The sequence below is a fragment of the uncultured Maribacter sp. genome (assembly GCF_963974015.1).
In the GTDB taxonomy this organism is placed as follows: domain Bacteria; phylum Bacteroidota; class Bacteroidia; order Flavobacteriales; family Flavobacteriaceae; genus Maribacter.
The window spans coordinates 461,372-624,275 of the sequence record NZ_CAXBBZ010000002.1 but is presented as its reverse complement, the minus strand read 5'-3'; the positions used below and the strand labels follow the sequence as shown (position 1 = coordinate 624,275).

Annotated in this window: 128 protein-coding genes and 1 pseudogene; 43 read left to right on the top strand and 86 right to left on the bottom strand. The window is 35.8% G+C overall.

Features of this window, described 5'->3' with window-relative positions; all coding sequences use genetic code 11:
* The first annotated feature begins 8 nt into the window (after nucleotides 1–8).
* On the top strand, nucleotides 9–992 hold the full coding sequence (trxB, locus tag AACZ41_RS07250) for a thioredoxin-disulfide reductase (RefSeq protein ID WP_339627708.1): 984 nt from the start codon (nucleotides 9–11) through the stop codon (nucleotides 990–992).
* A 70-nt stretch (nucleotides 993–1,062) separates the two neighbouring features.
* Here the strand turns inward: trxB and AACZ41_RS07245 are convergent, their stop codons facing one another.
* From AACZ41_RS07245 to AACZ41_RS07210, 8 genes are all read right to left on the bottom strand, one after another.
* Complete coding sequence (locus tag AACZ41_RS07245; protein ID WP_339627698.1) at nucleotides 1,063–1,509, bottom strand: hypothetical protein; 447 nt, start codon at nucleotides 1,507–1,509, stop codon at nucleotides 1,063–1,065.
* Nucleotides 1,510–1,627: 118 nt separating this feature from the next.
* Nucleotides 1,628–2,674 carry an aminotransferase class I/II-fold pyridoxal phosphate-dependent enzyme gene (locus tag AACZ41_RS07240; RefSeq protein WP_339627697.1) on the bottom strand — a complete coding sequence of 349 codons (1,047 nt, stop codon included), beginning with the start codon at nucleotides 2,672–2,674 and terminating at the stop codon, nucleotides 1,628–1,630.
* Nucleotides 2,674–3,684 carry a dipeptide epimerase gene (locus AACZ41_RS07235; RefSeq protein WP_339627696.1) on the bottom strand — a complete coding sequence of 337 codons (1,011 nt, stop codon included), beginning with the start codon at nucleotides 3,682–3,684 and terminating at the stop codon, nucleotides 2,674–2,676. Before AACZ41_RS07235 ends, AACZ41_RS07240 begins: the two co-directional genes overlap by 1 nt.
* Nucleotides 3,685–3,772: 88 nt before the next feature.
* The gene (locus AACZ41_RS07230) at nucleotides 3,773–4,504 is read right to left on the bottom strand and encodes a head GIN domain-containing protein (protein WP_339627695.1); all 732 of its coding nucleotides are present in this window, start codon (nucleotides 4,502–4,504) and stop codon (nucleotides 3,773–3,775) included.
* A 96-nt stretch (nucleotides 4,505–4,600) separates the two neighbouring features.
* Nucleotides 4,601–6,388 carry a PspC domain-containing protein gene (locus AACZ41_RS07225; RefSeq protein WP_339627694.1) on the bottom strand — a complete coding sequence of 596 codons (1,788 nt, stop codon included), beginning with the start codon at nucleotides 6,386–6,388 and terminating at the stop codon, nucleotides 4,601–4,603.
* A 2-nt stretch (nucleotides 6,389–6,390) separates the two neighbouring features.
* Nucleotides 6,391–6,726, bottom strand: a complete 336-nt coding sequence (locus AACZ41_RS07220) for a PadR family transcriptional regulator (RefSeq protein WP_068484071.1) — start codon at nucleotides 6,724–6,726, stop codon at nucleotides 6,391–6,393.
* Between the two features lie 163 nt (nucleotides 6,727–6,889).
* Entirely contained in the window at nucleotides 6,890–7,342 is a 453-nt protein-coding gene (locus tag AACZ41_RS07215; protein WP_339627693.1) for a nuclear transport factor 2 family protein, read from the bottom strand.
* Nucleotides 7,342–7,824: a DUF4870 domain-containing protein gene (locus AACZ41_RS07210; RefSeq protein WP_339627692.1), complete on the bottom strand. Its 483-nt coding sequence runs from the start codon at nucleotides 7,822–7,824 to the stop codon at nucleotides 7,342–7,344. Before AACZ41_RS07210 ends, AACZ41_RS07215 begins: the two co-directional genes overlap by 1 nt.
* 194 nt (nucleotides 7,825–8,018) lie before the next feature.
* Between AACZ41_RS07210 and AACZ41_RS07205 the strand changes: the two genes are divergently transcribed.
* From AACZ41_RS07205 to AACZ41_RS07195, 3 genes are all read left to right on the top strand, one after another.
* The gene (locus AACZ41_RS07205) at nucleotides 8,019–8,474 is read left to right on the top strand and encodes a DUF4442 domain-containing protein (RefSeq protein ID WP_339627691.1); all 456 of its coding nucleotides are present in this window, start codon (nucleotides 8,019–8,021) and stop codon (nucleotides 8,472–8,474) included.
* A gap of 160 nt (nucleotides 8,475–8,634) precedes the next feature.
* The gene (locus AACZ41_RS07200; protein WP_339627690.1) at nucleotides 8,635–9,432 is read left to right on the top strand and encodes a TIGR00266 family protein; all 798 of its coding nucleotides are present in this window, start codon (nucleotides 8,635–8,637) and stop codon (nucleotides 9,430–9,432) included.
* Nucleotides 9,433–9,530: 98 nt separating this feature from the next.
* Complete coding sequence (locus AACZ41_RS07195) at nucleotides 9,531–10,184, top strand: DUF2461 domain-containing protein (protein WP_339627689.1); 654 nt, start codon at nucleotides 9,531–9,533, stop codon at nucleotides 10,182–10,184.
* Here AACZ41_RS07195 and AACZ41_RS07190 read toward each other — a convergent pair whose 3' ends face one another.
* Complete coding sequence (locus AACZ41_RS07190; RefSeq protein ID WP_339627688.1) at nucleotides 10,185–11,753, bottom strand: M81 family metallopeptidase; 1,569 nt, start codon at nucleotides 11,751–11,753, stop codon at nucleotides 10,185–10,187.
* A 319-nt stretch (nucleotides 11,754–12,072) separates the two neighbouring features.
* Between AACZ41_RS07190 and AACZ41_RS07185 the strand changes: the two genes are divergently transcribed.
* Nucleotides 12,073–13,773, top strand: coding sequence for a GMC family oxidoreductase (locus AACZ41_RS07185; RefSeq protein WP_339627707.1), 1,701 nt, complete (start codon nucleotides 12,073–12,075; stop codon nucleotides 13,771–13,773).
* Nucleotides 13,774–13,776: 3 nt separating this feature from the next.
* Nucleotides 13,777–14,373: a gluconate 2-dehydrogenase subunit 3 family protein gene (locus AACZ41_RS07180; RefSeq protein WP_339627687.1), complete on the top strand. Its 597-nt coding sequence runs from the start codon at nucleotides 13,777–13,779 to the stop codon at nucleotides 14,371–14,373.
* 7 nt (nucleotides 14,374–14,380) lie between these two features.
* On the opposite strand, the gene AACZ41_RS07175 is transcribed toward AACZ41_RS07180, so the two are convergent.
* A complete protein-coding gene (locus AACZ41_RS07175) occupies nucleotides 14,381–16,108 on the bottom strand; it encodes an amidohydrolase (RefSeq protein ID WP_339627686.1) in 1,728 nt (575 codons plus the stop codon).
* 278 nt (nucleotides 16,109–16,386) lie between these two features.
* On the opposite strand from AACZ41_RS07175, the gene nudK reads away from it, so the two are divergent.
* Together nudK and AACZ41_RS07165 are read left to right on the top strand one after the other, a co-directional pair.
* Nucleotides 16,387–16,968 carry a GDP-mannose pyrophosphatase NudK gene (gene nudK / locus AACZ41_RS07170; protein WP_339627685.1) on the top strand — a complete coding sequence of 194 codons (582 nt, stop codon included), beginning with the start codon at nucleotides 16,387–16,389 and terminating at the stop codon, nucleotides 16,966–16,968.
* 23 nt (nucleotides 16,969–16,991) lie between these two features.
* On the top strand, nucleotides 16,992–17,492 hold the full coding sequence (locus tag AACZ41_RS07165; RefSeq protein WP_339627684.1) for a peptide-methionine (S)-S-oxide reductase: 501 nt from the start codon (nucleotides 16,992–16,994) through the stop codon (nucleotides 17,490–17,492).
* Here the strand turns inward: AACZ41_RS07165 and AACZ41_RS07160 are convergent, their stop codons facing one another.
* The gene (locus AACZ41_RS07160) at nucleotides 17,493–18,761 is read right to left on the bottom strand and encodes a D-alanyl-D-alanine carboxypeptidase (RefSeq protein ID WP_339627682.1); all 1,269 of its coding nucleotides are present in this window, start codon (nucleotides 18,759–18,761) and stop codon (nucleotides 17,493–17,495) included.
* A gap of 139 nt (nucleotides 18,762–18,900) precedes the next feature.
* On the opposite strand from AACZ41_RS07160, the gene AACZ41_RS07155 reads away from it, so the two are divergent.
* Nucleotides 18,901–19,098, top strand: a complete 198-nt coding sequence (locus AACZ41_RS07155; RefSeq protein ID WP_091619038.1) for a hypothetical protein — start codon at nucleotides 18,901–18,903, stop codon at nucleotides 19,096–19,098.
* 497 nt (nucleotides 19,099–19,595) lie between these two features.
* On the opposite strand, the gene AACZ41_RS07150 is transcribed toward AACZ41_RS07155, so the two are convergent.
* The 7 genes from AACZ41_RS07150 to AACZ41_RS07120 form a co-directional block, all read right to left on the bottom strand.
* A complete protein-coding gene (locus AACZ41_RS07150; protein ID WP_339627681.1) occupies nucleotides 19,596–20,531 on the bottom strand; it encodes a LysR substrate-binding domain-containing protein in 936 nt (311 codons plus the stop codon).
* A gap of 154 nt (nucleotides 20,532–20,685) precedes the next feature.
* Entirely contained in the window at nucleotides 20,686–21,372 is a 687-nt protein-coding gene (locus AACZ41_RS07145) for a Pycsar system effector family protein (protein ID WP_339627680.1), read from the bottom strand.
* A 98-nt stretch (nucleotides 21,373–21,470) separates the two neighbouring features.
* On the bottom strand, nucleotides 21,471–26,654 hold the full coding sequence (locus AACZ41_RS07140) for an MBG domain-containing protein (RefSeq protein WP_339627679.1): 5,184 nt from the start codon (nucleotides 26,652–26,654) through the stop codon (nucleotides 21,471–21,473).
* A gap of 255 nt (nucleotides 26,655–26,909) precedes the next feature.
* Complete coding sequence (locus AACZ41_RS07135; protein ID WP_339627678.1) at nucleotides 26,910–27,518, bottom strand: HD domain-containing protein; 609 nt, start codon at nucleotides 27,516–27,518, stop codon at nucleotides 26,910–26,912.
* A gap of 222 nt (nucleotides 27,519–27,740) precedes the next feature.
* On the bottom strand, nucleotides 27,741–29,711 hold the full coding sequence (locus tag AACZ41_RS07130) for an adenylate/guanylate cyclase domain-containing protein (RefSeq protein WP_339627677.1): 1,971 nt from the start codon (nucleotides 29,709–29,711) through the stop codon (nucleotides 27,741–27,743).
* Between the two features lie 114 nt (nucleotides 29,712–29,825).
* A complete protein-coding gene (locus tag AACZ41_RS07125) occupies nucleotides 29,826–30,182 on the bottom strand; it encodes a DUF2141 domain-containing protein (RefSeq protein WP_339627676.1) in 357 nt (118 codons plus the stop codon).
* Between the two features lie 241 nt (nucleotides 30,183–30,423).
* On the bottom strand, nucleotides 30,424–30,930 hold the full coding sequence (locus AACZ41_RS07120) for a DoxX family membrane protein (RefSeq protein ID WP_339627675.1): 507 nt from the start codon (nucleotides 30,928–30,930) through the stop codon (nucleotides 30,424–30,426).
* Nucleotides 30,931–31,177: 247 nt separating this feature from the next.
* On the opposite strand from AACZ41_RS07120, the gene AACZ41_RS07115 reads away from it, so the two are divergent.
* Nucleotides 31,178–32,230: an NAD(P)-dependent alcohol dehydrogenase gene (locus AACZ41_RS07115; protein ID WP_339627673.1), complete on the top strand. Its 1,053-nt coding sequence runs from the start codon at nucleotides 31,178–31,180 to the stop codon at nucleotides 32,228–32,230.
* A gap of 47 nt (nucleotides 32,231–32,277) precedes the next feature.
* Here AACZ41_RS07115 and AACZ41_RS07110 read toward each other — a convergent pair whose 3' ends face one another.
* Both AACZ41_RS07110 and AACZ41_RS07105 read right to left on the bottom strand, forming a co-directional pair.
* On the bottom strand, nucleotides 32,278–32,802 hold the full coding sequence (locus tag AACZ41_RS07110) for a CIA30 family protein (RefSeq protein ID WP_339627672.1): 525 nt from the start codon (nucleotides 32,800–32,802) through the stop codon (nucleotides 32,278–32,280).
* A gap of 349 nt (nucleotides 32,803–33,151) precedes the next feature.
* A complete protein-coding gene (locus AACZ41_RS07105) occupies nucleotides 33,152–33,760 on the bottom strand; it encodes an FMN-binding negative transcriptional regulator (RefSeq protein ID WP_339627671.1) in 609 nt (202 codons plus the stop codon).
* Nucleotides 33,761–33,887: 127 nt separating this feature from the next.
* Between AACZ41_RS07105 and AACZ41_RS07100 the strand changes: the two genes are divergently transcribed.
* Nucleotides 33,888–34,721, top strand: a complete 834-nt coding sequence (locus AACZ41_RS07100; RefSeq protein WP_339627670.1) for an alpha/beta hydrolase — start codon at nucleotides 33,888–33,890, stop codon at nucleotides 34,719–34,721.
* Between the two features lie 89 nt (nucleotides 34,722–34,810).
* Here the strand turns inward: AACZ41_RS07100 and AACZ41_RS07095 are convergent, their stop codons facing one another.
* Both AACZ41_RS07095 and AACZ41_RS07090 read right to left on the bottom strand, forming a co-directional pair.
* Nucleotides 34,811–35,647 (bottom strand): endonuclease/exonuclease/phosphatase family protein, encoded by an 837-nt coding sequence (locus AACZ41_RS07095; RefSeq protein WP_339627669.1) that lies wholly within the window; start codon nucleotides 35,645–35,647, stop codon nucleotides 34,811–34,813.
* Nucleotides 35,648–35,655: 8 nt separating this feature from the next.
* Entirely contained in the window at nucleotides 35,656–37,683 is a 2,028-nt protein-coding gene (locus AACZ41_RS07090; RefSeq protein ID WP_339627668.1) for a S9 family peptidase, read from the bottom strand.
* A 167-nt stretch (nucleotides 37,684–37,850) separates the two neighbouring features.
* On the opposite strand from AACZ41_RS07090, the gene AACZ41_RS07085 reads away from it, so the two are divergent.
* From AACZ41_RS07085 to AACZ41_RS07075, 3 genes are all read left to right on the top strand, one after another.
* Nucleotides 37,851–38,051, top strand: coding sequence for a hypothetical protein (locus AACZ41_RS07085; protein ID WP_339627667.1), 201 nt, complete (start codon nucleotides 37,851–37,853; stop codon nucleotides 38,049–38,051).
* Nucleotides 38,052–38,150: 99 nt separating this feature from the next.
* Nucleotides 38,151–38,531, top strand: coding sequence for a glyoxalase superfamily protein (locus AACZ41_RS07080; RefSeq protein WP_339627666.1), 381 nt, complete (start codon nucleotides 38,151–38,153; stop codon nucleotides 38,529–38,531).
* Between the two features lie 46 nt (nucleotides 38,532–38,577).
* Nucleotides 38,578–39,564: an SDR family oxidoreductase gene (locus tag AACZ41_RS07075; RefSeq protein WP_339627665.1), complete on the top strand. Its 987-nt coding sequence runs from the start codon at nucleotides 38,578–38,580 to the stop codon at nucleotides 39,562–39,564.
* A gap of 202 nt (nucleotides 39,565–39,766) precedes the next feature.
* Here AACZ41_RS07075 and AACZ41_RS07070 read toward each other — a convergent pair whose 3' ends face one another.
* The 25 genes from AACZ41_RS07070 to AACZ41_RS06950 form a co-directional block, all read right to left on the bottom strand.
* Nucleotides 39,767–40,987 carry a PQQ-dependent sugar dehydrogenase gene (locus AACZ41_RS07070; protein ID WP_339627664.1) on the bottom strand — a complete coding sequence of 407 codons (1,221 nt, stop codon included), beginning with the start codon at nucleotides 40,985–40,987 and terminating at the stop codon, nucleotides 39,767–39,769.
* Between the two features lie 234 nt (nucleotides 40,988–41,221).
* Nucleotides 41,222–41,983 (bottom strand): hypothetical protein, encoded by a 762-nt coding sequence (locus AACZ41_RS07065; protein ID WP_339627663.1) that lies wholly within the window; start codon nucleotides 41,981–41,983, stop codon nucleotides 41,222–41,224.
* 28 nt (nucleotides 41,984–42,011) lie between these two features.
* Nucleotides 42,012–43,055 carry a methyltransferase gene (locus AACZ41_RS07060; protein WP_339627662.1) on the bottom strand — a complete coding sequence of 348 codons (1,044 nt, stop codon included), beginning with the start codon at nucleotides 43,053–43,055 and terminating at the stop codon, nucleotides 42,012–42,014.
* Nucleotides 43,056–43,437: 382 nt separating this feature from the next.
* Nucleotides 43,438–45,378 (bottom strand): adenylate/guanylate cyclase domain-containing protein, encoded by a 1,941-nt coding sequence (locus AACZ41_RS07055; RefSeq protein ID WP_339627661.1) that lies wholly within the window; start codon nucleotides 45,376–45,378, stop codon nucleotides 43,438–43,440.
* A gap of 211 nt (nucleotides 45,379–45,589) precedes the next feature.
* The gene (locus tag AACZ41_RS07050) at nucleotides 45,590–46,099 is read right to left on the bottom strand and encodes a hypothetical protein (protein WP_339627660.1); all 510 of its coding nucleotides are present in this window, start codon (nucleotides 46,097–46,099) and stop codon (nucleotides 45,590–45,592) included.
* 4 nt (nucleotides 46,100–46,103) lie between these two features.
* Entirely contained in the window at nucleotides 46,104–46,682 is a 579-nt protein-coding gene (locus AACZ41_RS07045; protein ID WP_339627659.1) for a hypothetical protein, read from the bottom strand.
* A gap of 198 nt (nucleotides 46,683–46,880) precedes the next feature.
* Nucleotides 46,881–47,651 (bottom strand): DUF6090 family protein, encoded by a 771-nt coding sequence (locus AACZ41_RS07040; RefSeq protein WP_339627658.1) that lies wholly within the window; start codon nucleotides 47,649–47,651, stop codon nucleotides 46,881–46,883.
* Nucleotides 47,648–48,418 (bottom strand): DUF6090 family protein, encoded by a 771-nt coding sequence (locus AACZ41_RS07035; RefSeq protein WP_339627656.1) that lies wholly within the window; start codon nucleotides 48,416–48,418, stop codon nucleotides 47,648–47,650. The genes AACZ41_RS07040 and AACZ41_RS07035 overlap by 4 nt, the downstream gene beginning before the upstream one ends.
* Entirely contained in the window at nucleotides 48,418–49,158 is a 741-nt protein-coding gene (locus AACZ41_RS07030; RefSeq protein WP_339627655.1) for a DUF6090 family protein, read from the bottom strand. The genes AACZ41_RS07035 and AACZ41_RS07030 overlap by 1 nt, the downstream gene beginning before the upstream one ends.
* Nucleotides 49,159–49,190: 32 nt before the next feature.
* A complete protein-coding gene (locus AACZ41_RS07025) occupies nucleotides 49,191–49,928 on the bottom strand; it encodes a DUF6090 family protein (protein WP_339627654.1) in 738 nt (245 codons plus the stop codon).
* Nucleotides 49,929–50,017: 89 nt separating this feature from the next.
* The gene (locus AACZ41_RS07020; RefSeq protein ID WP_094998388.1) at nucleotides 50,018–50,773 is read right to left on the bottom strand and encodes a DUF6090 family protein; all 756 of its coding nucleotides are present in this window, start codon (nucleotides 50,771–50,773) and stop codon (nucleotides 50,018–50,020) included.
* The gene (locus AACZ41_RS07015) at nucleotides 50,766–51,533 is read right to left on the bottom strand and encodes a DUF6090 family protein (protein WP_339627653.1); all 768 of its coding nucleotides are present in this window, start codon (nucleotides 51,531–51,533) and stop codon (nucleotides 50,766–50,768) included. The genes AACZ41_RS07020 and AACZ41_RS07015 overlap by 8 nt, the downstream gene beginning before the upstream one ends.
* A 14-nt stretch (nucleotides 51,534–51,547) precedes the next feature.
* Nucleotides 51,548–52,270 (bottom strand): DUF6090 family protein, encoded by a 723-nt coding sequence (locus tag AACZ41_RS07010; protein WP_339627652.1) that lies wholly within the window; start codon nucleotides 52,268–52,270, stop codon nucleotides 51,548–51,550.
* Nucleotides 52,271–52,282: 12 nt separating this feature from the next.
* Nucleotides 52,283–55,573: a PDZ domain-containing protein gene (locus AACZ41_RS07005; protein WP_339627651.1), complete on the bottom strand. Its 3,291-nt coding sequence runs from the start codon at nucleotides 55,571–55,573 to the stop codon at nucleotides 52,283–52,285.
* A 246-nt stretch (nucleotides 55,574–55,819) separates the two neighbouring features.
* Entirely contained in the window at nucleotides 55,820–56,860 is a 1,041-nt protein-coding gene (locus tag AACZ41_RS07000; protein ID WP_339627650.1) for an adenylate/guanylate cyclase domain-containing protein, read from the bottom strand.
* A gap of 4 nt (nucleotides 56,861–56,864) precedes the next feature.
* On the bottom strand, nucleotides 56,865–57,239 hold the full coding sequence (locus AACZ41_RS06995; RefSeq protein ID WP_339627648.1) for a response regulator: 375 nt from the start codon (nucleotides 57,237–57,239) through the stop codon (nucleotides 56,865–56,867).
* A gap of 50 nt (nucleotides 57,240–57,289) precedes the next feature.
* Nucleotides 57,290–60,898 carry an ATP-binding protein gene (locus AACZ41_RS06990; protein ID WP_339627647.1) on the bottom strand — a complete coding sequence of 1,203 codons (3,609 nt, stop codon included), beginning with the start codon at nucleotides 60,896–60,898 and terminating at the stop codon, nucleotides 57,290–57,292.
* A 6-nt stretch (nucleotides 60,899–60,904) separates the two neighbouring features.
* Nucleotides 60,905–64,555, bottom strand: coding sequence for a two-component regulator propeller domain-containing protein (locus AACZ41_RS06985; protein ID WP_339627646.1), 3,651 nt, complete (start codon nucleotides 64,553–64,555; stop codon nucleotides 60,905–60,907).
* Nucleotides 64,552–71,544 (bottom strand): ATP-binding protein, encoded by a 6,993-nt coding sequence (locus AACZ41_RS06980; protein ID WP_339627645.1) that lies wholly within the window; start codon nucleotides 71,542–71,544, stop codon nucleotides 64,552–64,554. The genes AACZ41_RS06985 and AACZ41_RS06980 overlap by 4 nt, the downstream gene beginning before the upstream one ends.
* Nucleotides 71,545–71,905: 361 nt before the next feature.
* Nucleotides 71,906–72,241 (bottom strand): hypothetical protein, encoded by a 336-nt coding sequence (locus AACZ41_RS06975; RefSeq protein WP_339627644.1) that lies wholly within the window; start codon nucleotides 72,239–72,241, stop codon nucleotides 71,906–71,908.
* 313 nt (nucleotides 72,242–72,554) lie between these two features.
* On the bottom strand, nucleotides 72,555–74,513 hold the full coding sequence (locus AACZ41_RS06970) for a pyrroloquinoline quinone-dependent dehydrogenase (protein WP_339627643.1): 1,959 nt from the start codon (nucleotides 74,511–74,513) through the stop codon (nucleotides 72,555–72,557).
* A gap of 432 nt (nucleotides 74,514–74,945) precedes the next feature.
* Nucleotides 74,946–75,464 (bottom strand): RidA family protein, encoded by a 519-nt coding sequence (locus AACZ41_RS06965; protein WP_339627642.1) that lies wholly within the window; start codon nucleotides 75,462–75,464, stop codon nucleotides 74,946–74,948.
* A 626-nt stretch (nucleotides 75,465–76,090) separates the two neighbouring features.
* Entirely contained in the window at nucleotides 76,091–76,612 is a 522-nt protein-coding gene (locus AACZ41_RS06960) for a nuclear transport factor 2 family protein (protein WP_339627641.1), read from the bottom strand.
* A 324-nt stretch (nucleotides 76,613–76,936) separates the two neighbouring features.
* The gene (locus AACZ41_RS06955) at nucleotides 76,937–77,632 is read right to left on the bottom strand and encodes a peptidase E (protein ID WP_339627640.1); all 696 of its coding nucleotides are present in this window, start codon (nucleotides 77,630–77,632) and stop codon (nucleotides 76,937–76,939) included.
* Nucleotides 77,633–77,712: 80 nt separating this feature from the next.
* Nucleotides 77,713–78,249, bottom strand: coding sequence for an ester cyclase (locus tag AACZ41_RS06950; protein WP_339627639.1), 537 nt, complete (start codon nucleotides 78,247–78,249; stop codon nucleotides 77,713–77,715).
* Between the two features lie 188 nt (nucleotides 78,250–78,437).
* Between AACZ41_RS06950 and AACZ41_RS06945 the strand changes: the two genes are divergently transcribed.
* From AACZ41_RS06945 to AACZ41_RS06935, 3 genes are all read left to right on the top strand, one after another.
* Nucleotides 78,438–80,399 (top strand): histidine kinase dimerization/phosphoacceptor domain -containing protein, encoded by a 1,962-nt coding sequence (locus tag AACZ41_RS06945; RefSeq protein ID WP_339627638.1) that lies wholly within the window; start codon nucleotides 78,438–78,440, stop codon nucleotides 80,397–80,399.
* Nucleotides 80,399–81,133, top strand: a complete 735-nt coding sequence (locus AACZ41_RS06940) for a response regulator (RefSeq protein WP_339627637.1) — start codon at nucleotides 80,399–80,401, stop codon at nucleotides 81,131–81,133. Before AACZ41_RS06945 ends, AACZ41_RS06940 begins: the two co-directional genes overlap by 1 nt.
* Nucleotides 81,134–81,512: 379 nt before the next feature.
* Entirely contained in the window at nucleotides 81,513–82,052 is a 540-nt protein-coding gene (locus AACZ41_RS06935) for a hypothetical protein (RefSeq protein WP_339627636.1), read from the top strand.
* Nucleotides 82,053–82,191: 139 nt separating this feature from the next.
* Here the strand turns inward: AACZ41_RS06935 and AACZ41_RS06930 are convergent, their stop codons facing one another.
* Nucleotides 82,192–83,487 (bottom strand): DEAD/DEAH box helicase, encoded by a 1,296-nt coding sequence (locus tag AACZ41_RS06930; protein ID WP_339627635.1) that lies wholly within the window; start codon nucleotides 83,485–83,487, stop codon nucleotides 82,192–82,194.
* Between the two features lie 384 nt (nucleotides 83,488–83,871).
* Here AACZ41_RS06930 and AACZ41_RS06925 point away from each other — a divergent pair, with 384 nt between their 5' ends.
* Nucleotides 83,872–84,108: a hypothetical protein gene (locus AACZ41_RS06925; RefSeq protein WP_339627634.1), complete on the top strand. Its 237-nt coding sequence runs from the start codon at nucleotides 83,872–83,874 to the stop codon at nucleotides 84,106–84,108.
* Nucleotides 84,109–84,231: 123 nt separating this feature from the next.
* Here the strand turns inward: AACZ41_RS06925 and AACZ41_RS06920 are convergent, their stop codons facing one another.
* The 3 genes from AACZ41_RS06920 to AACZ41_RS06910 form a co-directional block, all read right to left on the bottom strand.
* Nucleotides 84,232–85,782, bottom strand: a complete 1,551-nt coding sequence (locus AACZ41_RS06920; protein ID WP_339627633.1) for an FAD-dependent protein — start codon at nucleotides 85,780–85,782, stop codon at nucleotides 84,232–84,234.
* Nucleotides 85,783–85,884: 102 nt separating this feature from the next.
* On the bottom strand, nucleotides 85,885–86,496 hold the full coding sequence (locus tag AACZ41_RS06915; protein WP_339627632.1) for an alpha-ketoglutarate-dependent dioxygenase AlkB: 612 nt from the start codon (nucleotides 86,494–86,496) through the stop codon (nucleotides 85,885–85,887).
* A 364-nt stretch (nucleotides 86,497–86,860) separates the two neighbouring features.
* A complete protein-coding gene (locus AACZ41_RS06910) occupies nucleotides 86,861–88,393 on the bottom strand; it encodes a M28 family peptidase (protein WP_339627631.1) in 1,533 nt (510 codons plus the stop codon).
* Between the two features lie 736 nt (nucleotides 88,394–89,129).
* On the opposite strand from AACZ41_RS06910, the gene AACZ41_RS06905 reads away from it, so the two are divergent.
* Nucleotides 89,130–89,399, top strand: a complete 270-nt coding sequence (locus AACZ41_RS06905; protein WP_339627630.1) for a metalloregulator ArsR/SmtB family transcription factor — start codon at nucleotides 89,130–89,132, stop codon at nucleotides 89,397–89,399.
* A 48-nt stretch (nucleotides 89,400–89,447) separates the two neighbouring features.
* Nucleotides 89,448–90,461 carry an LLM class flavin-dependent oxidoreductase gene (locus AACZ41_RS06900; protein ID WP_339627628.1) on the top strand — a complete coding sequence of 338 codons (1,014 nt, stop codon included), beginning with the start codon at nucleotides 89,448–89,450 and terminating at the stop codon, nucleotides 90,459–90,461.
* Nucleotides 90,462–90,587: 126 nt separating this feature from the next.
* Here AACZ41_RS06900 and AACZ41_RS06895 read toward each other — a convergent pair whose 3' ends face one another.
* The 6 genes from AACZ41_RS06895 to AACZ41_RS06870 all read right to left on the bottom strand — a co-directional run bounded on the left by AACZ41_RS06895 (nucleotide 90,588) and on the right by AACZ41_RS06870 (nucleotide 96,834).
* Nucleotides 90,588–91,538, bottom strand: a complete 951-nt coding sequence (locus tag AACZ41_RS06895) for a carbon-nitrogen hydrolase family protein (protein ID WP_339627706.1) — start codon at nucleotides 91,536–91,538, stop codon at nucleotides 90,588–90,590.
* A 65-nt stretch (nucleotides 91,539–91,603) separates the two neighbouring features.
* A complete protein-coding gene (locus AACZ41_RS06890; RefSeq protein ID WP_339627627.1) occupies nucleotides 91,604–92,455 on the bottom strand; it encodes a hypothetical protein in 852 nt (283 codons plus the stop codon).
* A gap of 262 nt (nucleotides 92,456–92,717) precedes the next feature.
* Nucleotides 92,718–92,846, bottom strand: a complete 129-nt coding sequence (locus AACZ41_RS06885) for a hypothetical protein (RefSeq protein WP_339627626.1) — start codon at nucleotides 92,844–92,846, stop codon at nucleotides 92,718–92,720.
* A gap of 363 nt (nucleotides 92,847–93,209) precedes the next feature.
* On the bottom strand, nucleotides 93,210–94,226 hold the full coding sequence (locus AACZ41_RS06880) for a DUF6090 family protein (RefSeq protein ID WP_339627625.1): 1,017 nt from the start codon (nucleotides 94,224–94,226) through the stop codon (nucleotides 93,210–93,212).
* Between the two features lie 91 nt (nucleotides 94,227–94,317).
* Nucleotides 94,318–95,649, bottom strand: a complete 1,332-nt coding sequence (locus AACZ41_RS06875) for a hypothetical protein (protein ID WP_339627624.1) — start codon at nucleotides 95,647–95,649, stop codon at nucleotides 94,318–94,320.
* A gap of 315 nt (nucleotides 95,650–95,964) precedes the next feature.
* Nucleotides 95,965–96,834, bottom strand: a complete 870-nt coding sequence (locus tag AACZ41_RS06870) for an AraC family transcriptional regulator (RefSeq protein ID WP_339627623.1) — start codon at nucleotides 96,832–96,834, stop codon at nucleotides 95,965–95,967.
* Between the two features lie 170 nt (nucleotides 96,835–97,004).
* Here AACZ41_RS06870 and AACZ41_RS06865 point away from each other — a divergent pair, with 170 nt between their 5' ends.
* The 10 genes from AACZ41_RS06865 (at nucleotide 97,005) to AACZ41_RS06820 (ending at nucleotide 106,886) form a co-directional block, all read left to right on the top strand.
* A complete protein-coding gene (locus AACZ41_RS06865) occupies nucleotides 97,005–100,499 on the top strand; it encodes a PVC-type heme-binding CxxCH protein (RefSeq protein WP_339627622.1) in 3,495 nt (1,164 codons plus the stop codon).
* Between the two features lie 27 nt (nucleotides 100,500–100,526).
* Nucleotides 100,527–101,387 (top strand): sugar phosphate isomerase/epimerase family protein, encoded by an 861-nt coding sequence (locus tag AACZ41_RS06860; RefSeq protein ID WP_339627621.1) that lies wholly within the window; start codon nucleotides 100,527–100,529, stop codon nucleotides 101,385–101,387.
* A gap of 9 nt (nucleotides 101,388–101,396) precedes the next feature.
* The gene (locus AACZ41_RS06855) at nucleotides 101,397–102,527 is read left to right on the top strand and encodes a Gfo/Idh/MocA family oxidoreductase (protein ID WP_339627620.1); all 1,131 of its coding nucleotides are present in this window, start codon (nucleotides 101,397–101,399) and stop codon (nucleotides 102,525–102,527) included.
* A 204-nt stretch (nucleotides 102,528–102,731) separates the two neighbouring features.
* Nucleotides 102,732–104,054, top strand: coding sequence for a 2TM domain-containing protein (locus AACZ41_RS06850; protein ID WP_339627619.1), 1,323 nt, complete (start codon nucleotides 102,732–102,734; stop codon nucleotides 104,052–104,054).
* A 23-nt stretch (nucleotides 104,055–104,077) separates the two neighbouring features.
* Nucleotides 104,078–104,530: a pyridoxamine 5'-phosphate oxidase family protein gene (locus AACZ41_RS06845; protein WP_339627618.1), complete on the top strand. Its 453-nt coding sequence runs from the start codon at nucleotides 104,078–104,080 to the stop codon at nucleotides 104,528–104,530.
* 267 nt (nucleotides 104,531–104,797) lie between these two features.
* On the top strand, nucleotides 104,798–105,082 hold the full coding sequence (locus AACZ41_RS06840) for a 2TM domain-containing protein (RefSeq protein WP_339627617.1): 285 nt from the start codon (nucleotides 104,798–104,800) through the stop codon (nucleotides 105,080–105,082).
* Between the two features lie 18 nt (nucleotides 105,083–105,100).
* A complete protein-coding gene (locus tag AACZ41_RS06835; RefSeq protein WP_339627616.1) occupies nucleotides 105,101–105,391 on the top strand; it encodes a 2TM domain-containing protein in 291 nt (96 codons plus the stop codon).
* Entirely contained in the window at nucleotides 105,382–105,720 is a 339-nt protein-coding gene (locus AACZ41_RS06830) for a 2TM domain-containing protein (RefSeq protein WP_339627615.1), read from the top strand. The genes AACZ41_RS06835 and AACZ41_RS06830 overlap by 10 nt, the downstream gene beginning before the upstream one ends.
* A 1-nt stretch (nucleotide 105,721) precedes the next feature.
* The gene (locus tag AACZ41_RS06825) at nucleotides 105,722–106,087 is read left to right on the top strand and encodes a 2TM domain-containing protein (RefSeq protein ID WP_339627614.1); all 366 of its coding nucleotides are present in this window, start codon (nucleotides 105,722–105,724) and stop codon (nucleotides 106,085–106,087) included.
* Nucleotides 106,088–106,121: 34 nt separating this feature from the next.
* Nucleotides 106,122–106,886 carry a LytTR family DNA-binding domain-containing protein gene (locus tag AACZ41_RS06820; protein WP_339627613.1) on the top strand — a complete coding sequence of 255 codons (765 nt, stop codon included), beginning with the start codon at nucleotides 106,122–106,124 and terminating at the stop codon, nucleotides 106,884–106,886.
* Nucleotides 106,887–106,919: 33 nt separating this feature from the next.
* On the opposite strand, the gene AACZ41_RS06815 is transcribed toward AACZ41_RS06820, so the two are convergent.
* Nucleotides 106,920–108,125, bottom strand: a complete 1,206-nt coding sequence (locus tag AACZ41_RS06815; protein ID WP_339627612.1) for an LETM1-related biofilm-associated protein — start codon at nucleotides 108,123–108,125, stop codon at nucleotides 106,920–106,922.
* 215 nt (nucleotides 108,126–108,340) lie between these two features.
* Here AACZ41_RS06815 and AACZ41_RS06810 point away from each other — a divergent pair, with 215 nt between their 5' ends.
* From AACZ41_RS06810 to AACZ41_RS06800, 3 genes are all read left to right on the top strand, one after another.
* Nucleotides 108,341–109,051 carry a DUF4331 family protein gene (locus AACZ41_RS06810; protein WP_339627611.1) on the top strand — a complete coding sequence of 237 codons (711 nt, stop codon included), beginning with the start codon at nucleotides 108,341–108,343 and terminating at the stop codon, nucleotides 109,049–109,051.
* Nucleotides 109,052–109,073: 22 nt separating this feature from the next.
* Entirely contained in the window at nucleotides 109,074–109,868 is a 795-nt protein-coding gene (locus AACZ41_RS06805; protein ID WP_339627610.1) for a DUF4331 family protein, read from the top strand.
* 130 nt (nucleotides 109,869–109,998) lie between these two features.
* Nucleotides 109,999–111,276, top strand: a complete 1,278-nt coding sequence (locus AACZ41_RS06800) for a hypothetical protein (RefSeq protein ID WP_339627609.1) — start codon at nucleotides 109,999–110,001, stop codon at nucleotides 111,274–111,276.
* A gap of 340 nt (nucleotides 111,277–111,616) precedes the next feature.
* Here AACZ41_RS06800 and AACZ41_RS06795 read toward each other — a convergent pair whose 3' ends face one another.
* Nucleotides 111,617–113,860, bottom strand: a complete 2,244-nt coding sequence (locus tag AACZ41_RS06795; protein WP_339627608.1) for an MMPL family transporter — start codon at nucleotides 113,858–113,860, stop codon at nucleotides 111,617–111,619.
* Between the two features lie 147 nt (nucleotides 113,861–114,007).
* Nucleotides 114,008–114,796 carry a DUF547 domain-containing protein gene (locus AACZ41_RS06790; protein ID WP_339627607.1) on the bottom strand — a complete coding sequence of 263 codons (789 nt, stop codon included), beginning with the start codon at nucleotides 114,794–114,796 and terminating at the stop codon, nucleotides 114,008–114,010.
* 212 nt (nucleotides 114,797–115,008) lie between these two features.
* Here AACZ41_RS06790 and AACZ41_RS06785 point away from each other — a divergent pair, with 212 nt between their 5' ends.
* Together AACZ41_RS06785 and AACZ41_RS06780 are read left to right on the top strand one after the other, a co-directional pair.
* Complete coding sequence (locus AACZ41_RS06785; protein WP_339627606.1) at nucleotides 115,009–115,713, top strand: glycosyltransferase; 705 nt, start codon at nucleotides 115,009–115,011, stop codon at nucleotides 115,711–115,713.
* Complete coding sequence (locus tag AACZ41_RS06780; RefSeq protein ID WP_339627605.1) at nucleotides 115,706–116,755, top strand: VOC family protein; 1,050 nt, start codon at nucleotides 115,706–115,708, stop codon at nucleotides 116,753–116,755. The genes AACZ41_RS06785 and AACZ41_RS06780 overlap by 8 nt, the downstream gene beginning before the upstream one ends.
* A gap of 14 nt (nucleotides 116,756–116,769) precedes the next feature.
* Here AACZ41_RS06780 and AACZ41_RS06775 read toward each other — a convergent pair whose 3' ends face one another.
* The 7 genes from AACZ41_RS06775 to AACZ41_RS06745 all read right to left on the bottom strand — a co-directional run bounded on the left by AACZ41_RS06775 (nucleotide 116,770) and on the right by AACZ41_RS06745 (nucleotide 123,819).
* A complete protein-coding gene (locus tag AACZ41_RS06775) occupies nucleotides 116,770–116,955 on the bottom strand; it encodes a hypothetical protein (RefSeq protein ID WP_339627604.1) in 186 nt (61 codons plus the stop codon).
* Between the two features lie 68 nt (nucleotides 116,956–117,023).
* The gene (locus AACZ41_RS06770) at nucleotides 117,024–117,818 is read right to left on the bottom strand and encodes an anti-sigma factor (protein ID WP_339627603.1); all 795 of its coding nucleotides are present in this window, start codon (nucleotides 117,816–117,818) and stop codon (nucleotides 117,024–117,026) included.
* Nucleotide 117,819: 1 nt separating this feature from the next.
* The gene (locus tag AACZ41_RS06765; protein WP_339627602.1) at nucleotides 117,820–118,356 is read right to left on the bottom strand and encodes an RNA polymerase sigma factor; all 537 of its coding nucleotides are present in this window, start codon (nucleotides 118,354–118,356) and stop codon (nucleotides 117,820–117,822) included.
* Nucleotides 118,357–118,430: 74 nt separating this feature from the next.
* Nucleotides 118,431–119,018: a superoxide dismutase family protein gene (locus tag AACZ41_RS06760; RefSeq protein ID WP_339627601.1), complete on the bottom strand. Its 588-nt coding sequence runs from the start codon at nucleotides 119,016–119,018 to the stop codon at nucleotides 118,431–118,433.
* A 150-nt stretch (nucleotides 119,019–119,168) separates the two neighbouring features.
* Nucleotides 119,169–119,810 (bottom strand): YceI family protein, encoded by a 642-nt coding sequence (locus tag AACZ41_RS06755; RefSeq protein ID WP_339627600.1) that lies wholly within the window; start codon nucleotides 119,808–119,810, stop codon nucleotides 119,169–119,171.
* A 28-nt stretch (nucleotides 119,811–119,838) separates the two neighbouring features.
* The gene (locus AACZ41_RS06750; RefSeq protein WP_339627599.1) at nucleotides 119,839–120,564 is read right to left on the bottom strand and encodes a DUF2490 domain-containing protein; all 726 of its coding nucleotides are present in this window, start codon (nucleotides 120,562–120,564) and stop codon (nucleotides 119,839–119,841) included.
* Between the two features lie 18 nt (nucleotides 120,565–120,582).
* Nucleotides 120,583–123,819, bottom strand: a complete 3,237-nt coding sequence (locus tag AACZ41_RS06745) for a hypothetical protein (protein ID WP_339627598.1) — start codon at nucleotides 123,817–123,819, stop codon at nucleotides 120,583–120,585.
* A gap of 212 nt (nucleotides 123,820–124,031) precedes the next feature.
* Here AACZ41_RS06745 and AACZ41_RS06740 point away from each other — a divergent pair, with 212 nt between their 5' ends.
* Nucleotides 124,032–125,075 carry a glycoside hydrolase family 43 protein gene (locus AACZ41_RS06740; RefSeq protein WP_339627597.1) on the top strand — a complete coding sequence of 348 codons (1,044 nt, stop codon included), beginning with the start codon at nucleotides 124,032–124,034 and terminating at the stop codon, nucleotides 125,073–125,075.
* A gap of 21 nt (nucleotides 125,076–125,096) precedes the next feature.
* Here the strand turns inward: AACZ41_RS06740 and AACZ41_RS06735 are convergent, their stop codons facing one another.
* Nucleotides 125,097–125,690 carry a methyltransferase domain-containing protein gene (locus AACZ41_RS06735; RefSeq protein WP_339627596.1) on the bottom strand — a complete coding sequence of 198 codons (594 nt, stop codon included), beginning with the start codon at nucleotides 125,688–125,690 and terminating at the stop codon, nucleotides 125,097–125,099.
* Between the two features lie 155 nt (nucleotides 125,691–125,845).
* On the opposite strand from AACZ41_RS06735, the gene AACZ41_RS06730 reads away from it, so the two are divergent.
* From AACZ41_RS06730 to AACZ41_RS06710, 5 genes and pseudogenes are all read left to right on the top strand, one after another.
* Complete coding sequence (locus AACZ41_RS06730; protein WP_339627595.1) at nucleotides 125,846–129,076, top strand: S41 family peptidase; 3,231 nt, start codon at nucleotides 125,846–125,848, stop codon at nucleotides 129,074–129,076.
* Between the two features lie 93 nt (nucleotides 129,077–129,169).
* Complete coding sequence (locus tag AACZ41_RS06725) at nucleotides 129,170–129,712, top strand: thioesterase family protein (RefSeq protein WP_339627594.1); 543 nt, start codon at nucleotides 129,170–129,172, stop codon at nucleotides 129,710–129,712.
* 620 nt (nucleotides 129,713–130,332) lie between these two features.
* Nucleotides 130,333–130,878, top strand: coding sequence for a pyridoxamine 5'-phosphate oxidase family protein (locus AACZ41_RS06720; RefSeq protein WP_339627593.1), 546 nt, complete (start codon nucleotides 130,333–130,335; stop codon nucleotides 130,876–130,878).
* A 52-nt stretch (nucleotides 130,879–130,930) separates the two neighbouring features.
* Nucleotides 130,931–131,338 (top strand): annotated as a pseudogene (locus AACZ41_RS06715) (VOC family protein).
* Between the two features lie 39 nt (nucleotides 131,339–131,377).
* Entirely contained in the window at nucleotides 131,378–132,277 is a 900-nt protein-coding gene (locus tag AACZ41_RS06710) for a sterol desaturase family protein (RefSeq protein ID WP_339627592.1), read from the top strand.
* Between the two features lie 480 nt (nucleotides 132,278–132,757).
* Here AACZ41_RS06710 and AACZ41_RS06705 read toward each other — a convergent pair whose 3' ends face one another.
* From AACZ41_RS06705 to AACZ41_RS06690, 4 genes are all read right to left on the bottom strand, one after another.
* Nucleotides 132,758–134,002 carry an amidohydrolase family protein gene (locus AACZ41_RS06705; RefSeq protein ID WP_339627591.1) on the bottom strand — a complete coding sequence of 415 codons (1,245 nt, stop codon included), beginning with the start codon at nucleotides 134,000–134,002 and terminating at the stop codon, nucleotides 132,758–132,760.
* Nucleotides 134,003–134,015: 13 nt separating this feature from the next.
* Nucleotides 134,016–135,389, bottom strand: coding sequence for an amidohydrolase family protein (locus AACZ41_RS06700; RefSeq protein ID WP_339627590.1), 1,374 nt, complete (start codon nucleotides 135,387–135,389; stop codon nucleotides 134,016–134,018).
* 91 nt (nucleotides 135,390–135,480) lie between these two features.
* Nucleotides 135,481–136,248 (bottom strand): CDP-alcohol phosphatidyltransferase family protein, encoded by a 768-nt coding sequence (locus tag AACZ41_RS06695; RefSeq protein WP_339627589.1) that lies wholly within the window; start codon nucleotides 136,246–136,248, stop codon nucleotides 135,481–135,483.
* A gap of 137 nt (nucleotides 136,249–136,385) precedes the next feature.
* A complete protein-coding gene (locus tag AACZ41_RS06690; protein WP_339627588.1) occupies nucleotides 136,386–136,967 on the bottom strand; it encodes a YdeI/OmpD-associated family protein in 582 nt (193 codons plus the stop codon).
* 126 nt (nucleotides 136,968–137,093) lie between these two features.
* On the opposite strand from AACZ41_RS06690, the gene AACZ41_RS06685 reads away from it, so the two are divergent.
* Nucleotides 137,094–140,489 (top strand): ThuA domain-containing protein, encoded by a 3,396-nt coding sequence (locus tag AACZ41_RS06685; protein ID WP_339627587.1) that lies wholly within the window; start codon nucleotides 137,094–137,096, stop codon nucleotides 140,487–140,489.
* Nucleotides 140,490–140,568: 79 nt separating this feature from the next.
* Here the strand turns inward: AACZ41_RS06685 and AACZ41_RS06680 are convergent, their stop codons facing one another.
* From AACZ41_RS06680 to AACZ41_RS06645, 8 genes are all read right to left on the bottom strand, one after another.
* Nucleotides 140,569–141,039, bottom strand: a complete 471-nt coding sequence (locus tag AACZ41_RS06680; protein WP_339627586.1) for a GAF domain-containing protein — start codon at nucleotides 141,037–141,039, stop codon at nucleotides 140,569–140,571.
* A 95-nt stretch (nucleotides 141,040–141,134) separates the two neighbouring features.
* A complete protein-coding gene (locus AACZ41_RS06675) occupies nucleotides 141,135–141,740 on the bottom strand; it encodes a YkgJ family cysteine cluster protein (protein ID WP_339627585.1) in 606 nt (201 codons plus the stop codon).
* Nucleotides 141,741–141,923: 183 nt separating this feature from the next.
* Nucleotides 141,924–143,039 (bottom strand): DUF2914 domain-containing protein, encoded by a 1,116-nt coding sequence (locus tag AACZ41_RS06670; RefSeq protein ID WP_339627584.1) that lies wholly within the window; start codon nucleotides 143,037–143,039, stop codon nucleotides 141,924–141,926.
* A 90-nt stretch (nucleotides 143,040–143,129) separates the two neighbouring features.
* Complete coding sequence (locus AACZ41_RS06665) at nucleotides 143,130–144,740, bottom strand: M1 family metallopeptidase (protein ID WP_339627583.1); 1,611 nt, start codon at nucleotides 144,738–144,740, stop codon at nucleotides 143,130–143,132.
* 60 nt (nucleotides 144,741–144,800) lie between these two features.
* Nucleotides 144,801–146,132 (bottom strand): M28 family metallopeptidase, encoded by a 1,332-nt coding sequence (locus AACZ41_RS06660; protein ID WP_339627582.1) that lies wholly within the window; start codon nucleotides 146,130–146,132, stop codon nucleotides 144,801–144,803.
* Between the two features lie 221 nt (nucleotides 146,133–146,353).
* The gene (locus AACZ41_RS06655) at nucleotides 146,354–147,523 is read right to left on the bottom strand and encodes an MFS transporter (RefSeq protein WP_339627581.1); all 1,170 of its coding nucleotides are present in this window, start codon (nucleotides 147,521–147,523) and stop codon (nucleotides 146,354–146,356) included.
* A gap of 1 nt (nucleotide 147,524) precedes the next feature.
* Entirely contained in the window at nucleotides 147,525–149,048 is a 1,524-nt protein-coding gene (locus AACZ41_RS06650) for a nuclear transport factor 2 family protein (RefSeq protein ID WP_339627580.1), read from the bottom strand.
* A gap of 25 nt (nucleotides 149,049–149,073) precedes the next feature.
* Entirely contained in the window at nucleotides 149,074–151,287 is a 2,214-nt protein-coding gene (locus AACZ41_RS06645; RefSeq protein WP_339627579.1) for a bifunctional alpha,alpha-trehalose-phosphate synthase (UDP-forming)/trehalose-phosphatase, read from the bottom strand.
* A gap of 103 nt (nucleotides 151,288–151,390) precedes the next feature.
* Here AACZ41_RS06645 and AACZ41_RS06640 point away from each other — a divergent pair, with 103 nt between their 5' ends.
* Entirely contained in the window at nucleotides 151,391–153,193 is a 1,803-nt protein-coding gene (locus tag AACZ41_RS06640; protein ID WP_339627578.1) for a glycoside hydrolase family 15 protein, read from the top strand.
* Here the strand turns inward: AACZ41_RS06640 and AACZ41_RS06635 are convergent.
* The 6 genes from AACZ41_RS06635 to AACZ41_RS06610 all read right to left on the bottom strand — a co-directional run bounded on the left by AACZ41_RS06635 (nucleotide 153,190) and on the right by AACZ41_RS06610 (nucleotide 162,817).
* Nucleotides 153,190–154,617 carry an aminotransferase class V-fold PLP-dependent enzyme gene (locus tag AACZ41_RS06635; RefSeq protein WP_339627577.1) on the bottom strand — a complete coding sequence of 476 codons (1,428 nt, stop codon included), beginning with the start codon at nucleotides 154,615–154,617 and terminating at the stop codon, nucleotides 153,190–153,192. The genes AACZ41_RS06640 and AACZ41_RS06635 overlap by 4 nt on opposite strands.
* A 101-nt stretch (nucleotides 154,618–154,718) precedes the next feature.
* Nucleotides 154,719–156,530, bottom strand: coding sequence for an acyl-CoA dehydrogenase family protein (locus AACZ41_RS06630; RefSeq protein ID WP_339627576.1), 1,812 nt, complete (start codon nucleotides 156,528–156,530; stop codon nucleotides 154,719–154,721).
* Between the two features lie 80 nt (nucleotides 156,531–156,610).
* Entirely contained in the window at nucleotides 156,611–157,801 is a 1,191-nt protein-coding gene (locus AACZ41_RS06625) for an acetyl-CoA C-acyltransferase (protein WP_339627575.1), read from the bottom strand.
* 4 nt (nucleotides 157,802–157,805) lie between these two features.
* Complete coding sequence (locus tag AACZ41_RS06620; RefSeq protein ID WP_339627574.1) at nucleotides 157,806–160,211, bottom strand: 3-hydroxyacyl-CoA dehydrogenase NAD-binding domain-containing protein; 2,406 nt, start codon at nucleotides 160,209–160,211, stop codon at nucleotides 157,806–157,808.
* A gap of 15 nt (nucleotides 160,212–160,226) precedes the next feature.
* Nucleotides 160,227–160,679 carry a MarR family transcriptional regulator gene (locus AACZ41_RS06615; protein WP_339627573.1) on the bottom strand — a complete coding sequence of 151 codons (453 nt, stop codon included), beginning with the start codon at nucleotides 160,677–160,679 and terminating at the stop codon, nucleotides 160,227–160,229.
* A 368-nt stretch (nucleotides 160,680–161,047) separates the two neighbouring features.
* Nucleotides 161,048–162,817, bottom strand: coding sequence for a long-chain fatty acid--CoA ligase (locus AACZ41_RS06610; protein WP_339627572.1), 1,770 nt, complete (start codon nucleotides 162,815–162,817; stop codon nucleotides 161,048–161,050).
* Between the last annotated feature and the right edge of the window lie 87 nt (nucleotides 162,818–162,904).

Sequence of the window (162,904 nt, the reverse complement as noted above, 5' to 3'; positions counted from 1 at the left end):
TTGATATTATGTCTGATAAAATAGAACGCGTAAAAACATTAATTATAGGATCTGGCCCAGCAGGCTATACAGCAGCTATTTATGCTGCACGTGCAGATTTGAAACCTGTCATGTACACTGGTATGGAACCGGGAGGACAATTGACAACTACTACAGAAGTAGATAATTTTCCAGGCTATCCAGAAGGTATCGATGGGCCTACCATGATGGTACAACTGCAACAACAAGCTGAGCGTTTTGGTACTGAAGTTAGAATTGGTATGATTACCTCGGTTGAATTTTCAAAGGAAAAAGGGGGAATTCACAAAGTAGTTGCAGATGGAGAAAAGCAAATAGAGGCTGAAACCGTTATTATTTCTACAGGTGCTACAGCTAAATATTTAAATATACCTAGTGAGCAACGTTTACGTGGAGGTGGAGTTTCTGCTTGTGCTGTTTGTGATGGTTTTTTCTATAAAGGCCAAGATGTTGCCATAGTTGGGGCAGGAGATACAGCTGCTGAAGAAGCATCTTATCTAGCGAATATTTGTAATAAAGTGACCATGTTGGTGCGAAAAGACGAAATGAGAGCGTCAAAAGCAATGCAACATAGAGTTAACAGCCTAAAGAATGTTGAGGTTCGTTACAATACAGAAGTTGACGAAGTTCTTGGTGAGCAGGTTGTAGAGGGTTTACGAGTAGTAAACAATCAAACAGGTGAAAAAGAGGATATCGCTATTACTGGTTTATTCATTGCCATTGGGCATAAACCGAATACTGATATTTTTAAAGGCCAATTAGATATGGATGAAACAGGATATCTAATTACTAAAGGTAAGTCTACCAAGACCAATATGCCGGGGGTATTTGCTAGCGGTGATGCTCAAGATAAAGAGTATAGGCAAGCGATAACTGCAGCTGGTACAGGCTGTATGGCTGCTTTAGATGCCGAACGTTATTTAGCTACAATAGGTTCTGTAGAAGAGCCGATAGCAGATCAGTATAATTTATAGGTTTAAAAATAGTTGTATAAAAAGTGCCGTTTCGTAGAAACGGCGCTTTTTAATTATAATTGAATTTAAGCTAATCAATTCTCTTGTAGTTTTCTGAGAAAGTCCTATTTCCATCTTCATCCAAACTTATTTGACTGAACTTATCATCACCAAGCTGAAGTTCGAAAGTAAAAATCCGCATGGTGTCCATGGCCATTATCATTTCATTATCGCCGTATTCAATAGTTTCGATAAGCCTATCATCGGAAATACTATAGGTTCCGTATCCGAAACGTCCTATTTTGTCAACAGGTACATAACGGCTCCACATAATTTTTCCATTATAATACATTTTAACTTGTCTATAACCATCAGTAGTCGGCACGGTATCGATAATTTGTTGTCCATCGTAATTGTAGAAACTTTCTAATTCCCATGTGCCTTGAATAGTATGCATATAATTCTCGTTGATTGAATTTGTCGAGGCAGCTGAAACCAAGACAAGCATCAATAAAACCAATCCTATAATTTTTTTCATGGTGGTGTTTTTTTAGTTAATAATACAAATGATTATCTACTAAAAAGATACGAAATAAATTTAGAATATGTTAAAATTTTAATTAAAAAATTAAGAATTTAATAATAATAAAAAATGATTATTGAATATTATAGATTGACAGTGTGTTAAGTGTTTTGCAAAGTTTGAGAATATCTGCTTTTTGATGGGAAGAATTCAGAACAATGCGACTCATTAGATCATCATCTTCGGTAGGGTAGCGAAAATTGGTGACCAAAATACCGTTTTCGGCTAGTAGTTTTGCTATTTGTTCATTTTTAAAGCTAAATGTAGGGTGGCCTTTAGAAGCTGAAAAGAATAAAGGGTTAGCTAAATTTTTCAAGAATAAGGCTGTATTGCGATGTAATTGGTCTCTTTTAACTGAAAAAGTAGATTGGGCATCTATTAACGTAGCTAAAGCAGCTGGAGTAGATGGACTTGAGCCACCAAAAAACTGGGTATCTTTTAGATTTTCAATTCTTTGATGATTGCCGAAAATTGCACCTGCCTGTATGCCAAAACCTTTTCCTAAAGAGCAAGTGACCAAGAGTTCTTTTGGTTTTAATGATTGTAAGTAAGAGAAACTACCTCCACCATTTTTACCGGTTATTCCAATGCCATGAGAATCGTCTATAACGAGAATTATATTTTCTAGCGGTAATTTCTGCAGTGGTATGTAATCGGGGTAATTATTGCCATTAAAATCAATACTATCTAAAAATAGGACTTGCTTTTCCCCCAGATTATTTAAAATATCAGTTTCAAGTTGCTGCCAGCTTTGATAAACTTCTTGTCGTCCTCTAAATAACGCAGAGTGGGTATTAGGCGCATAATATAATTTATAGTCTTCATTATTGAAATAATCACAGACCAACTGACCGGCCAAATAGCCTGAAGACATGGTAATACAGCTTTCACTGCCTACTGTATTTGATAAGTAAGATTCAGCCTTATCAAAAATTGAAATGCGAATATTGGATTTTCGTGATGCACTATATGAAGTGCCATACTTTTTTATGTTTTTAACGAAAAGTTCTTGGAATTCATGGTCTGTTTGCAGACCTAAGTATGATGTACCACCAAAATATAGAAAGTCTTTACCATCTTTAGTAATCACTCTACCAGGAAATTCATCAATAGTAATCATTATAATAATTGTACACCAGTACCGGCTAGTTTAGGGAAAATAACTTTTCCGTTTGGTTCAATACGAACTCCTGTTGCAATATCACTTTTTAAAAGCAGTGCACCGTCCATATCCACATAATCTAATTGTGGAAGTAGTTGTGCAATTGCGGAAATGCCAACTGTAGACTCTGTCATACAACCAACCATAACTTTAAGGCCTAAATCCTTTCCTTTTTTAATCATGCGTAAGGCAGGGGTGAGCCCTCCGCATTTAGTCAGTTTAATATTAATACCACTAAAATGCAGTGCGCATTTTTCAACATCACTTTCTACAATGCAACTTTCATCGGCCATTACCGGTAGAACACTATGGTGCATAACTTCTTCCATACCCGACCAATCATCAGCTTTTAGCGGTTGCTCTAAAAACTCGACACCAAGTTCTTTTAAAAGAGGCGCATTAAAAATAGTTTCTTGAGCGGTCCATGCACAATTGGCATCTATTCTAAAAATGGCATCGGTATGATTTCTGAGTTCTCGTACAATAGCCACATCATCGGCCGTACCTAGCTTAATTTTGTAAATGGGCCATGGCATTTCTTGCATTTTGGCCAACATTACGTCAACAGAGGCTATACCTATGGTGTAGTTGGTGATAGGATAATTTTCAATGCTTGTACCCCAAATTTCATATAATGGCTTGCCTAATAGCTTTCCGTAAAGGTCGTGGGCAGCCAAATCTAAAGCACAAATGGCAAAGTTCGATAAGCCTTTATTCACCAAAAAGGCATGAAAAATTTCTGGCGTAGTAAATTCAAACTTTTCAATTTCTTGTGAGATGGCTCCAATTTCACCCATCATACTCTCTATGGTGATTTTATAATATGGATTCGAGGTTGCTTCACCGAACCCAGTTTGGCCATTTAGTGTTAAAGAAGCTATCATAGTATCTTGAAAATCATGTGATTCTCTTGAGATGCTAAAAGTGTGCTTCAATGGTAATATGAATTTCTTTAAATTTACTTGCATGGTACTAATATACATATTAGGGTTTGACTAAAAAATGAAAACCCACTGATAATTCAGTGGGTTTTAAAGTTATGTTGATTGATGAATATTAATACTTATGTACGCTACCAGAAACCGATTTGTTCTTCTGAACAGATGGGTTGCCTTTGTATGATATATTGCCACCACTAGATGCTTCAGCGGTAAGATTATCGGTAACATCAATGCTAATATTTGCGCCACTACTGGCATCTGCATTACAAGCTAAGGTCTGCAGTTCGTTGGCTTTAATATTAGCACCGCTACTGCCATCAACATATACTTCTTTGGCTGTACCTGCAAGTGAAATGTTTGCGCCGCTACTTGCATCAATTTCCATATTGGTAACAGTAACGTTGGCATCTATAATAGCACCGCTACTTGCATCAACTTGTAGTTTTTCGGCCTGTATCATATTTTCTGTGGTTAGATGAGAGCCACTAGAAGCGATTAGACTAGAAACTTTAGGCATGGTTACAAACACTTTTTTTGTAGCCCTACCGATGTTCTCGATAGCATGAATTTTTAGTTTACCATTTCTTATGTCGGTACCTATCAAATCCATGATATTTTCGTCTGCTTCAACTGATATGTCAAAATCAGAACCTTGGGTTACAAAAACATCGATACCTTCAGATGCTGACACTTCTGTAAACTCTTCAGTAATTTCTCGAGTTTCTTCAACGACAACGCCGTTTCCTTTTTCACCGGAGCCAAAATCTCCGAAGTTAATGTCAAAGCCACAAGAGTTAAGCAAAAGGGCCAGGACAAGTGCGATTGTAATTCTTACTAGTGTTGTCATGATTGTTTGTTTTTAGATTGATGTAAAAATGATTGTTTTATAATTTTTCTACGATTAATAATTACTCAATTGTAGATTTTGGTATATGAACTGTAATTAGTTGATACTATCATTAGCGTCGATTTTTACGCCGTTCTCGTCTAATTTCATTTTAAAGGATTCACCATTGTCATTGACATCGATATCAATACCGTTTTCATTGATTTTAATTTTACCCTTTTCCCCATTACCGTTGATGTTAATATCAATACCTTTTCCATTGATGTTAATGCGATTTTCTTCATCATCGTCATTAGCCTCATTCATAGATTCAGGACAGTCTAAGCATTGTAATTCACCGTTATCCGCCATTTTCCAAGTATACCCTTCAAGATTATCAACTTCCTTATCAGTTGTCATGGTAGTAATCCAATCTCTACTACTTGCCTGTTCATAGGTAAGAATGGTACCCACAGGAAGAAATATATTGACACGAACTTCTTGATCCTTAAACTTTGGACCTTGAGTAGTTAAGTAATCGTTCAAAGAAATAGTGTTGCCTTTGACTTCGTACTCATATATAATTTGTTCGGCTATTATTTTTGCTTCTTTGTTCGATGGTCCATCAGCTTCTCTACGTACTTGAATACGTACTAAAGAATCTTGTGATTTACGAATACGGAATCTAACATCATCAGAAACTAAAACCTTATTGCCATCTTCATCATATGATATAAATGTATCACCCATATGCATATCTTTTTCATAATCGTATTCTTCGGTAGCTACTAGTCTAATCTGTAAGGTATCTGAAGCTATGATACCCGTAATTTCATTTTCTACCAAAGTACTGCCTGTGTAGGCGTGAGAGGCAGCCTCTCTAATGCCAAAGACGATTAAAAGAATTATAGAAATCAACCAAAGACCTAATAGTGAGAATTTAGCAATATTGCCAATAGACTTCAAGTTGTTGACTAATATTTTTAATCCTAAGTACATTAAGAAGAAAAACGGAATACCAACAGCAAAAAATGCTAATAACGACACTACCCAAATTGGCAGGTCTGTAGAGTTAACTACATTATAGAAATCGATACCAGGTACATGTATCACGTCTAGTATACCTACTGTGAAAAGACCAACGAACAATCCTATTAAAGTTGAAGCTCCTATAATTACCAATAGAATACCTATGAATTTGCCAAATATTTTGAAAAAAAACATGACAATATCACCAAAGGTGTCAAAGATAGTTTTACCTCCTTTTTTGACGGTGTTACCTACTTTTTCATAGTCAACACTTTTTACACGATCCGCAACGTCATCAAAACCCTCTTTAACTTTTCGCTCGATGTTGCTAATATTTACGGTTTCACCGCTCATATCTAATTTTTGGGCCGTTGTCTTCGCTTCGGGAATTAAAATCCATAATAATCCGTAGATGAATATGAAACCACCCCAAGTGAAAATGGTCAAGAAAATCCAAAGTAAACGAATCCATAAAGGATCAATACCGAAGTAATGTGCTAAACCGGAAGAAACTCCAGCAACGTATTTTTTCTCTGTATCTCTATATAGTTTTTTGACGCTATCCTTCCTGGAAGAAGTTTTTGCTTTTGGCTCATCTTCAAAGATATCCTCATCAACCATATAATCTTCTGGTTGCCCCATAATGGTAATGACTTCATCCACTTCTTTTTGTGTGATTACTTGCCTTTCATTTTCTAATTTTTCATAGAAAAGTTCGGCAATTCGTGCTTCTATATCGGCAATAATTTCATCACTACCTGGTGTATTGGCAAATGATCGTTTAACCGATTCTAAATACTTGCCCATTTTATTATATGCCTCTTCATCAATATGGAAGAGCATGTTCGCTAGATTTATATTTACTGTCTTGTTCATGATTAGCTGTTTTTTGTGTTGGTTACCAGGTTAGTGGCTTTTCTCAATTCATCCCAAGTGGTATCTAATTCTTTAAGGAAAAGTTTACCTGTCTCGGTTAAGGTATAGTATTTTCTTGGTGGTCCAGAAGTAGATTCTTCCCAACGGTAGTTTAGAAGACCTGCATTCTTTAACCTTGTAAGTAGTGGGTATATAGTACCTTCAACTACTAGCATTTTTGCATCTTTTAGCGTCTCCAAGATTTCTGATGCATATTTATCGTGTCCGTTTAAGATGGACAGGATGCAATACTCCAAAACCCCTTTTCGCATTTGCGCTTTTGTGTTTTCTACATTCATAATGTCTTTTTGCTTTTTATGCAGTCCCCTTTGTGGAGGGGTTTGCTCCATGGTGTCTGTTGTCTGCATAGGTTAACTGTTCGTTTTTTGTTCGATGAATAAACATCCTGATTGATTTTTGATTGATTAATAAACTCTTACGGGTGTGATGAATACCCTATTTTTAATGTAAACTGATTACCCTGCTCATAAGCCACTTACTGTCGGTCTTTTTCCAGATAACAATAAATTTTGTTGGCTTTGATATGGCATTAGGTTCTAGATTATTATAAAATTTGTGCATTCCAATTTGTACGGCACCAAAACCTTTAATGGGATGAACTTCTACGCTCTCTTCTATTAAGGTTCGCGTTACTTTACCACAGATATTTTTCTCTATACTTTTTAAAAGTTCAGCTTTGTCAGTTGCTAAACCGCCCATATCATGGTAAAACTCAATATCCTCATCGTAGAATTCGCTTTGTGTTTTCATATCACAATCATTATACGCTGTGAAATAAGTTTTATCTAATTCCATAATGGTATTGTATAGTGCTTTGTTTTCAGCATCTTGACTCTCAATGGTATTTGATACCAAAACAAGAGTTAGAACTAATATGATTTTAAAGACGCCCATTATTTAATGAATTTAATAGTTAATGGATATTCGAAATGTTCACCTTCATTTGTTTTAATAGTAGCTAAAATGGTGTAGACAATGTTAACAATGAATAATGCTGATTGGGCAAGGCCAAGTAATGCAACGGGTATCAACCAAGGGCCAAAGAAATCATCACTATTAAAATGAAATTCAACAAAATTGAAACTCTGAAGGTTTGAAAATCCAAAGTGATCAAAGTCGAAAATATTCGGAATTAACCCACCTAAGAAAAAAGGTATGCTAATCATACCTATTAGGATGGAGTAGAGTAGAAGACTAATCTGAAAATTTAAGGCCTGTTTGCCATTGTGATCAACAAATTCATATTCTTTCTTGTTCGCTGTCCATAAGACAAGAGGTATGATGAAATTCCCGAATGGAATAAGGAATTTTGAAAACGTACTCGCATGAATAAGTGCTGAGAGGTTTCGTTCGTGTTTTGTTACTGATTCTGTCATGATTGGTTCGATGTTGTTGATGATTGATTTTATTACTATGTAAAAGCTAATTACGTTGATAACCTATTAACTTCCTATGCAAATATATGTCTAAAAAAAGGTACTATGTAACACATAGTACTGATATTTAACAATATTTTAACATTTTAGTATGCTGTAAATAATGGCTATTTTTAGCAAAAATTAAAGTTAATATGGCCGTAACCGCTAGTAAATTCAATATGTTCTCATTTTTTAAACTACCAGCAGCATGGTGGTGCGGAGTACGTTTGAAAACCATAAATAAAAACATGGCCATTGTTACCGTAAGATATAGATGGATCAATCAGAACCCGTTTAATTCGATGTTTTGGGCGGTACAAGGTATGGCGGCAGAATTGTCAACAGGTGCTATGATGATTGACCAAATAGAAGCAACAGGGAAGAAAATATCGATGTTGGTGGCCAATAACAAAGCTAATTTTTCAAAGAAAGCTACCGGTAAAATAACGTTTACATGTAAAGATGGGCATTTGATTAACGAAGCTTTAGATAAAACAATCGCAACAGGTGAAGGACAAACCATCTGGATGAAATCTGTCGGAGTTAATGAAGATGGAGTAGTGGTAAGTACTTTTAATTTTGAGTGGACGGTTCGGTTGAAGAAGTAGTTTAGGTATGTTATTCAGTATGAAAATTATTGCGATTGAATTATTCATAAAATGCTTCTGATGTACTATATAATTAAATATTGTTCCAGAAAATTACTGATTAGTTGTAACAAAAGCACTTCTCTTTGCAACTAATTAGTATCAATCAAAAAAAATAAATATGAACGCACACGAAATTGACTACGAGATTTTTGGAGAAGAAATGCAATATGTAGAAATAGAGTTAGATCCGCAAGAGGCTGTTGTTGCCGAAGCTGGTAGCTTTATGATGATGGATGCCGATATTAAAATGAACACCATTTTTGGTGATGGTAGTAATCAAGACAATAGCGTTTTAGGTAAAATATTCTCTGCAGGTAAACGTATGCTTACAGGTGAAAGTCTTTTCATGACCGCTTTTTTAAATATTGGTAGAGGTAAAAAGAAGGTAAGTTTTGCATCGCCATATCCTGGTAAGATTTTACCAATCGACCTATCAGAAATGGGTGGTCGATTTATTTGTCAGAAGGATGCCTTCTTATGTGCTGCAAAAGGGGTATCGGTAGGGATTGAATTTTCAAAAAAATTGGGTCGTGGACTTTTTGGTGGAGAAGGTTTTATTATGCAAAAACTAGAAGGCGACGGAATGACTTTTATACATGCTGGCGGAACTTTAGCTAAAAAAACATTAGGCCCAGGAGAAGTACTTAAAGTGGATACGGGCTGTATTGTTGGGTTTACCAAAGACGTAGACTACGATATTGAATTTGTAGGCGGAATAAGAAATACAGTTTTTGGAGGTGAAGGATTGTTCTTTGCAACATTACGTGGTCCTGGTACCGTTTATATTCAGTCATTACCTTTCAGTCGTTTGGCTGGACGGATATTAGCATCAATACCAAGAGGAGGAAAGGATAAAGGTGAAGGTAGTATTCTTGGTACTTTAGGAGATATCGTTGGTGGTGATAATCGGTTTTAATAAATAAAAATTTAAAATCAAGTTCAAGGCACAAGCTCAAATTAAAAAAATAAAAATTTTGTATTTGAGTTTGATACTTGAGTTTGAAACTGAAAAGCATGAGTTTCAAAAAACAAATTGAATTCCTTAAAGAACTTCAGAAAAATAACAATAAGGAATGGATGGATGTAAACCGGAAATGGTATAAAGAAGTCCGTGATGAATATATTGGCTGGTTAAATAGTATGAATACTAGACTATCAAATATCGATGATGGATACTATGATACCCCTGGTAAAAAGGCAATTAACCGTATTAATAATAATCTCATGTTTCACCCTAACAGACCCGTGTATAAAGACCATTTTGGAGCCGGATTTGACAAAAAACCAAAGACAGCAGACTTCTATTTTGAGTTAGGTATTGATAGATGCATTTTCGCAGGTGGACTTTGGCGACCAGAACCCAAAGTGTTGCGAAGCGTTCGTGACGCCATAGATTATGATGGTGAAAATTTAGAAAAAATCTTAAATAAAAAGTCCTTCAAAACTCGTTTTGACGGACTTTATGAAGATGTGAAACTGACCAACGCACCTAAGGGCTATAACAAGGATAATCAATTTATTGAATTGCTCAAGAATAGAACTTTTGCCGTATTTCAAGAGTTTTCTACAAAAGAAACCAACAAGAACAATTTTGACGACCAGTTAATTGATGCCTATAAAGAAATGCTTCCCTTTAGACGTTATTTGAACAAGGCCATTACCGTATAATTATTCAGCGTTTGATGCCGGAATCCATCTTGCTTTCAAATCTGGGTTTGTCATAGCGCTGTCTAAAGGAAACATAGGTCTTTTAATTCTTTTATATCCTAAACGATTTAGGTCTTGATCAACCCCGCCAGGCGTCAATGCCATTATCCAATCACCACGCATATCATATAATTCAGGTACCAAATAGCCTATTTTCACTACGACGATATCCGTTTCTTTAGGGTTCAATCCTAAGTTGGTGAAATCGCTCAAATGGTGATAAGGCTTCCGTTTTTTAGTAACAATAATATCGATATTTCCCACCTTAACAACTACTTCAACTTCGGCATTGGTATCACCTTCTTTAATGGTGGTGATTGTTCCATCTAGCATCAAAGGTCCTGCAAATCTATAATCTACGGCAGCGCCTGCTTCGGCTTTAATTTTTCCGCCAATTCCAATTTGTAATGCTTTTTCCACAAATTCTGGGCCAGGTATAGAGGCATAAATAAGGGATTTTCCTTTTTTAAATTTAAATTCTGGTCTAGCTAGCAATTCTTGCAAGGTCCAAGTTACATCACCAGCACCTCCAGCAGTTGGGTTATCACCCATATCACTGATCATATAAGGTTTTTTATCACTGGCCAAGGCCAATTTCAAACTTTCATCTAACGTAGTTGTGGGGGCAACGAATTTAAATTGATTTCGAACATTCCAAAAGCTTTGTGCTAAATTCTCGGCGCCTTGTTCAACTTGTTCCTTATCATCACCCGTAACCATAACCACCGCATGGTTTCGTGGTTCATCTGCCCATGCATAGCCAATCCAAATTGCAGCATCAATTACACCCTCTTGTTTTGTAATGTCCGGTATTTTAGCATACAAGCTTTTGCCTGGTTCTATTCGTGTACTGGTTTTTTCACCAGGTAGAAGAATAGGCACAGGTACCCAAGCTTTATAGGCAGGTTTACCTTTACCATTTTCAAGTCTATCTATAAGATTTGTAACCGCTCTTTTTTTAGATTCGATAGCATCTTCATGCGGTGCCATTCGGTAACACGTAATTAAATCGGTATGTTTTGCTAATCGTTCAGAGACATTTCCATGTAAATCCATTGAAGTGGAGATCAGTACATTATTACCAATAACTGCACGTATGCGTTCTATTAAATCACCTTCCGGGTCATCAAGTCCGACCACACTCATAGCTCCATGTATATCAAAGAAAAGCCCATCATAGGGCCCATTTTCTTTCAAAAGCTTTAAGGTTTTGGCGACCAATGATTCATAAGCTTTTCTCGTTACTGTTCCTCCAGGCAGTGATTTTCCAACCAAAATTGGTATCCATTCGGCTCTTTGTCTTTGCAAAGAATCTACTTGAAGAAATGGATATCGGGTAAATACCGAATCTCCAATTTTTGCATGAAAGGCTTCTTCCGTAGAAAGTGCAGGAGAGAAGGTACTACTTTCAATACCTAAGCCCGCAATTGCAATTCTAGGTAATTGTATTTTCTCCTTTGAAGCTTTGTCTTCTTTACAAGACGAAGCAAAAACTAAAAGAATAACGGCATAAATATATAGGTTTTTCAAATTGGTGGGTTATTAATTGTTCGTGTTGAAAAGATAGAGAAAAAGCATTTTATAAGTCAATATTTTTGCTCTATAACTTGTTTAAAGCTATCAATGTTGCCAAATAATAAGTTTTAATTTGGGCTTTTAACGAAAAGGTTTTCGAAATAGAGAGATACTGCATCAGTTCGTGTAAAGTATGTAAAGTTAGACTTTAGTGTAAATTCAATATTTAGGATAAAATGATATTATTTTGAGTTTGGTACTTGAATTAAATGAAAATGCCTAAAAATCTATTTAATTGGTTAAATTAGGAATTGAAATCAACGCAACATTTATAATGGCAAATTTTAATATTGATGCTAAGAAGGAAATGACCTATGATGCCATAGTGATTGGTTCCGGAATTAGTGGCGGATGGGCAGCAAAAGAATTATGTGAAAAGGGATTAAAAACCTTAGTGCTGGAACGCGGACCAATTGTGGAGCATGTTGTAGATTATCCTACCATGAATTTAGACCCATGGGATATGGAACTCAGAGGGGGTTTGACTCCAGATCAAAAGGAAAAGCATTACAAAGGAATCCGTTCTGGGTGGATAGGTACAGATACCGAACATTTTTGGGCAGATGATGCCGCAAATCCGTATACAGAAGAGAAGCCATTTTTATGGTTACGTGGCCACCAAATGGGTGGTAAGTCTTTATTGTGGGGTAAGCAAACCTACCGATGGAGCGATTTGGATTTTGAAGCAAACGCAAAAGATGGTCATGGGGTAGATTGGCCTATAAGATATAAAGATATTGAGCCATGGTATACGTATGTAGAGAAATTTGCAGGTATAAGTGGTGAAGCATTAGGCTTACCACAATTACCGGATAGTCATTTTTTACCACCAATGGAATTGAACTGTGTTGAGAAACATGTTAAAGGTAGAATTGAAGAACAGTTTGCAGGTAGAAATATGATTATTGGCAGGGTTGCACACTTAACCCAACCACATAATGGTAGAGGCCAATGCCAAAATAGAAATAGATGTAGTAGAGGTTGCCCTTATGGAGCTTATTTTAGTAGTAATGCAGTAACCTTGCCGCCAGCGAATGCTACTGGTAATTTGACGATACGACCTTATTCAATTGTTCAATCGTTAATTTATGACGAAGCAAAAGGTAAAGCTACAGGAGTTCGAATTATAGACTCAGAAACAAACGAGGCAATAGAATATTCGGCCAAAATTATTTTTGTAAACGCATCTACATTAAGTACAACTCAAATATTAATGAATTCTAAATCTAAACGGTTTGAAAATGGATTAGGTAATGATAGTGGTGAGTTAGGACATAACCTTATGGATCACACGTATAGAGTGGGAGCGATAGGAAAAGTTGAAGGCTTTGAGGATAAGTATTATAAAGGAAGAAGGCCTAACGGCATTTACATTCCTAGATATGTAAATATTGATAAAAAAAGTAAATCAGATAAATTTTTACGTGGTTTTGGGTATCAAGGTGGTGCTTACAGAGGTGGTAATCCTGCCAATATAGAAGCCTTTGGAGCTGAATATAAGGATAGTATTTTAAAGCCTGGTGGGTGGGAAATGTTCATCACAGGATTTGCAGAATGTTTACCTTATCACGATAATAAAATTTCGTTGAACTCGGATGTGTTGGATAAATGGGGACAGCCAACATTAACCATTGATGCAGAGTTTAAAGCCAATGAGAAAGCATTGAACAAACAAATACAGGAAGATGCTGTAGAAATGCTAACGAAGGCCGGTGTAAAAGATGTTTTAGGCTTTGATAACGAGCATCCACCAGGATATGGTGTACATGAAATGGGTACGGCACGAATGGGCCGTGACCCTAAAACATCGGTGTTGAATGAATTTAACCAGGTTCATGCCGCTAAGAATGTATTTGTAACCGATGGAGCCTGTATGACATCTTCATCTTGTGTGAATCCTTCATTGACATATATGGCATTAACAGCGAGAGCAGCAAATTATGCCGTATCTGAATTAAAAAAATTAAATATCTAAGCTATGGACAGAAGAAAAGCGTTACGAAAAACAGGACTTTTTGCAGGTGCAACGATTTTGATGCCTTCCATGCTTTCATTATTTGAATCTTGTAAAACGGAAAATAGATTAGATTGGGAACCTTTATTTTTTACTGAGGTAGAAGCCAAAACAATTACATCTTTAATAGATATGATTTTACCAAGAACAGATACACCCGGCGGGTTGGATGTAAAATCTGATATCTTTATAGATAGGGTTATCGCTAAAACTTACGATAAATTAGGGCAAGAAAACATAAGAGCTGAAATAGCAGCTTTTAATGAAAATTGTAAATCAAAATATGGAGATGTTTTCTATGATTTGAGCGTAGCTGATAAAACTTCGGTATTGAATGAGGCCGAAAAGAATTCGGGTAAGTTCGGTTCGGGAGTTTGGGGTACGGGGGTAGGTCCTCAAGAAACCATCGGCTTTTATAGATCAATGAAGTCCATGGCTATTTGGGCCTATTTCACTTCAGAGGAAATAGGTGAAAATGTACTTAGCTACGACCCCATACCAGGCAAGTACGAGCCTTGTAAACCTTTGTCAGAAGTTGGAAATAAGTGGAGTTTGGGATAAACTTGAATTATTCACTTTTCTTATAAACAATATCGCCATTAAAAATGGTCATGGCTATTTCTGTTTTTAAGAATTGATTTTCGGGTATGGTCATTATATCTTGATTGTAAACAGTAAAGTCGGCTAATTTTCCAGCGGTAATCGAACCTTTAATATTTTCTTCGAAAGCCCCATAAGCTGCATCAAGGGTATAAGATTTTAAGGCCTGTTCTCTTGTCATTTTCTGTTCTGGTTCATAACCACCTTCAGGAGTACCCTTTAATGTTTTTCTACTTATACTGGCATACAAACTCGCAATCGGATTTAGCGGCTCTACGGGAACGTCGGTACCGTTTACAATAGGTATGCCGCTTTTTAAAAGGTCTTGCCACATATATGCACCTCCTTTAATTCGTTTTTCACCTAAACGGTCAATAGCCCATGGTCTATCGGAAGATAAGTGTACAGCTTGCATTGCCGGTATTACACCAAGTTTTGCAAAACGAGGAATATCATCAGGATGTAAATGTTGGGCATGCTCAATTCGAAATCGGTGATTCGTTTTTAAAACCGGCAACTCTTTGAAAGCAGCTTCATAACGGTCTAAAATTTCTTTGTTGGCACGATCTCCAATGGCATGGGAACAAACTTGAAATCCTTTTTTTAAACCATTTAAGGCAGTTTCTTGGACCATTTCCATGGGTAAGGTTTCATGTCCGAAGTGTCCTGGTCGGTCGGTATAAGGCTCTAACAGCCAAGCTCCACGAGATCCCAAGGCACCATCACAAAATAATTTTATGGACCGTATGGTCAAGCGATTACTAGGGTCTATAAAAGGACCTTTTTCATACCATTCATTCAATAGGTCTTTATCATCACCAGAAAGCATTGCATATATTCTTACGTTCATTTTATTAGCAGCCCTTGCGTTTTCAAAATCAGCTACAGTTTCTTTTCCAATACCGGCATCGTGAAAGCTTGTTATTCCATTTCTATGGCAGGCCTTTACAGCCAAATCAAAAGCTTTAGCTTTTTTTTCTGGAGAGTCTTGGGGAATAAATTGGTAGATTAAGCGTTGTGCGCGCTCATTGAAAATACCGGTAGGTCGTCCTGTCTTATCACGCATAACTTCACCGCCTTCAATCTCAAATTTATCAATACCTTCTTTTGATAATACTTGTAAACCGGCAATTTCCATTGCCTTGGCATTTGCAAAGCCTGCATGACCACTAGCATGAGATAGATATACTGGGTTATTTGGAGTTACGGCACTTAACATGTCATGTGTTTGAAATCCATTTACAGCATCTGCTGGTAATGAATCCCATTTGCTTTGGTGCCAGCCTCCTCCAATAATCCATTCACCCGGCTCTGCCTTTTTTACGGCTTCTGCAACGATATCTACAATTTCCTCATAGCTGGTTGTATTGAGTAAATCAATTTCTAGTTCAGAATTACCTAATCCCATAAAATGGCCATGTCCTTCTATTAAACCAGGGGTCATAGTTTTTCCTTTTAGATCAATGACTTGGGTTTTTTTGTTTTTGTATTTTTCGGCTTCTTCAAGATTACCTGCAAAAAGAATAATACTATCTTTCGTAACTACAGCTTCAACTAATGTTTGAACCGAATCAACAGTGTAAATTGGGCCTCCATATATGAGTAATGTTGCGGCTTCCTTTTTTGGACCAGAACATGCAGTACATAATAGGATACTTATTACTGAGCTCCAAAAAATTGAATTTGATAATTTCATTGGTTTGATTTTGAAAATTTAAGGTACGATTTTAAAGTCAAAATACTAATTAGGTTTTTTATTGGCCATTGATTTAATTACAAACGAAGGTGATTTTGTATCACGGATCATTCGGGTTGCTTGTATCTTGGTTTTTTGAAAAGTACGGGATAGGAAAGTACGCATTAAAATGCAATGTAATATGTAATTTTGAGAAAGGTTAGTAAGTGATGTTTAAGATTTAGAAATCATTTTAAGTAAAAATTAAAAAGAGTATTTTAAAATAAATGAAATTACAGATGCCAAACAAAAAAGTAAAAAATATTAAAAGAGAAATTCTATCGGATAACTGGTACACGCTTAATAAATACACTTTTGAATACCAAAAACCAGATGGCACCTGGGAAACCCAACAACGAGAGGCGTATGACCGTGGTAATGGTGCAGCTATTCTTTTATATAATGCTAATAAAGGCACTGTTGTGCTAACAAAGCAATTCAGAATGCCTACATATGTGAATGGTAACGTTGATGGAATGATGATAGAGGTGTGTGCCGGACTTTTAGATGGTGACAATCCTGCAGATTGTGTACGAAAAGAAACCGAAGAAGAAACTGGGTATAAAATCAGCAACGTTAAAAAAGTGATGCAAACCTATATGTCACCTGGTTCTGTAACAGAAATTCTCTATTTATTCGTTGGTGAATATGATGAAAGCATGAAAGTAAGCGAAGGTGGTGGTGCCGAAGATGAAACGGAGAATATTGAAGTCTTAGAATTAAATTTCGAAAAGGCAATGGATATGATTTCTACGGGTGAGATTAATGATTCAAAAACCATTATGTTACTACAATATGCAAAATTGAATGCGTTAGTTTAAGTTGATTCATCCGACAGAATAGTATGCAAAATTTTCGAAAAATAGGTTTTGGTGGTGGATGCCACTGGTGTACCGAAGCTGTTTTTATGGCTCTTAAAGGTGTTGCGAAAGTAGAGCAGGGCTTCATAGCACCAGAAGGTGGTATCGCTAACTTGTCAGAAGCCGTTATTGTTCATTACAACGCTGAGTTGATAGAATTAAAAGTTTTACTAGCCATTCATTTAGACACGCATCAAAGTAGTCAAAACCACTCAATGCGGCACAAATATCGTTTTGCAGTATATTATTTTAAGAATCAAGATGAAGATTTCTTAATTTCAATAATGACTGAATTTCAAAAAGAAATGAGCACTCCAATAATCACCGCTATTCTTCCCTTTGGTCAGTTTAAATTATCCGAAGAAAAATTCCATAACTATTATTTCAACGATACGGAAAAACCCTTTTGTAAGACTCATATTTCACCTAAGATTAAACTGCTTAAAGAGAAATATGCAAAACATGTTTCTACAATAGTGTCTTAGCTAATAGTTGTCTCGTAAAGTTTGTAGCATTTGTTCAAGGCGTAATCTTTCGTCTGATAAAGATTCCCTAAAATGATTATTCATAAAACTAAAAATCAGGGTCTTACCAGATTTGGTTAGCAGGTACCCACTTAAACAATAATTATTACTTAAACTACCTGACTTAGCATAGATGTAAGGTTGATCTTTACCAGCAAATCTATTTTTCAAGGTACCGGATAAACCACCCGCTGGGAAAATAGAGAACAGTCGTTCTTGTGGAACCATTGCATATAGTTTATCTAATACATTCACCATGTTTTGTGGAGTAAAAAGATTGTAACGCGATAGTCCTGATCCATCGACCCACCTAGGTTGTTGCGCTAAATATTGCAACTCATTTTCTAAGATATGTGTTCTAATTAAATTACTGTTCAATGTGTCTTTTAATTCAGAAACGGCCATGAACAACAGTTGTTCAGCAATAAAATTGTCGCTCTCATGCATCATTCGTTTATAAAGCGTATCCATTTCAATACCATATAAGGTCTCTTTATTTCCTAAAGGCATGGTTAAGGTTGTCGAAACTTTTTTGCCCAATGCTTGCTCTAGAATAGAAGTTGTGGTTTGTAGACTTGTAATAAAAGGAGTTTCTAAGGTGTCTGTAGATTGAGGTGGGTAATAGAAAATGTTTGAAGATTCATTTCTATTGTCCTTATGCAAAATTTCTATAACACTGTCTTTAAAATAAGGAGGAGATACTACCAGTTCAGTATTCTTATACGACAATACCACATTACCGTTTATAGGAAGTGCATTTCGTTCAGGAGAATAATACCATTGATAATCGTCCCAAGCCCATCCTGCACCATATTTTTCATCTTGAAAGTTCCCAGAAACAAACGTAAGGTTGCTTTGATATTTTAGAAAATGGAGTGAAGTAGAATCTTTTAAATAGGGATGTAAAAAAGAGGGATCTCCAGTTCCTTCAAAATAAAGGGTGTCATTAATATTTATATATCGTAGTGTCGGTGCTTTTCTTGGCAAAGTTTTTAAGGCAGCAAAAAGGGTGAAGATTTTTGTGTTACTCGCAGGTATAAAGTACTTATGGCTGTCTTGATTGTAGATGGTGTCTTTCGTTTTGGCATCGATTACCAAAACTCCTGTAAATTGATTTTTATAAAACGATGAGGAGAGGTTGCTATTCAGTTGCTTTGTAATAATGGATTTTTTTGCGCTACAGGCAGAGAGTGCTATGAAAATGGCAAGTATTGATATTATTTTTTTCATGACTTCTAAAGTACAAAACTATAGTCTTTGCACGATCCAAAACTTTAACACGGATGGTATTACTTTAACTTTTTGTATGCAATATTCAATCTACATTTCTGTTTACCTTTATTGAACAACCACTTAATCAATATAGTTCATGGCAAACTCAATGCTTGAGTATAGTAAAACAGTTCTTAAAAAAGTGAGTTTTGATACCCTTCTATTTTGTAAGGAGTTAAAAAAAGCCCTCTTGACATTACTACCCGATGAGGTAGAAGAATTAAAAGTTTGGTTAGAGAATTTTATAACAGACAAACCAGAATTACAGCAAAGTTTAATTTATTTAAAAGTATAAAAAAGAGCCACTTATTAGTGGCTCTTTTTATTAAGCACCCATTAGGTGATTTTGGCATCTTAATATAAATAATAAGAGGGCCATCAAATTTTCTCTTTCCATATTTCTAGTATTCTTACTCGGTTGTGAGAGTAACGATATAAACAATGATATACCAATCGACGAAACTAATATCTTAGGTGAATGGTTATTGAAAGAAACTTATATAAGTACTGGTGGAGCCTCTGAATGGCAAGATGCCAAAAAAGGATTTCGATATATTTTTAATAATGACGGTAGCTAAAGTAAAACCAATTTCAATAAAGAGATATAGCAAAGAGGTGATTATCAAATAAAGATAAGTGAACTTTATTTGTATTTCAAGACAGATGATAAGAAAGATACCTTAGGTTATAGTACTGATTTCAACGAAGAGCGTAAAGAACTAAGACTGTCGCCGTCTTATCCTTCGATATGTATTGAGAGCTGCTTGTATCGTTTCAAGAAGCAATAAAATTTTATTTATTCAACGGACTTATAATTTTCACATCTTGAAAAGCTATTGCGCCACGTACTACACTTGTAATCACATCTTTGAGCGCTTCGGTTATCTGGACCTTTAGTTCTTTTTTATGATAGATTAGGCTTACTTCTCTAGCTGGTGACGGGTCTTTAAAATACTTTAAGTTCTTTTTCTTGATATCATCAAGTTCTATTGTATTCAAATAGGGTAGAAGGGTCATTCCTAATCCTTCATTGGATAGATTGATAAGAGTCTCAAAACTTCCACTTTGCAAACTAAAATGTTCACCACCTAATTTAGGAGTCTTGCATAAATTCAAAACACCTTCTCTAAAACAGTGTCCGTCTTGTAAAAGTAGAATATCTTCAATATTTAAATCTTCAGGCGTAATTTGAGTATTATTTCCTAAACGATGTTCCTTAGGTACGTATCCAACAAATGGTTCATAATACAGTGGTCTTTCTTTAATGAAATCTACTTCTAATGGTGTTGCAGCTATGGCTGCATCTAAATGGCCGTCTTGTATATTCTGAATTAGATTTTCTGTACTCTGTTCTTTTATGATAAGGTTTACTTTCGGATACTTCTGTATAAAGGTTTTAAGAAACATTGGTAAAAGTGTTGGCATAATCGTTGGTATTATACCTAACACATAATCACCGCCTATGTATCCTTTTTCTTGTTCTACAATGTCCTTGATTCTGGCCGCTTCATTGACTATATTTTTAGCTTGTGCAACTATTTTTTTTCCAACTTCTGTAATAGTAATAGGTTTTTTACTACGGTCAAATAGCAGTATGTCAAGTTCATCTTCAAGCTTTTGAACCTGCATACTTAAGGTAGGTTGTGTTACAAAACTTTTTTCAGCCGCAAGGGTGAAATTCTTGTATTCTGCAACCGCGAGCACATATTGTAATTGTGTAATAGTCATTCATATAGTTTGTAGCTATAAAATTACTAAAAACGATTATCATAACCTATACTGTGGTATTGGAATACCTTTGGAGTTTTAAATATCTTTTCCTGTAAACTTATCTTTCAAAGATTATACATCTGGTAATTCTACCCATTAAATAACAGACTATCTATTTTAATATGAATTCAGTAAAAACATAGCATAGTACTGTTAAGAACAATATTGCTAGGCCAATAGCAAGAAAGCGAATAGCGTAATTAACACACTTAAATTTATAGGCAGATATTTTTGAATTGATAAAAACCTGTTGCCCCAAATGATCGAAGAGTTCTTCTTCGGTTAGACTTATGTTGTAAAAGGTTTGTGAAAACTCTCGAATTGTACCAAATTTTGAAATTATATCGCCAAAGAAAAATATATTGGGATCATAAGTGTCTTCAATTTTAGGGATGAAACATCGAATACTATAATAGATTGATATAATGGTGCTAATGACCCAAGACATAATCAAGATGTATATTAGCCATGTATTATCATCTTTCTGTAAAACGGTTACAATACTCCCATATATAATATTCAGTAATATTCCATAGAACGACAAAATTAACCCTGCCTTTATTTCGGAAGCCTTAATTAGGCTAAAAACATAATTAATACTGCCCCAATAATGATCTACAAGTTCTTCAGTATGGGAACTTTCACCTTTTATCAATTTAAATTTTTCGTAATCCTTTTTAGAAATATGTTCTTTATTTGATTGTTTTTTAATTTCTTTTTTGGTCATATTCCAAGTCGTAAAGGTTGCATTGAATATTTTTGGATACTGTATTTGCTTAGCAAACAATATTCTATCCAAAGTAAAGAGTTAAGGTACTAAGTTTTACGTAATACTCAAAAATGGTCTAAATAAAAACGGCCCTCTTTTTTGGGCCTGTTTTTATTAGTTCAATTGTTTTAATTCTTCAATACTTTTATGTAGGTAGGTTCACCTTCATTTTCTACACGGAAAAACAACATTCCTTTGTCGAACGAAGTCAAATCTATTTCAATAAGCTGACCTTCAGCAGGTGATATTTCCCTAAATAATAGCAGTTGACCAGTTTCATTGAAAACACTAAGTTCGGTCGGTTGAATACTTTCTTTTAGATTTAGTGTTACATAATTGGAAACAGGATTAGGATAAACAGTGGATGTTGCTGAGGTTTCGGTTTGTGTTTGCTCTATGGAAGACATATCAAAGGAAAATGAGGTACCGCAAGGGTTTGCATTAGAGCCATTGGCAGACTTGGAGGCGCTATTACATCCATTGGTGATAACTTCCCATTGCAATCTACGGCCGTCCGTATAAATATCAAATGAATGTACCCCTGGAAGGAACACTTCAGGTAGTGTTCCCATATAAAATGCGTTTCCTTTTAAGATGTTATTTGGCCCATTTTCAATAAATACCGGTACGCTCAAAGGATTTGTATATTCAAAACGAAGTTTAGTCGTAATTTGAGGATAATCTGATAATGTTGCTGGACTTTGGCAAATATCGGAAGCCTTTATACGATCATTGCAACCTACCATTGGGGAAACAAATAACGTACCTGTTTGTAAGCTAAGATTATAGTTGTCATAACCTTCTAAGATAGCTAAATCAGTTGATACTGTATATTCACCAGGAGCGAGTATTCCATTAACGGTAGTACCGTTTTGATCCATTATAATAAAATCGGTAAGTATGGGCGCCTGGTCATCACATACTAATCCGGTGACAGTAGTGGTAAAGTTTGTAGGGATTGGATCTCCTTCGTTAATAATAAGTGTACCAATAGCAACTTGAAGTGAGGTGGCAGAAATAGTAAGTGACCCGTTTTCTAGGTTAATGTTGTAATTAGGGTTGTTTATGGACGGAATTATCTCAATAACTGTTGCGTCCGTACATCCATTTTCAGGGGTGTAGGTGAAATTGCCAAGTATATCTTCAGTTGTTTCTTCGTAAGGTAGAATGTCCGGTGACACATTAATTGTAAATCCTAAGGATTCCTGTTGACCGTAAGTTATTGTAGCATCGTTGGCACTTATGGTAATATTAAAAGGGTTCACCGTCAATAGACCAGTATTTTCATAACTAATGGTATAATTGCCGTTGTTTGTTTCCGATGTTGCAGTAATGCTATATGGACTATCCACTACGTTACAAGTACTACAACCTACAGAATAAATAAGACCTTCAGGGAAAATTTCAGCAGCAGTGTCACCTAATCGGAGTCCGTTTATTGATCCTGTAAATTCAGGAATTACATCTCCATATGTTAATGAAGTATCACCAGTAGTAACTGTGAGCTCCGCAGGAAGTATTTCAATAGCGGTAGGAAGATAACTTATTTCGAAATTACTGTCAATAAACCCACCAGGGATAATATACTGAGTGCCAGCATCCAATCCGGTAATTACGTTTATGGGTTTAATATCAATGGGTGTTTCGCTTAATGCATCATTTTCATTCAGTATTACAAGAATATTATTGAATGCATTAAATATTTTATCGGAATCTGAATTTGGTAGAGGTTCACCATTGACCAAGGAAAGTCCGTTCACAAGGGAAAGCCCATTGACCAAGGATAATCCATTGACCAATGATAAGCCATTTACAAGGGAAATACCGTTAACCAATGAAAGCCCGTTCACTAAGGATAGCCCATTGACCAAAGAAAGCCCGTTTACAAGTGAAAGCCCGTTGGTAATGGAAGATAGACTACCATTCTCAATAGAAGTTTCAGAAAATAGATCCGCTCCAAAATTCACTAACTTTTCCTGTCCGGTTCCATTGACCAAGGATAAGCCATTTTCAATGATCGTGTTGGATTGGTCAACCGTACTTTGAGACACAAAAAACGTTTTATTTACAAGGGATAAGCCATTTATCGTAGGTTCCCCATTTACCAAGGAAAGACCATTAACTAAAGACAGACCGTTTACCAATGATAGACCATTAACAAGTGAAAGGGCATTTACATGATTATAGGCAAAGGTATTGGCCACTTGATTGTCAACCACTATGTTTGTTTCACCTTGTACGCCATAAATATAATCAAAGGTTACTTCAGGTAAAGGGTCACCATATACAATTGGTTCCAATACTTGTGGTTGAATGGTCACTGGCATGGGTATAATATTCAAAACTCCAGGTTCTGCAGTAAAACTATATAGTTCCTGAAGGCCAACATTGATTTCTGCTAGTTCTAAGGTAATAGCATAAAGTCCTGTGTTAGAATTTGGTAATGCCTGCGTGCTTACCGTTACAGAGGGTAGGAGCAATTCCAGGATTTCTGGGGAAAGCGTTGTTTCCGTTTCTCCAACATAGGTAGTAAATGTCAATTCAGGATTCGTTTCGCCATAACGTCTTTCAAAGGTATCTCCTTTAATAATAACATTGGTAATGGGAATATCCTCAAAGGTTAACGTTTCTGATTCGCCACCATCCGATCCATTGGTAAGTGGACCTGAAGCAGTGAATACATAAATGGGGGGATTTCCAATAAACTCAGGTATAGTTGCAATTAATGTACTTGAATCAATAAAGGTAGTTTCCAATTCCTCTCCTCTAAAAATGACGATTGAACTTTCATCAAAGGAATTCCCTTCCAGGATCAAATCAAAGGCAATTTCACCAGGACTAGTTACTTCTGTATCCAAGTTTTCGAGGTTAAAACTAATCAGGTTTGGTGAGGGATTTGCAAAAGCTCCAACGGTATTATCCGCAGTTACAAAACCGTATCCATTGATAAAATCGAAGCCAGCGGCTCCCATATCTATACTATTATCCGTAATTAGTTTTCTGGTATTTAAAGCAGGATCTGTATTGGAAGGATCTATAAACTTGTTCTTGGCCTCTATAACCAATGCAGCTAAACCTGCAGCATGTGGTGCAGATGCGGAAGTACCAAAGAAATTAGGGAATGAATTATTATCATAATCGGGTGCACCCAAATTTACAGAAGTATCACCCCCTGTTGGCGCCATAATATCCGGTTTATTACGTGCTACACCTTCAGTTTTCGTTCCTCCTCTGGAAGAGGATTGTTGTGCCAAAAGGCTACCACCATATGCAGGTGAATTGTCATAACGCACAGCACCAACTGTGATGGCGCCATCTGAGTTGGCGTGGCCAACTATGGTAGAGGCATTCGCAGCTGGAACCGCGGCGAAATTACCATCGTTACCCGCTCTAAATACTACATATTTGAACGGTACTTGAGTTCCGATTCCTGCAGCTCTTTCAATGACCAAATTAGTAGTAGTAGGGTTTACGACTACAAAAGGCATAATTTCAACCGGGTCTGCACCCAAATTATTTCTATTGAATCCGTAAAGTATACTGCCATTGTCATTTGCTAAATAGATATCAAGATCATTTTTAGCTCCAGTTAGCGATCCCAAGGAATAAAAATCATCTTCCCATTGCAAGGCGATTATATATTGACCGGGTTCTAATTGTAACTGTTGTAAAGAATTTCCCCCTCCAAAATCATGACGAATTTCATTGGGTGCTGGAGCAGCAGTGAAATTTGCTTCAAATGATCGGTTTGCAAAATTACCTGCCGAGGAAAAATAGGAGACCCCCAAAGAAGTAGCTTCATTAACAGCATCTGCCACAATACCATCACGAAAGAAGGGGCCTTTCATATAGGTTAGGTCGTCTACGATAATATCGCAGTCCGCAGCTACCAAATCAGCGATTCCTGCAGCCATATTACCTTCGGAAACAAAACCGGTAGTAAAATACAATTCCGCTTCGGGTGCTACGTCATGAAGAATTTGAAGCATCGCCCTACCTTCGTCACTAGCAGGGCCAAAAGGATAGTCCTGTAATACTTTTACTTTTTGATCTCCACCCGGAAGATCACCATTTTCAATATCACGAATAACGGCGGTTCCTAATGAACCTTGAACACCGCTAATACGATCATAACTATCTGAAATAACCCCTATTTTCACATCTTTCCCGGATAAGTTCCAACCGAGTCGAGCTATTGCTGAATTTTGCGCAACATCCCCTTGACTAGGTATTAAACCGGTATTAGGGATAGGTCTGGAAACTTCATAAACTTGATTGATAAGGTCTGAATTGGGATTTAGTTCCGGTAAATGTTCTATGGGAAAGAAGACTGTAATAACTCGTTCATCGTCTGTTGGATCATAGACATCTGAAATAAAGTCTCCTGAAAAAACACTGAAGGAGCTTAATAGGGAAACAACAGTATCATATTTACCGGATTGTATTACAATTTCTATTAATACGTCCCCTTCTGAATTTAAGGTGTAGATAAATTCATTTACCGGGACACTTGGGTCATAATTGTTGAACAAGGAGGTTAAGGCCGAGCCAATGAGTTCGTTTACTTTTGAATTTGGCGGATATCCCGGTAAAATATCACAATTGATTAGAACACATTCACATCTTTTATCAACTACCTCCAAGGTGCTAGGAGATATCGGAACACCGCTACTATTTCGACTAGTGAAGTAAAGTATATCAACAGACCAGGTACCAAAGTTATTTACATTACCGTTAAGTGTTTTAACACTACCAGACCCAGTAAATAGGTTGTTATTTATAAAATTACCATCCGTTAAATTTACACAGGCATTTGAAAGTACCATTTCGGATTCATTTACCACATTCCCGTTCTTGGTAAGAATAGCATTGATCAATTCTATACGCCCATAATTGTTAAGCACGCCGGGCCCTATTTTAATTTGTCCTTGATTGGCCGATAATACACCTTCGGTACCAACATTAATATTACTTAAGGTAGCCAAGGTTGCATCATTAATGACCAATAAAACACCATTTCTACCTAGCTTAATTGGGCTATTGGAGTTATAATTGATATCGTGCCTTATAGTTATGGTAGTGTTGGAAATATCATTAACTGGATATGGGTTTTTATTACAGCCACCACCTATACAGGTCCATGCAGTAGGATCTTCCCAATTATTGGATAATCCCGTGGTTTCATAATCTTGACCCAGTACGATACCCGTGGAGCAAATAAGCAGAAGTATAAATAAATTTAGAGGTCTTTTTAGTTTATTTAGTAGTACCGTGGCTCTACTTAAGGTGGTGTAGTGTGATGAAGTTCTCATTTTTAAAAGTTTGTAGCGTTTTTTTTAAACTTTAAAAACCTAGAGAGTATAAGTACCTTATTTGACTAGGTTATTGAAATGAGGGAATTATCAAATTTATAAAAACTTATAATACAAAACATTAAAATAGAGAATATTACCTTAATTTATTAGGGTGATACTATTTAATCGAAGAAATTAGTATTTTATCGGTATTATGTAGTTGAAATCTGTTATTTGTTAAAAGTGGGAGTAAAAATATCTCGGTAAAAATGATTATTGACATTCCAAAGCATTACGTTTTTCCTTTAACTCTTTGATTTTTTGTTGTTTTAGTGGTTTTCTAAATTCACACGCAAATGAAGTATGGAATTTATGATTTTCAAGAAATTTAATTTGAAGGTCTAACCACTCTTCTTGATTGTTGACAATATCGTAATATTGGAATTCTTTATAAAGGCCACCACTTAACAAATCATAATCAGTTCTTCCCAAATAATCTAAATCGGCATCGGCAATGATTTCCTCCATAAAATTAGTTGGGTGCTGTGGGACTTTTGTAGCTCGAATCATACCATTTACCAATGCTATTTCTTCAGAGGTTAAAATTGACGGTAAAATATGAGATAAGCTTTTAATACTTCTTTCTTCATGTTCTATAGGTGAGATGATATAACCAAAGTCATGCCCTATAGCAGCAATTCGCATAAGTTTAGCATCATTTTCCTCTATATTATAATGTTCAATATAGGCATTACAAACATTGGCTACATCAATGGTATGTTCCAGTGTATGATATGTTAAATGATTTGGCAGACTTTTTTCCAAGGTGGACAGTAGTTGCATACAAAGTTTAGGATAGGCCTTTTCGTTGTGCAAATTCATCAGCTACTGTAAAATGAAAAATTGATATTCATTAAATTAAACAATAAATTACTTAAAATATTGTATTCAAAAAAGGTTTTAGAAAAATGACATCAATAATAGGTTCTATGTTTCCAGCAAATATATTATCAAGGATTAACTTACAAAAATTATTTTAATAAGAAAAATCTTCAATTATTTTATACAATTTAACTTCAAGCTAAAAGTTTTTTTATAAAGACTTTAACTGATAATTTCATTTTCGTTCATTTCTTTTCCTACAAAATACATTTTCAATTTTTTAGAATTTTTAACGGTTATTATTCCCCTATAGGTAAAATCTATTTTATCCTTCAATAAATTATAGGTGTTTTCTGAAACATTAATTTTACCAGGAATGGAACTGGATTCCATTCGTGCGGCAATATTTACAGTATTGCCCCAGATATCATATTGAAATTTTTTAGTTCCAACGACTCCTGCAACTACTGAACCTGAATTAAGACCGATTCGAATTTCAAATGGATGGACATTCTTTGGCGGATTCTTTTGAGTATTATTAACAAATTGTAATATTTCTATGGCCGCATTGTACGCATCCATGGCATTGGTCTCATTTTCGGTAGGTAAACCTCCTGCGCACATGTATGCATCACCTATCGTTTTTATTTTCTCAAGTCCATATTTTTCTACGATTTCATCAAATTTTTTAAAATAATAATCTACACTCTTTACTAATTTATCTGCGGGAATTAGTTCCGCAACCGTTGAGAATGCCTTAAAATCAGTAAAAAGGACTGTAATTTGTTTAAATTCCCTAGCCTTTACAGAGCCGTGTAATTTTAGTTCTTCGGCCGTTTCAGCCGGTAAAATATTAAGTAATATGCTTTCCGTCTTATTTTGCTCATCAGCTAATCTTCTATTTGATTTTTTAACAAAACGATATTGCAATAGCGCACCAAAAGCTATAGCAAATAATAAGACCGAAACTGCGTAGAAATATTTTTTTGAAATGGCCACTTTTTCCAGTTGTATTTCTTTGACTTTGTTTTCGGTATTTAATAATTGAATTTCCTTTTCCTTATTTTCAATATCATATTGAAACCTTAAATTGCCTAAGGTATGCTCATAATCATCACTTCTAATTGTATCCATAACTGCAGAGAATTGTTTTTGAAAATCAAAAGCATTCTCATAGTTACCAAGTTTAGCATAGATATTTGCCAATCCCTCATAAATTTTTTTTTTATCCGGTAAAACATTTGTTATTTCGGTCAGTTCCAATGCCTTTTCATATTTATCCAATGATTTTGAAAGTTCATTCTTCTTGTTATACATATTCCCTAATTGGATATAGGCTTTTGAAGCTTCCATTTTAGCATCGTTTTCAGTAGCTAAGGTAATGGCTTCCATGTATTTTTTTTCGGCAATATTTGGCTCCCCCATGTCCTCATAGGCCCTACCGATCATGATTAGGCCATTGGCTTTATCTGCATCAGCTTTATCAAAGAAAGTCATATACTCATTAAGCACCTGTAGTGCTGCCTTTGGATTATTTGTCTTGAGATATAATTCAGCTATATTTACAGCAGCATATGCTATTCCTTCTTTGTAATCAATGTTTTCGCATATTTTTTTAGCTTTATTAAATGACTCTATGGCCTGTTCATATGTAGCTTTTTCATTGGCGTAAACACTACCAATATTTATATATGCTGTGCCTATTCTCTTAGGTTCATTTATTTCTTCAGCAAGTCTTAATGAATTTAAAAAATAGGCCAATGCAGTGGGGTCATCACCCTTAGTTTGATAAACACTCCCTAGATTACCTTGAAGGTTGCTTATTCCATTTTTAAAATCTATTTTTTTAAATAATTCTAAGGATTTTTCCCAATAATCTATCAATTCTTTGTTAAGTTCACCTTTGGCATATAGTAGCAAACCTAAATTTTTATACCCATAAGCTTGTCCTTTTTTATAATCCAATTCTTCCGCTAGGTCAATTGCCTTTAGGGCATAATTTTTTGATTCTAAGGTGTCCGATTTGGAAAGGATGTTTGAGATATCCAACAAGGCATTCACGTTAATGGTATCCTTTTTGTTCTCGTTAATTATAGATTTAAGACTATCTAATTGTAGGTCTTGTGCAATTATTTCGACCGAGTAGAAGAACAATGACAAAAGGCTAAAAATGTAAAATTTACTTAATCCCATATTTGTTAGAGAAACCTTTAAAACTCAATGAAAAGGCTATTTTTATTTAAAAGTAATTATAATCACTTGATTTAAAGCAGAGAATAAAAAATATATAAAAAAAATTGTGGCTACTTATGCATAAATCAGTTGAATAATCCATATACTTCTCAAAAACTTTAAATTAGACCAAAAAGCGTTAAAACCTAATTTTTGTTTCAAATCTTCATTACCAACAATGAACTTTACATCGTCAAACTTTGGTGGGTCTATTAGCATAGGATTATTGCTCATGTCATAATTTTCAATTGGCATACCGTTCGCTTCAAAGTCCATTCGGTGGTTGTCATTCGCATAATGTAAGATTGAAACAGCATATTCCTCAGGTTGAACATTTTCGAATATTAGGGTTAATTTTCCTATTTCAGCTTTGTCTCGGTTTATGATGAGTCCATCACTTTTAAAAAAATGATTCTTCGTTGTGCAAAGCACTTAAGATATGGCCATCATTATTGAGAATATTTTTTATAATTACGGTTAAAGTAATGCCATCATTTTTTTGGGCTTTTGCAGTAAAGATTGATGCTAATACACTGATTGTAAATAGTAGTTTTTTTATTTTTAAAGTTTTATAGATGAATTGATTACTTCGAAAATGCTGATTATCTATAAAACTTTAAAAATGATATTACTTAATTGGCCTAATGTGAGACTGAAACGTAGCTTACAACTTTTAAAAATGCAGTTGGTATGGATTTCTTCTAGTTAAAACATAATCCAGGCCAAATTTACCAGAACCAAATCCCATAAAAAATAGACCAAGACAAAAGAAAATAAATATGGGAATAATATTCCATGACCCGTCCCATGGTCTAAAAGCTATTGTAACAAACATGGTGGTAGTTATAAAGAAAGCGGTAATTCTAGTGTTTAATCCTAACATTAAAAGAATGCCGCCCAAAGCTTCGGTAAAACCAGCAGACCAAGCAAACATTTCTGGCATTAGAGTAAATGGTGTTCCGAACTGTTCTACCAATTTAACAAACCAATCTGAGACTTCAAATAATTCAAGTCCTATGAATTTTGATGTCCAAGGGGTACCAAATTTATTTACAGCAAATACAAAAGAAAGTAAATAGCCTATTAGTACCCTAGGTATTAAAATTAAAATATTGGGCATTAACCTATCTACCCTAAATGGAATGATTAGTTTTTTTAAAGGTAGAAGAATTTGGTTCATTGATCCTATCTATACTTAAACTTTTTAAAAATACTAGAAGATGACAAATGTCAGTTTTAATCAAATTCTTTTATTCAGAATACCTTAAGTTATTAATTTTTTATGATCAATGAACTTATTGAAGTTTATTATTTGCTCTATGAGCCACATACTAAACGACTTCGTTAAAGTTGGGTTAAAGCAGTAGAATAGTACAACAAGGTTATTCTTTGTTGTAAATTTAATATTGTTAACAAAATAAAAATTCATGAAAAAAATTAAAGCATACGCAGCAGATTCAAAGGATGCTGATTTAAAACCATACGAAATAGAACGTAGAGTAACTTTAGAAGATGACGTAAAAATAGATATACTTTATTGTGGTGTGTGCCATAGTGATTTGCATCAAGTAAGAAATGATTGGAAAAATTCTGTTTATCCTGTTGTACCAGGGCATGAAATTATTGGTAGAGTATTAGAGGTCGGTAAAGGTGTTTCTAACTTTAAAGTAGGAGATTTAGTAGGTGTTGGCTGTTTAGTAGATTCTTGTCAAACTTGTAGTGCTTGTAAAGATGATTTAGAGCAGTTTTGTGAAAAAGGAGCAACGTTTACCTATAATAGTAAGGACAAGCATTCTGGCGGACATACCTTCGGCGGATATTCTGAAAGTGTTACTGTTAATAAAGAATTTGTATTAAAAGTCCCTGAGAATTTAGATGCAAAGGCTGCAGCTCCGTTATTATGTGCAGGAATTACCACATATTCTCCACTAGCACATTGGGGAGTGAAAAAAGGTGATAAAGTAGGTGTTATTGGCTTAGGTGGCTTAGGACATATGGGAATAAAATTTGCCCACGCCATGGGTGCGTATACAGTAATGATTACCACTTCGCCTTCTAAAAGTGAAGATGCTAAAAAACTAGGTGCAGACGAAGTTATAATTTCGAAGGATCAAGAGCAGATGAAAAAGCATGCTAATTCTTTCGACTTTTTATTGAATACGATACCTGTTGGTCATGACATGAATCCTTATGCGGCATTGTTGAAAAGGGATTCAACAATGGTGATAGTAGGTGCGGTTGAACCTTTAGACCCATTACATGGTGGAAGTTTAATTATGGGAAGAAAGAGTATTGCAGGTTCATTGATTGGTGGTATTAAAGAAACTCAAGAAATGTTAGATTTCTGTGGAGAGCATAACGTTGTTTCTGATATAGAAATGATCGATATACAAAATATTAATGAAGCGTATGATAGGCTTCAAAAATCTGACGTGAAATACAGATTTGTAATTGATATGAAATCTTTGAAAGACAGTTAAAAACTACTTTTAAAAAATAAAAAAGAGCCCTTTAAAAGGGCTCTTTTTTATTTTAGATTAATATAGTCGATTTCAAGTTTAAAATCTTCCTCTTTATTGTTTCCTATTAAAATGGCGACTTGCGAAAGAAAATCGCCGTGATAGTTTGACATTTTAAGAGAATTTCCTCTAAAATAAGGTTCCATTTTATGGAATGGAATTGTAACTATTTTCCAATCTTTTCCAGAACTAAACGAGTATATATACGAATGTCTTTGAAGGTCACTTGATTTGCATTGGAATTGATACTTTTTACCATCCCCTTTCATTCGAATTTCAAAAGATGAATAGTCTTCCGCTTTAATACGCTCTAAATCGTACCTTACTAAGCAAAATCCTCCATTATTATCAAGTGAAACATGGCCACTAAAAACTCCATTTCCTTCTGAGTTTATTTGGATTAGACCCATTGACATTCCTCCCATAACTTCATCGTTAACAATTTGCCATTCTTCAATTTTAGAAGTTCCAGAAAAATTATAAATGCTTTTAGGTTCAGTCATAGCGATATTATAGAATGTGGTAATTTCCACATACATAAAATTAAATGATTGATTTCACCAAAAGATATCTTAAACGATATTATTTTGACTTGATCGACTTCAATTCTGGTTGTAAATCTTTATTTGCGAGATAAGAAATCGCTAATAGAACGCTAACAAAGGTCATGTAAAAACAGAAAAGTATATAAATCATCTTTTTCGAGTTTAAAAGTCACCTTATTTACGTTGTAAACTTGGGTAAGTTTTACCGTTTGTCGAAAGCCTTAATTTTTTATTTATTCAATTGAATTATAGGTGGTTGGGTTATTTTTTGAAATTTAATTATGAGACTAAAATGTAGTTCGTCGATTAATTTTTTAACTAGAATTACAACCACAGCCTATTTTTTAAGTTTTTTCATCTCTTCGGCAATCGCTTTTTCAGCTGAACCCTGCTTTTCTAATTCTGAAATTATTTTTGGATGGTCATGGCTTCTACCTTGTGACAGTTTGTTAACGGCTTGTATATCGTTAATCATAATTTCAAAACCAATTATACCTGTAACCTGTCTCATAGTCTTTTTAGACATATCATTTATTGAAATAGGATGTTCTGAATTTTGCTCATACTTATCTACCAATTCATGTAAAGAGGAGAGTAATTCGTCTGCTTTTTGAATTTTAACCGTTCCATAAACATGAACGGCAACATAGTTCCATGTTGGGACTTCCTCTTTCTGATACCATGAAGAGGAAATATAACTGTGTGGACCATTAAAAATGCATAGTACTTCATCACTGTCTTTTATATTTTTACTTTGAAGATTCGCTTTGGCAATATGGCCAACCAATACATCTTTACCTTCTTTATTTTTTCCAAGTTCTAATGGTATATGGGTACCCCAAGGTTTTCCCTCAATCGTATTGATTAAAATACCAAAACTATTGTTTTTTAAGAAACTATGAATTTCATGTATATCGTTGTTTTTATAGTGCTCTGGTATAAACATATAATTTCGTTTTGTTGGTAAATATAATCGTTTTAAACATTCGGTTATGAACCAATTATTTAACGCATTGGGCTAAGTTAACTACCTATTGTTTAATACCTTGTAAGTAACTTTTAAAAGATAAAATATGCCATTTATAACAAATAAAACAGCAAAAGAACAAGTAGATATTTTTTACGAGGATTACGGTAGTGGACAACCTGTAATTTTGATACATGGTTGGCCTTTGAGTCGAAAATCGTGGGAACAACAAGTTTGGAAAATTGTCGAAGAAGGTTTTCGATGTATTGCTTACGACCGTAGAGGTTTTGGTACATCTTCTTCACCATGGGGAGAATATGATTACTCTGCATTGGCCGGTGATTTAAATGCCATTATTGAAAAGTTAGATTTGAAAGACGCAATTATCGTCGGATTTTCTATGGGTGGTGGTGAAGTAGTTCGCTATTTAACGGATTATGGTTCTAGCAGAATTGCAAAAGCGGCACTAATCAGTTCTATTATTCCACTAGTAAAACAAAAATCGGATAATCCCGATGGAGTACCGGAGGATGCTTTAAACGGAATTATTGTTGCGCTACAAAAAGACAGAGTTGGGTTCTTAAAAGAATTCAGTAAAGGTTTTTACAATTATGATGAAAATAAAGGGGAAAGGGTAAGCGAAGCGCAACTCGATTATGATTTCACGATTGCTTCGTTCGCATCGCCTAGAGCAACGATACAAACTGCATTGTCATGGATGCATACCGATTTTAGATCGGAGTTAAAAAATGTTACTGTACCTACTTTAATAGTTCATGGTGATGCAGATGCTACAGTGCCTATTGAAACTTCAGCGAAACAAGCCGCAGAAGGTATAAAGTACAGTACTTATGAAGTCGTTAAGGGCGCTCCGCACGGACTTAATGTGACCCACCCAGATGAATTGAATAAAATTTTGATTTCTTTTCTGAAGAAGTAATTTATTTCATTCAAACAAATAGAATATCCCGATGCAATTATGCAATCGGGATAATTATTTATGCTTAAGACTTTTATGAAAAGCTATTTTTAAAATGAAATCGTAGCCAATACAGGCAAATGGTCAGAAATATGTTTGTTGTTTTCCATTCTATCATCAATATGCATATACTCTAGAACATTAAAACTATCTACGAAAATATAGTCGATTCGGTTTGTTAATACCCGGTCTTGGTCAAAACCATTAAAGGTCCCAGTCGGTCCGTAAAAAGTTTTTTCGGTAATAGACTGACCATCGGTTAAGGCATCTTTTAAATATAGAATTGGAGTTTCGTCCGGAGTCAAATTTAAATCGCCCATTAAAACTACAGGCAGGTTGTCCACATTTATATCCTTCATTTTAGAGACAATTAGCTCGGCAGATTTTTCACGGGCTACAACCCCTATGTGGTCAAAATGAGTATTGAAAACCCAAAATTGTTTTTTTGTTTTCAGGTCTTCAAAAAGGGCATAGGTACAGATACGCTCCAAGGCCGCATCCCAACCAACAGAAATTTTATCGGGAGTATCGGACAGCCAAAATGTTGAACTCTTTAGTACCTTTAATAGCTGGGTGTCATAAAGAATAGGGGAGTACTCACCTTTTTCTTTTCCATCTTCGCGGCCCACGCCTATAGAAGCAAAATTTGGCAAATTCGTAACTAAATAATTCAGTTGCCCGTTCACCACTTCTTGCATACCGATAATACTGGGTTGGTAATGTTTTAGTAAACTAACCATAGCATCTTTTCTATCGTTCCAATTGTTAACGGTATCATTGGTATTGTCCCATTTAATATTATAGGTCAATACCGATATGTCTTGACTAAAACCTTTGTTGACTATAAGGAATACAAATGCAATACCTACTAGTTTGAAAAATCTCATAATCTTGTTTATTTTTTGGTCTTATACTTGTCGAACCACGCCAAAACCGAGGCAATTTTAGCGACCAAATTACTAGGTCTATTCGCAATGCCGTGTCCTGCTCCTGGTATACGCACCATAGCCGTTTCCACACCTTCTAACTTTAGGGCGGTATAGAATTGTTCTGATTCTGCAATTGGTGTTCTATAATCTTCTTCTCCCGTTAGTAACATGGTAGGAGTAGTCACATTTGCTACATACATTAACGGTGAACGTCTAAAGTAGTTTTCTGGATCTTCCCAAGGTTTTTTGCCGAACCAATACTTAGAGAAGAATGCGGCACCATCGGCATAGAGTACAAAGCTTGTCCAGTTAATAACCGGTTTAGCAACTACGGCAGCTTTAAATCTATCTGTCTTACCAACAATCCATGCCGTAAGCACTCCGCCGCCACTACCACCGGTCACAAAAAGATTATCTGTATCTATAAAGCCTTTTTCAATAACGGCATCCACACCGCTCATTAAGTCCTCATAATCATGGTTTGGATAGTCATGGTGAATTAAGTTTCCAAACTCTGCTCCGTAGCTTGTACTACCTCTTGGGTTAGCGTATAATATTACATAACCCGCTGCTGCGTATGCCTGTATTTCGGCACTATATACAGAACCGTAACTTGTAAATGGCCCACCGTGAATTTCTAGAATGAACGGATACTTTTTACTTGGGTCAAAGTTTGGTGGCGTAACCACCCAACCCTGAATGTCTTTTTGGTCATAAGAAGACTTCCACCAAATTTCTTCTGTCTTACCTAAATCCCTGAACGAGAAAAGGTCATCGTTTACAAAAGTTAATCGCTTAGAACTTTTTTTATCGGCAACACCTAAATCAGAAGGGTGTTGCGTGTTCCCTAGCGTATATGCAAATCTTGAATTTTTTGAAACTGTAAAATCTCCAGCATTATAAGGTCTGCCTAACGATAATCCGCCAAGACCGTCAACAAGTGTAGTAACTTTTCCATCTAAGGAGATATGTCCAATTTTAGTAGCACCTTCTGTATCATATTGAAAGTAAAGACCTTTACCATCATTGGCCCATTGGGCATTGGCAATGTCCCTATCAAAACTTCCGGAAAGTAATTTTGAGTTGGTGCCATCAGAATTCATTACGTACAATTCCGTAATCTGATATCCCTGTAATTTGTCGTCATTCCCCATGTAAGCAATCATTTTACCGTCTGGAGAAACTACTGGCGAAGCATCAGGACCATATCTAGTAGTTAACGGAGAAACTTCAGCTGTTAAAATATTCAGGGCATACACCTCACTATTTGCGGGTTCAAAAGCCTCATCAGGATTAAAATTAGCTGAGAAGTACAATGTTCTGTCATTTTTAGCCCAAACAGGAGCTCCGTGGTCAAATTTTGAAGTTGTCAATTGCTTGGGCGTACCTCCATCAATGGAGAGGGTGAACAATTGGTCATGGCCACCTTTGATATACCCTTGGCCGTCACCCCTATAATTTAATTTATCGATGTAAGTAGGAGGAGTGTTCCACTTTGCACCTTCTGGTTTAGTTGGTAATTTAACAATAGATTCCTCAGCCTCAGAAACGAACATTGTAAATGCCAAATAGCGGTCGTCATGGGACCAACTGACTGCTCCAGGTGCTTTGGGTGTATTTGTTAAAGGAGCTGTTTCTTTTGTGTCTAACCACATCATATACAGCTTCATCCTATTATCTGCCTTGTTCGATTTAAAGATGATTTTCTTTCCGTCATGGGACCATCTCGGGTAAAAGTCGTTTTGGTTTCCGGTCGTTAAAGGCCTGTTTTGGGAACCATCGTAATTAATGATCCATAGATTGGACAGGTTCTTGTCCGTCATAATATCCTTAAAATTCCGAACATAAATAATTTTATTGCCATCTGGAGAAATTTGTGGATCGGAGACAAACTCCATATCAAAAATATCCGTTAGCTCCAAAAGACTTTCATTCTGGGCGACTAGTGGGAATGAAACAAAAAGGAGAATGGGTAGAAGTAATTTTATCTTCATTGGTCGATTTTTTGGTTACGACATGAATTTACATAAATGAATTGTAATGCGGTAACCTAATATCCTTAATTATAGCTAACAATGACGTTTTTTGTTGTTGATAAGTGGTACGGGTATTGAAAGACTATTTTAACTACCTTAACCATCAACTACAAAATCAAATAATCATGAATAAACCGGTAAAATCAATTCTCCTTATTGTGGGTGTCGTATTGTTAATTTATGGCATTTATACCCTTATCATGCCCGAGGCGTCATTGGATCTAGGAATATTCAAAGTGGAAGAACAAGACAATACCAATGCCTATATCACTATAGTTTTGGGTATAATTTCGTTAGGCGTATCGTTGGTTGGGGGAAGAAAATAATTAGACGATTCGTTTCAAACGAACCGTTCACCTATTGATGTAACACTTAATTATATTATAACGGCTATCCGTATTTATGGTCTTTCGTATTTTTGTTATATGGAAGACAGAGGTTACTTACATCAAATACATCCGGTACTCCCTGTTTGGGACGTAGTAGAGGGCTTGGATTTTTATGTCAATCGCTTGGGGTTTAGGATTGCTTTTGCTGACGATTCTAAACAACCTAAATATGCTGGTATTATTAGAGATGCTATAGAACTTCATTTACAATGGCATGATGCCAAAGCATGGGAAACGGAAATTATTAGGCCTATGTTGCGCATTGTTACCCAAAATATTGAATCTTTATACCAAGAATATGGAACAAAGGATATCTTTAATCCACATACCCTTTTAAGGGAAACTGCTTGGGGAACAAAAGAATTTTCCTTTTACGACCCTTTTAAAAACGGATTAACATTCTATAGGGATGTTTAATATTTTTGAGTTTAACTAATTGATATTCAGTAAATAAAAAATAAAAATGAAAGTATTATTCATAGGAGGAACAGGCAACATAAGCACACCAAGTAGTAGATTGGCTGTAGCTAAAGGAATGGATTTATATGTACTGAATAGGGGAAAGGCCAAAGTTGATATTGCTGGAGCACATTCTATTATTGGGGATATTAACAAACCCGAAGAATTAACTGAGCTTAAAAAGCACGACTGGGATGTAGTTGTTAATTGGATAGCCTTTACACCCGATGATATTGAGCGTGATATTGAACTTTTTAGGGGAAAGACCAAGCAATATATTTTTATTAGTTCAGCATCATGTTATCAAACGCCTTTGAGTTATCCGGTTATTACCGAATCTACACCGCTTTGCAATAATTTATGGGATTACTCTCAAGGAAAAATACAATGTGAAGACCGATTACAAAAAGCCTATCGTGAAGAAGGTTTTCCAATAACGATTGTTCGCCCTTCATTAACGTATGATACCGTAATACCGATTGCCATTGGGGGGTTTAATAAATATAATACCGCGCAGCGAATTTTAGATGGAAAAGAAATAATCGTACATGGCGATGGTACTTCACTTTGGACGGTAACACATTCCGATGATTTTGCTAAAGGCTTTGTTGGTTTATTGGGTAATACACCTGCTATTGGGCATGCTTTTCATATTACCTCAGATGAGGTGCTGAGCTGGAATATGATTTATAAGATTTTGGCAGATGCTTTAGGCAAAGAAGCCAAAGTGGTACATATAGCCTCTGACTTTATTTGCAACATAGAGCCATCGTTTACAGGAACGTTATTGGCAGATAAGGCTGAAAGTGTCTTGTTCGATAATACTAAGATAAAAACCTTCGTACCAGGATTTAAGGCAACGATTCCTTTTTCCGAGGGTATTAAAAGGACTGTAAAATGGTTAAAGGAAAACCCAGAACACCAAAATATTGATAAGGAGACGGAGGCTAAGATTGAGAATGTGTTGAAGGTTTATAAATCGCTTTTTTAATCTAAAATTTTGTAGGATTTTATTAGGAACAATAAGCCATTTTGTTGATAGATAATTTCTTCAAAATAATACATAGAAACTAGATATTTCTTAGTAAAAAGTAATGGTAAGGAAAAATGGTCAACAATTAATTTTAAACAATCCTGTACTATCAGTACGTTTTAATTTCAAAATTAGTTGTTGACCAACTTACAAGTACAAGCTAATGCATAATTTTATAAACAGCACCTTTAGGTCCCACATCCGTATTCGAAAATCCCATCACATATAGTTCATTATCTTCATCGGTATCAAACCCACAAATCAGAAAAACATCTTTTGGTTTGTTTTCAATTTCCAGAAGCTCCCTTGTCCATTTTCCATTGGTTTCTTGGGATAGCGAAAAAATACTACCTTTAAAATCTCCAAAAACAAGTTTATTCTGTAAATTGGGATTTTCCTTTCCATAATAGAAGTCGCCACCTATAATACATATGCCATCCTCATGTGAGTAAGTGTTGATAGGAGGTTTAAAACCGCTTTTATCAATACTGTTATCTTCCATATAAACACTTTCTCCTTCCATATAGGGCCAACCAAGATTAGCACCTTTTGTAACAATATTTATTTCTTCTTGTTGCCCTTCGCCCACATCGGCACCAAAAAGTTGTTTTGATTTTGGATCAAAGGTATACCGCCACATTTTGCGTAGACCATATGCCCATATTTCGGGCTTAGCATCGGATATGCCTACAAAAGGATTATCTGATGGTATGCTGTAAGGCAATGTATTTACATTTATACGTAATATTTTTCCATAGAAATGATTCAAGTCTTGAGCATGATGGACATAGTTTTCATCGTCCATGGCATCATCCCCAATGGAAATATACAGAAAACCGTCTGGCCCAAACGCAATTTCACCTCCATTATGTGAAATCTGGTCACCTTCAACTTCAAGAACCCTAATTTCACTTTCTTTATTTGCTAGGTTTGGATTCTCGTTATATGCCAAAAACTCTGAAATAACAAGTTTTACTGGATCGTTAACAATAGAAGGTGCAGCATTATAGCATACATAAAATTTGTGATTGGTGCTAAACTCTGGATGAAAAGCCATTCCATTAATGGTTCCTATTCCTTCTGGCCCTTCCAGTCCGAGGGAATCCTGCGCTGTGTTTAATTTAAGGAAAGGTATGGGTAATACCGTTTTGTTTTCTAATATCCATATCTGACCGCCACGATTGGTCAAGAACTTACGATGGGTATCATCATCGGGAATACTCATTTGAATTGGAGTATTCAATGCATCGGTAAGTAGTTCAAGCCGAATGGAATTTATATTGGAAGCTTTGACATTATTTTGTGTTGAAGGTTTCTTCTTTGCCTTATTACAGCTTAAAAAAACAAGAACAAGTGTTAAGTAAATTAGTTTAATTTTCATAATGGTGTTTTAAAGTGGTTACCTCATGCCAATCAATTAATTCTTTGGAACAATGCGGAGGATGTTTTTTCTTCATATTTATTGATACTCCAGAGGAATACTAATTATTGGCTATCCCTATTTACAGAAGCACCATTAATTTATAGTTCGGTTGAAACATCGTTTAAAAGAATGCTAAGATTTGGAACTTGCTTCCAAGCCTTGAATAGTAGCTTTAAATTTGCGACATGGATATTATTGCCTTTCTAAGGCTATTACTTTAGCATCTGGACCACTTAAATCTTTTCGAAGAGACCATATCTCACCTTTATCGCCATCGGTTGTAGCCTCTACATCTTTCATGAATTGTTGAAAACTACCCGTCCCATGAACATCTTCGAAATCTCGCATGAACGTATCGTCTTTGGCCATCCAAGAATAGCTATCAAAGAAATCTACCCATGCAAAATCCATACCGTCCATATTAGGCATCTCATTGGTATAAATGCCATAAATTTGGTCTGGCATTTTTTCCTTATACATTTTCACCACCTTTTTCACTACTTTTCCCATAAAATCCATATCCTTAAATCGTTTAATATCGACCATAAAAACCGAGACTTTATTGATTTCAAAATCTTTGGAGAAATTTGATAAATCGGGATGCATTTTCATATAATTTACCTCTACCGAAGACTCTAAATATTGGTTTATGTTCTTGTTGTTATCTTCGGAATGTTCTTTACTTGAGGGCCTACCATCTAAAGCACTCCATTGTAGGGGCCCCATAATCAGCATGTATTTTCCTGCATTTTTCCCATTATCGATATTGTAGACCCTGGCCCCAAATGGACCTGTGGCGTGAAACTTTTTGTTGTGTGCTGCAATACCTGCCTCAAATTCGGCTATTTTATCAGGCTTTACGGTCAACATTATATTTTCAATGACCAAACTTTCATTGGTCTGGGATACCATCATTAGTGGTATTAAAACTATGGTGATCAATAATCTTTTCATTTGTTCTATTATTTATTGGTTACTATTATTATTTGATTGCTATTACTGCACTAGATGGGCCGGTTAATGGTATAATGTCCATTTTTGTAAAACCTGCTTCCTTAGCTAATTCATTAAAATCAGAAGCTGTAAAATCGGAACCTTCGGGAGTTTCTATGAGCATGTTTAATGACATCAACAACCCAAAGGCATTTTCGTTTCTTTTATCATCGATGATATTCTCTATGACTATCAAGGCACCACCTTTTGGTAATGCATCATAAGCCTTTTTTATAAGCATTTTTTTGTCGTCAATTCCCCAATCGTGTAAAATCATACCCATAGTAATTACATCCGCTTTTGGGAAATCATCGGTAAAAAAGTCTCCAGAGATAATCTTTACCTTTTCATTGAGGCCCATTGCACTAATATTTTCCTGTGCTACATGTGCTACTTGAGGTAGATCAAATGATAAACAATTCATATGATCATTGTTTAGGGCTATTTGAGCGCATAAATGTGCACCGGAACCACCAATGTCGCATAAGGTCTTATAGGTTGAAAACTCAAACGTTTTGGATAAAGTCATAAAATTCCCCATAGAAACTCCGGCCATTGCATTCACAAATTCACGAACTTTTTCTTCATCGCTATATATTGCTTCGAAAAGACTTTTGTCACCAGTTTTGGATTCATTTTGTGGTAATCCGGTCTTGAGTCCCTCCTCCAAATCATTCCAAAAAGGATATAATCGATTATTTGCCATTTCCAATAATCCACCCATGTAACTTGGTTTGTTTTTATCTAAAAAAAACGCACTATCTTCCGTGTTGCTATAGCAACTGGTTTCTTTTATCCCTGTCCTATTTAAAAAGTTCAAGGCTACTAGTGCATCCAAAAAATCATACAGACCTCTTTGATGGAAGCCAAGTTTAGTTTTAATATCATTTCCTGATAACTCACCTTTTGCTAGAAGGGTAAAAACACCCATATTAACTGCAGATAATAAGGTTTTAGAGGCCCAGAAACCCATGCCTATTTGCATGATATTTGAGGGGTCTACTTGTTTTTTTATTGCTGTTACTGTTTCCATTTTAATTGTTTTTAGTGGTCTAAAAGTTGATAATTGGCTTTTTTGTGCTTTGCTTGCAATCTGCCAGTTATTATTTGAAAGTATTTGTTAAAAAAAGGGGGGGGGAGCTTTAATCACATACAATTAACCTATTTTGTAGGAGATACATTTATTTTTATGGACGAACGGCCACAAATGATGTCCCTAGGCACCTGTTTAATTATCTGAAGAATTTGGTGGGTTATAAAACTATACCAAGACAACTATCCAAATGGGATGCAATATCAACACAAGGGCAAAAAGGGATAGCAACTAGTTATGCTTTGATAACATTTTAATTAGCTGTTTTATGGATATAAATATTATGAAGGTGCGCTCAAATTAAATAATACTATGTTCGTTTTTAGTTACTGGTAACAAAATACATGTCTATCTTTCCTTTACCCTTTGCTTGTATTTTACCTCTATGCGTAAATGTGAATTTTTTATTATCCTTTAGCAGTTCATAAGTATGTTGAGAGATGTTTACTTGACCTACTGTTCCGCTGCTTTCCATTCTCGCTGCCGTATTTACGGTATCACCCCAAATATCATATTGAAATTTCTTGACTCCAACTATTCCCGCAACAACCGGGCCTGTATGAATACCCAAGCGCATTTCAAATGTAAATCCGTCTGCTGTTTCTTTATCTACAAATCTTTGGGTCATAAAAGATTGCATTTCAAGCGCGGCCAAAACCGTATTCTGAACTGAATCGGTTGAAGGTACCGGTAGACCACCGGCAGCCATAAAAGCATCACCTATTGTTTTGATTTTTTCAATACCATACTTCTCACAAATATGGTCAAACGCCTTAAAGCAATGGTTTATTTCACCAATCAATTCTGCTGCGGTAAGTTCTGCAGACTTTTCTGTAAAACCTTTAAAGTCGGTAAACAATATAGAAACTAAATCAAAATCGCGAGCCTCTGCTTCCCCTTTCTCTTTCAGTTCTTCAGCAATTTCCGCTGGCAGAATATTCAACAATAGACTTTCTGAACGGTCTTTTTCTTTCTTTAAAACATTTTTTGATTTTTTAACATATTGCCATCTTGAGAAAAAGCCAATTGCCAATATAAAACAGGTTATTCCGGCTGCAATAGCCAGATTTCGATTTTTATCTTTTCGCCGTACTTCAGATTCATGCTGTAGCTGCACTTTTACATCTTTCTCAATTTGCACTAAACTATCGGCCATAATTTTCTTTGAGAATTCTATTTGCTGTAATTTTATGGCTAAATCTTCTGTTTTTATGCTATCGCCAATGAAAATCATTTGCTCATGATACATTAAGGCATCTTCGGAATTACCTAATGCTCGATAGGCTTCATATAAACATTCACAAGCATATTCTTGACCTCCTAAGTCGCCGACCTTCTTTGCCATAGAAAGGCTTTTTTTACAATATGTTATTGCTTTTGTATAGTTTTTATTATCAAGATAAATATCACTTATACTTAATAGTGTATTAGTTCCACCCTGAATATCATTTATACTTTCACTGATATCAAAACTTCTTTGAAGAAAATCTAATGCTTTTGTGGAAGCTCCTTGCTCAAGATAAACACCTCCGATTCCAGATAGTGCTGATGCTATTCCTAATTTATCTTCTTTCTTTTTTTCGATTACCAAGCCTTTTTCATAATAATCTAGCGCTTGTTGAAAATCATTTTTTGTTAGGTATAACCCACCTATATTTATGTACATGGCAGAATTACCCTCTTCATAATTTAATTCTTTGTTTATGTCTATGCTCTTTTTATAATAATCTAGGGCCTTGTCGTAATCACCTTTAGATAAATAGATGCTTCCAAATTCATTGTAAATATTTCCTTTACCCTCTAAGTCATTTTCTTCCTCATAAATCTTCAAACTTTTTTGATAGTAAATCAATGCGTTGATTACATCTTCATTGTCATGATAGATATATCCCATTTTTACGAGAATATCAGCAGCACCCAGTTTATCGTCTATTTTTTCAGCAATCTCCAATCCTTCTTCATACGATGCCAATGCTTTGGAATAGTTTCCTATTCTAAATTGAATATATCCTTTAAGGGTAAGGGCCTCTATAAGTCCCTTTTCGTTTTTAGTTTCTTTAGTGAATTGGTATAATTGATTCGTTAGGATTAAAGCACTATCGGGTTGTGATGAAAAAAAACCATCGTAGATATAATCTGTTAGTGCAAAAGCTCTGATACTATCAGAAATTTTTTCATTCTGCCAAGTGCTATACAAGGAATCAAGCTCAGTTTGTGAATAAACAGAACTTTGAAGGCATAATAAAATGAATAAAAACCTCATTTTTTTCATTTTCACTTTTTAATTGTGCAACCTCATATTTTTTAAAGTTGTTAATGAGTAAAGTGTTGATGGTTATATAATTCTATAAAATACTCAATATTTACTGTTTTAATAGGTACTAGTGATTTTTTAAGTTAATATCTAAACCAATTTGATATCGGTTAAGTTTTATTTTTCATAGTAGTTATCTAAATTATCACATTTAAAGTCTTCACTCCCTGTTTATAAAACGGGTTACTAGTTTATTTTTTTCTGACTCCATTTCACAGGTCCAACTGTCAATAAACCATCTGCCATTTTCATAGTGAAGTTGAATGCTGTTCAATCCTCTAATGTTTGAGACTATTTTTGGGTCTGTACGTATCTCAAAAGCACTCCAAACTTGGGCGAGATTTCCAAAATGGGTCACTTTCCTTTTCAGTTCTTTTTCGTAAAAATCTTCCTTTGGTGCCAAGGCCATGGGAACATATTCCACTTCTAAAACATGCGATTCCGCTTTCCCGTTTTCATCCAACCGGGTAATAACGGCATTTGGGGAATGGATGTATCTGTCCCTTTCAAACTGCCATTGGTCTTCACTAGAGCCAGATATTACATCGTAATACGCATTTATTATAGCGTCTATAGATTGTACATCTTTAGCATATTTTTCATCAATTGTTTGTGTGAAACTTGAATTACAAACCATAAATACAATGGCAAATAATATCGTTTTTATCATAGTATTAATTTATATTATTCAATTCTTGGTCTATCAATGTAATGAGCGATTGCTTTTCGTTCTCAAAGTCTAAATATTCTGATTCTTTTATGGAAGAACCATAGGCAACAAACTGAAAAATATAATTTTCATATTCCTTGGAGTACAACAAGTTTGTATTTCCTTTTCTGCTATCGACACTATCCACGCCCGTGATTTTATAATATATCAAATTATCTGCTAAATTTTTAAAATCACAATTTTGATAAAGATAGGACTCTAGGTTTTTTTGAGCTTCTGCCACCTGTACTTCTTGCAACCTCACTAGATTTTCCTTTCCTTCCCACGAGGCTAATAAAGCTCCAATTCTGTTGTTTTTTATTTCTTTTAATCCTCCTGAATAAATGATTTGGTTCAAGGCTTCGTTTTCATAAAATAGTATGCTATCGGTTTTTTGAAACTCAAAGATAAGTTGCGACATATCAGTTTCAGACAAATTATTCATTAAGCGATCGCTATTCATTATGTTTGGCAATGTAATCGCATTGTCCAGTTTAAGGGATAACTCTTCTTTTTCTATAGCAAGTGATTTAAGGTTACTCATTGTCTTTTTTTATCTGCCTTAAATAGTTTTTTGTTGCTTCTGAATGGTGTATTCTTCCTTTTGATTATTCATATAAAGGGTAATAAAAATCCCAAAAACAACCAGTATGATTTCACCTATGGCGTATTTAAAGTACTTTGTTGTTTTGCCCTCACTGAGCAGGTTTTGGCGGATTTTTCTAAAGAATTTAATTATGTCCTAGTGATTGATCTCGTTATGGATTAATTCAATAATATGTTCAAGGTATGTTTGCAGATATTGATACTCATTTGCTAGGTAAGCCAAGTTAATTGCATGCCAATTAACCATATTTTCAAATTCCAATGAACCCATTATATAAGTATAGTCTTTATCAAAACTGGAGGGAGGTATCGGACTAAGTTTGGTATATTCCAGAATGGATTTATCAATGAGTAAGTTGGTAATATGGGCATTTTTGGATAAATAAATAATTATTTCATTGAACAAATACCCATTTGTTATCTCTAAATCGGTTTGGGTATCAATAATTTTACTGGACCACTTGGAAATTTCATTTTTAAGTTCCTTATTCTGTATAAGATTCAATTGGCCGGAATTGATTACTTCGTCAATGGCACCACTTGCTGGGTCAAATGCAGAATAACCGAACATTAAACTAAGTATAGTATCTATCCGTTTTGTGTTGAATTCAGAAGTCTGTGGTTTGATCTGTTCCTTAAGGTCCAACGTAGCGTAGTAGGCAATGTCGGTAGAATTATGGGCTTCTACGATTAATGCGAGGTTTTCCTTAAAAGCGGTCAATAAGGAATTAAGGATTTTCTGTTCCTTTTTTAAGTCCTTATTTGTTTCATTCCAATTATTGATCTGCAAGGCAATCAAAATCCCAATAACCACAAGCACAATTTCCCCAACTGCATACTTGAGGTATTTACCGTTTTTGCCTTGGTTGAGGAGACTTTTTCGGATATTTCTAAAGAATTTGATCATGGCAGGGTCTGGATATTTTGATTATCTTCTATTTCTGTAATGATTTCCTTGGCCATTTTTAAGGTATTTGAATAAAAATCGAGCATTAACATAGCTTGGTATCTTCTATTCATGACATAGGTTTCCAATTTTTTGTCCGCAATGGCAGCGGAGAGGTCAATGTTCGTTAATGGTCGTGGATCATCCTTATAAAAATTAGCCTGCCTATGCCAAGGGTTTGTCTTGTTGTATATCCAGTAATAATGGTTTCTTACATAAGGCTCATACATGGTTTTAATCTCGGTATTGGCATTGTTTTCTCTGCTTTTTAACTGCTCAAGGTTTCTGTAATAATTCAGTATTTTGTTTTGAAGGTCCTCCTCGACAAATGTTAAACTATTAGAGTTCGATAAGGCGTTTAAACCGCTTTCATTCTCTTCTATGTTCCGTTCGAACATGAGATAGATCAGATACATTTGTATGTTGTTATCTACAGGTTTAAGGGTTTTGAATTGATTAAGAAAGTCATTGGCATAGTCTATAGTGGTTTGTGTTTCTGCCAACAGGGTTTCTGCTTGAACAATGTCATCCTGGAGATTTAGTTTAAGGGTCCTTAGGTGCTTTTCAGCTTGGACAATGCTATTTCTTTCTTCGTTCCAATTATTGATGGCCAGGGCAATTAGAATACCAATGACTACTAAAACTATCTCGCCAAGTGCGTATTTTAAATACTTTAGGAGTTTGTTCTGATTACTTAGTTTTTGGCGTATGGAACGGAACACTTTCATTATTCTATTTTTTTAAGATATGCCCTAATGGAATCTATAAGCTCAGAGCAAATTCTATGACTGTCGTTGTAGCGATTATCGGCGGAATGAGCGAAGGTTAGCTCTTGGTTTATAAGATCTAGAATATCGTTCTGCTTTATCGATTCAAAAAAATGCTTAATATCCCGTTTATCCACTTTATCTACATTGTTGGGATCAAAAGGCCTTAAGGAGTTTAATTTTCTTGGGTAATCGGTCCGTAGTTTGTCCAAATAATCCATGGTAAAATCCAGATATGAATAGTAATAGGATATTTGGTTGCGGATATCATCTTGCTGGATCAATCCAAAGTTTCCCGTATTGATCAGATCTAGATAGGTTCGATTATTTAAGCGCATGTTTCCAATACCTCCCATGCCGCCCAGACCCACTTTATTGATAAATGCAATGCTATCCTCAATTTGAGGTTGCGAATGTAAAAAGTCCTTGGCCAAATTTAGACCCTCTATTTTTTGGGGATACCTTCTTTCCCAGCCGTTTATATGGGAAAGACTGTCAACCTTAAGCTCTTCGAGTATACTATGCAAATAGGAGATTTCCGTTTTTTCATTTTTGCGTTCTGTACGCCAGGAATCTAATTGAATGGCAATAAGAATACCAATGACCACCAATATTATTTCTCCTATGGCATATAGGAGATATTTTGAAAACCTATTTTCCCCCAGTAGCTGTTTACGTACGTTTCTAAAAAGTTTGATCATGTTTGGTTGGTTTATTTCAATACATGGTTTTTTTACTCTAAGGTAGTTTCCTCCAAAATTTTCTGAATGATTAGTTTCGCTTCTGCATAGGCAGCTTCGGACTCCTTGAGCACAAAGAGCTTGTCATCGATATAGTTTTCAAATTGAATATTTTGAAGTAACAGTGCATTGTTCATTTTTAGTTGCGATGGTCCATATGGAAATTTTTTAGATTTGGCATCTATGTTTCTAAGCGAACCATGTTCCCGTATATATTCGATTAAATTGATATTCGTCTCTTCCGTTTGATTCATCGTTTCTTGCAACTCCTTAAAAAATCGGGACCAATTAAACAATAGAATTTTTAGATTTTTATTGTTAAGTTCCGAAAGTCCACCCGAATTTTGAAGGTCGTTCAAGACAAATTCACTAGGCTTCCAGGAAGGACTTTCTATAACGTAATTTAAAAGGCTGTCTATTTGTTCGGTTTCTTGAAGATCGTCTTTTTTGAACTTTCCAAAAATGTTTTCCGTAGCCAAAATGGTGTGTTGCAAAATGATATTTATGGAATCCAAGTCCCTTAAATTTTCCTTGAATTCGGTATTTAGATTCTGTATGGTGATTTTTTCCCGATTATTATCCAAACGCTCTTCATTCCAGTTATTGATCTGCAAGGCTATCAAAATCCCGATAACCACGAGTATAATTTCACCCAGTGCGTAACTTAGGTATTTACTCGTTTTACCTTGCTCAAGAAATTTTTTTCGGATTTTTCTAAAGAATTTTATCATGGGTCAATGGTGGGTCTTTTTAATAAATATTAGTTTTGGATGTCCTTGTCGTTTCTTGCTTTTAACACCAATAAACATTGAAATCGTTGCTATTTTGTTTCTTCTAAATATTTTAAGATGGTTTTGGCCTTTTGGGTATATTTTTCAAAATCTTGCCTTATCAATATTCTGTAAGCGCCTATCATTCCCACTTGAGTATTTAAATAATCATTGTTCTTGATTTGATTCCATTGTACATGGTATTTAGAAACATTGGATTCAATCGGTTTTTGGAATGTATAGAAATCCTGATATAGCTTTGGACTATGAAATTTAGACATTTCATCACGGTAATCATACCAGACTGTTTTGAGGATTCGGGAATTCAAGAGTTGAAACCAAGAATTGTTTACATAATATTCGTCCAAAAGCTTTTTTAATTTCACATCATTGAATAGGTGAATATTATTACTGTTGATCAAGTCGTTATAGGTAGAGGATATAAGGGATTTATTGGGAATGTAACCACAAAATACGATTGAATTTGTAAGCCTTAAGGTATCTATTTCCTTTAGTGAATCGTCTAAATAGGAGGCGAGGTAAAATCCTTCATTTTCGGCGTTGGTATTTATGGTATTTAGTGTCTCTAAGTTTTGGATGTCCTCCTTCAAATCAGCAATTAAATTTTCTACCAAGGATTGTTTAACTTCATTGTTCTTTCTTTCTTCGTTCCAATTGTTCACTTGTAGCGCAATTAAAATACCAATGACCACTAGGATAATCTCACCTAAAGCATATTTGAAGTATTTGGTGGTTTTACCCTCTGCTAAAAGGTTTTGACGAATTTTACGGAAGAATTTAATCATGGTCCAATTCTTTCTTTACAAGGGTTAAAAAATGCTCGAGTCTTTCTTTTAAAGGAATTAAAAAACCGGATTCTAAGTGGTTGGAAGTGCCCAAAAAAGTCACTAGGTCAGATTCAAAGGCCTTTGACCTGAGCAGATCTTTGTTTGTATCCTCAAATGGGCTTTCCTGTAATTCTTTTCCCAAATCGTTTTCTATAGCCTGGAGGACCATTCTCATGTTACCAATTTCCTTGGTACGTTCAAAACACAGAAGGCGTTGATTCTTAACAGCCATTTCCTGTATGCCTATTCGATCAAGTTCGGATTGCCATGCAGACAGAAAGGTTGCGATTTCCCTATTGTGAATAATGCTGAGATTACCAGAGGCGATAGCCTCATTGAGTGCACCTAGGCTGGGTCGGTAGACAGCATCTTTCGACAATGCGTTGAGCCATAGCTTCGAAATTTGACTATGGGAAAGGGAAGATTCCTCGGGTGATAATTCATGCAACAACAGTAGGCAGTTGGTAATACGCTCGTTATTTACAGTTATGGTATTTTTCAAACGCTCTAGATTTCCATCAAATTCCTGTTGCAATGCCAAAAGCAAGGTTTGTTCCTTTGCGTAGTTCTTTCGTTCCTCGTTCCAATTGTTTACCTGCAAGGCAATTAGAATTCCTATCACTACTAGTATAATCTCTCCCAGAGCATATTTTAAATACTTGATCGTTTTGCCCTCTGATAGCAGATTTTGTCTAATTTTTCGAAAGAATTTTATCATAGGTTTTAGTTGACTTAAGGTTTCGAAAGTTCAATTATTTTATCTAAAGTGGCTTGTACTTTTTGTAGCTCACCGCTTGTATTCAATATTTGATCCACCAAATCATACCTGCTTCTAACCAAATATTCAAACTCCAGAGTTTGAAGTGCGTTAAAATCGTTTCGCTCATCTTTAAAATTAAGGTTCCAATCAAAATGTTTGGACAGATAAGGGTCATATTGACTCCAAATATGATCTCTAGAAGCCAATTCTTCCTCTTGATAATCTGTAACCAAGTCATTCCAGGAAATCAATAGATCGCGCAAGGTTTCATTTTTTATGATATCGAAAGAAGATGTGCTGGCAAGGGCATTAATGCTGGTTTGCGTGGGGTTGAAGGTATTTCCGCCATAAGTCCACCAAAGCATAGTGGCCAATGAATCCAATGCTTCAGGTCCTGGTTTTGATTTTATTGGGAAAAGACCAATGACGCCGGCGCAATTTTTGAATACAACCTGGTGCTGACCAACAACGGAGTCTAATTGCCTTTTATTCTGTGTAAACTCTTTATGAATATTGGCTAAAACAATAGTTTCTTTCTTCGAGTTTATTCGGTTTTCATTCCAATTATTGATCTGTAGTGCAATCAAAATACCGATGACTACCAGGATTATTTCCCCAAATGCATATTTGAGGTATTTGACGGTTTTGTCCTCATTGAGCAAATTTTTCCGGATGTTTCTAAAAAATTTAATCATCGTTTTTTGTGCTTAATTACTCTTATTACCTGTTGCAGGTGTCAAAAATTTGGGGGGTGTAAAATTTATTTTTGGACCTAATTGCTTCAGTAACTCTTGAACAGCCCTTTCCAGTTGTGGATCTTTTCCTTTAGATAGGGACAGGGCATCTTGCCGTACTTCAATATCTGGGGCAACCCCAACATTTTCAGCAATCCATTTATTTGTAATGGGGTCAAAGACGGCATTGTCCGGGGCGGTCAAGGCACCGCCATCTGCCAAACTATAATGAACGGATGACTTTACCAAACCGCCCCATGTGCGTTTGCCTATGAGTTTACCTGCTTGCTGTTGCCTGAAAACCCAAGGGAAGAAATCTCCTCCTGAGCCCGCCATTTCATTGATCAATAATACTTTGGGTCCTAAAATTCCTGCGGGTAGTTGCATGGGTTTTCCATTGGGTACCTCGTTCGTTAAACCAGCTCGTAGGCTACGGGTCATAAGGTCTACCATATAATCGTCCAATAAGCCCCCACCATTAAATCGTTCGTCAATTACGGCACCTTCTTTATCCTGTTGTGCAAAATAATAGCGGTTAAAGGAAACGTAGCCTTGGCCCGCGGTATTTGGAACCCAAACATAACCTAACCTGCCGTTGGAAAGTGAATCTACCATTCTACGATTATCTTCTACCCAAGTACGCTGCCGCAAGGAGTTTTCGCTTTTTATGGGTTTTATGATTTCTTTCCAAGTCCCTTCAAAAGTTGGTTCGCTATTGATGTGTACTACGGTTTGCTTGTCTGCCGTGCCATCTAAATACTTGTAGATATTTTCGGTACCTTTTAGTTCATCGCCGTTGATCCCTACTATGTAGTAATCGTTTTTTATGTTGAGGCCAGGAGCATCCAATGGTCCTGATAAACCTGGATTCCAACTTTCGGTGGTATACATTCTTTTTATTTTCCAACGATTGTTCTCAACCATCATATCCGCTCCCAGCATTCCCATTTTAGAGTCGGCCACTTCTGGATAATCGCCTCCGAATACAAAACTATGGCCTACGGATAGTTCACCGTTAACTTGATCAAGAACGTAGGTTAAGTCTGCCCTATGTTTTATAAAGGGAACAAGAGGTGCATAGCGCTCATAAACTGAATTCCAATCACGACCATGAAGATTTGGATCATAAAAATAGTCTCGCTCATATCGCCATGCTTCTTCGAATATCTGCTTCCATTCCATGGAACGATCCAATTTCATTTGAAGATCTACTTTTACCGTTTTCCCTTTTTCACCACTATCTCCTTTGGTATCCATAACGTTCCATTGCCCTTTTACATTCGCCAATAGATGCTCACCGTTACCGGTAATGGATACCTTTTCTACACTGGAAATGAAATTTTTGATTTTTTGATCTTCCAGTGTAAACTTTTTAAGGGCGAGACCTTTTTCGTTTGGCAGGGACTCTCCCAGAAATACAGCACCCTCTGGCCCCGATGCAATAAAGCTGTATTCTCGTTCTGGAACAGGGAGGGATAAAGTACGTCGGCTTAAATTCTCAAAATCTATTTTTACGGTCTTTTTTGTAGCCTTTTCGTCCTTTCCTTTTTTATTCTTCTTTTTATCGGAATCTTTTTTCTCGTCGGTTTCCTTTTCAGGGGCTTCCTCATCACTTTTTGGTTTAAATGGGGAGGGATCATCTTGCTGTAAATTAACAATATAGGCAGCATACGAGGGACTGGCAGACATTGAACTTGTATTTGCCCAACCGGAGCCCAATGCCACTTCGGTACTGGCTAAAAAGTAAAATTGTTTGTGGTTTAGATCCCAGGCGGGGGAGAACGAATCTGCAAAAACATCGGTAATCGCTCTTTTTTGTCCGTCTTTGACCGACCAGATAAAAATCTGTCTAAAGTTATTGCTACCGGCTTTGGCATATGCGAGCCAATTGGAATCTGGCGACCAGTTCAAGGTAATGCTACCGCGTTCTATGTTAGTACCCCCAACATCGATGGTCTGTATGGCTTTTGTTTCTAAATTCAATACCCGTAAACGCACATCATCATCTACAAAGGCAATATATTTTGCGTCTGGTGACCAACTAGGATCCCATGCCATCTTAGATTCTCCGATAGCGATTGACGTAGGTATTTCCAATCCGTCTTGTGATGCCAACATAAGACTATATTCTTTTCCATTTATATCCGAAAACCAAGCCAATTGATTGCCTTTTGGCGACCAGATGGGTGCTCTATCTGCGGCATTGGCTGTTTCCGTTATATTTCTTGAATCGCCAAACTCTACGGGTACCGTAAAAATATCACCTCGTGATTCAACAATCATCCGCTTTCCATTAGGGGATAAGGATACAGCGCTTGCCGAAGAACTTACATCTTCCCATTGGGTGGCTGCCCATGGAAAATCTCCAATAATATCTATTTGTAATTGTTTTGTTGTTTTTGTATTTAAATCCAAAAGGTGTAGATAACCTTCACGTTCGTAAGCTAGTGTGTTCTCATTTCCTGCTAACCATTTAACATCTGCACCTTTGAATTCGGTAATTTGCTGTAATTCTTTGGTTTTAGTATTGTAAGACCAAATGTTGGAAACCAAGTCACGATCCGATATAAAATAAACCACATCGCCCAACCAGAGTGGTTGAATGTCAGTTGCGCTCTCGTTGGGCAATAATTCCTCTTTTGATGTTGAGGTGTTCAAAATAATCAAAGGTGTATTTTGACCTCCTCTGTACCCACGCCATTCGCTGTCCCAGCGGCTTACCCTATCTATAATCAAGTGTTCGCCATCAGGGGCAAAAGCACCATCAAAACCCCATTGTGGATGAACCAATGAAGGTATATTCTCCGTAACGCCAGTAGTCCATAAACGATTATAGGGACTTGGTGCGGTATCTCGGTTACTTGCGTAGAGAATACGTGAACCATCGTTGCTCCAACCCCTTACCAAAGAACCGCTAGGATGCCATGTAATTTGTTTGGCCTCGCCACCTTCTGCGGGCACTACAAAGACCGATTGATATCCCGTACGATTGGAAGAAAAAGCGATCCAATTACCGTCTGGCGAAAAATACGGATTAGACTCCACCGCTTGTGTACTTGTAATTCTTTTCGCTTCGCCACCATTTATGTGGCTCATCCAAATATCACCACCATAGACATATGTAATATGTGAACTGCTGATATCGGGTTGACGCAATAATCTTGTGCCTTGTGCTTCTAGGGTTACAATTGCTAAAAATGGGATTGCGATAAGTGTAAATAGTAGTTTGAGGTTACCTTGTTTTAGGGAGTCCAATTGGTTCATTTTTTAGTTTTATTTTTTTTGATAGCTCCAATTTTTAATAGGAGCTTCAGGTACTTGTTCCATACAAGAAATTGGCCGCAGCTTCATGCTTGTCACCTTTTATCCAATAAGATCTTTCAGGGTCATTGGCGATAGACCGTCCTGAAAGTATATATCCTTGGTGAAATTTCAATAAATAATCATAATCTATACTATCAGACTCATCAGCGGTTTGGTCATGGTATGAAATTAATAGACTTCAATAAATTATTCTAGTACATTATAAACCGTAAGTGGTTTTGCTTTATTTTTCATGGTAATATTGCCTAAATTTTCACATTTAAAGGCCTCTTTTACTTGTTCATAGCAGCCTTCACAAATAATTATTTGGTTTTCTTTTGCGGCGTCTTGTAATCTGGCAGCAGTATTTACCGTATCACCAATTACAGTATAATCGAGTCGTTTTAAGGTTGCCGACCCAATGTTGCCTGAAATCATTTCACCGCTTTTTATACCTATGGATACCTTGGGTTTAAAATTTTCTTTATTCTCTACGTTAGGAATTCTATTTACTTGGTTTCTAATGGCAAGAGCGGCATCAATTGCACGGTCTAAATGGTATTCTCCTCTAAATACGGCCATTACAGCATCACCAATAAATTTATCGATAATACCATCTTGTTCCATAATTTCTTTGACCATGGCGTCGAAATAGGTGTTGAGCATGGTAACCACGACATCGGGACTCGTAGTTTCACTAATTTTTGTAAAACCACAAACATCTACGAACATTACGGTACCCTCGATACTTTCATTGGCCATAATTTTAGATTCATATTCTTGGCCACCCATAAAATTAAGTACGTTTTCATCTACATACATTCTTAGAATATTATTCTCTTTTATAGCCTGTAAGGTTTTGCGAATTTCTCTAGCATGTTTTAAGGTTTTCTCCATGGTCAAGGTAAGGTCCTCAAAGTTGATGGGCTTGGTAATGAAGTCAAAAGCACCACGGTTCATGGCAACACGAATATTTTCCATATCACCATAAGCCGATACGATTACCGATTTAATCAACGGACTAGATTCATGAAGTTCGGTGAGTAGGGTGAGACCATCCATCTCGGGCATATTGATATCACTCAAAACAATATCTATACCCGGATGTTCAACTAATTTCTCTAGTGCGTCACGACCATTTATTGCAAAAACGAATTCATATTCATTCTGCCGAATTTGCTTCCTAAATTTTTGTTTGATGAGTATTTCTAAATCCGTCTCATCATCTACTACCATTATTTTTGCCATGTTCTTACGTTAAGGTTATCAGCTTATTTTTCAATAGTGAAAAATCTAAAGGCTTGGTTAGAAAATCATCAGCACCAAGATTTTTTGCCATTGTTCTATTTTCATCATCACCATAGGCGGTTATCATCATGACCATTGGTGGTGGTTTTACATAATTCTTTTTAATGTTTTCTAATAATTCTAGTCCGCTCATGCCCGGCATATTAATATCAGATAAAATAAGAACCGCTTCATGCTCCATCGTTTTCATGATTTTCAGTGCATCTTCCCCAGAAAAGGCAAAAACAAATTCTAGTTCTTCTTTGCGTATTTCTTTTCTAAAGCGCTGTTGAAACAACACTTTTACATCTTGTTCATCATCTACAACTAATATTTTCATAATCTGTTTATTTTGTGTTTTTAAATAGTTTAATGAGGGTATTATTTTATTTAATTAATTGGTAATGAGATGGTGAAGGTGGTACCTTCTCCTTGTTTTGTTTCAACGGTTAATTCACCGCCATGCACTTTTACAATATCATAACTCAATGATAGTCCAAGTCCCGTGCCTTCCCCAGAGGGTTTAGTGGTGAAAAAGGGTTGAAATATTTTATCCAATACCTCTTTAGGCACACCATTACCATTATCAGAAACTTTAATTAAAGCCATATTTCCCTGTTTCTTTGTGCTCACGGAAACGGTGGGTTCGTAGCCTTTAGGGTTTTGTTCCTTTTTCTTTTTAACGACGTAAAAAGCATTGGTGATGAGGTTTAAAATTACCCTTCCCATATCCTGAGGAACGATATTTATTTTGTCTATGCTATTATCAAAATCAGTATTCAACGTAGCATTAAAACTTTTGTCTTTAGCACGCAAACCATGGTAAGCAAGACGAAGGTACTCATCTGATAGCGTGTTGATATCGGTCATTTCTTTTTGACCTGTGCTGCTGCGGCTGTGTTGTAGCATCCCTTTTACAATACCATCGGCACGTTTGCCATGAAAAATAATTTTATCTTCATTTGCAGATACGTCTTTTGCTAAGGCTTTTACTTCGTCATAATTACCCTTTTCTATTTCTTCCTCTAATTCTTCAAGAAGTTCTTTATTTACTTCAGAAAAGTTATTTACAAAGTTTAGCGGATTTTGAATCTCGTGCGCAATACCGGCCGTAAGCTCTCCAAGTGAAGCCATTTTTTCGGATTGTATCAATTGCGACTGGGTAGCCTTCAACTCATCGATCTTATTTTTTAACTGCGATGTGCGGTGTGCTACGCTCTCCTCAAGAATGCGATTTTCCTTCTTCAACCAACGCGAACGGTAAGAAACAAAAGACCAAACTGCACCTACAATTAGGAGCCCAAATAGGAGGTAGGCCCACCAAGTTTGCCACCAAGGAGGATTAATTGTAAAAGACAGCTCATCTGGAACCGACCATGTATTGGTAAACCCTCTAGCAGCTACTTTAAAGGTGTAGTTGCCCGGTTTTAGGTTGTAGTAATTTTTGGTCTTCGTTGTGGCGGAGGCATAGGTCCAATCTTCATCTTCTCCATCAAGAATAAACCTGTAGGTCAATTGGTCCCTATTAAACAAGTCCCCACTGGCATAACTAAAACTTAAACTGTTCTGGTCAAACGGGAGGACAAGCCCTTCCGCAAGACTATAGGGGTGTTTTATGGAATTCCACGTTATATTATTTTTAATTGCATAGGATGAAACCTTATTGTTTAAAGAGTCAATGCCAGTTTTTTCATTAAAGCCCGGATTCTCATCCATAACGAACAAGTTGGTTATAAAAACAGAACTTTCAAGACTATCGGGTTGTGGTGCAGCATCCAGTACCAGTAGCTTAAATACACTTGATGGATTTGCAGCCCCAGACCAAAATTGGCCGTTCTTTAAAAATCGGGGTGATCCTTGCAAATAGTCGTTCGATTTGAAACCAAGGCCCCCATTAAAAGTATAGAAACCTTTATTGGTTGTTTTGAAAGTAGCTTTTTCAATAGGGATAAGGCCATCTAAACTAGCAGCATACATGAATTTTCCTTTTTCTACTACGTCAAAGAGCTCAGCAGGGATTAAGCCGTTTTCTTGTTTTAAATTGGTAAGGGTATTTTCTTTCAGATTTAGGACTGCCATTCCGTTTAATGTGGCTACCCATAATTCACCTTCTTCTGAAAATAAAACTGCGTTTGTGTCGTTATCAATAAGACCTTGTTCTTCTCTGAGATAATAAATGCTGTTCGTTTTCAAATTTACCTTGGCCAAACCATCAGTAGTAGGAATCCAAAGTGCTTCTTCGTCATAAACCAATACAGAACCGCTCCCCGCTTTTAGAATATCTGGGTCATTCTTGGACACGACTTTTTTTAAGGTATTATCCTTAATATCATATACAAATAGACCTTGATTTGTGTATATAGCAAAGGTGTGCTCATTTATAGCTGAAATACCCGCTCCAAAAAGGTCTAAAGAAGTGTCATAATGGGTAATCGTATTTTTTTGACGATCAAGAATAGAAAAACCAGGCCTTGTGTTTAAAAAGTAAATATCCTTAGAAATCTCTTTTATAAAATTGATAGTATTATTGGGCCTACTATTCAATTGTTCGGTACTAATTGCTTTTATAGAATTATTTTTTATGTCAATTATATTAATACCATTGTTTGTACCGAGCCAAAGTTCACCTCTAGAATCCTCTTCAATTTCCCAGACTTGGTCATTGATCAAACCTCGGGAAGTATCAAAATATTCTGTTTTTAAGGTAAATTGATTGGTCATAATAATTCCTTTGTCCAAGGTGCCAATCCAAATTGAACCATCTTTTCGTTTTAAGATACTACCCCTACCATTAAGTCTTATTTTACTATTGGTAAAAATGCTTTTAAAACTGTTTCTGTCTTCACTCAAAATAAAGACCTTTTCATTAGCCGCAATCCACATTCGCCCATTTTCATCTTCTTGTAACCTCGTCCCTTCTATATCATAGCCATTTTCTTTAGTAAGCGTTCTTGCCTTTTTCTGTTGTAATGATAGATTTAAGACTTCGTTTTTTTCAGGGCTACAAATCCAAATGGTCCCAGATGCATCCTCCTTTATATCTAAAGCGAAGTTCAATTTCAAGTTTTCCGGTAAAAACTTTAAAACATGCCTTTCTTTACCAATGCAACCTATGCCGCCTTCAAAACTTAGCCAGATATTTTCATTGTGGTCTTCAAAAAGTGTTAACGGTAATTTCGTACCCTTGGTTACTAGTTCTTTTAAATTCTCAAATTTGGTATCTATAGAATAAATACCATCTCTATATGATGAAAGATAAATAACTCCAGATTGATCATAAAGAATATCAACTAGGCTTAGTTGGTCACCAAAAACATTGATAGTATATTGGACATTTTTTTTAAAATCTAAAACATATAAACCATTTCGAAAAGTCGCCAACCAAAGCCTCCCTTGATCATCAAAAACCATATCATTAATGTTGGTATAATCATAGGAAAAACTATTTTCCCCATCATATAGAATAAGTGACTGGGATGTTCCAATCCAAGTGGTACCATCTTTATTTTCTATTATAGTTTTAATAAGATTTGATGTTAACCCCTCATTTGTAGAAAGCTGTAGGAGATTAGCATTGGTACCCTCCATAATCCCTGGCGGTTTCATTTTCGTGATGGTGGGTTTTTTTATTGGGTCCGTTTTAATTGTAAACGGTACGGAATCAAACTTCACTTCCTCCGTAGGATAATTTTCCCAATCCAGATCAAATTCCTTCATGGGAGATTTAAGTGGTTTGAAGTCATTTAAAGCAAAGGGTTTGCTAGGCAGGGCATCCACATTCAAGGAATAGGTTACCGGTGTGGTTAGGGTATCTGAAGTGATGGTTTCCCATTCAAAAGGCTCTGGTTCCGTAAATATAAGCGGTATGGTCTCGGGGACCTTATAATCTCCAACGGTAGTTTCTGTTTCAGACTTACTTTGGTTCTGGCAAGAAACTAAAAATAGGCAGTATAAGATGCTGATTAAAAGTATAGGTCTTAGTAATAGTGTGTTTTTCATACTTGTCTAATTGTTGGTTGTATATGGCAATTTTATTATAAATGTGGTGCCCTTATTTTCTATTGTTTCTACTCTTAATTCCCCACCATGGCCTTTCGTTACAATATCATAACTCATGCTTAATCCCAAGCCTGTACCTTGGCCTGTGGGCTTGGTGGTAAAAAAGGGTTGGAAGATTTTTTCTCTAACTTTTTCTGGAATGCCATTTCCATTATCTGAGACACTTATCGTGATATGGTTATCTATCTTTTTAGTATTTACAGATACTATAGGTTTAAAATTTGTGTCTTTTTGCTTCTTTTCATTCACTGCATAAAACGCATTCGTAATTAAATTGAGAATTACCCGCCCCATGTCTTGTGGTATCATATTTACTTTTCCAATATGCTCATCAAAATCGGTTACCAGTTCGGCATTAAATGATTTGTCTTTTGCCCGTAATCCGTGATAAGCCAATCGCAAATATTCATCCGCAAGCACATTGATATCCGTAGGTTCTTTTGTGCCGCTACTACTTCTTGAGTGTTGTAGCATACCCTTTACAATATTGTCCGCACGTTTACCATGGTGGTTTATCTTTTCAAGGTTTTGTTTGATATCCAATGAAATAGCCTTTGCTTCTTCAAGATCCCCTTTATCCAATTCCTCGTTCATTTCATCAATAAGTTCGTTACTGACTTCACTAAAGTTATTGACAAAGTTCAACGGGTTTTGTATTTCATGTGCTATACCTGCCGTTAACTCACCTAAACTTGCCATTTTTTCGGCTTGGATTAATTGGTTTTGGGTTGATTTAAGGTTGCTAATGGTCTCCCGAAGGTCATCGGTTCTTTGAGTTATTTTTTCTTCGAGCAAACGGTTTTCCTTCTTTAATCGCCTTGAGCGGTATTGAACGATAGCCCAGATGCCCACGAAGACTAGGATTGCATAAGCCAAGTAAGCCCACCAGGTAAGCCACCAGGGAGGAAAAATTCGAAAACTGAATTCAGCAGGTTCACCCCATTGGCCATTGATTCCTCTGGTTGCGACGCGAAAGGTGTAGGCACCGGGTGGGAGATTAAAGTAATTTTTGCTTTGAGGCTCCTGACCTGCATAGATCCAGCGATCGTCAGCGCCTGCCAGCATATATCTGAATGAGATTTTGTCTCTGTTCAAGACACTCAGATTGGCAAAACTGAACTGTAGATAATTTTGATCATAAGGCAGTTGCAGCCCGATGGGCAATTTGTAAGGACTTGAAAGGCTGTCCCATTGGATTTGATTATCAAATACATATCCGGAGTCTTTCGGCAGCGTATTTTTGGTGAAGAGTTGATTGCCATCGCTGGACCACAGGGTATCTCCCGTCTCAACAAGGGGCCTTAAATCTGCCATACGATCAAAAGAGCGTTCGTCATCCATGATTGTTAGTCCGGTGATGAAAACCAGACCGGACAAGGTGTCAATCACCGGATCTTGTGTCAGAATGGTCAATTTCCAATTAGGCCCACTACCAAACCAAAGTTGCCCGTTAGGCAGAAGTAAGCTTGCTCTTCGGTTATAGTCATTTGAGAGAAAACCTTGAGCCGCGCTGTATTTGAAGAAATTCCAGGGCTTGTTTAGATCAGCGGGAGGATTTACCATCAGGAGACCATCTACCATCCCTAAGTATAGGGTACTATCTTTTTCCTGTAAGTTGTACACGGCGTCCGGTACGAGTCCTTCTGCTTCACCCAGATTGGTGATGGTTTGACTGACAGGATTTATAATCGAGATGCCACCATCTGTTGCCACCCACAATGTGCCATCCTCTCGCTGCATGATCTTCCAGATGTTGTTATTGGCCAATCCTTTCTGTTCCCGTAAATATTGGATCGTATTTTTATCCGGATCTATGATAACCAATCCATTGCTTGTGCCCAGCCAGTAACGACCTGATCCATCATCCAGAATACAGCTTACCCGATCAGAACCTAATTGGGGAGACTCCTTTGGGATGATCTTTAATCCATTTGATACCGGATTATATACCGCGAGTCCATTATCGGTGGCTAACCAATAGAAGCCCTCTTCGTCTTTGAGGGCGCCGAAAACCCGTTGCGCAATGTGTTGCGTTGTTAGATACTGGGTGAGTACTTTTTCCTCGCGATTGATAATGAGAAAACCCTGCAGATCTCCATCAACGAATAGATTGTCTTTTTCAATTTCTTTGATGAAAAAAATATTTCTTGAATTTGGGTTTTGTAGCGTTGCATCATCGATCGCTTTGAGGGTCTTGCTGGAAGGGTTATAAATATTGATGCCTTCCGGTGTGCCTAGCCAGATATCCCCTCGATGATCTTCCTCCAAACTCCTGACTTCACTATCGATCAGCCCATCAGACTCGTCTAGGAACTCGGGCAAAGGTCCATCCGGATCCAAAAGAAGGATTCCTTCCGTAGTACCAATCCAGATTACGCCCTTGTTATCTTTTATCGCATTTCCCCATCTTACAGAACTATTGGTGACAATCGTTTTCATCTGTCTGCGATCTTTACTGAGCACCTCTATAGTATCATTTTTTATGACCCATAACCTTCCGTGACGATCTTCCTCAAATAAAACTTGCCACCCAAGACCCCCCTTTTTATTGTCAATGGTAGCAGCTGTTTTTTCTTCTAATGAAATGGCCATAGGACCCTTTTCGGCGGCCAGCCACATACTGTGATTTGAGTCTTGAAAAAAATATGAAACCCGATCATTCAAGATTTCTACGTAGTCTTCACGGTCTTCCCCGATAACGCTTAATACAATTTGACCACCACTATTATGAGTGAGCCAAATATTGTTCCTATGATCCTCCATTATCCGAAACCCACCTTCAAAGCCGGGATTGGTAATTTGTCGCAACTGCTTCATTTCACTATCCATGACATAGTTGGCATTTTGCCAATGGTTCATCCATATTTGATTTTGATGATCACAAAGAAGGGAAAGTATTGTCTTCGTTGCCAGAAAATGGGTTTGCGTTCTTTTTTTGAAATCTAGTACGAAGACCCCATTATTTCCCGTGGCCACCCATAATTTACCATCCTGATCTAATACAATATCCCAGATGTTTCTGTAGTCATAAGTATACAACTCATTCCCGTTGTAGAGAGACAGTCCACCGTCAAATGTGGCAATCCAATAGCTCCCGTCCTCGTTCTGAAGCACTTTTCTGATTTCGTTAGAGGGCAGCCCCTCACTCATGGAAAGTTGTAATATCCCCGAAGAGACTCCAGTCAGAACACTTGGTTGGTTCATTTTGGTGACGACAGGCGTGGGAAGGATGGAAATTTTCTTTTCAATCGGAATGGTTTCAAACTCCAGCTCAATCCTATTTTTGGGATCCCAATCTAAGGGAGATTCCTCCATCGGAGAATTTAGAGGTTTGAAATCATTGATAATGAATGGCTGAGAGGGTATTTTGTCAATGTCCAACGAGTATGTTTGAGGAAGGTCAATACTCTCCGGGTCAACAACTTGCCATTCGATGGGTTTGGTTTCGGTGTACTCAAATGCTTTGGTAATAGGCGTTCGGAAAGAGGTCGGGTCAAGAGCGCCTTTTTGAACTTTATCATCATTACAGGATACCGCAAAAATGGCCGTAAGTAAGGAAAGGAATAGTATGGTTTTCGTTCTTGATATCATGATCATTGATTGATTTTAAAAGGTAAGGAAATAATAAAGGTTGTTCCCTCACCTTGTTCACTTTCTACTCCTATCTCCCCACTATGTGCTTTTACTATATCATAACTTAAGCTCAGTCCTAAGCCAGTGCCTTGGCCGGTAGGTTTGGTGGTGAAAAAGGGTTGGAATATTTTATCCACTATTTCTTTTGGGATGCCGTTACCATTGTCCTTTACAGAGATTTCTATGGTGCTTTTTAGTTTTTTAGTGCTAACGGATACGGTAGGTTTAAAGACCTCATCTTTAGATGCTTGCTTCCGTTCGTTGCTCGCATAAAAGGCATTGGTGATTAAGTTTAAGATTACTCTGCCCATATCTTGTGGTAGTACATTAATAGTGCCTATGCTTTCATCAAAATCGGTTTCTAGAGTGGCATTAAAGCTTTTGTCTTTTGCCCGTAAACCGTGATAAGCCAATCGCAAATATTCATCCGCAAGCACATTGATATCCGTAGGTTCTTTTGTGCCGCTACTACTTCTTGAGTGTTGTAGCATACCCTTTACAATATTGTCCGCACGTTTACCATGGTGGTTTATCTTTTCAAGGTTTTGTTTGATATCCAATGAAATAGCCTTTGCTTCTTCAAGATCCCCTTTATCCAATTCCTCGTTCATTTCATCAATAAGTTCGTTACTGACTTCACTAAAGTTATTGACAAAGTTCAACGGGTTTTGTATTTCATGTGCTATACCTGCCGTTAACTCACCTAAACTTGCCATTTTTTCGGCTTGGATTAATTGGTTTTGAGTGAGTTGCAATTCGGTAAGGGCTTCTTCAGCGCTTTTTTTCGCAGCTTGTAATTTTATTAAATCTTGTTCTGCTTTTTCTGCGTTAGCTTCAGCAATTTTTAAATCTTTAAATCGTGTGTATGTCAAATTAAAAACGGCTGCGAAGCGCTCTAACAAACGGATGCTGTTTTCAGGTTGTTCTTCAGGAGCAACCATACCTATTAAGCCACCAGAAAAATAGGCAATGGTTTGTACTCTTCTTTTTTGTTTTAAACCATTGATAAAAGGAATCTTCATGTCTTTATTTAGATAATGAAAATACTCTTGCAGTTCTTTGCCTTTCATATCTAAGACAATCGATTTTTTTTGCTGTTTCCAGCCCGTAATCATTTTTTTAATCGACTTATTCTTTAAAGCTTCTAAAGTAAAATGCTTAGCTATTTTACTGCCATCTTCATTGGTTGCCCAGGCTTCAACTTTTGTGGCATTATCATTAATGATACCTATAAATAAACGGGTAGGAGCGATACCAAGTTCTAAAAGTTGTTTAAAAACAATAACAGAAGTCTCTGCTAATTCTTCAGATTTTTGCATGGCAAGAGTTCGACTTCTAACACGCTCTAAAGCGGCTTCAATTAGTGCTTCTTTTGCCTGTGCTTCGGCCTTTTTTAAATCTTCAAAACGCTTATAAGCCAAGTCAAAAGCAGCTCCCATTTTGGTAAGGATGGTCTCCATTTCATCTGAAGGCGGATTTAATTGGTCAATTACCAACTTTCCATTATTCAGTTTTCTTGCTGAGTGGTATAAACGTTTTAACTGTATTTTTTCTATAAAATCTTCAACTTCATCTGCAATCTCATTTTTACGTTGCTCTCGTAACCATAGCATCAGTCTTTTTAAATCTTTTTCTTCCTGTATTTCTACGAAATAATTTTCTGGATTTTCCCAAACACGTTTTATGTATAAGTTTGGATCTGATTTTTTGAGTTTAAAAGTGATATCAAATGGTACTTCAGCATAATTATCTTCGTCTTCAAGAGAAGAAAGATCCCACATTCTCACTTTATCATCGCCTTCATTTAGAAAAATTGTAGCAGCAACAACATCAGGAATGTCTAAACTCATGACCTCATTTTTAAGTTTAGCAACAAGTTCTATAATCTCTTCAGATTTGTGCATTGCTAAGGCTTTGGCTCTTACACGTTCTACGGCAAGATTTATTTGAGCTTCGCGTGTTTGTGCTTCTGCTTTCTCTAAGTCTAAAAAACGTGCATAGGTTTGTTCAAAAACCTTTGTGAATCTAGCTAGCAAAGCTTCCTCTTCTTCTGTAAGAAGAGAACCTGCAACTACATGAAGGTAACCATGTGAAAAATTAAAGCAATAAAATACAGTTGGGTCAGGAAACTGATTAAGAACCATTTCCTCTGCCTCTTTTGAATTAAAAGTAGTAATGGCATATTCAAGATGTTTTTTTCGTTCTATACCAGCAACTGTTTGGTGGAATACCGTTTGTTGCTTTTTCCATGCCTTGTAACGTGCATCAAAATGGACATCTCCAGTCATTGGCAAATAAAATAACCCTAATGAGTCTCCTCCAGGACTTGTAACCCAAGTAGATTGCAATTGGGTTTCCTCATTTATTTCTACATAACCACAAGATGCAAAGTTGGTAACACCAAGTGCTATAAGCTCTTTATATAAAAGGACCACAACATCTTTAACTTCTTCACCTTTCTGCATGGCCATAGTTCGGCTTCTTACTTTTTCTAAGGCAGCTTCTATTTGAGCATCACGAGTTTGTGCTTCTGCTTTTTGAAGATCCTGGAAACGCGTATACGTTTGTTGAAACACCTTTCCAAAGCGTATCAGCACTGCGTTTTCTTCAGTTGTAAAAGGAATGCCCGAAAAATTCTCAATATATAAACCAATACTTTCCAGTAACACCGTAGATATAGCTAAACCATCAAATTTTAAATATGTTTTTTTGGTGTCATCCGGTAAGTCTGGAATATATTCAAAAAGGTCATTATAGAATTTGTTTTTCTCTTCAAAACCCAATTGGTTGGCGAAAAACTGTTGCCCTTTTTTCTTGGCCTTGTTAAAGCTGTTCCAATGGGCACAATCAAAATAGGGAAGGGTTACCTCAGGAAATACAGCATGCCGATCTGCCAACCAAATATGCATATCCTTATTGTTCTTATAATCCAGAATGAACCCGGCATGCTCGATGTGTATATTCAACTGTACAAATTGGTCATATATTACCTGAATGACGTCTTTGAGTTCATCACTGCTATGCATTGCCATACTTCTGGAACGTACACGTTCAAGAGCAGCTTCAATTCTTGCTTCACGGGCCTGTGCCTCTGATTTTTGAAGGTCAAGAAAACGGGTATAGGTCTGTTCGAAAACACTGGCGAAACGTATGAAAATATTATGGGCTTCAAATACATGTTCTAACGTGATGAACATGAGATAACCGTGGGTGAAAAAGGCACAATGCACAATTTGAAATGTTGGGACAGCATTACCTTCTTGCGGTGCTTTTTCCATAATCTCTTTAAAGGTTGGAATAGAAGCCATGTATTTGTAATGCTCCAGCAGCTCCTCACCAACTTGTTCTTTAACAAATAATGATTCTCCCCGATTTGCCGCCTCATATATATTGAGAAAAATATCTTTTGAACTTGATGTCTTAAAAGGAGGCTGCATACGATTAATCCCGGTCATCCAAGCGGTAGCTTCTTTCTGGTCAGCATCCCAAATATTAAAACCACAGCCCATAACCTGCACTCCCAATGAATGAATTTGATCGAACATCAGTACTGCCGTTTCTCGAAGTTCGTCACTTCGTTGCATTGCCATAGTTCTGCTTCGCACCTTTTCCAAAGCAACCTCAATTTGCGCTTCTCGTGCCTGTGCTTCTGCTTTTTGAAGGTCTAAAAATCTTGTATACGTCTGTTCAAAAACGTTGGCAAATCTTTTTAGGATTTCTACATCGGCATAGGGTTCTAGTGTGATAATCAGTAAATAGCCCTTTGAAAAATAAGCGGCGTTCCATTGCTGTTTTTCAGGAAATTGAAGTCCCTCGTCTAAGATTTTTTGAAAAAAGGGCCTTACCTCAGCAATGGATAACATGTAATTATAATGCTGCTTTAGTGCTTTGCCAGATTTTTCAAGGGTTAGAAAATCAACTTTTTTGCACCACCCCTGGTACATCTCTTTATGTGCGGGGTCGGTAGTATTGGGAATCACAACGGGTGGGAAGACGCCATTTTCATTCGCGAACCAAAATTCATCCGTGTCCAAATTCTCATCACACAAGCCAAAACCGGTACCCCAAAGTTTACCGTCTAGATTACGTAACTGTTCAAAAAGCACAAAGGCTGCATCTGCCAGTTCTTCAGATGATTGCATGGCCATAGTTCTTGCCCTTACTCTTTCCAATGCCAGTTCTATCTCTGATTCCCTCGTCTGTGCTTCTGCTTTTTGAAGGTCGAGGAAGCGGGTATACGTTTGTCCAAAAACACCAGAAAATCTATTGAGCACGCTAACTGCTTCCTTTGAAATTGGTGCGTCCGTAAAAGCAAAAAGAACCCCTGCATTAAAATAGAAACTGTTGTGGTATGTTTTGTTTGGAAGTTTAGTCAAATCTACCTGAAAAGGATATTGAGGTGCACGGTTCAATACGGTATAATATTCCTCTACTTCCTTACCTTCTAATTCGTAGGATAAAGTTTTCTTGCCATTTTGCCATGTTTTCTTAATTTCTACCAATAGGGGATGTAAAGTCATATCCAAGTCTCCCACTTTAAGGTCTACCTTACCGTTTAGAGTAGAAGTAGCCGACCAAGTTTCCATATATTCCCTGTCCTGGAGAATTCCAATACCGCAACGGATGGACTTGTCCAGCCCCAATTTTGAAACCTCTTCAAATAAGGTAAGTACGGTAATGTCCACATCTTCACTGCTGTGCATGGCCATTGTTTTAGAACGAACTCTTTCCAAAGAAGCTTCTATCTGCGCTTCACGAGCTTGTGCTTCTGCTCTTTGAAGGTCTAAAAAGCGGGTATAGGTTTGTTCAAAAACCTTTCCGAATCGTTGAAAGATATCGTGTGCTTCAGGTACTTCCTCATAGGTAATAAAGAGCAAGAAGCCTTCGTTGAAACGAACGAGGTGGTTAAATTGCTGGGTGGGCAACTGTAAGCCTGCATCTTCAAATTGCTTAAACGTTTCTTTTAAACCTGGAAGCGATTTCATGTAGTTGTAATGTTCAACCAAATCCTTTCCATCCTGACCGTGAAAGAAAAATTTTTTGTTATTTTTTATGGCTTTATGCCATGGTTTTAAGCTTTTATGTTCTGTAAGCGGTAAAACAAAAGGAATCTGCATTTCACCTTCACTGCTCATGATGCAGATACTCGATTTTTTGTCATCAGACAATATGTTGTAACCACAGCTCCAAGCCGGAATGCCCAATTTTTGAATTTCTGTGAACAGCAGATTAGCAGCTTCTGGCAATTCATCACTATGCTGCATGGCCATGGTACGAGAGCGTACTTTTTCCAAGGCCATCTCTATTTGAGCCTCTCTTGCTTGTGCCTCGGCTTTTTGAAGGTCAAGGAAGCGCGTGTACGTCTGTTCGAAGACCTTAGAGAAACGCTGGAAAATAATATAGGCTTCTGGTACATGCTCATAAGTGATGAATAGAATGTACCCATACTTGAAGAAAGCTATATTGTCAATCTGGTAGTCGGGTAAAGAGAGACCTGAGTTTTCCATGGCTCTAAGGGAATCACCTAAAACGGAAATTGATTTTAAATACTCATAATGCGCCTTGCATTTGGCCCCTGAAAATTCTTGTACATGAAACTTTTCTCCACGCTGTCCCTTCTTATAAAAATCTAAAAAGAATTTTTCTCTGGGAGTTTTATAAAAAGGCAACTTACCATTTTCGCTAGTGAACCATTCGCCATCCCCTTCATCATTGTCCGCATAGATATGAAAAGCGCACCCCCAGGTTTTGATTCCTAGATTGCGTACCTGTTCATCCAACAGGGCAGAGGCCTCTGCCAATTCTGAACTGTTGCGCATGGCCATGGTACGACTTCTTACTTTTTCTAAAGCGAGTTCTATTTCTACCTCACGAGCCTGTTTTTCCGCTTTTTGAAGGTCTAAAAATCTACGGTGGGCCAAGTCGAATGCTCCAGCAAAACGTTCCAAAATTTCGAGGTCTTCCTGTGGCGGATTTTCAACTACCCCGGGTAAGCTATACCCGATTTCCCCATGTGTGGTACGCGCCATAATGAAGGTAAGTCCGCCAATATGCCGGACATCGTCATGACTTGGTGCCTGGGGATCAATATTCTGAAAATCGCCCAACGATATCATTTTATCTATATATGCTATCGCATCTTCGGCCTCCATTGTATAGACGATCAAAGGTTTCTTGCTCTTTTCCCATTTGGTCAACAATGGGATATCCCCATGGATGTGTCTGGGTAACTCCATTACAAAACCTATTTTGGTTCCGTCCCCAGAAGTCATTGCCTTCTCGTATGTATCGGGCAGCCACATCATATGCCAGAAATAATGTGCTTCGTGGCCTAGGTTGGTGAATTCGGTACGCATGGTGACCACTATATCCAGCAGGTCTGTCGATTCTTTCATCGCTACCGCTTGTGCACGGATTCTCTGCAATGCCCCCTCTATTTCTAACTCACGATTTTTTTCTTCGAGTTCTTTCGTGCGTCGTTGTATTGCTTCGCGCAATTGAAGGTTTTCCGCACTTATTTGATCGTAACCTATAGTTTCTCCTTCCTGTGCTTTGCTGTCCGGTGTGGAATAGTGTTGATACACAAAATGCCAACCGGCCTCATTCTGCTCTAGTATATTGCTAAAACGAAATCGACCGTAAAAATTCCAATCATTTCCATTCATAAACCAAGCATCGAATAGGTGGGTAATAAATACCAATTCCCCAAACTGCTCAACAATTTTGGTTTCATTACGTAACTGGGTCTTTCCAGAAAGTTGTTCAGCTGTAACCTTAAAGAAATTAGTAGTATCCTTTCTGTTTAAGAATTCTTCATTGCCAGTAGAACCAATAAAATGAAAGGCATCATCTAAGTAGAAATTGTAGGTGGCCACATCACCATTTAAGTAGCTGTGCAACCACTTATTATAAACATCTAATACTGTGGCCTCAATCTTTTTGGTTGGTTTCATAGTTTGGTCGGTACTGCTGTTGAAATAGAAAAACGCCAATTAAAACATACTTGTAGTTATATAGAGCATTTCTAATTTTTAAAAAACTAAAAAATCAATACATATGATTTATGATCCATTTGATGACCAGGCATAACTTGACCTTTTAAATAACTAGTGGGGCGCTTTGTAGCTGTTTAAATTAAGAAAATTAGCTTTAAGTTTTACTTTAAGTACAGGAGATTTTTATATGGAGTTAGGGTTATTTGACATATTGACGAAAAATACTACAGAATATGATTTTATTTGAATGCTATAGCTTTGAAGATGCACATAACTCTTTTCTTAAAATAATTTGACATGTATAAATTCACTTAAATATTTAGTACAGAATATTGTCAAGTATTTTATTCAAATATTGTTCTGCGGCTGTGAATTTTTTATCTGAACGGAAGAGTTCATAGAGTTCCTTTTTTAAATCCGACAATTCCATCTGACTATATTCGAGGACACCGATTGAAGCTTCTATTTTTTCAAAGCTGGTATCCTCATCATCCTTTATAAATTCTTTATAGAGTGATGCAAACGTGGCGCTATCTGTTTTTTGCTTTATCATATCAATCTCTATTTGGGTCAGTTCTGAATCTGCCTGTGCACATAATAATAACAGATAGACCTTCAGTTCGTTCTTTGACCAATTTTTACTTGAGTTACTCATTTTTTTAGTTTTTTATTTTGTTTGTTGCTCTCTAGAGCGCTAATATTTCATAATTATTTACTAAATATATCTACTAATATATAGATTTAAATAAAGAAAAGCAGAACCAATTATATCAACCATAATGTTTGATTTAGTTTCATCTACTTTAGATTTCGAGAGGACGAAAAATACTATTGTTAGAAAGCCAAAATCATCAATCATCATATAGATTAAATTCTTATTAAGTCAGCATACCCAGATGCCGTTTTAAAGATTTTTGGTATACTCTATTTTAATTTATATACGTTATTCTATGCCGTTTAATGCCGTATTATTTTAATCCTAATGCAATAATTTTTGCAGGTCCTATTGATCCGCCCACAGCAAATGCAATATATTGTTTACCTTCTACCATGTAGGTCATGGGCGCAGCCGTAACATTCAAGGGAAGTTCAATTTCATGAATCAACGCTCCACTGTCCTTATCAAACACTTGCATTTTTGGTTCAAAATTTATAATTTCTTGAGTTTGTACTTCGCTTAGTTTTGCTCCGCCAACCAAGGCAGGTACATACTCCCAATACTTGCCTTCTTGCCCAATAAATAGCAAGGTCTTCGTAAGTAAAGGAGATCCACGTAAATTCCACCCCAATCTGGGTAAATTCAAATCTTTTAACAAAGGATGATTTCTAGGACCTTCTCCCATGGGGGACTGCCATTTATGATCTCCGGTATTCAAGTTTATAGCTGTAATTCTACCATAAGGCGGCTTAAACAATGGAAGACCCTGTGGACCTGAGACCCAGAATCCTTGCCATTCATAATTGGCATCTGTTTTTGTAGAGTCTGATTTTATTATTTTAAAAAACCCGGGAAATGTCATCGAAGGAATATAGAGCACCCCACTTTCCGGGTCTACAGCTGCTCCATGCCAGTTTGCTCCGCCTAGTGCTCCTGGTAGATACACTAAGCCGTTTTCGGTAGGAGGGGTAAACAATTCACCCTTATCTATTTCATTTAAACTTGCCCAAGCTTCATCAAACAATTCAGGAGTAAAATCGATAATATCATCTTTGGTGACACCTTGTCTGTCAAAAGCAGCTGGTTTTGTGGGAAATGGTTGTGTGGGAGAGGTTCGTTCACCTGGCGCAGTAGATTGTGGTACAGGTTTTTCTTCAATAGGCCATATGGGTTCACCTGTTTCACGATTAAATACATATGTAAATCCTTGTTTACTCACTTGCGCAACAGCTTTCACAGATTTACCATCTCTATTAATGTTTAAAAGATTAGGAGCTGCTGGTAAATCGTAATCCCATACGCCATGATGAACCATTTGAAAATGCCAAATTCGTTCTCCTGTTCGGGTATTCAAACACACTAAACTTTCTGCAAACAAGTTGTCTCCTAATCTATTGCCACCATACCAATCGTTAGTTGGTGTACTTATTGGTAAATAAACATATCCCAACTCCTCATCGGCACTCATTCTTGTCCAAACATTGGTGTTACCGGTAATTTTCCAAGATTCATTTTCCCAAGTATCATTCCCATATTCACCAGCTTGTGGTATGGTATGAAATACCCACAATTGCTCTCCTGTCTTTACATCAAATCCTCTTACATCTCCAGGAGGCCTCATACTCTGTGGGCTTGCATCTGTAATCGAAGCTCCAATTACAATTACGTTATTGGCAATAATTGGAGGAGTGGAAATTCCATAGTGAGAAGCATCGAACGGACGGCTTAGACCCTGGGAAAGGTCTACTATTCCACTTTTACCAAATGATTCAACCAAACTCCCATCCTTGGCATTTAATGATATTAACCGAGCATCGGGGGTTCCAACTATAATTCGCCCTTCTTTCCCGTCATCCCAATAGGAAACCCCTCTGTGAATATATGCTCCATGTGCAGGAGCATTCGACTTATAGGTTTCTGGATCATAGGTCCAAATAGTTTGGCCAGTTGATCCATTTATTGCTGATACTATTGCCGTTGAGGAACTTACATACAATATTCCATTGATTGCAATAGGGGTGGCCTGGTAAATAGAAACAGGAAATTTAAATTGTTCTTTAAGATCATTATCTGGGGATTCCCAAGTCCATTTCATTTGGAGATCTTTTACATTTTCCTTATTGATTTGGTCTAAGGGAGAGTATTTGGAACTAAATTTATCTGAAGCATAAGAAGTCCAATTTGCGCCTAAATCTGATGATTGATCCGAACAGTTAATCAAAAATAGGGATATCAGAAGTAACGCGAATGTTGCATAGTTAATTTTCATGTGTATTAATTTTAGGTTATAGCATAGAACATTGAATTCTAATCAAAGAAGACCCGAAATGTACATTCGGGTCCTGAAAGTGTTGGTCAGTTTGATAAATAGTTAATTCAAACAACTACTGAAATCAACTTAATTTTTTTTAAATCATTTACATGTAATTACTGCACTTGCTGGCCCCGTAAGCTTGATGCTAGAGATTTCTTGAAAACAAACTTCTTTTGACAACATACTAAAATCTGCAGCCAAAAATAGCACCCTTCAGATGTTTCGTTAAGCATATTTAAAGACATCGGCAATCCAATATGATTTTTATTTCGATTATTATCAATTTTATTTTCAATAATAATTAATGCCCCAATCAAGAAGAATGTTGCCTATGGTAATGACATCTGCTTTAGGGAAATTGACTTTTAAAATCTCCTGACACTACTTTTAATCTGCTTTATACACTTCTAATTCTATTTCGATCATCAATTCTGGCAATGCCAATTCTTTTACCCCAAGCCAAGATCCTGTTGGGAAATGTTTCGTGTAGATTTCATTTCTATAAACGGCAGCTTCCAAAAATTTAGGCATATTGGTAGTAAATATGTTTTCTACAACTACATCATCAAATGTACAGTCATAATGCGCTAAGATTCTTTCCAAATCTGTATAACAGTTAATCATTTGCTGTTCAAAATTCCCTATAGCTGTTGGATTTCCTTTATCGTCCATACTTACAGCACCAGAGATTTTTATATCTTTTCCTATTCTAACGGCATGTGAATAGCCATAGGCTTTTTCTACCTCTGGTCGAAGCAGGAAATATTCGGGGGCTTCAGATTCAATTTCTACTGTTTCTACCACTTTTTCCGTTACTTTTTCATTTTGTGGTCGGTTACAACCAACCGTGGTAATTATTACTAAAAGTAAGGTAGTTCCAAATTTTAAAAATGATGTTTTCTTCAAAATATTTAGTGTTTTTAAGGTTGTTGATTATTTATTAGCCACATCTGCCAATCGCTTGGTGTCTTTATATTGTTAAAATATAACTACTTTCCCATTTTTCAGGGTTCAAAGATGTGCGAATTGAGCGGTATATTGTGCACATTACTCTTCCTTTTTGCATTAAACCATAATATTTCGAGCACTTTGTCATTATACATATTATGTAGTTCAATATCGTTAAGGTTAAAGTATTCATGTTCTCTCACATGTCGAGCAAATATGCCGTTCTATACGCTCTTTGTCATTTGTTTGGATTGCCATATGATTGGGCATTCTCCTCTGTCATGTTCCACGCGACTTTTTTATCCGATAAACCCAGTGCGACTTAATCATTACCTTTTTCGAATGCTTTAAAAAAAGGCAGACCTTATTTGTCAATAGATAAGTGGTTGTTTTCAATAATACTAAAATTAAAACACAACTATTGACAAAATAGATTCCCCCGAGTTAGGTCTGCCTGTTATTATTTTTATTCATCAGTTTTTACCAGCAGCAGACCGGTTGATAATACCTAAACTGCTGCTTATAGAAAAGTGATGTTGGGTAGGCCAAAGTTTGATTGTTTATAAAGGTTCGGGTAGATTATATTATTCAGTGGGCGGTGTTACCGAATACCCTTGTTTTGTCAATAAGCTGATATAGTCTAAATAATAACGCATGGTCGTAATTTTACCGTCGACTACCAATGAAGCAATATGGTAAGGTACGGGTGTTACAATTCCGGTTTTGTTGTTTTCAAGGGTGTTTACGCCCCAGGTAAGCAACCATTCCCCTTCATTCCAATTATTTTCCACCTTTACAGGTAAATACAAATCATTCGAAATATTATGTTTGTAGTTGGTAAGGCTATTGACCCAATATGCTTTGTGTTGCGTTGCATTCAAAGAGTCTAAGCCACCACCAAGTCCATAAACCATTGCGTCTTTGGTCATTAAAGCAGCTACGCCTTCAGCATCGGCATTTTGTAATGCTGTCACATACTTTTTTAGTGTTTCGGTGGCGGTTTTCCCATTGTCGAAATCTAAAGACACTTTAGGCTCTTGTGCCATACTTAAAGTTACTCCAAACATTAGGGTGACAAAAAGAAATATGTTTCTTAATCTTTTCATGATTTATTGATTTACTAATTAATACTATTTTTTTAAATTCTAAGTGAAGGAGCCATTTTAAAGAAATCAATATTCCGTTTTAAATACAATTGGTTTTGGACGGATATGATTTTAAACTGTCCGAATAGTTCTTTTTATTTATCGAGGCTTTTGGCGAATGGATTTTATGTCTAATAATAAAATGATCGTTTTCTATAATAAAATAGAGCAATGGAAATTAATCAGCACACAAAATAGGGGAGCGTACCAGATACATATTAGTTGTTCTGGCATTGTAACATGATTTACTTCTCCTAAAAATTAATTTAGATTTACTTAATTACTTTAAGTTACAATAGTGCTTGGTAAAAGTTGTTCTTCGATTTCACCATCACTGTTGATATGTACGTAATAGGAATGGTTTTGACTGTCTAAAGAAATAGAGGTATGTACTACCTCATCAATAAAATGAATGGCAGAACGGTCATCACAAGCGTAACCATCGGATAGTTTACCTATTGCAATATTATTATGATATAAAGGTCTTCGAGAAGCTTCTGAATTATAATGCGGACAATGACTTTTATCAATAAATGACATTCCACCAACGATGCTTAATTCCTTTGGTCTTGAATCTGTTGTCCCACCATTAAACCAACATAAAGAACCAGCACTACCGCCACCCATAACTACTCCATCATCATATGCTTTTTTGAGGGCAATATCAATGCCTTGTGCTTTCCATATAGCCAACATGTTTAGGGTGTTTCCACCGCCAACGACAATAGCATCCATTTTTGAAATGATTTCATCGAACGATTCCTTCTGATCATAAGAATTTATCCATACGCTCATCACATGTGGAACCACATTAATCTGCGAACAGACGTCATAAAATGAGTTGATGTAATCTTGATCTTCACCACTAGCGGTAGGAATAAAACACAGGTTAGGTTTGTTCTTACCCGTAGTCTCTGCCATGTACTTCAAAAAAGGCACGGTATGTCTACCACTACCGTAAATTAAAAGCTGTCTTTTCATAAAGACAAATTAATTCATTCAAAATTAAAAGGATGGTATAGAACTACTATTTTTTAAAGTTTTTGAATTGACATACTTTTTTACTCCATAATTGGGGAGGAAATTGAATAGCCCCATTCCTTTAATAGCCCCAAATTATCAAAGACAACGGACTCATGAACCATATGCGCTTCATCATCAAAAGTTAGAATGCTCATGCCTACTGTATGACCAATTTTTCCGGTAGGGGGTATGTCACCAAACATACCTGTGTTGGTTCCTGTACCAATCCAATTGACATATGTTCTGTTTTCAAATACATTTATTTCTTTATCGATCATTTTAAAATCTGGCATTGCCCTATGCCAGATTTGCATCGATTCAAAAAGCTCACTCTGATTTGTCGATTGTATTTTACCGTTTACATTACGTACCAATTTATTTATGGTAATCATCTTGAGCAAAACGGTATCATTATCGCTCCATGCGCTTAAATAGGTTTTTGTAGCCTTTTTTAAAATAGTTGCTGAAGTATTGGTTTTGGGTAAAATATCCTTTGTTTCGAGAGCATTTGTATCCTTACATGCAAAGAATAATGATATTAGTATTGCGAACAAATTGAATTTAAGTTTTTCCATGTTGGACTTTTTTCCAAAAACCTCATTATTTTAAAGGAAATGATAAACAATTGAATTAATAGGTGATAATGGATAAGTGTTAGCATATGTTGTCCGAACGAGCTAATTTATTGATCGAGAGGTTACTGACTAGAATGTTGTACATTTAGTGAAAGCTCATTTTCCCTCGATGAGTATCAATCTGCAATATGAGTGCTTTATTTCAAAAAATTGGATACACTTTTATTCTGTCTTTTTTGGGACTAAGCTTTGGCTATGGTCAATTAGTTGACTTGAACAGTGACCATCCTTATAAAAAGGTATTTGTTGATACCGATAACTTTGGAGCCTCTTATCTAGATACTTTAGAACAGGAGTATCATAAGGTAAAAACAGATTCGGTTCAATTCTCCATGCTCAATGATTTGGCTTATTACTGGCATACCAGAAACTTGAACACTGCCATGGAGTTCACCAAAAAGGGTCTAGAACTTACTTCTTTGAAAAATGACCTTGCTTGGCATGGTAGATTTCAAATCACCCAAGGAGCCATTCTTCTGCGAATGGAGAAATTAGACAGTGCCCAAAACGTTTTGGAATTGGCAAAAGCTAAGGTTCCTAAATCTGACCTACCATTTTTAAATACCCAGTTAGGCTATGTATATGAACGCAGGGGGCAACTAGATAAAGCTGCTGACTATGCACTAAAATCACTCGACCTAGGTGAAAAACTCAACGATAAAAAGGCCACGGCTATTGCTTATAGTGATTTAAGTAATCTTTTTTGGAAACAGGGGAAATTTGAATCGGGAGTAAAATATGGGCTTAGTTCGTTAAAATTATTTGAAGCTTGGGGTATTACAGATTTGGACTACGACTTTACGTTATATGTAACCGGCAATAATTACCTGGCTTTAGAGGACTATGAAAATGCTAGGAAATACTATGAGCACTCTATAATTATTGGTGAGCGCTATGGGTTTTATAATAATTTGAGCGATGTATATATATCATTGGTAGATCTATATACCTATTTACGTGAATTTGAAAATGCGATGGAAGCTGGCCGAAATGCCGTTAAATATGCTGAGCTTTTGGAAAATAACTTCATGATTATGCGCTCTTGGTTGGCCATTGGAAAAATGCAAAATAAGAAAGGAAACTGTGCAGAAGCTATTGAGGGGCTCAAAAAATCAATAACAGTTGCCACTGAAGATTTTGGAGATGCCTACTTTTTGAGCGAAGCGTACAATGAATTAGGTAGGGCTTATGCTAAAAACAACGATTATAAAAATGCCTATAGTTCATTTTCTGTATATGATTCACTAAAAAATGAAGTTTTTACAGCCGAGGCCGATCTTCGTTTTTCACAGTTAAGAACAGAATTTGATGTGGCACAAAAGGAAAGTACGATAGTGTTGCAACAAACACAGATAAAAAAGCAGCAGACACGTCAACATCTTATTATCATAATCACGATTTTGTTGTTATTGTTGCTTCTATTAGCGTATAAGGCTATTTCAAACAATATAAAAAAGAACAAACTTTTGCAAAATAAAAATGCTGAAAAGGAATTCTTGCTGAAGGAAATACACCATCGGGTAAAGAACAATCTTGAGATCGTTTCTAGCTTACTATCCCTTCAGGCAGCCCGAATTGTAGATCCTAAAATTTTGGATGCCATCGAGCAAAGTCAGCAACGTGTTCATAGTATGGGTATGATTCATCAAAAGTTATATCTAGGGGAAAAACTGGCGACTGTAGAAATGAAGGATTATTTTATTAATCTATCCGATTATATCATCCATTCCTATGGTAAGAACGATCAGGTAGCGATTAATTTAGAAATGGATGAACTTGAACTTGATGTCGATATGGCAATATCTATAGGTCTTATTGTCAATGAGTTGATTACTAACTCTTTAAAATATGCCTTTCCAGATGATAGAAAGGGTATTATACATTTGGCATTAAAAAAGAAAGCAGATTTATTTGTATTGCAGGTTAAGGATAATGGTATAGGTATGCCAACGGATACACAAGTTAATGGTACCGGTTTTGGAACACATTTAGTTGATTTATTGGTAAAACAATTGGATGGAAAAATGATTTTGGTAACGAATCAAGGTACTTCGGTACGTATACAATTTCAAAATACAAAAGCTGCTTAATGGAAAAAGAAAAGGTTAGTATATTAATAGTTGAGGATGACATGATCATAGCGGCCAATCTGTCTATTCAGTTGACAAGTCTTGGCTATGAGGTTACCGGTATTTTACCTAGGGGAGAAGAGGCCATTATGCATGTCAGAGAGAATAGACCACACATATTGTTAATGGATATTAATCTAAAAGGAGAGCTAAGTGGCATAGAAACCGCCAAAGCAATTAAAAAAAATAATAACATTTCTATTATATACCTTACTGCCAATAGTGACGATGCTACTTTTAATAAGGCCAAAGAAACCCATCCTAAGGCATTTATCACAAAGCCCTTCAACAAATTAAGCCTGCAACGTACCATCGCTTTAGTCGTTGAGCAAATGAAAGATGAGAAAGAATCGAGTAAAAATACGCAGCATATTGAAGTACTTGAAGACCGGATTTTCGTACGTCATAATGGAAGGATGGAGAAACTACTTTTGGAAGACATACTTTATATTGAGGCCGATCGCAATTACTGCATTCTAATTACTCCTAAAATCAAGCATATACTAACATGCACACTAAAGGTGATGGAAGAAAAGCTTCCAAAATCTAGTTTCGTTCGTGTACACCGTTCCTTTATAATTAATATCTCAAAATTAGACGTTTTGGCCGATGGTCATTTGGAAATTGGTAGAAAAGTGATTCCTATAGGAAAATCGCATAAAGAACTGTTATTGAATCGTATACGTACTATATAATTACTTGTGTTATCCCTAAAAATCTTTTGGATAGTTTACCTCTATTAGGACACTTTTTACATAAGATCGTCCTGTTCTCAATTTCTTCTTCAAAATAATCAGATACAATAACATATGGTTCATGGGAATCATATTTGATATAACCACTAAATTATAAGAACATGAAAAAGGAATACTAATTATCGCATTAATGCTATTCGGTGTTAAGACCAATGCACAAGGAACATTATATCTGGTTTTTGAATTTATGAAGGTAGATAACGAACAACCTGCAGCATACGACGAAAACGAAACATTCTAGGAGAAAATTCAACTACAGCGGATAAAATCAGGAGATATTATAGGATGGGATTTATGGTCTTTACAACCAGGAGAAGAAATGCAAGATTTTCAATACCTAACAGTGTCATTGTATAATGACCCCGTAAAAATGATGGATGGTAGTAGTTGGGAACACTTAGAGGAAAGGGCTAAGGCGGCCTATCCTAATATGACAGAAACCGAACTTACCGCAAAAATTAATGGTTCAGCAAAAATAAGCGGTATAGCAGTACGAATATATGCTCAACAAATTGCCATAACAACAGGGTTTTCGCCAGCAGAAATGGTTTTGGGTACAGTTGCCGAAATAGACATGATGAAAGTTGACCTTGAGAATAATAAAACCTATGAAAATGCAGAGAAAGAGGTATTTCAGCCTTTACATCAAAAAGAGGTAGATTCAGGTAAGAAGTTAAATTGGGGATTGATCAGGTTTATGAATCCAATAGGTAGTGATACCTATGCATCGCATATGACAGCAAGTATGTTTAAGGATTATAACATGGCCTTAAATCAAAATATAACCTACAATGAGGGTGCAACAACTGCTAAGACTAAGCAGATGCAAGAAGGTATTGCAGCAGGGAATTTGAAATAGGTTTACATGGCCAACTAATTAGAATGGCGCGTTAATAAAAGAAATTCGATTTTATGTATTTATTATTTTTTTAGCTAAAAAAACCCCCATGATTATAGTCATGCGGGTTTTTATTTGTTTAGAAAATTTTCAATTTAAACTAATCTCTATTACTAGAGTCGTTTCTCTTTTTTGGTCTACTTGTATTCCTGTTATTTTTTCCACGGAAGTTGTTACCACCAGGTCTATTTTTATTGCCAGATTTTCCTGGTCCTCGTGGGCTACGTGCTGGCCTATCATCATCTTCATCTTTTGTATCCTCATCCATAAACTGATGTTCTGGCATACGAGGTACTGCTTGTTTAATGAGTTTTTCAATATCACGTAGGTAAGCTCTTTCTTCTTTATCACAAAAAGAAAGTGCGGTACCGCTTGCACTGGCACGACCTGTTCTACCAATACGGTGCACATAGGTTTCAGATACATTTGGTAAGTCATAATTTACCACCAAAGATAAATCTTCAACATCGATACCCCTAGCTGCAATATCTGTAGCAACCAATACCTTTAGTTTACCATCTTTAAAATCACCTAAAGCTTTTTGTCGTGCAGTTTGTGATTTGTTACCGTGAATAGCGGCAGACCGAATATCGGCCTGTGCCAATTTCTTTACAATCTTATTGGCACCATGTTTTGTGCGTGAAAATACCAACACAGAAGCTTTTGGCTGTTGTTCTAATAAATGAACCAAAAGTTTAGGCTTGTTGCCTTTACTTACAAAGTAAACACCTTGTTCTACTTTCTCTGCGGTAGCTTGTTCGGGTTTAATGGTAACGCGCTCGAAATCGCCTAACATTTTACGAGAAAGCTCTACAATATCTTTTGGCATGGTAGCCGAAAAGAAAAGTGACTGTCTTTTTGGAGGAAGTTTTGCAATTATTTTTTTAATGTCATGTATGAAACCCATATCCAACATTTGGTCGGCTTCATCTAAAACAACATGCTCTAAATCTCTAAAGGAAATAAAACCTTGGTTCATTAAATCTAATAAACGCCCGGGAGTAGCAATCAATATGTCTACACCACTTCTTAAGGCACTTACTTGTTTACTTTGTTTAACACCACCGAAAATAACGGTATTTCTAAGTCCGGTATGCTTACCATATGCAGTAAAACTTTCGCCTATTTGAATGGCAAGTTCACGAGTAGGAGTAACGACCAACGCTTTTACTTTGCGTTTCGATTGGCTTAAACTAATACCTTCATACAAATGATGAAGAATAGGAATACCAAAGGCAGCTGTTTTACCTGTACCGGTTTGTGCAACACCTAAAAGGTCTTTGCCCTTAAGAAGTATAGGGATAGATTGCTCTTGAATTGGAGTAGGATGAGTATAACCTTCAGCTTCTAAGGCTTTTAGGATTGGTTCGGCAATGCCGAGTTCTTTAAATGTCATAATTTTTAATAAGCGGCAAAGGTAAGCTTTAATGTGGAAGTAATTAAAAAGTAGATAGTAGATAGGAAATAGGGATTAGAACTGGTTTTTAGTGTTTTTTAGAAAGTAATGAGCATAAAGTATTTCTATGTGAAGCAAGGGCAGAATATAGAAAAAAGAAAAATAGACACTCTAATAATGATTTAAAAGTTTTTAGACAGAACTAATAGTCGATTAACGACATCAATTATCGGTAAGGTGATTTTGGTTACTGTGTCGTTTATCGACAAGATTTTACACTTCAACCTAACACTTGTAAACTATCGAGTAATATGTGTTTTTCAACGATTCACTACCTAGTACAACAAGGTCTGCTGCGTTCTATAAGTGTAACAAACGCAAGTCATGAAAACAATACTAACAATTATCTTTATCATCTTCTTAAGCTTTACTGCACAAGCACAAAACGCTACTAACGAAGTTAAGGTTGAAACTATTGAAATGACAATCGTTACTGAAACAACTTATGAGTTAAACCTTGAGTCTATAACTGAAGTAGCTCGTTTATACAAATTCAAAAATTCAAAAATCAAAAAAGAGTTAAACTTCATCACTAAAGCAAACAAGCCTAAAATGGCTTAATGTTCAGTTTTCAGTTTTCAGTTACCAGTTGCCAGTTTTCAATTTACACTCGTATCTGCTTTCTCTTAATCTTGAATTCAATTTGAGTTTTGAACTTTACGCTTGAATTTGCTTCTTAACCTTTTAAAGCCCCTTCATGGCTGCTTCGGCACAGCGTTCACCATCCATTGCAGCAGATACAATACCACCTGCATAGCCACCACCTTCACCACATGGAAAAAGACCTTTGATGACCGGATGCTCTAATTGTTCGTTTCTAGGGATGCTTACCGGTGATGAGGTTCTTGATTCTACGCCAACGATATTTGCTTCTGAAGTGTAATACCCATGCATTTTATCACCAAAGGCCTTAAAACCCTGGCGTAGTCTTCCTCCAATTAGTTTTGGCAATAAGGAGTGTAGGGGAGCGGACTTTAGACCTGGCTGATAGGAAGTAGGGTTTAAGTCTGCAGACAAGTTGCCTTCTACAAAATCAGTTAGCCGTTGTGCAGGAGCAGTTTGTGTACGCCCACCTGAGGTAAACGCCAAACGTTCTAAATCCTTTTGATATTCCAATCCTTTAAGAGCTCCGAATTTTTCGTACTTAGGAATATCGGTATCTACATTAATTTCTACGACAATACCAGAATTTGCATATAGGTTATTCCGTTTTGATGGTGACATACCATTTACAACCACTTCTCCGGGTGCGGTTGCAGCTGGTACAATGAATCCACCGGGACACATACAAAAAGAGTAAACGCCTCGCTCTTTTACTTGTTCAACCAAACTATACGATGCTGCAGGTAATAGTTCACTTCGCTCACCAGAACAATGGTATTGAATACTGTCAATGATATGCTGCGGATGTTCTACGCGAACGCCCATAGCAAATGATTTTGCTGCTAATGCAATATCCTTTTTGTGTAAAAGGTCGAATATATCACGTGCGGAATGTCCGGTAGCAAGAATGACTCGTTCTACTGCCATTTCATCCTTTTCATTAAGAATGATGGCTTTTAACGTGTTGTTCTTGATAACGAAATCGGTCACTTTGGTGTTGAAATGTATTTCGCCACCATGATGCTGTATTACTTCTCTTATGTTCTGAACAATTTTCGGGAGTTTGTTAGTTCCGATATGCGGATGCGCATCTATTAATATTTGCTCTGTAGCACCATGAAACACCAAGCTTTCGAATATGCGACGTACATCGCCACGTTTTAAGCTTCGGGTATATAATTTTCCGTCAGAATACGTGCCAGCACCACCTTCTCCAAAGCAATAGTTGCTTTCTGGATTAACTTGATGGTCTTGGTTGATTGCTTTTAAATCGCGTCTACGGTCTTTTACATTTTTGCCACGTTCTAGTACAATAGGTTTGTATCCCATTTCTAAACAACGAAGTGCAGCCCACATTCCTGCAGGTCCGAAACCTATAATATGAATCGGTTTTGCCTTAGAAACATCTTTATAATTAAAAGATATAGCATTGCTAGGGGCGGGTTCATTAATATAAACAGCCAGTTTGTAATTGAATACGATTTTAGGTTTACGTGCATCAATAGATTTTCGAAGTACCCTTATCTTAAAGGTGCCTTCTACAAGACCAAGATACTTTGCCGTACGTATTTCTAAACCATTAGGAGTCGCTTCTTCCTTTAACGTTAATCGTAACTGTACATTTCTGACCATGTTGCAAAATTAAAGTAAAATACACGATGATATTTCAAGAGTTTTAAAATTGCTGAGAAAGTGGTGAAAAGAAAGTAGTGCTAAGGATATTGTATTTGGAATTTATTTTTCAATAATAGTTCTAAAAGTCAAATTCACTCTGGGCTGCGTACTTAATTTTGTGGGTGGTAATCGATGCAACCAATTGGTTTGGGTTTCATCTTTCATTATCAATAAGCTACCATGTTCTAATATCAATTCTACCTTTTCTTTGGTTTCTTTATGTTTAAATGCGAATTTTCGTTCCGAACCAAAACTTAAAGAGGCAATTGCGCCGTTCTTTTTTAAATCTTTTTCGCCATCGCTATGCCAGGCCATTCCTTCGTTTCCGTCGTGATAAAGATTTAGTAGGCATGAGTTAAAAGTCTCACCTGTTTCTTGCTCTACTTTGTTTTTTAAGGTTACTAATTCTGTAGTCCAAGGTAATGCCAGTTTGGTAGTTTTTGAATACGTGTATTCAAATGGTTTTTCGCCATACCATGCCACTTTACGCTTCGTGATTATTTTCTTGCCAAAAATTACGGCCTCATCATTTTTCCATTTAATTTGGTTTAGTAACTTGTCTAAAAAATCATTTGCGTCTGGTAAAATCAGAATCTTACCATAATAATTTACTGTTCCACCTTGTGGGAGTAGGTTTTTACTAGAGTCTACTTTTAAATCAAACAATTTCATTTTTCCATTTTTTATAAGCTTCCTTCATACAATGTCTATAAGGTCGAAAATTACTTTCGATAGCTTCTTCAGTTTTTTAACCTAAAGATTCACTTTTAGTAGTGCTCTATTTGTTTGCAGAGTTTTGGCAAGAAATACTTATAATCAGAAATAAAAATAGGGATAAATTTCTAAGAATAGTAAAGATTGAATTTCTGACTTTCATTGTATACAGAATATTTTTTTAGTGTTTTAGACCATGTATGTAAGATGTATTACCTGTTTTAACGATTAATTTAAAGCATATACAAAACGAAGGGAAATCTGTGAAGATTTTCATGAATAGGCGTAACCAGCAAACCATTTTACATTGCTTAACGGGTACTTATTTTTGCTTTCTAGGGATGTTTTCTTGCATGGTATCCAAAGAATAAATTGTCCAAGCTAAAATCACAGCATTTTTCATAATGTCATTTTCAGGAACATATTCTAAGAAATCAAGAGTTGTATGATGAGTTGCAGACCTATAAGCTAAATCATCTTGTATGAATTGAAATGATGGGATATTATAGTGATCAAAAGTTTCATGGTCGGTAGATAGTGTGTTTTCAATAGTAATAGCCCCAGAACTTATAGTAGAAATTGGCTCAAATACTTTTTCGAAAACGGGTCTTGCCAATTCATTATTCTGTAAAAAAACACCTCTTATTAACCCGGCACCATTATCTAAATTTAAATAAGCTGCAATTTTTTTAGATGCGATATTCGGATTTTCATTTAAATCTCCAAAGTGTTTTTTAGCATAGGCAGCCGACCCTAAATAAGCTTGTTCTTCACCTCCCCATAGCCCAACTTTAATAGTTCTTTTGGGTTCATAGCCAATCTGCTTAAGAATGCGTAAAGCTTCTACTAAAACTATGCAATTAGCACCATTATCGGTAGCACCTGTGGCAGAATGCCAAGAATCGAAATGAGCTCCTAATAGGATGCTTTCTGACTTTAGTTTAGCATCATTACCCGAAATTTCCCCTATGATGTTTACATTATTTTCGGGTTCACTATAAAATTCAGTTTCCAAATTAATTCGTAAAGTGGGTGTTGCATTTAATTTTGTCATACGGTACAATCTTCCAAAATGTTCAGGCATGATTGTGAAATATGGCAAAGGTTTTAAATCACCCTCTTTATAATAATAAGTTCCTTGAGGGTGTAAAACACCTAAATACATAGACCTAGTAGTCAATACGGCTATAGCGCCTTCAGCTTCTATAAACTTAAGGAACGATTCATCCGAAAAATCGTCAGTTTTCCATTGCTCAAAAAGTTCAGGTAGTGGAGTTGTTTTAACCTTTACGGTTACTTTTTGCTCCATTTGTTTCAATTGTGTCTCTGAATATCTAGATTCAATAGTATCTAATAGTGATTTCTTTCTAGGTTCTTTTCCTAAAAGGATTATTTTTCCCTTCAGTTTACCTGAAAATTCACTTCTCACCCAATTCATATCAGCATAACTTTCAATACTTATGATGGTACCAGAAACAATGCCATCTGTACTTTTAGACATCGCCAAAGGATACGCTGAAATATTCATATAGTTTGGAGCCACCATTTCTACAGCAAAGGTTTTAATACCCCAGCCTCGACAATCAGAACAATAATTTTCAAAATGTACATTTTGAAGACCAATTTTTTTCATCTCATCAGAAATCCAATTAGCAGCGTTATAGTACTCTCTAGTACCTGTAAGCCTCTGGCCGTAAATGTCGGTGAACTGACTTAACATGTTCATGGCTTTAGAATTATTGAATCCTTCATTTCGAATTTCTGACAATACTTTTTCCTTACTTGTTGCTTGTGAATAGTTGTTGATAGTAAATCCTATAAAAAGGAATAAAGTAATACGTGTTTTTAATTTCATAATTAGAAGTAATGATTATTGAATGTTAATCGTTAGTGTAAGCACCAGTAACATTTGTAAATGATAACAAGTTACTCTATTTCTAGGTGTATCTGCAATACTATTCTTCTGCGCTTAAAATGATATGTAAAACCCGTAATTTGTTATTAGAATTTACGCGTGACTTTATCTTTAAAACTCAACTATATAATCATCGATGAGATTACAGGTAATTTTTCAATTAGAATCAGCCTTACGACAACCAAGTAAAAATATCATACTGAATTTAATCATTTGAATATGTAAAATAGAAATGGCAGGTTTCTAACACTAATTTTATAAAGCGTAATTCATCTGCCATTATTCAAAAATAATAGTAACTACTATGCTTTCTATTTATTTTAAGCATGGTTTTAATCAACGTATTCCATTTTTCTATGGACTGAAGTTCACCACTTAAATGGTAGTTTATATCCGCATTGTAAAATTCGAAAAGTGTGTCGGGTTGAATACAATTAACAGGAAAGAAGTTTAGGTTTAATCGGTCGATGAGTTTTTCTTTCCGTGCATATGATTTACCAATATTCGCTATTTCACATGTTTTGATATAGAATAATTAACGTATAGCTGATTAAATACTTCATTTGTTTTTGATTTAAAGAATACATAATTCTCATTTGATAGATATTAACATACTATTAAAATAATACGTAAAAATTAATCGATACATTTGAATATATCGATATATTAAAACATCATGGAGCTAAAACAAATAGAAAAAATATCAAAAGCGTTAAGTGATGTTAATCGGCTAAAAATATTACAGTACATGCAGAAGAATCAGGGTAAGGTAGAATGTACCCATGCTTGTGATTTGTTAGATTTAACACAGCCTTCCATCAGTCATCACATTAAAAAATTAGTGGAATCAGGATTGATTAATCCGCATAAGATTGGGCGAAATTATCATTACTCCCTTAATCATGAGGTGTGGGATAACTACACATTAAGACTGAAAAATCTATAATATTTTAGAGTATATATTGAAAGTTATAAATGTATAAATGAATTTAGCTTGAAAAAACAAATAGAATATTCCATACTTGACCTTGCTATAGTATCACAAGGAACCACCTTAAAAGATACTTTTGATCATGCATTGTCATTGGCTCAAGCAGCAGAGACTGAAGGTTATACACGTTATTGGTTGGCCGAGCATCATAACTCGGTAGCTATTGGTAGTAGTGCAACGTCTATTTTAATTGGTAAAATTGCAGACGGCACTAAAAAGATTCGTGTGGGGTCAGGTGGAATTATGCTACCAAATCATTCCCCTTTAATAATAGCAGAACAATTTGGTACGTTGGGTATTCTATATCCTAATCGTATAGATTTAGGATTGGGACGCGCCCCAGGGACAGATCAAGAAACAGCAAAAGCTATCCGATCCGATTTTTACCAAGCTGCCATGTCTTTTCCTGATGAAGTTCAAAAAATACAGCATTATTTTTCGAGTGAAAATGCCAATGCAAAAGTTCGGGCTACTGTAGCTGAAGGGGTAGAGGTGCCGATATACATTTTAGGTTCAAGTACCGATAGCGCCCATCTTGCAGCCAAAAAAGGTTTGCCGTATGCTTTTGCAAGTCACTTTGCAACGACATATTTAATGAATGCTCTAAAAATATATCATCAAGAATTTCAATCCTCTGAAGTATTAGAGAAGCCATATACTTTAGCCGGAGTCAATATTATTGTTGCAGATACCGATGAAGAGGCAGAACGAATTTCAACATCGCTTTATAGAATGATTATAGGCTTATTGACGGGTAAGCGAGGGTTTATGCAGGCCCCAACTGAAATGACGGATGAATTACGTGCATTAAGCCAAAACCCTTCTGTACAACAAATGCTTAGGTTTTCATTTATTGGGAGTAAAGAGACCGTTAAAAGGAAAGTAAAACAATTTATTGCAGACACACAGGTAGATGAGCTAATTGCCGTAACTAATATCTTTGATGGTAATGACCGTATTAAATCGTATCAATTTTTTGCAGAAATTATGCGTGAATTGAATAATGAAGATTCTTAATTGTATAGGTAAGTGTTTTAATAATTGAAATAAAATGGTAACCGAATTACTAAGCTAAATCTTCCTTCATTTTTTTAGAAGATACAGTTGCATTAATGTAATCATTAGCTCAAGTTTTTCACCAAACTAATCTATAATATCAATTACCGATTGTCTTTCTCTATTAACAGTAAGCTTAGTTACGTCTGGTCTAGAATAATGCCCAACAGGATCAAAGTTTTGTCGTTCTTCTAGAACGCGATTAAAATCAATAGTAGAAGTAATTAGACCTTCTTTGTCGACAACTGGTGGAATAATCCATTCGCCATCCGGTCCAGCAATACAAGAACCGCCATTCGCCATAGTGGCAGGGGCATTTTTAAGTATTTCTTGAAGATGTGGGGTGTCTTCAGGAAAATCTTCGATTCTCATCAAACTTGAAACGGAAACAACGAAAGAACGCGATTCCCTAGCTATGAATCTGGTAATGTCCAGGGTGTTATAATCAGAACCTGGCCAAACAGCAATATGTAGATTTTCTCCCATACCGTAAAGTGCTGTTCTTGACAATGGCATCCAGTTTTCCCAGCAATTCAATCCACCGACGCAAAAATCTTTTAAATCATGAACCCTCAGTCCGTTACCATCACCAGGCGCCCAAGTTAAGCGCTCTTCGTACGTAGGTTGTAATTTTCTATGTACCGATTTTATTTCACCATTACCATCGATGTATACCAACGAGCAATAGATACTATGACCGCCTCTATTTTTCGCACGTTCCATAATACCTAAATATATGGCCATAGTATGCTCTTTCGCTAATGTGCAAATTTCATCAAGCTCGCCAGCTTCTATTTGAATAGAATTCTTCACATAATGTGCATATATTTCTTTTTGTGTGGTCGAATTAAATTTGGCCCCATCGGTTAACGATACCCAAAATGGATAACCAGGTAGCAATGCCTCGCCGAATACCAAAAGCTCACAATCATCATCAGCAGCTTTTTTGATATATGTTTTTATTTTATCAATAGTTTTTTCTTTGTTCAGCCAAACCGGAGAGATTTGAGCCATTCCTATTTTAAGCGTATTCTTCATATCGGTTGGTATCATTTTAGTTTACTGATTTTAGTATGTTCAGGTTATTGAGCTTGGCTAAGGCTTTATGGTTGGTCATTATTTATTTTACTATCAATCTTATTTTTGAACCGTTGTGCAAATACATGTTTTGGGTCTAATTCTAGGGCTTTTTCTATTTGAGATTTTGCCAATGACAAGCTATCCATCTTTAAATAAATGCTTGCGTATAAAACGTAGGGTTGTGGAATAGTTGTATCGTTTATTTTGCTGTTAAATTTATCAGCAATTAATAATGCCTTTTTATAATTTCCTAAATCGGACTCTAAAGTAGCAGCATAGCTAATGAAAAAAGGGATTTTTTTTTGCTTTTCTGTCGTGAGTAAATAAAGGCTATCTAATGCTGTTTTGGACCCATAATTAGACTGTAAGACTTCAATATACTCGGCTTTTATATAGGTTTCATTAGGGTATTTATGGATAAACTCCCTGTAGTTGTTCTCTGCTATTTTCTTGAAATTCGGATAGAAATTAGCATTTAATTTTTGTTTTTGGTCGCGTGCATTAAACAATTTTATAGTTGCGACGGTAACTTCTAGCAATAACTGGTCATCGTTATTGATTTTATTTTTTTCTTGGCCAATTTCATTTAATAGTGTTATTCGTTCATCAACGTCACCAGATATTTTACCTACCAAACTTTTACCAATTACAAAAGAAGAATCGAAAGCTATAGCTTTTCTAAATGCGTTTTCAGATAAAGTCCATTGACCATAATCCATAATATATTCCCAGCCTTTATTAAAATGAAAAAGAGCTGAATCATTTTGAGTGCCGTAATTGTATTCTTTAGTTGTTGTGATTTGATTATGGACTTTTTGTTTACAAGATGTTATTGTAATGAAGAGCAGTAGAGGAAAAAAGTACCTGATTTTCATTCGAATTTAATTCAACTTTAATGCTACGAGTATTACAGTGCAAGGTTGCTGATTGCGTTACCTAAATTAGTAAATTCATTCTTAAAACAAGGCTACGGGAATTATATTAGTAGTAGGGGTATGCTGTCATTAGTTGGGTATTTTGGCATTTATATAGTTTACTTCTTTCGTTACCTCTTCTTTTTTATTTCTTTATTGATTACGTCAATTAATTCATTTACTAATTTTTGAATTTCATGGAGTACCTTTTTATCGGCCATATTTAAGGATCTTTAGAATCGGAAATATCCTTATTATCTTTTTTCATTTGAATATATCGAGTTACCAAGCGTACACCTAATCTTGCAAATAGGATAACGGCTATGACCATGACTATATCGAATCCGTTCATGAGTTTTCGTCTGTTTGTCCAATTGAATATCTCATATGCCTCAATGGTTTGTCATCCTCTGTCATTTTTTTGGTAATTTTTCTAAAGAATGGAATCATTTGATTATTCAGTTTGAATGTTCGTTAATATACATGGTTTACAAAAGTTATAGATTAGCCTTTACACTAAATTAGTTTCTAACCTTACTGATTGTTCCTTTTTTCTAAATACGTCTTAAGTTTGATTCTCTTTAAATTGATAGTATAAACAGAAAAAACAAAAGAGAGAATTAAGGAAGAATTTGCTTGTTTTTTACCTCAGTTCTTTATTGTGCTTTCGTTATTCATCTGAATAATTTTATCACGAGTCATATTGTTTGTAAATTTAATTTTTTATCAAAATTTCACCTCGAATGCCATCACTTATTTCCACGAGTTGTTGTCCTTTTTCATTTTTATAAAATCTAAATAAGAGACCTCTGACAGAAAAAAAGTAATTGTCTTGGTACTGATAAACATATGTTTTGCCCCTGAATGTTTTGTAGTACATAAGGTTATTTTCAAAATGTAGTGAAGACAGATCATGTTTTATCTTGTTACCTTCAAAATGTGTATAGTTACCCAAATAGGGTTCAATAAAAATTTTAATAGCATGTAGCTCTAGGTATCTAGGTAATTTAGAGTCATTGTTACCTATAAGCGTATCTATTTGTTTGTAAAGTTCTGTAGCTTTTACCCTGAATCTATTTGAAGTAAACACTATATTTCGGAAGGCTTGCATGTAGTCTATGGTCCTGTTTTTTAAAAAGGGATCTTCTAATAAATAGGTTTTGGCCTCATTGGTATCAAAGTAATTAATAACATGTTTTGCATGCTCTGGATTGGTGTATATCCTGTTGAAAGGACTGTTTTCAGACTTGGTTAATAAGTAGTCATTGGCATTGTAAATGTCTTCTTGGGTAACCACATACATATCATTTAATTTTGATAGCAGGCCATTATATTTTTCGGGTAGGTTCTCAAGATTCTCCATTAAGCGCTTGTAACCTTCTCTATGTACGCTAAAATTCGCATCACCTTCAAATGGTTGTAATTCCCAGAACTTATTCTTTATGGAAGCACGATCGTTTAAAATATGACGAGCTGTAGAGTCTTTTCTCAAATAAATCCTTAAAATACGCTCTGAATCTTTAAGGTCTGCAATAATGTCTTCCTGTATTTGAGCAAGAATAACCTTAATTTTTGCTTCGTTTTTTGAGTTGTTATAAGTGTCATTAATAGCAACAGCAATTAAAATTCCAATAACGACTAGGATAATTTCTCCGATAGCATACTTCAAATACTTCCCTGTTTTTCCTTCTGATAGTATGTTTTGTCTAATTTTTCTAAAGAATTTTATCATTGGTTAGCGGTTTCTGATAATGAAGCACAACGGTTAAGTATATGAAAAGTAGGCGATTTCGAAGCACTTAACTTTCGTTTGAGCACAAAGTTTACTGTGGGCCACAATCCTGTATTTTACTGCTGTTTCGCGTATTTTTTATATACATTGTTAGGCAACGTTTTTTATCAATTTCTTCAATTGGAATGCTTGCTTGAGAATTTGAGATTAATACAGCATAATCCAAATATTCTGTTGTAGATTTTCCCTTTACTAATTCGCCATTTGATTTTTCTTCGGTCATAACAATTTCCATTAAGTCAGGAATTCCATTAGAATATGGGGAATGTTTTTGATTTAATCGGAAGAGTGTAATATCTGAAATTTTACTTTCTTTTAGCTTTTCAATTCCAAGAAAATATTCCTTTTCATAGTCGCCTATTCCATATCCACCTTCTGTATTGTAATCTTTATAATTTCCATTATCATCCAAAACTCTACCCCAAAGCACTCTGCTTTCTGTTAAATATCCTATAACCGAAATTATTCTATCCCTTTGAATAATATTATTCTTAATTAATTGTAAGAAGAATGATGGGTTTGTACCTTCCCATTGTTTTTCTAAATGAAAGAAGCCAAATCTTGCGAACTGTGGTTTTTTCTTAAATTGATAATGAGAACTTAATGCAACATAGTTTTCATACATTAGTCGTTCTCTTTTTGAAGAATTGTCAAAATCTACAAAAGTCTCTTTTAAGTTTTTTAAGATGTGTAAAAAAGTGAAGTTATCTAAAATATAACCCTTAAATTCAACACTGTTTTTTTCATAATCTTCAACAAAATCTTCTAAAATTTGCTTTGAATAAGTAGCGGAAAAAGGAAAGAAATCGATTGTGTCATTTTCAATCATTTTGGCTAAATCATCTACTGATTTTCTAGTGTGCATTTTACTGTCAATTAATTCTAGCAAGTGCTTTGTGGTATATTTATAGCTTACTAAAAGGTCAACGCCAAGAACAGTAAGTTTATCTTCTTTAGGTAGTTCGTCATTTAAGGTTTTAAGTTCTAACCATTTTTTATAGGTAGAAATGCTTTTGTCTTGAGGCACTCGACTTCCATAATGTTCTACTAACTCTTTTAAAAGGATAGTGTCGCCCGTTTTAAGAAAATCATTAAAATAGTATGCTATACTAAAGTCGGTTTCGGGTAGATAATATTTAATTGTTCCTTCATTTGTCAAAGATTTAAGCAATGCAATTTCAGTAGTTTCGGTTTTTTGACTACCGTGGTAAGCACCAAACCCAATAAGTTGAAAATCTTTTTGAGGAAATTCAAATGTTGACTTTGTTAGGTCAAATCGGTTGTTTTGTAGATATTCTATTTTATTCTGTGAAGTTGCGCTGAAACTTACAATTGCAAATAAAAGGGTAAATGTTTTTTTCACTTTTTGTCGTTTTATCTAAAGATTGAGAAATTATTGAATTGTTACAGACTTTAATGATTTTTCAAATGTTGCCTAACAATTGTATATAGAACATATGTTTTATATACCTCCAATATAAAATATATATAACATATCCTTTATAAATTTCTAAAATCAAGAGGATTTTTATTTGTCTTATAAGTATTTGTTGTTACGTGTTTGTTAAATTCAGTTGTTTTGATAGAACCATGACTTAAAAGTACTTGAATCTGCTTGTGATCAACATTAATATATCTCGTTGTATATGTTTAAAGGTCTGTTGTTTAAAAATATCTTTTAATACACCTCGTATTCTTTCTTATAGCCTAGGGGAGTGCGCTCGGTAATGGTTTTAAATTGTTTATTGAAATTAGACAGGGTTTGAAATCCGCTTTCATAACAGGCTTGTGAAACATTCATCTTTTGCTCTATAAGTAATTTACAGGCATGACCAATGCGTATTTCGCTTACAAACTCAGAAAATGATTTATTTGCATGCAATTTAAAATAGCGACTAAAAGAGGTCGGCGTCATATTGGTCAATTGAGCCAAATCTGAAAGGGACATTTTTGTTTTAAAATTCTTCATAACGTATGCATATACTTTAAACATACGTTCGGTATCCGCAACCCGTAACGTATTTGTATAACCAGGGCTGGCCAATAACGTATATTCTTTCGTCCGGCTAATGAAATCTAATATTTTTAATAATTGAAGAATGCCATCAAAACCATCCATATGAACAAGGTCTAACATTAGTTCCTTTAACGTTTGGGCGGTTTTTTGAGTAAATTCCATTCCTCTAAGACTCTTATGAAATACCTGTCGCAACCGTATCGCTTCCTCTTTATGTAAAAGGTTTTCACCTAAAAAATCTTCGTGAAAATAAATAACGACCCCTTCAGACCATGCGATATTCTTTTCTTGTTCTTGCTCATTCTCACTACGCCACATGTGTGGTAAATTTGGACCAGTAAAGGTGATATCTCCTGCCTTATAGGGCTTTACACTATCACCAATAAAACGGGTGCCACTACCTTTTTGTACTAGAAATAATTGATGCTCTGAATGAAAATGCCAATGAGGGTCAAATACAGGTTCGTTTAAAGACCGGGCCAAGTAGGCCCTATTTTCGGGAATAGGTGATTTTTGAAGCGCAGATTTCATGATGGGTAAACAAGTTTTATCCTAGTTTTAAAGACCAATTGCATACTAATTTATCAAATATTGTCAATAATATGTAATCAAATGATAAAATACAGTCAGTATGTGATAAGTAAGAGTAAATTTCAAAGGGCTATTTTTAGTAATATTGAGAGTAGAAAACAACGCTCTTTATGAAACTCAGTCGATCATTTATCAAAATTACCCTTGTCGTTCTTCTTTTTGCAGCCTGTACGCCAGCTAAAAAGGAGCGTTTAGACGATGCCCCTCGTAGAATAGAACTATTATTTTTAGGGCATGAAATTGAACACCATAATTCAAGGGCATATTTTCCCATTTTAGCATCGGCTTTAACCAAAGACGGTATTAATATAACGTATACTGAAAAGCCATCTGATTTGAATTCTGATAATCTAGATAAGTATGACGGACTTATCGTTTATGCGAATCATGAGGAAATAAATAAGAATGAAGAAAAGGCATTGTTGAATTTTGTACAGAAGGGAAAGGCATTTATTCCTTTACATTCAGCAAGCTTCTGTTTCAAGAATTCTCCTGAGTATATAGATTTGGTCGGAGCACAATTCATGAGTCACGAAACCGGAACCTTCACAGCGGAAATCACCAACAAAGAACATCCAATAACAAAAGAATTAAAACCTTTTGAAACCTGGGACGAAACCTATGTACATGATAAAATAGCCGATGATATTACCGTTTTAATGGAACGTGTAGAGGGAGACCATAGAGAACCTTGGACCTGGGTAAAGGAAGTTGGCGAAGGAAAAGTTTTTTACACGGCCTACGGCCATGATGAGCGTGCGTGGGAGAATAAAGGATTTCAAGAGTTGGTGAAATCAGGAATACTTTGGGCGGTAGAAGACCAAGTGAAAAAGAATTGGGAAGCGTTCATGGTAGATATGCCAACCTTAAAATATGAAGAACGTGCCAATATACCCAACTATGAAAAGCGTGATCCCGCACCAAAATATCAGTTGCCGTTATCGCCTGAAGAGTCTAAAAAATTAATACAGGTACCGGCAGGTTTTGATTTAGAATTGTTCGCTTCTGAACCAGATATTATAAATCCTATTGCCATGAATTGGGATGAAAAAGGTAGGCTTTGGGTTATTGAAACTGTCGATTACCCTAATACGGTTCGTAATGATAATAGTATCGGTGATGATAGGGTAAAGATTTTAGAAGATACCGATGGTGATGGTAAGGCCGATAAGGTTACCGTCTTTGCGGATAAATTGAACATACCTACAAGTTTTGTTTTCTATGACGGTGGTATCGTGGTTTCTCAAGCGCCACATTTTATATTTTTAAAAGATACCAATGGCGATGACAAGGCAGATGTAAAAGAGATTCTTATCGATGGCTGGGGTACGTTCGATACCCATGCAGGGCCATCTAATCTTCAGTTCGGTATCGATAATAATTTGTACGGCGTGGTAGGATATTCAGGCTTTGAAGGAAACATCTTTGGTCAAGGTTTCAAATTCAATCAGAACGTATATCGATTTAATCTAAAACGTAAAACATTTGAAGTGTTGACAAATACCAGTAACAATACATGGGGCCTGGGATTAACGGAGGATAATTCCATTTTTGCATCCACCGCTAATAATACCCATAGTGTTTTTGTAGGCATACCCAATGCTAATTTTGAAAATGTAAAAGGAATAGGTACCGATGGTAGCGCTAAAATTGATGGGCATTACTTTATGCAACCAATTACCCCGAATGTTAGGCAGGTTGATGTTTTTGGAGGATTTACCGCTGCTGCGGGGCATCACTTTTATACAGCAAGAGCATATCCTAAAACGTATTGGAACACTATTGCATTTGTTTGTGAGCCAACAGGTGGTTTGGTACACCAAGCACGAATTGTAAAAGACGGTGCCGGTTATGTAGAAGAGGATGCAGGTAATTTATTTGCATCTTCTGACGAATGGGCATCACCAGTAGAAGCTAAAACAGGACCAGATGGTGTTGTTTGGGTGGCTGACTGGTATAATTTCATAGTACAGCATAATCCGACCCCGAATGCAGAACGTGGGGGCTACGACGCTGAAAACGGTGAAGGCAACGCCTATGTGAATCCATTACGTGATAAAGGTCATGGTAGAATATGGCGAGTTGTGCCGAAATATGATTACACCTATGAAGCACAACAATTAACAAAAGAAGACCCAGAAGCATTGGTTGAAGCATTAAGCGGCGATAATCAGTTTTGGAGACTTACGGCCCAAAGATTATTGGTCGAAAGAGGCGATACCGATGTGCTGAACGATTTGTACAAATTAGTGAATAAAAAAGATGTCGATGGTAATGGTTTGAACAATGCGGCAATGCATGCCCTGTGGACTATTGAAGGGCTAGATGCTTTAAAAACAGATAGTAATGCCTTAGGGGTGGTTAAAGGAGCATTATTTCATAAGGCATCGGCAGTACGTAAGGCGGCTTTACAAATATTACCAAGAAATGAGGATACGGACGATGCCTTATTTAAAGCTAATACGTTAAACGATCGCGACCCAAATGTACAATTGTCTGCCCTCATCTATTTTTCAGAACGACCCTCTTCTCAAAAAGTAGGTTCACTGCTGTATGATCTTGGTAAGAACGAAGCGGTTTTAAATGACTTGTGGTTGTTTAAAGCCTTGTATGCGGCATCGGCAAAACATGTAGAAGGATACTTAAATGCATTTATTAAAGCGAATCCTGATTACAAAAAACCATCTGACGAGGTTAGCGATATGAGTTCTAATACGTATGATGACACAAATTGGGAAACTATGGAAATTCCTCAACATATGGAAGATGCCGGTTTAGAGATTGATGGGGTAGTTTGGTTTAGAAAAGAAGTGACTGTACCGGCAGGCATGGTAAATAAAGTCAACATATTAGCGCTAGGCCCTATTGACGATTCAGATATTACCTATGTCAACGGAGTAGAAGTAGGTAGTATGGCTTCCAGTTTTAGTTCAAACAGAAACTATGATATTCCAATAGGTGTATTAAAGGCAGGTAAAAATACCATAGCGGTCAGGGTAGAAGATACTGGTGGTGAAGGTGGTATCTATGGCAATTTTTGGCAGCTGTATTTAAAATCTGGGGAAGAAATGATTAGAATACACGGTATTTGGAAATACAAGGTGGAACAAAACTATACGAATAAGGTAAAGAAAACCTATACTGTTTCTGATATCGCTGCACTCTTAATGAAATATTATGGCGCCGATGTTGATGAATCTTCAGAATTAAAAACCGAGGAAATTTCTAATGTAAAATTGATTACGATTAAAACAATCGCTAATGAAATGAAATTTGATATCACCAAGTTTGAAGTTGAAGCAGGTGAACAAGTAGAATTGGTTTTAGAGAATCCAGATTTTATGCAACATAATTTGGTCATTACCAAACCAGGTAAGAAAGAAGCAGTAGGTACAGCGGCCGATAAAATGGCAGCAGATCCAAATGCGGCAGGCCTTAATTATGTGCCGCAAACTAGCGATGTGTTGTTTGCAACACCAATACTGAATCCAGATGATACCTATTCTTTGAAATTCAAGGCACCGACAACACCAGGCGAGTATCCTTTTATCTGTACGTTTCCTGGGCATTGGCGAATTATGCAAGGGGTAATGATTGTCAAGTAAATTTCAAAAGAATTAGCACGAGACTAAATGAGCAATAAAATAGATTTTGGGGTAAGTACATGGTTGTGGCAATCTCCTTTTACCAGTAAAAGCATAGGGTTGTTTCCAAAAATTAAACAATTGGGGTATGATCTTGTAGAGATACCTGTAGAGGACCCACTCTTAATAGACGCAAAAGAAATTAAAAAAGCTCTTATAGATAATGATTTAAAGGTTTCTGTATGTGGTGCATTTGGCCCAAGTAAAGACCTTACGCATAACGACTCAAAAATACATAGACAGTGTTTTGATTATTTAGAACAATGTTTTGAACTCTGTAATATTTGGGGTGTTGATTTTTTGGCCGGTCCAATGTATTCTGCAGTAGGTAAGGCACGTATGGTATCACCAGATCAGCGTAAGGTTGAGTGGAATTTGGCTGTGACCAACTTACATAAAGTATGTATAATGGCCTATGCACATGACCTTTCAATTGCTTTAGAGCCATTGAACCGGTTTGAATCTGATATGGTAAATACTGCTGAAGATTTGATGCGATTGGTGACAGATATCAATCATGCATCGGCAATGGTAGTATTAGATGGTTTTCATATGACCATAGAAGAAAAGAATATCAGAGATGCCATCAATACCGTTGGCGACAAATTAATTCATGTACAGGTTTCTGAAAACCATAGGGGCGTGCCCGGTACAGGACTTACACCTTGGAAAGATTTTAAGCTTGGTCTTGACGATATAAACTATAGTGGTGGTTTGGTCATAGAAAGCTTTACTCCAGAAATAAAAGAGTTGGCAGCAGCGGTTTGTATTTGGAAAACCATGGCCAAAAGTCAAGATGAATTTGCCCAAAAAGGTTTAGAGTTTTTAAAACAAACGTTTAATGATTAAAAGTATAACATGAGCCAAAAGAAAATTAGAGTAGCAATCGTAGGACTTGGTTTTGGAGCGGAGTTTATTCCCATATATAAAAAGCATCCGAATGCCGAATTGGTTGCTGTTTGTCAAAGAAACGAAGAAAAGTTAAATGGGATTGCGGATGCTTTTGATATCGCTAAAAGATATACTTCATATGAGGAGCTGTTGAAAGATGATGAGATAGATGCGGTTCATATAAATACGCCGATTCCCAATCATGGCCAACAGTCCATTCAAGCGCTTAAAGCAGGTAAGCATGTTGCATGTACCGTGCCTATGGCGACTACCGTTGATGAATGTAGACAGATCGTAGAACTTACCGAGAAAACCGGACTCACCTATATGATGATGGAAACGGTTGTATATGCTAGGGAGTTCCTTTATATGAAAGAGTTATATGACAATGGTGAATTGGGTAAGGTTCAATTTTTAAAGGCAAGTCATCAACAAGATATGGACGGATGGCCTAATTACTGGCCCGGGTTACCACCTATGCATTATGCGACCCATTGCGTTGGTCCAGTGCTAGGTCTTACAAGAGATGAAGCTGAATATGTTTCGTGTTTTGGTTCGGGTACTATTCGTGAAGAATTGATTAAACAATACAACTCACCATATGCAGTTGAAACCACCCATATAAAATTCAGGAATTCAGATTTGAGTGCCCAAGTGTATCGTTCGTTATTTGATGTAGCCCGACAGTATAGAGAAAGCTTTGAAGTGTATGGGTCAAAGAAGTCGGTTGAATGGCCTTTAATTGAAGGCAAGCCATTAGTAGTGCATACGGCTAAGAAACCAGAACCAGAAATTCCGGAAGAAGTTGAGAGTCCAGATTTCGCAAAGCTATTACCAAAAGAAATTCAATCCTTTACAACCCATGGTGTTTACGATGAAGGCGACAATCAGCATTTGTCATTTACACAAGGTGCCGGTCATGGAGGTTCACATCCACATTTGGTGCATGCCTTTGTTGACGGTTTGGTAAAGGGTACTTCACCATACCCAAATGCAAAACAATCTGCCAATATTACCTGTGTGGGTATATTATCACATGAATCTGCAGAAAAAGGAGGTGAAATTATAAAATTACCAGAGTTTACTTTTTCAAAATAGAAAACAACCAACCTTTATATTGTGAAATACAGTTCGGAAGTCTTAATTGACATTTCGGACTGTATTTTTTTTTACTAGGTACTAAATACTACAAATTCGCTTATAAGGTAGCCTTCGATTATTGATTCTACAGTTGTTAAAGGAAATCCCTAATTTTAAAGATTAGAAGGTTGCATTTAGCAAAGCGCACAAAAGGTATAATGAATGGGTAGTTTTTTAAAGGTTTTAAGGGCTAGTATCGTCATCACTGTAATTATGGTGATTATTCGATTGTTATTTGCAGATTGGGATAAAATATCTACGTATAGGGAGTTACAATTTGCGGGGGTAAGCTTCATTTATTCTTTCGTACTTACCTGTGTAAATGCCTATTATAACGAGTATATATCGAAAATTTATAGTTGGGATAAACAGACTCAAAAAAGATTATGGTTTGGTGCTTTAGGATCTATTGCACTAACTGTATTGGCATTTGCCGTAGTACGTTGGTTTACGGAAGTTGTTTTATTCGGCATGGATTTTAACACGTTTATCACTACTGAAAAATCTGAATATTACATTTACGCATTAGTAATAACACTAATTGTATCACTCTTTTTACATGCTTTTTACTTTTATAAAGCGCTACAGGATACCAAAGTAAAAGAGCAAAAAATTATTGCAGGTTCAGCTTCCGCTAAATTCGATGCATTAAAAAATCAACTAGATCCTCATTTTTTATTCAATAGCCTTAATGTATTGACCAGTTTAATAGAGGAAGATCCAGTACAGGCACAAAAATTTACAACCTCACTCTCTAAAGTATATCGATATGTGTTAGAACAGAAAAGTAAAAATCTAATTTCTGTTGATGAAGAGCTTCAGTTTGCGAAGACCTATGTACGCTTATTGAAAATGCGTTTTGAGGACAGTATTATTTTTGAAATTCCGGATAAGGCCTTAAATCCTGAGGCTAAAATAGTACCCTTATCTCTTCAATTATTATTAGAGAATGCAGTGAAGCACAACGTGGTAACATCCTCTAAACCATTACATATAAAGATTTTTGAAGAAGATGGTTATTTATATGTAACCAATAATTTACAAGAGAAGCAAGTTGTGAAAAAGAGCAGTGGTGTAGGCTTGCAGAATATACGCCAGCGCTATGCAATTCTAACCAAGAAAGAAATGCAAATCTTTAAAACTGCGAAAGAATTCAAGGTACGATTACCGATGTTGACCAGTACTGTTTCGTTTAGGGAAACCCAAGAAACATTTATAAGTTCTAAACGGTATGAGAAAGCAAAGGAGAGGGTAGAGGCCATTAAAGGTTTTTATGGTAATCTTATGGCATATTGTATCGTAATTCCTGTTTTAGCTTATATAAATTACAGAACTACAAGTTTTACATGGGTAATTTTTCCTGCACTAGGTTGGGGTTTTGGCTTGTTGGGCCATGGTTTAAAAGCATATGGTTACAACCCTCTTTTCGGTAAGAATTGGGAAGAAAAGAAAATTAGGGAGTTCATGGAAAAGGATAACTTCTAATTGTTTTTTAAAGTTGAAATGAAATGAAGCTAACCGCAGAAATTAAAGATTCAATTAACACAAGCGTGTTGTGCTGGCTTGCGACATCATCAGCTGAAAATGTACCTAATGTTTCTCCTAAAGAGATTTTTAGCTATTTCGAAAATGATAGTATCATTGTTGCGAATATTGCATCACCACAAACAGTTCGTAATATAAAACAGAACAAAAACGTCTGTATTAGCTGTATTGACATATTAAAACAAAAAGGCTTTCAATTGAAAGGAACGGCTGAAATCATCGAGAAATCATCTTCAGAATTCTCTAAAATGGAAAATGTTTTGAATACTATGACAGAGGGTAAATTTCCGTTCGCCACCATAACAAAAATCAAGGTTAACGATACCAAGCCCATTATTGCGCCTAAATACCTGCTTTATCCTGATACTACAGAAGCGGAGCAAGTTGAAAGCGCAAAGAAAGCGTATGGTGTTTAATGCGTAAATAATAATGTCGGTTCGAGTGGTTTCAATCTGAAGGGAAATGGGAGGGTAAAATAGCCAGCCTTTTGATAGAATTGAGTTATAAATTATTCGGAACACATAAATTCAATTTGAAATCACAGAAATACTACAACAGATAATTAAACCTACAATTCAGTCATAAAATAGTACAACTGGGTAGTTCAATTTTTTAAAACTAAGGGTAACTACCGAAATTTGAAGTATAAAAATCAAATAGTAGTAATCTAAAAAAAGATAAAGATGGAATCAAATTTCACAAACGACCAGAATTATAAATATCAAGAAGCAAAAAAAAAGGTAAATGCAATAAAGGGCTTCTACGGAAATGCATTGGCATACTGTATAGTAATACCAGCTCTAGCGTATATTAATTATAGAACTACAGATTTTCCATGGGCAATATTTCCTGCATTAGGTTGGGGGTTCGGCCTATTGATAAACGGTCTTTGTGCCTACGGATACAACCCATTGTTCGGAAAGAATTGGGAAGAAAGAAAGATAAAAGAATTCATGCAAGAATCATAACCTATTAAACTGAAGATCATGGATAACACGAAATATTTAAAAGCACGAGAGCGAGTAAACGAAATTAAGATTTTTTACGGAAAGGTATCATCGGCACTATTTACCATTGCTATTGTTGCCTCTATTAACTATTATCTAAATGAATGGCAGTATCCTTGGTTTCTGTGGGTAGTATTCGGATTAGGAATCAGTTTATTTATAAAAGCGAATAAAATCTTTAACTTGAATCCGTTTATGAACCGAGATTGGGAAGAACGAAAAATTCAAGAGTTCATGAAACAGGAAGAAAAAACAACACGATGGAATTAAACGAATTTGAACAATCAGATAAATTGGCTAGAGCACAAAAGCAGGTGAAAGAACTAAAGGGATTTTATATACACCTTTTAGTCTATATCTTGGTGAATGCTTTCATATGCACGATTACCACTATGGCAAGAATGAGTAGTGGTGAATCTTTTAGCGAAGCATTTTTTAATTTTGGAACCTTTTCAACTCCTTTTTTCTGGGGAATAGGTTTGGCGTTCCACGCGGCAAAAGTGTTTAATTATAGTCCGTTTTTTTCCAAAGATTGGGAAGAGCGACAAATAAAGAAATACGTAGAGAAGGAAAAGGAAGAAGCAGATAAGTATAGATAATATGGAAAATAATCAATTCCTTGAAGACCATAAAAAGATGAAAAATAGCGTATTGTCTAAATATGAAAGAGCAAAAATAAAGGTGGCCTCCATAAGGGGTTTTTACTATCACGCCATAGTTTTTATTATTATAAACCTCATGCTATTCATATTAAAACATAAATTCACTTTTATTCTGATTAATAAAAATGCACTAGGTAATCCTGAATTTTTAGAGTGGATAGACTGGAATGTATTTGGAACCACGATTGTTTGGGGAGTTGTACTTGTTATCCATGGAATAAGAGTACTTGGCGAATTTTCGTTACGCGTAAGGATATGGGAAGAACGCCAAATTCAAAAGTATCTGAATTCGAATAGCAACTAGAAATTAATAACGTACTGTAAGTAAAGACCAAACCATGAAGACCATAATAATTGAAGATGAAAAGCCTGCCGCTCGTAGATTAAGCAGAATGTTAGAGAGTTTAGATTTGAACGTATCTACCATGCTACACTCGGTCGAAGAGGCAATAAACTGGTTTCAGAATAATGAGCATCCTGACCTTATCTTTTTAGATATTCAATTATCTGACGGACTCTCTTTTGAGATATTTGATGTTATTGAAGTGCATAGTGCCATTATATTCACCACTGCTTTTGACGAATATGCCTTACAGGCCTTTAAATTAAATAGTATTGATTATCTATTAAAACCAATAGATGATGAAGATTTAGAGCAAGCGGTACATAAATATCAAACACGATTTAAATCGATGACAGAACCCAATAAGATAGCTCTTGATTTTGAGGATATTAAAAAATTATTGGTAAACCCCTTAGAGCGTGAATACAAAAAGCGTTTTACAGCTAAAGTGGGGCAACATATAAAAATTATTAACTCTGAGGATGTAGAATGTTTCTATAGTGAAAATAAAGGGACTTATGCAGCTACAAAAGATGGACGAGATTATTTGTTAGATACTACCTTGGAGCAACTTGAAGATGAGTTAAAACCGCAGGTTTTTTTTAGGGTAAGTAGAAAGTTTTTTGTTAATATCGATTATATAAAAGACATTATTTCTTATACAAATTCAAGACTTCAAATTAAACTGAATAATAACCCACAGCTCGAGATAATCGTAAGTAGGGAAAAGGTGAAAGACTTTAAGCTTTGGTTAGAGTAGTATATTTAAATTATTATAAATCTATAAGTCAAATTAATCTTCTTTTGATTTTTCTTCTACATCAATTCTATTTTCATCAAAAGCAGAGGGTAATAATTTAGGAATAAGTTTAATGAAAATCGGAAGTAAAATTGCGCCACCAGGTAATATAAAAATAGCCAAGGATGGTATACTTTTAAAAATATCTATAAGTTGATTTTGTACTTTTTTCTTTTCATCTCGGCTAAGGTCTCTTACGGTAGATTTTGATATTAAAGCAACCAATTCCGCACTTTGAGAAAGCTCTTTATGTAAACGCTTGCTGTTTCTTAAAATTAATTTTTTTACAATTTTCCCCATGCTATCGTAAAATTGATGGGCAAGGTTCTTTTCCTTTAAATAGGGTATGGTATCTAGGTTTTGCCTAAAGAATTCTGTAACATTCATTATAGATTCAGAAATAATGCTATTTTCAATTCCTAAATCCTTACCAATCCCAAATATAAATTCAGACTCCGTATAATCTAACGAGTGATCTTCCCAAACGGTCAAACAGGCCATATCCAATAGATATCTATTCTCCCAGTTTTCTTTATTTGCTAGTAGCCTATCTCGATAAGAGCCATCAAAGGTGTTATCTGCACAATTTATATAAGTCAATGATGAAGCCAATAATTGAGAAAGCTTATTATCTTTTCTATTTTGTTCTTTAGAACTAAGTGCGTGATATGTGATATTTATAGCTAAATATTCAATTTCCTCAGCCTTAGTTTTTAAGTCTTCAATATTATTTAGGTAGTGTTTAAAAAGTAATACATCTACAAATAATAAGGAGTTGGTAATAAGGCTATTAAAAGTTTTACTGAAAATATTATCCTCAATATAAATTCGAGAGGCCATTAACTTTTCTAGCTTAGCTGAAGTTTTTTTACCAGTAAAAAGTTTACCGAAAAATCCCGAAGTATCAATTTTTAAAACTTCATAGAACTTATAAACTTGCTCTACAAAGTCATTAAAATCACCTCCATCTTTTAACTGGTATGTAAAATAAAGAGCATTGAGTAAATTTATTTTTGCCTTTTCATCTTCAGACAAAATATGTTCAGGATGTATAAAATCTGGAATTCCAGAATTTAATCCGTACACGAACCCACTCTTTTTCAGCGTATAGTACAAGGCGTCAAAATCGGGGAAAGCATTTTGGTGTTTTTGAACGACCGAGCCATACTTTTCTATCCAACCAGAGGCAGACGGGTTCATATCTAAATAAGTTTATGACTGCAAAGTTAGCTAATTATTGTTTTATGCTAAACGAAATGATATGTATAAAAGGTTACTTCTAAGCTAAAGAATAGATTAACAAGAATTTTTTATGAAAAATAAAATATAGTTGTTTCATTTTTTTTTTAGACAAAAATGAACCTTTAGTTTTTTACTGCGTAAGTAAGGGTGATTCTAATCTAAAAAAAAAGATAATGAAAAAATCAAAATTATTTATGGGACTTGGGGCATTAGCTCTAGTAGGAGTTCTTTTAGTTGCGGCAGATCATATTGATGCGCCAGGCTCTATGGGAACATCGGCAGACATTGCCGATTTTTATGCGTTCGAACCGTCACTTGGTTCAGATAACACTGTATTTGCGGTAGACCTTCAATCTAATGTATTGCCAGATTTGGCTTATGGTACATTTGATGAGAATGTATTGTTAGAAATCAATATCGATAAAGATGGCGATTTGGTAGAAGATTTGGTAATACAAGCGATACCTAGAGATGGTAAAATGTATTTCTTTGGTCCGGTTGCACCAAACGAAACAGGTTTGAACGGTACCGTTATGGTTGATTCACCATTAGGTTCGGTAGATATATCTGCTGAAACTGCGATTGTTGAAACAACTAGCAATGGAGTATCTCTTTTTGCAGGTCCACGACAAGATGCTTTTTACTTTGACTTCTTTCAATTTAACGCTGTAATTGGTGGTGAAGCTCCATTGGGTTTTAAACCAGCGGGTGATCCTTCTACTACTGACGATGATGATACGACTGCTGTAGATACTTTCGATGGTGCTAACACCATGTCTATTGTTATTGAAATTCCAAACAGCCTATTAGGAGAAACAACTGCAGTTAACGTTTTGCAATTACCTGTGTACAAAACTTGGGTAACTACAAATGTTAAACAATAATAACCTTATAAATATAACTAAGATGAAATTTAAAAATATAAAATATACATTTTTATCACTTTGTGCAGTAGCCGCTTTAGTTTCTTGTGACAATGACGATGATAATATGCCAATAGTAATGACACCTACTTGTAATGACGGAATAATGAATGGTGATGAAACTGGTGTTGATTGTGGAGGTACTTGTACGCCATGTGAAGATGCTATGCAACCTACAATGCCTGATTTTACGGGAACATATGCTCAGGTTGATTTTATGGGCAGACCAGGTATCAATACAGTATTGAGTGCAGACGGAGATATCAAAAATTCTCACAACATGTCAATTCCTTCTGAAATGCAGGCAACTTTTCAAGCTGCTTTCGAAGCTAGATTAGAAGCTTATCATGATGTTTACGCAACTATTTTAGGAGCTGATCCTGCTGCAGTAAATTTTGAGCCGAATATTTTGGGAGATATATTAAATGGTCCTACTGATGACGGTTATACGAATAATCCTGTTACAGCAACTGTTTTAACTACCGTTTTATCTAACGACGTTCTAGAAGTTGCTCCAAACTTACCTACTACTTATTTCAATGGTGGTAGCGGTGCTCCAAATTATGATGGTGCAGTTGGTTTAACAGGAAGAACGCCCCAAGATGATGTTATTGATGTTTCATTGATATTGTTATTCGGTGGTGGTGATGGTGCTAGATTTAGCGGTCAAGATACCGATAATGATGGTATGGCAGATTTACCAAGATTAACCTCAGATGGCGTTGGGCTAACCGCTACTGTAGGTACTACATTCCCATACTTGGGTTCACCAGAATAAGAAGCTGCCTTCACCTTACGGATTTTAATTAATTGGTAAGACTGGCACACCCTAATTGCTTATGAAAGAGAAGGGCTAGGGGAGTTGAAAAGCTCCCCATTTTTTAACAATCCAATTAAAACACAACCTAATGAAATTAATAAAGCTATTTATAGTATTGATACTGGTATACTCTTGTGGTACAAAGGATCAGGACGCAGTTGCTCAAAAAAATGATTACGACAAGTATTTGGTTTCTAAAGAAGTAGAAACATCATCGAAGTATTTTGAACTTTGGAATTCTAAAATTAGACCCGATAGTATGCAGCTTACGAGTTTTGGAATCGTGGGAGGTGAATATTACCGATATTTTCAACAAACTGGGAATATTGAGTTTTTAAAAAAAGCTGAAAAGAGTCTTAAAAAAGCAGTCGATATAGCCAATATCGGTAAGCCTGGTTATTATAGGGCATTGGCAAGAAATTATATTTCACAGCATCGTTTTAGAGAAGCGTTGAAATTAGCGGATTCTGCCGCTACTATTGGAGGGGATAAGAACGAAACACAAAGCCTGTATTTTGATGTTCATATGGAGCTGGGTAACTATCAACTGGCAGAAAAATATCTGGATAGTTTAAAAAACATGTCCGATTTCGGTTATATGATACGTTTGGCGAAATGGAACGATTATAAAGGAGATTTAGACACCACCATCAATTTTATGGAAAAGGCTAGGACGAAGGCTGAATCAGCAAAAAATAGGGAGTTGATGTTATGGAGTTATACCAATTTAGGTGATTATTATGGCCATGCAGGGAGAATACAAGATTCATACAATCAATATATAAAGGCTTTAGAAATTGATGCGGATAATGCCTATGCCAAAAAAGGTATTGCTTGGATCGTATTTTCAAATGATAAGAATGCGGTTGAGGCTATTCGAATACTAGATTCAGTAACCAAAACATATAACGCGCCAGATTACTTTTTACTTAAAGCTGAAATAGCAGATTATATGGGTGATGATTTAATTCGCACTAAAAATTTAGACCAATATTTTGCAAGGGTTAAAAACGAAATGTACGGTGATATGTATAATGCGTACAATTTAGGATTATATATAGATGAAACTAAGCAGTTCGATAAGGCTGTATTATTGGCTCAAACAGAAGTTCAAAATAGACCTACCTCAGAATCATATAGCTGGTTAGGATATAGTTATCTGAAGAATGGAGAAATTAATAAAGCTGTTGAAGTGATGGATGACCATGTTTATGGTAAAACATTCGAACCTGCTTTATTATTCCAAGCTGCTGAGGTGTATAAGGCCAATGGTGAAGAGGAAAAAGTTGCAGCGCTAAAAGGAGAATTAATAGGTGCCCTTTATGAATTAGGGCCCAATATGGAAAAGCAAGTCCATGATTTGTAATTGATTGCCCAATTATTTTCATTTCTGGTTTGTTTTAGGTTGGATTGTTTTTTTCAGCGCCACGGTTTTTATCGTGGTGCTGTTATTTTTAGGTATTTCATCGAAAATTTAACGTTTTTTAAGATTTGTTTAGATGAAATACATATATTTATCGACCAAATACATTTAAAATGCCCCAGCATGTTAAATAATTGAACCAAAAGTAACCAAGTAAACTAATTAGTGTTATGGAATACCTACTCTTTACATTATGGATTAGCTTAATGATTTTATTAGTTGGCAAAGCAGTTTTTGCCTATAGATCACTACAAAGAACCCTCCACAGAACAAACAGTTCTATTTAAATCAATTTTCTTAGCAGAACGGGTAGTAAGAGTAAATCAAGTATTAATGCTGTTACCAAGGTTACGCTTATAATTAGCCCTATAGTTATACTTGGTTGGTGAATAGAAAATAGCATGACCATGAATCCGAAAAATAGGATAATGGTAGTTATCACCAAAGCTCTACCTGTTTGGGCGAACGTTTTTTCAAGGGCAGCCTCTTTATCCAAGCCTTGGGTAATACCTAATTTATATTTTCCTAAAAAATGGATAGTGTCGTCAACAGCGATGCCAAATACGATTGCGAACACTACAGATAACGAAGCTTCTAAGGGTATTCCCAAAAACCCTAAAATTCCTCCTGCAAATAGAATAGGTAGAACATTCGGTACAAGAGAAATTAAAAAGATTTTAATATCTCGAAAAACAAATGCCATAATTACTCCAATCAACAATAGACCATACAACAGACCTTCTAACAAACTACTCCTAATATATTCTGAGTTTTTGTCTAGTAATATACTTTTACCGGTTACTTTGACCGTAACAAGAGTAGTATCTAGATTAGTTTTTGCAAATCTGTCAATACTGTTATAAACAATTTTTAAGCTATCAGTGCCTACATCTTGTAATTTTCCATTAATACGCGCAACGGTTTCGTCACCATTGATAAACCGAGCCAATTGTTTTCGAGCTAGTTTACGTGTATCTTTTTGATATTTTATAAATGTTACTTTGTCGTTTGGTAAAGTGAAAAATGCAGCATTATTTAAATTATTAGCTTTATTTATAATTTTATACGGCAAATTGGCTGACTGTATATTCCCGATAATTTTAATAGTTTTTAAATAGGTAAGGAGTTTTTCAATTTCCTGAGCAATCTCGAAATCAGTAACCTTATGGCCATCAGTGCTCATTACCGCAATCTCTAAAGGTCTAAAGCCAGCGTAGTTATTTTGAAAATATTCGAAATCTATAGCAATTTCACTTTTTGCTGGTAGGGTCTGTTTAAACTCGTGGTTGGTTTTTATAAGATAAATTCCAATAAAACAGAAAATCGTAAAAATAACTGTTCCCAAAATAATGTGATCAGGATATTTTTTAGTAAACGTATTTACCTTTAAAAGATAGTTGACCCAATTTTCAGAAATACTTTTACGTCCAATTAATGTTTTCTCCGGTAGACTTATCAAGAGAGAACCAGTCAATAAAATTACAGTGGTATAGGCCACTAGAACCCCAATTGCCGCATTAATTCCGAATTCCTGAATACTTACCAGTCGAGAAGAAAGAAGAGTCACAAAACCAACGGCAGTGGTAATAGAAGTAAGTAGGGTAGTCATACCAACCTCTTTTAGTGACGAAATAATTGCGTCATATCTAGAAATACCACTTTGTATTTTACGTATATAACTATCGGTGAGATGAATAACATCTGAAGTGCCTACTATGAGCATTAAAACTGGGTAAAATGCGGCCATGGCATTTAGTTCTTTTCCTAAGGCAGCTAATAATCCCATAAAAAGTAATAACGACATAGCTATTGAAAAAACTGAAATCAATACTACGGGCATACTCCTATAAACTAATAGAAGGATAATGAAAACTAATATTGAAGCAACAATAGTAGTCGTTAGTACTTCACTTCTTTGCATTTCTACTATGGCTTCATAAAAAAAAGCCCTACCTAGTATATGATAATTAGTTAAATCGTAACTTTTTAATGAAGTTCGTATCGTATGTAGTAAAACTTCTGACTGCTTATAATCTAAGTTATCTTCGGTCCGTAAAGCCAGTACCAAAGATTCTCCTTTTTTATCTATAAGGACATTGATGAAAAGGGAATCTTCTTGAATTTTATGCCAATCTTTCTGGTATTGAAGAGAGTCATTTATATGAAGTATTGGTAATGTAGTGTAGCCAAAAGAAGTTTTTAAAGGGTAGGAGAGCGTCGTCAAAGAATTACTTTCTAACACATGCTCAAAATCCTTGCTTTCTTGAGAAAATGCCTGAAATTTGTTGAGAAAGTCTTTCTGGAAAACATTCGGTTTATACTCTACTGCAATGAGCAAAAAATTATCATCGGTTCCAAATTCTTCAACATACGAATCATAAAATGCTAAGTCTGGGTCTTCTTCTGGAAAAAATTGACTGAAATCAAATGAAAATTTCAATTCATCCAATTTAGTAGCGGAAAGCACGCCAAAAAGAATGAAAACAACAATACATATTTTTTTGAGGGAACCTAAATTGGCCTTCATTTAATGGGGCGAAATCTATTTGTTTATTTCAGATGCAAATTTACCACTCTCGTAAGTATTTACGGTTAAAAGATCACAATTAGAATATGAACGCCCTTATTCTCTATAAATCCAAATAGATTTATTTTGAATTATTGATAACCTATTTTATAAATCAATGAAATTATCAAGATATAAGGTCCAGTCATAATTCGTATACTCAATATCAACATCTTTTGTAGAAGGAATAATTTCGTTGGCCTTCAAAATTTTCTTTATGTCACTTTTGCCACCAAAGTCGCCCCTAAACCAACTGAATAGAGAAGTAACTTTAACTACATTGGTTTCACTGTTGTATTCACTGGTTTTATTAAGATGTCTCTTTGTACCTATTTTTAATTGTTCTTGTAATCGTTTCCATTCATATATGGCTACTGGTGGGCAATCTTTAGCTCCGCAGTTCAAGGCAAAATGCACATTAAAAACAGGTTTGTTTACCCGCAACTTACGTTCAAATTTATTAGGAAACCATTTTCTAATATAGCCAAGACCATATTCCCATTGAGATTTTCTAATAAGTCCGTGTTCAATTTTGGCAAATGATACCGTTTCGCCGGCTATTTTTATTTGTTCAATTTTGAAAAAACTTCCGCGATCATTATATAAATCGGGGTTCTTATGCAAAATAACCTGTATGTAGGCATTGTAGATATTCAGCCAAAATGCCAATCGTTTATCATTGGTGTCAAGTGCATTATCTAATTCTTCTATAGATATGTTCGACAATATATCTTGTATTTCTTGGGTATCTTTTTTGTCTATAATTCGCTTTAAAAACGATTCTGACAATTCGTTGAAATCAGTTTTGGTATTGGTCTCTACTTGAGCCTGTAGGTTAGTTTTTGCAGTACATGATAAAGCAAATAGTGTAGCAAGAAAATATAATTTTAGTTTCATAGGTATGTTTAAGGTTACCTTATCTACGTAAATGTATCTATAAGGTTCATAAAACCTTTGTCGAAATTATCTTTAATTGATTACGCTAACCTTTTTTTAAATTTACGATGGTTTTAAAACTATTTTCATGAATTTGCGTAAGTAAAGCGTAAACCTAAAAAATATTTGGGTAGTAGTTTTTACTTTCCATTAACTACGCCTTGCCTATTGCTATGATTAGTATTATAATACCAGTGCATAATGAATTTAAAAACTTACAACAACTCTTTAAAGTTGGCTGCTTTTTAGAGCATGTCAAGCTTTTAGAAATTATAGTTGCCGTTTCACCTATGAATTCGGACACGGTGAATTTGCTAGACAATATTCCTAAAGTTAAAATAGTACGATGCAAAAATAAAGGAAGGGCAGTACAAATGAACGAGGCATCTAAAATAGCGTTGGGCAGTATATTTGTTTTTTTACATGCCGATGTGGTACCGCCAACAGGGTTTATTAATGATATTCTACATAGTTTACAAAATGGATATGATGCAGGATTTTTCTCTTACCGTTTTGATAAGGATACATGGTATTTACGTTTAAATGCTTCTTTTACTGCCAAGGACGGATTGTTTACCGGTGGCGGAGACCAATGTCTTTTTATTAAAAAAGATAGTTTTATTGAACTGGGTCGGTTTAATGAAGAACAAGTTTTAATGGAAGATTTTGAATTTTTCAGTAGAATGAAAAAACAGAAGGTTCCTTATACCATTGTTAAAAATGACCTTTTAGTATCTGCACGTAAGTATGAGTGCAATTCATACCTTCGGGTTAATCTATCTAACCTTCTTTTGGTAATTCTATTTAAACTTGGTTACCCAGGTGATAAGTTAAAAACCCTTCATAATAGATTGATACGAACCTCATATAATGGTTGAAATAATTAATGGAATTCAGCAAATTGGAATTGGTGTTCAAGATGTAAAAAAAGTCTTTAACTGGTATAGAAAGCATTTAGGTTTTGATATTTTACTTTTTGAAGATGAGGCAGTTGCTTCATTAATGACCAAATATACCAATGGTAAGGCAGAAAGAAGAGATGCCTATTTGTCGTTGAATATGGTTGGTGGTGGCGGACTTGAAATTTGGCAGTTTAAAGACCGTATTCCATCAGCCCCTAAAGTACCTATTACATATGGCGATTTAGGTATTTATGCTATGAAAATTAGATGTAAGAATCTCTTTGATATGCATGAATATTTAAAGCAGTTGAAGGTCGATTATTTATCTGAAGTTAAAATCTCAGATAAGTATAATTCAAGCTTTTATTTTGATGACCCATTTGGTAACAAGGTGCAAATGGTAGAAGATAGTTATGTGTTTAGTGCTCAACCTACTTATAATGGTGGAGTAATGGGAGCGGTCATTGGTGTAAGTAATATGGAAAGTTCTGTAGATTTTTATAAGAATATGTTAGATTATACGGTTGTTCTTTACGACGGTATAGAAGCATTAAACCAAAATCCTAGCAATCGATTTAGAAAGGTAATATTAAAACAAGAACGCAAACACGTGGGTGGTTTCGGAGATTTATTCGGACCAACTCATTTAGAATTACTTCAAGTTTTGGATAGCGTTCCTGTAAAAATTTTTAAAGATAGACTTTGGGGTGATTTAGGATATATTCACCTTTGCTTTGATATTTACGGTATGGCGAGTATTAGGGAAAAGGCTAGCAGACTGAAGCATTCTTTTACTGTAGACAGTTCTAATAGTTTTGATATGGGCGATGCCGCAGGACATTTCAGTTATATAGAAGATCCCGATGGTACGTTAATAGAGTTGGTAGAAACGCATAAAGTACCCATTCTAAAATCTTTAGGTTTATTTCTAAACCTTAAAAATAGAAATCCACGGAAAACTTTACCAAAATGGTTGGTGAAAAGCCTAAGTCTTCATAAAGTAAAGAAAGACCTTTAGGTCTTTAAATATTTCTATGAACTTTTACTAGTAGTTCTAATTAGCCCTATGCCAGAAAAGAAAAAGATGGCGCCAAGCACACCATAAACAATAAGTTGTTTCGTGGTTCCTGAACTGTTGCCAAATAATATAGCCGTGTAAATTAGTCCGCCAATACCTAACAAGGTTAAAACGGTGCCAAAAAGTTTCTTTAAATCCATGGACGAAAAATAATAAAAAAAATGGACAGTTTTGAAAACTGTCCATGTATACTATAAATTTTTATTCTCTAGGAGGCAGATACTACACCTAGCGTATATAATTGCTCTAATGTAGGTGATTCACTACCACCTTCTGGTTCTAAAGTAATACCGAATGCTTCAGATTCATTAGGATTGTTAAGGGCGAATATTTTGTTCTCATCCATACCAAAATTCTCTAGCAACCCCATACTGGTAGGGGTAAGCGGTGAAAGTTTCAAAGACCAGACCTGATATACAAAACCATCTGGAGGTTCAGGTAATCCCTTAGCATCTATAAATACTTTTTTATTTTCTTTGTTCCAATACGCTTTAGCATAAGAAGTAGGTGAAATATCTTGACCACCTAATGGTACAACGCTTATATTCTTATCTCTAATAGAATTTAAAAGTTCCTGCGTTTTTTCTAATGAAGAATCTGAATCAGCTATCTCCTGCTCTAAATCAAAATTTTGTTGTTCTACAACTTGAATATCAGATTTTAATTCTTGATTTTGCTGATACAGCCAGAACATACCTATTGCCAGTAAAACCGAAGCTGCCCAACCAACATAAGTTAATATTGGTGCACCTCGTTTATCATTGATTGAAATGATTTTAACATCATTATTGATTCTGTCCATGATAGATTTAAAGGTATACTTTAAACCTGGCGAAGCTTTCTTGGACAAAGTTAAAATAGAAGCTTCTATAGCTTCAATTTCTTTCTGTATTTCTGGATATTCTTTTGCATAGTTAGCTATTTCGAGATTTTCTTTATCTGAAAGTATACCAGCTATATAGAGCTCTAAAATTCCTGATGCTATGTATTTTTGTACATCCATGCTACTTACTTTCCATATTCTCCCTTAATTGGGAAATGCAACTTCTATTACGTGTTTTCACCGTTCCTATAGGAATATCCAATTCTTCTGCAGCGTCTTTTTGAGTGTATCCTCTAAAATATAATAGTTCTATGATCTGAACACATTTTTCTTTTAGACTTTTAACAAGATTCCTCAATCCATTCGTATCTACATTAGAATTTCCCTCTTCTTCCTTGTTCTGCAAAATACCTACGAAGTAATCGGCCGAAAGGTTCTTTTTTTCATTTTTATACGACCTACTGCGTATTTCGTCGATGGCGGCATTTCTGGCGATATTCAGAATCCATGTAAAAAATCTTCCTTTAGATGAGTTATAGCTTTCAGAATTATTCCAGATTTTTATAAATACATCTTGACAGATTTCTTGGGCAATATTGTCATTTTTCACAATGGTATTGATAACCCCACAGATGTTATCGGCATACATGCCATATAACTTCTCAAAAGCTGAAGGGTCTTTTTTTTTGAATTGTTCAACCAATAGGTCTAATTGCATATGGGAAATTTATAGTCAGCTAAAAATAATAAAAGCTGTTCTTAGAACAGCTTTTATAGAATATATTTTTAATCCTATTGAATTAGACCCGCACAACTAATTCGCGCACCGGCAGCTCCGCTTGGTTGTGAAGTGAAATCATCGGCTCCTTGATGTACAATAAGTCCTTTGCCAACTATATTTTTGTTATCCTCGTCACAACTAATACACCATTGGTCAGTAGAAAATTCAACAGTAGCAGTACCATCAGATTCTGCCGTAAAATTACCTATATCTCCTTTATGATATCCTTTTGCATCGCCCCATTTACCATGTGGCTCATTTGTTGGGTTCCAATGGCCACCAGTTGAAGAACCATCAGCTGCAGAGCAATCTGCAGTTTGGTGAATATGAATAGCATGTTCACCTTCTGTAAGTCCAGAAAAGGTGGCGGTCATGGTAACTATACCATCGTTCTCAACGAAACTTACTTCACCGGATACCTCACTGTCGCTTTTCGGTTCCATTAGCATAGAAATACGATTCGTCGTAATTACTTCTGCTACTTTTTCCATTTCACTGTCCATCTCGGTATTTACTTTGTCCGCTTCTTTCTTTGCATCTTTACAGTTATAAAAACCTACCACCGTTAGAGCAAGAACTAATATTTTAATATTTTTCATTGTGTATATATTTATTGATTATAATTCAAATTAATCATTTAAACTGCTAATTTCAAGCGAACTAATGATTTACGTTATCCTTTAAATGGTTAACGTTAAAAATGACCTGTAAATGAAACTCCTTCCTTATCAAAAAGTTGGTTTACCAAGCTAGTTGTTTTTTTGAAGTAAAACTTCTGCTTGTAAAGCGACTTCGCTCCAAGTTTTACTTATACCATCTTTACCAGTGTGCAAAACTTCGCAAGCTTTATTAATAGACTCTAAAGCATCCATTGCATTCCAGTTTTCAAGATTCATAATACCACTAAAAGTAATTTTAGTGTCTCCATCCATTTCGTATGAAAGTGGAATATTCTGTGTTTCGCCATTTAAGGTAATGTCAATAGAACTTTTGTTGTTTTCAACTTTGAATACACCTGATATAAATTCAGTATTTTTCATCACTCCGAAGAAAAATTCTAAAATTTTCGGGTCTCTGGTTCCTGTAGCATCATTAGTAAATAAGCTACCAACAGGAATACTGAATTCTGTACCGTTTAAAGCATCCATAGCCGTATCGCCACTACTGGTTTTCTTGAAATTGATTTTCTCGAATTTTCCACCAACAGGAAGTTTTTCAGTTGTTTTATACGCAGTAAAATTCACTTTTGTCGAATCTTGCACAATACTGAACATTTCAGCGGACTCACTTGTCGCTTCAAGATCAGTTGGTTCTTGACCTTTTTTTGCGTCTTTGCAACTAGTAAAAACAATCAATAATGCACTAGCGAAAGTAAAAGCTATTTTTTTCATGATAAGGTTTTTTGTTTATAATATAAAGTTACTCCTTCTTTTTAAAAATGCCTCTTAAATCGGGGTTGTAAAACAGCCCAACTTGCAAACGATCAAAATCAGTATTTCTAAAATGATTTTTTAAATAGCCGAATTGCATACTTAAGTTATCGGTGACATTAATGCCAAGGGCCGCATACAAACGATTTTGGCCAAATGCTTCATTTTGAAGGTTGATGAAAATTTCATCGTAAAAGTTCAGAAAGAAAATATCTGTTAAAGGAACGGTCATTTGAAGCCTATATCTAGCCCGGTGCAATGTATTGCTTGTTCGAGAATAATTATTCTGCACAAAGCGTTGTTCTAGTCGATATCGGTGTTCAAATTTAAATTCCCAGACTTTATTCTTCAATATAAACTGCTCAAAAAGGCGATGCTCGGAAACTGAATTGTTAGAAATCAAAATATCGCCAGCAATAATATCAAACTCCGTAAAGCTCGGGTCAGTTTCTATAAAACCATAACCTAATGTGGCAATTGCATCTGGGTTAATGTGATAGTTAACACCAGTTCTCAGTAACAGCTGATTGAAATTAGATGCAGTCTCGTAATATCGGAACTGTGCTTCGGTATGTACGCTCCATTTATCGGCTATCTTATTGGTGCCAAAATACATAAACCAACCACCTAATTCATCTTCACCTGTTACTTCATTTTGGGCATTGGTAGTTAATATTGTAGTAAATAGTACTGCTAAGAAAAAAGCCTTCCTCATTATTTGTCCTCTTGTGTATTAGTTTAATTTAAAAACTTCTGTCTCTTTAAACGGTGAAAGCTCTAAACTTTCCATAGACGATTTATACGAATTCCAATCTGTAGAAAAGAACGAATTAGTTTTCTCTAAAGCTGATTCTAAATCATCTTTTGCAAATTGCATTAATTGTTTTTCGGTAACGGTCATACCTGTTTTTCGCGAACCAACATAACCCCTTGCTATTTGTAAACGCTGCATAACGGTCATTTCTTTATTACGTGTAATTCCTTGACGTTTATCATCTTTACCTATAAAAATGGCAGTTACAGAATCTATTTTCTTCACAATCTCCTTTGATGCATCAATATGTTCTTTAAACTTTTTCTCATCCTTCTTTTTCAAGTCTTTTTGAAATTGTTCAGCTGTCTCCTTACTTTGCGCTAATTGCTGTACAGCATCAGCAGCTTTTTGCATGTATGATTCTAAAACCTTTCCGTTTACATATGCTTCGTTAATACCTGTTGTAGATACTTCTAAACGCGGGTCGGATTTTATGGTAATTTGAGTTTCTTCTGTTAAATCTCCATAAAGCATTTTTATGGTGTACTTCCCAGGTTTCACATCTACACCACCAGATTCGTTCTTTTTAGTCTGAACTTTTCTTGAAGGTCTATCGGCTCCTTTTTCATCCATTCCCCAGAAAATTCTATGGAACCCAGCTTTTTCTGGAGTCTTATATTTTAAAGTACGAATTAGTCTGTCCCCATCATAAAAATCAAATTGTACAGAATCTTTCTTTTGAACTCCCGTTAATTCAACTTTTTCTGTTTTTTCTTCAGAACTATCTTCGGCGACATCCTCTTTTTTATCGTCAGCACCTTTTTCTTTTTTAGCATCTTTCTTACCCTCTTTAAGGTAATACGTAATCATAGCGCCCGATTTTCTGTTCTCTCCTTGGTACAAAGCATCTCCACCAAAACGGCTTCCTGTCGGTTGTTGGTAAGAAGCTTTATAAGCGGTTGGCGGAGTGAATAATTCGATGTCTTTATTCAGAATAGTTTTATCCGATGCCAATGCGCGTAGCGGACGAATATCGTCTAATACCCAAGCAGCTCTACCAAATGTACCAATAACCAAATCATGTTCTCTAGGGTGAATTGCTAAATCTTTGGTAGAAACAGTTGGGAAACCTTCCGTCCATTTTTGCCATTTTTCCCCGGCATTAAAGGAAATATACAATCCGTCATCAGTACCCAAGAATACTAAATTCGGATTCTCGTGGTCTTCAATAATCGAAAGCGCGTAGCTTTCAACATCGGCAGCATCTACAATTCTTGTCCACGTTTTACCGTAATCTTTTGTTCGATATGCAAACGGAGTATAATTAAACCTTCTATAATCATTGGCGATTAAAAGGGCTTCACCTTTATTGCGGGTAGATGCTTTTATTTGCGGAATCCAGCTTCCTTTTGGCAATCCTTTAATATTGGCGGTTACTTCTGTCCAAGTTTGGCCACCATTTTGAGTATAATGTACGCGACCGTCATCAGACCCTGTCCAAAGCATATCTTTTTCAACCGTAGATGGCTCTATCACCAATATAGTGGTATGGTTTTCGGCTCCTGTAGCATCCATTGATAAACCACCACTTTCGCTTTGTTTTTGCTTTTCTGGATCATTAGTGGTCAAATCAGGGGAAATTACCTTCCATGTTAGTCCTTTATCAGAACTTTTATGCACGAACTGACTACCAAAATATATAGTACTGTTATCAAAAGGATCTTGGCTAATAGCCGAATTCCAGTTAAAACGGAGTTCCGTAGTCGCATCTGGTGGAGTAGGTCGCACAATGTAATTATCGCCTGTTAGATAATCAAAACGTTGCACGTAGCCTTGTTGACTCATGGTATAACCATATCTAGAATCTACAGGGTCGGGCACTACATCGAACCCGTCACCGAAACTTATTTCTTGCCAGTAGCTGTTTCGAATACCTTGTGCCTTCCAAACATAGGCAGGGCCTCTCCAAGAACCATTGTCTTGCATTCCGCCATATACATTATAAGGATATTCGTTATCTGTAGCTATGTGATAAAATTGGGCAACAGGAAGGTTACCGATAAATCGCCATGTTTTTCCACCATCTTTAGAAATATTGAGTCCGCCATCATTACCATCCATCATAAATTGACCATTTTCTGGGTGAATCCAAAACGCATGGTGGTCAGGGTGAACTCCGTTATCCACACCATAGGCAGGCATTAGCTCCACGAAGTTTTTTCCACCGTCTTGTGATACGTTTACGTAAGTAAAAACAGAGAAGACCCTATTTTCATTTTCCGGGTCTACGTAGATCTCAGAATAGTAGAAAGGTCTGTTGCCAATATCTCCTTTATCATTTATTTTTTTCCATTTAAATCCACCATCCTCTGATTTGTATAGTGCATTCTTTTTTGCCTCGACCAATGCATAAACAACATTAGGTTTCCCAGGAGCAATAGCAATACCGATTCTACCAAGGTCACCTTTGGGCAAGCCATCTTCTTCGGTCAATTTTTTCCAATTCTTGCCACCGTCATGGGTCATATATAAACCACTACCTGAACCACCAGAATTAAAGAACCAAGGATCACGCTTGTGTTCCCACATAGCAGCTATTAATTTGTTCGGATTGGTGGGGTCCATAATAAGGTCTGCAACCCCCGTTTTATTATTTACAAAAAGTATTTTTTCCCAAGTTTCGCCACCATCGGTAGTTTTAAAGACTCCACGTTCAGGATGTTCGCCCCAAGGGGATCCAATAGCACCTACATACACCGTATTCGGATTCATAGGGTCAATCTTAATTCTATGAATATGTCTTGTTTTCTCAAGACCCATCAAATTCCAGCTCTTTCCGCCATCAAGAGATTTATATACTCCATAGCCACCATTTAAGCTATTTCTTGGGTTTCCTTCTCCGGTACCTGCCCAGATTACGGACGGATTACTTTGTTGGATGGTGACTGCACCGATTGAAGCAGTAACTTCTTTATCGAAAATAGGGTCCCATTTAATACCTCCAGAAGTAGATTTCCATAATCCACCAGAGGCGGTACCAACATACATAATATCAGGATTGTCATTTACTACGTCAATAGCCGTTACACGACCACTCATGCCACCAGGGCCAATATTTCGTGGTTTCAAGTCCTGTACTAGGTCCATTTTAAATTCTTGGGCAGTCACGAAAAAAGATGCGAAAAGCACCAACAGGGAGAGTAAACTTCTTGTCATTTTTTGGTTTGTTAGTTATGTGTTTAAATATACTAGAAAAGGATGGGTAGATTTCTTAAAGTGGTGTTAAGACAAGGATTTATAAAATGATTTGTTGTTAATAGCATAAAATCAAAACACCGAAGATAATTTACGCTTAGGTTTTTAGAAATAAAAAGAGCGTAAATTAAATATGGATAAAATTATTTTACTTTTGAAAAAAATGAAATTTTATGAGTTTTAAAGTAAATAGTGTTGGATTATTGTTATTTGCATTGGTCTTAGTTTCCTGTAAAACAGAGAAAAATATATCGCCTGTTGCAACGTTGTTAGAGAAATCTGGCAACCCTATATTCAATGGTTGGTATGCAGATCCAGAGGCAGCAGTATTTGAGGATACGTATTGGGTGTACCCGACATATTCAGATACCTACGAAAAGCAACTATTTTTTGATGCCTTTTCTAGTCCCGATTTGGTGAATTGGACCAAGCATGAACGTATTTTAGATACTACTAAGATTAAATGGTTGCGTCAAGCTTTATGGGCGCCATCTATTATTAAAAAAGAAGAAAAATATTACTTGTTTTTTGGAGGAAATGATATTCAACGACCAGGTCGAGATTCGTATGACCCCAATAACGATATCAACCATTATGGCGGTATAGGTATTGCCGTAGCAGACACGCCTAAAGGTCCTTTTGTAGACTATTTGGGCAAACCCTTAATCGCCGATTTTTATAATGATGCCCAACCAATCGATCAATTTGTTTTTAAGGATGTTGATGGTACTTTCTATTTGTTTTATGGTGGATGGGGCCATTGTAATTTGGGTAAGTTGAATGCTGATTTTACGGGAATTACACCTTGGGAAGATGGCTCTTTATTTAAGGAGATTTCACCTAAAGGTTATGTGGAAGGTCCTTTTGTGTTTTTAAGAAATGGAACATATTATTTTATGTGGTCTGAGGGAAATTGGACGGACAATTCGTATAAAGTAGCTTATGCAATGGCCGATAGTATTTCTGGACCTTATAAAGAAATGGGGACCATTTTAGAATCTGACCCCGAAATTGCCACAGGCGCCGGTCACCACTCTGTTATCAATGTTCCTAATTCTGATGAATGGATTATAGTGTATCATAGAAGACCGATTCCTAATGAAAGTAGAGATCATAGAGTTACTTGCATGGATAAATTAGAATTTAGAAATGATGGTTCAATAAAGCCTGTTCAAATTACAAATGAAGGGGTAGTGGCAAGGCCATTAAAGCCTTAAGTTGCTGTGAGATAAAGCACCTTATTTTTTTTGAAAAATTCCATACAGCTCGCTGCCCTGTCTTGGCGGAATTGAATTGTAGCAGAGATCGAAAGTGATTGTTTTGAAATATTTATTTAAATAATTGGTATACAATACTTTAGTTCCGCCAAATGGTCGCTTTTCCATATCATTTGTTAAAGGAATGTCGAACCAAACACCCGCTAATTTTCCTTTTGGTTTTAATAGTTCCGCCATGTGTTTGGCATACTCGTTTCTGTTAGTCTCTGTAGGCACGAATGAGCAGAAAAAGGTCTGTTCGATAATTAGGTCGTATTGACCATGAAACTCGAAGAAATCAGCTTGGTGGATATGAGTATCGGGAAAATCGGGATTACGGATTTTAAATTGTTTCAATGGCACAACAGAAATATCAAGAATATGAACATTGTCAAATCCTTTTTTCCATAAATATTCCGCCTCATAGGCATTGCCTGCGCCTGGTATCAAAATTTTTATAGATTTATCTTTTAATTGGTCAACATACTCTTTTATAGGAGTAGAGGCATAACCAATATCCCAACCCGTTTGTTGGTCGTGGTAACGTTGAGTCCAGTAGTTTTGTTCTTCTTTCAAGGCGGTTTCTTTGTGTTTTAAACGATAGTAAATTTATACAGATTTAGTGAGTTTTGGTAGCGTATCTAAATAGGGTTACAATCCTCACACTTTAATTGCACCGAAGAAATCAAATCATTATCTTTCGTAATAACTAGATACCAACCAATTAACATATGAAATATTCGATTTTCACCGTTTTAACGGTATGCCTAACATTTATCGGTACCGCACAAACAAATCCGAAATGGGCGCGCTATCCATCTATTTCTCCAGACGGTAAAACTATTGCATTCACCTATAAAGGAAATCTCTTTTCAGTATTGGCTGACGGCGGTGTAGCAAAACAACTAACCTTTCATTCTGCTCATGATTATGCACCTGTGTGGAGCAAAAATGGTAATAAAATAGCTTTTACCTCTAACAGATATGGCAATTTTGATGTGTATGTGATGGATGCCCAAGGCGGACCGGCAAACAGGTTAACCTATCACAGTAACGATGAAACTCCTTTCAGTTTTTCTGCCGATGATACTTCGGTACTTTTCGGGGCCACACGTTTAGATGCTTTTGCCCATAGGCAATATCCAACAAGTACACAGCCCGAATTATATAGTGTATCGGTAAACGGTGGTCGTGTAGACCAAGTGTTGACTGTTCCTGCAGAAGATGTACAAGTTAATGCCGATGGTTCTAAAATGGTTTATCATGATAAAAAAGGATATGAAGATGCCTTTAGAAAGCACCATACTTCTGCCATTACAAGAGATATTTGGTCGTATGAACCTGAAACCGATAAGCACGTTAAATTAACCAGCTTTAAGGGCGAAGACCGAAATCCTGTATTTTCAAAAGATGGTAGTTCTATTTATTACCTAAGTGAGCAAGAAGGCTCTTTTAATGTTTTTTCCATGTCTTTAAAAGTTGGGTCACAAATTAAGACTCTTACCAATTTTAAAACACATCCGGTACGTTCATTGAGTATCGGGAACAATACATTAGCATTTGGCTATGACGGTGAAATATATACACTTAAGGCAGGTGAAGAAGCCAAAAAAGTGGATATTATTATAAGAACACAAGAAGATAGCAATCCTATAAAATATGTATCTGTAAACGGTGGCGTTCAAGAAATGGATATTGCGCCAAATGGTAAAGAGATAGCTTTTATAAGTAGAGGCGAAGTTTTCGTTACTTCTTTCGATGGTTCGTTGACCAAGCGCATTACCAATACACCCGAGCAAGAGCGTTTTGTAAAGTTCATGCCCGATGGAAAAGGGGTTGCATATGCCAGTGAGCGAAATGGTAAATGGTCTATTTTTAAGTCCTCAAAAGTACGTTCACAAGAACCATATTTCTTTGCGGCAACCGTGTTTAAGGAAGATACTTTGGTAACATCAAAAGAAGACATATACCTGCCAGAATTCTCACCAGATAGTACATATATTGCTTACATAGAAGGCAGAAGAACTCTAAAAGTAAAGAATCTTAAAACCAATATTATTACCACTTTATTGACGCCTAATGAGCTTTTTCATATGCAAGATGGAGATCAGTATTTTCAATGGAGTCCTGATAGTAATTGGTTACTTGTAGATTGGGGCGTATCATTAAGTAATTCAGAGGTGTTACTGATTTCGAAAGATGGTAAACAACGCAAAAACCTTACGCAAAGCGGTTATTACGACGGTTCTCCTAAATGGGTAAATGAAGGTAATCAAATTCTATACTTTTCAAATCGAGACGGATTAAAAAGTTATGCGACCAGTGGAAAGTCAGAATTAGATGTGTATAGCATGTTCTTAAATCAAGATTCTTGGGATAAATTCAATAACTCGAAAGCCGAATATGATTTATTGAAAATGATAGAGGAGGCCGCCAAGGAAAAAAAGGATGATGCCAAATCTGAAGATAAAAAGAAGAAGGATGATAAAAAGAAAGAGGCCGAAGTAAAACCATTACAATTCGATTTGGAAGGTGTAGAACGAAGAAAATCAAGGTTAACCATTCACTCCTCATTATTGGCTGATGCCGTGCTTTCTAAAGATGGGGAAAAATTATACTACCTAACTCGTTTTGAGAAGGACCTTAATTTATGGGAGACCGAAATACGTACCAAGAGCACCAAAATATTGATTTCATTAGATGCTAAAAAGGGGAGCTTACAGTGGGATGCCAAAAAGGAAAATCTCTTTCTTTTAGCGGATGGGAAAATTGCAAAGGTTGATGTAACAGCTACTAAGACAGAGCCCGTGAAATTAAATTCAGAAATGGTATTGGATGCCGATGCAGAGCGTAAATATATGTTCGACCATATTTGGTTACGTACCGATGGCATTTTCTACACCTCTACCTTTCACGGTATCGATTGGAAAGCAATGCGTACAGAATATGAAAAGTATTTACCACATATTGGTAATGACTATGAATTTGCAGAAATGATTTCTGAAATGTTAGGGGAACTCAATGTGAGTCACGCTGCTGGGCGGTTTTCGGATAATATTGATAATGGTGATAAGACAGCTTCTTTAGGGGTGTTTTTTGATTATACCCACAAAGGAAACGGATTAAAAATCACAGAAGTTATTAAAGGCGGACCACTAGACAAATCGGGATTCAATATAAAACCTAGTGCTATTATTGAGAAAATCAACGGAGTTACTATTGGTAGTACCTTGGATGCTGCTTCCTATCTGAATCGTATTGAAGGTAATTTTACATTGCTTGACATTGTAGATGAAAACGGTAAGCGAAAGCAAATTACCGTAAAACCTATTTCTTTAAAAGATGAAGGAAGTTTGTTATATGACCGTTGGGTGAAGAACAATGAAAAAGAGGTTTTAGCAAAGAGCAATGGAACATTAGGGTATGTTCATATACCTGGAATGAGCGATGGTCCGTATCGTACCATTTATGAAGAAATGCTGGGTAAGTTCAATGATAAAAAAGGAGTCATCGTAGATACCCGTTTTAATGGCGGTGGTGATTTGGTGGCCGATTTGGCAATGTTCTTTACCGGTATACCCTTTCTATCTTATGAAACCGAGGCTAGGGTAGTAGGTGGTGAACCAACCTCAAGATGGACAAAGCCAACCTTGGCCATGTTCAATGAATCGATGTACAGTGATGGCTCTTGTTTTGCCAGCGGTTATGTAGACTTAAAAATTGGTAAAACGGTAGGTATGCCCGTACCGGGTACTTGTAGTTTTGCAGGTTGGGAGCGTTTACCGAATGGTGGTCGTTGGGGTGTTGTGCCAGTAAGTTCAAAGAACAAAGCTGGCGAGTGGATGGAGAACAATGAAACCAACCCAGAAATTTTGATTAAAAATCAACCTGAATTAATTTCAAAAGGTACTGATGAACAATTAGAAAAGTCTATTGAAGTATTGATGAAAGAGGTAGAGTAGGGTTGTTTTTTAAAACAAAATTTTATAATATAAAATAGGGATATAGATACAAGTAACTATATCCAATTGTTGTGCTATAATTCAAGAACAGTTATGATTTATTATTGGTACACAATTATTAAAATATTTATTCTTAGGAACTTTCAAAGCAAAGTGAAATACGACCAGACAATACGGAGAACTTTTAGGGTGGGGCTATTTGATTGTGATGGTTTGCGAGTAATGACGGCAGCAAAATACCCCATATATATGGATTTTTTACGCTGGGAATTAATTGCTCGGTCAAAACTATTTAAAGCTATCGTAAGAAGAGGACTCGCCCCAACGTTGGGTTCTCAAAAAATTATATATAGGAGGCCATTAAAAATATGGTCGAAATTTGATGTGATTTTGGAAAGTGTCGGAACGGACGAGAAGTGGGTTTATAATGTTCATTATTTTGAACAAGAAGATGAAGTCAAAGCTGTCGGAATTACAAGAGCGCTTATTTGGAAAAGAGATATCCCCACTGCCCTAGCCGATATAATGAAAGAAGTCGGTGCAACAGAAAAAAAAGTTCCACCTTCATGGGTTTTATCCTTATTCACGGAGGATAAGGAAATTATACAAATTGCAAATCAAAAAAACTATAGCTAACAATGGCTATCAGTAGTTACTTGTTCTCGTATACTTTGGAAATCACTGCGGAATTTCCAACTTGGTGTGTACTTGCAACGTTAAATTCTAAACGGCGTAACTACTTATAGCCGAGACCGTTAGGCTGCATTAAAAAAATAAAATGGCATCATGAGGTTCATATTTTTTTGGCAATTTGGCACAATTGGCATTATACTTATAAGGAAACCTATACCATAGTGAGAATAAATATAAGAGTCTATAACGAATCTGTTGGAACTCGAAACCCATAAAGTTCTGGCTACCACGAAACTTTAAAAGTTTTTTGGATGACTCTTACCAAAAATATTCTTGTTTATAATTATTATGATTAAATAGATACCGCCATCAATGAATTCTTGAATACGAAGGAAGCGGATCTAAGTATAACTTCAGAATACTATAGTAAGGAAGTGTTGTTTTCAAAAAAAGCAAGAATAGAATGGGTTGACGGAAATAAGAAACCAATATATTTAGACTTCAATAATTTGAATGTCTAGATTTTTGACCTCTCGCCATTTTAATGGGAAAAATGACAGCCGATTTGTAAAAACAATTTTTGGCTTTGTAAATTAACCCAATCACCTACCAAACAAGAAAACATGGGAAAGAAATTAGAATTTATTACTTTCGAATTGATGAAATTCATTGAAGAGCAAAAGATTTATTTTGTAGGGACAGCTGCAGCTGAAGGTAATGTAAATGTGTCCCCTAAAGGCACAGATTCTTTTAGGGTAATCGATAAGAATAAAATTATATGGTTGAATTTAACAGGGAGTGGCAATGAAACTGCCGCACATTTGTTGAAGAATAATAGGATGACCATAATGTTCTGTGCCTTTGAAGGAAAACCAATGATATTAAGGCTCTATGGTGAAGCCAAAATATACCATAAGCGTGATAGGGAGTTTAATGACTTTTCTAACCTGTTCCCTAAGAATATCGGATCCCGACAAATAATTGAAATGGAGGTTGATTTGGTACAAACCTCGTGTGGTTTTGCCGTACCCTTTATGGATTTTAAGGAAGAGCGAGCAACGCTAAATAAATGGGCAAAAAAACAAGGAGAGGACAAAATTGAAGAATATTGGAAAAATAGAAATACACAAAGTATAGATGGCTTTGAAACCAATATTCTTGAAGATTAAAAGCTTGCTCGTTTTTTTAATTCGATATCATAAAATCAAATAACAATAAGCCTTGAAACAAAGTATAGCACGTATTGCGGTAGTAGTCGATGACTACGACAAAGCCATTGAATTTTATACTAAAAAATTAGACTTTTTACTCATTGAAGACACTGATATAGGTCATGGTAAACGTTGGGTGATTGCAGCGCCAAAAGGTTCAAATGAATGCGCTTTGGTTTTAGCAAAAGCAGACAGTGAAGAACAGGCATTGCGAGTTGGTAATTAAACCGGTGGTCGAGTTTTTCTATTTTTGTACACCGACGATTTTTGGAGAGATTATTATAAGATGGTTGAAAGGGGGATAAAATTTAGTCGAGAACCAGAAAAGATGCCGTACGGCATGGTTGCCGTTTTTAAAGATTTATATGGTAATATGTGGGATCTATTAGCGCCTAATACCACAAATGGCAGTGAATAGTTTTGTAAATTAGAAAAAATAAGAATATAAAATCCTGATATGCAAGTACCGGAAATACCTAATTTAATTCATTATGCAATTCCCTTTTTTGCAGCAACCGTGATTCTTGAGGTGATTTTAACGGTAAAAATAAAACTTGAAGACTATGAATATAAAGATGCAGGCACTTCTATTCTTATGGGTTTGGGTAATGTTGCAATAGGCTTGGTTACTAAAGGCATAGCATTAGGTTTATTTTATCTACTATATAATTTTTATCATCTTTTCGAGCTACCTTTTGCTTGGTGGTCTTGGTTATTATTACTTTTTGCGGAAGATTTTTGCTATTATTGGTTTCATAGGATAAGTCATGAGAGCCGATTTTTTTGGGCAAGCCATGTAGTGCATCATTCTTCAAAAAAATATAATTTAAGTACAGCGTTAAGGCAAACGTGGTCTGGTGGATTTTATACGTTTATTTTTTGGATTCCTTTAATCATCATAGGCTTTCACCCGGTTATGGTGTTGGTTCAAATGTCCGTTAGTTTAATATATCAATATTGGATTCATACTGAAATGATTGATAAAATGACAAAATGGTTCGAACTCATTTTTAATACTCCAAGTCATCATAGGGTTCATCATGCTACAAATCCTCAATACTTGGATAGAAACCATGCAGGAATTTTTATCATTTGGGATAGGCTTTTCGGCACCTTCGAGCCCGAAGTCGAAAAACCTGTTTACGGATTGGTAAAAAACATAGATACCTATAACCCCCTTAAAATTGCCTTTGCTGAGTGGTATATGATGTTGAAAGATTTCTTTACAGTTAAAACTTCGGTAATGAATAGGTTTAAGTATCTCGTAAAACCACCAGGTTGGCGACATGATGAGGGTAGTGTGCTATCTTCTGATTTGAGAAAAGAGTGGGAAGAGAATAAAAAAGCAAATGTTTAATTGTTTTTGGAAATTTTACAATTGTAAATAGGTGCTAAAATGAGTTATACGTTTATTACATTAGTACCGTAAAATTCAAATCTGTACAATTCAAAAAAAATACTTGAGATTGTAACTCAATATTTAATTGACAATAGAATTGTCGATCTGCAAAAGTAATCCATAATACAGCAGCTTTTTCTACCCATTGGTATTCTTTGCATCGGATTCGGATTCAAGAATTTCAAAACTTACCAACGTTTATCTCAAATTTCAATGGTAACGGGTATTTTCAATGCCATCTTCATTTTTGTATTGTTCTCTAATCCAGAATCAGGTTATAGAGCATTATTGCAACGGGTTATCGAAACATCTTTTATTACTTTTATTATTTCAAGTGCGTTAAATATTAGGAATAGCAATTAGATGGAAACATGCGTTCAAGGTTTTTATTTTCGCTTAACCCTTGTACTGAACGGAGCCGAAGTATCCAACCGCTGACTAGTCTTTATAGATTAGCCCATCTTTCATAACAAAAGAAACATTTTTCACTGTAGTGATATCTTTAACGGGATTTCCTTTAATGGCAATTATATCTGCTAAGAAGCCTATTTTCAGCTCCCCTAGTTGATTTAAATGAAACATGTTGGCGTTATCAGATGTGGCTGATTTTAATACAGCTAAAGGCTTCATTCCGTAATCGACCATTAGTTCCATTTCGCGGTAGTTCTCGCCATGTGGAAACACCCCAACATCACCACCAAAGACAATTTGTACACCAGACTCTAAGGCCATTTTAAATGATTTGCGTTTCTGTTGAATTCGTTCAGGTTCTGGATCGGTTGCTTTGTTCCAACCTCGGTATTGTGTAATGGCATCACCAGCGGCAAGGGTAGGGCATAAACCTATTCCTTTTTCTTTCATCAACTTAAAAATTTCTAGCGTACCACCGTCACCATGTTCAATGGTTTCAACACCACCTTGTATAGCTCTTTTCATGCCTTCTGGTGTACCGGCATGTGCAACCACATATTTTCCTGCACTTTTTGCAGTGGCGACCATAGCATCAATTTCTTCCTGTAAAAAAGTAGGTTGAGAATCGGCACCAGGTGTCCAACGGTAATCAGCATAAATTTTTATTAAGTCAGCTCCGTTCCCCATTTGTCTACGCACAGTTTCAATACATTGGTCAACTCCGCTAGCAGCTTCTGCACCCAAGGGTACGGTTACGCCATCATGAAAACCTTTTGGTCCGTATGCACCTGTTGCAACAATAGCTGGGCCTGCAACCAAAAGACGTGGTCCGATGATGATGCCATCATCAATGGTCTTTTTTAAATATACATCGGTATAACCGGCACCTTCGGCACCTAAGTCACGCATGGTCGTTATGCCCGCCAAAAGTGAATTTTTAACGTGTACGGTTCCTCTAACGGCACGTTCTACCGGAGATTCTTTTAGCACCTGGTCATTCCAATCCGTTTCATTATATGGGTGCAATAAAATATGTGAATGTCCTTCAATGATTCCTGGCATCAAGGTGGTTCCTTGTAATTCAATTTCGGTGCAGTTGGCCGGTTTCGTTAACCCGTTGCTATTTCCTGCATATGTTATTTGATTTCCTTCAACGAGAACTACCCAATTTTCATGCATTTCGGTACCGTCAAAAACGCGGTCTGGTTTTAAGAGTGTTTGTGCAGAAACAAGGTATACAGAGAAAAAACAGAAAAGTAAAATGGATTTCATAGAAGTGATGGAATTAATTTAAAATAGCATCCTTTAATAGGTTGTCTAAATCAGTTTTAGAATGTGCAGTGCCTTTGGTAAACACCATATAAATATCTTGCGTGTTTTTAATGTTTTCTAGCGGATTACTATTGAGTAAAACGATATCGGCAATTTTACCTTGAGAAATAGAACCGTAATCGGCATCTTTCTTTAAAAATTTAGCTCCATTGTAGGCAGATGCTCGCAAGGCGTCAAGGGGAGAAATTCCGGTTGCGACCAAAGCTTCCATTTCTTTATGTAATGAAATACCGGGATACGTATAGCTGTTGTATGCACCACTATCTGAACCGGCCAAAAGTGATACTCCGTTTTCATTTAATTTAAAAGCGAGTTGGCTAAAAAAATGATCTAATGCTTTACGGTCAGCAACTTGTTTTTCCGATGCATTTTTAACACGGTCAATTCTACCTTGATATGTTTTTTGTACACCTGAACCCATATATTTTAGGTATCCATCTTTTGTATGGTCAACTTCATCTAAATAACTTAATACACCTCCGATATGAAGGGTTGGCACAACAAAAACATTATGTGCTTTTAAATTTTTAAATGTCTTAATTGCTGTTGAATCTGAAAATGAGGCTTGTAAAAGAGGCATGGCATCCCAAAAGCCAATTTCCTTTCTTATCAGTTTTTGGGTGATTTCCATTTCGTTATCAGAACAACCTTTCATTATGTAATACAAATGCTCAACGGCATCTAAGCCAGCATCAATAGTAGCGTCAAGTTCAACGGTGAATGGCATATGGCCCGATGTGATAAGGTTTCTCTTTTCTGCTTCTTGAATGGTCTTTAAGTAATTTTCACCAGTAATTTTGCTATCATATATTTTTACAAAATCTGAAGGAATTGATTGCAAAGAGTCTAACGCTTTAGAGATATCATCATCATTTTCAACTTCTAAAGATCCCGCCCAAGTAGCACCTGGACCATCAATTTTTGGTCCTGATGTGAAAATCGTCGGTCCGACCAATTGATTATTTACAATTGCTTTTCTCCAGTCAAGCACAGCTGATGTTAGATCTCCACCGGCGTCTCGTACGGTAGTTATACCATTAGCGATAAAAAGGTTCAAGAAGTTTTTGTTCGCTGAAATTAAAGAATCACCACCTCTAAAATGAACATGATTATCCCAAAAACCAGGTAAGGCATATTTACCAGAACCATCGATAGTCTCAGTTGGTTTTGAGTTTGATTTTTCAACAGTATTTTCTATATGAGCTAAAAGTCCATCTTTTAAATAAATATTCGACAAATCGATTTGACCTGTTTCTAAATCAATGATGTTGACGTTTTCAATGACGACATCATAAGTTAGATCAGGTTCTGATTTACATGATAACATAGTAGTAAAGCAAAATATGCTTAGGCTAATTTGTTTGATTCTAATTGAAATGTACATGTTGCTTTTGGTTCGTTTAGAAAGGTAAAAATAATTACTTATTCAATACTTGTCTTATTAGGATAAAAACAAAAATCAGTAGACTATATCCTATAAAAAAAGGTATTATATATGCTTTTAAATTAAATGCTAAAAAGAGGCCAATGATTAGTAGTTGAAAGCCAAGGCCAAAAATAGAGACCGCTGTCATTAACCAATTGGGTTGATATTTTCCTTTTATAGCATTCTTGTCTAGACCATATATGATACGATCATATGGGCCATAACAAAATGAATAGATACGGTATAGTATATCTACGGTTTTTTGATTTTCACCTCTAAGGGCCGTGGGAGTTTTATTCTCGAATACGCGACTTGTGGTATCGCCATTATGTCTATTTCTTAAAATCACATAATAATAATTATAGAGTGTACCTTGTAATTCTAGTCCAACGAAAGCTATCAGTGCTAAGAAGATATCACTATTTGTAATATACCAAATAGAAATTATGAAAAGTAGATTAAGCATAAAATCTGAAATCGAATCAAAGTAACGACCTGTATGTGAGGGTGTATTCTTTATTCGCGCCAGTTCACCGTCTGCGGCATCGAGAACCGATTTTAAAATAAGAAAAAATAAAGCTGACCAATAAAAGCCGTTTAGGATAAAAGCAATTGCCAAAAGTCCGCAGACCGTAAAGGCCAATGTAACGTGTATTGGTGTAAATATTGTTGTTTTTAAACGGTTGGCAATAAAGACTGCAAAGGGCCTACCATAATCAGATAAGTCCAGGAACTGATGTTCCTTAGGTAATTTAGACATTTAAAAGACATCTTCGGGAAAACCAATAACGGAAACACGTTGGCTTGGTACACCACAAAAGCGAATGTAAAAATAAGGTTTAATTAATAATTAAGTAAGTAGGGGTAGCGTTGGGTTTAAGCAATTTATTCACTATGTTATCTTCCACCTCCATTTCTGTATTTTTCATTTTCTTTGCATAACCTAATGATTTCGGCAATTCGTTTTAGTCTGGTTTCCTCTCTTTTAGCTTGGTTAAGCCAATATAAGTAGCCTTTTCTTTGGCCTTTTGTGAAATTTGTAAAGTTTATAAAGGCTTTAGGATGCTCAACAAATTCCAACTTTAAATCTGGCGGTACGATACCGCTCTCAACATCGTCTAAAGAGGTCCATGAACCATTTTGCTTAGCGATTTTAATTGATGCTAATCCGGTAGCATGCATAAGTCCTTTGGCCTTCAATTCTTTTATATGATCTTTATTAACCTTACTCCAAACACTTTTGGGTTTTCGCGGACAAAAATATTGACGTCTCTTGCCATCTCCTAAACTTTTAACCGTACTGTCAATCCATCCATAACAAAGGGCAACACGCACAGCTTCTTCCCATCGCATACTATCATTTTCGTGGGCTACAGTGTAGAATATAAGATACATACCAGAATAGTTAGAATGATTATTATGTAACCATTCTTTAAAATCTATGTCATTTCTGAAATATAACTCTGGTAATTTTGGCATTATTCCGTTTTTGTAGGTACAGTTTTCGTAAAAATACAATGTTTCGTTGTTAAACAATTGTTTTATAATGTTGTGAACACTATTTTTATCAATTCTTTAAATCAACTAAACAACAACATTTTACGTATGAAAAAACTTTTTAATGCGCTGCTTTTGGGCTTTGTACTTACTATTGTCTCTTGTGGTGGCAATAAACGGGAAGGTGAACCCAAGGTTTTGGTTTTCTCAAAAACTATGGGTTTTAAACATGCTTCAATTCCTGCAGGAATAGCGGCAATTCAAAAATTAGGTCAAGAAAACGGTTTTGCCGTCGATACGACTAAGAATGCAGAATTATTTACCGATGATAATCTTAAACAGTATTCGGCAATTATTTTTATGAGTACTACAGGTAACGTACTTGACCAATTTCAAGAAGCTGCTTTTGAAAGATATATTCAAGCTGGCGGAGGTTATGTTGGGGTACATGCCGCAGCAGATACCGAATACGATTGGGGATGGTACAATAATTTAGCCGGTGCGCAATTTTTAAGCCACCCTAGAGGTACACCAACTGCAGATTTTATTATTAAGGATAAAAACTTTATCGCTACTAAATTTTTTGCCGATAGTGTTTGGAACAGAACGGATGAATTGTACAACTACAAAAACATCAATCCAGATATTAATGTATTAATGACATTAGATGAATCTTCTTATGAAGGTGGAGAGAACGGTGATTTTCATCCGATAGCATGGTATCATGATTTTGATGGAGGCCGTGCATTTTATACAGGCGCAGGTCATACGGATGAAAGTTTTTCTGAAGACTTGTTTCTTAAGCATCTTTTAGGAGGGATTCAATATGCCATTGGTGATAATTTGAATTTAGATTATGCTAAGGTAAAATCACAAATTCCACCAGATGCTGACCGCTTCGCAAAAGTTATTTTAAGTGAGGGTCAGTTTTTTGAGCCTACAGAAATGGCTGTTTTGCCAAATGGAGATGTATTGATAGCACAGCGAAGAGGTGAAGTTGTTTTGTTTAACAATGAAACTCAAGAATTAAAGGAAGTAGCAAAATTAGATGTATACTGGAAAACATTGGAAACGCCTGGTGTTAATGCAGAAGAAGGTTTAATGGGATTACAAAAAGATCCTGACTACGCCAATAATCATTGGATTTACTTGTATTATGCACCAACTGGTGATAAATGGATAAACCGTTTGGCACGCTTTAAATATATGGAAGGTAATTTCGATTTAGCCTCTGAACAGGTAATTTTAGAAATTGATTCTCAAAGGGAGATATGCTGTCATACGGGTGGTTCAATAGCTTTTGGTCCAGATAACTTACTGTATTTATCTACAGGAGACAATTCAACCCCATTTAATGAAAAAGGTCAAAAATATGTTAACAATGGTTTTGCTCCTTTAAACGATACGCCTGGTCATGAGCAATTTGATGCTAGACGTTCTTCTGGTAACACGAATGATCTTCGTGGTAAAATCTTAAGAATTAAAGTAAAGGAAGATGGTACATATGATATTCCTGAAGGAAACTTGTTCCCGGTAGGTACAGATAAAACAAGACCAGAGATTTATACTATGGGTCATAGAAATCCATATAGAATATCCGTAGACATAAAAAGAGGATATGTGTATTGGGGTGATGTTGGACCAGATGCAAGAGCAGATAGTTTAGGTACTAGAGGGCCAAGGGGCTATGATGAAATGAACCAAGCACGTAAGGCAGGTAACTTTGGATGGCCTTTATTTATTGGTAATAACTATGCTTACAATGCATATGATTATGAAACAGGTGAAAGCGGACCAACATTTGATCCAGAGAAACCGATGAATACTTCAAGAAACAATACTGGTTTAACAGAATTACCACCTGCAATGCCAGCTTATGTCTATTATCCTTATGATGAATCAACTAGCTTTCCACAAACTGCTACGGGAGGTAGAAACGCAATGGCGGGACCTACCTATTATTCAGATTTATATCAAGGTGATGAAAAGTTGCCAAGTTATTATGATGGTAAGGTGATTATTTATGATTGGATGCGTGGATGGATGTTTGCTGTTCATTTAGCTGAAGACGGTACTTTTAGTAAAATGGAGCCATTTGCACCTAATGTGAAGTTGAATAACTTAATAGACATGGAAGTAGGTCCGAATGGTAAAATTTATCTATTGGAATATGGAAGTGGTTGGTTCTCACAGAATGCAAATTCTGCTTTAAGTTATATTGAATTTAACGGTGGTAATAGACCACCGGTTATTGATAACTTAATTGTAGAGCACACATCTGGAAAACTTCCATTAGCTGTTACTGCAAGAGTAGAAGCTGTTGACCGTGAAGATGACGCTATTAAATATATGTGGGATTTTGGTAATGGTGATACCAAAGAGACTTCTGAGCCAAATGTAAGTTATACGTATGCCGATACTGGATCGTACAAATTAAATGTTACTGCTTCTGATGATAAAGGAGCATCTGCAACTAGTGAGAGTACAAGTATAGTAGCAGGTAACTCTAGACCAGAAGTTGAAATCTCTTTAGGTGGAAGCACTCCGGCATTTTATTTGCCAGGGCAGAAAATTGATTATGATGTAACGGTTACAGATCCGGACGGAACAGCTGTCGACCCAAAAAGCATTTTTGTAAGTGTCGATTATTTAGAAGGAATGGATAAGGTAGCTATGAATATGGGGCACCAACAAGTTTCTGCAGCAGTTACTGGTAAAGCTTTAACACAGACTATGGATTGTAAAACGTGCCATAAAGAAGCGGAAGCATCTATAGGTCCGAATTACAAGGATGTAGCGGCTAAATATAAAGAACGTCGCGATGCATTAACTTATTTACAAGGTAAAATAGTCACTGGTGGTACTGGTATATGGGGAGAGGTAACTATGCCTGCACACCCTAATGTAACTTCAGATGAATCTAGGCAAATTGCTTTATATATACTTTCATTATCAGGGGATCAAATGAAAGAGAAATCGTTACCGGCTAAAGGTACTATTATAGCAGAATCCTCTGCTCCAGGTAATATGTTGGTCATTACAGCTAGTTATACCGATGATGGTGTTGAAGGAACTATACCACTTACGGGATCTAAATCAATAGCTATACCAAGCAGCACAGTTAAATTTTCTGATAAAATGAAAGTTGATGGAATGCAAGCAATGAGCTTTGGTGGAATGGATCTTCTATTAATAAACAAATCAAAAGGATGGTTTGTCTTAGAGGATATTTCGTTAAAGGGCGTGAAATCCGTATCGTTAACTGCGGGATGGCAAGCACCGCCGACAATGTTCTTTGATTTTGAAATTCATGAGAACTCTGCTAATGGTCCTTTAATAGGTAAAGGTCAACTTCCGGCACAAGCAGGAGGTTCTCAAGGAACAATGTTTACGATTCCAATTACTGAAACGGTTACCAGTGAAGGGCCTTACTTCATCACCTTTAAAGGTGAAGAAGGAAAAGAACTTTCTCAGTTGGCACTTACCAGTGCTATTTTTAAATAGTAGAATAAGATTACATTGAAATTAAAAGCCCGCTCATGAGCGGGCTTTTTTATTTTAGATACTTAGGTTTTTAATAAAACTATCGGTTTAATTTTTGGCTTATCGACTCGCCAATTTCCATCAATAAGTTGGTTTCTTTTTCTGTGAAGTCATAAGGTATTGGTTTTGCAATACCGATGGTACCATATAACTTGTCATTGTATAGTAATGGTGCTGCCAAAGAACCCTCAACTTTGGTGTCTTTTGCAGAAGGTCTGGCTATCCCAGAATCATCTGTTTGTAGATTGCACATTTCTACAGGTTTTCTGCGTTCCGCAGCTATACCCGCCATACCTTTTCCAATAGGAATTGTGGATAGCTTTGGAATCAAAAATTCTGGAATACCTATTTGAGCTTGTAGTTGTAGTAAGTAGTCGTTATCTAAAAAGTGTAATGTTCCTGTAGAACAATTGAAATGCTCGAGAACTGATTTAAGAAGATTTTCCCAATTAGGACTTTCTTTTGATAATTGAATACTAATAGCATGTGGAATTTCGGCAGATTCGCTCATATCATATTATTTTTTATAGAACCGATTCTTTAAATAAGTTCTCTATTTACATAAAGATAAAGGTACGTTTTATCTGTTTTTAACAGAAACCCATATTAAGCAACTTTTGTCCCTCTTGGTGGTTTCCTGTAAGCATAATACCCTAAAACAGCATTTATGGCCTTTGAAATGGCTATTCTGATAGGGAATAACTCTTCCCCTAAAGATTCATCAATAGAACGTAATTGCATATAGTAATTACTGATTAATGGATACTCTTTTTTCGCAGCAATATGCGACTCCGCTTTAGCAACCGCAACTGGCATTCCGTCTTTTATAGGTCTGCATGTTACCAAAATAGGTTTGTCGTTTTTATGTAGCATAGCAGAAAAGCCAAACAATCTACAGATTAGACCGCGATGTGTGTAGTCTGAACAGAAACCGATATCACCAGGAGCAAGAATAGTATTTAAGACAGGACATAAAGTCGTGGACTTGTCATTGTTTAAAGTGTCGAGCCATTGTCCGGCTTCACCTTTTTTAAAAAGGTGGTAGGCCAAAGGCAAAAACTCTAAGGCTGTGGCATTGATATCGGGTTTAGTGCAGCATTTACCGCAATTGGGCATGCAGCCCAGCCCTGTTGATTTTTGAAAGGAGCCAACCTCCTTTTCCAATTGGTTGAAAACACGTTCTACCGCTCGAACTTTTAGGTATATCGACAAAGTCTAATTTAAGCTAGCGAAGGTAGGCTAAGTTTACATGCACCGAACAAAGGCACAATATTTTATTTGACAATATTTAATTTTAGGTAAAGTGGTGTTAATAGATTGAAAATCAAATTTTTATATTTGAATAATTCTCTCTAATCAAGAATGGATTTTAAGCAGAAAAGTGTAGTGATTATTTTAAAAATGTTCTGTCTTTAAATCTAAAGACTCACTAGCCAAATGTTCTTTAATTTCAAATTTTATGACCCCTAAAAGCTGTTCCTCATCCGTTAAAACTTGTACTTCCCATTCACCTGGTTTAACATTGTTCTTATAGGTATATCCTCTAAAACCACCATCGCGGCCTCCGGTAATATTATATCCAATATCTTCAGTGGTTTCCCATTCTTTAGTATTTTCATTATACCATTTCCATCTATGAAAAACAGCTTTTTTTAAATCAGTAGGTGCGAAAATAGATGAAAATATATAAACACTTTCATCAGGGGTATAGCTAAAATCCAATTTGTGTTTCCTCCAAAAAATATAGGAATCTTCAGGTTCATAACTTACGAGATACGTATTGTCTTTCATGGTTACATTATGTGCTACAATACCTTTGTCTAAAGCTAATGGTACAGGAGGTATAAGTTTTAAAAAATAGAAAAGATTAATTATACCGTATATACTTAGTATAATGGTAATCATCTTACCTAACTTTATTTCTTGTCGCGTACTTGGACTTTTACCATAAATAAATATTAATAAAACTAATGTAATAGCAAGACTGGCTGCTCCTGAGATTAGAAAAATTGTGGTATTTAATTCCTTCAAAAAAACCGGAATCATGAAGGTGAAAAAAGTAAAGCTGATAAAATAATACACTCCAAATTGCAAATATTTATTCGAGATTCTCTTTTTTAAAAACTCATTGGCAATCAACAACAAGACAAGTATAATAAAAAATGATGCAGTTTTTGAAAGTGAAACACTTCTAGAGAAATAGATGACATATGCGCTTGAAAGTCCACCGAAGAAAAACTGCATGGCCAGTGGAAAATACTCTTCATATCGTTCTAAGAATGTATTTTTCCATTTACCATCATCAACGAAATTATATAGATATAGTACTATAGATAACGATGTCATGTGCAAACATAATATCGTTAAATCATAAGTACGGTCAATGCGGCCCAAGGTTAGAGTGTCAAAAATAAAACCGCCAATAAAGAATATTATTGGCACATACTTAGAGTGCCTTCGAATGAAATTTCTGATGGCACTGTTTTTAAATCTAACGATTGTTCTTTTCATGAAGCCTTAGGGTAATAATCGTTAAATGTAAATTAAATAAGAAGAGGTTATTGCTCTAATACTATTTATGATGAGCCCAATACAATTAATTTAATTCGATTTTGAATCCATGTAAAAATTAGAATCTATCGTAAAAGTTTTTAAGTCTCCTTTAACTTTTTGTTTTTGCCATGTAGCAGTGGGTTCTAGCCAAACAGGTTTTTCATCAATATAAATACGTAAAGGAAGGGTAAAGCCTTCTACTGCATTAGCATATCGATACATTAGCTTTTTTCCGTTTATAGTATACTCAAAAATTGGAATTTTGGTAGTGCGTAAATACTGATTAAAGAACGGTCTTAAATCGCGTTTCATTTGTACACTAATGTAATGTTCAATTTGGTCTGTTGTTACCGTTTTATGATAGAACTCTTTATTTAGCCCTCTAAGAATCATTCGCCATTTACCATCGTCATTAACTGCTTGGCGCAGTGTATGCAAAATATTTGAACCCTTATAGTACATATCACCACTGCCTTCATGATTTACATTGTAAATACCAATTATTGGCCTATCATTTTTAATGTTTTTACGAATTCCTTGAACGTAAGCATTTGCAGCTTCGGTGCCATAATGATAATCTAAAAACAAACTTTCAGAATAACAGGTAAAACCTTCATGAACCCACATATCAGCTGCATCCTTGTATGTGATGTTATTGGCAAACCATTCATGACCTGCCTCATGTATAATTATAAAATCAAATTTTAAACCCCATCCGGAACCTGATAAATCTCTACCCAAATAACCTTTTAAATATTGGTTGCCATAGGTCACAGAGCTTTGATGTTCCATGCCCAAATAAGGCACATCAACTAACTTAAATGAATCTTCGTAAAAAGGGTAGGCGCCAAACCAGTTTTCAAAGGCTTCCATCATTTTCGGGGCATCTTTGAAATGTATTCTAGCCTTTTCTAAATTATAGTTTAGTACATAGTAATCCATGTCTAAGTCTCCCTTTTCGCCATCGTATTTTTCACCAAAATGAACATAATCGCCAATATTAACGTTGACACCATAATTGTTGATCGGGTTCGATACAAACCAATGGTACGTATTTGTTTCTTCATCTATCTTTCTTAATCGTCCGTTAGATACATTCATAAGTCCCTTAGGGGCTTTTACGCTAATAAGCATACTATCTACCTCATCATACATATGGTCTTTGTTCGGCCACCAGACGCTAGCCCCTAAACCTTGACATGAAGTTGCCACAAAATCTTTACCGTTTTCATCTTTTTTCCAAGAAAAACCACCATCCCAAGGAGCTCTTACCGCTTCCTTTGGATGTCCGGAATAAGTGACTATAATTTCATTAAACTCACCAATTTTTTGCAGCTTCTCAATTTGAATAAAGTGGGCATTACCCTTATCGACTATTTTTAATTCCTTTCCATCCTGTGTCACGTTTTCAATCTTCAACGGTGATTGTAGATCAACCTGCAATACTTGATGAGGTTCTAAAACTTTGTAGCGAATGGTATTACTACCGCTTATGAATTTGTTATCAGGATTCACATCGATGTCTAAATGATAGTAATTCAAATCCCACCAAGAACGTTCAGGAGTAATACTTCCTCTAAGGGTGTCTTGCTCTGTAAATGATTGAGCTTGACCAAAAGTGTATAACCCTAAGGCAAGGGCAATTACTATATATTTCATCCTGTAATGAATTAAATTATTCTTGTAAAAAATATCAACATTAGGTTAAATAGGCCGATTTTATCTAAATATCCCGTTAGGAAAAACTACAGGACTTTCAAATCCATTTTGACCTACGGCAGAAACTCCGAAAAAGAAATTATCGATAACTATACCTTCTAAAGTGAACTCAGTAACATCGCCCACATAACGGCTATAATCCCAAGTAGAGGAGGTAGTATCTCTCCAATATATTTTATATCCTTTTGCGCCGTCTACTTTGCTCCATTGAAACCTTGCCGCCGGTTGAACAATTCCGCCAATTTTTACCGTGGTCGGTGAAGGTGGAGCCCAAGCCAAAGATGCTAGATTAATAGCATTTACAGCAGTTAATTTAGCGGCGTATTTAAAATTTACATGTTCTAAAACATCACCATAGGCAATACCATTTTCCACACGAATATCTTGATGTTGTTGCGTGTAGTTTTCGTGTGCTTCCATAATACGAATACCCGGAAAACCTGCATCGTTAAACGGTCTGTGGTGACCGCCACGACCAAAACGATCTAGACGATAAATCATCATCGGATTCATTTCGGGCATGTATTGTTTCACATTTTTATGAACATAACGTGCCAGTTGTCTCGATATACCATCGACCTCGCCACCGTAAAAACGTCTAGCTTTACGTTGCTCTTCCGTTTCGGTAGGAGGTACTGGTTCAGAGAAAATCCTGAAATCAACATTACTAACAATACCATCTACACCAGTAATGTTACCGATCATATCGTTATTGAAAATTCCGATAACTTCCCAACCTTGGTCTTTTGCATATTGCGCAACGCCGCCACCGCCGAATAGTCCTTGTTCTTCACCAGATAAGCCCATATAAATGATGCTGTTCTCAAATTTATATTTGGAAAGTACTCTTGCCGCTTCGATAGTACCCGCCATGCCACTAGCGTTATCATTCGCACCTGGAGATTCATCTGTGTAATTTGTTGGATCACTCACCCTAGAATCTATATCACCACTCATAATGATATAGCGATTAGGATATGTAGTACCTTTTTGAATAGCGAGAACATTAACTACTTCTACATCTTTTATGATGCGGTCATTAGCTCCCTTTTTTATCAAATCTTTTTGATAGATAACATTCAAACAACCATTACAAGCACTTGATGTTTTTTCAAATTCACTTTTAATCCATCTTCTTGCAGCTCCGATACCTCTTGTTTGAGAAACTGTATCACTTAAGGTATGTCTAGTACCAAAATTGACCAATTTTGTAATATCATTTTCAATACGCTCTGCAGAAACGTTATTGATAATGTCATAAATACGCTGGTCGGTTTGTGCAGACATTAGGAACGAAGAGGTCATAAGACCAATAAGAAGTAATTTTTTCATTTCAATTTGATTTATAATTTTAAAATTGTAATTAGTGTGAAGTCCACTCAATGGACGAAAATTTTATTTTTATTCCTTTGTAACAACTGCAAATAGCATATTGAACGATTGTTAAAGGTATTAAACCTACAGAAACAAAAATCGGTAAATGAATTTTATGGTACAATAAATACTCCACAATTTCTCTTTGATTATGGGCACGAAAAAGGCTATGACAAGAATTACCTAAACTTCTTGTCTATTAAGTTATATACTCCCAGAATTGGACCTATGGCCAAGGGAATGAACAATAGATAAATAGGAATGATGTTTTGAAGCACCCCTAATAGTTGTATACTTAAAATTGTTATAGCAAAACCAATACAGTTGACCAGTGTAAGTGCTGTTCCTTTTAATTCGGGTGTAACGGAAGAAGCAACGAGATTAGAGAATTGGGGTGAATCGGCGGTAACAGCAATTCCCCATAAGCACCATCCTAATAAAAAAATAGGTGTAGTCGATGATAAAAGAAGAGGGGAGACTACGCAAAGTAATCCAGATACCGATAACGCAATCATTGCTACTTTTTTACTGCCAATTTTTTGTGATGCCACCCCGCCAAGTGCACAAGAAGCTCCACCGAGAGCAATTATAATACCTGTCCATAACGGTACAGAAATTTCACTACCAGTTTGCCTATTAAACCAATAGATTGCCATTGGGGTAAATGCCCAAAAAGCATATAATTCCCACATGTGTCCGAAATATCCAAATGCCGCTTTTCTGAATTCGGAATTTCTAAAAAGTTTAGGTCCTGCATCTAACTTTAAAGAGGGACTTATGACCCTAAACGGACCATTAGGAACTAAAATATATAAGAGTAAACCTCCAATTGCCGTAATACTCGAAGTTATTTTTATAACACTATCGGGATGATTACCCCAAGAGGTTCCATTAATTAAAAATGGAAAAGCAGTACCTAAAACTAAAGCGCCCACCAAAAAACCTAATGCTTTTCCTAATCCTTTTTCATAGTAATCGGCAGCTATTTTCATCCCTACAGGATATATGCCAGCAAGAAAAAAACCAGTGCTAAATCGCGCAAGAATAAGTTCGAAAACAGTAAGGTTAGGTAGTATTAAGAATAGGTTAGATAGCGATGCAAAAAATGCACAAAGCATGAATACTCTAGATGGGGAAAATCTGTCGGCAATCATTAAAACACCGAATAACAAGGTGCCGACAATGAAACCAAATTGAACCGAGGATAAAACATAGCCAATGATGTCAGAACCAAAATCTAATTTTTTTGTTAATGATTCTAATATTGCATTACCGGCAAACCAAGTCGATGTACAGGCAAATTGAGAAAGTATTATTACGAGGAGAGTATGCGATTTTTGCTTCACCATATCAGTGTAGAAAGGTGACTTTAGCTATTTTACCATTCTCTACTTCATAAATACCCACAGTACTATATGAATTTCCGTTGGCAGTAATATATTCCTCATCAATAACTTTATTACCTATAACAATTCTATTCTTTATTACACAATTTAAATCGATGGTCGATTCAAAATAATCTGTATAACTTTTTCTCATTTTATCAATACCATCTATTCTTAACTCACCCGACGATCCATATACTTTTGCATCTTCTGCGTAAAGATTTAAGAATGCGTTGATATCTCTTGCATTATAGGCATCAAGTTGTTTTTGGACTATAATTTCTGGGTCATTAGTTGTTTCTGAATCTCTAATGAAAGACATACTTTTTATGAGTCCGTCAGTTTCATAAATAGCAACTTGTTGGTTTTGCTTACCATCAATAGTAACAACCTCTTGGTCAATAACGGTAGGTCCAATAAGTATTCTAGAGGCTACTTTGACTTCTATTGCGGGTGTTTTTTTATAGAAAGCCTCATAATTCTCTTTCAATTTTTTTCTTCCTATGTACAGTGTGTCCATTGGGAAGTTTTTGACCACCACATCATCAGAAAAGCATATGGCAAATGCTTCCAAATCTCGTGCGTTAAATGTTTCTACTTGTTTATCTATAATTTTATCAGGTGAATCTTTAGAAACGAAGGTTAAGTATTTGCCATTTGGACTAATTGCCAACCTAGTTATTCCAAGTACTTCCTTCTCTTTAAATTCAAATAAAGGTCTCCATTCTTTGTCCCTTAATGGATTGAATGATTTTATAAATTTATCATAAGCTGTAATTAAATTTCCATTTTTGGTCCAACATACATCTTCAGAAGTATCAATTAAAGGTATAATAGCTTTTATTTCCAATGATATTGGATTTAACGAATTTACAATCGTTGAGTCCCTGGATTTAGAAATATAACTTATCAGATTGCTATTTGGAATTTTATGCAACGACCTGCCTACATTTTTCTGAATAGTATAGTTTGTATTGTCTTTTAAATTAGAAACCACCAAATCCATTCGGTTATCTATTAAAACCGTACACACTATAATATTATTTGAATACCATACATGATAACCTACTTTTAAATCATTTAAAACTATGTTTGATTTACCGGTCTTTAAATCATACTCATATAGGCGTTGCAATCCATCTTCATCTAAACGAATGGCAGAAATCGCCTCCTTTCCAGGAATTTTTAATGGTGAATATTCACTTCCTTTAGGTGTATTGGTTATCCATATAGGGGTACCATCCTTAATCGTATAAAGAACAATATCCGTTTGCTGGTTTCTAGTAGAGGAAAAAAGAAGTTTATCATTATCAAAGAATGAAGGCTGGTTATCATAGCCTTCATTGTTAGAGATGTTGATGATTGAGTCAATTATTAACGAATCATTTTCCTGTTTTAGTTCTGTCAGGTATACTTCTGTGCTCTGTTGGGTGAAAGCATTTAGACAGCAAAATACACTTAAGGGAATTGTAAAATACTTCTGTTTCATTTCTAATTGATTCAAACAAATGGAACTAGCGTTTTTCGGCAAAACGTTTCAAAATTGAACGAACATTTTTAGTGTTGTCTACAAAGAATTTTGCTTGCGTTTTCTGCCGACCAACCTTTACGGTAATAGACTCTTTGGGTAATTCTTGAAACATAAATTCATCAGTCCAATCATCGCCTATTGCAAAAACAAAATCATAATCGTGTTCACTATAAACACGCATAGAGGCGCGACCTTTATTGACACTACTACTTTTAATTTCCATTACTTTATTTCCATTTAAAACACTCAGGTCATCATTTGCGATTAGACTGGTAAGTACGGTATTCAGTTCTACGGCTCTCTTCTGACCGAAATCGGGATCTGTTTTTCTGTAGTGCCATGCAAGAGAGTAGTTTTTTTCTTCAATAAAACTACCTGGTGTGCGATCTACAAAAGACTCAAGAACAGGTAATATTTTTTCCATCCAATCTTTCTTTACATTTTCGAGCATTCTAAACTCTTCGCCACCCTGAGAGATCCATACACCATGTTCTACGATCATATTGTATTTTTTAGGTAAGAACCATTCTGTAAATGTTTCTTTGTCTCGACCACTAATTAAATACATATCAGTGTTTTCTTGCGAAGATATTTCGTCTAAAAGTCGATACAATTCTTCATCTGGCGATGCTTTTTGAGGGTCATTATGAAAACCTGCAAGGGTACCGTCATAATCTAAAAATACCAATCTTCTTTTAGCTTTCTTGTAATCGGTCATAACCGTATTCATTAAGTCTATAGATAGGCGCTTCGTTTGGTATGTTTGGTCTTTCTGTTTTTGATTGATCAAAGAATTCATGAAGTCATTGGCCCATTTTTCAACATTATAACGTTCCAATCTCTTTTGTAATACCGTATTTCTTGTTATTTGTTCTTCTTTTGGCATATTAATAGCTTCATTTAGAGAATCTGCTATTTGCTCAAAATTATTAGGATTGATGAGTAGAGATTCATTCATTTCATTGGCAGAACCGGCCATTTCACTCAAAATCAATACACCAGTCTTATCGGTCCTTGTAGCAATGTATTCTTTGGCTACTAAATTCATTCCATCTCGTATCGGTGTTAACCATGCAATATCAGACGATGTGTAAAGGTCTATTAAATTTTCGAAAGGCATAGATCTATAAAAATACCAAATTGGTGTCCAGCTTACTGTAGAAAGTTCTCCATTAATACGGCCTACTAATTCATCTATCTCTCTTTTTAATAATTGATATTGTGGTACGTTGGATCTAGAAGGTACAGCAAGAATAATTAAACGAACCTTTTCCTTATAGTGAGGGTATTTATTAAGGAAGTACTCAAACGCTTTTAGGCGTTTAGCAATTCCTTTTGTATAATCTAATCTGTCTATGGATAAAAAGAATTTTGCATCTGGAGCTGACTTTTTATGCGTATCCAATCGTTTTTGTAATTCAGATTTTTGTTCTTCACTTCGTTGCGAATGCTCTTTTGCTGCTTCACTGAATTTTTTATAATCTATTCCCATTGGGAAAGAATCCACTTTAATCACTCTTTCGTCCAAATAAATATCATTGAAACTTACCTCTAAACCTAATAGCCTGCGTACAGAACTAAGAAAATGACGTTCATAGTCGTAGGTGTGAAATCCTATTAAATCTGAACCTAGAAGTCCTAAAAGGACTTCTTTACGCCAAGGTAGTGTTCTAAATATCTCATATGATGGAAAAGGAATATGCAAAAAGAAACCTATGGAAATATCTGGTCGTTCGGCACGTACCATTTGTGGTACCAACATTAACTGATAGTCATGTATCCATATAGTATCCTCGTTATTTGCTTTTTCTAAAATAGCATCTGCAAATTTTTGATTTACTGCTTTATAGATTTCCCAACTTTCTAGCTCAAATTCTGAATATTCTAAAAAGTAATGGAATAAGGGCCAAATGGTTCTATTACTAAATCCATAATAAAAACCATCAACTTCTTTTTCGGTCAAGTTAACTTTAGAAGAACCATGTTCGGCCAAGGCATTATCTATTTTTGAAATTAATTCTTCAGGAATTTCCTCGTCCGTTAGTCCGCTCCAACCGATCCAAAGGCTATCACCACCCGAATGAACAGATTTCATTCCTGTTGCCAAACCACCTACACTAGGCACCGCAGTAATGCCGCCATTGCTAATTTGCAATTGAACGGGTAGTCTATTTGAGATAATGATAGTTTTAGCCATAAAAGAGATTTTTTTGCTACTTCTTGATATTTATTTCTCTAAATTTCGGAAAAAAGGAGGCCAATAGCAATTCAAACCTCATATGAATTAAGATTTTTATTGAATGGATAATTTAGACTACGGAATAATAGGAAATTGTAGAAGTGCGGCGTTAGTATCGAAGACAGGTAGCATCGATTGGTGCTGTTTACCAGAATTTGATAGTCCGTCTGTTTTTGCAAAATTGTTAGATGAAGAAATAGGAGGGAGTTTTGAAATTAATGTAGATGCTACTTATAACATATCTCAAAAATATGAGCCTTTTACTAATATTTTAATAACCTCGTTCAAATCGGGAGAAAATCATTTTGAGATACATGATTTTATGCCGCGGTATAGAAAGGAAGAAAAATCATATCATGCCCCACCGGAATTGATTAGATATTTTAAACATATATCAGGTACGCCCGAGTTTTCAATTACATATGATCCCAAGCTTGAATATGCAATAGGTAAAACCGAATCTTTTATCAAAAAGGACTTTGTTGCAAGTCTAACCCATGATGTGAAATTCGATACTATTTTTCTGTATTCATCTTTTGATAAAGAAACAGTTGTAAATAGCGATAAAATTAAACTTAAAGAAGATGGTTATATTTTAATAGGATATAATGAAAAGCTATTATTGCCGACCACTGACAGGGCTTATCTTGATTTGCAGAACACGAAAGTATATTGGTTAAATTGGTCAAATTTAACGCCGACCTATAAAAAGTTTAATGAAGAAATATCTAGAAGTGCCCTTACCTTAAAACTCTTAAGTTATGACAAGACAGGGGCGGTTTTAGCTGCTGCAACAACGTCATTGCCTGAAACTATTGGCGAAGTACGAAACTGGGATTATCGTTTTTGCTGGATTCGTGATGCCTCTATGGTTATTAAGGTCGTTTCAGAATTAGGTCATAAAAATATTGCACGGCGATATCTACAGTTTATTATCGATTTAATACCCGATAAGGCAGAGAAACTGCAAATCATGTATGGTATTAATAAGGAGAAGAAGCTAACTGAGGAAACTTTAGATCACTTAGCGGGTTATAAAGGTTCTAAACCGGTACGTGTTGGTAATGCTGCCTATCACCAAAAACAGAATGATATCTATGGAATATTGATGGATGTGATTTATGAACAAATGGTGAAATTTAGTGTCGACATTGATAATGGAGAAGACCTTTGGGCGATTACAAAAGGAATCGTTTGGATTGTGAGTAACAATTGGAAAGATGCTGATAAGGGAATATGGGAGTTCCGTACAGAGGACAGACATTTTACCTTTTCTAAGGTATTATGTTGGACCGCTTTGGATAGAGCTATCAAAGTAGCAGAAATGCTAGGAAAAAAACATAAAATTGAGAAATGGGAACCTATTCGTTCAGAGATATGGCAAGATATTTATGATAATGCCTGGAATGAAAAGGTACAAGCATACACACAATCTTATGGTTCTACAGAGTTAGATGCTTCTGTATTGTTAATGGAATCTTATGGCTGTGTGAATGCCAAAGATGAACGGTACATTAGCACAGTACATGCAATTGGTAAAGAGTTAAATAATGATGGATTGCTATATCGTTACAAGAACGAAGATGACTTTGGTCTACCGTCATCATCTTTTACCGTATGTACATTTTGGTATATAAACAGCTTGTTCAAAATTGGAGAGCGTAAAAAAGCACTAGAGTATTTTGAACGACTATTAACTTATAGTAATCATTTAGGTTTGTTTAGTGAAGATATTGATTTTAAGACCAAAAGATTATTAGGAAACTTCCCTCAGGCCTATTCACATTTGGCATTGATTGAATGTGCAATCAACTTTTCTAAAAAAGAAAGTGAAGATCAAATGTTAGAAAATTTAAGGGATTAAATTTTTATAACTAGATTTTTAATCTTTTCTATTAGTGATTTAAAATTTTGAGTGGTAGTAAAGGGATTCATAACAGTAATACGCATGTAGTGAATACCTTTTAATTTCGTTTGTACAATATAAAATTCGCCATCCTCTAAAAGAGCTTGGCGAATTTTTATATTTAATTCATTGAGGGTTTTAGTATTTAAGCCAGGTTTACAATATCTAAAACAAACAATATTGGACATGGGGTGTAGGGCCAATTCAAAATTTGGTTCCTCTTCTATAAGCTTGGCGAAGTTCGTGCCCATATCATATAGTTGAGTCACATTCGCATCAAAGACCTCTTCGCCATATAGCTTTAACAAAGTAAACCAATGAATACTCATCATGTTTTTAGTACATTCAAAAGTTCGCTTACCAGAATTATACCAATCTTCGTGTTCAGAGTCTGATAGTAAATAATCGGCTTTTTGGCTGAACGTAGCCTTAGCGTTCACTTCATTCTTAAATAGTAAAGCTGTAGTTAGTGCAGGCATCATCATCATCTTATGTCCATCAATAACCACAGAATCAGCTCTTTCAATACCTTTTAAAGTATGTCGATACTTTTTAGAAAAAATTCCAGCTCCTCCATGGGCTCCATCCACATGAAACCAAATTTTTTGTTTTTCCGCAAATTTGCCAATAACGTCTAAATCATCGAAAATACCAGTTGCTGTTGAAGGGGCACTACCGACAATAGCAAAAATTTCAATTCCCTTTTCTTTTGCTTCCTTGAATTTCACCTCTAATAATTCGGTGTTCATTCTAAATTCGTTGGTAACGGGTACTTTAATAATTCCTTGATTACCTAATCCCATTATTCTTGCCGCACGATCTACACAGTAATGAGCTTCTTCGCTAACCATTATTCCTAATTGGTTTTGTGTTCCTTTGTTCCAAATATCAATTTTGGTAATGGCCTTACGTGCGCTTAATAATGCGGTTAAATTAGCTAAAGTTCCACCCGAGGTTAAGAATCCGCTAGAATCGGTGTCATAGCCAATTTTATTACAAATGATTTCCATTACGATACGCTCAATAGCGTTTGATGCCATGCCCATTTCATAAACAGCAGTTCCGTTGTTTAATAATGAACTAATTAAAGAGGTAAGCGCAGTAATAGGAGCAGGTGGACTTACTTGATGACCTAAGTAATTAGGATGATGAATATAGGTGGTACGTTTCGTAATTTCTTGAAACAAATCTATTTGATCACCATTAATTAAGAAATCTTTCCAAAATTCTAATTCTTGCTCTGGTTCGTTCCAATTGATTGCGTTTCGTGATTTGGCATTTATCTTATCCTCTAAATGAGAGGTCAATTTTTCTATTAATAAATGCCCATTTTTATTAAAATCACTAACGCTATAAACCTGTTCAAGTATTTCTTTATGCATAGCATAAAATTAGGCTCTATGGTAATGTTTACCAAATAAAAAACCGCCCTTATTAAGGGCGGTTTATATTCAATTTACCAAACAACAAAAGGTAATCTGAATTAGTCAAAGGTATACCCGTTATCGGCAGCTACTTTGTCGGCAATTTGCGTGCGTAAAGCTACTACATTCGGGTTATTTGTATATTTAGTAAATCGTTTAAGTCCCATTAACATCATGCGTTGCTCGTCACCTTCAGCAAAAGAAATAATTGCTTCTTTCCCTTTCTGAATTATAGTTTCGGTAGCATTGTATAAGTATAATTTTGCCATTGCAATTTGTGTAGCTTGTTCAGCTTCACCGAAGCGTTTGGCATTTTTTTCCGTTCTTAAAATTGTTGATTCTGCCATGTACACTTCAATTAAAATATCAGAAGCAGCTAACATTAATTGTTGGTGATTTTCTAACTCTATACCATATTTTTGTACTGCTGAACCAGCAACCATTAAAAATACTTTTTTCAATCTTGTTACTAAATCTTTCTCCTCAGCAAATAATTGAGAGAAATCAGGAGTATCAAAAGAAGGAATACCCATAAGTTCTTCACCAACTTTAGTTGCAGGGCCTAAAAGGTCTACATGACCTTTCATAGCTTTTTTAACAAGCATTCCTACTGCTAACATTCTGTTGATTTCATTCGTACCTTCATAGATGCGAGCGATACGAGCATCTCTCCATGCTTTTTCCATAGGAGCATCGGCGCTAAAGCCCATGCCGCCAAATATTTGTACGCCTTCATCGGTACAGCTTTGTACATCTTCTGAAACAGCAACTTTAAGTATTGAACATTCTATAGCATATTCTTCAACACCTTTAAGTTCCGCTTCTTGATGCGTATTTCCAGCAGCCTCGCGCATAGCTATTCTGTCTTCAATATTTTTAGCGGCTCGATACGAAGCAGATTCATCGGCATAACAGTTCGTAGCCATTGTGGCTATTTTAGATTTAATAGCTCCAAAATTCATAATAGGAGTTTTAAACTGAATACGCTCATTCGCATATTTAGTAGCTTCACCAATCACTCGACGTTGCGCATCTAAACAAGCAGCTGCAAGTTTAATTCTACCAACGTTTAATGCATTCATTGCTATTTTAAATCCGTTACCTCGTTCAGATAACATATTTTCTACGGGGACTTTTGTTTCATTAAAGAATACCTGACGAGTAGAAGAGGAGTGAATACCTAATTTTTTCTCTTCGTCACCCATAGAGATTCCGTTAGCAGGATCATTTTCTAAAATGAAACCTGTAATATTCTTATCATCTTCAATTCGAGCAAAAACGATAAACATATTACAGAAACCTGCATTTGAAATCCACATTTTTTGTCCTGTTATACTGTACGATTTACCGTCTGCAGAAAGAACAGCTTTAGTTTTTCCTGAATTTGCATCAGAACCGGCGCCAGGTTCAGTAAGGCAGTAAGCTCCAAACCATTCACCAGAAGCTAGTCTAGGCACATATTTTTGTTTTTGCTCTTCTGTTCCATAAAGGGTGATAGGCATCGTGCCAATACCTGTATGAGCACCAAAGGCTGTACTAAAAGAACCGGTTGCACCAGATATATAATCACATACCAACATGGTAGAAACAAAGCCCATTCCCATACCTCCATAAGACTCAGGTACGGCAACACTTAACAAGCCTAATTCACCGGCCTTACGCATACATTCTTCTGTATAGGCATAATCTTTATTCTCAAATCGCTCCCAATGCGCCCAAAGCTCTCTATCAACGAACTCTTTTGTACTATCGCGCATCATGCGTTGTTCTTCGCTCAAATCTTCTAATGTGAAAACATCTTCACAATTGGTTTCTTTGACAAGGAATTGTCCTCCTCTAAGAATTTCTTTATTAACTATATCTGTACTCATGTTTAACTTTTATTAGTATATAAAGTAAGAAGTATTAAGTTTTCTTTTAAAACCTGTAATACCTACTACAAAAATTCTTTTTAGTTCAAAAATTCAAAAATTCCAGCAGCACCCTGTCCAGTTCCAACACACATGGTTACCATGCCGTATTTACCTTGCATGTTACGCTTACGCATTTCATCAAATAATTGTACGGAAAGTTTAGCTCCTGTACAGCCTAAGGGGTGACCTAAAGCAATAGCACCACCATTTACATTGACGATATCTTGATTTAAGTTCAATTCACGCATTACAGCTATAGATTGAGAAGCGAAAGCTTCATTCAATTCTATAAGCTCAATATCTTCTTGTTTTAATCCTGCCTGCTTTAATGCTTTTGGTATTGCTTTTACTGGACCGATACCCATAATTCGCGGTTCAACGCCTGCTGCAGCATAATTTACTAGTCTAGCAATTGGCTCAAGATTTAATTCTTTAACCATATCTTCACTCATTACTAAAACAAAAGCTGCACCATCACTCATTTGAGAAGAATTACCTGCAGTAACACTACCACCAGCAGCAAAAACAGGTCTTAATCCTGCTAAAGCTTCAAGGCTAGTTCCTTTTCTTGGACCTTCATCTTCTGTTACCGTATATTTTCTAGTTGCTTTTTTACCATTTTCATCTATATAAATTTGTTCCACATCAATCGGAACAATTTGTTCTTTAAATCTACCTTCTGCCTGAGCTTTTAGTGCTTTCATGTGAGAATTATAAGCAAACAAATCTTGATCTTCACGCGAAACATGAAATTGATTGGCTACAGCTTCAGCTGTATTTCCCATTCCCCAATAATAATCTTCATGTCCAGATTTAACGGTGTCATAATTTAATTCTGGTTTAAAACCAGTCATGGGAACAGAACTCATACTTTCAGCACCACCTGCAATGATGCAATCAGCCATTCCTGACTGTATTTTTGCCGTAGCAACACCTATGGTTTCAATACCAGAAGCACAAAAACGATTAACTGTTACGCCGGCAACGTCAACACTATCTAAACCAATTAATGAAATAAATCGAGCCATATTTAGGCCTTGAGAGCCTTCTGGCATTGCATTGCCGACAATTACATCGTCAATACGTTTTTTGTCTAATTGCGGCAGCTCTTTCATCATGTACTGGATGGTCTCTGCAGCTAATTCATCAGTTCTTTTAAAACGAAAAACTCCTTTAGGTGCTTTTCCAACTGCTGTTCTATATGCTTTTACTATATATGCTGTTTTCATTTTTCTAGTTTCTTAATGGTTTTCCAGTTTTCAACATATGTTGAATTCTTTCTAAGGTTTTACGTTCCGTACAAAGTGATAAAAACGCTTCACGTTCTAAGTCTAATAAATATTGTTCTGTAACAAGTGTAGGTTCTGATAAATCACCACCAGCCATTACATAGGCTAATTTGTTAGCAATTTTTTTATCGTGCTCACTGATGTAGTTACTATCTTCCATAGCATCTGTACCTACTAAGAACATACCTAATGCTTGTTTGCCAAGTACTTTAATGTCCTTACGCTTTACAGGTTGCGTATACCCTGCTTCTGCCATTAACCTTGCATGAGCCTTTGCCGTTGCTATTTGTCTATCTTTATTCACGACGACAATATCTTTTCCATGTTGTAAAATACCTAAGTCAAACGCTTCATAAGCAGAAGTAGATACTTTAGCCATACCTATGGTTAAGAAGTACTCTTGAAGCACGTTTAACTCTACATCATTTTTATGGAATAAGTCTTGAGCTCTTAAAGCAAATTCTTTAGAACCACCGCCACCTGGAATTACACCAACACCGAATTCAACCAAACCAATATAGGTTTCTGCTGCAGCAACAACCTTATCGGCATGTAATGATAATTCACAACCACCACCTAAAGCCATACCATGTGGTGCAGATACTGTTGGTATTGCAGAATAGCGCATACGCATCATAGTGTCCTGAAACATTTTGATAGCCATGTTCAATTCGTCATACTCCTGTTCAACGGCCATCATGAATATCATGCCAATATTTGCACCTACCGAAAAATTAGGAGCTTGATTACCAACGACTAAACCTTGGAAATCTTTTTCCGCAATGTCAATTGCTTTGTTCAGTCCTGCAAGAACATCACCACCAATGGTATTCATTTTAGATTGGAATTCTACATTTAAAATTCCGTCGCCTAAATCTTCAACGACAACACCGCTATTTTTAAATACCTCTTTAGATTTTCTAATATTATCTAAGATTATAAATGAATCTTGACCGGGTATTTTTTCTACTGATTTTTTAGGAATATCATAATAGTAGGTAGCACCGTCTTTTACTGAATAAAAAGATTTGTTACCTGCAGCAATCATATCATTAACCCAAGTAGCAGGAGTTTCACCTTCAGCTTTCATGATTTCTAACCCTTTTTCTAAACCAATTGCATCCCAAATTTGAAAAGGTCCATGTTCCCATCCAAACCCAGCTTTCATCGCATCATCAATTTTATAAAGCTCATCGGTTATTTCAGGAATTCTATGAGAAACGTAAGCGAATAATGCAGCAAAACTTTTTCTGTAAAATTCACCAGCTTTATCTTTTCCGGCAACTAATACCTTAAAACGATCTGCTACTTTATCAATAGTCTTTGTCAGTTCTAACGTAGCGAAATTTGCTCTTTTGCTAGAACGATACTCCATAGTATCTAGATCTAAGGTCAAAATTTCAGTTTTACCTTTAGCGTCTTTAGATTTTTTATAAAATCCTTGTCCTGTTTTACTACCCAACCATTTGTTTTCCATCATGGTATTGATGAAACCAGGTAGTTTAAACAACTCTATTTTTTCGTCTTCTTTACAATTGTCAGCGATACCATTAGCAACATGTACAAGTGTATCTAGACCAACAACATCTACGGTTCTAAACGTTGCAGATTTTGGTCTACCAATTACTGGTCCGGTTAGTTTGTCGACCTCTTCAACAGTCATGCCCATTTCCTTTACCATATGGAAAAGACTTTGAATGCTAAAAATTCCAATTCTATTTCCTATAAAGGCAGGAGTGTCTTTAGCTACTACTGAAGTTTTACCTAAGAATTTTTCCCCATAACCATTTAAAAAGTCTAATACTTCAGGTGAAGTTTTAGGCCCAGGAATAATTTCAAAAAGTTTTAAATAACGAGCAGGGTTAAAAAAGTGAGTTCCACAGAAATGTTTCTGGAAATCTTCGCTACGGCCTTCACTCATAAAGTGGATAGGAATACCTGATGTATTCGATGTAATAAGCGTACCCGGCGTTCTATGCTTCTCTAAGTTTTCAAAGACTATCTTTTTAATATCAAGTCTTTCAACAACAACTTCAATAATCCAATCTACTTTAGATACTTTGGCAATATCATCTTCTAAATTCCCAGTAGTAATTCTATCAGCAAATTTTTGGTGATAAATAGGAGAAGGTTTAGATTTTAATGCTGCCGCTAATGAATCATTTACCATTCTATTGCGAACAACCTTGTCTTGCAAGGTTAAACCTTTAGCCTTTTCCTTATCATTTAGTTCACGCGGAACAATATCTAACAATAAAACCTCTACGCCAATATTAGCAAAATGACAGGCTATACCGCTTCCCATTATTCCTGAACCAATTACCGCTACTTTTTTAATGTGCTTGTTCATGTACTTAAGACTGTATTAATGATTTGATATATCTTTTGAAAATAATTTTTTATCTGAAATCAGTTTATTGATGATATCAGTAACTTCGAAAAAATTAGATAACTTTTCTTCTGTAACCTCTTGTTTAACGGCCTCATTAAATCTAAGAACTGTACTTTTCGAGTCGTTTCTTTTTTCTAAACCAAAATCTGTTAGATATATTAAAACACCTCGACCGTCATTAGGATTAGGCTTTCTTAAAATGAGACCTTTCTTCTCCATGCTTTTTAATATCCTAGAGAGGCTAGTAGCTTCCATTCCCATTTTAGGACCCAAGGAAGTGGAAGGAGTACCCTTTTTTGGGTCAATACTCAATAAGGTAAAACCTACGGCCATAGTAGAATCGAAGTTTTTTGCTTCTTCGTTATACATTCTAGCCACTGCTTGCCATGTAGCTCGTAACGCATAATCAATAGTTGTTTCTTTCATACAGTGGAAGTTGGTCCTCAAATATAAACAAATTTATTATGCATGCATAATAAATTGAAAAAATTTTAAGAATTGGAAAAGTCTTCTTTAATTCACATCAAATTAAAGAATGTTGTCTACCGTTTTGTTTACTTCCTTATCGATTTTTGAACTAATAACTAAAGAGATTATTAATAGAGAACTTATCATTGGTACTATGAATATTTTCATACTTCCTTGATTGTTAATACTATTGTATAGACCCATACCTAAAAAGAAGTACATTATTGCAAGTCCAACTATACCGAATACAAGTAAAAATTTCAGATATTTTTTTAGTTGAATTGCACTCTATATTTTTCGAAAATAATTTTAGTAATTATACTTATTTAATGCTCGTAGATATCATTGTAAAGTTCAATGTACTTTTCCTTTACAATTTTTCTTTTCAATTTCATAGTAGGGGTAAGGTGACCTCCTTCTATGCTCCAAACATCAGGTGTCAGTCTGAATTGTTTTATTTTTTCCCATTTAGCAAAGTTCTCGTTTGCGATGGTGACCTCTTCTTCGAATCTAGCTATTACTTGTTCATTATGTACAAGTTCTTTATTGGTGCCAATTTCAATATTGTGAATTTTAGCCCAATTTTTCACAAAATCAAAATCAGGTTGAATTAAAGCAGCGGGCATTTTTTCACCTTCACCCACAACCATAATTTGATCAATAAATCTAGATTGTTTAAATCTATTTTCTAACAACTGAGGGGCAACATATTTACCTCCAGAAGTTTTAAACATTTCTTTTTTACGGTCAGTTATTTTTAAGAAACCATCAGCATCGATTTCTCCAATATCACCAGTATGAAAATAACCGTCTATGATTACCTCGGCAGTTTTGGCTTCATCTTTATAATAGCCCAGCATTACTTGAGGACCTTTTATGCAAATTTCACCATCTTCGGCTATTTTAACTTCGGTACGATCCAAAGGTTTGCCAACCGTACCTATTCTAAACCCACCATTTCGCATATCATTTACAGATACTACAGGAGAAGTTTCCGTAAGGCCATAACCTTCCATTACTCCAAATTCAGCAGCGTTAAAAATACGTGCTAAACGTGGTTGTAGAGCGGCACTACCTGATGCCATTACTGATAAATTGCCTCCTAAAGCTGCTTTCCATTTACTAAAAATAAGTTTACGTGCTAGTTTAAGATTTTGTTCATACCACCAACCATTTTGACTATAAGGTTCATATCTTAACCCTATTTCTACCGCCCAAAAGAATAATTTCTTTTTAATTCCGGTTAAGGATGTGCCTTTAGCTATAATTTTATCATACACTTTTTCTAATAAACGTGGAACGGCTGTCATAACATTAGGCTGTACCTCTTGTGCGTATTCGCTAATTTGATCTATAGGAGCGAAGTAAATACTAGTACAACAATATTGGTATAAATAGATTAGCATGCGTTCATATACATGGCATACTGGTAGAAAACTCAATGCTTTTGAATTTCCGACTTCAATAGGAATTCTTTTAAAACTTTCTAAGGCATTACTCACTAAATTATCATGAGATAACATTACTCCCTTAGGTCTTCCTGTTGTTCCAGAAGTATAAATTAATGTAGCTAAATCGTTTGGCTTAACTGCTTCCTTAAATTTTTCTACTTCATTTTGATTAGAGGTGTCTTTTCCTAACTCCAAAACTTCTTCCCAGTTTTTACAATTGGTCAAAACATCAAATGAGAATACTTCTTTTAGTGATGACACTTGGTTTTGAATAGATTTCACCTTATCATAAACTTCATCACACGATACAAAACAGTATTTAGCTTCAGAGTGATTTAAAACATAAGCATAATCACTTTCTGAAATAGTAGGATAAACGGGTACATTTTGTGCACCTAGTTGCAATATGCCTATATCCATAATATTCCATTCGGTTCTATTGGTTTTAGAGATAAGAGCAATTTTATCGTTTGGTTGAACACCTAAACGCAGTAAACCGCGGCTTATGGCATTCGCCATGTCTATATATTCTTGAGTAGATATACTTATCCACCTATCATCTTTTTTCGATACAAGTGCTTTTTCTAAAGCATTTTTCTCTAGCTGATAATATGGAAAATCGAACAGTCGGGTAACTTTTTGCATACTTGATTTATAAAACTTGATTGCAAAATAATGAAAGAACTCGGTTAATTAAAATTGTATTAATAAATAAAATAGGTAATGATTATA

Excerpts from the sequence above, each read along its gene's own strand:
- AACZ41_RS06700 (WP_339627590.1), bottom strand. The coding sequence starts at position 135,389 with ATGTTATCATGTAAATCAGAACCTGATCTAACTTATGATGTCGTCATT.
- AACZ41_RS06870 (WP_339627623.1), bottom strand. The coding sequence starts at position 96,834 with ATGAAATCTGCGCTTCAAAAATCACCTATTCCCGAAAATAGGGCCTAC.
- AACZ41_RS06905 (WP_339627630.1), top strand. The coding sequence starts at position 89,130 with ATGGAGCTAAAACAAATAGAAAAAATATCAAAAGCGTTAAGTGATGTT.
- AACZ41_RS06860 (WP_339627621.1), top strand. The coding sequence starts at position 100,527 with ATGAGCAATAAAATAGATTTTGGGGTAAGTACATGGTTGTGGCAATCT.
- AACZ41_RS06750 (WP_339627599.1), bottom strand. The coding sequence starts at position 120,564 with ATGAGGAAGGCTTTTTTCTTAGCAGTACTATTTACTACAATATTAACT.
- AACZ41_RS06840 (WP_339627617.1), top strand. The coding sequence starts at position 104,798 with ATGGAATCAAATTTCACAAACGACCAGAATTATAAATATCAAGAAGCA.
- AACZ41_RS06805 (WP_339627610.1), top strand. The coding sequence starts at position 109,074 with ATGAAATTTAAAAATATAAAATATACATTTTTATCACTTTGTGCAGTA.
- AACZ41_RS07040 (WP_339627658.1), bottom strand. The coding sequence starts at position 47,651 with ATGATCAAATTCTTTAGAAATATCCGAAAAAGTCTCCTCAACCAAGGC.
- AACZ41_RS07050 (WP_339627660.1), bottom strand. The coding sequence starts at position 46,099 with ATGATAAAAACGATATTATTTGCCATTGTATTTATGGTTTGTAATTCA.
- AACZ41_RS06660 (WP_339627582.1), bottom strand. The coding sequence starts at position 146,132 with ATGAAAAAATTACTTCTTATTGGTCTTATGACCTCTTCGTTCCTAATG.
- AACZ41_RS07060 (WP_339627662.1), bottom strand. The coding sequence starts at position 43,055 with ATGGAAACAGTAACAGCAATAAAAAAACAAGTAGACCCCTCAAATATC.
- AACZ41_RS06945 (WP_339627638.1), top strand. The coding sequence starts at position 78,438 with ATGAGTGCTTTATTTCAAAAAATTGGATACACTTTTATTCTGTCTTTT.
- AACZ41_RS07225 (WP_339627694.1), bottom strand. The coding sequence starts at position 6,388 with ATGAACAAGACAGTAAATATAAATCTAGCGAACATGCTCTTCCATATT.
- AACZ41_RS07085 (WP_339627667.1), top strand. The coding sequence starts at position 37,851 with ATGAATAAACCGGTAAAATCAATTCTCCTTATTGTGGGTGTCGTATTG.
- AACZ41_RS07200 (WP_339627690.1), top strand. The coding sequence starts at position 8,635 with ATGAACGCACACGAAATTGACTACGAGATTTTTGGAGAAGAAATGCAA.
- AACZ41_RS07010 (WP_339627652.1), bottom strand. The coding sequence starts at position 52,270 with ATGATTAAATTTTTTAGAAACATCCGGAAAAATTTGCTCAATGAGGAC.
- AACZ41_RS07035 (WP_339627656.1), bottom strand. The coding sequence starts at position 48,418 with ATGAAAGTGTTCCGTTCCATACGCCAAAAACTAAGTAATCAGAACAAA.
- AACZ41_RS06975 (WP_339627644.1), bottom strand. The coding sequence starts at position 72,241 with ATGAGTAACTCAAGTAAAAATTGGTCAAAGAACGAACTGAAGGTCTAT.
- AACZ41_RS06910 (WP_339627631.1), bottom strand. The coding sequence starts at position 88,393 with ATGAAATTAAAAACACGTATTACTTTATTCCTTTTTATAGGATTTACT.
- AACZ41_RS06710 (WP_339627592.1), top strand. The coding sequence starts at position 131,378 with ATGCAAGTACCGGAAATACCTAATTTAATTCATTATGCAATTCCCTTT.
- AACZ41_RS06740 (WP_339627597.1), top strand. The coding sequence starts at position 124,032 with ATGAGTTTTAAAGTAAATAGTGTTGGATTATTGTTATTTGCATTGGTC.
- AACZ41_RS06725 (WP_339627594.1), top strand. The coding sequence starts at position 129,170 with ATGATTTATTATTGGTACACAATTATTAAAATATTTATTCTTAGGAAC.
- AACZ41_RS06855 (WP_339627620.1), top strand. The coding sequence starts at position 101,397 with ATGAGCCAAAAGAAAATTAGAGTAGCAATCGTAGGACTTGGTTTTGGA.
- AACZ41_RS07105 (WP_339627671.1), bottom strand. The coding sequence starts at position 33,760 with ATGTTTATACCAGAGCACTATAAAAACAACGATATACATGAAATTCAT.
- AACZ41_RS07100 (WP_339627670.1), top strand. The coding sequence starts at position 33,888 with ATGCCATTTATAACAAATAAAACAGCAAAAGAACAAGTAGATATTTTT.
- AACZ41_RS07155 (WP_091619038.1), top strand. The coding sequence starts at position 18,901 with ATGGCAAACTCAATGCTTGAGTATAGTAAAACAGTTCTTAAAAAAGTG.
- AACZ41_RS07230 (WP_339627695.1), bottom strand. The coding sequence starts at position 4,504 with ATGACAACACTAGTAAGAATTACAATCGCACTTGTCCTGGCCCTTTTG.
- AACZ41_RS06835 (WP_339627616.1), top strand. The coding sequence starts at position 105,101 with ATGGATAACACGAAATATTTAAAAGCACGAGAGCGAGTAAACGAAATT.
- trxB (WP_339627708.1), top strand. The coding sequence starts at position 9 with ATGTCTGATAAAATAGAACGCGTAAAAACATTAATTATAGGATCTGGC.
- AACZ41_RS06940 (WP_339627637.1), top strand. The coding sequence starts at position 80,399 with ATGGAAAAAGAAAAGGTTAGTATATTAATAGTTGAGGATGACATGATC.
- AACZ41_RS07215 (WP_339627693.1), bottom strand. The coding sequence starts at position 7,342 with ATGGGCGTCTTTAAAATCATATTAGTTCTAACTCTTGTTTTGGTATCA.
- AACZ41_RS07185 (WP_339627707.1), top strand. The coding sequence starts at position 12,073 with ATGGCAAATTTTAATATTGATGCTAAGAAGGAAATGACCTATGATGCC.
- AACZ41_RS06980 (WP_339627645.1), bottom strand. The coding sequence starts at position 71,544 with ATGAAACCAACCAAAAAGATTGAGGCCACAGTATTAGATGTTTATAAT.
- AACZ41_RS07055 (WP_339627661.1), bottom strand. The coding sequence starts at position 45,378 with ATGAGGTTTTTATTCATTTTATTATGCCTTCAAAGTTCTGTTTATTCA.
- AACZ41_RS06930 (WP_339627635.1), bottom strand. The coding sequence starts at position 83,487 with ATGACATTTAAAGAACTCGGCATTGCCGAACCAATCCTAAAAGCCTTA.
- AACZ41_RS07095 (WP_339627669.1), bottom strand. The coding sequence starts at position 35,647 with ATGAGATTTTTCAAACTAGTAGGTATTGCATTTGTATTCCTTATAGTC.
- AACZ41_RS06730 (WP_339627595.1), top strand. The coding sequence starts at position 125,846 with ATGAAATATTCGATTTTCACCGTTTTAACGGTATGCCTAACATTTATC.
- AACZ41_RS07245 (WP_339627698.1), bottom strand. The coding sequence starts at position 1,509 with ATGAAAAAAATTATAGGATTGGTTTTATTGATGCTTGTCTTGGTTTCA.
- AACZ41_RS07030 (WP_339627655.1), bottom strand. The coding sequence starts at position 49,158 with ATGATCAAACTTTTTAGAAACGTACGTAAACAGCTACTGGGGGAAAAT.
- AACZ41_RS06705 (WP_339627591.1), bottom strand. The coding sequence starts at position 134,002 with ATGAAATCCATTTTACTTTTCTGTTTTTTCTCTGTATACCTTGTTTCT.
- AACZ41_RS06810 (WP_339627611.1), top strand. The coding sequence starts at position 108,341 with ATGAAAAAATCAAAATTATTTATGGGACTTGGGGCATTAGCTCTAGTA.
- AACZ41_RS07240 (WP_339627697.1), bottom strand. The coding sequence starts at position 2,674 with ATGATTACTATTGATGAATTTCCTGGTAGAGTGATTACTAAAGATGGT.
- AACZ41_RS07205 (WP_339627691.1), top strand. The coding sequence starts at position 8,019 with ATGGCCGTAACCGCTAGTAAATTCAATATGTTCTCATTTTTTAAACTA.
- AACZ41_RS07235 (WP_339627696.1), bottom strand. The coding sequence starts at position 3,684 with ATGCAAGTAAATTTAAAGAAATTCATATTACCATTGAAGCACACTTTT.
- AACZ41_RS06990 (WP_339627647.1), bottom strand. The coding sequence starts at position 60,898 with ATGAAAAACACACTATTACTAAGACCTATACTTTTAATCAGCATCTTA.
- AACZ41_RS06950 (WP_339627639.1), bottom strand. The coding sequence starts at position 78,249 with ATGGAAAAACTTAAATTCAATTTGTTCGCAATACTAATATCATTATTC.
- AACZ41_RS06685 (WP_339627587.1), top strand. The coding sequence starts at position 137,094 with ATGAAAAAACTTTTTAATGCGCTGCTTTTGGGCTTTGTACTTACTATT.
- AACZ41_RS07140 (WP_339627679.1), bottom strand. The coding sequence starts at position 26,654 with ATGAGAACTTCATCACACTACACCACCTTAAGTAGAGCCACGGTACTA.
- AACZ41_RS07015 (WP_339627653.1), bottom strand. The coding sequence starts at position 51,533 with ATGATAAAATTCTTTCGAAAAATTAGACAAAATCTGCTATCAGAGGGC.
- AACZ41_RS06625 (WP_339627575.1), bottom strand. The coding sequence starts at position 157,801 with ATGAAAACAGCATATATAGTAAAAGCATATAGAACAGCAGTTGGAAAA.
- AACZ41_RS06645 (WP_339627579.1), bottom strand. The coding sequence starts at position 151,287 with ATGGCTAAAACTATCATTATCTCAAATAGACTACCCGTTCAATTGCAA.
- AACZ41_RS07065 (WP_339627663.1), bottom strand. The coding sequence starts at position 41,983 with ATGAAAAGATTATTGATCACCATAGTTTTAATACCACTAATGATGGTA.
- AACZ41_RS06895 (WP_339627706.1), bottom strand. The coding sequence starts at position 91,538 with ATGAAGAATACGCTTAAAATAGGAATGGCTCAAATCTCTCCGGTTTGG.
- AACZ41_RS06760 (WP_339627601.1), bottom strand. The coding sequence starts at position 119,018 with ATGAAAAATATTAAAATATTAGTTCTTGCTCTAACGGTGGTAGGTTTT.
- AACZ41_RS06850 (WP_339627619.1), top strand. The coding sequence starts at position 102,732 with ATGGGTAGTTTTTTAAAGGTTTTAAGGGCTAGTATCGTCATCACTGTA.
- AACZ41_RS07165 (WP_339627684.1), top strand. The coding sequence starts at position 16,992 with ATGCAAAATTTTCGAAAAATAGGTTTTGGTGGTGGATGCCACTGGTGT.
- AACZ41_RS06755 (WP_339627600.1), bottom strand. The coding sequence starts at position 119,810 with ATGAAAAAAATAGCTTTTACTTTCGCTAGTGCATTATTGATTGTTTTT.
- AACZ41_RS07000 (WP_339627650.1), bottom strand. The coding sequence starts at position 56,860 with ATGGCAAAAATAATGGTAGTAGATGATGAGACGGATTTAGAAATACTC.
- AACZ41_RS06640 (WP_339627578.1), top strand. The coding sequence starts at position 151,391 with ATGGATAATTTAGACTACGGAATAATAGGAAATTGTAGAAGTGCGGCG.
- AACZ41_RS06670 (WP_339627584.1), bottom strand. The coding sequence starts at position 143,039 with ATGAAAAGAACAATCGTTAGATTTAAAAACAGTGCCATCAGAAATTTC.
- AACZ41_RS06620 (WP_339627574.1), bottom strand. The coding sequence starts at position 160,211 with ATGAACAAGCACATTAAAAAAGTAGCGGTAATTGGTTCAGGAATAATG.
- AACZ41_RS06920 (WP_339627633.1), bottom strand. The coding sequence starts at position 85,782 with ATGGTCAGAAATGTACAGTTACGATTAACGTTAAAGGAAGAAGCGACT.
- AACZ41_RS06885 (WP_339627626.1), bottom strand. The coding sequence starts at position 92,846 with ATGAACGGATTCGATATAGTCATGGTCATAGCCGTTATCCTATTTGCA.
- AACZ41_RS07045 (WP_339627659.1), bottom strand. The coding sequence starts at position 46,682 with ATGAGTAACCTTAAATCACTTGCTATAGAAAAAGAAGAGTTATCCCTT.
- AACZ41_RS06615 (WP_339627573.1), bottom strand. The coding sequence starts at position 160,679 with ATGAAAGAAACAACTATTGATTATGCGTTACGAGCTACATGGCAAGCA.
- AACZ41_RS07175 (WP_339627686.1), bottom strand. The coding sequence starts at position 16,108 with ATGAAATTATCAAATTCAATTTTTTGGAGCTCAGTAATAAGTATCCTA.
- AACZ41_RS07075 (WP_339627665.1), top strand. The coding sequence starts at position 38,578 with ATGAAAGTATTATTCATAGGAGGAACAGGCAACATAAGCACACCAAGT.
- AACZ41_RS07025 (WP_339627654.1), bottom strand. The coding sequence starts at position 49,928 with ATGATAAAATTCTTTAGAAAAATCCGAAAAAAATTTCTTGAGCAAGGT.
- AACZ41_RS07020 (WP_094998388.1), bottom strand. The coding sequence starts at position 50,773 with ATGATTAAATTCTTCCGTAAAATTCGTCAAAACCTTTTAGCAGAGGGT.
- AACZ41_RS07210 (WP_339627692.1), bottom strand. The coding sequence starts at position 7,824 with ATGACAGAATCAGTAACAAAACACGAACGAAACCTCTCAGCACTTATT.
- AACZ41_RS06935 (WP_339627636.1), top strand. The coding sequence starts at position 81,513 with ATGCAAGATTTTCAATACCTAACAGTGTCATTGTATAATGACCCCGTA.
- AACZ41_RS07160 (WP_339627682.1), bottom strand. The coding sequence starts at position 18,761 with ATGAAAAAAATAATATCAATACTTGCCATTTTCATAGCACTCTCTGCC.
- AACZ41_RS07220 (WP_068484071.1), bottom strand. The coding sequence starts at position 6,726 with ATGAATGTAGAAAACACAAAAGCGCAAATGCGAAAAGGGGTTTTGGAG.
- AACZ41_RS06650 (WP_339627580.1), bottom strand. The coding sequence starts at position 149,048 with ATGAAACAGAAGTATTTTACAATTCCCTTAAGTGTATTTTGCTGTCTA.
- AACZ41_RS06775 (WP_339627604.1), bottom strand. The coding sequence starts at position 116,955 with ATGGATTTAAAGAAACTTTTTGGCACCGTTTTAACCTTGTTAGGTATT.
- AACZ41_RS07180 (WP_339627687.1), top strand. The coding sequence starts at position 13,777 with ATGGACAGAAGAAAAGCGTTACGAAAAACAGGACTTTTTGCAGGTGCA.
- AACZ41_RS06745 (WP_339627598.1), bottom strand. The coding sequence starts at position 123,819 with ATGACAAGAAGTTTACTCTCCCTGTTGGTGCTTTTCGCATCTTTTTTC.
- AACZ41_RS06970 (WP_339627643.1), bottom strand. The coding sequence starts at position 74,513 with ATGAAAATTAACTATGCAACATTCGCGTTACTTCTGATATCCCTATTT.
- AACZ41_RS07080 (WP_339627666.1), top strand. The coding sequence starts at position 38,151 with ATGGAAGACAGAGGTTACTTACATCAAATACATCCGGTACTCCCTGTT.
- AACZ41_RS06770 (WP_339627603.1), bottom strand. The coding sequence starts at position 117,818 with ATGGATGTACAAAAATACATAGCATCAGGAATTTTAGAGCTCTATATA.
- AACZ41_RS07090 (WP_339627668.1), bottom strand. The coding sequence starts at position 37,683 with ATGAAGATAAAATTACTTCTACCCATTCTCCTTTTTGTTTCATTCCCA.
- AACZ41_RS06695 (WP_339627589.1), bottom strand. The coding sequence starts at position 136,248 with ATGTCTAAATTACCTAAGGAACATCAGTTCCTGGACTTATCTGATTAT.
- AACZ41_RS06795 (WP_339627608.1), bottom strand. The coding sequence starts at position 113,860 with ATGAAGGCCAATTTAGGTTCCCTCAAAAAAATATGTATTGTTGTTTTC.
- AACZ41_RS07120 (WP_339627675.1), bottom strand. The coding sequence starts at position 30,930 with ATGAACCAAATTCTTCTACCTTTAAAAAAACTAATCATTCCATTTAGG.
- AACZ41_RS06665 (WP_339627583.1), bottom strand. The coding sequence starts at position 144,740 with ATGAAATATATAGTAATTGCCCTTGCCTTAGGGTTATACACTTTTGGT.
- AACZ41_RS06865 (WP_339627622.1), top strand. The coding sequence starts at position 97,005 with ATGAAACTCAGTCGATCATTTATCAAAATTACCCTTGTCGTTCTTCTT.
- AACZ41_RS06890 (WP_339627627.1), bottom strand. The coding sequence starts at position 92,455 with ATGAAAATCAGGTACTTTTTTCCTCTACTGCTCTTCATTACAATAACA.
- AACZ41_RS06780 (WP_339627605.1), top strand. The coding sequence starts at position 115,706 with ATGGTTGAAATAATTAATGGAATTCAGCAAATTGGAATTGGTGTTCAA.
- AACZ41_RS06720 (WP_339627593.1), top strand. The coding sequence starts at position 130,333 with ATGGGAAAGAAATTAGAATTTATTACTTTCGAATTGATGAAATTCATT.
- AACZ41_RS06800 (WP_339627609.1), top strand. The coding sequence starts at position 109,999 with ATGAAATTAATAAAGCTATTTATAGTATTGATACTGGTATACTCTTGT.
- AACZ41_RS06655 (WP_339627581.1), bottom strand. The coding sequence starts at position 147,523 with ATGGTGAAGCAAAAATCGCATACTCTCCTCGTAATAATACTTTCTCAA.
- AACZ41_RS06785 (WP_339627606.1), top strand. The coding sequence starts at position 115,009 with ATGATTAGTATTATAATACCAGTGCATAATGAATTTAAAAACTTACAA.
- AACZ41_RS07115 (WP_339627673.1), top strand. The coding sequence starts at position 31,178 with ATGAAAAAAATTAAAGCATACGCAGCAGATTCAAAGGATGCTGATTTA.
- AACZ41_RS06820 (WP_339627613.1), top strand. The coding sequence starts at position 106,122 with ATGAAGACCATAATAATTGAAGATGAAAAGCCTGCCGCTCGTAGATTA.
- AACZ41_RS07070 (WP_339627664.1), bottom strand. The coding sequence starts at position 40,987 with ATGAAAATTAAACTAATTTACTTAACACTTGTTCTTGTTTTTTTAAGC.
- AACZ41_RS06915 (WP_339627632.1), bottom strand. The coding sequence starts at position 86,496 with ATGAAATTGTTTGATTTAAAAGTAGACTCTAGTAAAAACCTACTCCCA.
- AACZ41_RS06635 (WP_339627577.1), bottom strand. The coding sequence starts at position 154,617 with ATGCATAAAGAAATACTTGAACAGGTTTATAGCGTTAGTGATTTTAAT.
- AACZ41_RS06845 (WP_339627618.1), top strand. The coding sequence starts at position 104,078 with ATGAAGCTAACCGCAGAAATTAAAGATTCAATTAACACAAGCGTGTTG.
- AACZ41_RS06830 (WP_339627615.1), top strand. The coding sequence starts at position 105,382 with ATGGAATTAAACGAATTTGAACAATCAGATAAATTGGCTAGAGCACAA.
- AACZ41_RS06955 (WP_339627640.1), bottom strand. The coding sequence starts at position 77,632 with ATGAAAAGACAGCTTTTAATTTACGGTAGTGGTAGACATACCGTGCCT.
- AACZ41_RS06825 (WP_339627614.1), top strand. The coding sequence starts at position 105,722 with ATGGAAAATAATCAATTCCTTGAAGACCATAAAAAGATGAAAAATAGC.
- AACZ41_RS07130 (WP_339627677.1), bottom strand. The coding sequence starts at position 29,711 with ATGGGATTAAGTAAATTTTACATTTTTAGCCTTTTGTCATTGTTCTTC.
- AACZ41_RS06765 (WP_339627602.1), bottom strand. The coding sequence starts at position 118,356 with ATGCAATTAGACCTATTGGTTGAACAATTCAAAAAAAAAGACCCTTCA.
- AACZ41_RS06790 (WP_339627607.1), bottom strand. The coding sequence starts at position 114,796 with ATGAAACTAAAATTATATTTTCTTGCTACACTATTTGCTTTATCATGT.
- AACZ41_RS06610 (WP_339627572.1), bottom strand. The coding sequence starts at position 162,817 with ATGCAAAAAGTTACCCGACTGTTCGATTTTCCATATTATCAGCTAGAG.
- AACZ41_RS06880 (WP_339627625.1), bottom strand. The coding sequence starts at position 94,226 with ATGATAAAATTCTTTAGAAAAATTAGACAAAACATACTATCAGAAGGA.
- AACZ41_RS06925 (WP_339627634.1), top strand. The coding sequence starts at position 83,872 with ATGAAAACAATACTAACAATTATCTTTATCATCTTCTTAAGCTTTACT.
- AACZ41_RS06680 (WP_339627586.1), bottom strand. The coding sequence starts at position 141,039 with ATGAGCGAATCTGCCGAAATTCCACATGCTATTAGTATTCAATTATCA.
- AACZ41_RS06630 (WP_339627576.1), bottom strand. The coding sequence starts at position 156,530 with ATGAGTACAGATATAGTTAATAAAGAAATTCTTAGAGGAGGACAATTC.
- AACZ41_RS07005 (WP_339627651.1), bottom strand. The coding sequence starts at position 55,573 with ATGAACCAATTGGACTCCCTAAAACAAGGTAACCTCAAACTACTATTT.
- AACZ41_RS06995 (WP_339627648.1), bottom strand. The coding sequence starts at position 57,239 with ATGAAAATATTAGTTGTAGATGATGAACAAGATGTAAAAGTGTTGTTT.
- AACZ41_RS06815 (WP_339627612.1), bottom strand. The coding sequence starts at position 108,125 with ATGAACCCGTCTGCCTCTGGTTGGATAGAAAAGTATGGCTCGGTCGTT.
- AACZ41_RS06960 (WP_339627641.1), bottom strand. The coding sequence starts at position 76,612 with ATGAAAAGATTAAGAAACATATTTCTTTTTGTCACCCTAATGTTTGGA.
- AACZ41_RS07195 (WP_339627689.1), top strand. The coding sequence starts at position 9,531 with ATGAGTTTCAAAAAACAAATTGAATTCCTTAAAGAACTTCAGAAAAAT.
- nudK (WP_339627685.1), top strand. The coding sequence starts at position 16,387 with ATGCCAAACAAAAAAGTAAAAAATATTAAAAGAGAAATTCTATCGGAT.
- AACZ41_RS07150 (WP_339627681.1), bottom strand. The coding sequence starts at position 20,531 with ATGACTATTACACAATTACAATATGTGCTCGCGGTTGCAGAATACAAG.
- AACZ41_RS06985 (WP_339627646.1), bottom strand. The coding sequence starts at position 64,555 with ATGATCATGATATCAAGAACGAAAACCATACTATTCCTTTCCTTACTT.
- AACZ41_RS07135 (WP_339627678.1), bottom strand. The coding sequence starts at position 27,518 with ATGAATTTGCACAACGAAAAGGCCTATCCTAAACTTTGTATGCAACTA.
- AACZ41_RS06690 (WP_339627588.1), bottom strand. The coding sequence starts at position 136,967 with ATGCCAAAATTACCAGAGTTATATTTCAGAAATGACATAGATTTTAAA.